At 72.3% G+C, this 230,686-nt stretch carries 204 protein-coding genes, 1 tRNA gene, 3 pseudogenes and 1 riboswitch (2 of these 209 only partly in view); of the genes and pseudogenes, 76 read left to right on the forward strand and 132 right to left on the reverse strand.

Features of this window, described 5'->3' with window-relative positions; genetic code table 11:
* Positions 1–14, forward strand: partial view of a Uma2 family endonuclease gene (locus tag HHX35_RS00555; RefSeq protein ID WP_310738823.1) — the final stretch only. It extends 607 nt beyond the left edge of the window; the window shows 14 of its 621 coding nt (coding positions 608–621); its start codon lies off the left edge, out of view; its stop codon occupies positions 12–14.
* Positions 15–63: 49 nt separating this feature from the next.
* Here HHX35_RS00555 and HHX35_RS00560 read toward each other — a convergent pair whose 3' ends face one another.
* The 6 genes from HHX35_RS00560 to uvrB all read right to left on the reverse strand — a co-directional run bounded on the left by HHX35_RS00560 (position 64) and on the right by uvrB (position 6,904).
* Positions 64–669, reverse strand: a complete 606-nt coding sequence (locus HHX35_RS00560) for a DUF4126 domain-containing protein (RefSeq protein ID WP_182897092.1) — start codon at positions 667–669, stop codon at positions 64–66.
* A gap of 189 nt (positions 670–858) precedes the next feature.
* Positions 859–1,446 (reverse strand): hypothetical protein, encoded by a 588-nt coding sequence (locus HHX35_RS00565; RefSeq protein WP_220504867.1) that lies wholly within the window; start codon positions 1,444–1,446, stop codon positions 859–861.
* 334 nt (positions 1,447–1,780) lie between these two features.
* Positions 1,781–3,046, reverse strand: coding sequence for a HAMP domain-containing sensor histidine kinase (locus tag HHX35_RS00570; RefSeq protein WP_310738824.1), 1,266 nt, complete (start codon positions 3,044–3,046; stop codon positions 1,781–1,783).
* A gap of 106 nt (positions 3,047–3,152) precedes the next feature.
* Positions 3,153–3,635: an Rrf2 family transcriptional regulator gene (locus HHX35_RS00575; RefSeq protein WP_259404672.1), complete on the reverse strand. Its 483-nt coding sequence runs from the start codon at positions 3,633–3,635 to the stop codon at positions 3,153–3,155.
* A 278-nt stretch (positions 3,636–3,913) separates the two neighbouring features.
* Complete coding sequence (locus tag HHX35_RS00580; protein ID WP_182897094.1) at positions 3,914–4,462, reverse strand: hypothetical protein; 549 nt, start codon at positions 4,460–4,462, stop codon at positions 3,914–3,916.
* Positions 4,463–4,792: 330 nt separating this feature from the next.
* The gene (gene uvrB, locus HHX35_RS00585) at positions 4,793–6,904 is read right to left on the reverse strand and encodes an excinuclease ABC subunit UvrB (protein WP_220504869.1); all 2,112 of its coding nucleotides are present in this window, start codon (positions 6,902–6,904) and stop codon (positions 4,793–4,795) included.
* A 241-nt stretch (positions 6,905–7,145) separates the two neighbouring features.
* Here uvrB and HHX35_RS00590 point away from each other — a divergent pair, with 241 nt between their 5' ends.
* From HHX35_RS00590 to HHX35_RS43035, 3 genes are read left to right on the forward strand one after another with little or no spacing between them, the layout of a single operon-like run.
* Positions 7,146–8,183: a hypothetical protein gene (locus HHX35_RS00590; protein ID WP_182897095.1), complete on the forward strand. Its 1,038-nt coding sequence runs from the start codon at positions 7,146–7,148 to the stop codon at positions 8,181–8,183.
* Positions 8,180–8,842: a hypothetical protein gene (locus HHX35_RS43030; protein WP_182897096.1), complete on the forward strand. Its 663-nt coding sequence runs from the start codon at positions 8,180–8,182 to the stop codon at positions 8,840–8,842. The genes HHX35_RS00590 and HHX35_RS43030 overlap by 4 nt, the downstream gene beginning before the upstream one ends.
* The gene (locus tag HHX35_RS43035; protein WP_182897097.1) at positions 8,815–9,657 is read left to right on the forward strand and encodes an inositol monophosphatase; all 843 of its coding nucleotides are present in this window, start codon (positions 8,815–8,817) and stop codon (positions 9,655–9,657) included. The genes HHX35_RS43030 and HHX35_RS43035 overlap by 28 nt, the downstream gene beginning before the upstream one ends.
* 35 nt (positions 9,658–9,692) lie before the next feature.
* On the opposite strand, the gene HHX35_RS00605 is transcribed toward HHX35_RS43035, so the two are convergent.
* The 6 genes from HHX35_RS00605 to HHX35_RS00630 all read right to left on the reverse strand — a co-directional run bounded on the left by HHX35_RS00605 (position 9,693) and on the right by HHX35_RS00630 (position 15,088).
* The gene (locus tag HHX35_RS00605; protein WP_182897098.1) at positions 9,693–10,298 is read right to left on the reverse strand and encodes an energy-coupling factor transporter transmembrane protein EcfT; all 606 of its coding nucleotides are present in this window, start codon (positions 10,296–10,298) and stop codon (positions 9,693–9,695) included.
* On the reverse strand, positions 10,295–10,969 hold the full coding sequence (locus tag HHX35_RS00610) for an energy-coupling factor ABC transporter ATP-binding protein (RefSeq protein WP_182897099.1): 675 nt from the start codon (positions 10,967–10,969) through the stop codon (positions 10,295–10,297). Before HHX35_RS00610 ends, HHX35_RS00605 begins: the two co-directional genes overlap by 4 nt.
* The gene (locus tag HHX35_RS00615) at positions 10,970–12,115 is read right to left on the reverse strand and encodes a thiolase family protein (protein ID WP_182897100.1); all 1,146 of its coding nucleotides are present in this window, start codon (positions 12,113–12,115) and stop codon (positions 10,970–10,972) included.
* A gap of 1 nt (position 12,116) precedes the next feature.
* On the reverse strand, positions 12,117–13,490 hold the full coding sequence (locus HHX35_RS00620; RefSeq protein WP_182897101.1) for an AMP-binding protein: 1,374 nt from the start codon (positions 13,488–13,490) through the stop codon (positions 12,117–12,119).
* A gap of 7 nt (positions 13,491–13,497) precedes the next feature.
* Positions 13,498–14,109, reverse strand: a complete 612-nt coding sequence (locus tag HHX35_RS00625) for a biotin transporter BioY (protein WP_182897102.1) — start codon at positions 14,107–14,109, stop codon at positions 13,498–13,500.
* 133 nt (positions 14,110–14,242) lie between these two features.
* Positions 14,243–15,088: an NAD(P)H-binding protein gene (locus HHX35_RS00630; protein WP_182897103.1), complete on the reverse strand. Its 846-nt coding sequence runs from the start codon at positions 15,086–15,088 to the stop codon at positions 14,243–14,245.
* A gap of 109 nt (positions 15,089–15,197) precedes the next feature.
* Between HHX35_RS00630 and HHX35_RS00635 the strand changes: the two genes are divergently transcribed.
* On the forward strand, positions 15,198–15,599 hold the full coding sequence (locus HHX35_RS00635; RefSeq protein WP_182897104.1) for a helix-turn-helix domain-containing protein: 402 nt from the start codon (positions 15,198–15,200) through the stop codon (positions 15,597–15,599).
* A 50-nt stretch (positions 15,600–15,649) separates the two neighbouring features.
* Here HHX35_RS00635 and HHX35_RS00640 read toward each other — a convergent pair whose 3' ends face one another.
* A complete protein-coding gene (locus tag HHX35_RS00640; protein ID WP_182897105.1) occupies positions 15,650–16,840 on the reverse strand; it encodes an SLC13 family permease in 1,191 nt (396 codons plus the stop codon).
* Positions 16,841–16,918: 78 nt separating this feature from the next.
* Here HHX35_RS00640 and HHX35_RS00645 point away from each other — a divergent pair, with 78 nt between their 5' ends.
* Positions 16,919–22,693 carry a TIR domain-containing protein gene (locus tag HHX35_RS00645; RefSeq protein WP_182897106.1) on the forward strand — a complete coding sequence of 1,925 codons (5,775 nt, stop codon included), beginning with the start codon at positions 16,919–16,921 and terminating at the stop codon, positions 22,691–22,693.
* 12 nt (positions 22,694–22,705) lie between these two features.
* On the opposite strand, the gene HHX35_RS00650 is transcribed toward HHX35_RS00645, so the two are convergent.
* Together HHX35_RS00650 and HHX35_RS00655 are read right to left on the reverse strand one after the other, a co-directional pair.
* Complete coding sequence (locus HHX35_RS00650; RefSeq protein ID WP_182897107.1) at positions 22,706–23,266, reverse strand: TetR/AcrR family transcriptional regulator; 561 nt, start codon at positions 23,264–23,266, stop codon at positions 22,706–22,708.
* Positions 23,259–24,095, reverse strand: a complete 837-nt coding sequence (locus HHX35_RS00655) for an alpha/beta fold hydrolase (protein ID WP_182897108.1) — start codon at positions 24,093–24,095, stop codon at positions 23,259–23,261. Before HHX35_RS00655 ends, HHX35_RS00650 begins: the two co-directional genes overlap by 8 nt.
* 148 nt (positions 24,096–24,243) lie before the next feature.
* On the opposite strand from HHX35_RS00655, the gene HHX35_RS00660 reads away from it, so the two are divergent.
* A complete protein-coding gene (locus tag HHX35_RS00660; protein ID WP_310738825.1) occupies positions 24,244–24,837 on the forward strand; it encodes a TetR/AcrR family transcriptional regulator in 594 nt (197 codons plus the stop codon).
* Between the two features lie 67 nt (positions 24,838–24,904).
* On the forward strand, positions 24,905–26,071 hold the full coding sequence (locus HHX35_RS00665) for an SRPBCC family protein (RefSeq protein ID WP_220504872.1): 1,167 nt from the start codon (positions 24,905–24,907) through the stop codon (positions 26,069–26,071).
* A 75-nt stretch (positions 26,072–26,146) separates the two neighbouring features.
* Here HHX35_RS00665 and coaE read toward each other — a convergent pair whose 3' ends face one another.
* The 4 genes from coaE to HHX35_RS00685 all read right to left on the reverse strand — a co-directional run bounded on the left by coaE (position 26,147) and on the right by HHX35_RS00685 (position 30,109).
* Complete coding sequence (gene coaE / locus HHX35_RS00670; RefSeq protein ID WP_182897109.1) at positions 26,147–26,752, reverse strand: dephospho-CoA kinase; 606 nt, start codon at positions 26,750–26,752, stop codon at positions 26,147–26,149.
* Between the two features lie 10 nt (positions 26,753–26,762).
* A complete protein-coding gene (locus tag HHX35_RS00675) occupies positions 26,763–27,236 on the reverse strand; it encodes a GNAT family N-acetyltransferase (protein WP_182897110.1) in 474 nt (157 codons plus the stop codon).
* A gap of 155 nt (positions 27,237–27,391) precedes the next feature.
* On the reverse strand, positions 27,392–28,855 hold the full coding sequence (rpsA, locus tag HHX35_RS00680; RefSeq protein ID WP_182897111.1) for a 30S ribosomal protein S1: 1,464 nt from the start codon (positions 28,853–28,855) through the stop codon (positions 27,392–27,394).
* Between the two features lie 207 nt (positions 28,856–29,062).
* Positions 29,063–30,109 (reverse strand): polysaccharide deacetylase family protein, encoded by a 1,047-nt coding sequence (locus HHX35_RS00685; RefSeq protein WP_182897112.1) that lies wholly within the window; start codon positions 30,107–30,109, stop codon positions 29,063–29,065.
* Between the two features lie 74 nt (positions 30,110–30,183).
* Between HHX35_RS00685 and HHX35_RS00690 the strand changes: the two genes are divergently transcribed.
* Positions 30,184–30,981, forward strand: a complete 798-nt coding sequence (locus tag HHX35_RS00690; protein ID WP_220504873.1) for a DUF2127 domain-containing protein — start codon at positions 30,184–30,186, stop codon at positions 30,979–30,981.
* A gap of 173 nt (positions 30,982–31,154) precedes the next feature.
* On the opposite strand, the gene polA is transcribed toward HHX35_RS00690, so the two are convergent.
* On the reverse strand, positions 31,155–33,836 hold the full coding sequence (gene polA / locus HHX35_RS00695; RefSeq protein WP_182897114.1) for a DNA polymerase I: 2,682 nt from the start codon (positions 33,834–33,836) through the stop codon (positions 31,155–31,157).
* A 98-nt stretch (positions 33,837–33,934) separates the two neighbouring features.
* Between polA and HHX35_RS00700 the strand changes: the two genes are divergently transcribed.
* The 6 genes from HHX35_RS00700 to HHX35_RS00725 all read left to right on the forward strand — a co-directional run bounded on the left by HHX35_RS00700 (position 33,935) and on the right by HHX35_RS00725 (position 39,472).
* A complete protein-coding gene (locus HHX35_RS00700; RefSeq protein ID WP_182897727.1) occupies positions 33,935–34,315 on the forward strand; it encodes a PaaI family thioesterase in 381 nt (126 codons plus the stop codon).
* A 451-nt stretch (positions 34,316–34,766) separates the two neighbouring features.
* On the forward strand, positions 34,767–36,050 hold the full coding sequence (locus tag HHX35_RS00705; RefSeq protein WP_259404673.1) for a branched-chain amino acid ABC transporter permease: 1,284 nt from the start codon (positions 34,767–34,769) through the stop codon (positions 36,048–36,050).
* 13 nt (positions 36,051–36,063) lie between these two features.
* A complete protein-coding gene (locus HHX35_RS00710; protein WP_139574328.1) occupies positions 36,064–37,053 on the forward strand; it encodes a branched-chain amino acid ABC transporter permease in 990 nt (329 codons plus the stop codon).
* Entirely contained in the window at positions 37,043–37,972 is a 930-nt protein-coding gene (locus HHX35_RS00715; protein ID WP_182897115.1) for an ABC transporter ATP-binding protein, read from the forward strand. Before HHX35_RS00710 ends, HHX35_RS00715 begins: the two co-directional genes overlap by 11 nt.
* The gene (locus tag HHX35_RS00720; protein WP_182897116.1) at positions 37,969–38,868 is read left to right on the forward strand and encodes an ABC transporter ATP-binding protein; all 900 of its coding nucleotides are present in this window, start codon (positions 37,969–37,971) and stop codon (positions 38,866–38,868) included. Before HHX35_RS00715 ends, HHX35_RS00720 begins: the two co-directional genes overlap by 4 nt.
* A gap of 103 nt (positions 38,869–38,971) precedes the next feature.
* Complete coding sequence (locus HHX35_RS00725) at positions 38,972–39,472, forward strand: hypothetical protein (protein WP_182897117.1); 501 nt, start codon at positions 38,972–38,974, stop codon at positions 39,470–39,472.
* Between the two features lie 107 nt (positions 39,473–39,579).
* On the opposite strand, the gene HHX35_RS00730 is transcribed toward HHX35_RS00725, so the two are convergent.
* Together HHX35_RS00730 and HHX35_RS00735 are read right to left on the reverse strand one after the other, a co-directional pair.
* Positions 39,580–40,881, reverse strand: a complete 1,302-nt coding sequence (locus HHX35_RS00730) for an ABC transporter substrate-binding protein (protein WP_182897118.1) — start codon at positions 40,879–40,881, stop codon at positions 39,580–39,582.
* A gap of 207 nt (positions 40,882–41,088) precedes the next feature.
* On the reverse strand, positions 41,089–41,667 hold the full coding sequence (locus HHX35_RS00735) for an ANTAR domain-containing response regulator (protein WP_182897729.1): 579 nt from the start codon (positions 41,665–41,667) through the stop codon (positions 41,089–41,091).
* Between the two features lie 139 nt (positions 41,668–41,806).
* On the opposite strand from HHX35_RS00735, the gene HHX35_RS00740 reads away from it, so the two are divergent.
* Together HHX35_RS00740 and HHX35_RS00745 are read left to right on the forward strand one after the other, a co-directional pair.
* Positions 41,807–41,880: transfer RNA gene (locus tag HHX35_RS00740), tRNA-Leu, on the forward strand.
* 170 nt (positions 41,881–42,050) lie between these two features.
* The gene (locus HHX35_RS00745; protein ID WP_182897119.1) at positions 42,051–42,476 is read left to right on the forward strand and encodes a VOC family protein; all 426 of its coding nucleotides are present in this window, start codon (positions 42,051–42,053) and stop codon (positions 42,474–42,476) included.
* 64 nt (positions 42,477–42,540) lie between these two features.
* Here the strand turns inward: HHX35_RS00745 and HHX35_RS00750 are convergent, their stop codons facing one another.
* Positions 42,541–43,719 carry a CdaR family transcriptional regulator gene (locus HHX35_RS00750; RefSeq protein WP_182897120.1) on the reverse strand — a complete coding sequence of 393 codons (1,179 nt, stop codon included), beginning with the start codon at positions 43,717–43,719 and terminating at the stop codon, positions 42,541–42,543.
* Positions 43,720–43,906: 187 nt separating this feature from the next.
* On the opposite strand from HHX35_RS00750, the gene HHX35_RS00755 reads away from it, so the two are divergent.
* The 7 genes from HHX35_RS00755 to HHX35_RS00785 all read left to right on the forward strand — a co-directional run bounded on the left by HHX35_RS00755 (position 43,907) and on the right by HHX35_RS00785 (position 50,790).
* Positions 43,907–44,821 carry an ABC transporter ATP-binding protein gene (locus tag HHX35_RS00755; protein ID WP_182897121.1) on the forward strand — a complete coding sequence of 305 codons (915 nt, stop codon included), beginning with the start codon at positions 43,907–43,909 and terminating at the stop codon, positions 44,819–44,821.
* A 47-nt stretch (positions 44,822–44,868) separates the two neighbouring features.
* Positions 44,869–45,705 (forward strand): ABC transporter ATP-binding protein, encoded by an 837-nt coding sequence (locus HHX35_RS00760; protein ID WP_396779664.1) that lies wholly within the window; start codon positions 44,869–44,871, stop codon positions 45,703–45,705.
* Positions 45,705–46,595: a branched-chain amino acid ABC transporter permease gene (locus HHX35_RS00765; protein ID WP_182897122.1), complete on the forward strand. Its 891-nt coding sequence runs from the start codon at positions 45,705–45,707 to the stop codon at positions 46,593–46,595. The genes HHX35_RS00760 and HHX35_RS00765 overlap by 1 nt, the downstream gene beginning before the upstream one ends.
* A gap of 91 nt (positions 46,596–46,686) precedes the next feature.
* Positions 46,687–47,733, forward strand: a complete 1,047-nt coding sequence (locus HHX35_RS00770) for a branched-chain amino acid ABC transporter permease (RefSeq protein ID WP_220504945.1) — start codon at positions 46,687–46,689, stop codon at positions 47,731–47,733.
* Positions 47,694–48,974: an ABC transporter substrate-binding protein gene (locus HHX35_RS00775; protein WP_182897124.1), complete on the forward strand. Its 1,281-nt coding sequence runs from the start codon at positions 47,694–47,696 to the stop codon at positions 48,972–48,974. Before HHX35_RS00770 ends, HHX35_RS00775 begins: the two co-directional genes overlap by 40 nt.
* 236 nt (positions 48,975–49,210) lie before the next feature.
* Positions 49,211–50,356, forward strand: a complete 1,146-nt coding sequence (locus tag HHX35_RS00780) for an acyl-CoA dehydrogenase family protein (protein WP_182897125.1) — start codon at positions 49,211–49,213, stop codon at positions 50,354–50,356.
* Positions 50,353–50,790 carry a thioesterase family protein gene (locus HHX35_RS00785; RefSeq protein ID WP_182897126.1) on the forward strand — a complete coding sequence of 146 codons (438 nt, stop codon included), beginning with the start codon at positions 50,353–50,355 and terminating at the stop codon, positions 50,788–50,790. The genes HHX35_RS00780 and HHX35_RS00785 overlap by 4 nt, the downstream gene beginning before the upstream one ends.
* 5 nt (positions 50,791–50,795) lie before the next feature.
* Here the strand turns inward: HHX35_RS00785 and HHX35_RS00790 are convergent, their stop codons facing one another.
* From HHX35_RS00790 to pyk, 6 genes are all read right to left on the reverse strand, one after another.
* Positions 50,796–51,404, reverse strand: coding sequence for an NAD(P)H-binding protein (locus HHX35_RS00790; protein ID WP_182897127.1), 609 nt, complete (start codon positions 51,402–51,404; stop codon positions 50,796–50,798).
* Positions 51,401–51,523, reverse strand: a complete 123-nt coding sequence (locus HHX35_RS43045; protein WP_259404674.1) for a hypothetical protein — start codon at positions 51,521–51,523, stop codon at positions 51,401–51,403. The genes HHX35_RS00790 and HHX35_RS43045 overlap by 4 nt, the downstream gene beginning before the upstream one ends.
* 11 nt (positions 51,524–51,534) lie before the next feature.
* On the reverse strand, positions 51,535–51,972 hold the full coding sequence (locus HHX35_RS00795) for an anthrone oxygenase family protein (protein ID WP_259404675.1): 438 nt from the start codon (positions 51,970–51,972) through the stop codon (positions 51,535–51,537).
* Positions 51,973–52,135: 163 nt separating this feature from the next.
* A complete protein-coding gene (locus HHX35_RS00800) occupies positions 52,136–54,025 on the reverse strand; it encodes an ABC transporter ATP-binding protein (RefSeq protein ID WP_182897129.1) in 1,890 nt (629 codons plus the stop codon).
* The gene (locus tag HHX35_RS00805; RefSeq protein WP_310738827.1) at positions 54,022–55,773 is read right to left on the reverse strand and encodes an ABC transporter ATP-binding protein; all 1,752 of its coding nucleotides are present in this window, start codon (positions 55,771–55,773) and stop codon (positions 54,022–54,024) included. The genes HHX35_RS00800 and HHX35_RS00805 overlap by 4 nt, the downstream gene beginning before the upstream one ends.
* A gap of 229 nt (positions 55,774–56,002) precedes the next feature.
* Positions 56,003–57,436, reverse strand: coding sequence for a pyruvate kinase (gene pyk / locus HHX35_RS00810; protein WP_182897131.1), 1,434 nt, complete (start codon positions 57,434–57,436; stop codon positions 56,003–56,005).
* 107 nt (positions 57,437–57,543) lie between these two features.
* On the opposite strand from pyk, the gene HHX35_RS00815 reads away from it, so the two are divergent.
* On the forward strand, positions 57,544–58,398 hold the full coding sequence (locus HHX35_RS00815) for a hypothetical protein (RefSeq protein WP_182897132.1): 855 nt from the start codon (positions 57,544–57,546) through the stop codon (positions 58,396–58,398).
* Here HHX35_RS00815 and HHX35_RS00820 read toward each other — a convergent pair.
* From HHX35_RS00820 to gltB, 4 genes are all read right to left on the reverse strand, one after another.
* On the reverse strand, positions 58,319–58,735 hold the full coding sequence (locus HHX35_RS00820; protein ID WP_182897133.1) for a DUF2784 domain-containing protein: 417 nt from the start codon (positions 58,733–58,735) through the stop codon (positions 58,319–58,321). The genes HHX35_RS00815 and HHX35_RS00820 overlap by 80 nt on opposite strands.
* A 152-nt stretch (positions 58,736–58,887) precedes the next feature.
* A complete protein-coding gene (locus HHX35_RS00825) occupies positions 58,888–60,552 on the reverse strand; it encodes a S8 family serine peptidase (RefSeq protein ID WP_259404676.1) in 1,665 nt (554 codons plus the stop codon).
* A gap of 175 nt (positions 60,553–60,727) precedes the next feature.
* Entirely contained in the window at positions 60,728–62,212 is a 1,485-nt protein-coding gene (locus HHX35_RS00830; protein WP_182897134.1) for a glutamate synthase subunit beta, read from the reverse strand.
* Between the two features lie 56 nt (positions 62,213–62,268).
* Positions 62,269–66,795: a glutamate synthase large subunit gene (gene gltB / locus HHX35_RS00835; protein ID WP_182897135.1), complete on the reverse strand. Its 4,527-nt coding sequence runs from the start codon at positions 66,793–66,795 to the stop codon at positions 62,269–62,271.
* A gap of 158 nt (positions 66,796–66,953) precedes the next feature.
* Here gltB and HHX35_RS00840 point away from each other — a divergent pair, with 158 nt between their 5' ends.
* The gene (locus HHX35_RS00840) at positions 66,954–68,513 is read left to right on the forward strand and encodes a bis-aminopropyl spermidine synthase family protein (protein ID WP_182897136.1); all 1,560 of its coding nucleotides are present in this window, start codon (positions 66,954–66,956) and stop codon (positions 68,511–68,513) included.
* 68 nt (positions 68,514–68,581) lie between these two features.
* Here the strand turns inward: HHX35_RS00840 and HHX35_RS00845 are convergent, their stop codons facing one another.
* The 17 genes from HHX35_RS00845 to HHX35_RS00925 all read right to left on the reverse strand — a co-directional run bounded on the left by HHX35_RS00845 (position 68,582) and on the right by HHX35_RS00925 (position 82,247).
* Positions 68,582–69,511 (reverse strand): hypothetical protein, encoded by a 930-nt coding sequence (locus tag HHX35_RS00845; RefSeq protein WP_182897137.1) that lies wholly within the window; start codon positions 69,509–69,511, stop codon positions 68,582–68,584.
* Positions 69,508–70,227 carry a VIT1/CCC1 transporter family protein gene (locus HHX35_RS00850; protein ID WP_139574351.1) on the reverse strand — a complete coding sequence of 240 codons (720 nt, stop codon included), beginning with the start codon at positions 70,225–70,227 and terminating at the stop codon, positions 69,508–69,510. Before HHX35_RS00850 ends, HHX35_RS00845 begins: the two co-directional genes overlap by 4 nt.
* Positions 70,224–71,273, reverse strand: coding sequence for a prolipoprotein diacylglyceryl transferase (lgt, locus tag HHX35_RS00855; protein ID WP_182897138.1), 1,050 nt, complete (start codon positions 71,271–71,273; stop codon positions 70,224–70,226). The genes HHX35_RS00850 and lgt overlap by 4 nt, the downstream gene beginning before the upstream one ends.
* 91 nt (positions 71,274–71,364) lie before the next feature.
* Entirely contained in the window at positions 71,365–72,321 is a 957-nt protein-coding gene (locus tag HHX35_RS00860; RefSeq protein ID WP_182897139.1) for an ADP-ribosylglycohydrolase family protein, read from the reverse strand.
* Positions 72,322–72,394: 73 nt separating this feature from the next.
* Entirely contained in the window at positions 72,395–73,090 is a 696-nt protein-coding gene (locus HHX35_RS00865) for a GPR1/FUN34/YaaH family transporter (RefSeq protein WP_182897140.1), read from the reverse strand.
* Between the two features lie 34 nt (positions 73,091–73,124).
* Positions 73,125–73,286 (reverse strand): alpha helical protein, encoded by a 162-nt coding sequence (locus HHX35_RS00870; RefSeq protein ID WP_030509970.1) that lies wholly within the window; start codon positions 73,284–73,286, stop codon positions 73,125–73,127.
* Between the two features lie 211 nt (positions 73,287–73,497).
* Complete coding sequence (locus HHX35_RS00875) at positions 73,498–74,244, reverse strand: thioredoxin domain-containing protein (protein ID WP_310738829.1); 747 nt, start codon at positions 74,242–74,244, stop codon at positions 73,498–73,500.
* Positions 74,245–74,295: 51 nt separating this feature from the next.
* Positions 74,296–74,865 (reverse strand): DoxX family protein, encoded by a 570-nt coding sequence (locus HHX35_RS00880; protein ID WP_139574354.1) that lies wholly within the window; start codon positions 74,863–74,865, stop codon positions 74,296–74,298.
* Positions 74,866–75,002: 137 nt separating this feature from the next.
* Complete coding sequence (gene trpA / locus HHX35_RS00885) at positions 75,003–75,797, reverse strand: tryptophan synthase subunit alpha (protein ID WP_139574355.1); 795 nt, start codon at positions 75,795–75,797, stop codon at positions 75,003–75,005.
* 22 nt (positions 75,798–75,819) lie between these two features.
* The gene (gene trpB / locus HHX35_RS00890; protein ID WP_220504948.1) at positions 75,820–77,025 is read right to left on the reverse strand and encodes a tryptophan synthase subunit beta; all 1,206 of its coding nucleotides are present in this window, start codon (positions 77,023–77,025) and stop codon (positions 75,820–75,822) included.
* A gap of 65 nt (positions 77,026–77,090) precedes the next feature.
* Entirely contained in the window at positions 77,091–77,915 is an 825-nt protein-coding gene (gene trpC / locus HHX35_RS00895; RefSeq protein WP_182897142.1) for an indole-3-glycerol phosphate synthase TrpC, read from the reverse strand.
* A gap of 144 nt (positions 77,916–78,059) precedes the next feature.
* Entirely contained in the window at positions 78,060–78,485 is a 426-nt protein-coding gene (locus HHX35_RS00900) for a DUF2752 domain-containing protein (RefSeq protein WP_182897143.1), read from the reverse strand.
* A 10-nt stretch (positions 78,486–78,495) separates the two neighbouring features.
* Positions 78,496–79,197 (reverse strand): RDD family protein, encoded by a 702-nt coding sequence (locus HHX35_RS00905; protein WP_182897144.1) that lies wholly within the window; start codon positions 79,195–79,197, stop codon positions 78,496–78,498.
* 439 nt (positions 79,198–79,636) lie between these two features.
* Positions 79,637–80,257, reverse strand: coding sequence for a Trp biosynthesis-associated membrane protein (locus HHX35_RS00910; protein WP_182897145.1), 621 nt, complete (start codon positions 80,255–80,257; stop codon positions 79,637–79,639).
* A complete protein-coding gene (gene hisI, locus HHX35_RS00915; RefSeq protein ID WP_030509961.1) occupies positions 80,254–80,604 on the reverse strand; it encodes a phosphoribosyl-AMP cyclohydrolase in 351 nt (116 codons plus the stop codon). Before hisI ends, HHX35_RS00910 begins: the two co-directional genes overlap by 4 nt.
* A gap of 105 nt (positions 80,605–80,709) precedes the next feature.
* Positions 80,710–81,498 carry a cache domain-containing protein gene (locus HHX35_RS00920; RefSeq protein ID WP_182897146.1) on the reverse strand — a complete coding sequence of 263 codons (789 nt, stop codon included), beginning with the start codon at positions 81,496–81,498 and terminating at the stop codon, positions 80,710–80,712.
* Positions 81,499–81,503: 5 nt separating this feature from the next.
* Positions 81,504–82,247 (reverse strand): FadR/GntR family transcriptional regulator, encoded by a 744-nt coding sequence (locus HHX35_RS00925; protein WP_139574542.1) that lies wholly within the window; start codon positions 82,245–82,247, stop codon positions 81,504–81,506.
* A 135-nt stretch (positions 82,248–82,382) separates the two neighbouring features.
* On the opposite strand from HHX35_RS00925, the gene HHX35_RS00930 reads away from it, so the two are divergent.
* The 4 genes from HHX35_RS00930 to HHX35_RS00945 all read left to right on the forward strand — a co-directional run bounded on the left by HHX35_RS00930 (position 82,383) and on the right by HHX35_RS00945 (position 86,456).
* Positions 82,383–83,435 (forward strand): ABC transporter ATP-binding protein, encoded by a 1,053-nt coding sequence (locus HHX35_RS00930; protein WP_182897147.1) that lies wholly within the window; start codon positions 82,383–82,385, stop codon positions 83,433–83,435.
* 47 nt (positions 83,436–83,482) lie between these two features.
* Complete coding sequence (locus tag HHX35_RS00935; protein ID WP_182897148.1) at positions 83,483–84,715, forward strand: ABC transporter substrate-binding protein; 1,233 nt, start codon at positions 83,483–83,485, stop codon at positions 84,713–84,715.
* Between the two features lie 74 nt (positions 84,716–84,789).
* Positions 84,790–85,659, forward strand: coding sequence for an ABC transporter permease (locus tag HHX35_RS00940; protein ID WP_051762067.1), 870 nt, complete (start codon positions 84,790–84,792; stop codon positions 85,657–85,659).
* The gene (locus HHX35_RS00945; RefSeq protein ID WP_182897149.1) at positions 85,656–86,456 is read left to right on the forward strand and encodes an ABC transporter permease; all 801 of its coding nucleotides are present in this window, start codon (positions 85,656–85,658) and stop codon (positions 86,454–86,456) included. The genes HHX35_RS00940 and HHX35_RS00945 overlap by 4 nt, the downstream gene beginning before the upstream one ends.
* A 16-nt stretch (positions 86,457–86,472) precedes the next feature.
* On the opposite strand, the gene HHX35_RS00950 is transcribed toward HHX35_RS00945, so the two are convergent.
* The 6 genes from HHX35_RS00950 to HHX35_RS00970 all read right to left on the reverse strand — a co-directional run bounded on the left by HHX35_RS00950 (position 86,473) and on the right by HHX35_RS00970 (position 94,811).
* The gene (locus HHX35_RS00950; RefSeq protein WP_259404724.1) at positions 86,473–87,012 is read right to left on the reverse strand and encodes a TetR/AcrR family transcriptional regulator; all 540 of its coding nucleotides are present in this window, start codon (positions 87,010–87,012) and stop codon (positions 86,473–86,475) included.
* A gap of 6 nt (positions 87,013–87,018) precedes the next feature.
* The gene (locus HHX35_RS00955) at positions 87,019–88,299 is read right to left on the reverse strand and encodes an alpha/beta fold hydrolase (protein WP_182897151.1); all 1,281 of its coding nucleotides are present in this window, start codon (positions 88,297–88,299) and stop codon (positions 87,019–87,021) included.
* A gap of 113 nt (positions 88,300–88,412) precedes the next feature.
* On the reverse strand, positions 88,413–89,093 hold the full coding sequence (locus tag HHX35_RS43050) for a response regulator transcription factor (protein WP_310738830.1): 681 nt from the start codon (positions 89,091–89,093) through the stop codon (positions 88,413–88,415).
* A complete protein-coding gene (locus HHX35_RS43055; protein WP_310738831.1) occupies positions 89,066–91,108 on the reverse strand; it encodes a histidine kinase in 2,043 nt (680 codons plus the stop codon). The genes HHX35_RS43050 and HHX35_RS43055 overlap by 28 nt, the downstream gene beginning before the upstream one ends.
* Before the next feature lie 69 nt (positions 91,109–91,177).
* A complete protein-coding gene (locus HHX35_RS00965; RefSeq protein WP_182897152.1) occupies positions 91,178–93,052 on the reverse strand; it encodes an ABC transporter ATP-binding protein in 1,875 nt (624 codons plus the stop codon).
* The gene (locus tag HHX35_RS00970; protein WP_182897734.1) at positions 93,033–94,811 is read right to left on the reverse strand and encodes an ABC transporter ATP-binding protein; all 1,779 of its coding nucleotides are present in this window, start codon (positions 94,809–94,811) and stop codon (positions 93,033–93,035) included. Before HHX35_RS00970 ends, HHX35_RS00965 begins: the two co-directional genes overlap by 20 nt.
* A 314-nt stretch (positions 94,812–95,125) precedes the next feature.
* On the opposite strand from HHX35_RS00970, the gene HHX35_RS00975 reads away from it, so the two are divergent.
* The 3 genes from HHX35_RS00975 (at position 95,126) to HHX35_RS00985 (ending at position 96,445) form a co-directional block, all read left to right on the forward strand.
* The gene (locus tag HHX35_RS00975; protein WP_139574370.1) at positions 95,126–95,761 is read left to right on the forward strand and encodes a TIGR03085 family metal-binding protein; all 636 of its coding nucleotides are present in this window, start codon (positions 95,126–95,128) and stop codon (positions 95,759–95,761) included.
* 102 nt (positions 95,762–95,863) lie between these two features.
* Positions 95,864–96,028, forward strand: coding sequence for a hypothetical protein (locus HHX35_RS00980; protein WP_182897153.1), 165 nt, complete (start codon positions 95,864–95,866; stop codon positions 96,026–96,028).
* Positions 96,029–96,289: 261 nt separating this feature from the next.
* Positions 96,290–96,445: a hypothetical protein gene (locus HHX35_RS00985; protein ID WP_167538708.1), complete on the forward strand. Its 156-nt coding sequence runs from the start codon at positions 96,290–96,292 to the stop codon at positions 96,443–96,445.
* A 280-nt stretch (positions 96,446–96,725) separates the two neighbouring features.
* Here HHX35_RS00985 and HHX35_RS00990 read toward each other — a convergent pair whose 3' ends face one another.
* The gene (locus HHX35_RS00990; protein ID WP_079319720.1) at positions 96,726–97,013 is read right to left on the reverse strand and encodes a chorismate mutase; all 288 of its coding nucleotides are present in this window, start codon (positions 97,011–97,013) and stop codon (positions 96,726–96,728) included.
* A 311-nt stretch (positions 97,014–97,324) separates the two neighbouring features.
* On the opposite strand from HHX35_RS00990, the gene HHX35_RS00995 reads away from it, so the two are divergent.
* Positions 97,325–97,555: a hypothetical protein gene (locus HHX35_RS00995; protein ID WP_139574372.1), complete on the forward strand. Its 231-nt coding sequence runs from the start codon at positions 97,325–97,327 to the stop codon at positions 97,553–97,555.
* Positions 97,556–97,598: 43 nt separating this feature from the next.
* Here HHX35_RS00995 and hisF read toward each other — a convergent pair whose 3' ends face one another.
* From hisF to hisD, 9 genes are all read right to left on the reverse strand, one after another.
* Complete coding sequence (gene hisF / locus HHX35_RS01000) at positions 97,599–98,369, reverse strand: imidazole glycerol phosphate synthase subunit HisF (RefSeq protein WP_139574373.1); 771 nt, start codon at positions 98,367–98,369, stop codon at positions 97,599–97,601.
* Positions 98,370–98,372: 3 nt separating this feature from the next.
* Positions 98,373–98,792, reverse strand: a complete 420-nt coding sequence (locus HHX35_RS01005; protein WP_220504876.1) for a RidA family protein — start codon at positions 98,790–98,792, stop codon at positions 98,373–98,375.
* A complete protein-coding gene (gene priA / locus HHX35_RS01010; RefSeq protein ID WP_182897154.1) occupies positions 98,789–99,514 on the reverse strand; it encodes a bifunctional 1-(5-phosphoribosyl)-5-((5-phosphoribosylamino)methylideneamino)imidazole-4-carboxamide isomerase/phosphoribosylanthranilate isomerase PriA in 726 nt (241 codons plus the stop codon). Before priA ends, HHX35_RS01005 begins: the two co-directional genes overlap by 4 nt.
* 4 nt (positions 99,515–99,518) lie before the next feature.
* Positions 99,519–99,890 (reverse strand): hypothetical protein, encoded by a 372-nt coding sequence (locus HHX35_RS01015; protein ID WP_139574375.1) that lies wholly within the window; start codon positions 99,888–99,890, stop codon positions 99,519–99,521.
* Between the two features lie 108 nt (positions 99,891–99,998).
* Entirely contained in the window at positions 99,999–100,631 is a 633-nt protein-coding gene (gene hisH, locus HHX35_RS01020; protein ID WP_182897155.1) for an imidazole glycerol phosphate synthase subunit HisH, read from the reverse strand.
* Complete coding sequence (locus HHX35_RS01025) at positions 100,628–100,780, reverse strand: hypothetical protein (protein ID WP_179155475.1); 153 nt, start codon at positions 100,778–100,780, stop codon at positions 100,628–100,630. Before HHX35_RS01025 ends, hisH begins: the two co-directional genes overlap by 4 nt.
* Positions 100,780–101,385, reverse strand: coding sequence for an imidazoleglycerol-phosphate dehydratase HisB (hisB, locus tag HHX35_RS01030; protein WP_182897156.1), 606 nt, complete (start codon positions 101,383–101,385; stop codon positions 100,780–100,782). Before hisB ends, HHX35_RS01025 begins: the two co-directional genes overlap by 1 nt.
* Positions 101,382–102,458, reverse strand: a complete 1,077-nt coding sequence (locus tag HHX35_RS01035; RefSeq protein ID WP_182897157.1) for a histidinol-phosphate transaminase — start codon at positions 102,456–102,458, stop codon at positions 101,382–101,384. The genes hisB and HHX35_RS01035 overlap by 4 nt, the downstream gene beginning before the upstream one ends.
* The gene (gene hisD, locus HHX35_RS01040; RefSeq protein ID WP_182897158.1) at positions 102,455–103,762 is read right to left on the reverse strand and encodes a histidinol dehydrogenase; all 1,308 of its coding nucleotides are present in this window, start codon (positions 103,760–103,762) and stop codon (positions 102,455–102,457) included. Before hisD ends, HHX35_RS01035 begins: the two co-directional genes overlap by 4 nt.
* 198 nt (positions 103,763–103,960) lie before the next feature.
* Here hisD and HHX35_RS01045 point away from each other — a divergent pair, with 198 nt between their 5' ends.
* From HHX35_RS01045 to HHX35_RS01080, 8 genes are all read left to right on the forward strand, one after another.
* Positions 103,961–104,725: a DeoR/GlpR family DNA-binding transcription regulator gene (locus HHX35_RS01045; protein ID WP_182897159.1), complete on the forward strand. Its 765-nt coding sequence runs from the start codon at positions 103,961–103,963 to the stop codon at positions 104,723–104,725.
* Positions 104,726–104,800: 75 nt separating this feature from the next.
* Positions 104,801–106,324 (forward strand): amino acid permease, encoded by a 1,524-nt coding sequence (locus HHX35_RS01050; protein WP_182897160.1) that lies wholly within the window; start codon positions 104,801–104,803, stop codon positions 106,322–106,324.
* Positions 106,321–107,760 carry an FGGY family carbohydrate kinase gene (locus tag HHX35_RS01055; RefSeq protein WP_182897161.1) on the forward strand — a complete coding sequence of 480 codons (1,440 nt, stop codon included), beginning with the start codon at positions 106,321–106,323 and terminating at the stop codon, positions 107,758–107,760. The genes HHX35_RS01050 and HHX35_RS01055 overlap by 4 nt, the downstream gene beginning before the upstream one ends.
* Complete coding sequence (locus HHX35_RS01060) at positions 107,757–109,193, forward strand: NAD(P)/FAD-dependent oxidoreductase (RefSeq protein WP_182897162.1); 1,437 nt, start codon at positions 107,757–107,759, stop codon at positions 109,191–109,193. The genes HHX35_RS01055 and HHX35_RS01060 overlap by 4 nt, the downstream gene beginning before the upstream one ends.
* Entirely contained in the window at positions 109,190–110,464 is a 1,275-nt protein-coding gene (locus HHX35_RS01065; RefSeq protein ID WP_182897163.1) for an NAD(P)/FAD-dependent oxidoreductase, read from the forward strand. Before HHX35_RS01060 ends, HHX35_RS01065 begins: the two co-directional genes overlap by 4 nt.
* A 55-nt stretch (positions 110,465–110,519) precedes the next feature.
* A complete protein-coding gene (locus HHX35_RS01070) occupies positions 110,520–110,876 on the forward strand; it encodes an arsenate reductase family protein (RefSeq protein ID WP_182897164.1) in 357 nt (118 codons plus the stop codon).
* A gap of 171 nt (positions 110,877–111,047) precedes the next feature.
* Entirely contained in the window at positions 111,048–111,545 is a 498-nt protein-coding gene (ybaK, locus tag HHX35_RS01075) for a Cys-tRNA(Pro) deacylase (RefSeq protein ID WP_182897165.1), read from the forward strand.
* Positions 111,546–111,622: 77 nt separating this feature from the next.
* A complete protein-coding gene (locus HHX35_RS01080) occupies positions 111,623–113,023 on the forward strand; it encodes an amidase (RefSeq protein WP_182897166.1) in 1,401 nt (466 codons plus the stop codon).
* Between the two features lie 75 nt (positions 113,024–113,098).
* On the opposite strand, the gene HHX35_RS01085 is transcribed toward HHX35_RS01080, so the two are convergent.
* Positions 113,099–113,584: a hypothetical protein gene (locus HHX35_RS01085; RefSeq protein ID WP_182897167.1), complete on the reverse strand. Its 486-nt coding sequence runs from the start codon at positions 113,582–113,584 to the stop codon at positions 113,099–113,101.
* 101 nt (positions 113,585–113,685) lie between these two features.
* Here HHX35_RS01085 and murA point away from each other — a divergent pair, with 101 nt between their 5' ends.
* From murA to HHX35_RS01105, 4 genes are all read left to right on the forward strand, one after another.
* On the forward strand, positions 113,686–114,990 hold the full coding sequence (gene murA / locus HHX35_RS01090; protein WP_139574388.1) for a UDP-N-acetylglucosamine 1-carboxyvinyltransferase: 1,305 nt from the start codon (positions 113,686–113,688) through the stop codon (positions 114,988–114,990).
* Between the two features lie 52 nt (positions 114,991–115,042).
* Complete coding sequence (locus HHX35_RS01095) at positions 115,043–117,865, forward strand: transglycosylase domain-containing protein (RefSeq protein ID WP_310738832.1); 2,823 nt, start codon at positions 115,043–115,045, stop codon at positions 117,863–117,865.
* A 64-nt stretch (positions 117,866–117,929) separates the two neighbouring features.
* A complete protein-coding gene (locus tag HHX35_RS01100; RefSeq protein WP_182897168.1) occupies positions 117,930–118,364 on the forward strand; it encodes a hypothetical protein in 435 nt (144 codons plus the stop codon).
* 4 nt (positions 118,365–118,368) lie between these two features.
* Entirely contained in the window at positions 118,369–120,915 is a 2,547-nt protein-coding gene (locus HHX35_RS01105; RefSeq protein ID WP_182897169.1) for a tetratricopeptide repeat protein, read from the forward strand.
* A gap of 146 nt (positions 120,916–121,061) precedes the next feature.
* Here HHX35_RS01105 and dnaE read toward each other — a convergent pair whose 3' ends face one another.
* Together dnaE and HHX35_RS45040 are read right to left on the reverse strand one after the other, a co-directional pair.
* On the reverse strand, positions 121,062–124,583 hold the full coding sequence (gene dnaE / locus HHX35_RS01110) for a DNA polymerase III subunit alpha (RefSeq protein ID WP_182897170.1): 3,522 nt from the start codon (positions 124,581–124,583) through the stop codon (positions 121,062–121,064).
* An 80-nt stretch (positions 124,584–124,663) separates the two neighbouring features.
* Positions 124,664–125,665: a chorismate mutase gene (locus HHX35_RS45040; protein ID WP_182897171.1), complete on the reverse strand. Its 1,002-nt coding sequence runs from the start codon at positions 125,663–125,665 to the stop codon at positions 124,664–124,666.
* Between the two features lie 325 nt (positions 125,666–125,990).
* On the opposite strand from HHX35_RS45040, the gene HHX35_RS01120 reads away from it, so the two are divergent.
* The gene (locus HHX35_RS01120) at positions 125,991–128,561 is read left to right on the forward strand and encodes a serine/threonine-protein kinase (RefSeq protein ID WP_182897172.1); all 2,571 of its coding nucleotides are present in this window, start codon (positions 125,991–125,993) and stop codon (positions 128,559–128,561) included.
* Between the two features lie 84 nt (positions 128,562–128,645).
* On the opposite strand, the gene HHX35_RS01125 is transcribed toward HHX35_RS01120, so the two are convergent.
* Together HHX35_RS01125 and HHX35_RS01130 are read right to left on the reverse strand one after the other, a co-directional pair.
* The gene (locus HHX35_RS01125) at positions 128,646–129,209 is read right to left on the reverse strand and encodes a hypothetical protein (RefSeq protein ID WP_182897173.1); all 564 of its coding nucleotides are present in this window, start codon (positions 129,207–129,209) and stop codon (positions 128,646–128,648) included.
* Between the two features lie 125 nt (positions 129,210–129,334).
* Positions 129,335–130,108, reverse strand: a complete 774-nt coding sequence (locus HHX35_RS01130) for a MerR family transcriptional regulator (protein ID WP_182897174.1) — start codon at positions 130,106–130,108, stop codon at positions 129,335–129,337.
* Positions 130,109–130,314: 206 nt separating this feature from the next.
* Here HHX35_RS01130 and HHX35_RS01135 point away from each other — a divergent pair, with 206 nt between their 5' ends.
* From HHX35_RS01135 to HHX35_RS01150, 4 genes are all read left to right on the forward strand, one after another.
* A complete protein-coding gene (locus tag HHX35_RS01135; RefSeq protein ID WP_182897175.1) occupies positions 130,315–131,019 on the forward strand; it encodes a GNAT family N-acetyltransferase in 705 nt (234 codons plus the stop codon).
* 432 nt (positions 131,020–131,451) lie between these two features.
* A complete protein-coding gene (locus tag HHX35_RS01140; RefSeq protein WP_182897176.1) occupies positions 131,452–132,888 on the forward strand; it encodes a PLP-dependent aminotransferase family protein in 1,437 nt (478 codons plus the stop codon).
* 543 nt (positions 132,889–133,431) lie between these two features.
* Complete coding sequence (locus HHX35_RS01145; protein ID WP_182897177.1) at positions 133,432–134,232, forward strand: AfsR/SARP family transcriptional regulator; 801 nt, start codon at positions 133,432–133,434, stop codon at positions 134,230–134,232.
* A 114-nt stretch (positions 134,233–134,346) separates the two neighbouring features.
* On the forward strand, positions 134,347–135,465 hold the full coding sequence (locus HHX35_RS01150; RefSeq protein ID WP_182897178.1) for an IS630 family transposase: 1,119 nt from the start codon (positions 134,347–134,349) through the stop codon (positions 135,463–135,465).
* 34 nt (positions 135,466–135,499) lie between these two features.
* Here the strand turns inward: HHX35_RS01150 and HHX35_RS01155 are convergent, their stop codons facing one another.
* The 8 genes and pseudogenes from HHX35_RS01155 to HHX35_RS45050 all read right to left on the reverse strand — a co-directional run.
* Positions 135,500–136,012, reverse strand: a complete 513-nt coding sequence (locus HHX35_RS01155; protein WP_310738833.1) for a DinB family protein — start codon at positions 136,010–136,012, stop codon at positions 135,500–135,502.
* A gap of 282 nt (positions 136,013–136,294) precedes the next feature.
* A complete protein-coding gene (locus tag HHX35_RS01160) occupies positions 136,295–136,798 on the reverse strand; it encodes a S26 family signal peptidase (RefSeq protein WP_220504877.1) in 504 nt (167 codons plus the stop codon).
* The gene (locus HHX35_RS01165; RefSeq protein ID WP_182897179.1) at positions 136,795–138,654 is read right to left on the reverse strand and encodes an ABC transporter ATP-binding protein; all 1,860 of its coding nucleotides are present in this window, start codon (positions 138,652–138,654) and stop codon (positions 136,795–136,797) included. The genes HHX35_RS01160 and HHX35_RS01165 overlap by 4 nt, the downstream gene beginning before the upstream one ends.
* 2 nt (positions 138,655–138,656) lie before the next feature.
* Positions 138,657–139,223, reverse strand: coding sequence for a redoxin domain-containing protein (locus HHX35_RS01170; RefSeq protein ID WP_182897180.1), 567 nt, complete (start codon positions 139,221–139,223; stop codon positions 138,657–138,659).
* A 29-nt stretch (positions 139,224–139,252) separates the two neighbouring features.
* Positions 139,253–139,789 (reverse strand): MauE/DoxX family redox-associated membrane protein, encoded by a 537-nt coding sequence (locus HHX35_RS01175; protein WP_182897181.1) that lies wholly within the window; start codon positions 139,787–139,789, stop codon positions 139,253–139,255.
* 210 nt (positions 139,790–139,999) lie between these two features.
* Positions 140,000–140,212, reverse strand: a complete 213-nt coding sequence (locus HHX35_RS01180; protein ID WP_182897182.1) for a hypothetical protein — start codon at positions 140,210–140,212, stop codon at positions 140,000–140,002.
* 1,634 nt (positions 140,213–141,846) lie between these two features.
* Positions 141,847–142,080 (reverse strand): annotated as a pseudogene (locus tag HHX35_RS45045) (hypothetical protein); the annotation flags it as partial.
* A pseudogene (locus tag HHX35_RS45050) lies at positions 142,068–142,139 on the reverse strand (hypothetical protein); the annotation flags it as partial. The pseudogenes HHX35_RS45045 and HHX35_RS45050, both read right to left, overlap by 13 nt.
* Between HHX35_RS45050 and HHX35_RS45055 the strand changes: the two are divergent.
* The 3 genes and pseudogenes from HHX35_RS45055 to HHX35_RS01195 form a co-directional block, all read left to right on the forward strand.
* A pseudogene (locus HHX35_RS45055) lies at positions 142,139–142,420 on the forward strand (cellulose binding domain-containing protein); the annotation flags it as partial. The pseudogenes HHX35_RS45050 and HHX35_RS45055 sit on opposite strands and share 1 nt — an antisense overlap.
* A 301-nt stretch (positions 142,421–142,721) precedes the next feature.
* Positions 142,722–143,867: a sensor histidine kinase gene (locus HHX35_RS01190; RefSeq protein WP_182897184.1), complete on the forward strand. Its 1,146-nt coding sequence runs from the start codon at positions 142,722–142,724 to the stop codon at positions 143,865–143,867.
* Entirely contained in the window at positions 143,864–144,499 is a 636-nt protein-coding gene (locus tag HHX35_RS01195; protein WP_139574404.1) for a response regulator transcription factor, read from the forward strand. Before HHX35_RS01190 ends, HHX35_RS01195 begins: the two co-directional genes overlap by 4 nt.
* Before the next feature lie 66 nt (positions 144,500–144,565).
* Here the strand turns inward: HHX35_RS01195 and HHX35_RS01200 are convergent, their stop codons facing one another.
* Together HHX35_RS01200 and HHX35_RS01205 are read right to left on the reverse strand one after the other, a co-directional pair.
* Positions 144,566–145,996, reverse strand: a complete 1,431-nt coding sequence (locus HHX35_RS01200) for a M1 family metallopeptidase (protein WP_182897185.1) — start codon at positions 145,994–145,996, stop codon at positions 144,566–144,568.
* Between the two features lie 63 nt (positions 145,997–146,059).
* The gene (locus tag HHX35_RS01205; RefSeq protein WP_220504878.1) at positions 146,060–148,903 is read right to left on the reverse strand and encodes a M14 family zinc carboxypeptidase; all 2,844 of its coding nucleotides are present in this window, start codon (positions 148,901–148,903) and stop codon (positions 146,060–146,062) included.
* A gap of 361 nt (positions 148,904–149,264) precedes the next feature.
* Between HHX35_RS01205 and HHX35_RS01210 the strand changes: the two genes are divergently transcribed.
* Together HHX35_RS01210 and HHX35_RS01215 are read left to right on the forward strand one after the other, a co-directional pair.
* Positions 149,265–151,268, forward strand: coding sequence for a serine/threonine-protein kinase (locus tag HHX35_RS01210; protein WP_182897186.1), 2,004 nt, complete (start codon positions 149,265–149,267; stop codon positions 151,266–151,268).
* Between the two features lie 96 nt (positions 151,269–151,364).
* Positions 151,365–152,942, forward strand: a complete 1,578-nt coding sequence (locus HHX35_RS01215) for a serine/threonine-protein kinase (protein WP_182897187.1) — start codon at positions 151,365–151,367, stop codon at positions 152,940–152,942.
* A 147-nt stretch (positions 152,943–153,089) separates the two neighbouring features.
* On the opposite strand, the gene HHX35_RS01220 is transcribed toward HHX35_RS01215, so the two are convergent.
* From HHX35_RS01220 to HHX35_RS01230, 3 genes are read right to left on the reverse strand one after another with little or no spacing between them, the layout of a single operon-like run.
* Complete coding sequence (locus HHX35_RS01220; RefSeq protein ID WP_182897188.1) at positions 153,090–154,019, reverse strand: RluA family pseudouridine synthase; 930 nt, start codon at positions 154,017–154,019, stop codon at positions 153,090–153,092.
* The gene (gene lspA, locus HHX35_RS01225) at positions 154,012–154,665 is read right to left on the reverse strand and encodes a signal peptidase II (RefSeq protein WP_310738834.1); all 654 of its coding nucleotides are present in this window, start codon (positions 154,663–154,665) and stop codon (positions 154,012–154,014) included. Before lspA ends, HHX35_RS01220 begins: the two co-directional genes overlap by 8 nt.
* Positions 154,629–155,024: a TraR/DksA C4-type zinc finger protein gene (locus HHX35_RS01230; protein WP_139574410.1), complete on the reverse strand. Its 396-nt coding sequence runs from the start codon at positions 155,022–155,024 to the stop codon at positions 154,629–154,631. Before HHX35_RS01230 ends, lspA begins: the two co-directional genes overlap by 37 nt.
* A gap of 703 nt (positions 155,025–155,727) precedes the next feature.
* Here HHX35_RS01230 and ileS point away from each other — a divergent pair.
* Positions 155,728–158,913 (forward strand): isoleucine--tRNA ligase, encoded by a 3,186-nt coding sequence (ileS, locus tag HHX35_RS01235; protein WP_182897190.1) that lies wholly within the window; start codon positions 155,728–155,730, stop codon positions 158,911–158,913.
* A gap of 277 nt (positions 158,914–159,190) precedes the next feature.
* On the opposite strand, the gene HHX35_RS01240 is transcribed toward ileS, so the two are convergent.
* Positions 159,191–160,084: an NADP-dependent oxidoreductase gene (locus HHX35_RS01240; protein WP_182897191.1), complete on the reverse strand. Its 894-nt coding sequence runs from the start codon at positions 160,082–160,084 to the stop codon at positions 159,191–159,193.
* A 70-nt stretch (positions 160,085–160,154) separates the two neighbouring features.
* On the opposite strand from HHX35_RS01240, the gene HHX35_RS01245 reads away from it, so the two are divergent.
* A complete protein-coding gene (locus HHX35_RS01245; protein WP_182897192.1) occupies positions 160,155–160,796 on the forward strand; it encodes a TetR/AcrR family transcriptional regulator in 642 nt (213 codons plus the stop codon).
* A 113-nt stretch (positions 160,797–160,909) separates the two neighbouring features.
* On the opposite strand, the gene HHX35_RS01250 is transcribed toward HHX35_RS01245, so the two are convergent.
* Positions 160,910–161,320 carry a carboxymuconolactone decarboxylase family protein gene (locus HHX35_RS01250; RefSeq protein ID WP_182897193.1) on the reverse strand — a complete coding sequence of 137 codons (411 nt, stop codon included), beginning with the start codon at positions 161,318–161,320 and terminating at the stop codon, positions 160,910–160,912.
* Positions 161,317–162,066 (reverse strand): dienelactone hydrolase family protein, encoded by a 750-nt coding sequence (locus HHX35_RS01255; protein WP_182897194.1) that lies wholly within the window; start codon positions 162,064–162,066, stop codon positions 161,317–161,319. The genes HHX35_RS01250 and HHX35_RS01255 overlap by 4 nt, the downstream gene beginning before the upstream one ends.
* A 138-nt stretch (positions 162,067–162,204) precedes the next feature.
* Between HHX35_RS01255 and HHX35_RS01260 the strand changes: the two genes are divergently transcribed.
* Positions 162,205–163,050 (forward strand): helix-turn-helix domain-containing protein, encoded by an 846-nt coding sequence (locus tag HHX35_RS01260; protein ID WP_182897195.1) that lies wholly within the window; start codon positions 162,205–162,207, stop codon positions 163,048–163,050.
* 262 nt (positions 163,051–163,312) lie between these two features.
* Here the strand turns inward: HHX35_RS01260 and HHX35_RS01265 are convergent, their stop codons facing one another.
* The 18 genes from HHX35_RS01265 to mraZ form a co-directional block, all read right to left on the reverse strand.
* Positions 163,313–165,304, reverse strand: coding sequence for a hypothetical protein (locus HHX35_RS01265; protein ID WP_182897196.1), 1,992 nt, complete (start codon positions 165,302–165,304; stop codon positions 163,313–163,315).
* A 46-nt stretch (positions 165,305–165,350) separates the two neighbouring features.
* Positions 165,351–166,214 carry a DivIVA domain-containing protein gene (locus HHX35_RS01270; protein WP_079318308.1) on the reverse strand — a complete coding sequence of 288 codons (864 nt, stop codon included), beginning with the start codon at positions 166,212–166,214 and terminating at the stop codon, positions 165,351–165,353.
* 49 nt (positions 166,215–166,263) lie between these two features.
* Complete coding sequence (locus HHX35_RS01275; RefSeq protein WP_220504880.1) at positions 166,264–166,530, reverse strand: YggT family protein; 267 nt, start codon at positions 166,528–166,530, stop codon at positions 166,264–166,266.
* A gap of 104 nt (positions 166,531–166,634) precedes the next feature.
* Positions 166,635–167,162: a cell division protein SepF gene (locus tag HHX35_RS01280; RefSeq protein ID WP_182897197.1), complete on the reverse strand. Its 528-nt coding sequence runs from the start codon at positions 167,160–167,162 to the stop codon at positions 166,635–166,637.
* Positions 167,163–167,296: 134 nt separating this feature from the next.
* Positions 167,297–168,010, reverse strand: a complete 714-nt coding sequence (locus tag HHX35_RS01285) for a YggS family pyridoxal phosphate-dependent enzyme (RefSeq protein WP_182897198.1) — start codon at positions 168,008–168,010, stop codon at positions 167,297–167,299.
* Between the two features lie 33 nt (positions 168,011–168,043).
* Positions 168,044–169,501 carry a cell division protein FtsZ gene (gene ftsZ / locus HHX35_RS01290; RefSeq protein ID WP_182897199.1) on the reverse strand — a complete coding sequence of 486 codons (1,458 nt, stop codon included), beginning with the start codon at positions 169,499–169,501 and terminating at the stop codon, positions 168,044–168,046.
* 247 nt (positions 169,502–169,748) lie between these two features.
* Positions 169,749–170,420: an FtsQ-type POTRA domain-containing protein gene (locus tag HHX35_RS01295; protein ID WP_182897200.1), complete on the reverse strand. Its 672-nt coding sequence runs from the start codon at positions 170,418–170,420 to the stop codon at positions 169,749–169,751.
* A gap of 31 nt (positions 170,421–170,451) precedes the next feature.
* On the reverse strand, positions 170,452–171,876 hold the full coding sequence (murC, locus tag HHX35_RS01300; protein WP_182897201.1) for a UDP-N-acetylmuramate--L-alanine ligase: 1,425 nt from the start codon (positions 171,874–171,876) through the stop codon (positions 170,452–170,454).
* Positions 171,873–172,952: an undecaprenyldiphospho-muramoylpentapeptide beta-N-acetylglucosaminyltransferase gene (murG, locus tag HHX35_RS01305; protein WP_139574423.1), complete on the reverse strand. Its 1,080-nt coding sequence runs from the start codon at positions 172,950–172,952 to the stop codon at positions 171,873–171,875. Before murG ends, murC begins: the two co-directional genes overlap by 4 nt.
* A 1-nt stretch (position 172,953) precedes the next feature.
* Complete coding sequence (ftsW, locus tag HHX35_RS01310; protein WP_182897202.1) at positions 172,954–174,414, reverse strand: putative lipid II flippase FtsW; 1,461 nt, start codon at positions 174,412–174,414, stop codon at positions 172,954–172,956.
* Entirely contained in the window at positions 174,411–175,787 is a 1,377-nt protein-coding gene (murD, locus tag HHX35_RS01315; protein ID WP_182897203.1) for a UDP-N-acetylmuramoyl-L-alanine--D-glutamate ligase, read from the reverse strand. The genes ftsW and murD overlap by 4 nt, the downstream gene beginning before the upstream one ends.
* The gene (gene mraY, locus HHX35_RS01320) at positions 175,769–176,845 is read right to left on the reverse strand and encodes a phospho-N-acetylmuramoyl-pentapeptide-transferase (protein ID WP_139574426.1); all 1,077 of its coding nucleotides are present in this window, start codon (positions 176,843–176,845) and stop codon (positions 175,769–175,771) included. Before mraY ends, murD begins: the two co-directional genes overlap by 19 nt.
* A complete protein-coding gene (gene murF, locus HHX35_RS01325; protein WP_182897204.1) occupies positions 176,842–178,209 on the reverse strand; it encodes a UDP-N-acetylmuramoyl-tripeptide--D-alanyl-D-alanine ligase in 1,368 nt (455 codons plus the stop codon). Before murF ends, mraY begins: the two co-directional genes overlap by 4 nt.
* A gap of 63 nt (positions 178,210–178,272) precedes the next feature.
* Positions 178,273–179,844, reverse strand: a complete 1,572-nt coding sequence (locus HHX35_RS01330) for a UDP-N-acetylmuramoyl-L-alanyl-D-glutamate--2,6-diaminopimelate ligase (protein WP_182897739.1) — start codon at positions 179,842–179,844, stop codon at positions 178,273–178,275.
* Between the two features lie 79 nt (positions 179,845–179,923).
* Positions 179,924–181,654, reverse strand: coding sequence for a penicillin-binding protein 2 (locus tag HHX35_RS01335; RefSeq protein ID WP_310738835.1), 1,731 nt, complete (start codon positions 181,652–181,654; stop codon positions 179,924–179,926).
* 929 nt (positions 181,655–182,583) lie between these two features.
* Positions 182,584–183,384 (reverse strand): hypothetical protein, encoded by an 801-nt coding sequence (locus HHX35_RS01340; RefSeq protein WP_182897206.1) that lies wholly within the window; start codon positions 183,382–183,384, stop codon positions 182,584–182,586.
* Positions 183,381–184,304, reverse strand: coding sequence for a 16S rRNA (cytosine(1402)-N(4))-methyltransferase RsmH (rsmH, locus tag HHX35_RS01345; protein WP_182897207.1), 924 nt, complete (start codon positions 184,302–184,304; stop codon positions 183,381–183,383). Before rsmH ends, HHX35_RS01340 begins: the two co-directional genes overlap by 4 nt.
* Before the next feature lie 280 nt (positions 184,305–184,584).
* Complete coding sequence (gene mraZ / locus HHX35_RS01350) at positions 184,585–185,016, reverse strand: division/cell wall cluster transcriptional repressor MraZ (RefSeq protein ID WP_079318531.1); 432 nt, start codon at positions 185,014–185,016, stop codon at positions 184,585–184,587.
* Positions 185,017–185,505: 489 nt separating this feature from the next.
* Here mraZ and HHX35_RS01355 point away from each other — a divergent pair, with 489 nt between their 5' ends.
* From HHX35_RS01355 to HHX35_RS01365, 3 genes are all read left to right on the forward strand, one after another.
* A complete protein-coding gene (locus HHX35_RS01355; protein ID WP_182897208.1) occupies positions 185,506–186,486 on the forward strand; it encodes a MoxR family ATPase in 981 nt (326 codons plus the stop codon).
* A gap of 62 nt (positions 186,487–186,548) precedes the next feature.
* The gene (locus tag HHX35_RS01360; protein ID WP_182897209.1) at positions 186,549–187,805 is read left to right on the forward strand and encodes a DUF58 domain-containing protein; all 1,257 of its coding nucleotides are present in this window, start codon (positions 186,549–186,551) and stop codon (positions 187,803–187,805) included.
* A 35-nt stretch (positions 187,806–187,840) separates the two neighbouring features.
* Positions 187,841–190,282 (forward strand): DUF3488 and transglutaminase-like domain-containing protein, encoded by a 2,442-nt coding sequence (locus HHX35_RS01365; protein ID WP_182897210.1) that lies wholly within the window; start codon positions 187,841–187,843, stop codon positions 190,280–190,282.
* A gap of 239 nt (positions 190,283–190,521) precedes the next feature.
* Here the strand turns inward: HHX35_RS01365 and HHX35_RS01370 are convergent, their stop codons facing one another.
* The 13 genes from HHX35_RS01370 to HHX35_RS01430 form a co-directional block, all read right to left on the reverse strand.
* Positions 190,522–190,905 carry a DUF3040 domain-containing protein gene (locus HHX35_RS01370; protein WP_139574434.1) on the reverse strand — a complete coding sequence of 128 codons (384 nt, stop codon included), beginning with the start codon at positions 190,903–190,905 and terminating at the stop codon, positions 190,522–190,524.
* A 147-nt stretch (positions 190,906–191,052) separates the two neighbouring features.
* The gene (locus HHX35_RS01375; protein WP_182897211.1) at positions 191,053–192,297 is read right to left on the reverse strand and encodes a DNA polymerase IV; all 1,245 of its coding nucleotides are present in this window, start codon (positions 192,295–192,297) and stop codon (positions 191,053–191,055) included.
* A gap of 42 nt (positions 192,298–192,339) precedes the next feature.
* Positions 192,340–193,062: a methyltransferase domain-containing protein gene (locus HHX35_RS01380; RefSeq protein WP_182897212.1), complete on the reverse strand. Its 723-nt coding sequence runs from the start codon at positions 193,060–193,062 to the stop codon at positions 192,340–192,342.
* Positions 193,063–193,158: 96 nt separating this feature from the next.
* Complete coding sequence (gene nusB, locus HHX35_RS01385; RefSeq protein WP_182897213.1) at positions 193,159–193,569, reverse strand: transcription antitermination factor NusB; 411 nt, start codon at positions 193,567–193,569, stop codon at positions 193,159–193,161.
* A 1-nt stretch (position 193,570) separates the two neighbouring features.
* The gene (gene efp, locus HHX35_RS01390) at positions 193,571–194,131 is read right to left on the reverse strand and encodes an elongation factor P (protein ID WP_182897214.1); all 561 of its coding nucleotides are present in this window, start codon (positions 194,129–194,131) and stop codon (positions 193,571–193,573) included.
* Between the two features lie 25 nt (positions 194,132–194,156).
* Entirely contained in the window at positions 194,157–195,308 is a 1,152-nt protein-coding gene (locus HHX35_RS01395) for an aminopeptidase P family protein (RefSeq protein WP_310738836.1), read from the reverse strand.
* A gap of 98 nt (positions 195,309–195,406) precedes the next feature.
* Positions 195,407–196,441 (reverse strand): LLM class F420-dependent oxidoreductase, encoded by a 1,035-nt coding sequence (locus tag HHX35_RS01400; RefSeq protein WP_182897215.1) that lies wholly within the window; start codon positions 196,439–196,441, stop codon positions 195,407–195,409.
* A gap of 94 nt (positions 196,442–196,535) precedes the next feature.
* Positions 196,536–197,336, reverse strand: a complete 801-nt coding sequence (locus tag HHX35_RS01405) for an SAM-dependent methyltransferase (protein ID WP_182897216.1) — start codon at positions 197,334–197,336, stop codon at positions 196,536–196,538.
* Positions 197,337–197,413: 77 nt separating this feature from the next.
* Complete coding sequence (locus HHX35_RS01410) at positions 197,414–198,004, reverse strand: NTP transferase domain-containing protein (protein ID WP_182897217.1); 591 nt, start codon at positions 198,002–198,004, stop codon at positions 197,414–197,416.
* Complete coding sequence (locus tag HHX35_RS01415) at positions 198,001–199,101, reverse strand: XdhC/CoxI family protein (protein ID WP_182897218.1); 1,101 nt, start codon at positions 199,099–199,101, stop codon at positions 198,001–198,003. Before HHX35_RS01415 ends, HHX35_RS01410 begins: the two co-directional genes overlap by 4 nt.
* On the reverse strand, positions 199,094–200,287 hold the full coding sequence (locus HHX35_RS01420; RefSeq protein WP_310738837.1) for a VWA domain-containing protein: 1,194 nt from the start codon (positions 200,285–200,287) through the stop codon (positions 199,094–199,096). Before HHX35_RS01420 ends, HHX35_RS01415 begins: the two co-directional genes overlap by 8 nt.
* Positions 200,288–200,297: 10 nt before the next feature.
* Positions 200,298–201,200 carry a MoxR family ATPase gene (locus HHX35_RS01425; RefSeq protein WP_182897219.1) on the reverse strand — a complete coding sequence of 301 codons (903 nt, stop codon included), beginning with the start codon at positions 201,198–201,200 and terminating at the stop codon, positions 200,298–200,300.
* An 87-nt stretch (positions 201,201–201,287) separates the two neighbouring features.
* Positions 201,288–201,629 carry a helix-turn-helix transcriptional regulator gene (locus tag HHX35_RS01430; RefSeq protein ID WP_139574444.1) on the reverse strand — a complete coding sequence of 114 codons (342 nt, stop codon included), beginning with the start codon at positions 201,627–201,629 and terminating at the stop codon, positions 201,288–201,290.
* A gap of 88 nt (positions 201,630–201,717) precedes the next feature.
* Between HHX35_RS01430 and HHX35_RS01435 the strand changes: the two genes are divergently transcribed.
* Together HHX35_RS01435 and HHX35_RS01440 are read left to right on the forward strand one after the other, a co-directional pair.
* Entirely contained in the window at positions 201,718–203,055 is a 1,338-nt protein-coding gene (locus tag HHX35_RS01435; RefSeq protein WP_182897220.1) for an MFS transporter, read from the forward strand.
* Between the two features lie 34 nt (positions 203,056–203,089).
* Positions 203,090–203,704, forward strand: a complete 615-nt coding sequence (locus tag HHX35_RS01440) for a metal-dependent phosphohydrolase (protein WP_182897221.1) — start codon at positions 203,090–203,092, stop codon at positions 203,702–203,704.
* A 117-nt stretch (positions 203,705–203,821) separates the two neighbouring features.
* Here HHX35_RS01440 and HHX35_RS01445 read toward each other — a convergent pair whose 3' ends face one another.
* Positions 203,822–204,088, reverse strand: coding sequence for a DUF4031 domain-containing protein (locus HHX35_RS01445; protein ID WP_182897222.1), 267 nt, complete (start codon positions 204,086–204,088; stop codon positions 203,822–203,824).
* Positions 204,089–205,159: 1,071 nt separating this feature from the next.
* Between HHX35_RS01445 and HHX35_RS01450 the strand changes: the two genes are divergently transcribed.
* Positions 205,160–205,753: a hypothetical protein gene (locus HHX35_RS01450; protein ID WP_182897223.1), complete on the forward strand. Its 594-nt coding sequence runs from the start codon at positions 205,160–205,162 to the stop codon at positions 205,751–205,753.
* Between the two features lie 128 nt (positions 205,754–205,881).
* Here HHX35_RS01450 and HHX35_RS01455 read toward each other — a convergent pair whose 3' ends face one another.
* On the reverse strand, positions 205,882–207,015 hold the full coding sequence (locus tag HHX35_RS01455) for an epoxide hydrolase family protein (RefSeq protein WP_182897224.1): 1,134 nt from the start codon (positions 207,013–207,015) through the stop codon (positions 205,882–205,884).
* Between the two features lie 89 nt (positions 207,016–207,104).
* Between HHX35_RS01455 and HHX35_RS01460 the strand changes: the two genes are divergently transcribed.
* The 5 genes from HHX35_RS01460 to HHX35_RS01480 all read left to right on the forward strand — a co-directional run bounded on the left by HHX35_RS01460 (position 207,105) and on the right by HHX35_RS01480 (position 211,923).
* Positions 207,105–208,064: a YafY family protein gene (locus tag HHX35_RS01460; protein ID WP_182897225.1), complete on the forward strand. Its 960-nt coding sequence runs from the start codon at positions 207,105–207,107 to the stop codon at positions 208,062–208,064.
* Between the two features lie 79 nt (positions 208,065–208,143).
* Positions 208,144–208,989 carry an ABC transporter permease gene (locus HHX35_RS01465; protein ID WP_182897226.1) on the forward strand — a complete coding sequence of 282 codons (846 nt, stop codon included), beginning with the start codon at positions 208,144–208,146 and terminating at the stop codon, positions 208,987–208,989.
* A gap of 98 nt (positions 208,990–209,087) precedes the next feature.
* Positions 209,088–209,789: an ABC transporter ATP-binding protein gene (locus HHX35_RS01470; protein ID WP_310738895.1), complete on the forward strand. Its 702-nt coding sequence runs from the start codon at positions 209,088–209,090 to the stop codon at positions 209,787–209,789.
* Positions 209,786–210,781, forward strand: coding sequence for an ABC transporter substrate-binding protein (locus tag HHX35_RS01475; protein WP_182897228.1), 996 nt, complete (start codon positions 209,786–209,788; stop codon positions 210,779–210,781). The genes HHX35_RS01470 and HHX35_RS01475 overlap by 4 nt, the downstream gene beginning before the upstream one ends.
* Positions 210,778–211,923, forward strand: a complete 1,146-nt coding sequence (locus HHX35_RS01480; RefSeq protein WP_182897229.1) for an LLM class flavin-dependent oxidoreductase — start codon at positions 210,778–210,780, stop codon at positions 211,921–211,923. The genes HHX35_RS01475 and HHX35_RS01480 overlap by 4 nt, the downstream gene beginning before the upstream one ends.
* A gap of 25 nt (positions 211,924–211,948) precedes the next feature.
* Here the strand turns inward: HHX35_RS01480 and HHX35_RS01485 are convergent, their stop codons facing one another.
* The 6 genes from HHX35_RS01485 to ribD all read right to left on the reverse strand — a co-directional run bounded on the left by HHX35_RS01485 (position 211,949) and on the right by ribD (position 216,841).
* The gene (locus HHX35_RS01485; protein WP_182897230.1) at positions 211,949–212,398 is read right to left on the reverse strand and encodes a PH domain-containing protein; all 450 of its coding nucleotides are present in this window, start codon (positions 212,396–212,398) and stop codon (positions 211,949–211,951) included.
* Between the two features lie 146 nt (positions 212,399–212,544).
* Positions 212,545–213,015 carry a 6,7-dimethyl-8-ribityllumazine synthase gene (ribH, locus tag HHX35_RS01490; protein ID WP_182897231.1) on the reverse strand — a complete coding sequence of 157 codons (471 nt, stop codon included), beginning with the start codon at positions 213,013–213,015 and terminating at the stop codon, positions 212,545–212,547.
* 85 nt (positions 213,016–213,100) lie between these two features.
* Positions 213,101–214,360: a bifunctional 3,4-dihydroxy-2-butanone-4-phosphate synthase/GTP cyclohydrolase II gene (locus HHX35_RS01495; protein WP_182897232.1), complete on the reverse strand. Its 1,260-nt coding sequence runs from the start codon at positions 214,358–214,360 to the stop codon at positions 213,101–213,103.
* On the reverse strand, positions 214,357–214,992 hold the full coding sequence (locus HHX35_RS01500; RefSeq protein ID WP_182897233.1) for a nicotinamide mononucleotide transporter family protein: 636 nt from the start codon (positions 214,990–214,992) through the stop codon (positions 214,357–214,359). Before HHX35_RS01500 ends, HHX35_RS01495 begins: the two co-directional genes overlap by 4 nt.
* A gap of 73 nt (positions 214,993–215,065) precedes the next feature.
* Entirely contained in the window at positions 215,066–215,674 is a 609-nt protein-coding gene (locus HHX35_RS01505; protein ID WP_182897234.1) for a riboflavin synthase, read from the reverse strand.
* Positions 215,675–216,841: a bifunctional diaminohydroxyphosphoribosylaminopyrimidine deaminase/5-amino-6-(5-phosphoribosylamino)uracil reductase RibD gene (gene ribD, locus HHX35_RS01510; protein WP_310738839.1), complete on the reverse strand. Its 1,167-nt coding sequence runs from the start codon at positions 216,839–216,841 to the stop codon at positions 215,675–215,677.
* Positions 216,842–216,973: 132 nt separating this feature from the next.
* Positions 216,974–217,125: riboswitch (FMN riboswitch) on the reverse strand.
* Between the two features lie 340 nt (positions 217,126–217,465).
* Here ribD and HHX35_RS01515 point away from each other — a divergent pair.
* From HHX35_RS01515 to HHX35_RS01535, 5 genes are all read left to right on the forward strand, one after another.
* Entirely contained in the window at positions 217,466–218,485 is a 1,020-nt protein-coding gene (locus HHX35_RS01515; RefSeq protein WP_139574459.1) for an ABC transporter permease, read from the forward strand.
* Between the two features lie 32 nt (positions 218,486–218,517).
* Positions 218,518–220,311 carry an ABC transporter substrate-binding protein gene (locus HHX35_RS01520; RefSeq protein ID WP_182897235.1) on the forward strand — a complete coding sequence of 598 codons (1,794 nt, stop codon included), beginning with the start codon at positions 218,518–218,520 and terminating at the stop codon, positions 220,309–220,311.
* Between the two features lie 78 nt (positions 220,312–220,389).
* Complete coding sequence (locus tag HHX35_RS01525; protein ID WP_139574461.1) at positions 220,390–221,370, forward strand: ABC transporter permease; 981 nt, start codon at positions 220,390–220,392, stop codon at positions 221,368–221,370.
* A 56-nt stretch (positions 221,371–221,426) separates the two neighbouring features.
* The gene (locus tag HHX35_RS01530) at positions 221,427–222,491 is read left to right on the forward strand and encodes an ABC transporter ATP-binding protein (RefSeq protein WP_285783311.1); all 1,065 of its coding nucleotides are present in this window, start codon (positions 221,427–221,429) and stop codon (positions 222,489–222,491) included.
* Complete coding sequence (locus HHX35_RS01535; RefSeq protein WP_139574463.1) at positions 222,488–223,519, forward strand: ABC transporter ATP-binding protein; 1,032 nt, start codon at positions 222,488–222,490, stop codon at positions 223,517–223,519. The genes HHX35_RS01530 and HHX35_RS01535 overlap by 4 nt, the downstream gene beginning before the upstream one ends.
* 128 nt (positions 223,520–223,647) lie before the next feature.
* On the opposite strand, the gene rpe is transcribed toward HHX35_RS01535, so the two are convergent.
* Both rpe and HHX35_RS01545 read right to left on the reverse strand, forming a co-directional pair.
* On the reverse strand, positions 223,648–224,319 hold the full coding sequence (gene rpe / locus HHX35_RS01540) for a ribulose-phosphate 3-epimerase (protein ID WP_182897236.1): 672 nt from the start codon (positions 224,317–224,319) through the stop codon (positions 223,648–223,650).
* Positions 224,320–224,489: 170 nt separating this feature from the next.
* Positions 224,490–225,797, reverse strand: a complete 1,308-nt coding sequence (locus HHX35_RS01545; RefSeq protein WP_182897237.1) for an MFS transporter — start codon at positions 225,795–225,797, stop codon at positions 224,490–224,492.
* Positions 225,798–225,849: 52 nt separating this feature from the next.
* Between HHX35_RS01545 and HHX35_RS01550 the strand changes: the two genes are divergently transcribed.
* Positions 225,850–226,722, forward strand: coding sequence for a winged helix-turn-helix transcriptional regulator (locus HHX35_RS01550; protein ID WP_182897238.1), 873 nt, complete (start codon positions 225,850–225,852; stop codon positions 226,720–226,722).
* Between the two features lie 90 nt (positions 226,723–226,812).
* Here HHX35_RS01550 and HHX35_RS01555 read toward each other — a convergent pair whose 3' ends face one another.
* The 4 genes from HHX35_RS01555 to HHX35_RS01570 form a co-directional block, all read right to left on the reverse strand.
* Positions 226,813–228,096 (reverse strand): RsmB/NOP family class I SAM-dependent RNA methyltransferase, encoded by a 1,284-nt coding sequence (locus HHX35_RS01555; protein ID WP_220504976.1) that lies wholly within the window; start codon positions 228,094–228,096, stop codon positions 226,813–226,815.
* Between the two features lie 434 nt (positions 228,097–228,530).
* Complete coding sequence (gene fmt, locus HHX35_RS01560) at positions 228,531–229,460, reverse strand: methionyl-tRNA formyltransferase (RefSeq protein WP_182897240.1); 930 nt, start codon at positions 229,458–229,460, stop codon at positions 228,531–228,533.
* Positions 229,460–230,008: a peptide deformylase gene (def, locus tag HHX35_RS01565; RefSeq protein ID WP_139574469.1), complete on the reverse strand. Its 549-nt coding sequence runs from the start codon at positions 230,006–230,008 to the stop codon at positions 229,460–229,462. The genes fmt and def overlap by 1 nt, the downstream gene beginning before the upstream one ends.
* Positions 230,009–230,054: 46 nt before the next feature.
* Positions 230,055–230,686 carry the 3' portion of a hypothetical protein gene (locus HHX35_RS01570; protein ID WP_182897241.1) on the reverse strand. The gene runs 610 nt beyond the window's last position, so 632 of the gene's 1,242 nt are visible here — the last part of the coding sequence; its start codon lies off the right edge, out of view; its stop codon occupies positions 230,055–230,057.

Raw genomic sequence — 230,686 nt, forward strand, 5'->3', positions numbered from 1 at the left:
CGTTCATCGGCTGACCCACCCTGCCGAGCGTCGGCCGCGAGGCGCGGGTGCCGCGACCGCCGGTCAGCCGGGCGGCGCGGCGGCCCGGGCGCGGCGGGCCGCCCGGTAGCGCCGCACCCTGCGGATGAGCCGCCAGGCCGCGAACGCCAGCACGGCCAGCGCCACCACCACCAGGACGGGCAGGAAGATCGCGATCAGGCTCATGCCGAGCGAGCCCACGTCCTCGACCGTGCTGACGACCGGCGCGCCCACGCCCGCCGTGGTGGCGTTCACCACCGGCCGCGCCGATGCCTTGATCACATGCACCGCGAGCGCGACGGCGATGCCCAGCAGCCAGCCGACCGCCGGGTGCTCGGCCATCCACGCCGAGTTGTCGACCTTCGCGGCGGCCGCCGTGGCGCTGAAGACCACACCCCCCGACGCGGGCCGCACCGCCGTCTGGATCATGTCGTTGACGTGGTCGACCACGGGCACCTTGTCGAGGACGAACTCGGCGACCAGCAGCACGGCGACGATCGCGAGGACCCAGGTGTCGGACAACCAGGCGTACTCGGCCGGCAGCCGCACGGCGTCGGTGATCCGCGCGAGCACGCCGACGAGCAGCAACGGGATGTACGCGTTGAGCCCGGCCGCGGTCGACAGTCCGAGCCCGGTGAGCGCCGCGAACATGAGCAACCTCCTCCGGACGGCGGGACAATCCCGCCTTCCCGTCAACGGACGGCCCCGGCGCCGTGTCCCCGGTTACTACCGCGAATCGGGCTCGCGACACCCCACGGGCATGAGCCGGGCGCGGGCACCGGACAGGCGGCTCGGTGCGGCCGGTCTGCCCGGCCGCCCGGTCGATGTCCGGAGGCGCCGTCAGCCTGTCGCGGCGGCGAGTTCGTCGATCGCCGTGACGACGTCCTCGGCCCGGGCGCCGCGCTTCACCAGCGCGCCCAGGCGCTGCGCCTGCTCTCTCGTGGGGAGGAAGCCGGCCAGCATGGCGGGCAGGAGCAGGCGTCTGGCGAGCACCTCGGGCGTGGAGATGCCCTCGGGCCGCCGGACCACCGAGACGTTCACCCGGATCGCGTGCTCGTTTCCCGGCGGCACCCCGGGACGGTCGGTCTCCCTGGCGACGTAACGCATGCCGTGCGCCACGTCGCAGCGCGGGCACCCCGCCCGGCGGCCCAGCGGGCCGCCGCACTCGTCACAGGCCAGGCGGTCGAGCGCGGCGTCGACCACGCGCCAGTCATGCCGGCCCGGCTCGTCGGCCACCATCTCGGCGATCGCCCGCTCGCCGTCGGGCGTGACCCGGTCGCCGAACTCGCGCAGGAGGAAGTCCCGCCAGCCCTCTTCCACGATGGCGTCGACGAGTTCCGCACACCGCGGGCAATCGGGGGCACCGCCGTACTCCCAGCCGCCACAGGACGGGCACCGCCGCAGCGGCTCCCCCACCGCAGGTCGCATGACCACCTCCCGGTGGACGTCCCCGCCCGTCCGCCGCACCGGGCGGGTCGTCGCCGGGGATTGCATCATGGACGCGGACCGGCCGGGCCGCGCCGGTCGTGATCGACCCGGCCACCAGGCTAGGTGTGCCGCTCGCCACGGGCGAACGGTTTTCCGTCGCCGATCCGCCTGAGGGACATCACGGCGCGACCTCTTCGACGGGGGGCGCGAAGGCCCCTTCCCGATACCCGTGTCGACAACGGTGCGCGGGGAAACGCATGAACCCGAGTCACGGCAGAAAACGCCATGCCGCACGCCGGCGCGGCAGCGTCACCCGGTCGAAAGGGCCGGAACTTCACTCCCAGGCGTCACCCGACGCGGTCGCGCTCATGGACCGGCCTGGCGGTCGGCGCGCGGGCCAGATGTTCCACCTCGGCTTGACGGCGGTTCCCCGGGGCGCGACGGTCCACTCCCCTGCGGCTCCCGCCGTTCCCGCCAGCGGCAGCCTCAGAACGAACCGGGCGCCTACCGGCGAGTCCTCGATGCGCAGGGTGCCCCTGTGGGCGCGGGCGATGTCGCGAGAGATGGCGAGGCCGAGTCCGCTGCCGCCGGAATCCCGGCGACGTGCCTCGTCCAGGCGGACGAAGCGTTCGAAGACACGCTCGCGGTCCGCCGGGGGGACGCCCGCCCCGTCGTCGGTGACCGCTACAAGAGCCTGGCCGTCCACGGACTCGACCGACACCGTGACGGCGCTGACCGCATGCCGCCGCGCGTTGCTCAAGAGGTTGCCGACCACTCGGGCCAACTGGATCCGGGAGCCGCGGACTCGCACGTCGCCGACCGCCCGGACGCGCACCGGCACCCCGGAGCCCAGGGCCGACACCTCCTCCGTCACCAGCGCGCCGAGCTCCACCAGCTCCGGCGGCGCCGCATCGGCGCCGCGCAGCCGGGTCAGCAGCAACAGGTCGTCGACGATCGCCTCGAGCCGGCCGGTGGCCCGCAAGGCTCCCTGGATGGTGTCGCGCGGGTCGACGTCGTCGGGGTAGAGGAGAGCCTCCTCCAGTCGTGCCCGCAGGCCGGCGATCGGCGTCCTGAGCTCATGGGAGGTGGTGGAGGCGAACTGACGCTCTTGCTCCACCGGGCGCAGGGTCCGGCCGACCGCCCACCACGTCATCCAGGCCACCGGAACCAAGATCAAGACACCGCCCGCGGCGATGACGTACTCCAGAGTGTGCGTGGCCAGGAGGGACGGCTGCGCCGTGCCGGCATAGACGACCGGCGAGTCCGCCGCGGGAGAGACCCGATTGGCCATGAGCATGACACACCGGTCCTGCCCGGAGCACTCGGTGCGCTCTTGGAGGCGATCGTCGGCCGGAGGCCGCAGCGTGCTGAGCGGCCGCATGCCCGCGGCCTCCCGGCTGGAGTCGACGACCCTGCCGCGGGCGTCCACGAGCTGGACGAGGGTGATGTCGGTGAGGGTGGGGATCGGACGCGGCACGGCGCCGTTGCGCGCCGCCGCGCTCCATCGTGCGGCGACCTGCTCGGCCGTGAAGAAGACTTCGTTCTGGATTCTGTAGCGGATCGCCAGGTCGAGGGCGACGCCTCCCACGACCAGAGCCACCAGCAAGAGCCCTGCCGCGGCGATCGTGGAGCGCGCTTGTATGGAGTGCGGGTTCACATCCGGTTTCCCCTCCCTAATACCGGTGAATGGCTCTATTTCGGGACGATCAGTTCTGCGCGTACCAGCGCCGGATCGTCTCCCCCGCCTGGGGCGCACGGCGGTCCGCCGCGGCCCGCACGTCGGCCAGAGTCTGCGCGGCAAGCGCTCGCCGCCACGCCATCTCGGCCTTGCGCATCGCGGTCGAGACCGCGCACGGGGTGCGGAACTGCCACTCGGGCCTCTCCACACCGGCCCCACGCCGCCGGATCTCCGTGCACTGGAACGCCTCACCAGGTCCTTCGATCGCCGTGACGACGTCCATGACTGTGATCTCCTCCAGGGGCCGGGCCAGCCGGAACCCGCCCCTCGCCCCCGGAGTGGACGTCATGATCCCGGCCTTGGCCAGCGCCTGAAGTTGCTTGTTGAGGTATGCGGACGGCAGCTCGAACCCGGCGGCGAGCTTCGCCGTCGAAACCGGCACCTCGTTGCCGAGCCATGCCAGCGTCAGGCAACAGTGCATCGCCCACTCGACGCCCTCACTCATCCGCATAACCTGGATAGTACACATCCAGGATTGAGATCGGGAACCGTCGCGCCTGGTCAGGAGTGGTGCCGCCGCCATGCGCGGGACCGATCAGCCGTGTGGGGTGGACCCCGGTGAGGGCGTAGCGGTGGCGAGTATGGCCAGGAGTCCCGGCTCCACGGGTGCGGAGCCCTTGCGAGCGGCGTGAGGACGAGCGAGACAGGGGCGAGCCGGGCGAGACAGGGGCGAGCCGGGCGACGAGACATCGCGTCGGCTCCGGCCGGCCCTCGGGGCCGGAGTGCGGGTCAGTCGCCTTCCTTGGGGGCAGGCTCGAGCCTCAGCACGGCGGTGTCACCCGCGACCTGCGCGACCCGTAGGGCGACGTCGCCGATGCGGCCCGGCCTGGTCGTGCTGATCGTCACCGCTCCCCTGACCCGGCAGCGGTCGTTGTAGCAGCTCCGGCTGATGCTGATGTTCGCGCCGTCGACGACCGTCGAGGTGCCGGTGAAGGCGAGCCTGACGGCGTTTCCCCGCAGGCCCACCACGGTGATCTCGTCCACACCCAGTTTCGGGTCGATCGGGATGATGTCTCCCTCACGCACCCGCACCTCGCAGTCGCCTTCCCGGCACCCGGCGAGGTCGCTCGGCGTCACCGACGGGCTGGGCATCGGCGACGGTGCGGGCGTCACGGACGGGCTGGTCGTAACCAGGGCGAACGTGACCGGTCTGCTCACCGGCACCGCGGCGAACGACCGCGCCGGAACCTCGCCGCAACCGGCGAGGAGCGCGGTCACCGACCCCGCGGTGAGCACGAGGCGGGCGGCAGGGCTGGACGCGGTGGTCGTCGAACGCATGATTTCCCCGATTGCCACAGACGGATTCGCCCGACGGGAACCGCTCGAATAGGCCGCTCCCATGACGCGTGGACGTGAATCCGCGCGCCGACGAATGCCTTCCCCGCAACAGACCAGGTCAACCATGCCCGGAGTCGTGCGCGCTCATTTCCTCGTAGTCGACAGCGTTTTCAGTGGGATAAGTACGCCACCACTCCAACCGGCTTCCGTACTTCGCTTATCAGCGGTTCGAGCACACAATTAACTGGAATTCGCCGAAATTTCGCGGCACGGGTGCCGACCCGTGCCGACCCGGGGCGCCCGGGCGATGATCGCGCGGCCGCTGAGCCGTCACTTCACGCCGGCCTCGCGCATGTCGCGGACCTCCCGCTTGAGCTCCTTGATCTCATCGCGCAGCCGGGCCGCCACCTCGAACTGCAGGTCGGCGGCGGCGCTGTGCATCTGCTCGGTCAGCGACTCGATCAGCGACTCCAACTGGGCCCGCGGCATCTCCCCCGCGATCGCCTTCGCGTGCTGGCCGGCCCCGCGGGACGCGAGGCCCGGCACCGGCGCCTTGCCGCGAGACTGCTGACGCCCGGCGCCGCCGAGAAGCTGGGCGGTGTCGGCGTCCTCGCGGACCAGGCTGTCCAGGATGTCGGCGATCTTCTTTCGCAGCGGCTGCGGGTCGATGCCGTGCGCCTCGTTGTAGGCGATCTGCTTGGCCCGGCGCCGGTTGGTCTCCTCGATCGCCCGCTCCATGCTCGGGGTGATCTTGTCGGCGTACATGTGGACCTGGCCGGACACGTTACGGGCCGCGCGGCCGATCGTCTGGATGAGCGAGGTCTCCGAACGCAGGAAGCCCTCCTTGTCGGCGTCGAGGATCGACACCAGCGACACCTCGGGCAGGTCGAGGCCCTCACGCAACAGGTTGATGCCGACCAGCACGTCGAACTCGCCCATGCGCAGCTCGCGCAGCAGCTCGATCCGGCGCAGCGTGTCGACCTCGCTGTGCAGGTAGCGGACCCGGATGCCGTTGTCGAGCAGGTAGTCGGTGAGGTCCTCGGCCATCTTCTTGGTCAGCGTGGTGACCAGGACCCGCTCGTCCCGCTCCGCCCGGGCCCGGATCTCCTCCATGAGGTCGTCGATCTGGCCCTTCGTGGGCTTGATGATCACTTCGGGGTCCACCAGGCCGGTGGGACGGATGACCTGCTCCACCACCTCGCCCTTGCTGCGGCCCAGCTCGTACGGACCCGGTGTGGCGGACAGGTAGACGGTCTGGCCGATGCGCTCCAGGAACTCCTCCCACTTCAGCGGGCGGTTGTCCATCGCGGACGGCAGGCGGAACCCGTGGTCGACCAGCGTCCGCTTGCGCGAGGCGTCGCCCTCGTACATGGCGCCGATCTGGGGGACGGTCTGGTGCGACTCGTCCAGCACGAGCAGGAAGTCGTCGGGGAAGAAGTCGAGCAGCGTGTGCGGCGCGGTGCCCGCCTCGCGGCCGTCGATGTGCCGCGAGTAGTTCTCGATGCCGGCGCAGGTGCCGACCTGGCGCATCATCTCGATGTCGTAGGTGGTGCGCATGCGTAGCCGCTGGGCTTCCAGCAGCTTGCCCTGCCGCTCCAGATCGGCGAGCCGCTCGGCCAGCTCCGCCTCGATGCCGGCGATCGCCCGCTCCATCCGCTCGGGACCTGCCACGTAATGGGAGGCGGGGAAGATGTGCAGCTCGTCGTCCTCGGCGATGACCTCGCCGGTCAGCGGATGCAGCGTCGCCAGCTTCTCGATCTCGTCGCCGAACATCTCGATGCGGACGGCCAGCTCCTGGTAGACCGGGATGACCTCGACCGTGTCGCCGCGCACCCGGAACGTGCCCCGGGTGAAGGACAGGTCGTTGCGGGTGTACTGCATGTCGACCAGCCTGCGCAGCAGCTGGTCGCGCTCGATCTGCTGGCCGACCTTGAGCCCGACCATCCGGTCCACGTACTCCTGCGGCGTGCCCAGGCCGTAGATGCAGGAGACCGAGGCGACCACCACCACGTCGCGGCGCGACACCAGCGACCAGGTCGCCGAGTGGCGCAGCCGCTCGACCTCCTCGTTGATCGAGGAGTCCTTCTCGATGTAGGTGTCGCTCTGCGGGACGTACGCCTCGGGCTGGTAGTAGTCGTAGTAGGACACGAAGTACTCGACCGCGTTGTTGGGCAGCATCTCGCGCAACTCGTTGGCGAACTGCGCGGCGAGCGTCTTGTTCGGCTGCATGACCAGCGTCGGGCGTTGCACCCGCTCGATGAGCCACGCCACCGTCGCGGTCTTGCCTGTGCCGGTCGCACCGAGCAGGACCGTGTCCTTCTCCCCGGCCCTGACCCGGCGCTCCAGGTCAGCGATCGCCGTGGGCTGGTCGCCGGACGGCGTCATGTCGGTGACGACCTGGAAGGGCGCGACCTTCCGCTTCAGGTCCATCATGGATGTCATCGCCGCTCAGCTCCTCACTCGCCCCGTCCACCGGCGCGGGCGGGCGTACAGAGACACTCGCGCCTGCTCCGGTTCACATGCATAACCTACGCGCGGCGACCGACAATTCCGGTCCCGATGCCCCCTCCGCCCCTCGCTTCCAGAACGCCGAGCCCCACCCGGCGAACCCTTTGCCGGACCAAGACGCTGTCGTTACGATTCGAGTCGGGGGCCGACACTGACGGGATGGCGGGGCTGACCTATGGCGGGGTTGCGGAGTGCCGTCGGCCAGTCGCTCGCGTGGGCGGCCAAGAACGTCGACGGGGCCATCGCCCTCGTCCTGGCCGTGGCGGTGGGCGTGCTCGGCGTGCTGCCCGATCGCGTGATCCCCGACGAGGTGAAGACGCAGCTCGTCAGCGGCACCACACTGGTCGTCCTGGCCCTGGTCGCGACCGCGCTGCTGCGCGACCGGGTTCGGCAGGAGCCCGTCGAGGAGGCCATGCACGCGGCCTCCGGCGTCCTCGCGCGGCTGCCCGAGCGCCTGGACCGCCTCGAGGAGCTGGAGGACCTGGTCGCGGGCACCCGCCGGGCCCTGGAGGACATGACGGTCATCCGCATCCTGGGCAGCCAGCACGAGATCGCGCAGGCGCACGCGGACGCCCGGAGGGGCACCGACCGCTGGACGTTCAAGGGCGGCACCGGCACCTACATGCGCGCCGTCACGCTGCCCGAGTGCGTGGCCGCCGCACGGCGCGAGAAGCGGCACCTCACGGTCCGCCTGGAGATCATCGACCCGACGGACGAGGCGGTGTGCGAGAGCTACGCGCACTACCGCAGGTCGCTGTCGGACCGCCCGGACGGCACCGGTGAGCTGTGGACGACCGACCGGGCCAGGAAGGAGTCGTACGCGAGCGTCCTGGCCGCGTTCTGGTATCGCCAGCGGTACGGCCTGCTCGACATCGCGGTGGGGCTCTCGCCGGTCATGACGACCTTCCGCTGGGACATGTCCGGCCGCGCCCTGATCATGACGTCCGAGGACCCCAACCGGGCCATCATCGCCTTCAGCGGCTCGTTCTTCTACGAGAGCTGCGGCACCGAACTGCGCACGAGCTTCGAGCAGGCCCGCCGCGTGGCGATCGACCGCTATCGGTCGGTGCCGCTGAGCGACGAGCCGACCGTCGAGGAGGTCCGCAGGCTGTTCGACCGCGTCGACCTCCCCCTGCCCAAGTCGTTCACCGACCGCGACGTGGTCGAGGTCACCCGCAAGGCGCTGCGCGCCAAGGATCCGTACGCGCCATGAGGTATGGGGACGTGCTCGACGTGCTCGCCGGCGGCGGCGTCCGCGAGTGGGCCCTCGGCGTGCTCGGCGAGATCGCAGAGGGTGGCTCGGGCGGGTCGGGCGTGCGGGGCGTGCGGCATCCGCTGGGGTTCCTCTGCCTGCCGCTGGTCCGCGAGGGAGACCTCGGGGTGTGCGTGCACGTGTGGACCGCCGCCGCGCGGCGCGCCCGCAGCACCACCTCCCAGGTCCACTGCCACAGCTGGGACCTGGTCAGCCACGTCCTGTACGGCCAGGTGCGCAACGTCCACGCCGTGGTGACCGACACCACCCGGTCTCCCACCCACCGCGTCTTCGAGGTGGTCAGCACGCCGTCGGGCGACCTCGTCCGCCCCACCCCGAGGACCGTGGCGTACGCCCCGGGACGCGCCGAGCTGTTCGGCGCCGGGGACACCTACACGCTCGTCGCGGGCGCCTTCCACAGCAGCGTCATCCCCGAGGACGGCGAGGCCGCCACCGTGGCGCTCGGCCACGGCCGGCCGGGCCTCGGGGACCTGTCGCTCGGGCCGCTCGCCACGCCCCTCCACCACGTCAGGCGGGAACGCCTCGACGACGCCGAGACCGCACGTGCCGCCGAGCTGGCCAGGAGGAGCCTGTGGACCTCGAACACGCCAGGCGGGTAGCCGTCGAGGCCGCCCTGGCCGCCGGGGCCGTGCTGCGCGAGAGCGCGCCGGGAGCGGTCGCCGTCCACGACAAGGGCGGGTCGGGCGACGTCGTGACCGACCTCGACCTGGCCGCCGAGAAGCTGATCCTCGACCGCATCCGGGCCGAGTTCCCCTCCCACCGGATCGTGGCCGAGGAGTCGGGCGTCCACGGCGATGACCGTCCGGACGGCGGATGGACCTGGCTGGTCGACCCGCTCGACGGCACGAACAACGTGGCGATCGGCCTTCCCGCGTACGTCGTGGGCCTGGCGCTGTGCGCCGGCGGCCGCCCGGTGCTCGGGGTGGTCCACGAACCGCTCTCCGGCCGCACCTGGTCGGCCGTCAGCGGCGCCGGGGCCCGCGGGCCGGCGGGGCCGCTGACCGGGCCGCCGAGCCGCGACCTCCGGCACGGGCCGGTACTGGCCTGGACTCAGGGCCACGGGGTCTCCCGGCTGGACCCGGCGGTGCGGTCGCTGAAGATGACGATGGACGCCCGCGCCCGGCGGGTGCTCCAGCTCTGGGCGCCGCTGATGTGCTGGGCCATGCTCGCGCGGGGCGACATCGACGGCATGATCGGCTACCGCGCGGAGGGACTCGACCTGCCCGCCGGGGCCCTGATCGCACGCGAGGCCGGTGTGGAGATCCGCACACTCGACGGCGGGCCGTTCGAGGCGTCCGCCGAGGGCCCGCCCGAGGACCGCAGCTTCGTCGCCGCGCCGCCCGCCCTGGTCGGGGACCTGCTCGACCTGGTCGCCGAGGCCCGCCGCCTGGCGCCCGCCCTGCCGCCGCTCTGACTCGCCGCCGACCCGAGTCAGTCGTCGAGGCCCGTTCAGTCGTCGAGACCACGTGCGGCGAGCGCCTCGCCCAGCGCGTCGGCGTGCCGCAGGGCGCCCACCACCAGCGGGACGGCGAAGGCGCGCGGGCTCCGCTCGACCCCTCTCGCGCGCTGGGCCTCCCGCACCCGGGTGACCAGATCCGCGATCACCGGCACGCTGCGCAGCGTGAGGGACAGCAGCAGCGACAGGCGGAACGGGTCGAGGCCGGCGAGCCTGGCGGGCGCGAGGCAGCGCTCCAGGCAGGCCATGAGGGCACTGGTGCGCGTCGTGAGGGTGACCAGCCCGGCCAGGGCGACGGCGAGCACGACCCGGAGCGTCGAGGACGCCGCCGTGGGCAGGTCCGCGAACACCAGCTGCACGCCGAACAGGGCCACGGCGAACCAGCGGACGGGCCGCACCTGCGCCCAGGCCGCCGCGACGCCGACGCCGGAGACGGCGTACAGCAGCACGACGGCGGCGGCGGCGCCCGCGAGCGCCGCGGGCGAGCGCAGCAGCAGGAGCGCCGTGCAGGACACGGCGAGCCCGGCGAGCTTGGCCCCTGCGGGCAGCCGGTGCAGGAGCGAATCGCCGGGCACGTAGGCGCCGGTGAGCCCGCTCACGCCATCATCTTCCTGTAGTGGCCGATCGCGGCGGCGGGCTCGGCGTCGGCGACGATGCGCCCCTCGTCGATCACGAGCACGCGGTCGAATTCCTCCAGCAGCGGGAGGTCGTGGGTCACCACGACCACCTGCTGCGGAAGAGTCCGGAGCAGCGCGGCGACCTGCCGGGAGTGACGCAGGTCGAGCAGCGTGGTCGGCTCGTCCATGACCAGGATCTCCGGTTCGAGCACCAGGACCGAGCAGAGGGCGAGCAGCTGCTTCTGCCCGCCGGACAGGTGATGCGCGGGATGGTCGGCGTGCTCCCCCAGGCCGTACCTCTCCAGGATCTCTCCCACCCGGCGCTCGACCTCCTCGCGCGTCAGCCCCTTGCGGCGCAGCGAGAAGGCCACGTCCTCGGCCACCGTGGGCATCACGATCTGCGCGTCCGGGTCGGTGAACAGGAAGCCCACGCCGCGCCTGATGCGGGCCGCGTGGCGGCGGGTGTCGAGCCCGGACACCGTGACGGTGCCCGAGGACGGCAGGACCAGGCCGTTGACGAGGCGGGCGAGCGTGCTCTTGCCCGAGCCGTTGGCCCCGACCACGCCCACGCGGCGCTCGGTCAGCGAGGCCGTGACGCCGCGCAGCACCTCGCGCTGCCCGAGCCGCACATGGACGTCCTCCAGCCGGATCACTCACACCACCTCGAACAGGGCGGCGATGCCGAGACCGCCGCCGACCGCGACCGCCGCGAGGCCCAGGGTCCCCGGCGGCGCCCCGAGGAGCCGGCTGAACAGCCGGGTCACCACCACCGCTCCGCTCGCGCCCCAGGGGTGGCCGAGGGCGAGCGCGCCCCCGTCGGCGCACACGCGGCCCGCGTCCGCGCCGAGAGGATCGAGGCCGAGCGCATCGGTGACCGCGAGCACCTGCGCCGCGAACGCCTCCACGATCTCCACCGCCGCCACCCTCTCCAGGTCCGCTCCGGCCCGCCGCAGCACGCGCCGTACGGCCGGCACCGGTCCCCACCCGGGGAGCGCGGGGTCGCAGCCGGCGACGGCGCCGGCCAGCAGGCGCAGACCGGGCAGGCCGGCCGCCGCGCGGAGCCGCTCGGGCACGACCGCGACGGCCGCGGCGCCGTCGCTCACCGGGGAGGAGTTGCCGGCCGTCACCGTACCGCCCGGCACGAACGCGGCGGGCAGCCGGGCCAGCGACCGCGGCCGCAGCACGCGCGGCCGCTGGTCGTCCGTCCGGCCGCCGATCGGGACGATCTCGCGCGTGAACCGCCCGGCCTCCCGTGCGTCCAGCGCCAGGGCGTGGCTCCGGCAGGCGTACGCGTCCTGGCGTTCCCTGGTCACGCCGCGCGCGGCGGCGAGCGCCTCGGCGGCCGGACCCATGTCCGGGTCGGGGTGCCCCTCCGGGGCGAACGGCGCCCGCTCGTACGGCACACCCGGCTCGCCCTCCCTCCGGCGAACCCGCAGCGGAGCGGTGGAGGCGCTCTCGACGCCCCCGGCGACGACGAGCTCCGCCTCGCCGCAGCGGACCGACTGCGCGGCCAGCAGGATCGCGGCGAGCCCGCTGCCGCACTGCCGGTCGACGGTGACGCCGGGCACCTCGTGCCCCAGCCCGGCGGCCAGCGCGCAGACCCGGGCGAGGTTGCCCCCGGGCCCCGTGCAGTTGCCCAGCACCACGTCGTCCACCGGCACGCCGAGAGGCGCCACGTCGCGGGCGATCGCCTCGATGACGGGTGCGGCGAGTCTGTCGGCCGTCAGGCTCCGGAACGCGTGGCCGGCGGTGCCGATGGGGGTGCGGCGGGCCGCCACGACGACCGCGTGCTCGTCCATGTCAGGCGAGCCGCCGCAGGCCGGGATCGTCGCCGGCGGCCAGACGGGCGGCGACGAGGCCGCGGGCCGGCTTCCCGGTGGGGGTCCGGGGCAGGGACGCGGCGGCGTACCAGCGCCGGGGCCGCTGGGCCGGGTCGAGTTCGGCGCGCGCCGCCGCCTCCAGCGCGGACCTCACCACGTCCTCGCCCTCGACGACCGCGGTGACCACGGCGCCCAGGTAGGGGTGCGGCGTGCCGACCACGACCACGTCGTCCACTCCCGGCACCTTCCTCAGCACCTCCTCGACGTCCTCGGGCACCACCGTGGCGCCGCCGGTCTGGATCGCGCCGTCGCCTCGGCCGCGCAGCCGCAGGACCTCGCCGGGCCGGTGCGGCTCCGCCAGGTCGCCGACCGTCATCCAGCCGCCGTCATCCTGCCGCAGGGGGCCGGTCGCACCGGCCAGGTAACCCTCGCAGAGCCACGGGGAGCGCACCCACACCTCGCCCAGAACCTGCCCGGGCGGCACCCGGACGTCGATCTCGACGCCGGGGAACGGCCGCAGCCCGGCGCCCTCGGCGTCCACGGCGACGAACGACAGCTCGGTGGCGCCGTAATAGGAGACCACACGCACTCCGGCCGCCGCTGCCCGGGTCCTGGCGGCGGCGTCCAGGGCGGCCCCGCCGACCACGGCGGTGCGCAGTGGGCCCCCGCTCTTCTCCAGGGCGTCCAGCACGGCCGGCAGGCGGTGGGGCACCACGTGGACGACGGTGGCCCGCCGCAACTGATCCGCCAGCAGCGACGGGGACCACCGGCCCGGGACCACGGCGGTCGCGCCCGCCGCCAGCGTGTGCACGGCGGCGAAGCCGTACAGGGAGGAGACCAGCGGGCCGGGGATCAGCACGACGTCGCCGGGGCCGATCGCGGTCATCTCGTCGAGGTGGCCGAACGACCCGGTCCACGAGGCCCGGCCGCGCACCACGGCGCGGGGCCTGCCGGTGCTGCCGGAGCTGAAGCAGGCCCAGGTGAGGTCGTCCGGCGCGGGACGGTGCCGTACGGGCGGGCCGTCCGCCTCCGGCAGCGGGGCGTCGAAGCGGGCGACGGCCGGCACCGCGGCCATGACCTGCGCCCGCCGTTCCTCGCTCCAGGCGTGGTCGCATAGCAGCGGCGTGGCCCCCGCCAGGTCGGCGGCGAGCACGGCGACGAGCAGGGCCACCGGGTCGGCCAGGGCGACCGCGACGAGCGCACCGCGCCCGACGCCCTCGCCGGCCAGACCGCGGGCGGCGCGACCGGCCCGGGCCGCGAGTTCGGCGTAGCTGAGGTCGCCTCCGGGACCGGACAGCGCGATCCGGTCCGGGCTGGCCGAGGCGTGTCGTATGACCTGCGCGGCTACCGGCACGGGCGCGTCACCGCCCCCCTGCCCGCAGCCGCTCGCGGTGCACCGCGGGGACCGCGTCGGGGTAGGCCCGCTGGGTGCCCCTCGCCACGATCGACGCCAGCACCGCCTTGGCCAGGTCGCCGGGCAGGAAGGCGGCGCTGAGCACCGCGGTCTTGCCCAGGGACAGCCCGGTGACCAGGGCCTGCACGGGGATGCCGCACAGGTAGACCACGCCGACGCCGCCGGCGAGGCAGGCGGTCACCAGCCGCACCGTGGACGGCGTGCGCCCGCCGCGTTCGACGATCCATCCGGTCAGGGCCGCGCCGGGAAGCCAGCCGAGCAGGAAGCCGGCCGAGGGCCCGGTGAAGACGCCGAGCCCGCCGCGTCCGCCGGCCAGCAGGGGCAGCCCGGCGGCGACCAGGACGAGCAGGACCACGACGGCGAGGGCGGACCGCCACGTGCCGAGGATCGCCCCGGCGAGCATGACGCCGAGCGTCTGCAACGTGATCGGCACCGCGTCGCCGAAGATGTTCAGCGCGCCCGGCATTCCGAGCACGGCGATCAGCGCGGCGAAGACGCTGACCCTGGCGACGTCCGCCGCGGGGAAGCGCCGCCGAGGCGGACTCTGTTCATCTGTCACGGATCGATCCCATACCAAGACCCTCCGTACGGCGAATGAGGATTCCCACAACTTTCCGCCGTGTCGTTCTCACCGGCGCCCATAGCCGCCGGCCGCCCCGTGACCGAAGCGCCGGAGGCGGCCTTGCCGCTGTCTACCGGAAGGCTTCGACGTTGCGGCGGGCCCACTCGGCGAAGGGGCGGGGGGCTCGGCCCAGCACGTGCTCGACGTCCGGGCTGAGCCGCAGTTCGGCGGCGTTGGGCTCGCCGAGGACGGCCAGCGAGGTCTCCAGGGACGGCTCCGGCATGAACGCGGCCATCCGCGCCTGCGCCTCGGCCCGGGTCAGCTCCACGAACCGCACCGGCTCGCCGAGGGCCGCGCCGATCGCCTCCGCCTGCTGCCGGGGTGTGACGGCCGCCGGCCCGTTCAACTCGTAGGCACGACCCGCGTGCTCGTCCTTGCGCAGGGCCACGGCCGCGACCTCCGCGATGTCCGCCGGATCGATCACAGGGATCCCGACGTCGCCGAACGGCGCGGCGACCGTCCGCTCGGCGCGTACCGACTCCGCCCAGGCGTAGGCGTTGGACGCGAAGACGCCGGGCCGCAGGATCGTCCAGGCCAGGCCCGACTCGCGCACCGCTTCCTCGACCGCCCGCATGACGCCTCCGTGCGACGCCGACTCCGGCCGGGTCACCACGCCCTGCGAGGAGAGCAGCACCACCCGCCGGACCCCGGCGGCCCGGGCCACGTCCAGGATGGCTCTCGGGTCGAGCCCGACGCCGCCCGTGCCGCCGTCGTGCAGGAACAGCGCCTCGGCACCGTCGAGGGCGGGCCGCAGGGTCTCCGGCGCGGCCAGGTCGGCCCGCACGTGTCCGGTCCCCCTCGGCAGGTTCACCGGGGCTGTCCCCCTCGACACCGCCGTCACCAGCTCCCCGGCGTCCGCCATGGCCCGCACCAGTGACCGACCGACGTTCCCGGTCGCACCCGTCACCACAATCATGATCAACTCCCGCGTCTTTCCCTGTGGCTTCTCGCGATGACGGTGACGCTAACAGCCTCCGTATAGTAGGTACCTAGAGGAAAGTAACTACCTCAGAGGGGTGCAACGCATGGCGACCGAGACGAGCCGGCCGGCGGCCGACGCCGCGACCGACCCCGAGCTGGCCTGCCCGATCTCCCCGGTCGTCGACATCGTGTTCAGCCGGTGGACCTCGCCCATCCTCTGGTCGCTCCAGGCCTTCGGCCGCCAGCGGTTCGTGGAGCTGGAGCGGCGCATCGAGAACATCACCCCCAAGGTGCTCACCCAGCGCCTGCGCCAACTGGAGCGCGACGGCCTGGTCGTCCGCACCTACCATCCCGAGGTGCCGCCGCGCGTCGAATACGAGATCAGCGAGCTCGGCCGCACCCTCTCCCCCCTCTTCGCCCAGATCGCCGAGTGGGCCGCCACCAACATCGAGCACGTCGAACGGGCACGGCGACGCTACGACGACGCGGGGGCGCCCCGCGGCTGAACGATCCGCGAGCGCCGGAGGCCCGGCCGGGGCGGCCCTCGGGCGGCGCCTCAGGCGGTGAGGATCAGGACGGTCACCGTCGCGGCGAGACCGGTCACGGCGAGGCCCGCGCCGGTGACGACGAACTTTGCCAGCGGCACCCGCACGTCCCCCCGCCGGCACCACTCGAACCACAGCAGCGTCGCGAGCGAGCCCCACGGCGTGATCACCGGGCCCAGGTTGGTGCCCGCGAGCAGCGACAGCAGCTGCGTGTGGTTGGCCGCGGGGATGACCTGCTCACCCGCGACGTACGCCGGGAGGTTGTTGAGCACGTTGGACAGCGCGGCTCCGGCGGCGGCCGCGCGGTAGGCGCCGTCCCCCTCTCCGCCCACGCCGATGAGCGCGCGCATCATGTCCGCCAGGCCGAGGCGGCTGAGCGTCGGGACCACGAGGAACAGTCCGGTGACGAAGACCAGCAGCCGCCAGGGAATCAGGCCCCACACGAGCTTCGCGCGGTCGCGCCAGGCGAAGGCGGCGACCACCGCGACCGCGGCGACGAGAGCCGCGACGCCGATCTCCACGCCCGCCAGGATCGCGGTGATGAACAGCAGGCACGCCACCCCGGCGACGCCGAACAGCACCCGGTCGGCCACCGGCACCGGAGGCGGCGGCACATAGCGGTCCTCGCCCCGCTCGCCGCGCCGCCAGTAGAACGCCCATAGGAACGCCATCGTCACCGCGATCGACGCGACCTGAGGCGCCCACATCCGCGCGGCGAACTCCTGCGTGGTCAGCGCGACCCGGTTCATGGCGAGCAGGTTGGTGAGGTTGGAGACCGGCAGCAGCAGGCTCGCGGTGTTGGCCAGCCAGACCGTGGTCATCACGAGCGGCAGCGGCGCGATCTTCGCGCGGGGCGCCAGGGCCAGCATGACCGGCGTCAGCAGGACGGCCGTCGTGTCCAGGTTCAGGACGATCGTGACCAGCGAGGCGAAGGCCGTGCAGAGCAGGAAGAGAACGGCGTAGCTCCCCCTGCCGACGATCGCGATGCGGGTCGCGATGACGTCGAAGACCTGCGCCTCCTTGGTCAGCTCCGCCAGCACGATCACCGCGCCGAGGAACAGCAGCAGCGGGGCGATGCGTTCGATGCTGTCCCTGGCCTCCTCGGCCGGCAGCAGGCCGGTGGCCACGAAGACCAGGCCCGCCGCGAGCAGCCCGAATCTGATCCAGTCGAGAACGCTCAGTCGCCGCAGCCCGGTCGCCACGCGCACACCCTATCTCGCCGCCCACCGAGATGATCGATCCCCTCCAAACCGTCGGTGGCACCGGGAATACTGGGCTCCATGACGCACACGGGGCGGGGGGACGCGCGGACCGAGATCTTCGTCAGCTACTCCCCCGCCGACGAGCGGTGGGCGACGTGGATCGCCTGGCAGCTCGAAGCGGCCGGCTATCGCACGATGCTGCAGGCGTGGGACTTCGTGCCGGGCACCAACTTCATCGACTTCATGGACCGGGGGGTCAGCGAGGCCGACCTGGTCGTCGCGGTGCTCACCCGCAACTACCTGGGTTCCCGGTACGGCAGGCTCGAATGGCAGGCGGCGCTGCGCGCCGATCCCGACAACCCGTCCAACAAGCTCGTGACGGTCCGGCTGGAGGACTGCCCGCTCGACGGCCTGCTGTCCACGATCACCTGGGTGGACCTCCTCGGCGTGACCGACCCCGCCGAGGCGCGGCGGCTGCTGCTGACCCGGATCCGGCAGGCGCTGGCCGGCCGGGCCAAGCCGGCCGAGCCGCCCCGGTTCCCGGCGGGGCCGGGCACGCACGCCCTCCAGCCGCCCGCCGACCCCGCGCCCCCCGCCGTACGCGTGCCCCGGGCCCGGCGCACCCCGGCGGCCGAGCCGGCGTTCCCGACGGCCGAGCGCGCGGGCGGCGCCTCCTCGGTGACCGTGCTGCACGTCGCCGGGCCGCGGTTCGGGCGCGGCCTGGCCGAGGCGGACGAGCCGCTCGACGCGGGCGAGTTGCAGGCGAGCGTGTGGGCCGACCTGACCCGCCTCGCCGACGCCGGGGTGCCCAGGCCCGACCTCCTGATGGTGACCGGCGACCTCACCGAGTCGGGCAGCATCCGCGAGAGCGAGCAGGCGCTGGCGTTCCTCACCGGGCTGCGCGTGCTGCTGGGGCTGGAACCCGGGCGGCTGGTGGTCGTCCCCGGGCCCCGCGACGTCACCAAGGCGGCCTGCCGGGCCTACTTCGCGACCTGCGAGGCCGACGACGTGCGCCCGCAGCCGCCCTACTGGCCGAAGTGGCGGCACTTCTCCACGCTCTTCGGCGAGCTCTACCAGGGCCTCGACGGCCCGGCGTTCGACAGCGCCCAGCCGTGGACGCTGTTCGAGCTGCCCGAGCTGCGCACGGTCGTCGCAGGGATCAACTCCACGATCGCGATGAGCCACCGCGAGGAGGACGACTACGGCTTCGTCGGCGAGGCCCAGGCGGCGTGGTTCGCCGAGCGGCTGCGGCCGTTCGAGGGCTGGCTGCGGCTCGGCGTCGTCGCCCATCCCCCGCGCCCCGGCCTGCGCGACGCCGCGACCCTCGAACGGCTGCTCGGCTCCCGGCTCGACCTGCTCGTCCACGGGCGGGACGCCCGGCGCGGCGGACCGGAGGAGGTCTGGGATCTGGAGGGGCTGCCGTGCGTGCCCGCGCTCGCCCCGGGCCGTCACCAGATCCTCCAGGTCACGCCCCAGGGGCTGCGCCGGTGGACCCGGGACCGGCCGGAGCTCGGCGACCCCGAGACCCTGCCGTACGGCTGGCGCGGCTGGCGGCCGCAGACCCCCGCCGCGGCGGCTCCCGAGCCGCCCGCGCGGGAGCCGGAGGAGCCCGCGGGCCCGGCCGACCTGCTGCTGGACCGGATCGCCGAGGTCTGCGAGACCCGCTTCGAACGGGCCAAGATCCGCCGTGTGGCGGGCGATCCGCCGCGCCTGCTCGTCACCCACCCCGAGGACGGGTTCGTCCGCCAGGTTGTGATCGGCGCGCACGCCGGGGAGCTGGACCAGGCGCGGGTCGAGGCGTTCCTCGGTCACGTCCACGCGGCGGGGCTGGAGCACGCCGCCGAGCTGGTCTACCAGGGACCGCAGCCGTCCCGGGCGTTACGCGACGACGCGCTGCGGCGCGGGCTGCGGCTGCGCAGCTTCACCGAGTTCCAGGGCCTGCTCGACCTGTCGTCCTACGTGGCCGGCCAGACGGCCAGGCTGCGCGGCGACCGCCGCTACCCGCCGGAGCTGTACGTGCCGCAGCGGTTCAGGGAGCTCGACCGGACCGGTGGCGAGGTGCGCGACGACCTGACCGACGAGCTGATGCGGCTGCTCGCGGCTGACCACGGGCGGTTCGCGCTCGTGCTCGGCGACTTCGGCCGGGGCAAGACGTTCTCGCTGCACGAGGTGGCCAGACGCATCCCCGCCGAGCTGCCGCACCTCACGCCGATCCTGATCGAGCTGCGCGCCCTCGACAAGGCGCACTCGGTCGCCGGGCTGGTCGCGGCGCACCTCGCCAACCACGGCGAGGAGCTGATCGACCTCAAGGCGTTCCACTACATGCTGCGCCAGGGCCGCATCGTGCTGCTGTTCGACGGCTTCGACGAACTGGTCACCCGAGTGACGTACGAGCGGGCGGCCGACCACCTCGACACCCTGCTGCGCGCGGCGGAGGACAAGGCGAAGATCGTCGTTGCCGGGCGCACCCAGCACTTCAAGTCGCGCAGCCAGGTGATGACCGCCCTCGGGGAGAAGGTCGGTCTGCTGCCGAACCGCCGGGTGCTCAGCATCGAGGAGTTCACCGAGGAGCAGATCCGCGCCTACCTGGTCAACCGGTACGGCTCGCAGCAGGCGGCCGATGACCGGATGGCCCTGCTCACGGGCATCGGCGACCTGCTCGGCCTGGCGCACAACCCCCGCATGCTCAGCTTCATCGCCGACCTGCCCGCCGAACGGCTGCGCGCCGTCGCCCGGGCCGGGGAGGCGATCAGCGCCGCCGGTCTCTACCAGGAGATCCTCGACACCTGGCTGGCCTTCGAGGAGGAGCGCGTACGCGGCGTGGCCGGAGCCCCCGGCGGGCTGACCCGCGAGGAGCTGTGGCGGGCCGCGACCACGCTCGCGCTGCGGCTGTGGCAGACCGGCGAGACCTACCTTCGGCCGGCGGAGCTGGCCGAGGTCGCCGACACGCTCACCGGCCTGGCCGCCGACACGCAGAGCCGCGTGCCGTACGCGCCTGGGGCCGGTTCCGAGCAGGCGGAGCGCACAGGCCCGGCCGATGCGGACGGCGCCGGGACCACGAGAGGGCAGGGGTCCGCGCGGCTGACACCCGAGCAGGCCGCGCACGCCGTCGGGGCCGGCAGCCTGCTGGTCCGCACCGACGAGGGATTGTTCGGGTTCATCCACGCCTCGGTCGTGGAGTGGCTGGTGGCCCGGCACCTCGCGGGGTCGCTCGACGCCGGCCACGCGCCGGGGCTCGGCCTGCGGCCGTTGTCGGCGCTGGCCGTCGACTTCCTGTGCGACCTGGCCGACGCCTCGCGGCTGCAGGCGTGGGCGGCCCGCACGCTCGCCTCCCCCGGCGCCGGCGACGTCGCACGGGCCAACGCCATCAAGGTGACCACCCGGCTGCGCACCTCGGCCAGGACCGACCTGCGCGGAGCCCGGCTCAGCGGCGAGGACCTGTCCTACCGCGAGTTGCAGGGCGTGGACCTCACCGGCGCCGACCTGACCGACACCCGGCTCGTCGGGGCCGACCTGTCCCACGCCGTGCTCAGGAACGCCCGGCTGGCCGGGGCGCGCCTGGACGAGGCCGTTCTGGTGGGCGCCGACCTGCGCGGCGCCGACCTCACCCGAGCCCGGCTCGCCCGCGCCGACCTGCGGGACGTCGCGGTCGAGGGCAGCCGCTGGGACCGGGCCGCGCTCATCGACGTCACCGGCATCCCCCGGGGAGCACCGGAGCTGCGCGACGCGGCCGTGGCGCCCGCCGTCCCCGGCACGGACGGCGGGCGGGTCGGCGGCGAGCTGGCCCCCGCCGTCGTCGGCGTGCCGTACGGCTACCACTTCGAGAGCAGCCGCCTGCCGGAGCCGGTCGCCTACGACCCCGGCGGCGGCGTGATCGCCCTGGGCGGGGAGGACGGCGGCGTCCTGGTCTGCGACAGCGTCACCGGGTCCGCCCTGCGCACGCTGCAGGGCCACCGGGGCCGCGTCTACAAGGTCGCCTACGGCGAGACCGGGCTGGTGACCGGCGCGAACGACGGGACCGTCCGGGTGTGGGACCCTGCCACCGGAGAGCCGACGCACGTCCTGCGCGGCCATCCCGAGGGAGTGTGGCCCGTGGTCACCTCGGGCGACCTGATCGCGGCCGGCGGCGCGGACGGGATCATGCGGGTCTGGGCGTCCGGTGAACTCGCATGGGAGCTGCCCGGCCACACCGCTCCGATCTACACGGCCGTGTTCCTGCCGGGGCTGCTGGTGACCGGCGACAGCGCGGGCGCGATCCGCGTGTGGGACCTCGCCACCGGGCAGGTGCGCCACCACCTCCACGGCCACAGCGGAGCCGTCTACCGCCTGGTCCTCAGCCCCGACGGCACCCGCCTGGCCGCCGGCGACGGCCAGGGCGTGCTGCGCGTCTGGGACCCCCGCACCGGCGTCCCCCTGCACGAGCTGACCGGTCACCCCGGCCGGATCTACTCGCTCGCCTTCCACCCTGAGGGCCGGCTGCTCGCCTCCGGCGACACGGAGGGAGCCGTACGGCTGTGGGACCCGGCCACGGGCGCGGCCGCCGGCAGCCTCCCGGGGCACCGCGGCGCCGTCTACCAGGTCCTGTTCGACCCCACCGGCGAGCTGCTGGCGACCGGCGACAGCGACGGGGTCGTACGGATCTGGGACCACCGCACCGGGCAGGCGCGTGCCGAGCTGACCGGGCACCGGGGCTCCGTGTGGCCGTTCGCGTTCCGCCCCGACGGCCGGCAGCTCGCGACCTGCAGCAACGACGGCACCGCCCGCCTGTGGGACCCGCACACCGGTCAGTGCGTCCAGACGCTGCGCGGCCACGGCCGCCGCATCACGTCGGTCCGCTTCTCCGCCGACGGCGGCATGCTCGCCGCCTGCGGCAACGACGGTTACGTACGGCTGTGGGACCCGGTCACGGGCCGCCGCCTGCGTTCGCTCACCGGGGCGGCCGACCGGCTGGTGTCGGCCGTCTTCAGCCCGGCCGGCCCGCTGCTGGCGACCGCCAGCAACGACGGCGGCGTCTATCTGTGGAACCCGGTGGCCGGGACGTACGAGCGCGAGCTCAACGTGGAGACCGACCATGTGTGGGCCGAGGCGTTCAGCCCCGACGGGCAACTGCTGGCCACCGCGAACGACGACGACAGCGTACGGCTGTGGTACCGCCCCTCCGGGCGGCAGGTCGCCAACCTCGCCGGTCACCGGGGGCGCGTCAGGTCGATCGCCTTCAGCCCCGACGGCAGGCTCGTGGCGACCGGCTGCGACGACCGCAACGTGCGGCTGTGGGACGTGTCGACCGGCCAGTGGGCGGCGACGTTGAGCGGCCACGACGATCGGGTGTACGCGGTGACCTTCTCCCCGTCGGGCGACCTGCTGGCGAGCGCGAGCAACGACGGCACCGCCCGCCTGTGGGACGTCGCCTCCGGCGAGTGCCTGCACGTCCTCGCCGGCGGCGGGCGGCTGTGGACGGCGGCCTTCAGCCCGTCGGGCGACCTGCTGGCCACCGCCGGGGACGATCTCGCCGTCCACCTGTGGGACCCGGCCTCCGGCGCGCGTGTCGGCGCCCTCGCCGGTCACGGCCGCCGGATCTGGTCGGTCGCGTTCCACCCCTCCGGCGACCTGCTCGCCAGCGCCGGAGACGACGGCGTGGTGATCCTGTGGGACGTCCCCCGGCGCGAACGCCGCGTCACGCTGCTCGGCCTGCCGGAGGGATGGGCCGCGTTCTCACCCGGCGGGCTGTACAAGCTGGAAGGCGACGTGACGGGCCAGTTCTGGTACGTGATCGGCATGTGCCGGTTCGAGCCCGGCGAGCTGGACGAATACCTGCCCGAGGTCAGGCGGCTGGCCCTCGACGAGCCGTTCTGACGACGGGAGGGTTCAGTGCTCGCGGGCGGTGCGGAGCCCGGAGACGACCATGTGGGCCAGCAGGGCGTGGCTCTCGTCGAGGTCCTCGGCGAGCTGGAACGCGCCCGCCGCCTCCAGGACGGCGAAGCCGTGCATCGCGCCGCGCAGGCAGCGGACCGCGTGTATCGCGGCCGAGCCCTCCAGCCCGTACGATCGCAGCGCGGCGAGCATGATGCCGACCAGCCGGTCTCCTGTCTCGGCCGTCTCGGGCCGCGGCGCCTGGATCATCGCCGAGTAGCGGTGCGGATGCCGGTAGGCGTAGGAGCGCCAGGCGTCCATCAGGGCGCGCACCGCCTCGTCGCCGGACCGGCCGAGCACCGCCTCGCTCGCGACCTCCGTCAGCTCGCCCATCACCCGCCCGGACACCAGGACGCGTAGGTCGGCGAGGTTGCGCACGTGCTTGTAGAGGGAGGGGGTGGCGACACCCGCCCGCCCCGCGACCGCGGACAGGGTGAGCGCGTCGGGGCCCTCCTCGTCCACGATCCGCAGCGCGAGGTCGACGACGGCGTCCGGGGACAGTGCAGCCCTAGCCACGGGCCCGCTGCTTGAGGAACGCGAGTATCGCGGCGGCGACCTCGTCGGGGTGCTGCGCGTGCGGGTAGTGCCCGGCGCCGTCGATCATCACCACGTCGCCGAGCCCCTGCGGCATCCCGGCCACGACGCCCTCCGCCTCGGCCCGGGGGTCGGCCCAGTCGGGGTCGCGGGTGCCCATGACGACCAGGGCGGGGCAGCGGATGCCGTCGAGGTGGGCGCCGGCGTCCGTGGGCGCGGACGCGCCCATCGCGCTCACCACGGCCATCCGGCCCGGCCTGCGCAGGTCGCTTTCCAGGGCGGCCAGGTAGTCCGCCCAGTCGGCGGGCTTGGCACCGGGATAGGCGTGGTCGAGGTAGCTCTTCCACAGCCCGGTGCTGCGGAGGAGCGCCACGCCCATGAGCCGCGTCATGCCCTTGCGGTAGTGGCCGTTGCTCAGCAGCCCGCCCAGGTCGGGCTTCTGGGCCCGGGTGAAGGGATCGACCTCCACGAGGGCGCCGACCAGCTCGGGCCGCTTCGCGGCCGCGATGGTGGCCGCTCCCCCGGCGAACGAGTGCCCCACGACGACGGCGGGCCCGCCCAGGTGCTCGATCAGGGCGACGATGTCGTCCGCGGTGTCGGTGCGGGTGTAGGAGTCCCAGCCGAGGCTCGACTCGCCGTGCCCGCGCAGGTCCATGGTCGCCACGCGATATCCGGCGGCGGCCAGCGCCGGGGCGAGGAAACGGTAGGCGCGCCGGCTGTCCCCCATGCCGGGGACCATCACGACCAGCGGGCCCTCCCCCGTCACGTCGTACGCGATCTCGCCTTCGCCGATCTTAAGGAACTCGGTCACGCCATCCTCCAGGCTCAAATGCATAGCTCAAAGGCTAATGGCATTAGCCACATGCGTCAAGACAGGGCCTGTCGCTGGAAGACCGGTTGAGGCATCGATGCGAGCGACGGCCGCTCTCGACCTTCCTGCCGCTACTAAGGTTGTGGACGTGAGCCCGAGGCCCGTGCGCGCGATGGACGCCGACGAGAAAGTCGACCGGCAGGCGCTGATCCTCGAGGCGGTGCTTCGACTCCTGTCCCTGCAGGGCATATCCGGGGTCAGCATGCGTGCCGTCGCGCGTGAGGCCGGGGTCTCGCTGGGGCTGGTGAACTACCACTACGAGGACAAGACGAGCCTGATCCGTGCGGCCCTGCACCGCATAGAGGAGCAGGACATCGCACTGGTCGAGCCGGACCTCGCCCTCGAACCGGAAGAGCGGCTGCGTGCCGCGCTGACACGGGTGGCCGACCCGGAGTTCCTGACGACGGAGTACCTGTCCCTGCGACTTCAGCTCTGGGCGCTCGCCCAGGCTCACCAGGACTTCGAGCGCATCAACACGGAGGCTCAGAAACGCTACCGCGCCGGGCTTGCCGCCCTCATCGGCGCGGCTCGCCCCGAGCTGCCACCCGACGAGTGCGGCAAGCGGGCCGCCGACATCGACGTCATCCAGAACGGTCTGTGGCTCACGGCCCTGCTGGGGCTCGACCGCGCCTCGATCAGCAGGAGCGTCGCCCGCTGCGAGGAGATCGCACTCGCCGACTGACCGGCGACCTTGAACGAACGTCCAGGAACATATTGAACGATCGTTCAGGCCCTCGTATGCTCCCGCCATGGCACCAGTCACCATGGCCGACGTACGCCGCGTCGGCACCGGATTCCACAAGGACCCAGGACGATCGATGTCGCTGCGGGCGGAGACGTACACGGACCCGCGGTGGCTCGACGTCGACGTCCGGGCTGTCTTCGCCCGCACCTGGCAGTGGATTTGCCACGTGGAGAAGCTCTCGTCGCCCGGCGGCTACGTGTCGGCCACCGTGGCCGGCATGCCGATCGCGATCGTGCGCGACCGTGACGGAGCGCTGCGCGCGTTCTACAACGTCTGCAAGCACCGCGCCCACGAGCTGCTCGCCGGCTCCGGCACCACGCGCAACATCGTCTGCCCCTACCACGCGTGGACCTACGGCCTGGACGGGCAGCTGAAGGCGGCTCGTCGCGCCGACAAGATGGAGACCTTCGACAAGAGCGAGATCTGCCTCGACCAGGTGCTGGTGGAGGAGTTCGGCGGCTTCGTCTACGTGAACCTGGACCCGGGCGCCGCTCCCCTGGCCGAGCAGGCCGGGGATCTGGCGGCCGACATCGCCAGGTGGGCCCCCGACGTGGCCGGACTGACCCACGCGAAGCGGTTGACCTACGACATCGCGTCCAACTGGAAGAACGTCGTCGACAACTTCCTGGAGTGCTACCACTGTCACATCGCCCACAAGGAGTTCGTCGACCTCGTCGACATGGACACCTACGAGGTGAAGACCCACGGCATCTGGTCGAGCCACTTCGCCGAGGCCGGCAAGCAGGAGAACGCCGCGTACGACGTCGCGGGTGCGTCGGTCACACAGCACGCGGTGTGGTGGCTGTGGCCCAACACCTGTCTGCTGCGATACCCCGGTCGCGGCAACTTCATGGTCTTGCAGATCATTCCGGCCGGTCCCGCCCGCACCCTGGAGACCTGGGACTTCTACTTCGAGACGGCCGAGCTCATGGACGCCGAGGTGGAGGCGGTGCGATACATCGACGAGGTGCTGCAGCAGCAGGACATCACCATCGTGGAGAGCGTCCAGCGAGGCATGAACACACCGGCCTTCGACCAGGGCCGCATCGTTTACGACCCGTCCGGCTCAGGGCTGTCCGAGCACGGCGTGCATCACTTCCACGGCCTGGTCCTCGACGCCTACCGGTCGTGGGTGGAAGGCACCGCCGAGCGCGGTCGCACCGCTGAATAAGGACGTCGGCTTTACGCTGTAGATTAGCAAGGGGGTCGGGACGTCCATGAGACTTCCCGGGCGTAGACAGCCCGGTCAGCCCTTCGCGGAGACCCGGGCGCTCAGGTCCTGCCAGACCTTGTCGACCCGGGCGTCCAGGTCGACCAGGGAACCCTCGTTGCGGATCACGATGTCGGCGATCCTCAGCCGGTCCTCGCGGGAGGCCTGGGCGGCGATCCGGGCGCGGGCGTCCGCCTCCGGCATGCCGCGAAACCGCAGCAGACGCTCCAGCCGCACCTCGTCCGGTGTGTCCACGACGATCACCACGTCGTACAGGGGGGCCAGGTTGTTCTCGGCCAGCAGCGGCACGTCGTAGACGACGACCGCGTCGTCCGGGGCCTCTCGCTGGAGCTGCTCACTGCGCTCGCCCACCTTCGGATGGACGATCCCGTTGAGGACCTTCAGCTTCTCGGCGTCGGCGAAGACGATCGCGCCGAGCCGTTCCCGGTCGAGCGTGCCGTCGGACCGGATCACGTCCTCGCCGAACGCCTCGACGATCTCCGCGAGCCCGGGGGTGCCGGGCTCCACGACCTCTCTGGCGATCTTGTCAGCGTCGACGACGACGGCGCCGCGCGCCGCGAGCCGGCGCGACACCTCGCTCTTGCCCGAACCTATGCCGCCCGTGAGCCCAACTTTCAGCACGTCCCGCAGCCTATCGGGCGGACTGGTGCCGGGGCTCCCGGCGCAGATGGACCAGCGTCAGGTGGTCCTGCACCCGTTCCCGCTGGGTCTCCCGGTAACCGAGCCGGCGGTAGAGCCGCAGGTTGCCCTCCGACAGGTGCCCCGTGAACAGGTCGAACACCGCCACCTCGGGCACGGCCTCGTGGATCGCGGCCAGCAGCGCACTGCCGATCCCCTGCCCCTGCCGGTCGGGCGCGACCACGAGACGGCCCACCAGGCAGGTCGAACCGGACATCTGGCCCCGGACCGCGCCGACCAGCCGCCCGCCGTCCGTCGCCTTGAGCACGACCGCCGTCTCGATCACCGTACGCACCTGGTCGAGCGACTCGACGAGCGGCGCGATGAACGGGTCGCCGTAGAGCTGCGCCTCGGTCACGTACGCGGCCCGCTGCAGGGTGAGGAGCTCCCCCGCGTCCGCGGGCACGGCCCTCGCGATCTCCACCACGAGGGCCACCCTATCGGCACGCCTGCCTCCGCCAACCGGCGGAAGCTGTCCCCCTGCTCGCGACGAACCATGGAAAGGGGAAAGGCCCCGCCGAAGCGGGGCCTTTCGTGGTGCTGTGGAGGACTCGGCTGGACCTCCGGTCGGGAGACCGGGTGTCAGCTCTGGCCGCCCGCCAGCTTCTCGCGCAGGGCGGCGAGGGCCTCGTCGGAGGCGAGGGCGCCGCCGCCGGACTGCGCGGAGGTCGTCTCGCCGCTGTAGGACGACGGAGCGGCCTCGCTGGCCGCCGCCTCCTCCTGGCGGGCCTTCTCGATCTGCGTGCGGTGCGCCTCGAAGCGGGCCTGGGCCTCGGCGTACTGCCGCTCCCACTCCTCACGCTGCTTGTCGAAGCCCTCGAGCCACTCGCCGGTCTCGGCGTCGAAGCCCTCGGGGTAGATGTAGTTGCCCTGGTCGTCGTAGGTCGCCGCCATGCCGTACAGCGTGGGGTCGAACTCGACCTCGGCGCCGACGCCCTCGTTGGCCTGCTTGAGGGACAGCGAGATGCGGCGACGGTCCAGGTCGATGTCGATGATCTTCACGAAGATCTCATCGCCGACCTGCACGACCTGCTCCGGAATCTCCACGTGGCGCTCGGCCAGCTCGGAGATGTGGACCAGGCCCTCGATGCCCTCCTCGACCCGGACGAAGGCACCGAACGGCACCAGCTTGGTGACGCGGCCGGGCACGACCTGGCCGATCTGGTGGGTCCGGGCGAACTGCTGCCACGGGTCCTCCTGCGTCGCCTTGAGCGACAGCGAGACCCGCTCGCGCTCCATGTCGACGTCGAGAACCTCGACCGTGACCTCCTGGCCCACCTCGACGACCTCGGACGGGTGGTCGATGTGCTTCCAGGACAGCTCGGACACGTGCACCAGGCCGTCGACGCCGCCGAGGTCCACGAACGCACCGAAGTTGACGATCGAGGACACGACGCCCTTGCGGACCTGGCCCTTCTGAAGGGTGTTGAGGAACGTCTGGCGAACCTCGGACTGCGTCTGCTCCAGCCAGGCACGGCGGGACAGGACCACGTTGTTGCGGTTCTTGTCCAGCTCAATGATCTTGGCCTCGAGCTCGCGCCCGACGTACGGCTGCAGGTCGCGGACGCGGCGCATCTCCACCAGGGAGGCGGGGAGGAAGCCGCGCAGACCGATGTCGAGGATCAGGCCACCCTTGACGACCTCGATGACCGTGCCGGTGACGATGCCGTCCTCGTCCTTGATCTTCTCGATCGTGCCCCAGGCGCGCTCGTACTGGGCGCGCTTCTTGGACAGGATGAGGCGGCCTTCCTTGTCCTCCTTCTGGAGAACCAGGGCCTCGACGTGCTCTCCGACCTCGACAACCTCGGCCGGGTCGACATCGTGCTTGATCGAGAGCTCGCGCGACGGGATAACGCCCTCGGTCTTGTAGCCAATGTCGAGCAAGACCTCGTCTCGATCGACCTTGACAACGGTGCCTTCAACGATGTCTCCGTCGTTGAAGTACTTGATGGTCTCGTCGATCGCGGCGAGGAAGGCCTCCTCGGAACCGATGTCGTTGACCGCTACCTGCGGGGTGCTCGAGGTGGCCTCAGTGCTGCTCGTCATGTGTGGAATTGCTCCGAACCGGACAGATGTCGTTGTGACAGAAGCGCGGCGGGCCGTTTTTCGTTCACTGGATGATGCTGCTTCCTGGTAGCCACCAGATGACCGAGCGCGAGCCCGCTCCGTCCGTGACGCGCGCGAGCCCACAGCGCAGCGATCAGCATATGAGACGGAGCGAGCTGGGTCAATCCGAGGCAACCAGACGAACGCCTAGTACGTGATCACCGACTTCGCCCGGGCCGGCGAGAGCGTTGCCCGGAGTTTACGCGGCACCGACACTCGGGCCGGATCCCCGTCCGACGTATAACGCTCTCCTGGATGTTTGGCGAGCCAGTCGAGCCAGTAGGTCGTGCACCAGCGCCGGCACTCGCCGTGTTTTCCATTGGACTGGATCCTCGGGATCGCGTATCGCGGGAAACTTTTCGCGTAGGGCGAAACCGTGGGCTGCGCCCCGGCCAGGAAGACGGCGTCGAAGTGGTAGCGGGTGCCGTCCCACGTGCCGTCGTGCGCCCTGCTCAGCTTCCTCGGCCGCGACCCGTACGGCAGCGCGAAGGTCGTCGAGTCCGGCGCGCCGATCTTCTTCAGCAGCCGCTCCTGCCGGACGATCTGCTCGCTGACCCGCTTGTTGGAGAGCCGGCGCAGATCGGGATGGGAGTAGGTGTGGTTGGCCACCTCGAAGCCGTGGTCGGCCAGCCACTTCACCGCCTGTTTCTGCCGCTCCCGGTCGCGCAGGCCGAAGGGGTCGCGGTTGACCCAGAAGGTGGCGGTGGGCCGGAAGTTCGGGTACTTCGCCGCGACCTCGTAGATGATGCCGACGGCCGTGTCGTTCTTCGGCATGCCGTTCTGGTCCATCGCGAAGTGGCTGGGGTGGCCGTCGTCGAAGGTCAGGACGACCGGATGGGTCCCGGCCGGGATGTCGATCTTCCTGGCGACCAGTTCGGCCGCGGTGATCGGCACGTAGCCGTCCTTGGCCAGGCGCTCCAGTTCCTTGCGCAGTTGGGCGGGGGTCCGGTCGATGGACGCCAGCCGCTTGGGCAGGATGCGGTGGTACATGATCACGGGCACCAGGCCGGCCTCGTTCGCCTTGACCTTCCTCGCCGACTCGGCGGTCGCCTTCGGCGGGGCCGCGCTGGGCGAGGGCGACGGCGACCGCGGCTGGGCCCGCACCTGTGACCGTTCCCCGCCCGTGGACCGGGGCAGCAGCACGAGCGCGACAAGACCGATCACGACAACGACGACATTGGCGATTGCAGTCATTCGGGCAAGGTTGCGCACAGTTATTTGACCTTACTGCCCGACGTGTCCGTATTCACATGTGTTGCAATTTTCCTGTGGACTGGAGCTTGCGTGCCTGCGGACGGCACGGGCACGTCACGTACGCCCCGGACGAGGAGGCGCTGCGGAGCCGCCTGCGCGCCGAGACCGCGCTGGGCGAGGCGTGGCGCTGCCTGCGCTGCGGCGACTTCACCCTGGGCCCTCCGCGCGGGGCCGGACCGGCCGGCGACGCGCCCGTGGTGCTGCGGGGCCGGGCGCTGCGGGACGCCGCCGTGCTGCGGCTGATCGCTGTCTTCCGCTGGGCCAAGGCCGTTCTCGTGATCGCGGGAGCGTACGGCGTGTGGCGGTTCCGGGCCCACCACGACGCCGTACGGCGGGCGTTCGACCAGGACCTCCCGCTGGTCGAGCCGCTGGCCCACAAGCTCGGGTGGAACCTCGACCAGTCGGGCGTGGTGCACACGCTGCGGACCGCGCTGGGCGCGCGGACGACGACCCTCACCTGGATCTTTCTCGCCCTGCTCGCCCTCGCGGCCCTGCTGCTGACCGAAGGGATCGGCCTGTGGCTGCTGAGGCGATGGGGCGAGTACTTCTCGGTGATCGTCACCTCGGCGTTCATCCCGGTGGAGATCTACGAGATCGCCGAGAAGGTGAGCCCGTTCCGGATCGTGATCCTCCTGATCAACATCGCGGCCGTGCTCTACATCGCGCTCAGCAAGCGCCTGTTCGGACTGCGCGGCGGGCGGGCGGCGTACGACACGGAGCGGCACGAGGCGAGCCTGCTGGAGGTCGAGCAGGCGGGCCTGGCCCTGGCCGGGCGGGACCACAGGCCCACCCGTCCGACCGGCCACCCCTGACCCGTCGCCCGGCGAACCAGCCCAATGTGACGAGCCCCGTGCGACGACCCCAATGTGACGAGCGCAGTGCGATGAGCCCGGTGTGACCAGCCCGGGCGTGACGAGCCCGGTGGACCAGCCCGGCATGACCAGCCCGGTGCGACGAGCCTGGCGAACCCCGGCTCGGGCCGTGGTCAGTGGCCGGCGTCCTCCCAGGTGGTCCCGACGCCCACGCTGACCTCCAGCGGCACGCTCAGGTCATAGGCCCGGCACATCTGCGTGCGCACGACCTCGGTCAGCTCCTCCAGCTCGCCCGGCGCGACCTCGAACACCAGCTCGTCGTGGACCTGGAGCAGCATGCGGGAGCCCATGCCCTCGATCGCCTTCTGCACGTTCAGCATGGCGACCTTGATGATGTCGGCGGCCGAGCCCTGGATGGGCGCGTTGAGCGCCATCCGCTCGGCCATCTCCCGGCGCTGCCGGTTGTCGCTGGTCAGGTCGGGCAGGTAGCGGCGGCGGCCGAGGATGGTCTCGGTGTAGCCGTCCTTGCGGGCCAGGGCGACGATCGACTCCAGGTAGTCGCGGACGCCGCCGAACTCCTCGAAGTACTCCTCCTTGAGCGCCCTGGCCTCCGCGACGGGGATGTTGAGCTGCCCCGACAGGCCGAAGTCGGACAGGCCGTAGGCCAGGCCGTAGTTCATGGCCTTGATCCGGGCGCGCAGGTCGGCGTCCACCTGCTCGGGGGGCAGGTCGAAGACGCGGGACGCGGTGGCCTGGTGGAAGTCGTGGCCCGACTCGAAGGCCGCGATCAGCGACTCGTCCCGGGACAGGTGGGCCATGATCCGCAGCTCGATCTGGCTGTAGTCGGCCGTCAGCAGCGTGTCGTAGCCCTCCCCCACCACGAAGCCCTTGCGGATGCGCCGGCCCTCGACGGTGCGGATCGGGATGTTCTGCAGATTGGGCTTCTCGCTCGACAGCCGCCCGGTGGCCGCCACGATCTGGTTGAACGTGGTGTGGATCCGCCCGTCGTCGGCGATCTCCTTGATCAGGCCCTCGACCGTGGTGCGCAGCTTGGTCTGGTCGCGGTGGCGCAGCAGGATCACCGGCAGCTCGTTGTCGGTCTGCTGGGCCAGCCAGGCGAGCGCGTCGGCGTCGGTCGTGTAGCCCGTCTTGATCTTCTTGGTCTTGGGAAGGCCGAGCTTGCCGAACAGGATCTCCTGCAACTGCTTGGGCGAGCCGAGGTTGAACTGCTCCCCCACCGCCTGGTGGGCGGCCTCGACCGCCTGCTTGACGGCCGCGCCGAACTCGGCCTCCAGCGCCGCGAAGTACTGCCGGTCGGCGGCGATGCCGGCCCGCTCCATCTCGGCCAGCACCCGCACCAGCGGGAGCTCGACCTCGGTCACCAGCCGGGTGCCGCCGCGCTTGGACAGGTGGGACTCCAGCGCGTCGGCCAGGTCACGCACGGCCTGGGCCCGCAGCGCCAGATCCCGGGCCGCGCCCTCGTCGGCGTCCTCGAACAGGGAGGTCTGCCCGCCGGGCGCGGACTCCGCCCGCAGTTCGCGGTGGAGGTAGCGCAGGACCAGGTCGTCGAGCGGGAACGACCGCTGCCCCGGCATCGCGAGATACGCGGCGAGTGCCGTGTCGCAGGTGAGACCGCGCAGGTCGTGCCCGTGGGCCCACAGCGCGAGCAGCGGCCCCTTGGCGTCGTGCACGGCTTTCGGCCTGTCGTCGTCGGCCAGCCAGGCGTGCAGCGCCGCCTCGTCCTCCTCGGTGAGGCGCGTGGGGTCGAGATAGGCGGCGCCGCCCGGCGAGGCGATCGCCAGGCCCTCGAACCGCCCGGTGCCGCTGCCGTACGCGCCCTGGAAGGCCAGCCCGGCGCGGTCCTCGGGGAGGGCGGCCAGCCAGCCGGCCACCTGACCCGGCTCGAGCACGGTCACCTCGAGCTCGAAGCCCTCGCCCGCCTCCGGTTCCGTGGTGCCGAGGGTCTTGAACAGGCGCTCGCGCAGTTCGCCGCGGATCTGCAGCGCGTCGAGGAGCTTGTTGACCTCCTCGCGGTCCCACAGGCCCATGGTCAGCGCGGACACCTCGGCGTCGACCGGGGCGTCGCGCTTCAGCTCGGTCAGCATCCGGTTGTGGATCACCTGGCCGAGGTGCTCGCGGAGCTTGTCGCCGACCTTGCCCTTCACCTCGTCGGCCCGCCGGACCAGCTCGTCCAGCGAGCCGTACTCGGAGATCCACTTGGTGGCGGTCTTCTCCCCCACGCTCGGGATGCTCGGCAGGTTGTCACTCGGGTCGCCGCGCAGGGCCGCGAAGTCCGGATATTGCCCAGGGGTGAGGCCGTACTTCTCCATGACGGCCTCGGGGGTGAAGCGGGTCATGTCGCTGATGCCCCGCCTGGTCATCAGCACCGTGACCCTGTCGTCCACGAGCTGGAGCGCGTCGCGGTCGCCGGTCACGATGAGCACGTTCATGCCTTCGCCCGAGGCCCGCGTCGCCAGCGTCGCGATCAGGTCGTCCGCCTCGAAGCCGGCCACGGACATGCGGGGGATCCGCAGCGCGTCGAGCAGCTCGAAGATGAGCTGCACCTGGCCGCGGAAGTCCTCGGGGGTCTCCGTCCTGTTGGCCTTGTAGCCGTCGTACGCCTCGTGCCTGAAGGTCGGCTCGCTCCGGTCGAAGCACACCGCGACGTGGCTCGGCTGCTCGTCGCGCAGGATGTTGGCCAGCATCGAGGTGAAGCCGTACACCGCCTCGGTGTGCTGACCGTCGGTGGTCATGAGGTTCGCGTCCTTCAACGCGTAGAACGCGCGATAAGCAAGAGAATGCCCGTCCAGGAGCAGCAGACATGGACGGGTGGGGGTCGCTTCACTCTTCGGCACATCCGCAGCCTAGTCTCCCTGTACGACAGAAAACCCGTGCTCTTCCCACAGGAGGCGTCCCCTTGACCTTGACGAATCCCGAGGAGTTCGTGGCGTCGATGAACGCGCCCGGGGACCACCTGCACCAGCGGATGGGCATCGAGATCCTGGAGGCCAGCGCCGAGCGGGTCGTCGGCCGCATGCCCGTCAAGGGCAACACGCAGCCGCACGGGCTTCTGCACGGCGGCGCGTCCTGCGTGCTGGCCGAGACCCTCGGCTCGACCGGCGCCGCCCTGCACGCCGGCGCGGGCAGGATCGCCGTCGGCATCGAGATCAACGCCACCCACCACCGCTCCGCCACCTCGGGGCATGTCACCGCCGTCGCCACTCGCGTGCACGGCGGGCGCACGCTCGCGACGTACGCCATCGAGATCACCGACGACGAGGGCCGGGCGGTCTGCACGGCCCGTCTGACCTGCATGCTCAGGGACGCTCGCTGAGGCCCCCCGGCTCGGGGGCCGAGCGCGCCCGCGAGCCGGCCGGGAAAGCACTACGAAAACCCCTTACGACGCATTGAGCCTCATAACGGAACGGCTTGCGACTCTCTTTGCACCGGAGTCGCTCCGGTCGCTACCGTTGTGGCTCCAGAGCCCGTGGGAAGACCGAGTAGACAACGTGCGGAGCCGGGGAAGCTGTGTACGGTCCCAAAGGTCCTCCCACGGGCTCATGCTCTTCCACAGCACCGACCCGGCGGTTGACTCCTTACATGCCCTGACCTGCGAACCCTTTCTCACGTCAGTGACACACCATGGTCACCAATTGGTGACGAACGACCCCGAAACGGGCGTCTCAGGCTTATGCTCCGGCCACAACATCGCAGCAACCTTGCCGATGTTGCGCGTCCGCAGTGGGGGCACGACCCCGCCATGACCTGAAACAGAGGGAGCACCATTGCGCAGAGCCGTGATCGCGTTCACGGCCTTCCTGGGTGGACTCGTCTTTCTGCTCTCCTCCCCCGCCTGGGCGGACGGGGAGGCTTTGAAGGGCACACTCCAAAACCAAGGCCAGCCGGTGAACGGCGTGAAGATCAGCGTGGCGGGCGAAGACGGCAAACCCGTCGGGGACGCCACCACGGGTGCGGACGGCAAGTGGGAGGTGCCGGTCCCCAAGGCGGGCAGATACAAGGTCACGCTTGACCAGTCGACGCTCCCCAAGGACATCGGGCTGAAGTTCCAGAACCGGGCCACTCTGGACGTGCAGGTCTACGAGGGCAGCGAACGCAACGTCCTGTTCGCCCTCGCGCCCGCCGGCAAGCAGGGCGGGGGCGCCGCGCAGGCCTCGGACTCCTCCTCCTTCTGGGACCGGGTCGCCCAGCTCACCTTCGAGGGCTTCAACCTCGGGCTCATCATCGCCCTCGCGGCCATGGGCCTGTCGCTGGTGTTCGGCACCACCGGGCTCACCAACTTCGCCCACGGCGAGCTGCTCACATTCGGCGCCATGTGCGCCTACTTCTTCAACGTGGTCGTGGGAATCCCGCTCATCTGGGCCGCGGTGATCTCGGTCGTGATCGGCGGGGTCTTCGGGTACACCCAGGACCGGTTCTTCTGGGGAGTGCTGCGCAAACGGGGCAGCAGCCTGGTCGCCATGATGATCATCTCGATCGGCCTGGCCCTGTTCCTCCGCTACGTCTTCCTGTTCTTCTTCGGCGGCGAGGGCGCTCCGTACGCGGACTACAACGCCCAGCCCGGCATCCAGGTGGGCCCGATCTCCGCCGCGCCGAAGAACTTCATCGCGATGGGCATCGAGCTCGCCGTGCTCGTGATCGTCGGGCTCGCGCTCCTCAAGACCCGCCTCGGCAAGGCCGCCAGGGCCGTCGCCGACAACCCCGCGCTGGCGGCCTCCTCCGGCATCAACGTCGACGGTGTCATCCGGATCATCTGGACCGTCGGCGGCGCCGTCGCGTCGCTCGCGGGCGTCATGCTCGGCCTGTCGCAGAACGTCAGCTTCCAGATGGGCTTCCAGATCCTGCTGCTCGTCTTCGCGGGGGTCACCCTCGGCGGGCTCGGCACCGCCTTCGGCGCCCTCGTCGGCTCCATCGTCGTCGGCCTGTTCATCCAGCTGTCCACCGTCGTGGTGCCGACCGAGCTGAAGACCGTCGGCGCGCTGCTGGTGCTCATCCTCGTCATGCTCTTCCGGCCGCAGGGCATTCTCGGCCGGCGCGAGCGCATCGGCTGATCGGAGACCACACGTGGACTGGAACACCATTTTCGTCACCACGGTCAAGGCCTCGATCGGCCTGGAGACCGTCGTCTACGCGCTCGCCGCGATCGGCGTCAACATCCAGTTCGGCTACGCCGGGCTGCTCAACTTCGGCCAGGCGGCCTTCCTCGGCGTCGCCGCGTACGGCATGGCCGTCACCGTCGCCACCTTCCACCTGCCGTTCTGGCTCGGCATCCTGATCGGCCTTGCGGCCACCGTCGTGCTGGCCTTCCTGCTCGGCATCCCCACCCTGCGGCTGCGCGCCGACTACCTCGCCATCGTCACCATCGCGGCGGCCGAGATCGTCCGGCTCGTGTTCAGGTCGGTCAAGTTCAGCAGCGTCTTCGGCGGCTCGGACGGCAGGCAGAACTTCTCCGGCGACTTCTTCGCGATGAACCCTTACTCCCCCGGCACGTACGGCATCGGCCCGATCAGCTTCAACGAGCGGGTGACGTGGGTGCTGACCGTCGGCTGGGTGCTCATCGCGATCGCCTGCGGGCTGGTCTACCTGCTCATGAAGAGCCCGTGGGGCCGCGTGCTCAAGGCCATCCGCGAGGACGAGGACGCCGTGCGCAGCCTCGGCAAGAACGTCTTCTCCTACAAGATGCAGGCGCTCGTGCTCGGCGGCGTGGTCGGTTGCCTCGGCGGCTTCCTGTTCGCGCTCGGTCAGGCGTCGGTGCAGCCCGACCTGTTCAGCACGGAGTTCACCTTCTACGCGTACACGATCGTGATCCTCGGCGGCGCGGCCCGCGTCTTCAGCCCCGTCGTCGGCGCCGCGCTCTTCTGGGTGCTGCTGGTCTTCGTGGGGAACACGCTCAGCGAGGCCGTGAGCGCAGGAATGCTCCCCTCGTTGTTCACCGTGAACAACATCGGCGCGGTCCGCTTCATGCTGGTCGGTCTCGGCCTGATGCTCCTGCTCATCTTCCGGCCTCAGGGCATCTTCGGTGACAAGAGGGAGATCGCGCTCGATGCACGCTGACAGCACCACGACGAAGAAGGCGGCGGCGCTGGCCGCCTTCGCGGGCCTCGATCGCGAGCCGGGGGTCGCCAAGCCCGACCCCATCCTCGTCGTCGACAAGGTCGTCCGCCGGTTCGGCGGCCTCACCGCCGTCGACGTCGATCACGTGGAGGTCCAGCGCGGGTCGATCACCGCGCTCATCGGCCCGAACGGCGCCGGCAAGACCACGTTCTTCAACCAGCTCACCGGCTTCGACAGCGCCGACGAGGGGTCGTGGACCTTCAACGGCAAGCAGCTCAAGGGCGTGCCCGCCCATCGGGTGGCCCGTTCGGGCATGGTCCGCACGTTCCAGCTCACCAAGGCCCTGTCGAAGCTCACGGTGATGGAGAACATGCGGCTCGGCGCGCAGAACCAGCTCGGCGAGAACTTCTTCCGCGCGCTGATCCCCGGCAGCTGGCGCCGTCAGGAGGACGAGATCACCGAACGCGCCGAGGAGCTCCTCGAGCGCTTCAAGCTCGACGCCAAGCGCGACGACTTCGCCGGCTCGCTGTCGGGCGGCCAGCGCAAGCTGCTGGAGATGGCGCGGGCCCTGATGGTCGGCCCCGAGCTGGTCATGCTGGACGAGCCCATGGCGGGCGTGAACCCGGCCCTGACCCAGTCGCTCCTCGGTCACGTGAAGGACCTGCGCGAGGAGGGCATGACCGTGCTCTTCGTGGAGCACGACATGGACATGGTCCGCGACATCAGCGACTGGGTGATCGTGATGGCCCAGGGCGCCGTGATCGCGGAGGGGCCGCCGGACACCATCATGTCGGACCCGCGCGTGATCGACGCCTACCTGGGCGCCCACCACGACGCGCCGATGTCCGCCGAGGAGTTCGAGGAGCAGCTGCAGGAGGCCGAGGCCGAGCTGGAGTCCGAGATCGAGGAGAAGGCATGACCGCCCCCACGCCGGAAAACCACGCAGAGCCAGACCGCGCGCCCACGCCGGACGACGTCGCCGCGACGGACGGCACCGGCGTGGCCGAGCCGGTCGCGGCGGCGGACGAGGACGGCGCCGCGGCCGTCTCGCGGGCGGCCGTCGTCGACCGCTCCGACCACCTCGCCGGAGCCGAGAACGCGCTGCTGCGGGCCGACGAGCTGTACGCCGGCTACATCCCCGGCGTCAACATCCTCAACGGCGCCGACCTGTACGTGAAGAAGGGCGAGCTGATCGGCATCATCGGCCCGAACGGCGCCGGCAAGTCGACCCTGCTGAAGACCCTGTTCGGGCTCGTGCCGGTGCGCACCGGCTCGGTCACCCTGAACGGCGAAAACATCACCAACCTCAAGGCCCACTCGCTGGTGGCCCGCGGGGTCGGCTACGTCCCGCAGACGAACAACGTCTTCCCCAGCCTCACCATCGAGGAGAACCTGGAGATGGGCGCCTTCCAGGTGCCCGGCAAGTTCAAGGAGCGGTTCGAGTTCGTCTGCGAGATCTTCCCCGCCCTCCGGGAGCGCCGCAAGCAGCGCGCCGGCTCGCTGTCCGGCGGTGAGCGGCAGATGGTCGCCATGGGCCGGGCGCTCATGACCGAGCCGTCGGTCCTGCTGCTCGACGAGCCGTCCGCGGGCCTGTCGCCCAAGCTGCAGGACCTGGTCTTCATCCAGGCCCAGCAGATCAACAAGGCCGGCGTGACCGTGATCATGGTGGAGCAGAACGCGCGGCGCTGCCTGCAGATCTGCCACCGGGGCTACGTGCTCGACCAGGGCCGCAACGCCTACATGGCCAGCGGTCGCGATCTGATCAACGACCCGAAGGTCATCCAGCTCTACCTGGGCACGCTCGCCCGGGCCTGAGCCGCTCTCGCGAGGGCCCCGGTGGATCCCGCCGGGGCCCTCGTCGTATGTCTGTGACCGTATTTCCACCTGATCGGCAACCAGCGGGGCGACAATGAGCCCTATGACCCGAACCCCCCTCCGCATGGCCCTGGTCGTCTCGGCACTCGCGGTGGGCCTGTCCGCCTGCCAATCACCGTCCCCGGAGCCCGAAGCCTCGTCGTCCACCGCGTCGTCCACCGTGTCGTCCACTGTGTCGTCCCTGGGGACCGCGTCCGGGAAGACCAGTGGCGCGGTCTACGTCACCGGTGCGAAGGCCGGAGACGACCCCTGCGCCCGCGTGGTGTCCGCCATCGGCTACCTGGGGCTGTCGCTGCTGCCCGCCGGGCAGGAGGAGGCCCAGCACTGGGACGGGGACGTACGCGGCCGTTTCGGCTATCTGCGCGGCACGCTGGCGATGTACGGCCCCCACCTGCCGGCCCCGGCCTCGGCCGCCGTCGCGACCGTCGACGGCCTCGCCGAGACCCTGTCCCGGGCCGACACGGCCGGTTCCCGGCGCGCGGACCTGCTGCGCCGGTATCGCAAGGCGTCCGCCGCCGTCCTCACCGCCTGCGGCCGTTCCTGACCAGCGCGGCGAGACGCCTGGGACGCCCCCCGCGACGGCGGAAGGTCCCGGGACCCCGGAACGCGGAAAGGGCCCGCTCCATGGGAGCGGGCCCTTCGTGCTCGCGATCAGCCGGCGATCTTGCCGGTGTTGAAGGCGATGTTCTTGTTGGTGTTGTCGGCGCCGTACTGGTAGATGCCGATCGTCGCCTCGGCCGGGTCACCGGCCTCGTTGAACTCGATCGGGCCGGACGCGCCGTCGTAGTCGATGTCCTTGCCCGCAGTCAGCAGGTCGTTGCAGGACTTGAAGTCCTTGCACTTCTCCCCGCCCGAGGAGACCTCCGCCAGATGGGCCGCGATGTCCTTGGGCGCGTCGCTCTTGGCGGCGACCGCCGCGAGCGCGGTCAGGATGGTCGCGTCGTACGACTCGGGGCCGTAGTTGTAGTCCTTCAGGTTCGGGTCGACCGTCTTCAGCTTCTCCTTGAAGTCGTCGGAGACCTGGGCGCCCGGCTGGGTGCCCTTGGCGCCGTCGAGCGTGCCCTTGGGGAAGCCGTCCTTGCCCGTGCCGTAGTTGGACAGGTTGCCGTCGACGAAGTAGTACTTCACCTTCTTGGCGGTCAGGCCCTGCTTGACGAGCTCAGGAATGATCTTCTTGGTCTCGTCGAAGCCGATCAGCGCGACGGCCTTCGGGTTGGCCTCCTTGATCTTGGCGACGTCCGCCGAGTAGTCGGCCGCCTTCGGGTCGTAGACGACCTTCTCCACGACCTGGCCGCCGCCGCCCTCGACCGCCTTCTGCACGTTGTCCGCGAGGCCGGTGCCGTACGCGTCCTGGAGGGCCAGGATGCCGACCGTGTCGTTGCCGTCGGCGAGGATCAGGTCACCGAGGACACGGCCCTGCAGCACGTCCGGCGGAGCCGTACGGAAGTACAGGCCCTTGTCGTTGTACGTGGTGAACTGGTCAGAGGTGTTCGCCGGCGAGATCTGGACAACACCGGCACCGGTGATCTTGTCGATGACCGACAGCGACACCGAGGACGAGGCGGCACCGATGACCACGTCGGCCTTCTGCTGCAGCAACTTGTCGACAGACTGGGACGCAATGTTGGTCGAGGTGTCACCCGAGTCCGTGTCGACCTCGGTCACCGGCTTGCCGAGGACACCACCGGCGTCGTTGATCTCCTTGATCGCCAGGCCGACACCCGCGAACTCCGGCGGGCCGAGGAAGGCGAGCGAGCCGGTCTGCGGCAGCAACGTGCCGACGGTGAGAACGCCATCGCCCTGGGCGGTGGCGGCAGCGGGCGCGGAGGACTGGGCCGCCGGCGCCGAGGAGGCCGGCGCTGCGCTGTCCTCACCACCGCCACAGGCCGTCAGCGCGAGGCTGGCGGCTGCGGCGACGGCCAGCGCCCGCCCGAGGGGGGCAATGCGGATCATGAAGCATCTCCTTCATCCAGGCCGGGGAATCGTCAGCGCTGCCGACTGGTCCCGATCGAATGGCTGAAAGGTACATAGGCCAGGCATGGCCCGACCAGGGATGCATCAGAACTGTCCGCACTTGGATGCGGAGTCGTAATAACTCCTCAACTTAGCGGGACGGCCCCTGACCAGGAGTCTTCTCCTCCGCGATCAGCGGGGCGACGTTCAGGCGGGCGGCTGGGTCTCGCCGCCGTTCTCGTTCACCACGATCTGGGCCACCTGGCGCATGCTCATGCGCCGGTCCATGGACGCCTTCTGGATCCACCGGAAGGCCTGCGGCTCCGTCCACCCGTGCTGGGCCATGAGCAGGCCCTTCGCGCGCTCCACGAGCTTCCTGGTCTCCAGCCGTTCCGACAGCGTGGAGACCTCCTTCTCCAGCGCGGCGATCTCCTCGTGCCGGCTGACCGCCATCTCGATGGCCGGCACCAGGTCGCCCTTGGTGAACGGCTTGACCAGGTAGGCCATCGCGCCCGCGTCCCTGGCCCGCTCGACCAGGTCGCGCTGGGAGAACGCGGTGAGGATGAGGCACGGCGCGATACGTTCGGAGACGATGCGCTCGGCCGCGGAGATCCCGTCGAGCACGGGCATCTTGACGTCCAGTATCACCAGATCGGGCCGGAGCTCCATGGCGAGCTTGACCGCCGTCTCGCCGTCGCCGGCCTCGCCGACCACGGCGTAACCGTCCTCTTCGAGCATCTCCTTCAGGTCGAGGCGAATCAGCGCCTCATCTTCCGCGATCACCACTCGCCGCTGCGTACTCACGCACAAGAGGTTACCGACGTCCGCTACATTAGGACCACGGCAGGGGATGTCCCAAGCGATCTCCAAGCAAGATCGACTGCTGCGCGGCATCCATTGCCAAAACCGGACAAATCCGGAAATAGCCCCGATAGACCAATCGGCAGAGTCGATGGCCTCAAAATCCATTCAGTGTGGGTTCGAATCCCACTCGGGGCACTTGCACGAATTGTTGTCGCCCGTAAACGAGCGGCGACCGGGGCGATGAGGTCTGCACGCCACCCTAGATGATCGATTCCAAGGGTTGGTGGTCGTAGCGGTCTCGGACTTGCCGGACGGGTGGCGCGCCCCCATAGGCTAAGCCCCCGTCCGCACTGTCTGGGGGAGTCATGACCAGTAGGTTCACCGAGTTGGTTGTCGACTGCCACGATCCGGAGCGGCTCGCGGCCTTCTGGTGCGCGGTCCTGGACTTCAAGGTGATCGACCGGAGCGAGGGCAAGGTCGAGATCGGCTCCTGGGAGCCGACCGTCGAGGAGGTCCGGGCCCGCCAGATGCCGCCCACCCTGATGTTCATCCGGGTGCCCGAGGGCAAGACCGTGAAGAACCGGCTCCACCTCGACGTCAGCCCGATCGACGGCAGTACCGACGACGAGGTGGCCAGGCTGCTCGGCCTCGGCGCCGCCAAGGTGGACGTGGGGCAGGGCTCCGGCCGGAGCTGGGTGGTCATGGCCGACCCCGAGGGCAACGAGTTCGATGTCCTGCGCACCCTGGCACCGTCCACGTACATGATCGGCCCGGAGGGTCAGTGGTCGTAGGCGGTCAGTGAGCGCAGGACGGGCTGTCGGTTTCAGAGCCGGACCCCTCCACTCCGCTCGCGAATCAGCCGCCGGGGAGGAGGCGGACGGCGTCGAGGGCGAGGGAGAGCTCGACGACGTCCAGGGGACGGGCCAGCGACCGGCCGGTGAGCTGCTCGATGCGGCGCACGCGGTTGAAGACGGTGTTGCGGTGGCAGTAGAGCTCTGCCGCCGCCCGGGCCGCGGACCCCTCACAGCGCAGCCACGCCTCCAGCGTCGCGAGCAGCACGCCGCCGTCGGGTGAGGCGATGATCGGGCCGAGGACGCCGCCCGCGAGGTGCCCGGCCAGCTCCGGCTGGCAGACCACCAGGGCCGCGGGCAGCCGCCGGTCGAGCCGCGCGATCTCCGGCGCGGTCCCCGAGCAGGTGCGCATGGCCACCTCCGCCAGGCGGCGGGCCGTGCCGAGGTCGGCGAGACTCTCCACCACCGGGCTCACGCCGGCGCTCGCGCAGACGACCGGGGTGATCGCGGCGACGAGATCGTCCAGCTCCCTGTCGCCGAGGTACACCACCGCCATCTCCAGGTCCGGGCGCATGCGCCACAGGAAGCGCATCCCGCCGATCTCGTCGGGGCGGTGGACGCGGTCGGGCTGCGCGGGCAGCCGCGTTGTGACGACCGCATAGCGACCGTGCTCCGGCAGGCCGAGGGCGTCGGCGGCCACCCCGGCCACGGCGGGGTCGGCGCGACCCTCCAGGAGGGCGTCGAGCATGGCGTTGACGCGCTGGTTGGTCCGGCCGAGCAGCTCGTTCTCCCGGCGGCGGTAGGCGTCGGCCGCCGCCACGGCCTGGCGGTCGATGGCGTGCCACACGTGGGTGGCGCTGCGCAGCAGGGCGGGCAGCCGCTCCTGGCCCTGGTCGCCGATGATGTCGATGACGCCGTTCCAGGTGACCTGCGCGGCCAGGCGGTAGCTGCGCATGAGCGAGTCCAGCGGGAGCCCGAACTCGGCCCGCCTGCGCCCCACCGTCTGGGCGTACGCCACGTCGCGCCGCTCGTGCCGGAGCTGCAGGATCGCGGTGATGCCGACGCGCAGCCCCTCGTGGGTGCTCTTCCAGTGGTCCTCGTAGGGGACCGTCATGCGGTAGGCCTCGTCGCTTTCCCTGCCGCGCCTCACCAGCTCGTCGGCGAGCTCGGGGAGCCGTTCCAGCAGGCCTGCGGCGGAGGTCCGCAGCAGTTCCCGGACCTCGGAGTCCGTCCTGGACCTCATGCCCCGAATGTGCCAGCCGGCAGCGTCCGGAACAAGGTTCGGTTTTCGTTTCGTGATGCGGGATTGTGCTGGAGCACAGGGCACGACCGGCGGGCATGGGCTGGGGTCCCGACTTGACTCCCGGCGCTGGACGGCCCTCGACCACGGTGGGTTGGGTGTGCCTTCATCGAAGTCACAGGAGGCGCGGATGTCTGGTGAGGCGGGCCCGGGGACCAGCGGCCCGGAGATCGACGGCCCGGAGACCGCGGCCCCGAGGACTGCGGACCCGAAGAGTGGGGGCCTCGAGATCAGCGGCCTGGAGGTGCGGTACGGCCCCGTGCGCGCCCTGCGGGGCGTCCACCTGGCCGTGCCCCGGGGCGCGGTGGCCGCGGTGCTCGGCGCGAACGGCGCGGGCAAGACGACGCTGCTGCGCGCCGTGTCGGGGACGCTGCGGTTCCACCGGGGCGCCATCACGTCGGGGACGGTCGCCTTCGGCGGACTCCGCATTGACGGAGTGGCGGCCGCGGCCGTCGTACGGCGCGGCGTGGTCCAGGTGCCGGAGGGACGGCGGGTGTTCGCCCGGATGACGGTGGCGGAGAACCTCCGCGCCGGAGCGCTGGGCATGCCGGGCGGGCGCGCCGCGGCGGCCCGTGAGCGGGTGCTCGAACTCTTCCCCGTGCTGGCAGAGCGGGCCCACCAGCGGGCGGGCCTGCTGTCGGGCGGCGAGCAGCAGATGCTGGCGATCGGCCGGGCGCTCATGGCCGGACCCTCGCTGCTGTTGCTGGACGAGCCCACGCTCGGGCTCGCGCCGCTGATGGCGGCCCGGATCGCCGACACCGTGCGGCAGATCAACGCCCAGGGGACGTCGGTGCTGCTGGTGGAGCAGAACGCGGCCATGGCGCTCGCGCTGGCCGAGCGGGCGTACGTGCTGGAGGTGGGCGAGGTGGCGCTGTCGGGACCGGCGGCGGACCTCGCGGCCAGCGACGAGGTGCGCCGCCGCTACCTCGGCGTCGGCATGCCCGAGACAGACCGACCGGTCGGTACCGACCTCGGCCCCGGCCATGAGGGGCGCCAGAGGCTCGAGAGGCACGAAAGGACCAGGCTGGCGAGATGGACGGCATGACCCACCGCCGCGGCGTACCGCGCACGCACCCGACGAGGCGCCGCCGCATATCCGTGAGAAACCAACCGGTCGGTACGGCCGGCGGCGACGGCCCGGCGGAACTCGTGGTCAGCGAGGTGACGGTACGCTTCGCCGGCCTCACCGCGCTCGACGCGGTGAGCTTCACCGTGGCCCCCGGCAGCGTGCACGCGCTGATCGGCCCGAACGGCGCGGGCAAGTCCACCTGCTTCAACGTGCTGTCGGGCGTCTACCGCGCCACCTCGGGCAGCGTGCGCTTCGGCGGCGCCGAGCTGACCTCGCTGCGCCCGCACCAGGTGGCCGCGCTGGGCGTGGCGCGGACGTTCCAGAACATCGCCCTGTCGCCGCACCTGACGGTCCGCGACAACCTCATGCTCGGCCGGCACCGCCTGACCCGCGCCGGCTTCGTCTCGGCCGGCCTGCGGCTGCCCTCGGCCAGGCGCGAGGCCGCACGGCACGGCGCGCGCGTCGCGGAGATCGCGGAGTTCGCCGGCGTCGGCGACGCGTTGTCCATCCCGGTGGGGCTGCTGCCGTACGGCGTGCAGAAGCGGGTGGAGCTGGCCCGGGCGCTGTGCATGGAGCCACGGCTGCTCCTGCTCGACGAGCCGGTGGCGGGGATGAACGGCGGCGAGCGGCGGGAGATGGCCGACCTCATCGAGTCGGTGCGCGAGAGCCTCGGCATCTCGATCCTGCTGGTCGAGCACGACATGGGCATGGTCATGCGGATCGCCGACGCGGTGACCGTGCTCGACTTCGGCAGGCGGATCGCGGACGGGACGCCCGAGGAGGTCCAGCGCGACCCCGAGGTGATCCGCGCCTATCTCGGCGACTTCGGCGGCCCCTCCGGTGAGCGAGGGGAGGCGTGATGGCGGTCTTCCTGGAGCTGCTCGTCAACGGGATCTCGGTCGGAGCCGTGTACGCGCTGATCGCGCTCGGCTTCGTGGTGATCTTCAAGGCGACCGAGGTGGTCAACTTCACGCACGCGTCGCTGCTGCTGGCCGGCGGCTACGTGATCGCCAGGCTGCACCCGCTGATCGGGTTCTGGGCGGCGCTGGCGGCCGGGATCGCGGCGGCGGCGCTGGTCGGCGCGCTGGTGGAGTTCCTGATCCTGCGCCGGGCGCACGTCGGCTCGCGCGGCGTGCTGGCCATCGTCACGATCGGCGTGGACATCCTGCTCACGACCGAGCTCACCCGCCGGATCGGCACCGAGGTGCTCGCCCTCGGCGACCCCTGGGGCGACCGGGTGCTGCGTCTTGGCCCGGTGACGGTCGCGGAGACCCGCGTCGTGGCTCTCGCGGTCGCCGCCGCGCTGATCGTGGCGTTCCTGCTCGCCTTCAAGTTCACCGGCTGGGGCGTGGCCATGCGCGCCACGGCCGAGGACGCGGAGACCGCCGCGCTGATGGGCGTGCGGCTCGGCCGGGTCTCGCTCAGCGCGTGGGCCGTCGCCGGGGCGCTGGCCGCGGTCGCGGCGATGTTCCTGTGCGTCTTCCCGACGCCGGGCCTGGACAGGGGCACGGCCGCGGCGGCGATGAAGGCGTTCCCCGCCGCCATCCTCGGGGGGCTCGACTCGACCACGGGCGCGCTGGCCGGCGGGCTGATCGTGGGCGTCACCGAGACGCTGATGAGCGGCTACCAAAGCGAGCTCGCCTTCCTGGGCCGCGGCATCGGCGACGCGGCGCCGTTCCTCGTGATGATCGTGATCCTGCTGCTGCGGCCCGCCGGGCTGTTCGGCACGAAGGAGCCGGCCCGTGTCTGAGCCCACGCCCGCGGCCGCGACGCCCGCACGCGACACGCCCCGCTCCCTCCGGGCCGCGACGTGGTCCTGGGCGCGGTCCCTCCGGGCCGCGCTGTGTATCGCGGTGCTCGCGGGAGCCGTCGCGGTGCCCTTCTACCTGGAGGGGTTCTGGCTGCAGGCGGGGCTGTTCGCGATGTCGGCGGCGATCGGCGCGATCGGGATCAACCTGCTGACCGGGGCGACCGGGCAACTGTCCCTGGGACATGCCTTCTTCCTCGCGGTCGGGGCGTACTCCTACGTCTTCCTGTCGTCCGACCTGGGGCTGCCGACGCCGCTCGCGGCCGTGGCGGCGGTGATCGTCGCGGGGGTGTCCGGCGGCCTGTTCAGCCCGATCGCGGGCCGCCTCAAGGGCGCCTACCTGGGCATCGCCACGCTCGCCCTGATCTTCGTCGGCCAGCACATCCTGTTCAACGCGGAGCCGGTGACCGGCGGCTTCAACGGCCGGCCGGTGCCGCCGATGGAGCTGTTCGGGTTCGTCTTCGCCGACACCCCGGAGCTGGTGGTGCTGAACGTGCCGTTCGGCTCGCTCGAACGGCTGTGGTTCCTCGGGATCGCGCTGCTCGCGGGCGCGGCGGTGTTCGCCAGGGGCGTGCTGCGCGGCCGTCCCGGCCTGGCGATGAACACGATCAGGGACCACGAGATCGCCGCGGGGGTCATGGGCGTCCCGGTCGCCCGATACCGCGCGGGCGTGTTCGTCCTGTCGTCCATGTACGGCGGGCTCGCCGGGGTGCTGGTCGCCCTGGTCTTCCAGCAGGTCGTGCCGGACTACTTCGGCATGCTGCTGTCGCTCGACTACCTCGCGATGATCGTGATCGGCGGCCTGGGATCGGTCGCCGGCGCGGTCGTCGGGGCCGCGTTCGTCTCCCTGCTCCCCCAGCTGCTCACGCGCTACAGCGACGCCCTGCCGCTGGTGGCCGAGCCGGGTTCCGGCGGGGTCTCCCCCGCCGAGACCGCGCGGATCCTCTACGGCGCCGCCGTCGTCGCGGTGGTGCTGTTCCTGCCCGGCGGTCTGGCCGGGCTCGCCACGCGGCTTGGCCGCGTTCGACTCAAGGAGCTCAGATGGGCAAAATCGGCACCCGCGCCGGCGTCGCGGCGTTAGCCCTGCTGGCCGTCGCGACCTCGGCGGCGGGGTGCGCCAGCGGCAAGGCCACCGGCGAGGGCGGAGGCGCCGGGGCGGCGGCCGGCGGCGACGGGGTCAAGACCGGCCCCGGCGTCACGGCCACCACGCTCACCGTGAGCGCGCTCACCGACCTGACCGGCCCCTACGCGTCGTTCGGCAAGAGCCAGACGCAGGCGCAGCAACTGTACTTCGACCAGGTCAACGCCGGCGGCGGGGTCTGCGGCCGCAAATACGAGCTGGTCGTGCGCGACCACGGCTACGACACGCAGAAGGCGGTGGCCGCCTACACCGAGGTCGCGCCCAAGTCGGCGGCGATCGCGCAGTTCATCGGTTCCCCGATGATCACCGCGCTGAAGCAGCGCATCGACGGCGACAAGCTGCTCACGATCCCGATGGCGTGGGCGACCACGCTGCTTGGCAGCCGGGCCATCCAGGTGACCGGCACGACGTACGACGTGGACATGATCAACGCCGTCGAGTTCCTCACGAAGGAGAAGGGGATCAAGTCCGGCGACAGGATCGGGCACCTGTACTTCGAGGGCGACTACGGCGAGAGCTCGCTCAACGGCTCGAAGTACGCCGCGGGCAAGCTCGGCCTGCGGATCGTCGAGCAGAAGATCAAGGCGACCGACCAGGACATGAGCGCCCAGGTGGCGGCGTTCAAGGCGGCCGGAGTGAAGGCCGTGCTCGTCTCGGTGGGGCCCCGGCAGACGGCCTCGCTGGTCGGCGTTTCCCTCGCCAAGGGCATGGACGTGCCGTTCGTCGGCAGCAACTCGGCCTACGCTCCGCAGCTTCTCGCGACCCCGGCCGGGCCGGCCCTGCTGAAGGACTTCTACTACGTGTCGGCGGGGACCCCGGTCAGCGCGAAGAATCCGGCGATGCAGCGGCTGGTGGCCGACTACCAGGCGAAGTATCCCGGCGAGACGCTCGACAGCGGCGTGCCCACCGGCTGGAGCGCGGCGATGATCGTGGACGAGGCGATGAGGAAGGCGTGCGAGGCCAGGGACCTCACCCGTGAGGGCGTCCTGAACGCGCACCGCTCGCAGTCGAACTTCGGTGGCGACCTCGGCACTCCGATGAACTTCACGTTCTTCGACAAGCCCGCCTCCCGGTCGTCGTACGTGCTCAAGCCCGACAAGGCGGCGCTCGGCGGCGCGGTGGTCTTCAGGGAGGCGGAGGTCTCGGGGCTGGCGAAGGACTACCCGGTGCCGGTGGGCTGACGCGGACAGGCCCGTGCCCACGCCCATGAGGTTACTCGCAGGTGTCGCGATTGACGAGATTTGCCCGGAAGGAGCGGTGTCCAGAGTGGTGCATCGCAAGGCGGAGGAGGAGCCGATGACAGCGTCATAGGCGACGACGACAACGCAGCGAGGTGCCGGTCTGGGCGACGCGACGGGGCAAAGATCGGAAAGAGGGACACTAGTATCCCGATACCGAACAATCGTCTGGAGAATCGATGCGACGCACCATCTACGGCGAGGACCACGAGGCCTTCCGCGACTCCGTGCGGCAGTTCGTGATCCGCTCGGTCGCCCCGAGGGCCGAGGAGTTCATCGAGCGCCGGCTGATCGACCGCGAGGTGTGGCGGGAGGCCGGCCTGCAGGGATTCCTCGGCCTGGAGGTCCCCGAGGAGTACGACGGCGCGGCTGCGGGCGACTACCGCTTCAACGCCGTGCTCACCGAGGAACTGGCCGGGGTGGGCATGGCTCTGGCGTCCAGTTTCGGCATCCACTTCGACGTGGTCGCGCCCTACCTGGTGGAGCTGACGACGGACGAGCAGAAGAAGCGCTGGCTGCCGCCGTTCTGCTCGGGAGAGATGATCACCGCGATCGGCATGACCGAGCCGAGCGGCGGGTCGGACCTGGCGGCGCTGCGCACGACCGCCGTCAGGGACGGCTCCGACTGGATCATCGACGGCTCCAAGACGTTCATCACCAACGGCTACCAGGCCGGCCTCGTCGTGGTGGCGGCCCGGACGAGCCCGGAGAAGCGGGCCAAGGGCATCACGCTGTTCGCGGTCGAGGAGGGCATGCCCGGCTTCCACCGGGGGCGCAAGCTGGACAAGGTCGGCCAGCCGGAGGCCGACACGGCCGAGCTGTTCTTCGAGGGCGTGCGGGTGCCCGCCGGCAACGTGATCGGCGAGGTGGACCGGGGGTTCGTCGCCATGATGGAGCGCCTCCCCCAGGAGCGGCTCGGCAGCGCCGTCACCAACATCTCCCACGCCGCCGCCGTGCTCGCCGAGACCCTGTCGTACGTGAAGGAGCGCAGGGCGTTCGGCCAGGCGATCGGCAGCTTCCAGTACAACAAGTTCACCCTGGCCGACCTGGTGACGAAGGTGGAGGTGACCCGGGCGTACGTCGACCAGTGCGTGGCCGCCCACACCGACGGGGAGCTGACGGCGGTCGACGCGGCCAAGGCCAAGATGTGGACCGCCGAGGTGCAGAACCAGGTGATCGACGCCTGCGTGCAGCTCTACGGCGGCTACGGTTACATGAAGGAGTACCGCGTGGCACGGGCCTGGACGGACGCCCGGGTGACCCGGATCTGGGCGGGTTCCAACGAGATCATGCGCGAGATCATCGGCCGGGACCTCGGCTTGTGAACGGGCCTGCGAACGACCGGGCGACGTATCCCCACTGGCGGGACGTGCCCACCCGGTGGAAGGACAACGACGTCTACGGGCACGTCAACAACGTCGTGCACTACTCGCTGATGGACACTGTGATCAACACCTGGCTGATCGAGGAGGCCGGGCTGGACATCCACGAGGGCCCGGCGATCGGGCTGTGCGTGGAGTCGCGCTGCTCCTACCGGGCCTCGGTGTCCTTCCCGCAGGTGATCAGCGTGGGCCTGCGGATCGGGCACCTCGGCCGCTCCAGCGTCCGCTACCAGCTCGCACTGTTCGCCGGCGACACACTGGTCGCCGAGGGCGACTTCACGCACGTCTTCGTCGACCGGCACACCCGCCGCCCCGTGGAGATCGGCCCGCCCCTGCGCCCCGCCATGGAACGCCTCCTCTCCCGTCCCCCCGTTTAGTGGTTTCAGCGACCGTGGACGTTGACGGCCACTCCGCTCAGGTGGCCCTCCTCGGCGATGTCCAGCAGCGTGGTCGCCACGTCCGCCCGGGTCAGGGCACGCGGCGTGGCCAGCAGCTCGCGGCGGATCACGACCGACCCTGCGGCGGGCCGGTCGGTGAGCCGGGTCAGCCGGACGATGGTCCAGTCCAGGTCGCTGGTGCTCACGGCCTGCTCCAGGTCGCGAGCGTCGGCGTAGGGGGTGGCCAGCAGGCGGCGCAGCAGCCAGATGAGCAGGAACGGCTTGCGGGCGACGATCGGGTAGGGAGTGGTGACGATCAGCCGCTCGACCCCGGAATCCGTCATGGCCTGGATGACGGTGCGGGTGGCCTCGGCCGCGCGGTGCGGGTCGCTGCTGTCGCCGCCGTTGATGATGGAGATCACCGCGTCCGCGCCCTCCACGGCCGCGCGCATCTTGTCCAGGTCGCGGCCGTCGCCTTCGACGACGGCATCCGGCCGCGCTTCCAGGGCGGCGGCGTTGCGGGTGAAGGCGGTGACCCGGTGGCCGCGGCGCAGCGCCTCGGCCAGGACGTAGCGGCCGGTGCGGCCGGTGGAGCCGATCAGAGTGAGGTTCACGGCTTCACCGTCCGGGTGATCGAGTCGACGCGCTGAACCCGTCCGTCGGGGGCGAACCGGGCGAACTCGCCGAGCTCGGGAGGTCCGGCGGCACGGTGACCAGGACGGCGACGGAACATGACTGTTCTCCTTAGCGGCTGGAGGGCCGGTCGACGACGGCGATGGTGATGATCAAGACGAAAGCGGCCACCGCGCTCAAGGTGCGCAGGTCGTGGAACAGCTCCCACCGCCGGAAGATCTCGGCGTAGCCATCCGGGACCGGACCGGCAGCCCATTCCCGGAAACGCGCATGCAGCGGGACGTTGCCGAACACGGTGACGAGCAGCGAGGTCAGCGCCAGCGCACCGGCGCCGAGCGCCAGCCGGCGCGCCCGGCCGCGGCCGGCGATCGCCAGACCGAAGGTCGTGAGGATGGCCAGCGCCATGGCGCTCTGCATGACCGGCTCGTTGACCTTCATCATCGTGGTGTGGAAGGTCAGGCGCACATCCAGCGGAACGGCCCCGAACGTGGGGATCACGTTGGCCGCGCCGTACGCGAACGCGCCCGCGAGCAGGCCGGTGGCAAGCAACGCCGCCCCGTGGACGTACCTGAATGGGGTTCCCATGAACGGCTATCGTCGTCCGGCCGGAGTTCGACGGCGTCCCACCCACGGAGTCATCTGCCGCTACCCCACGGGGATCACCCCGGCTGCCGGCGCTGCGACGCCGGGAGTAGCCGCCGACGGCGGGAGGTCAGGCGAGGCTGTCGAGCCAGGCGCGGTGGAGGCGGGCGAACCGGCCGGCGCCGGCGATCAGGCGGTCCGGCGGGCCGTCCTCCACGATCCGGCCGTGCTCCATGACGAGCACCCGGTCGGCGATCTCCACGGTCGACAGGCGGTGGGCGATGATCAGTGCGGTCCGGTCGGCGAGGATCGTCCGCAGCGCCCGCTGCACGAGGCGCTCGCTGGGCACGTCGAGGCTGGAGGTGGCCTCGTCCAGGATCAGCACGGCGGGGTCGGCGAGGAACGCCCGGGCGAACGCGACGAGCTGCCGCTGCCCCGCCGACATGCGGCCGCCGCGCTTGCCGACCTGGGTCTCGTACCCGTCGGGCAGCGCGGAGACGAACGTGTGGGCGCCGATGGCCTCGGCGGCCCGCTCGATCTCCGAATCCGGCGCGCCGGGCCGCCCGAACCGCACGTTGTCCGCGACCGTCCCGCTGAACAGGTAGTTCTCCTGGGTGACCATCACCACGTGACGGCGCAGGGTGTCCTCGTCCAGCTCGCGCAGGTCCACACCGTCGAGGAGCACCCGCCCGGCGACCGGGTCGTGGAACCGGGCGATGAGCTTGGCCAGCGTCGTCTTGCCCGCGCCCGTGGTGCCGACGACGGCCACGGTCTGCCCGGCGGGGATCACCAGGTCGAGCAGCGGCAGCACCGGCGGGCCGTCGGGATAGGCGAACCGGACGGCCTCGAAGCGCAACGCCCCGGCGGCGCGCGGCAGCGGCGCCGGGCGGCGGGGCTCGGCCACCGAGGGCCGCTCCTCCAGCACGCCCGACAGCTTCTCCAGCGCCGCCCCGGCCGACTGCAGGGCGTTGTAGAACTGGCTGATCTCCTGCATCGGCTCATAGAACTGGCGCAGGTAGAGCAGGAAGGCGGCGAGCACGCCGACCGTGACCGTGCCGCGCAGCGCGAGCAGGCCGCCGTACAGCAGGACGGCCGCGACGGTGACGTTGCCGATCAGCTTGATCCCGGGCATGAACACGGCGACCAGGCGCATGCCCCGCGTGTTGGCGGCGCGGTAGTCCGCGTTGAGCCGCTCGAAGATCTCCTGGTTGCGCGGCTCCCGCCGGAACGCCTGCACCGCGCGGATCCCGGTCATCGACTCCACGAAGTGGACGATGACCAGCGCGACCGCCTCCCGCGTACGGCGGTAGGCGACGCTCGACTGGCGGCGGAACCACCGGGTGAACAGCAGCAGGACCGGCAACGGCAGCAGCGCCACCAGGCCGAGGCGCACGTCGAGCACGAGCAGCATGACCGCGGTGCCGCACAACGTGAGCACGGCCGTGACCAGGCCGTCGAAACCGGAGTCGAGCAGCTCCGCGATGGCGTCCACGTCGGAGGTGAGCCGGGAGATGACCCGCCCGGAGGTGTACTTCTCATGGAACGGCAGCGACAGGCGCTGGAAGTGGTCGAAGACCCGGCGGCGCAGCTCCAGCAGGATGTCCTGGCCGATCCGGCCCGACATCTGCAGGAACGCCTGCCGGGTGAGCGCCTGGGTGAGCGCGGCGGCCAGCACCGCGCCGACGATCGCGAGCAGCGTGCCCGCGCCCTGCCCGCGCACCATGGGCGGGATGCCGTCGTCGATGCCCGCCTTCACCAGGTACGGCAGGGCCAGTCCCGCGGCGTTGGACACCACGATGACCGCCGTGAGCACGCCGATGGCCCGGCGGTGCGGGCGCAGCAGGTCGCCGAGCAGGCGGCGCGACCGGGTGCGCAGCAGCAGGGAGACGTGCTCGGAGATCTCGTCCCGGTTCTCGGCGGCGACCCCGCGCCACGTTTCCGTGCTTCTCGCGTCGCCATCGGAACGCTCACGTCCCGTTCGCTCGGTATTCCCCGCGTCGCTGCCGGTCTCTTGGCTCATCGCATCGATCCCTCGGGGTCGAGGTCGGCGTCCTGGGCGAGCAGTCGGCGATACTCCGGCACGGCCGACAGCAGGTCGCCGTGGCGGCCGACGTGGGTGACGGTGCCGTCGCGCAGCAGCGCCACCCGGTCGGCGAGCAGCACGGTCGAGGCGCGGTGCGCCACGACGATGCCGGTCGCCTCGGCGAGCACCCGCCGCAGCGCCTCCTCGACCAGCGCCTCGGTCTCCACGTCGAGCGCCGACAGGGTGTCGTCGAGGACGAGCACCCGCGGCCTGCCGAGGACCGCCCTGGCCAGCGCGAGCCGCTGCCGCTGACCGCCCGACAGCGACATCCCCTGCTCTCCGATGCGGGTGTCGAGCCCCCACGGCAGGTCGTAGGCGAAGGTCGCCTGCGCGATCTCCAGGGCCTGCCTGATCTCCTCCTCGGTGGCGTGTCCATGGCCGAGCGTCACGTTCTCGCGGACGCTCATCGAGAAGAGCGTCGGCTCCTCGAACGCCGTGGCGACCACCGAGCGCAGCGAGGTCAGCGACAGGTGCCGCACGTCGTGCCCGTCCACGGTGACGCGGCCCGAGGTTACGTCGAGCAGGCGGGGCACGAGCGCGGTGAGCGTCGTCTTGCCCGACCCGGTGGCCCCCACGAGGGCGACGGTCTCCCCCGGCCGCACCTCCAGCCACACGTCGCGCAGCACCGGCCGGTCGGCGCCGGGAAAGCGGAACCCGACGCCCTCGAAACGTACGTGGCCGCGCGGGCGCTCGATGACGGCCGGGCCGCCGCTGATCGCGGGCACCGTGTCGAGCACCTCGACCACCCGGTCGGCCGAGGTCATGGCCTCCTGGCCCATGGCGAGGATGTAGCCGAGCGAGGCGACCGGCCAGACGAGCTGGAGGACCAGCGTGGTGAAGGCGACCAGGGTGCCGAGCGTCAGCGCGCCGGCGCCGACCGCGATCGCGCCGAGCAGCAGGACCAGGGCGAGCGTGACGTTCGGCACGACTTCGAGGAAGGTGAAGAACCGGGAGGCCAGCCGCACCTTCGCCAGCGAGGTGCGGCGGATCTCGCGGGCGGCGGCGGCGAAGTTCGCGAAGACGTGCTCGCGCCGCCCGAACGCCTTGACCGTGCGGATTCCCACGGCCGACTCCTCGACCAGCGTGGCGAGGTCGCCCTGCTGGTCCTGCACCTGCCGGGAGATGACGATGTAGCGCCGTTCGAAGCGCAGCGCCAGGACCACGACCGGGACGGCGGAGACGGCGACGAGCAGGCCGAGCGGCCAGTACATCCGCAGGAGCACCACGGTGACCGCGGTGAGCTGCAGGATGTTCATGATCAGGAACAGGACGCCGAAGCCGAGGAACCTGCGGATCGTCGACAGGTCGGTCGTCGCCCTGGACAGCAGCTGGCCCGACTGCCATCTGTCGTGGAAGCTCATCGGCAGCCGCTGGAGGTGCCGGTAGAGGTCGTCGCGGATCGCGGTCTCGAGGCCGAGGACCGGCCCTGCCTGGGACCAGCGGCGGACGAACGTGAGGACCGCCTCGGCGACGCCGAGTCCGAGGGCCAGCAGCCCGAGGGGGACCAGCCCGCCGAGGTCGCCGTGGGCCACCGGGCCGTCGATGATCTCCTTGCTCACCAGCGGGATCACCGTGGCCGCGGCGATCCCCAGCAGCGCGGCGAGCCAGGACACCACCAGGCTGGGCACATAGGGGCGCAGGTAGGACCGCAACCGCCACAGCGAGCGCCACGACGTCCGGCGCACAGCGTCGTCACTCGCGTCGGGCCCAGGTGCCTGAGTTGAGTCCGGTGCCTGAGGGGACTCCGATGCCTGAGGGGGGTCCATCAACGGGCGCAGCGCTCCTCCGGCATCTGACAGGAAAGGTCGACTCGCTCCTGCCATGCTCCGTCGAAGGGCGCCGCGCCTTCAAGGGGTTTTCTTCCGCCGCCGGGTGCCCCAGGCCGTGCGGCCCGGGGGAACCCGGCCGCCGGGGTCAGGTCGACGGGTGGGCGACCGCCGAGCCGATCGTGTGGACGCGCAGGGCGTTGGTGGAGCCGTGGTTGCCGGGCGGCGAGCCGGCGACGACGACGACCTTGTCGCCCTTCTCGCAGACGCCGAGCGACAGCAGCGAGGCCTCAACCTGGCGGACCATGTCGTCGGTGTGGTGCACGAACGGCACCTCGAACGTCTCCACGCCCCAGGTCAGCGCGAGCTGGCCGCGCACCTGCGGGTTGGAGGTGAACGCCAGCAGCGGGATCGGCGAGCGGTAGCGGGCCAGGCGCCGGGCGGTCTCGCCGGACATCGTGAACGCCACCAGGGCCTTGGCCCCGACGATCGCGCCGACCTCGGCCGCGGCGCGGGCGATGGCGCCGCCGGTGGTCTCGGGCAGGCGCTCCAGCGTGTGGGTGGCCTGCAGCGTGGTGCCCTCCGCGGCGACCGCGATGCGGGCCATCGTGGAGACCGACTCGATCGGGTAGGTGCCCACCGAGGTCTCGCCGGACAGCATCACCGCGTCCGCGCCGTCCATCACCGCGTACGCGACGTCGGACGCCTCGGCGCGGGTGGGCCGGGGAGCGCTCATCATCGAGTCGAGCATCTGGGTGGCCACGATGACCGGGTGGGCCTTCTCGCGGCACAGCTCGATGATGCGGCGCTGGACGATCGGCACCTGCTCCAGCGGAAGCTCGACGCCGAGGTCGCCGCGGGCGACCATCACGCCGTCGAAGGCGTCCACGATCTCCTCGAGGCAGTCGACGGCCTGCGGCTTCTCGATCTTGGCGAGGAGCGGGAGCCTGACGCCCTCCTCCTCCATGATCCCGTGGACGAGCGCGGCGTCGTCCGGCGACCGGACGAACGACAGGGCGATCATGTCGAAGCCGGTGCGCAGGGCCCAGCGCAGGTCCTCCTCGTCCTTCTCCGTGAGCGCCGGAGCGCTGACGGCGACGCCGGGGAGGTTGAGGCCCTTGTTGTCGGAGATCATGCCGCCGATGACGACACGGGTGACGACGCGCGGCCCCTCGACCGCGGTCACCTCGAGGTTCAGCCGGCCGTCGTCCACGAGGATCGTGTCGCCGGGCTTGACGTCGCCCGGCAGGCCCGCGTACGTCGTGGAGACGATGTCCCGGTCGCCGGGGACGTCCTCAGTCGTGATCGTGAAGACGTCGCCGAAGCCGAGCCGTACGGGCCCGGAGGCGAAACGCCCGACGCGGATCTTGGGGCCCTGGAGGTCGGCGAGGACGCCCACGGCGCAGCCCAGCTCGTCGGCGGCGGCTCTGACCCGGTCGAACACCTCCTTGTGCAACTCATGGCTGCCGTGCGAGAGGTTGAAGCGGGCGACGTTCATGCCCGCCTTGATGAGCTCGCGTAGGCGCTCCGGCGAGGAGGTGGCGGGCCCGAGGGTACAGACGATCTTTGCTCGACGACTCACAGCACTACCCTAATTGGTACAGACCACTTGCAATGACGGCGCACACAGCTGTCGCCAAATGTTCAGACACTTCACGCGATCATCCGCGTGCCCTAGCCTTGGCAGCCATGGGACGTACCCGGACTTGGGGGGTAATAACGGCGCTGTTCACCCTGGCCGCGTGCGGAGGCCAGGGTACCGAATCGACCGCGCCGCCGACGGGTGTTTCGGTATCGCTGAACCAGTGGCGCAGCGACGAGACGTCCCACGAGCTGGAGGTGTCCGTGCGCAACGACACCGGCACGCAGGTGCGCTTCCGGGACGTCCAGCTCGTGACCGGCTCGTTCGCGACGCTCCCGCCGACCCGCCTGGACACCACCCTAGGCAGGACGCCGCGCACGGACCTGCGGATCCCGTACGGCGAGGCGCGCTGCGACCCGGCGAAGATCCCGCCGGTGCGCCCGGCCACGGTGGTGGCGCACATCCAGGTCGGCGACGGGACACCGCGCAAGGTGGTGTTCCCGGTCCACCACCCCGATCCCACGCTGGACGGGCTGGTGAAGGCCGAGTGCGGGGCCTACATCCTGCGCCGGTCGGTGGACGTGACGTTCGGGGACACCTGGACTCGCGCGGGCCGGACCCTCCACGGGAACCTCGTCGTCACCAGGAAGGGCGGATCGGAGCCGATCACCATCGACGACCTCGGCGCCACCACGCACTACACGATGCTCCCCCGCTCCGGCAAGCGCAGGCCGGTGGCCGTGCTCGCGGCGGACGCCACGCGGCTGGAGATCCCGGTGGAGGTCACTCCCATGCGCTGCGACTGGCACGCGTTCGCGGAGGCCAAGAAGGCCTACCTGTTCCCGATCTACGGCACCGTGGGCGGCGGCGAGAAACGTTACCTCATCGCGACGCCCCCGGCTCCGGTGCAGCAGGCGTTCCTGTCGTACGCGCAGGACGTGTGCGGCGTCGGCGGATCCTGATCGCGAGACCCGCCCAGGAGGCGAGCACGACGGCGATCACCGCCAGCCGCACGTGCCAGACGTACGCCTCCGGGTAGACGGCGCCCTCGATGTAGGTGTCGATGAAGCCGCCGGGCAGCAGGCCGGTCTCCCCCGCCCTGGCCCGCCCCCAGTTCTCCAGCGCGGTCAGCGGGCACTCCACGAGCCCGGCGAGCTGCACCAGCCCCCAGGCGCACAGCGCGAGGTGCGGCCAGATCAACCGGGGCCGCCACCAGGCGAGGAAGCCGCCCAGGGCGATGTAGGCGATGACGAGAAAATGCGCCACCATCGTGGCCTGCCAGACGAGCCGGTAGATCATGATCTGCCCTCCTCCGCGAAGGAGGGTAGGCCGCAGTGGCTCGCCGGGCATCCGGTGGACTACTCAGGCGCGTACTCAGGTGGGGACGAGCCCCGGGACGAGCTCCGGGACGAGGCCCAGTAAGGGCCCCGGGAAGGGGCCCAGGAGCAGGCTCAGGGCGCGACGGTGGCGGCGCGGGCGGCGTCCACCAGGCCGTGGCCGAAGAAGCCGTTCTTCGCCGTGGGCCCCTCGCAGAGCTGGCTCTCGCCCGTGCCGTACCGGTAGGTGCGGGGGGCCGGGCAGCCCTTCGGCGTCGCCGCAGCGTACAACAGGCGCTCCACCTGCGCGGGGTCCATCTGGAGCCCGCCCTTGCCCGGCTTGCCGAACCTGCCGATGATCAGCGCCGCCACCCCGGTGACGTGCGGCGCGGCCATGGAGGTGCCCTCCATGTACTGGTAGTAGGCGCACTTGCCGTCGTGGCAGTCGCGGATCACCGAGGACGTCTTCGGCTTGCCGGCGGCGTCGATGAGGCCCTTGGCGCGCAGGACGCTCTCGGGGGCGGCGGCCAGGATCTCCCGGCTCGCGCCCTTGAAATCGGTGCCGCCGTCGAACATGTCGCCGCCCGGCGCGGCGATGTCGGTCTGCTCGACGCCGTAGTCGGAGTACGACGCCTTGCGCCCGGCCGGGCCCACGGAGGACACCGAGATGACGCCGTCCAGCTCTGCCGGGACGTTGATGCAGGTGTTGTCGACGACCCGCTTCTTCTCCGCGCCCTTCGGGAAGTCGGGGCTGGAGGTGTCGCTCTTCACCTTGCCGAGGTCGAGGCCCTCGTTCCCGATCGCGCTGACGAGTGTGACGCCGTGCGCGCGGGCGTACTTGACCGCGCGGCGCATGCCCTCCAGGATCGCCCGCTGCTCCAGCCGCTCCCTGTTCGTGTCGCTCGGGTTGTTCTCGCAGTTGAACGTCCAGGGGTCGACGTAGAAGCTCATGTTGACCACGTCGACGCCGACGTCGGCGGCGTACTCCAGGGCGTCCATGGTGGGCTTGAGGAAGAAGAAGCCCGAGTCGGTGCCGGCGCGGAGGTTGACCAGCGACACGTCGGGGGCGACCCCGCTGACGCCGAGGCCGTTGATCGGCGAGCCGATCGTGCTCGCGACGTGGGTGCCGTGGCCGTCGTCGTCGACGTCGGCCGGGTCCTTGCAGCCCGTGTGCTCGCAGGGCCCGTCGAGCGTCTTGCCGTTCTCGTCGGTCGGCTGGTCGACGACGAAGTTGCGGCTGAGCGCCCGGTTGAAGTTGGGCGCGATGTCGGGGTGCGTGCCGTCGACGCCGGTGTCGATGACGCCCACCAGCACCTTGCGGCTGCCCCGGGCCTTGGCGTACGACCCGGTGGGGGTGGCGCCGATCATCTTCATGTCCCACTGGCGGCCCGAGAGCGGGTCGCCGCCCTGTGCTGACCTGACATGCTTCGCGGCCGACCGGACGTGCTCCGTGCTCCGCGTGCCGGCGGAGACAGATGCGCCGGATGTGGCGGGCGCGCCGGCGGTCTTGCCGATGGGACGGTCGAGCGTCACACCGACCACGGAGGGGTCGGCGCCGATCTTCTCGGGGTCGGACGCGCGCACGACGAGGTAGCCGAGCTTGTCGTCCCGTCCTTGGACCGTTCCTCCGGCCGCCTCGGCCGCCCGCTGCGCGGCGGCCGAGCCGCCGTCCTTGTAGAAGACCAGGTAGTTCTGCGCGGGCTCGGACGCGGCCGCCGCCCCCGGCAGCGCCGCGGCCCCCAGCCCGCCGAGCATGGTGATGGACATGATGGCCCCGGCGAGCCGCCCCCGTGCGTACAACGATCCTCCTCGGTTGCGGGCCCCTGGTGCGGAGGCCCCTCGATCCGGGCACAGCATCCTCCCGGCAGCCGTACGCGCTCGCAACCCGGCCACCGAACTTGGATATGCCCGTTTTATCCCCTACGCCCCGATCGCCGTGGTCCGGTCCCCTGGGACCACGGCGGCGGGTCACATCTCAGACGAGGGGCCTCGCGGTCGGCGGAATGGGAACGGGCAGGACGGTCCGCCCGCTCAGGTAGCGGTCCACCGCCGCCGCCGCCGACCGGCCCTCGGCGATCGCCCAGACGATCAGCGACTGGCCCCGGCCCATGTCGCCGGCCGCGAACACGCCCTCGACCGACGTCTCGTACGACGCGTTCCTGGCCACGTTGCCCCGGGCGTCGAAGAACGACTCCGGGCCGCCGGACAGCGCCGCGAGGTCGTTCAGCAGCGGGCCCTTCTCCGGGCCGAGGAAGCCCATCGCGAGCGTCACCAGCTCGGCCGGGATCTCCCGTTCGGTGCCGGGGATCGGCGCGAAGCCCGACGCCGGGCCCTCGACCTCGACCAGGCGCAGCGCCCGCACGTTGCCCTCGTCGTCGCCGGCGAACTCGGTGGTGGACACCGCGTACACGCGGTCGCCCGCCCCGGCCTCCAGCTCCTCGTGCGCGCTCTCCATCTTGAACAGCATCGGGTAGGTCGGCCACGGCTGGCTGCCCGGACGGGTCTCCGGCGGCCTCGGCATGATCTCCAGCTGCGTGACCGACAGGGCCCCCTGGCGGATCGCCGTGCCGATGCAGTCGGCGCCGGTGTCGCCGCCGCCGATCACGACGACGTGCTTGCCCTCGGCCGAGATCGGCGACTCGGTGTAGTCGCCCTCCTGGGTCTTGTTCGCGGGCGGGAGGTACTCCATCGCCTGGTAGACGCCCTTGAGCTCGCGGCCGGGCACCGGCAGGTCGCGCCAGGCAGTGGCGCCGCCCGCCAGCACGACGGCGTCGAACTCCTCGCGGAGCCGGGCCACGGTGACGTCCACGCCGACGTTGACGCCGGTGCGGAACTCGGTGCCCTCGGCCTCCATCTGGGCGATGCGGCGGTCGACGTGCCGCTTCTCCATCTTGAACTCGGGGATGCCGTAGCGGAGCAGTCCGCCGATCCGGTCGGCCCGCTCGAACACGACCACGTCGTGCCCGGCGCGGGTGAGCTGCTGCGCGGCGGCGAGGCCGGCCGGGCCCGAGCCGACGACCGCGACCTTCCTGCCCGTCTTGGCGGCGGGCGGCTGCGGCGTGACCCAGCCCTCGGCGAAGGCGCGGTCCACGATCTCGACCTCGACCCGCTTGATCGCGACCGGGTCGGAGTTGATGCCGAGGACGCACGCCGACTCGCACGGCGCGGGGCACAGGCGGCCGGTGAACTCCGGGAAGTTGTTGGTCGCGTGCAGCCGCTCGATCGCCTCGCGCCAGTCGTCGCGGTAGACGAGGTCGCTCCACTCGGGAATGAGGTTCCCGAGCGGGCAGCCGTTGTGGCAGAACGGGATGCCGCAGTCCATGCAGCGGGCCGCCTGCTTGGTGAGGGCGGGCCGGGGGAAGTCCTCGTAGACCTCGCGCCAGTCGCGGATGCGAACGTCGACCGGGCGGCGCGCCGGCAGCTCGCGCCCGTGTGTCAGAAACCCCTTCGGGTCAGCCAACGGTGTTACCCCCCTCTATCCCTGCGTGGAAACGGTCGTGATGATTCGCATCGGCGTCACCCGTGGGCGGCGGCCATGACCGCCTCGTCGATGTCGCGGCCCTCGGCCTCGGCGGCGGCCCGCGCCCGCAGGACCCGCTTGTAGTCGGTCGGCATGACCTTGCCGAACCGGCCGAGCGCGGCGTCCCAGTCGGCGAGCAGCGCCTTGGCCACCGTGGACCCGGTCTCCGCGAAGTGCTTCTCGACGATCTCCCGCAGGAACTCGGTGTCGTCGTCGTCCAGCGCCTCCAGCTCGACCATCTCGCGGTTGACCCGCTCGGGCCGCAGGTCGAGCACGTACGCGACGCCGCCCGACATGCCGGCGGCGAAGTTGCGGCCGGTCGGTCCGAGGACGACGGCCCGGCCGCCGGTCATGTACTCGCAGCCGTGGTCGCCCACGCCCTCCACGACGGCGGTCGCGCCGGAGTTGCGCACGCAGAACCGCTCGCCCACGACGCCGCGGACGAAGACCTCGCCGGACGTCGCGCCGTACAGGCCGACGTTGCCGGAGATGACCTGCGTCTCGGCCTCGAACGGCGCGTCGGGGTGCGGGCGGACGACGATCCGGCCGCCCGACAGGCCCTTGCCGAGGTAGTCGTTGGCGTCGCCGGTCAGCCGCAGCGTGACGCCGCGCGGCACGAACGCGCCGAACGAGTTGCCCGCCGAGCCGGTGAACGACACGTCGATCGTGTTGTCCGGCAGGCCGGCTCCGCCGTACCGCTTGGTCACCTCGTGGCCGAGCATCGTGCCGACCGTGCGGTTGACGTTGCGGATGGGCAGCTCCAGCGTGACCGGGTCGCCGAAGTTCAGCGCGCCCTCGGCGAGCTGGATCAGCGTGTTGTCCAGCGCCTTGTCGAGCCCGTGGTCCTGCTCGACGACCTTGCGGCGCGGGGTGCCCTCGGGCAGCTCCGGCTGGTGCAGGATCGGCGACAGGTCGAGGCCGGCGGCCTTCCAGTGCTCGACCGCCCGGGTGGTGTCGAGCAGATCGGCCCGGCCGATGACCTCGTCGAGCGAGCGGTAGCCGAGCTCGGCGAGGTACTCGCGCACCTCCTGGGCGATGAACTCGAAGAAGTTCACCACGAACTCGGGCTTGCCGGTGAACCGCTTGCGCAGCTCGGGGTTCTGGGTGGCCACGCCCACCGGGCAGGTGTCGAGGTGGCAGACCCGCATCATGACGCAGCCGGAGACGACCAGCGGAGCGGTGGCGAAGCCGTACTCCTCGGCGCCGAGCAGCGCCGCGATGACCACGTCGCGGCCGGTCTTGAGCTGGCCGTCGGCCTGGACGACGATGCGGTCCCGCAGGCCGTTGAGCAGCAGCGTCTGCTGGGTCTCGGCCAGGCCGAGCTCCCAGGGGGCGCCCGCGTGCTTGACCGAGGTCAGCGGGGAGGCGCCGGTGCCGCCGTCGTGGCCGGAGATCAGCACGACGTCGGCGTGGGCCTTGCTGACGCCCGCCGCCACGGTCCCGACCCCGACCTCGGCGACCAGCTTCACGTGGACGCGGGCACGCGGGTTGGAGTTCTTCAGGTCGTGGATGAGCTGGGCCAGGTCCTCGATCGAGTAGATGTCGTGGTGCGGCGGCGGCGAGATCAGGCCGACGCCGGGCGTGGAGTGCCGGGTCTTGGCGATCCACGGGTACACCTTGTGGCCGGGCAGCTGGCCGCCCTCGCCGGGCTTGGCGCCCTGCGCCATCTTGATCTGCAGGTCGTCGGCGTTGACGAGGTACTCGCTGGTCACGCCGAAGCGGCCGGAGGCCACCTGCTTGATCGCGCTGCGCCGCTCGGGGTCGTGCAGCCGCTCGGGGTCCTCGCCGCCCTCACCGGTGTTCGACTTGGCGCCGAGCCGGTTCATCGCGATGGCCAGCGTCTCGTGCGCCTCCATGGAGATGGAGCCGTACGACATGGCGCCGGTGGAGAACCGCTTGACGATCGACTCGACCGGCTCGACCTCGTCGATCGGCACGGGCGCGCCGCCGGGACGCAGCGTGAACAGGCCGCGCAGCGTCATGAGCTTCTCGGACTGCCCGTCCACCAGGGACGTGTACTCCTTGAAGATCTCGTACCGCCGGGTGCGGGTGGAGTGCTGCAGTTTGAAGACGGTGGTCGGGTTGAACAGGTGCGGCTCGCCCTCGCGGCGCCACTGGTACTCGCCGCCGACCTCCAGCCGCCGGTGCGGGTTCTCCGCGCGGGGGTAGGCCCGCGCGTGCCGCTCCAGCGCCTCCTTGGCGAGCACGTCGAAGCCGACGCCGCCGAGACGGGAGGTGGTGCCGGCGAAGCACCGGTCGATGACCTCGGCGCCGAGGCCGAGGGCCTCGAAGATCTGCGCGCCGGTGTAGGAGGCGACCGTGGACACGCCCATCTTGGACATGACCTTCAGCACGCCCTTGCCGTACGCCTTGATCAGGTTGCGCACGGCCTTGCGCGGGTCGAGGTCGAGCTGACCGGTGGCGATCATGTCCTCGACCGTCTCCAGGGCGAGGTAGGGGTTGATCGCGCTGGCGCCGTAGCCGATGAGCAGGGCCATGTGGTGGCACTCGCGGGCCTCGCCGGTCTCGATCACGAGCCCGACCCGGGTGCGGGACTTCTCCCGGATGAGGTGGTGGTGCACGGCGCCGGTGAGCAGCAGCGACGGGATCGGCGCCTTCTCACGGGAGGACCCGCGGTCGGACAGCACGATGATCCGCGCGCCGTCCTCGATGGCCCGGGAGACCTCCTGGCGGATCTCCTCCAGCCGCCGCACCAGCGCCTCGCCGCCGCCGGCCGCGTCGAACAGGCCGGACACGACGTACGGCTGGAAGCCGGGCAGCGCGCCCTCGTCGTTGATGTGGATGATCTTGGCGAGCTCGTCGTTGTCGATCACCGGGTAGGGCAGCACGAGCCGGCGGCACGAGGCCGGGCCGGGCTCGAGCAGGTTGCCCTCGGGGCCGATCGTCGACTGCAGCGAGGTGACGAGCTCCTCGCGGATGGCGTCGAGCGGCGGGTTGGTGACCTGCGCGAACAGCTGGCTGAAGTAGTCGAACAGCAGCCTCGGCTTCTCGCTCAGCACGGCCACCGGGGTGTCGGTGCCCATCGAGCCGATCGGCTCGGCGCCGTTCTTGGCCATCGGCGTGAGGATGACCCGCAGCTCCTCCTGGGTGTAGCCGAAGGTCTGCTGCCGCTTGACCAGCGCCTCGTGGGTGGGGTGCTCGTGCTCGCGCTCGGGCAGCTCCTCGAAGCGGACCAGGCCCGCGTGCAGCCACTCGCCGTACGGCTGGGAGGCGGCGAGCTCGGCCTTGATCTCGTCGTCCTCGATGATCCGGCCGCGCGCGGTGTCCACCAGGAACATGCGGCCCGGCTGCAGGCGGCCCTTGCGGACGACCTTCTCCTGCGGGATGTCGGACAGCACGCCCGCCTCGGAGGCGAGCACGACCAGGCCGTCGTCGGTGACCCAGAACCGGCCCGGGCGCAGGCCGTTGCGGTCGAGGACCGCGCCGACCAGCGTGCCGTCGGAGAAGGTGATGGACGCGGGGCCGTCCCACGCCTCCATGAGGGTGGAGTGGAACTCGTAGAAGGCCCGGCGGGCCGGGTCCATCTCGGTGTGGTTCTCCCACGCCTCCGGGATCATCATCAGCACGGCGTGCGGCAGCGACCGGCCGCCGAGGTGCAGCAGCTCCAGCGTCTCGTCGAACGAGGCGGTGTCGGAGCCGTCGGGGTCGCAGATGGGGAACAGCCGCCGCAGGTCGCCCGGGATCAGGCCGGTGGCGAGCATGGCCTCGCGGGCGCGCATCCAGTTGCGGTTGCCGCGCACGGTGTTGATCTCACCGTTGTGGGCGACGTACCGGTACGGGTGGGCCAGCGGCCAGGAGGGGAAGGTGTTGGTCGAGAAGCGCGAGTGGACCAGCGCGATGGCGCTGACGTAGCGCTCGTCGGACAGGTCGGCGAAGAACGGCTCGACCTGCAGCGAGGTCAGCATGCCCTTGTAGACGATGGTCCGCGAGGACAGCGAGGAGAAGTAGACGTCCGCCTCGTGCTCGGCCCGCTTGCGGAAGGCGAACACGATCCGGTCGAGTTCGACGCCGGTCTCGCCGCCGGCCGAGGTCACGAACAGCTGCGTGAAGTGCGGCATGACCGCCCGCGCGGTGGCGCCGGGCAGGTCGCGGTCCACCGGCAGGTCGCGCCAGCCGAGGATGGTCACGCCCTCCTCGGCGGCGATCTCCTCGATGAGGCCGATCGCGGTCCGCCTGGCCTGCTCGTCCAGCGGCAGGAAGGCGGTGCCCGCGGCGTACGCGCCCTCGGCCGGCAGCGGGAACTCCACTACCGCACGGAAGAACGCGTCGGGGATCTGGGTGAGGATGCCCGCGCCGTCGCCGGTGTCCGGCTCGCTGCCGCTGGCACCCCGGTGGTCGAGGTTGCGGAGCGCGGTCAGTGCCTTGGCGACGATGTCGTAGCTGCGGCGGCCGGCGACATCGGCCACCATGGCTACGCCACAGGCGTCGTGCTCGAATCCGGGGTCGTAGAGTCCCTGGGGCTCGGGGAGACCTCCGGGAAGGCCAAGGCGGGCAGCAGGCATGTAGTCACTCCCGTCGTCAACGTCTGCGTGGAACAGAGGGACGACGCTGGCCCTGCTGCGGTTGTGGTGCTTAGAGATTACAACACGCTGCCGGAATAGTGCCCCCCAGGTCCGCTTCGCGAACCTTCACAGGTCAGCGCCGTGGATATGGTTTGCGCATGAGTGGTCATGAGGCGATCGACGAACTGCTGGCGGCGGCCGGCGTGGACGGATTGCGCCTGCGTGGAGCGCTGGCGCTCCTGTCCGGCGGCCGCTGGTGGACCCTGGCCGACCTGATCCGGGAGACCGCCACGTCGCGGCGGACGATCGAGTCGCTGCTGCGAGTGCTCCCCCTTGAGCACAGCGGCGACCATGTCCGTATTCCCATTGATCAGGTCAACCGCTACAACGCCGGGGTTGATACGGATATTTCCGGTCTTGGGAATCCGGTCGCCGGAATGGTCGCGGCGCACGCCGAGACGCTCGAACGCCTGGAGACGCTGATCGCCGGGGCCCCCCGGGGGCGGCACGCCCTCGACCACGTCTCCGCGACCGCTGAGACCGTGCTGCGCCGCGCCCTCCTGCTGGGGCGGCGGTTCTGGCTGCCCGGCGCCCGCCTTCTGTGCGTCGGCGACCACGACCTGACCTCACTGGCCGTGCGGATGGTCCACCCCGAGGTCGAGGTCGCCGTGGCCGACATCGACGACCGCATCCTCGAGTACATCGACGCCCAGGACCTGGGGGTGCGCACCCGCTGGGCCGACCTGCGCCTCGGCCTGCCGCCGTCGCTGCGCGGCTGGGCCGACCTCGCGATCACCGACCCGCCGTACACGCCCGAGGGGATCGGGCTGTTCGCCGCCCGCGCCGCCGAGGGCCTGCGCGACCGCGACCAGGGACGGATCCTCGTGGCGTACGGCGCCTCGGAGCGCACCCCGATGCTCGCGCTGAAGGTGCAAAAAGCCCTCTTCGACCTCAACCTGCTGCACGAGGCGATATTTCCGTACTTCAACCGGTATCACGGGGCGGAGGCGATCGGCAGCGCGGCGGACCTGTACATACTGCGGCCCACCACGAAGACGTGGCCGGCGATCGCCGCCCGGCTCGACCGCCTCGCCACGGCCATCTACACCCAGGGCCCCCAGGCCGTCGAGTCCGCCCCCGCGGCGCCGCCGGACGAGGCGGCCGTGACCGCGTTCCGACCGGACCTGCTCGCCGGGGACTGGCCGCGCGGCCTGCTGCTGCAGGTGCCGCGCACCCGGCTCGCCACCCTGCTGGCCAAGCCGTACGCCGCCGACCCCGAGAGGGTGGCGATCGCCGTGCCTGCCGGGCTGGAGGCCGCGCTGCCCCGGCTGCTGCTCGCGACGCGCGCCCGGCACGTGCGCGTGCTCACGCCGGGCCCGGTCGCCGACCTGCCCGCGCTCGCCGCCCTGCTCGCCCCCGTCTATCGCCTGGCCGCCGAGGGCCACGTCCTCGACGCCGTACGGCTCTCGCCCCCCGACAGCGGTCCGGAGCGGGTGGTGCGCAGGATCATGGACAGCGCCCATGGGAAGGTCGCCAACGCCTGGCGCGAGGCGCTCACCGAACCCGGCCCGGCCGGGACGGCCGGGCTCACCAAGCGGCAGGCCAGGGCCGCCGTCGAGGAGGCCGCGCCGTGGGCCCTCGACGCCACCCCGCTCGAACTCCCCCTCCACCGCCTCGCCCGGATGAGGGCGCGAATCGGCGCTCCCACCACGGCCTGACGAGGCCGGCCGGGCAGATCGCGCCGAACCTGTCGCGCTGGTTCGTCGCGCTGGTCTGTCGTGCTCGTCTATCGCGCGGCGGGGGCGGACGGCTGCGCGGACGTGCTCGCGCCGGGCGCGGACACGGCGGGAGAGGCGCCGGGATCGGAGGGGGGCTCCTCTGAGGGCTGGGCGGTGTCGGCCGGGCCCGGCGGTTGCGCGGGGTCCGACGGCACCCCGGCCACCTTGACCACACGCCGGAAGACCGCCTTCTCGGCCTCCCGCACGGCCAGGCCGAGCATGATGAAGTCGTCCTTCTCCCCCGGTTCCGCGCCGTCGGCCCGGCCGATCCAGGCCACCCCGAGGTAGTGCCCCAGGACGTAGGCGTTTCCCTCGCTGTAGGCGCCGAACTTCGCCCGCGGCGACTCCAGCGGCTGCACCCAGGCGCCCCGGTAGAGCGATGCCAGCGACTTCGCCAGCGACTCGGCCGCCGCGACGTCCGCGAGGTTGAACAGGGTGTACTGCGCGACATACATCCCGTCGGCCGTGGCGTACAGGCCGCGGACGGCCTGGCCGCATCCGGCCTCGGCCAGGGCCTCGGCGAGGTCGGCTCCCCAGACGGCGCCCGCGCAGGCCTGGTCCAGGCGGCCGGCCAGCCTGCGCAGCGTGACCTTCCCGGCCGTGAGCGTCCGCGCGCCGAACACCTCCTGGACGGTCAGCGCCGCGGTGTCGGCCTTCCTGTCGGCGATCGGGGCCAGTTCCTTCAGGGACGGCCAGGACTGGAAGGACGCGGGCAGGCCCTCCCCGGACACCTCACCCGACGCCTGCGCCGGCTGCGGCTGCCCGCCGCCGATCGCGTTGACCACCAGCGTCAGCACCAGGGCGATCGCCAGCACTCCCACAGCGGTGACCGACCACACGAACACACGCTGCTGCCGGTCGTCCAGCCCCAGCTCGGCGAGGGCGGCCCCGGTCCGCCCCTCGGCCGGCGCGGACGACCGGCGCTTGCGCTTGGTCATAGACCGCCGGTTCCAATCAGCGAGCCCAGGCCCCAGGTCAGCGCCGCCGCCACGGCCCCCACCACGAGCTGGCGCAGGCCGCTGAACCACCAGCTGCGGGCCGTCACCCGGGAGACCACGGCGCCCGCGGCGAACAGCGCGACCATCGACACCGCGGCGGAGATCCACAGCCCCCGCACGCCCAGCAGGTAGGGCAGGAGCGGGATCAGCGCGCCGATGCTGAACGACAGGAACGACGACACGGCGGCCAGCACGGGTGAGGGCAGGTCGTCGGGGTCCACGCCGAGCTCGGCCCGCGTGTGGACCGCCAGGGCCTCCTCCGGGTTCCGGGAGATCTGCCGGGCGACCTCTCTGGCGGTCTCCGGGTCCACGCCCCGCTGCTCGTACATCCGGGCGAGCTCGGCCTCCTCTGCCTCGGGGTGCCGCTCCAGCTCCCGGCGCTCGACGTCGATCTCCGCCTGGGCGAGCTCGCGCTGGCTGGCGACCGACACGTACTCGCCGCCCGCCATGGAGAACGCTCCGGCGGCCAGGCCGGCGATGCCGGCGAGCGCGACGATCCTGGTCTCCGCGGTGCCTCCGGCGACGCCCGCGATCAGCGCGAAGTTGGAGACCAGCCCGTCCATCGCGCCGAAGACCGCGGGGCGTAACCAGCCGCCGTTGACATCCCGGTGCTCGTGGTGAATCTCGGCCCGCGCCCCCGTCGTGGCCTTCGTCATCGCTGGCCGGCCTCCGGTTCCGCCGCCGCGCCGTCGCTCGCGGCGCCCGCTCCCGCGGTCGCCGTCGGTTTGCCCGAGCCCGCGTCGCCGTCCGGTGGGGCCGGATCGCCGGCGCCGCCTCGCGTCTCCCGATCCTCCCTCTCGTCGTCGCGCAGGAGTTCCGGCTCGTCGGCCTGGTCCCGCCCGTGGGCGGGGTCGGCGTGGTCTCCGCCGGTGTCGCCGGTCTGCGCGCCCAGCGGCTCCTCGCCCGTGCGGTTGCGGGCCAGCCACAGGTACGCCAGCGCGCACAGGAAGATGACGACCGAGGTCCACTGGTTCAGCCGCAGGCCGAGGATGTGGTGGGCGGGGTCCACCCGCAGCCCCTCGACCCAGAACCGGCCGAGCGTGTAGCCCGCGACGTACATCGCGAACACCCGGCCGTGCCGCAGGCCGAACCGGCGGGCGGCCAGGATCAGCACGCCGGCGAGCGCGAGGTCCCACAGCGACTCGTACAGGAACGTCGGGTGGTAGGTGGTCGCGCCGGGGATGGTGCCCGGGCGGCCCGGCTCGATCTCCAGGCCCCACGGGAGGTCGGTGGGGCCGCCGAACAGTTCCTGGTTGAAGTAGTTGCCCCACCGGCCGATGGCCTGTGCCACGGCGACGCCGGGGGCGAGGGTGTCGGCGATGGCGGTGAAGGAGATGCCGCGCCGGCGGCAGGCGATCCAGACGCCGAGCGCGCCGAGGGCGATCGCGCCCCAGATGCCGAGGCCGCCCTCCCATATGTACAGAGCGTCGATCGGCCGCTTGGGCGCTTCCGAGCCGAAGTAGATCTGCCAGTCGGTGATGACGTGATAAAGGCGTCCGCCGACGAGGCCGAACGGCACGGCCCAGACCGCGAGATCGGTGATCGTCCCGGCGGCGCCGCCACGGGCGCGCCAGCGGCGTTCGCCGATCCAGACGGCGACGATGACGCCGAGCACGATGCACAGCGCATACGCGCGGATCGGGATCGGTCCGAGATTCCAGACCCCCTGTGACGGGCTGGGAATCGAGGCGAGGAGGGGCATGTAACGTGACGTTACCGCAAGAGAGGGCGGGTCCGGAGCGAGGCGCGGGCATCCGCCCCGCGACCTGCGCCGACCATCCGCCGCACCCCGCTCAGGGCTCGGTGGCAGGCGTCTCACGGAGGGCGGCCAGGCGTGCGGCGAGCTCCCCCAGGCCCGGGTATTCGCCGAGATCCACCAGCCCCAGCCAGCCGAGTGCGGTGACCCCCTCGGGGTCGAGCGCGCCGAGGACGCCGCCCACGAGCGCCGCGACCGTGTCGGTGTCCCCGCCGAGCGACACGGCGTACGGGAGCGCCGCGGCCAGGCCGGGGGCCTCTCGGATCACGTGGACCACCGCGGCGGCCGTCTCCACGGCGTCGAGGGAGACGCCCTCGGACGGGGGCGACCACCGGCCGCGGGCGGCGTCCGTCACGGTGTCCATCGGCCCGTAGTGCTCGCCCGCCCAGCGGGCCTCGGCCGCGGCCGCGGCCGGCAGATCGGCCGCGCCCGCCCCCTCGACCGCGGACGACGCCATGGCCGCGATCACGCAGGCCGCCGCCACGGCCGCCGGCGCGCGGTGCGTCGCGGCCGACAGCGCCTCGCACAGGCTCCGGCGGCGTTCCGGCAGACGGGACGGCACGGCCCAGCCGACAGGGGCGATGCGCATGGCCGCGCCGTTGGTGGGCAGGTCGCCGGCCGAGGGCGCCGGGAGCTCCCCTGTGGCATGGAAGTGCGCGAGGGCCCGCCTCGTCGTCGGCCCGAGGCCGCGCACCCCGGGCGCCGCGTCGGCCAGACGGGTCAGGAAGTCCATGGAGGCCGGGCGCCCGTCCGTGTCGGCCAGGCATTGGGCCACCAGCACCATCTGCGCGGTGTCGTCGGAGGTCGAACCGCGCGGCCACCCCCGGTCCTGAGCCGGCAGCCGGACGACCTCGGCCGGGTCGATGCTCTGCGGCGGGCGGCCCTCCCAGGGCACGCCGAGCGCGTCGCCCGCCGCGAAGGCGATCATCGCCCCGTGGATCCTCCTCGCGGCGCCCGCGGGTTCGGTGAGGGAAGACAGGTCGTCGTACGGCATGCGGGCATGCTAACCACGGCCGCGGAGGCGAAACCCGGCGCGCGCGGCCGTCCGAAAGCCTTTCTGGCGAGCGTCAGAGCTGCTCGCGCACGCCCGCCTCGCGCGCCAGCCCCTTCGTCTGGTCGCGCAGGTCGCCCCGGAGCGCCGTACGGGCCCGGCCGAGGCGGACCACGGGGAGGAGCGCACGCCCGTGCGCGTCCTCCAGCTCGAACGCCAGGGCGGCGTAGTAGGCGACGACGGCGAGCACCAGACCCGCGACGCCCGCCGTGGTCCTCCATCCCGCGGACGCGGTGAGCTCGTAGACGCCGGTGATCGCGAACCTGGTGGCGGACATGGCCATCACGGCGGCGGCCACCGGCTTGGGCAGGCCCGCGAGGGCCGGCACGAGCATCGCCGCGGCGGCCGTGAGCAGGACGACGCCCAGCGCCGCGCTGGGGGTGCCGGGCGCGGAGGTGAGCGTGACGCCGCCGATCACCGCCCACGTGCCGGCAAGGACGCCCATCGCGGCCCCGGCGACCGGATCGCGGGCGAGGAAACCGAGCACGCAGACGAGGAACTGCAGCGGCGCGGTGAACAGCAGCGCGGCCAGGGCGACGACGCGCCCCTGCACGGCGGGCACCCAGCCGAGCTCCACGGCGGCGAAGGCGGTCGTGGCGAGGGCGAGCCCGAGGAACCCCAGCGGCAGCGGGCTGCCCATGGGCCGCAGGACGACACGGGCGACGCCGGCCTGTCCGCCGGCCTGCTCTCCCGGGAGGTCGCGCCCGCTCATCGGCCCGGCGGCACCGGCATCGGCCGCCGCCCGGTCACGACCGGTTGTCCGGCTCTTGGGTGCGGCTGTCGAACTCGGTGTGGCCGTTCGGGCACTTCGGGATCGTGTCGCCCTCGTGGACCGACACCTTCTCCCCGCAGACGGCGCAGTGGAAGACGCCGGTCTTGCGGGCCTTCTCACCGGTGTGGGCGGGCACGGCGCCTCCTCGCTCGGCTCATCGCGGCGGAACCGCTCGCGGCGGGCGCGGGCGGGAGTCCGGTCGGACCGGCCTCTCCCCCGCCCTGTGCGGAGCTTGTGACATCGCGCTCGATACCCCCGTCAGGGGAGAACCACGCGGCCCTTGCCCGATTCTTGGCCGGCGAAGGCCGGGCGCGGGACGGCCGGCGTGGGGCCGTCCCGGCGGGAGGTCACTTGCCTGCGCTCTCCACCGCGTCGCGCAGGGAGCTCGGCACGAAGGCGACGTTGGTGTCGAGTTCCTTGCCGTCGAGCTTGACGGTCGGCGTTCCGGTCAGCTTCTGCGCGCTCATGGTCTGCGCGGAGAACTGCTGGTGCGCGGCGACGTTGCGCTGCTGCCGTACGCAGTTGTCGAAGTCCTCGGCGGTGACGCCGGCACCCTTGCCCCACTTGATCAGCTCGTCGGCGCTGAAGCCGGTCACGGTCTCGCTCGGCTGATTCTTGTAGAGCGCGTCGTGGAACGCCAGCCACTGCCGGCCGTCGGTGATGCAGCGGGCGGCGGAGGCCGCGCGCAGCGAGTTACCCTTGGTCGGCTCCTGCGTGAAGATCGTGATCGGGTGGTACACGACCTTGGCCTTGCCCTCGGCGGCCAGGTTCTTCAGTGTCGAGCCGCTGGTCTCCTCGAACTGCTTGCACGCCGGGCACTGGAAGTCCTCGAACACGTCGACCACGGGCTTGGTCACGCCGGACTTGGCCATCACGACCGTCCCGTCCTTCTCCACGGTGACGGGAGCGGCGCCCCCGGAGGCCTCCTCCGCGGTCCCCTGCCGCACCGACCACACCGTGAAGGCGGCGGCGATCACGACGATCACCGCGATGGTGACGATCATCGTGATGCGCTTGCGCTGCTCCTGCTTGCGCAAGGTCTCCCGCTGGGCCGCGATCCGGGCCCTGGCCGCCTCACTCGTCCGCTTGCTCACGAAGCTTCCCCCCTGGCTGTTCTCACGGCGACGTCCCGCGATCGCCCGCGGTCACGCACCGTCGTCCTCGCCGCCGTCCGAGTCGTCCTCGTCCGCCGTTTCCCGCTCTCCCGTGAAGCCCAGCGCGGAGTCCAGCGACAGGCGGCCCGCCGGCCTGACCACGATCCACGCCGCGCAGACCAGCAGCCCGAGGTCGCGCATCAGCTCCCAGAAGTAATTGGGGTCCTGACCCGCGGCGAGCGTGCCGTCACCGCCGAAGCAGCCGCAGTCGATGCGCAGCCCCCTGGCCCAGGCCGACGCGATGCCGATGACGAACGCCACCATCAGCACCCCGCCGACGGCCGCCACCGCGCGCGTGAACAGGCCGACGAGCAGCAGCAGGCCCGTGATGATCTCCAGGACGGGCAGGCCGTACCCGACCACCTGCGCGACGGAGTCCGGCAGGAGCTGGTAGGCCCGCACCGCCTGCACCGACAACGCGGGCGCTCCGATCTTGAGCGCCCCGGCGACGATCAGTACGCCGGCGAGCACGACCCGTGCGGCGGTCGTGACCCAGGAGAGCACGGGTTTCGCGGGCTGTAACCGTTCGGACACCGAGGCGCCGGATGCCAACTGAACCATGAGTCTCCTCGCCCGGTAGGCAACACCGACTGAACAGTACCGGGACTCAACCTCACCATGTGCTGGATAAGAGCATGGTAAGCCGCCTCATCTTAGCTGCTCACGGCGCATGTACGGGAAGGAAACCCCAGGGCGGCTCAGCGCCGGACGCCCCGGGCGAGTTCGGACGCGAGCTCGCGTACCGCCACAAGACCGGACTTCTCGTCCGGCGCGTCGAGCAGGCGCCGGATGAAGGCGGACCCGACGATGACGCCGTCGGCGTACGCCGCGACCTCGGCGGCCTGGGCGCCGTTCCCGACGCCGAGGCCGACGCAGACGGGCAGCGGCGTGTTCGCCTTGGTCCGCTTGACCAGGCCCTCCGCCGCCGAGCCGACGGTCTCCCTGGCGCCGGTCACGCCCATCAGCGAGGCCGCGTACACGAAGCCCGTGCAGCAGGCGGCGACCCGGGCGATCCGCTCGTCAGGCGAGCTGGGCGCGACGAGGAAGACCGTGTCGATGCCGGCCTCCTTGCTCGCGGCGAGCCAGGGCTCGGACTCTTCGGGCGTCAGGTCCGGTGTGATGGTCCCGACGCCGCCCGCGGAGGCGAGGTCGCGCGCGAAGCGCTCGGCGCCGTAGCGGTCGATCGGGTTCCAGTACGTCATGACCAGCGTCGCGGCCCCCGACTTCGCCACGCCCTCGACGGTGCGCAGCACGTCGGCGATGCGGGTGCCGTTGGTCAGCGACCGGTGCACGGCGTCCTGGATGGTCGGGCCGTCCATGAGCGGATCGGAGTACGGCAGGCCGATCTCGATCACGTCGCAGCCGGCCTCGACCATCGCGGTCGCCGCCGCGACCGCGCCGTCCTTGGTCGGGAAGCCGGCCGGCAGGTAGCCGACGAGCGCGGCCCTGTCCTCGGCGCGGGCCTTGTCGAACACCGCGTGGAGTGTCGTCATCGGGATGCCCTATCGATGCTGATCAGAGGTTGAAGTACTTCATGGCGGTGCCCATGTCCTTGTCACCGCGGCCCGACAGATTCACCAGGATGACGGCGTCCGGGCCGAGTTCGCGGCCCAGCCGCAGCGCGCCCGCGAGCGCGTGCGAGGACTCGATGGCCGGGATGATGCCCTCGGTGCGGGCGAGCAGGGCGAAGGCCTCCATGGCCTCCTCGTCGGTCACACCCTCGTAGGTGGCCCGGCCGGTGTCCTTCAGCCACGCGTGCTCCGGGCCCACGCCGGGGTAGTCGAGGCCGGCCGAGATCGAGTGCGACTCGATCGTCTGGCCCTCCTCGTCCTGCAGGACGTAGGTGCGGGCGCCGTGCAGCACGCCGACGCTGCCCTCGGTCAGGGTCAGCGCGTGCTCGCCGGTCCCCGCGCCCCGGCCGCCGGCCTCGTAGCCGTACAGCCGGACGCCCTCGTCCTCGATGAAGGCGTGGAAGACGCCGATGGCGTTCGACCCGCCGCCGACGGCGGCGCAGACCGCGTCCGGCAGCGCGCCGGTGAGCTCGAGCACCTGACGGCGGGCCTCGACGCCGATGATCCGGGCGAAGTCCCGCACGATCTCCGGGAACGGGTGCGGACCGGCGACGGTGCCGAACAGGTAGTGGGTGTGGTCGACGTTGGTGACCCAGTCGCGGAACGCCTCGTTGATGGCGTCCTTGAGGGTCTGGCTGCCGTTGGTGACCGGCACCACCGTCGCGCCGAGGAGCTTCATCCTGGCGACGTTGAGCGCCTGGCGCTCGCAGTCGACCGCGCCCATGTAGATGACGCACTCCAGGCCCATCAGCGCCGCGGCGGTGGCGGTGGCGACGCCGTGCTGGCCCGCCCCGGTCTCCGCGATGACACGCCGCTTGCCCAGCCGCTTGGTCAGCAGCGCCTGGCCGAGCACGTTGTTGATCTTGTGCGCGCCCGTGTGGGTCAGGTCCTCGCGCTTGAGCAGGATCCGCGCGCCGCCCGCGTGCGCGGCGAAGCGCGGCACCTCGGTCAGTGTCGTGGGACGACCGGCGTACGTGCGCAGCAGGTGGTCGAACTCGCGCAGGAAGCCCAGGTCGGTCTTGGCCTTCTCGTACTCCGCGGCGACCTCGTCGAGGGCCGGGATGAGCGCCTCCGGCACATACCTGCCGCCGAACCTGCCGAACTTGCCGTGGACGTCCGGGTCGTTTCCGTGGACCCCGTTGCCGGCCAGGTCCGCGGAGGTGAGGATGGTCCCCTCCGTCGCGGTCACGCGGCCTCCTTCCGCTGCGCTGTCGTTCACGAGTGCCTCTCGGAGCCGGTGTCCTGCCGGGAGGCCGGGTGGGCGCCCGCGGTCACGAGGTCGTTGACCGCCGCCTTGGGGTCCCTGCCCGTGACCAGGCTCTCGCCCACCAGCACGGCGTCCGCCCCCGCCCGCGCGTACGCGAGCAGGTCGTGGGGACCGCGCACCCCGGACTCGGCCACCTTGATGACGCCGTCCGGCACCTTGGGCGCGAGCTTGGCGAACACCTCGCGGTCCACCTCGAGCGTCTTGAGGTCGCGGGCGTTCACCCCGATGATTTTGGCGCCGGCGTCGACCGCGCGGACCAGCTCCTCCTCGGTGTGCACCTCGACGAGCGGGGCGAGCCCGATCGACTCGGCCCGCTCGATCAGCGAGACGAGCGCCTGCTGGTCGAGGGCCGCCACGATGAGCAGGGCGAGGTCCGCGCCGTGCGCCCTGGCCTCCCACAGCTGGTAGGAGGTGACGATGAAGTCCTTGCGCAGGACGGGGATGTCCACGGCCGCGCGCACGGCCGCGAGGTCGGCGAGCGTCCCGCCGAACCTGCGCCGCTCCGTCAGCACGCTGATGACGTGGGCGCCGCCCTCCTCGTAGTCCGCCGCGAGGGCGGCGGGGTCGGCGATGGCGGCGAGCGCGCCCTTGGAGGGGCTCGACCGCTTCACCTCCGCGATGACCGACACCCGGTCGCCGCCGAGCGCGGCGTAGGCGTCCCGGGGCTCGGGGGCACGGGCGGCGAGCCGCTTGAGCTCCTCGATCGGCACGTTGCGCTGCCGCTCCTCGAGGTCCTCCCGCACGCCCAGGATGATGTCCTCAAGAACACTCACGCGTCCTCCTCGCCTTCGGCTCGGAGCTCGCGCGATTTGCCTGTCCGCTCGCTCACGCGTAAGGGTCCCTCCGGTCGGCTGCTCTGCGTGTCCTGCCCTGCGATGGTATCGGCCCGTCTCGCGTCGATCCGCCACCGGGTCGATTCACGGTGCGAGGAATTGCCCGAAAGGCGTATTACGCACCACTCCGAAGACGGCCGCGACGGCGAGGAGTCCCCACAGGTATGCGGGGCGCGCGATGTCCGGGCGCACGGGCCGTCCCTGCCATGATCGTAACGCCCAGCGGGCCCACAACGTGATTACGACAGGGACGCAGAAGACAAAGAGCAGGTTCATCCGCGCCGCCCCGGCGAGGTCGGCGTGGGCGAGGTCGTGCACGGCGCGCAGCGCGCCGCACCCGGGGCAGTAGAGGCCGGTCAGGTAATAGAGGGGGCAGACGGGGTAGTGGCCCGGCTCGTGCGGGTCGACCACCGCCAGGTACGTCACCGCCGCGGTCAGAACGGCCGCGGCGCCGAACGGCGCGCGCAGCGACCGCACCCGGTCCCACGCGCGCCGTCCGGTCACTTCCATGGAGGTCAGCCTAACGCGGGGCGCGGACGACCACCGTGCCGACGATCTTGTCGGCGAAGGTCTGCCGCTTGGCGTCCCAGAGCGGCCACAGGTAGCCGATGTAGCAGGGCAGGCCGTCCACGATGTGGCAGATGTACCGGACGACGGCCATGCCGAAGCCGATGTACTCGCCGGTCTGCTCCTTGACCGTCTGGATGCCGACGACCTTCTTGCCCACCGTCTGGCCGGTCGTGCCCTCCTTGTGCTTCAGCCACAGGCCGAGGCCGAGGCCGACGACGATGGCCACGAGGGAGAGCACCAGGCCGATCCCGAAGCCGGAGCCGACCTGGCCGGTCTCCTGGTCCACGGATCCGGCGCTCAGGGCGCTGCCGATGATGCTCAGGATCCAGGTGGGGACGCCGACGATGAGGCCGTCGATCAGCGTGGCGCCGACGCGCAGGCCCCAGTGCGCGAGCTCGGGCGCCGGGTAGCCGCCGGGCGCGCCGTACGCGCCGCCGTACTGGCCGCCGTACTGGTCACCGGCGGGCGGGGCCGGGTACGAGCCCTGCGGCGGCGGGTAACCGCCGCCCTGCGGGTAACCGCCCTGGGAAGGCGGCGGGTAGCCGCCCTGCGGCGGGGGATACCCGCCCTGCGGGCCGGGCTGGCCGGGCTGGCCGGGCTGGTTCTGGGGGTAACCACCCGGGTTGTAGCCCGGGTCGTTGCCGTACGTCATGTGATGCTCCTGCGTGAGTGGGGGAAAAAGGAGTCTCGGATCTTCTTCAGCGCGACGAGACCGGAGACGACCCCGAGGATCCGCGGAGCACCGCATGGAGACGGGCCGGGGATGCCGGGGAGGAGCGACGCGACGACCATGCCGTTCCCGCCGGCGCCGGAGGGTGGCCGGCGCCGGTGCGGACCGGCCGGAGCGGATGGCGATGGCCGTCGGAGGCCGGCGGCCGGTCCGCCCGGCCCGACGGGCGGCCGTGGCCGCCCGTGCCGCCCGGCCGGCTCCCGTGGCTCATTCGGTCTCCTGTGCGATGATCAGAGGTCGGCGCGAAGCCTATCGGCAGCAGGGCGGCCGGGCTGGCAATAATCCGCTTTGTGGACAATTTGTAATCTGAGGTGGGAACGATCCAACGCGCGGGGGGAGGGCTCCCCCGCCGGCGGACCGGCTACGCGGTGGGGTCCTCGCCCTCGTCGATCGCGTCCCACATCGCCCTGTCGGCGTCCTTCACCCGGGCGGCTCCGCCCGTGCCCGCACGCCCGGCCCCCCGCTCGTACCTGCTCGACATGCCGGGCCAGCGCACGCTCAGGACGGCGGCCGCCACGCCCGCCCCGGCCAGGACGAGCCCGCCCGCGGCGGTCAGCACCGGCCAGACCCAGGCGCGCGACTCCAGGGAGATGTGACCGGAGGACGTCACCGCGGTCGTCATGTGCTGCGCGGCCACGGAAGCGATCGTCGCGCCGCGCGTGCCGTCCCACGCCCCGGCCGCGACCGCCGCGCCGAGGAGGGCGACCACCACGCTCGTCACCCGCCGCACGACCCCCCGGGTCGCCAGTACGGCCAGCACGGCGGCGAGCGCGGCCAGCGCCGCGGGGGTGAGCCATGCGACCAGGTCGTTGCCGGTGAGGGAGCCGCCGCCCGCTCCTGCCGGGCTTCCCGCCGTGCCGAGCGTGACCCACACGCGGCCCGCGGCCGACAACGCGAGGCCGCCTCCCACGGCACAGGCGGCCAGCCAGGCGAGCAGCGAGCGCCGCGCCGTACGCGCCTGGTCGCGGGCGGGAGCGGTCACGGCGCGCCGCTCACGTCGAGGACGTCGGCGTCGAAGCAGGTGCGGTCGCCCGTGTGGCAGGCCGCCCCCACCTGGTCGACCTTGAGCAGGATCGTGTCGCCGTCGCAGTCGAGCGCCACGTGCTTGACCCACTGCACGTGGCCGGAGGTGTCGCCCTTCACCCAGTACTCCCCCCGGCTCCGGGACCAGTAGGTCGCCCGGCCGGTGGTGAGCGTGCGGTGCAGCGCCTCGTCGTCCATCCAGGCCAGCATGAGCACCTCGCCGGTGTCGTGCTGCTGGACGATCGCGGGCACCAGGCCGTCCGGGGTGCGCTTCAGCCGGTCGGCGATCTTCGGGTCGAGGGCCATGAGGCCAATTGTGCCGCAGGTCCCGGCCGCCCCCGCCGCCGCGCCCTGCCTCCTTCGCCGCCGCGCCCTGCCTCCCCCGCTGCTGCACCCTGCCTCCTCGCCGCGCTACACGGCGCCGCCGGCCGTCGCGGTCACCAGGGACAGCGGCAGGTCGCCCACCCGGCGTACGACGTGGTCCCCGTCGCGCGGGCCGCCGCGGTAGACCGATCCCGCGACCCAGCTCGCGGTGTTGGACGCGACGACCCGGCCCTCGGCGTTGACCAGGAACGCCGGGCCGGGGATCTCCCGCAGCGCCGGGAGCACCGCGGCCTCGAAGCGCCGGACGAACACGTCGGCCGCGGCCACCCCGGCGAAGCTCCCCCCCGCCAGCACGGGCACCGACAGCGTGAGGCTGTACTCGTCGGTGCACAGGTAGTCGACGTACGGGCCGCAGATCGTGCGCTCCGCACCGGAGGACGGGCCGGCGTACCAGTCCCAGTGGGTGTAGTCGTAGAAGGCGCTGCTCGCCGGGTCCATGTCCCGCAGCAGCTGCACGGGGTCGCCGGAGGGGTTCTCCTGCCACCATTCGAGGTACCACGGCGCGTCGGCCAGCAGGCCGGGCGCGGCGATGAAGCCGATCCCCGCGATCAGCGCCGGCAGATGGGCCGGCAGACGGGCGGGCAGACGGGCGGGCAGCGCGCCGCCGCGCAGCCGGGCCCACAGCAGCGGGCGCAGCGCCGCGAGGTCGGCCACGACCGGGCGGCGCGTGCCGCCCGCGGGCAGGACGCAGGCGACGGCGGCGTCGCGGACCTCGCGCAGCGCCTCGAACACGCCCTCGGCCGCCTCGCGCACCCGCGCCACCGCCGCGGCGGCGTGGTCGTGCCCGGCCTGCACAAGTGACGCCGGTGTGCTCATGCTTCTTACTCCCGCAGCCGCAGCCGAAGCTCGATGAGGTGTCGTGTCGCGTCGAGCACGTGCCGCTCGGCGACGGCCCTGGCCTGCTCGCCGTCGCCGCGCTCGACGGCCCCGGCGATGGCGCGATGCTGTGCCGCCGTCTCATCGTGCCCGCTCAGGCCCTCGTGCGGAAGCCAGAGCAACGGTCCGATGTCAGCCTGTAACCGGATCTCCTCCTGAGTGAGGCGGGCCGACTGCGAGGCCGCCGCCACCTCGATGTGGAACCGGCCGTCGAGCCTGCGCAGCCGGGCGCACGCCTCCGCGGACCCGGCCGCCTCCGGTGCGGCGGCGACGGCGTCCATCTCGTCCAGGGTGCGCCACAGGGGCGCGACGTCCGAGGGAAGCGAGCGCTCGGCGGCGAGCCTGGCCGCCGTCCCGGCGACGGCCGCGTAGTGGTCGCCGAAGTCGCGCAGCTCGTCGGCCGCGAACGCGCGCAGCCGCGCCAGAGGGTCGAGCCCGGCGGGCAGGCGTACGAAGCTGCCGCCGCCCCGCCCGCGCCGCGTCTCGACCATCCCCCGCTGGCGCAGCGCCATGAGCGCCTCCCGCAGGGTCACGGTGGAGACGCCGAGCCTGCCCGCGAGCTCCGCCTCGCTGGGCAGCTGCTCACCGTCGGCGAGCAGGCCGACCGCGATCGCGTCTGCGAGCCGCCGGACGACGACGTCCACCCTGGCGGTGCTGTCCACAGGTGAGAAGACGGCCAGGCGGGCCATGTTCACGGTCGCACTCCTGTTCGCCCACGCCGTCCGCGACGGTTGACTCCGCGAGAGTGGACTCCGCGAAAGTTGACAACAGTGATACCTGATCAGGTCTTTACGTGAAACATTTAACTCCATATGTTTCAGGTCATGCCAGACCAAGCAGTCAGTCTCCGCGGCCTGCGCAAGAGCTTCGGGCCGGTCGAGGCGGTCGCCGGGATCGACCTCGACGTCGCCGACGGGGAGTTCTTCGCGATGCTCGGGCCGTCCGGCTCGGGGAAGACCACCGTGCTGCGCATGATCGCGGGGTTCGAGTCGCCCACCGCAGGGACGGTCGAGCTGGGCGGGCGTGACGTCACGCGGCTCGCGCCGTTCGAGCGGGACGTGAACACGGTCTTCCAGGACTACGCGCTGTTCCCCCACATGAGCGTGCTCGACAACGTCGAGTACGGCCTGCGGGTGAAGAAGGTGCCCAGAGCGGAGCGGCGCGAGCGGGCGCTCGCCGCGCTGCGCTCGGTGCGGCTGGAGGGCTTCGAGAAGCGGCGCCCGGCCCAGCTGTCCGGCGGCCAGCGCCAGCGGGTCGCGCTGGCCCGCGCGCTGGTCAACCGGCCGCGCGTGCTGCTGCTCGACGAGCCGCTCGGCGCGCTCGACCTCAAGCTCCGCGAGGAGATGCAGGTCGAGCTGAAGGCGATCCAGCGGGAGGTCGGCATCACGTTCCTGTTCGTGACCCACGACCAGGAGGAGGCGCTGACGATGAGCGACCGGATCGCGGTGTTCAACCAGGGCGGGATCGAGCAGATCGGCACCCCCGCCGAGGTGTACGAGCGCCCGGCCACCGCCTTCGTCGCCTCCTTCGTCGGCACCTCCAACCTCATCTCCGGCGCGGCCGCGCGGGCCGTGCTGGACAGGGAGGGCACCTTCAGCGTCCGGCCCGAGAAGCTGCGCGTCGTCCTCGGCGAAGAGCCGCCGGGCCCGGACGAGCACGAGGCCGCCGGCGTGATCCGCGAGGTCGTGTACGCCGGTCCGGCGACCCGGTTCGTCGTGGACCTCGACGCGGGCGGGCGCCTGATCGCCCTCCAGCAGAACCTGCAGGCGTCGTCCATGGACGTGACGGGCCTGCGCGGCGCCCGCGTCCGCCTCGTGTGGAACCGCCGGCACGAGTTCCCCATCGACGCCCCCGCCGAGCCGGTCGCCGCCGGCTGAGCTCCGCCACCGCGCCCCCCGCACCACTCACAGCAAGGAGAACCACGATGCGGTCCCCCCGTCCGCGTTTCGCCAGGCCTTCTCTCGTCGTCACCGCCGCGCTGGCGCTCGCCGCCGTCGCGGGCTGCGGCGGCGGGTCGTCCACCGCCGGCGGCGGCTCGGCCGCGGCCCCCGGCGGCGGCGCCTTCACGCCGCCGAAGATCGAGGCCCTGAAGTCCCTCGGCCCCGGCGAGGGACAGGTCAACCTCGTCGCCTGGGCCGGCTACGCGGAGGACGGCTCCAACGACCCCAAGGTCGACTGGGTCCACCCGTTCGAGAAGGCCACGGGCTGCACGGTCAACACCAAGACGGCCGGCACCTCCGACGAGATGGTCAACCTGATGAAGACCGGCGAGTACGACGCCGTCTCGGCCTCGGGCGACGCCTCGCTGCGCCTGATCGCCTCGGGCACGGTCGCGCCGGTCAACACCGACCTCGTGCCCAACTACAAGGACGTGTTCGACGGGCTGAAGCTCAAGCCGTGGAACTCGGTCAACGGGGTCGCGTACGGCATCCCGCACGGCCGCGGCGCGAACCTGCTCATGTGGCGCACGGACACCGTGAAGCCGGCCCCCGACTCCTGGGGCGTCGTGTTCGACCCCGGCTCGCCGTACAAGGGCAAGGTGACGGCGTACGACTCGCCCATCTACATCGCCGACGCCGCGCTCTACCTGATGTCGGCCAAGCCGGAGCTGGGGATCAAGGACCCGTACGCGCTGGACGACAAGCAGCTCCAGGCCGCGGTCGACCTGCTCAAGCAGCAGAAGCAGAACATCGGCGAGTACTGGTCCGACTACACCAAGGCGGTGCAGTCGTTCAAGTCCGGTGACACGGTCGTGGGCACGACGTGGCAGGTGATCGCCAACCTGGTGGAGGCCGACAAGGCGCCGGTCGAGACGACGCTGCCGAAGGAGGGCTCCACCGGCTGGTCGGACACGTGGATGGTCGCCGCGAAGGCCAAGCACCCCAACTGCGCCTACAAGTGGCTCGACTGGATCATCTCCCCCACGGCCAACGCGCAGGTGGCCGAGTGGTTCGGCGAGGCCCCGTCCAACGCCAAGGCCTGCGAGCAGACCTCCGACAAGTCGTTCTGCGACACCTACCACGCGACCGACGAGGAGTACTTCTCCAAGGTCCACTACTGGACCACGCCGATCGCGCAGTGCCTCGACGGGCGCACCGACGTCAAGTGCACCGACTACTCCGAGTGGACCCGGGCCTGGACCGAGATCAAGGGCTGAGCGCTCCCCCCGGGGGACGGCTACCCGGCCGTCCCCCTCGGCCGCACGGAGATAAGCCGCACGGAGAGAAGACGATGACGACCATCACCACGACGGCCGCCTCCCCCGGGATGCGGAGGCGGGCCGCCTCGTTCCTGCACCGGCACGCCGGGGTGCGGCTGTCGCTGCTGCTGTCGGCGCCCCTGGCCTGGCTTGGGCTGGCCTACCTGGGCGCCCTCGCGGCCCTCCTCGTCACCGCGTTCTGGTCGACCGACGTGTTCACCGGCGACGTGGTCAAGGTGTTCACCTGGGCCAACTTCACCGACCTGGTCACCGGCGAGGTCTACCGCACGGTCGCCCTGCGCTCGATCGGCGTGGCCGCGGCGGTCACACTGATCGACCTGGTGGTGGCCTTCCCCATGGCGTTCGCCATGGCCAAGCTGGCCTCGCCGCGGGCCCAGCGCTGGCTGGTGATCGCCGTGCTCACCCCGCTGTGGGCGTCCTACCTGGTCAAGGCGTACGCGTGGCGGGTGATGCTGTCCTCGGACGGCGTGCTCGGCTGGGGCTACGGCCTGACCGCCACCGTGGTGACCTTGTCGTACCTGTGGCTGCCGTACATGATCCTGCCGATCTACGCGGGGCTCGAGCGGCTGCCGAACTCGCTGCTCGACGCGGCCGGCGACCTCGGCGCCCGCGGGTGGCGGACCTTCCGCACCGTGGTCTGGCCGCTGACCTTCCCCGCCGCCGTGGCGGGGTCGATCTTCACGTTCTCGCTCTCGCTGGGCGACTACATCACCGTGAAGATCGTCGGCGGCAAGACCCAGCTCATCGGCAACGTGGTCTACGACAACATCGGCGCGGCCAACAACCTGCCCTTCGCCGCCGCCGTCGCCACCGTCCCCGTCGTGATCATGCTGGTCTACCTCGCGGCCGTACGCCGCACCGGCGCGCTGGAGAATCTATGAATCTCTCTCGTACGTCCCGGACGCTGCTGCGGGCGGCGCTGGCGGCCGGTCTGGCCGTGATCTACGTGCCGCTGGCCGTGGTGCTGCTCAACTCGTTCAACTCCGACCGGACCTTCTCCTGGCCGCCCGCCGGGTTCACGCTGCGCTGGTGGGCGGCTGCCTGGGACTCGGCCGGCCTGCGCGACGCGCTGTGGACCTCGGTGCAGGCGGGTCTCGGCGCGACCGTGATCGCGCTCGTGCTCGGCACGATGGCCGCCTTCGCGGTGCAGCGCTACCGGTTCTTCGGCAGGGAGACGGTCTCACTCGTGATCGTGCTGCCGATCGCCCTGCCCGGTATCGTGACCGGCATCGCGCTGAGCAACACCTTCCACACGGTGCTCGGCCTCCCCCTCGGGCTGCTGACCGTGATCGTGGGCCACGCGACGTTCTGCGTGGTCACCGTCTACAACAACGTGCTGGCCCGGCTGCGCCGCATGGGCCTGAACCTGGAGGAGGCGTCGGCCGACCTCGGGGCGGACACGTTCACCACGTTCCGCCTGGTCACGTTCCCGATGATGCGCTCGGCGCTGCTCGCGGGCGGGCTGCTCGCCTTCGCCCTGTCGTTCGACGAGATCATCGTCACGACGTTCACCGCCGGGGCCGGCGTCCGCACGCTGCCGATCTGGATCTTCGAGAACCTGTTCAGGCCCAACCAGGCGCCGGTGGTCAACGTGGTCGCCGCCGCGCTGATCCTGCTGTCGGTGATCCCGATCTACCTGGCCCAGCGCCTGTCCGGCGGCGACCCGCAGACCCACTAAAAGGCGCCTGGACGGATCAGCCGTCCGCGCCCGTCAGGGACCGCAGGCAGGGGCGCAGCAGGGCGGCGATCTGCTCGGGAGGCGCGTCGCGCAGCTCTTCGAGTTTCAGCAGGTGCCGCCCGAGGACCACGCCGATGAGCACCGCGCTGATCAGCGCGGCCCGTACGCCCGCGTCGGCGGCGGGGATGGCCTCGGCGAGCTGCGCCCGGTGGCGGGCCGCCCCCTCGGCCGCGGCCTCGGAGGCTCCCGGATGGGTCAGCATCGAGCGCAGGACGGCCAGCGACTCGACCGGCTCGTCGGCCATCGAGGCGGCGAGCCGGTCGAGCATCTCCTCGACGACCTGTTCCGGCTCGCCTTCGAGCGGCCCGGACGGCCGGGCGCGGGCGACGCGGAGGAAGAGCTCCTCCTTGGAACCGAAGTAGTGCATGACGAGCCCGGGGTTGACCCCGGCGTCGGCGGCGACGGCCCGGATCGTCGTGTGTTCCGCATCCGCGACGGGCGGATCCTCCTCCTCCGCGATTACTGGAACCCCATGGGCCTCGCCTCCGCGACGCAGGCCTGATCAGATGGGCGGGGTGGCGGCGGTGTAGGGCGGGAGCGGGAGCCGGTGGCCCAGCAGGTAGGCTCGCACCACTGCGAGATAGACGGCCGGCTGGTCGATGGCGATGGCATGGCCGGCGTGGGGGACGTAGACCAGGGTCGAGCCGGGCAGGGTGCGCCGGTAGTCGTAGGTGACCTGCCAGTCCTTGTAGTCGCACTCGCCACGCATCACCAGCGTCGGAACGGTCACGGTACGCAGGCGGGGACGCGGATCGGGCAGGGTCTGGGCGTCGGCGATCGTCATCTGGTTGACGTAGAAGCCGGGGCGGTTGGCCGGGAGCGACGCCGGTGGACGGCCGGGGCACTGCGCGGCGGACACCGAGGCGTCCAGGATCCGGCGGAAGAGCTCATCGGCCTCGTCGTCGCCCAAGAGGGCGTGGGCGGCGGACGGGTTCACCTCGGCCAGCAGCTGGGCCGCCGACATACGGGGGCTGGAGGCGAGGCTTTCGGCCCGCTCGCGCTGACGCGGCGAGAGCCGATCCCACAGTTCGCCGCTGGCGCGTCCGCGGAAGGCCCCGTACCACAGGACGCCGGGTGAGCTCAGCACGGCCTTGGCCACGTGCTCGGGGTGTACGGCCATGTAGTGTCCGGCCAGTTCGCCGCCCCACGACTGCCCGATCAGGATCATCTTTTCGGCGCCCAGCCGGCGGCGGATCGCGTCCAGGTCGGCGACCTGCCGTGCGACGGTATATCCCCGGATGTCGGACAGCCGCGTGGAGCGTCCCGAGCCGAGCTGGTCGTACGCGTACACATCGAAGCCGTCGGCGGCCAGCGCGCGCCCCGCAGGGGAAATTCCGTCGTTGGCGGTCCCGGGCCCGCCGTGCAGGAACACCACAGGCGCCGGACGGGGTCTGCCGACGGCGGGAATGTGACTGTAGGCGATGCGGGAGCCCGTCGGCAGGTCCCAGTACCGGACGTCGGAACCGGGGGGCGGGCCGGCGGGACGCGGCATCGGCCGGAACAGCGGGATCCCGGCCGCCGCGCCGAACACGACGACGGCGACGGCGGCGGCCAGGGCGGCGGGTCGCCGGCTGCGCCGGAGTCCGAACAGCTCGAGTCCCGCCCAGCACGAAAGGAAGAAGGTCGCGAAGAACGCTGCGAGAGCCGCCGCGACCAACACCGGGACGAGCGCGGTGGCGAAGGCCGCGCAGAAGAAGGCGGCCAGGGCCGCGACGACCGCCGCGACCAGCGCCACCAGGATCGTGAGCACACCGCCGGCGCGCCGGAGGAAGATCATTGCCATGCCGTCCAGGCTAGGTACGCCGTTCGCGCCGTTCCTCCTGCGTGACGACGAACCGCACGGGCCCCGCGCCCCGCCGGACGGCGGGGTCCGTCCCCCCTGCGCGGCGGGGGCCGTCAGCGAACGCCGGGACGGACCAGCCCCGTCTCGTAGGCGGCGATCGCGGCCTGGACGCGGTCGCGCACGTTCAGTTTGCGCAGGATGACCGCCACATGGTCCTTGACGGTGGCCGGGCTCAGGGACAGCTCCCGGGCGATCTCGGCGTTGCTGCGTCCGCGTGCGACCTGAACCAGGACCTCGGTCTCCCGCCGGGTCAGCGCCGCCGGCGGCGCGGAGCCGGGCGAGCCGCCGGGCGCGGCGGCGTAGTGGTCGATGAGCCGCCGGGTGACGGCCGGGTCGAGGAGGGCGTCCCCGGCAGCGACGACCCGGACGGCATCGACGACGCGCTGCGGCTCGGCGGTCTTGAGCAGGAAGCCCGACGCTCCGGCCCGCAGCGCGCCGAACACGTACTCGTCCAGGCCGAAGCTGGTGAGCAGCAGGACCCGCACCTCGGGGGCAGCGGCCGTCACCCGCGCGGTCGCCGCGACACCGTCCAGGCCCGGCATACGGACGTCGAGCACCGCGACGTCCGGGCGCAGGTCGAGGGCCTGCCGCACGGCCGTCTCGCCGTCGCCGCACTGGTCGACCACCCGCAGCCCGGGCTCGGCGGCGAGAATGGCGGCGATGCCCGCGCGGACGATCGGCTGGTCGTCGGCGACCGTCACGCGGATCACGTCGGATCGGTCTGTGGGAGCCACACCCGCACCGTACCGTCGGCGGCGATGCTCAGCGTCCCGCCTCCTGCGTCGATCCGGTCCCGCAGCGGGCGCGGCACGCCCGGGGAGCCGGGGCGGCGCGGGCCGATGGTCAGGTCCAGTCCGTCCGGGACGTGGTGAAGGGCGATCGGAGTCTCGTCCTCCATGAGCGCCTCGACGGTGCGGTAGGCGATCACCTCGGCGGACGCGGGAAGAGGGCGGACGGGGCCGGTCACGCGCAGGGCGGCGCGATGACGCGTGGCCAGCGTGCGGACCCCGGCCAGGGTTGGCGGCGGGTCGTCGTCGGCGGTTGCGGCGCGCAGCTCGGTGACCAGGTCCTGCATGACGAGCATCGCCGCCCGGGACCGCGTCAGGACGTCCTGGAGATCCTCGCGTTCGGCGGCGGAGACCGCGGCACGGACGTGGGCGCATGCGGTGCCGCGCAGGCCCCGCAACAGCCGCGCCCGCTCCTCGTGCGCGGCAGCGGCCGCGTGGTCGTCGACGGCCCGGTGCAGCGCGGTCCAGGCGTCGCTCCCGGCGCGCCGCCGCCGTCCCGCGCGCAGGCCGAAGGCCCAGCAGACCAGGGCGGGGACGAGCACGGCCGCGGTGAAGACCGCCCAGGCGGTGAAGCGGTGCCCCACGCCGTCCGCGGCCAGCGCCGCCCCGGCGACGGCGGCCACCACGAGCGGCACCGGCCAGCTTCCGGCCGCGCGACGCCGCGCTCTCGACGCTGCCGCATGGACCAGCAGAAGATCCGCCCACCAGCACCACAGCAGCACGTCGGTCCCGTGGGACGACGTCCAGCCGTAGTGCTCGCACAGCAGCCACCCCAGCACGACGGCGCAGGCCGCCATCGCCGCCGCGCACGGGGCGCTGCGCCGCCACGCCAGCGGTGCGGCGTGGGCGGCGAGCACTCCGGCCAGCAGCGCGTCGGCCACGGCGGATCCACGGAACGCGTCCGGCCCTCCGGCCGGAATCAGGCATGCTCCCAAGGGCAGTGCGAACGCCAGGACCACGAGCGCGGCGTCGGCGGAGGCCGGCCCCAGCAGCCGCAGCCAGACCCTGGGTGCGATCGTGCGCGTCCGCCGTCTGGCGGCCTGCGCCCGCACCGGCGGCTCCCCGGCAGCGCCCGGAAGCGACATCCGGACGAGCCACCCGCCCTCGTGCGGGCCCGCGTCGAACCGTCCGCCCGCCTCGGCCACGGCACGCCGCAGAGCGTCCAGCCCCGTGCCGGCGCCGAGGCCGTCGCCGGCCGCCGTCCCTCCGCTGTCCCTCACCTCGACGAGGAGGACGTCGCCGTCGGCGTCCACTCGTGCCCGCACGGTGGCGCCGGCGGCGTACCGGGCGGCGTTGGTCAACCCTTCTCTGAGTACGCGATAGGCGAGCGCCGCGCCTTCCCGGGTGACGACCCGGACGCCGCGGCGGTAGCCGGCCTGCGCGAACGCGGCGGCGAGGGCGTCCAGCTCGTGCAGCGTGCGCGCGGGGTCGAGCGACGCGCCGAGAGCGTCGAGTTCCGCCAGTGCGGCGCGTCCGGCCTCCGCGGCGTGCCGGAGCGCCGCCGCCCGCAGGTCCGGGGCGTCAAGCCGGAGCGCGGCACCCGCCGTCACCACAACCCCGGTGAGACGGTGCCCGGCCACATCGTGCAACTCGGTGGCGAAGCGTGCCCGCTCCGCCCGTGCCGCGTCGCGCGGGACGGCCGCCGCGTGCCGCAGAAACTCCCGGCGGCCCAGCCGGGCGGCCGCGCGGCGACGGCGCGCACGGCCCGCCGTCCAGATCCCGGCGCCCACGCCCAGCGCGAGGACGCCGCCCGCCGCCGTCACACGCGCCGGCGCGCCGCCCCAGGCGACCAGCAGCACCGCGACCGCCGTGACCACGGCCATCGCCGAAAGCGAGACGCCCAGCGTCCGTGCGCGCGCCACGGCGAACAGCAGCGCCGAGACCGCCACGACCAGCGCCGGTACGGCCAGACCGCCCATCACGCCGAGATGCGCCGCCGCACTGATCACCATCGTTCCCATGTGTATCAGGCCCCGCGCACGCGGACTTCGACCGGTGGTGTCGCTGACCTCGGACTTTCGCGCCGAATCTCAGCGGGCGGTGGTGGCGGTGGTCCAGGAGGCGTAGAGGTCGGCGTACACGCCGGGCTGCTCGACCAGGACGGCGTGCGGGCCGCGCTGGACGATCCGGCCGTGCTCGAACACGATGACCTCGTCGGCCGCCTGGGCGGTGGAAAGGCGGTGCGCGATCGAGATCGCCGTACGACCGCGGGTGACGCCGTCGAGGGCACGGGCGAGACGCACCTCGGTGGCGGGGTCCACGGCGGAGGTGGCCTCGTCGAGCAGCAGCAGGTCGGGGTCGGCGAGGTAGGCGCGGGCGAGCGCGACGAGCTGCCGCTCTCCGGCCGACAGGGACTCGCCCCGCTGGCCGACCGGGGTGTCCAGGCCGGCGGGCAGGCCGTCGAGCCAGTCGGCCAGGCCGAGCTCGGTCAGCGCCCGGGCGATCTCCTCCCGGGTCGCCGAGGGCCGTCCGAAGCGGATGTTGTCCTCAAGCGTCGAGTCGAACAGGAACCCGTCCTGCGGGACCATGACGATCCGCTCCCTGAGCGAGGAGAAGCTGACCGTGCGCAGGTCGGTCCCGTCCACGAGGATCCGGCCGGAGGTCGGGTCCATGAGCCGGGTCAGCAGCTTGGCGAAGGTCGTCTTGCCCGAGCCGGTCTCCCCCACCACCGCGACCCGCGTGCGCGGCGGGATCTCGACGGACACGTCGTGGAGGACGGGCGGCCCGCCGGGGTAGGCGAAGCCCACGCCGTCGAAGCGGACCGAGATCGGGCCGCGCGGCAGCGCCGCGCCGTTCTCCGGGTCGGCCACGTCGGCCGGGGTGTCGAGCACGCCCAGGATGCGCCGCCATCCGGCGATCGCGTTCTGCGCCTCGTTCAGCACCTCGGTCGCGGTCTGCAGCGGGCTGATGAACAGCGTGATCAGGAACAGGAACGCGATGAGCCGCCCCGCCGTGATCGAGTCGGCGACGCCCAGCCAGACCCCGGCCACGACCACCAGCGCGACCGTGATCGAGGCGACCAGCTCGGTGGCCGGGAACGTGAACCCGACGATCTTCTGGGCTCGGGTCTGCGCCGCGCGCATCCCGTCCACCGCCGTGTCGATCCGCTCGGCCGTACGGTCCTCCGAGCCGTACGCCCGGATCACCGCGCTGCCGACGACCGACTCGCTGACGGCGGCGAGGACGTCGCCGGCGCGCTCGCGCACCCGCGTGTACGCCCCGGCCACCAGGCGCTGGAACCGGGGCAGGGCCAGCACCAGCGGCAGGAAGCAGGCCCACACGATCAGCGTGAGCTGCCAGGAGTAGACGGCCATGAGCACCGTCGCCACCACCAGCTGGCCGGCGGACACGATGACCATCAGCCCGCCCCACTGCATGAACGTGCTGATCTGGTCGACGTCTCCGGTCACGCGGGAGACCAGGCCGCCGCGCCGCTCGGTGTTCTGCGTCAGCACCGACAGGTCGTGCACGTGGCGGAAGCCCTTGCCGCGCAGGGCCGCCAGGCCCGACTCGGTGGAACGGTAGAGCCGGACGTTCATGAGGTAGCCGCACAGCGCGGTCAGCACGACGGCGAGCGCGCACAGGACCACCGCGTTCCGGATGAACGGCAGGTCGGGCACGCCCGAACGCAGGCCGCGGTCGATCACCTGTTGCACGGCGATCGGCACGACGACCTTGCCCAGGGTGGCCAGCACGGCCAGCACGAGCGTCCCGGCGAGCCCGCGGCGGAACTCCGGCGACAGCCGCAGGCCCTGCCTGAGCGTCTCCAGGGCGCCCCGGTCGGCCGACCGCAGGGACGAGGTCTCTCCTGTGGCCGTGCCGGTCGCAGGGTCGGTCACGGCGGTCACCGCGTCACACTCCTCGTCAAGGGCTTCGGGCCGTGCGTCATGCGACGACCTCCTCATCGGTGTCGAGCGCGGCCCGCTCGGCCTCCTCGCGCTCGTAGGCGGTGACGAGGTCGCGGTAGCCCGCGCAGCGGACCAGCAGCTCCTCGTGCGTGCCGTGGTCGGCGACCACGCCCTGCTCCAGGTAGACGACCTCGTCGGCCAGTGCGATCGTCGCCATGCGGTAGGCGACCACGATCACCGTGGCCTCGGCGGCGCCGTCGCGCAGGCCGTAGAGGATGCGCTTTTCGACCTGCGGGTCGACGCTGGAGGTGGCGTCGTCGAGGATGAGCAGCCGGGGCTCGCGCACGAGCGCGCGGGCCAGTGCGAGGCGCTGGCGCTGACCGCCCGACAGCGTCGCGCCGCGCTCCCCGATCCGGGTGTCCAGGCCGGACGGCAGCGCGCTGACGAAGCCGTCGGCCTGCGCGAGCCGCAGCGCGGCCCAGACCCGCTCGTCCGGCACCTGGCCGGCGAGCGCGATGTTGCCGCGCACGGTGTCGTCGAACAGGAACGTCTGCTGCGGGACGAGCGCCACCGAGGCGCTCACCTCACCCTTGGCCACCTCGCGCAGGTCCACGCCGTCGACGCGGACGACGCCCTCGCCGGGGTCGATCAGGCGCGCGAGCAGCTGGGTGAGCGTCGACTTGCCCGCCCCGGTCGGCCCGACGACCGCGATCGTACGGCCCGGCGCGACGGCGAAGCCCACGTCCCTCAGCACCGGACTCCCCGGCACGTACGCGTAGGAGACGCCCTCGGTCTCCACCCGGGCCGGGCCGGAGGCGTCCAGGCGGGCGGTGCCGTACTCCATGGAGCCGGTGGCGTCGAGGACGTCCCTGACCCGCGTCCAGCCGACGACGCTACGCGGCAGCTCGGCCAGCACCCAGCCGAGCGCCCGTACGGGGAAGGCGAGAAGCGTGAACAGGTAGGCGACCTGGATCAGGTCGCCGGCCGCGACGCCGCCGGACTCCAGCCGCAGCGACCCGACGAGCAGCACGGCGAGCACGCCCAGCGTGGGCAGCGCCTCGAGCAGGGGGTCGAACAGCCCGCGGACGCGGCCGACGGCGACGTTCGCGTCCCGCAGCGCGTCCGCCTTCGCCTGGAAGCGCGCGGTCTCCGCGTCCTCCCGGCCGAGGGTCTTCACGACGAGCGCGCCGTCGAAGCTCTCGTGCGCCACCTCGCTCACCTCGGCCCGCAGCTGCTGGGCCCGCATCGCGAGCGGTGAGAGCCTGCGCTGGTAGACCAGGTTGAGCACGGCCACGGCCGGGAAGATCAGGAAGCCGACGACGGCGAGCACCGGGTCGACCAGCACGATCGCCACGGCGGCCGTCACGAGCATCACGACCACGCCCACCGCCATAGGCAGCGGGGCGAGCGGCCCCCAGGCCGCCTCGACGTCGGAGTTGGCGTTGGACAGCAGCTGTCCGGTCGGGTGACGGTGGTGCCAGGCGAGGGGCAGCCGCAGATACTGCCGGGTGACGGCGCGGCGGGAGTGGGCCTGCATGCGGTACTGGTGGATCCCGGCCAAGATGCGCCGGCCCATGATCCCCGCGGCCTTGAACACCGCCACACCCACGATCAGCAGGGCCGCCACGACCAGCGCGCCGGTGCCCGCCGCGCCGTCCCTGAACGCGGGCAGCACCGCGTTGTCGGTCGCCCAGCCGAGCGCCCAGGACGAGGCGACGGTCATCGCGCCGTAGAGGGCGCTGGCGAGGACCGCGCCGGTGAAGATCCTCGGCTCGGTTCTGATCGCCACGCCGATGACCTTGAGACCCTGGAGCATGACTGAGCTGCCGGGCCGCGCGGGGGACTCCTTCGTCGGCACGCGGTGCGTTCCTTCCGATCGGGGGACCAGCCGGGGCCGCTCCCTGCGAGCGCCCCAGAGGGGGACGTTACTCACTCGGGGACGCCACCGGATCGGTCACCGGACCGACGCCGCCCAAGCCCTTGGTCCTAGTCGTGTCTCGCGGATCGCTGCGACGGGCAGCATCTGCTCGACAGTCCTAGTTACTCCCTATCATCCTGATCAATCGGTTTATTCCTCGGTGATGCTCGGCCACCGGTCCGGACGGGATGACGGACACATAGGCTGATCGCGTGACACACGCCCAGACGGAGCGCGCGGCGCTCTGCGACCTGCTCGACCGCCTCGGTCCTGAGGCGCCCACGCTGTGCGAGGGATGGGCGACCGGGGACCTCACGGCCCACCTCGTCCTGCGCGAGCGCCGGCTCGACGCCGCGCCCGGCATCGCGCTGCCGTTCCTGGCGGGCTACACCGCCGCCGTGCAGGACCGCATCAAGCGGCGCCACCCCTATCCCGAACTGGTCGGGCTCGTCCGTCACGGCCCGCCGCGCTGGACGCCGTACGGACTGGTCCCTCGCCTGGACGAGATCGTCAACACGGTGGAGCTTTTCATCCATCATGAGGACGTGCGCCGGGCGCAGGCCGGCTGGGAGCCGCGTGTCATCCCGCGGGACCTGCAGGAGGCGTTCTGGAACCGGCTGCGCGGCACCGCCCGGCTCTTCCTGCGCAAGGCTCCTGTCGGGGTCGTGCTCCGCCGTCCCGACGGGGCCAAGACCGCCGGGCGGATGGCGGAGCCCGCCGTGGTGGTCACCGGCGAGCCGTCGGAGCTGCTGCTGTTCGCGTTCGGGCGGCAGGCGCACGCCCGGGTGACGTACGACGGGGACGCCGCGGCGGTCGCCCGGCTCCAGGAGGCCCGATTGGGGCCATGAGGACGAAGTCGCGGGAGTTGTCCGGAATTCTCCACGTAAACGTCCTGCAATGGGGCAGCATGAGACCAGCGCACGATGTGTGGGAGCGTTTGGGAGCCCCGGATGAACCTCAAGAAGGTCCTGACCTACCTGGCCATCGCGTTCGTGATCTTTTATTTGTTCACGCAGCCCGCGAACGCCGCCGGCGCGGTCAGGAACGTGTTCGGAGGCATCACCACGGGAGCCGAACGCCTGTCCGCGTTCTTCACCTCGCTCCTTTCAGGCTGAACCCCGCTCTTCCCGGGCCGGACCCCGCTCTTCCCGGGCCGGACCCCGCTCTTTCCGGGCTGCGCCGCGTTCTCTCCGGGCTTCGCCGGCGGCGTCCTGCCAGGCCCGCGAGGACTTCTCGAAGCACCGCGAGAAGGCCGCCGATCCCGCCGTCTCACGATGAGGGCGGAACGGCCTCATGTCCTCTCGGCTAGTTATGATCAACACTGCCGCCGGGTACAAACAACCGGGATACCGATTGCAGGAGGCCCCCCGATGAAGGTGAAGAAGGTTCTTACGTACGCGGCCATCGCGTTCGTGGTCTTCTACCTCTACAGCCAGCCGCACGCGGCGGCAGGCGCCGTGCGAGGCGTGTTCGACACGGTCAACACCGGAGCCAGCCGACTGGCGACCTTCTTCACCTCGGTCCTGAGTTGAGGCCGCGGACCGCCCGTCCCCGCTCTCCCACAGGTGACCCCGACCACAACCACAGGCAGCGACCAACGACTATCGAAACGTAGTGACAGCCAGAGCCCTGAGGCTCTCCGCGCACAGGCCGGCAGGGCATCCGCCCTTGCTCCGCCGGCCTCTCCTTTCGCATCCCCTCATCGACCGGCGAGCGGCTCACCCCAGGTCGACACCTCTGCCCCCACGTCCCGTTCGCACACCCGCGTGTTCCCCAGGGCTCCCGTGAACGAGAACGAGCGCAGGGCGAGTGCTATCCGCGCTGCCGGTGCTCCGTGAGCTCGTACTCCACGAACGCCCCGATCATCGCCCGCCAGACGGCCTCGGCGACCTCCGGCGACAGCCCCTCGCGCTCCGCGCGCTCCCGCGCCGCGGTCACGACCCGCTCCACCCGGTCGGGAGCCCGTACCGCCTGCTCGTCCGTCTTGAAAGCGGCCGCGGCGCGCACGAGACGCTGCCGCTCGGCCAGCAGCGTCGTCAGACGGGCGTCGAGCTCGTCGATCCGGCGGCGGACGTCGTCGAGCGAGGTGGGGCCGGACACATGTTCCTCCGGGTGGCGAGACGATGATCAGCGGCCACTCTAGGGCTCGCGCAGGAGAGCCCGCACATCCGCCGTCGAGGTTCGAGCCCCTGCCTCGGGACCCTCTCCTCACGCGTGCCGGGAACTGATCGGTTCCACCCGGTCGGCCGCGTCGATCCCGATAAAAGACCACACAATCGCGCATGCCGGTTTTCGCCCACTATCGCCCTATTTGGGGTGATTGGTATGGACGGTCGCGTGATGTTCTGCCGACCATTGAGGAGGGCGGACTCCGGAGCGCCGCATGATCCCTCGACGGACAGGAGACAGCTATGCGTGCCAAGCGTTTCCCGAGCCTGCTGGGCCTGGCCTTCCTCGCCGCCGTCGGCCTCGCGGCGGCCCAGCCGGCCCACGACGCCTCCGCCGCCACGACCTGCTGGGGCGACAACGGGTGCGGCCAGGGCGGCTCCTTCCAGGGACAGTGGCAGTACCAGTCGATGGCGTCCTCCTCGCTCGGCACCGGCCCGGACGCCTACCCCACGGCGATCGTCGACATCGACTGAGGACCCACCGACCGGGGGCCGGATCCCGGCCCCCGGTGGGCGCTCAGCGGACCGGGTGACCGGCCGCGCGCAGCGTGTCCTTGACCTCGTGGATCTTGAGCTGGCCGAAGTGGAAGACCGAGGCGGCCAGCACGGCGTCCGCCCCGGCGTCCACCGCGGGCGGGAAGTCCTCCAGCCGCCCTGCGCCGCCGGAGGCGATCAGCGGGACGCTCACCGCCGCCCGTACGGCCCGCAGCATCTCCAGGTCGTATCCCGACTTGGTGCCGTCGCCGTCCATCGAGTTGAGCAGGATCTCGCCGACGCCGAGCTCCTCCCCGCGCCGGGCCCACTCCACCGCGTCGATGCCGGTCCCCCGGCGCCCGCCGTGGGTGGTCACCTCGAACCCGGAGGGCGTGGGCGGCCCGTCGACCACCCGGCGCGCGTCCACCGACAGCACGATGCACTGCGACCCGAACCGGCGCGACGTCTCGGTCAGCAGTTCCGGCCGGGCGATGGCGGCGGTGTTGATGCCGACCTTGTCGGCGCCCGCGCGCAGCAGCCGGTCCACGTCGTCGGCCGACCGCACGCCTCCGCCGACCGTCAGCGGGATGAACACCTGCTCGGCCGTACGGCGCACCACGTCGAGCATGGTCTCGCGCTCGCCCGAGGAGGCGGTGATGTCGAGGAAGGTCAGCTCGTCGGCCCCCTCGGCGTCGTAACGCGCGGCCAGCTCGACCGGGTCACCGGCGTCCCTGAGGTTCTCGAAGTTGACCCCCTTGACGACCCGGCCCGCGTCGACGTCCAGGCAGGGGATCACCCGCACCGCTACGGTCATCGTTCAGTCCTCATCGTTGCCGCGTTCCACCGGCCGGTAGGCCTCGACCTCGACCTCGACCAGCATGCGCGCGTCGACCAGCCCGGCGACCTGCACGCTCGTGCACGCGGGCCGTACGTCGCCGAAGATCTCGCCGTGGGCCTTGCCCGCCGCGTCGAAGTCGCCGGCGTTCACCACGTACATGCGGGTGCGCACCACGTCGGCCCGGGTGGTGCCGGCCTTCTCCACGGCGTCCAGCGCGATGGAGAAGGCGGTGAGCGTCTGCTGGTAGGCGTCGCCCACGTGCTGGACCTCACCGCCCACGGTGGCGGTGCAGCCGGACACGAGCACGTGCGGCCCGGCGACGACCGCGCGGGCGTAGCCGTAACGGTCCTCCCACGGGCCGCCGGAGGAGATCCGCCCGTCCGGCATCTGGGTGCTCATACGCTCTTCACCGCCGCGAGGGCCTCTTCCAGCGTGAACGCCTGGGCGTACAGCGCCTTGCCCACGATGGCGCCCTCGACGCCGTCCGGCACGAGCGTCGCGATCGCCCGCAGATCGTCGAGCGAGGACACCCCGCCGCTGGCGACGACCGGACGGCCGGTCCGCGCGCAGACCTCGCGCAGCAGGTCGAGATTGGGACCGCGCAGCGTGCCGTCCTTGGTGACGTCGGTGACGACGTAGCGCGGGCAGCCCTCCGACTCCAGCCGGTCGAGCACCTCCCACAGGTCGCCGCCCTCCTGGGTCCAGCCGCGGGCGGCCAGCGTGGTGCCGCGCACGTCGAGCCCCACCGCGATGCGGTCGCCGTACTCGGCGATCGCCTTGGCGCACCACTCCGGGTTCTCCAGCGCGGCGGTGCCGATGTTGACCCGCCGGCAACCGGTGCTCAGCGCGGCCTCGAGCGAGGCGGCGTCGCGGATCCCGCCGGACAGCTCCACGTTCACGTCGAGCGCGCCGACGACGGAGGCGAGCAGCTCGCGGTTGTTCCCCCGGCCGAACGCCGCGTCGAGGTCGACCAGGTGGATCCACTCCGCGCCGGCCTTCTGCCAGGCCAGGGCGGCGGCGAGCGGATCCCCGTACGAGGTCTCCGTCCCCGCCTCGCCCTGCACGAGGCGGACGGCTTGACCGTCGGCGACGTCGACGGCTGGGAGCAATACGAGCGACATTTGGTCATGACCTCCGGTCGAAAACGATGGTGACGAGCACCGGGAGCAGCAGGATCGAGCCGAGGAACACGCCCAGCCGGGCCATCCACGAGTCGAGCAGAATCCAGGCGAGCACCTGGACGAGGAACCACAGCACGACGACGACGGCGTTCTCCGTGCGGCGGCGGCGGGCGAGATACCCGCGCTGCCGGGCCACCCGCACCGGCCTGGCCGGCCGCGGCAGCACCGCGGCCACGGCCCCGGCGACGGGCCCGACGAGCCGTTCGCGCATCTCGCGCCGTCTGGCGGCCCTCGCCTCGCGCTCGGCCCGGGCCGCCGCGAGGCGTTCGCGCTCGGCTTCGCGCTCCGCCCTCCGGCGGGCCCGTTCCTTGCTCATCGGGCCTCCCGCTCGGGTCCGGTCACGGCCTGGCCGGCCGTACGCGCCGCAGCCCCGCCGGTTCCCAGTGTCGCACCGCTGCCTCGAGATTTCGCGTGCCGGACACGCTCACAACGTGCTCAGCCAGTTGGACAGCAGCACGGCCCCCGCGTCCCCGGACTTCTCCGGGTGGAACTGGGTGGCCATGAGGGGACCGTTCTCGACGGCGGCCACGAACGGCACGCCGTGCTCGGCCCAGGTCACCAGCGGCTCGCGGAAGCCGTCGCCGGCCTCCAGCCGCCAGTCGCGCACGCCGTAGGAGTGGACGAAGTAGAAGCGCGTCCCCTCCTCCAGGCCGCGGAACAGCACGCTGCCCTCGGGCGCGGTCACGGTGTTCCACCCCATGTGGGGCAGCACGGGCGCGTCGAGCCGCTCGACCGTGCCGGGCCACTCGCCGCAGCCCTCGGTGTGGACGCCGTGCTCGACGCCCTTCTCGAACAGGATCTGCATGCCGACGCAGATCCCGAGCACCGGGCGCCCGCCGGAAAGGCGGCGGCCGACGATCTGGTCGCCGCGCACGCCCTTCAGCCCCTCCATGCACGCGGCGAACGCCCCGACGCCGGGGACGACGAGCCCGTCCGCGTCGAGGGCCGCGTCGAAGTCGGCGGTGACGGTGACGTCCGCCCCCACCCGGGCCAGCGCCCGCTCGGCCGAGCGGAGGTTGCCGGAGCCGTAGTCGAGAACGACGATCCGTCTGCTCATTGCCACCACATCACTCCCGCGGTGATCGCCATGGCGGCCCCGACGCCGGCGAGCGCCGCCAGCAGCTTGAGGCCCTGCCGGATGCCCGAGATGACCCCGCCGATCAGGAAGAGGCCGATGAAGATCATCCCGCCGGACGCGAAGGTCATCAGAGGACACCCTTGGTGCTGGGCACGCCGGTCGCCCGGGGGTCCCGCTCCGACGCCTCGCGCAGCGCCCGCGCGAGCGCCTTGAACTGCGCCTCCACGATGTGGTGGGCGTTGCGCCCGTACGGCACGTGCACGTGGAGGCAGACCGCCGCCTGCGCGACGAACGACTCCAGGATGTGCCGGGTCATGGTGGTGTCGTAGTCGGGCCCGATCATCGGGGCCATGCCCTCGGGCTCGGTGTGGACGAGGTAGGGCCGGCCGGACAGGTCCACCGTGACCTGCGCGAGCGCCTCGTCCAGCGGACAGGAGGCGCTGCCGAATCGCCGGATGCCCGACTTGTCGCCCAGGGCCTCGCGGAACGCCGCGCCGAGCGCGATCGAGGTGTCCTCGATCGTGTGGTGGGCGTCGATGTGCAGGTCACCCTCGGTCTTCACGGTCAGGTCGAACAGGCCGTGCTTGCCGAGCTGGGCGAGCATGTGGTCGTAGAACCCGACGCCGGTGGCCACGTCGACGATCCCGGTGCCGTCGAGGCCCACCTCGACGAGCACCGACGTCTCCTTCGTCGTGCGCTCGACGCGGCCGCGGCGCTCGTTGAGCTCGGTCATGCGAGGACCCCTTCCAGCGCGGCGCGGAACGCCGCCATCTCTTCCGGCGTGCCGATCGACACGCGCAGCCAGCCCGCGGGACCGGTCTCCCGGATCAGCACCCCGCGATCGAGCAGTCCCTCCCACACGGACCGCCGATCCGCAAACGTACCGAACAGCACGAAGTTGGCGTCGGAGTCGGCGGCGACCAGGCCACGCCCCCGCAGCCAGTCCACGGTGGCGTCCCGCTCGGCGCGCAGCGCGTCCACCGTGCCCAGCAGTTCCTCGCGGTGCGCGAGCGCCACCCGGGCCGCCGCCTGGGTCAGCGTGGACAGGTGGTAGGGCAGGCGGACCAGCAGCATGGCGTCGACCACCGCCGGGTCGGCGGCGAGGTAGCCGAGCCGGGTGCCGGCCATGGCGAACGCCTTGGACATGGTGCGCGTCACGATCAGGCGGGGGTTGCCCGGCAGCAGGGTCAGCGCCGACCGCGTGCCGGTGCGGGCGAACTCGGCGTACGCCTCGTCCACCACGACCATGCCGGGCGCGGCGGCGAGGATCCGCTCGATGACCTCCAGCGGCAGGGCCGTGCCGGTCGGGTTGTTCGGCGAGGTCAGGAACACCACGTCGGGGCGGTGCTCCTCGATCACGGCCACGGCGGCGTCGGGGTCGATCGCGAAGTCCTCCTCGCGCAGGCCCTCGATCCAGCGGGTGTTCGTGCCGCCCGCGATGATCGGGTGCATGGAGTACGACGGCTCGAACCCGACGGCCGAGCGGCCGGGGCCGCCGAACGCCTGGAGGATCTGCTGGATGATCTCGTTGGAGCCGTTGGCCGCCCACAGCTGGCGGGCCGTCAGCCCGTGGCCGAGGTAGTCGGCGAGGTCCTTGCGCAGCTCGACGGCGTCCCTGTCGGGGTAGCGGTTCAGCGTCGCCGCGCCCTGCCGTACGGCACGGGCGAGATCGTCGATCAGCGCGGCCGACGGCGGGTAGGGGTTCTCGTTGGTGTTGAGCTGCACCGGCACGTCGAGCTGCGGCGCGCCGTAGGGCTGCTTGCCGCGCAGGTCGTCGCGGATCGGCAGGTCGTCGAGGGTCGTCATGCGGGCACTTCCCAGTCGAAGCGGGCGCGGATCGCGGCGCCGTGGGCGGGCAGGTCCTCGGCGTCGGCGAGCGCGCACACGTACGGTGCGGCCCCGGCCAGCGCCTCGCGGCTGTAGTCCACCACGTGGATGCCGCGCAGGAACGTCTGCACCGACAGCCCCGAGGAGTGGCAGGCGCAGCCGCCGGTCGGCAGCACGTGGTTGGAGCCCGCCATGTAGTCGCCGAGCGACACCGGCGCGTACGGCCCGACGAAGATCGCACCGGCGTTGCGCACCCGGGCGGCGACCGCGCGGGCGTCGGCCGTCTGGATCTCCAGGTGCTCGGCGGCGTAGGCGTCCACGACCTTCAGCCCGTCCTCGATGTCCGAGACGAGCACGATGCCCGACTGACGGCCGGCGAGCGCCTCGGTGATCCGCTCGCTGTGCCGGGTCGCGGCCACCTGGCCGGGCAGTTCCTTCTCCACCGCGTCGGCCAGCTCCACGCTGGTGGTGACCAGCACGGAGGCGGCGATGACGTCGTGCTCGGCCTGACTGATCAGGTCGGCCGCGACGTGCACCGGGTCGGCGGTCTCGTCGGCGAGGACCGCGATCTCGGTGGGCCCGGCCTCGGAGTCGATGCCGATGCGGCCCTTGAGCAGGCGCTTGGCCGCGGCCACCCAGATGTTGCCGGGACCGGTCACCATCGTGGCCGGGCGGCACTCCTCGGTGCCGTAGGCGAACATCGCGACGGCCTGGGCGCCGCCCACGGCGTACACCTCGTCGACGCCGAGCAGCGCGCAGGCGGCGAGGATGGTGGGGTGCGGGAGCCCGCCGAACTCCTTCTGCGGGGGCGAGGCGACGGCCAGCGAGGGCACGCCCGCCTCCTGGGCGGGGACCACGTTCATGACCACGCTGGAGGGGTAGACGGCCCGGCCGCCGGGGACGTACAGCCCCACGCGGTCGACCGGCACCCAGCGCTCGGTGACCGTGCCGCCCGGCACGACCTGCGTGGTGGTGTCGGTGCGCCGCTGGTCGCGATGGACCAGGCGGGCGCGGCGGATCGACTCCTCCAGCGCCGCGCGCACGGCCGGGTCCAGCTCCTCCAGGGCGCGGGTGATCGCCTCGGCGGGCACCCGGGCGGACTCCAGCTCGACGCCGTCGAATCTCGCGGTCAGCTCCCGTACGGCTGCCGCGCCACGATGGCGTACGTCCTCACAGATGGGCCGCACCTTCTCCAGGGCGGCCTCGACGTCGAGTTCGGCGCGGGGCAGCACGTCGCGCAGGTCGGCAGGAAGGGACCCGCGCAGGTCGATACGGGAAATCACCGTCCCAGTCTACGGACGACCAGGGACGGATCAGCGTGTGTCCAGCATTCGGGACGGGCGTTTCACCCGCGCGCGCACCACTCGGGAGCTGGGATTCTTCTCCGCCGCCCGTTTTCCGGGCCCGCCTCTTGACAGGTTTTCGGGCACTAATCCACACTCTCGGGCAATAGCAGTCACATTCGGTCAAAGGCGGATCCCTTGCTTCCGGCACAGCGCCACCAGCGGATCATCGAAGCCCTCGGGCGTAAGGGGACCGTGCGCACCGAGGACCTGGCCGCGCTGCTCGGCGTCTCCCACGAGACCGTCCGGCGCGACCTGGCGATCCTGGAACGCCGGGCGCTGCTCGTCCGTGTGCACGGCGGAGCCACCTCGGCGCCGTCCGGCACCGGCGAGGAGCTGTCCTACCTGGAGCGCTCGACCAGCCAGTCGGAGGCGAAGGCCGTGATCGGCGAGCTCGCGGCGCAGCTCCTGCGGCCGGGCCAGACCGTGATCATCGACGTCGGCACCACCGCCGTCCACGTCGCCAGGGCCGTCCCCCCGTCCTTCCGGGGGGTGGTCGCCACCTGCTCGCTGCTGGTGGCGGCCGAACTCGCGGGCCGTCCCGGCGTGGAGGTGCTGGTGGCGGGCGGGCGCGTCCGGCAGGGCGACCTCGCCGTCTCCAACGCCCACACGCTGGGGTTCTTCCAGGACCTACGCGCCGACGTGGCGTTCCTCGGCTCGGGCGGGGTGGACGCCGAAGCCGGGCTCACCGACTACTTCCTGGACGAGGTCGCGACCAAGCGCGTGATCCTCGCCAACACCGCCCGGACGTACGTGCTCGCCGACAGTTCGAAGCACGGCAGGGTCGCCGCCTACCGGGTGTGCGCCCTGGACGACCTGTCCGGCCTCATCACGGACGGGGAACCCTCTCCCGCGCTCGCATCCGCCCTGGTCAGTGCGGGTGCCGAGGTGATCAACCCGTAGGGTGGCCCGGCGGCGCGGCCACGCCGCCGGGCCCGGACCGTTGCAATCTCCCCAGCTCCAGCCAGGAGACGATCCATGACCCATCCTTCCACGCGCTCGCCCGGCAATGATCACGTCGGCCCGAACCAGAACGGCCCTGATCGAAAAGGCACGGATCAGGCCGACGCGGCAATCTCCCACGCCGGGTACGCCCAGCAGTTCTCGCGCACGCTGAAGTCGTTCGAGTCCTTCGCCGTCGCGTTCTCCTTCATCTCGATCACCACGGGCCTGTTCACGACGTACGGCACCGTGCTCAACTCGGGCGGGCCCGCGGGCATCTGGACCTGGCCGATCGTCGGCGCGGGCACGGTCGCGGTCGCCCTCCTGTACGGCGCGCTGGCCAGCCGCATCCCGCTGTCGGGCTACAGCTACCAATGGGCGAGCAGGCTCGCCTCGCCGGTGCTGGGCTGGTGGTTCGGCTGGGTGTCGTTCGCGTTCCTCGCGATCGTCGCGGTGGCGGTCGACTACGGCCTGGCCCAGGTGGCGCTGTTCCCGCTGTTCGGCTGGGAGTACACGCCCATGGCCGGCGCGCTCACCACACTCGTCGTGCTGGTCGTCCAGATGGCCCTGATCATCTGGTCCACCCCGATCACCACGAAGATCAACAACCTCGCGGTCAGCGCCGAGGTGATCGCGATGATCGGGCTGACCCTGCTGATCGCCGGATTCGCGATCTTCGGCGGGCACGCTGAATGGTCCAACCTCACCTCCACCGGAGCCGTCTCCGGCGACGGCTACTTCGGCTGGCTCGGGCCGTTCATGCTGTCGGCCCTGCTCGGCGCGTTCACGCTGGTCGGCTGGGAGTCCGCGGCCAACCTCGCCGAGGAGACGATCAACCCAAAGCAGGTGGTGCCCCGGGCGATGGTCCGCGCGATCCTGCTCAGCGTCGCCCTCGGCATGCTGTTCCTCGTCGTGATCACCGCCGCCCTCGGGAACGACGTGGCGGCGATCACCGCCTCCTCCGCGCCCGTCGCCCAGGTGGTGGAGAACGTTCTCGGCGCCGGGGTGGCGCGGGCCTTCCTCGTCGTCGTGAGCCTCGCGATCTTCGCCTGCGGCCTGGTCATCATGGTGAGCTGCAGCCGCCTGGTCCACGCGATGGCCCGCGACGGCCGGCTGCCGTTCTCCACGGCGCTGAGCCGGGTGCCGCGCGCCACCGGCGGCCCGACCTGGGCCACCGTGCTCGCGGCCGGCGCGTCGATCGCCATCGTGCTCGCCTTCTCCGGCAACGCCGACGCCCTGTCGCAGCTCCTCGGAGCGGGCACGCTCATGCCGGCCCTGCTGTACGCCGGCACCGTCGCGCTCTACCTCGCGACCCGCCGCCGGCACCGGCCGCGGCCCGACGACTTCCGGCTCGGGAAGTGGGAGCCGCTGGTCGTGGCGGGGGCCGTGATCTGGCTGGTGATCGAGCTGGCGATCTTCCTCATCCCGTCCGACTTCCGCACCGCGCAGGTGTACGCCCTGGGCTCGCTCGTGCTCGGCGCCGTCGTGTTCGCCGTCGTGTGGGCGCGCGGTCGTGAGCGCCTGACGAGGGAGCCCGGCGAATCGACGGACTCGCTGTGAGCGCGCCTGCCGTACTGGCGATCGACCAGGGCACCTCGGGGACCAAGGCGGTCGTGGTCGGCGGCGACGGCGCCGTCCTCGCGCTGGCCGAGGCGCCGGTCCGCCCCGCCTACCTGCCGGGCGGGCGGGTGGAGCAGGACCCGCGGGAACTGCTCGGCTCGGTGCTGGCCGCCGGGCGGGAGGCCATCGCGGCGGCGGGCGTGCCCGTCGGCGCGGTCACGCTGGCCAACCAGGGCGAGACCGTGCTGGCCTGGGACCCGGCGACCGGCGAGCCGCTGACCACCGCGCTGGTGTGGCAGGACCGGCGGGCCGAGGAGGTGTGCGCCGGTCTCGCCGGGCACGCCGAGAGGATCGCCGAGCTGACCGGGCTCGTGCTCGACCCGTATTTCTCGGCCCCGAAGATGGCGTGGATCCGCCGCAACCTCACCCGCGAGGGGGTGGTGACGACCAGCGACACCTGGCTCGTCCACCGTCTGACCGGGGAGTTCGTCACCGACGCGGCGACCGCGAGCAGGTCGGCGGTGCTCGACCTCGACGCGGTCGAGTGGAGCGGGGAGCTGCTCGGCCTGTTCGGCCTGGACGGCGAGCGGCTGCCCGCGATCGTCGCCTGCGACGAGGTGGTCGGGACGACCCCGGCCTTCGGCGGGGAGATCCCGGTCGGCGGACTGGTCGTCGACCAGCAGGCCGCGCTGCTGGCCGAGGGCTGCCTGTCGGCCGGCGAGGCCAAGTGCACCTACGGCACCGGGGCGTTCCTGCTCGCCAACACCGGCGAGCGGGCCGTGCGCTCGGCCTCCGGCCTGACCACGTCGGTGGCCTGGCGGGCCAGGGGGGCCACGCCCTACTGCGTGGACGGGCAGGTCTACACGGCGGCCTCCGCCGTACGGTGGCTGAACGGCCTCGGCCTCGTCGGCGACGCCTCCGACCTGGACACGCTGGCCGCGCCGGACGCCGAGGGCGCCCTGTTCGTCCCCGGGCTGGCCGGGCTGGCCGCGCCCTGGTGGCGGCCCGACGCGACCGGCGCGTTCCTCGGCATGACGCTGTCCACCCGGCCCGGTCACCTGATCCGCGCCGTCCTGGAGGGCATCGCCGCCCAGGTGGCCGACCTGGCCGCGGTCGTCGCGGCCGACCTCGGCCGTCCGCTGGCCCGCCTGCGGGTGGACGGCGGGCTCACCCGGTCGGCCGCTCTCATGCAGGCCCAGGCCGACCTGCTGCAGGCGCCGGTGGACGTCTACCCGTCGCCGCACGCGACCGCACTCGGCGCCGCCGCGCTGGCCCGCCTCGCCGTGACCCCCTCGCTCGCGGTGGCGGACGCCGTGCCCGCGTGGGCCCCGGCGACGACGTACGAGCCGCGCTGGCCGGCGGAGCGGGCGGAGGAGTTCATGACGCGCTGGCGGCGGGGCGTCCGCGCGGCGATCGAGACGGGGAGGGACGCATGAGCGGAGAAGTCAGCAGGTCCGGGCCGCTGCCGGACGGGACGGTCGACGTGGCGGTGGTCGGCGGCGGCGTCGTGGGCGCCGCCGTGGCCCGCGAGCTGGCAGGACGCCAGTCGTCGGATGGCCGTGCCCTGTCGGTCGCGCTGGTAGAGGCGCGCGCGGACGTCGGCGACGGCACCAGCAAGGCCAACACCGCGATCCTGCACACCGGTTTCGACGCGACGCCGGGCACGCTGGAGTCGCGCCTGGTGCGGCGGGGGTACGAGCTGCTCGGCGGGTACGCCGAGCGGGCCGGCATCCCCGTCGAGCGGACCGGCGCGCTGCTGGTCGCCTGGACCGGCGAGGAGCTGGCCGCGCTTGCCGGGCTGGCGGACAAGGCGGTGAAGAACGGCTACCGGGAGTGCGAGATCGTCGGCGCGGACGAGGTCTACCGGCTGGTCCCGGCCCTCGGCCCGGGTGCGCTCGGTGGGCTGACCGTACCCGGGGAGTCGATCATCTGCCCGTGGACCACCACGCTCGCGTTCGCCACGGAGGCGCTGTCGCGGGGCGCCGCCGTGCTGCTGAACACGCGGGTCAAGGGCGTCGAGCACGACGGCGACGGGGAGACCGTGCTGGTGACGAACCGGGGCCCGCTGCGGGCCCGCTGGGTCGTCAACGCCGCGGGGCTCGGCTCCGACCGCGTCGACCGCCTGTTCGGGCACGAGCGGTTCACGGTCACGCCGCGCCGGGGCGAGCTGCTGGTCTTCGACAAGATGGCCAGGCCGCTGGCGAACCGCATCGTGCTGCCCGTGCCCAGCTCGCGCGGCAAGGGCGTGCTGATCAGCCCGACGATCTACGGCAACGTGATGCTCGGCCCGACCGCCGAGGACCTGCGCGACCGCGCCGACACCTCCACCTCCGAGGAGGGGTTCGCGTTCCTGGTGGACAAGGGCCTCGCGCTCATGCCCACCCTCATGAAGGAGGACGTCACCGCCTCCTACGCCGGGCTGCGGGCGGCCACCGAGCACGGCGACTACCAGGTGCACCTCGACGCCGCGCAGCGCTATCTCGTGCTCGGCGGCATCCGGTCCACCGGGCTGACCTCGTCCATGGCGCTCGCCGAGCACGCCGCCGGGCTGCTGGCCGAGGCGGGCCTCGTCACCTCCGTACGCGAGGATCCGCCGGGGCCGCCCCGGATGCCCAACATCGGCGAGGCGTCCCCCCGGCCGTACATGTGCGACGACCTCATCGCCGGGGATCCGGCGTACGGGACCGTGGTCTGCTTCTGCGAGCGGGTCACCGCCGGGGAGATCAGGGACGCCCTCGCCTCCCCGCTTCCCCCGGCCGACATCGACGGCCTGCGCCGCCGCACCCGGGCCATGATGGGCCGCTGCCAGGGCTTCTTCTGCGGAGCCGAGATCGGCCGGCGCCTCGCTCTCACGAAGGAGTCGCGATGAACCTCGTCACCGACGTCGCCGTCGTGGGCGGCGGCCCCTCCGGCCTGACCGCCGCCGCCGGTCTCGCGGCGGCCGGTCTGCGGGTCCTGGTGCTCGACCGGGAGCGCGAGGCGGGGGGCATCCCCCGGCACAGCGACCACACCGGCTACGGCCTGCGCGACCTGCGCACGGTGATGACCGGCCCGGCGTACGCCCGCCTGCTGGCCAACCGCGCGCTGGAGGCCGGGGCGCAGGTGCGCACCTCGGCCATGGTCACCGGATGGGCCACGGCCACCGGCGGGGATGGGATGCACGCCCTCGACGTCACCACCCCGGAGGGCCGCCTGCGGGTGGACGCCCGCGCCGTCGTCCTGGCGACCGGCGCCAGGGAACGTCCCCGTACGGCCCGCATGGTGCCGGGCGACCGCCCGCCGGGCGTGCTGACGACCGGGCAGCTCCAGAACGTGGTCCACCTGCACCACGGCAGTGTCGGCACCCGGGCCGTCGTCGTCGGGGCCGAGCTGGTGAGCTGGTCGGCCGTGCTCACCCTGCGCGAGGCGGGCTGCCGCACGGTGCTGATGACCAGCGAGCACGCCCGTGCCGAGTCGTACGCGGCGTTCAGCGTGCCGGGACGGGCCCTGCTGCGCGTGCCGGTCGCCACCTCCACCCGGGTCGTGCGGATCGGCGGCCGCGACGCCGTGGAGTCGGTCGAGGTCGAGGACCTGCGCACGGGCGAGCGCCGCACGGTGCCCTGCGACACGGTGGTGTTCACGGGCGACTGGGTCCCCGACCACGAACTGGCCCGGGCGGCCGGGCTGGCGATGGACCCGGGCAGCAGGAGCCCCGTCGTGGACAACACCCTGGCGACCAGCCGTCCCGGCGTGTTCGCCGTCGGCAACCTCGTCCACCCCGTGGACACCGCCGACGTGGCGGCCCTCGACGGCCGCCACGTGGTGCGGCACGTCCTGGCGTACGTGACCGGGCGCTCGGAGACACGGGACTCGGGCACGGGCCGGCGCCCGGGGATTCCGCTGCGGGCCGACGCGCCGTTCCGATGGGTCTCCCCCGGCCTGGTCAGGCCGGGTGCGGGCGCGCCGCCTCGTCACCGGATCCTGCTGTGGCCGGACGAGCACCGCGCCGTCGCCAGGGTGGTGGTGACGCAGGACGGCCGCGAGATCGCCCGCCGCACCCTGCCGTGGCCGGTCTCCCCCGGCCGGGTGTTCCGGGTGCCGTCGTCCCTGCTGTCCGGCGCGGACCCGCGCGGCGGTCCGATCACCATCTCACTGGGCTGAGGCCGCCGCCGCGGAGCCCGGCGCGCCCGTGGGCGCCGGGCGGGACAATGGCCGCATGGAGATCTGGATCAACCCGGCCTGCTCGAAGTGCCGGTCGGCCCTGTCGCTGCTCGACGCCGAGGGCGCCGGATACACGGTCCGCCACTACCTGGAGGACCCGCCGAGCGCGGAGGAGCTCGCCGAGGTGCTGCGCCGCCTCGGGCTGGAGCCCTGGGACGTCGCCCGCCTCGGCGAGCCCGTCGCGGCCGAGCTGGACATGGAGTCGTGGCCGCGCGACGGGGCGTCCCGGGCTCGGTGGATCGAGGCCATGGCCGCCCACCCGATCCTGATCCAGCGGCCGATCATCACCGCCGACGACGGCACGGCCGTGGTGGCCCGCTCCCCCGAGGCCGTACGCTCCGTCCTGCCCTGACGGGTCGTCCGCAGAACCAGCCGGGCGCTGTGCCGCCGGATACCGCCGGATCGGAGGCCGGGAGGTCGAGCCCGAGTGATCCGCCCGCTCTCTCGGCCGTCTCCGTTCGAGATCGCGGACTTGTCCACAGGGGGCGAAGCGGGGAAGGGCGTCCGCACTAGGCTTGCGGTCGTGAGCAAGACCAAGAGCAAGGGCGGCCAGAGCACTCCGGCGACGGTCGCCCTCACGCAGGTGAAGGCGGAGTTCACCCTTCACCCCTACGACCACGACCCGAACGCCCAGGCGTACGGCGAGGAGGCGGCCGACGCGCTCGGGCTGCCGTACGAGCGGATCTTCAAGACGCTCGTGGCGGAGACCGAGGCGGGCCTGGCGGTCGCGGTCGTTCCGGTGGCGGGCAAGCTCGACCTCAAGGCGTTCGCGGCGGCGCTGAAGGGCAAGCGGGCGGCGATGGCCGACGCGGCCAAGGTGGAGCGGGTCACCGGCTACGTGGTCGGCGGCATCAGCCCGCTCGGGCAGCGCAAGCGGCTCCCGACCGTGGTGGACGAGTCCGCGCTCGGCTTCGAGACGATCTACTTCTCCGCCGGTCGGCGCGGCCTGCAGATCGAGACGGCGCCGGACAACCTCATCCGGCTCGCCCAGGCCGTGACCGCCCCCATCGCGAAGCTCTGAGCCTGTCTACTGTTGCCATCGCCCGTACGGCTCACCGGCCATAAGACTGGCCGGGAACCGCACCGAACGGGGGAAACGTGAACGAGCTGGTCGACCTCACCGCGACGGAGATGGCCGCGCTGCTGCGGGCGCGCGAGGTGAGCGCGGTCGAACTGACCGAGGCGTGCCTGCGGCGCGTCGAGGAGGCGAACCCGCGGGTCAACGCCGTCGTGACGCTGACCCCTGAGCGGGCGCTCGACCAGGCCGCACGCGCCGACGAGGACCTGCGGCGCGGCCTGGTGCGCGGCCCGCTGCACGGCATCCCGGTCGCGCACAAGGACCTCGCCGACACCGCGGGCGTGCGGACCACGTACGGCTCGCGGGCGTTCGCCGACCACGTCCCCACCGAGGACGACCCGCTCGTGCGGCGCATCCGCGAGGCGGGCGGGATCGCGCTGGGCAAGACGAACACCCCCGAGTTCGGCACCGGCTCGCACACGGTCAACGAGGTGTTCGGGGCGACCCGCAACCCCTACGACCTGGCGAAGAGCGCGGGCGGCAGCAGCGGCGGCGCGGCGGCGGCGCTGGCGTGCCGGATGGTGCCGCTCGCCGACGGTTCCGACATGGGCGGGTCGCTGCGCAACCCCGCGTCGTTCTGCAACGTGGCGGGCCTGCGGCCCACCCCGGGGCGGGTGCCGGCGAAGTCGGCGACGGCGGCCTGGTTCACACTGAGCGTGCCGGGGCCGATGGCCCGCACGACCGGCGACCTGGCGCTGTTCATGTCGGCCATCGCCAGGTTCGACCCGGCCTCGCCCTTCTCGATCCGCGAGGACGGCTCGGCGTTCGCGGCGTCCCTCGACATGGACCTCGCCGGAGTCCGCGTCGCCTTCAGCCCCGACCTCGGCGGCCTTCCTGTCGACCCCCGCACGGCCGCGGCGACGGCGCGGGCGGCCGAGACGCTGGCCGCGCTGGGAGCCAAGGTCGAGCGGGTGGACCTGGACCTGTCCGGCGCCGAGGAGGCGTTCCGCGTCTACCGGTCGTGGTACTACGCGCTCAACTTCGGCGACCTCCCCGAGGTGGGCCCCAACGTCGCCTGGAACGTGGAGCAGGGGCGGAAGGTCACCGGGGCCGACCTCGCCAGGGCCGAGCGGCTGCGCACCGGCCTGTTCCACCGCATGCGCGAGTTCTTCGGCCGCTACGACTTCCTGGTGGCGCCCGTCAGCCAGGTGCCGCCGTTCCCGGTCGAGCAGCCGTACGTCACGGAGGTGGCCGGGGTGGAGATGCCCGACTACCTGGCCTGGATGCGGTCGTGCTACTGGATCAGCGTGCTGCACGCGCCCGCGATGTCGGTGCCGTGCGGTTTCACGCCCGACGGCCTCCCGGTCGGCCTGCAGATCGTGGGCAGGCCGTGGGCCGACATGGACGTCCTGCGCCTCGGGCACGCCTTCGAGCGGGCGACCGGCTTCTGGCGGACCGAGCCCGGCCTCGGCAGGGCTTAGGCGGCAGGGCTCAGGCGACAGGGTCAGCGGCAGGGCTCAGCAGCAGGGCTCAGCAACAGGGTTCAGCAGCAGGGCTCAGCGGCTTCTCTCGTTGTAGGTCACGGCGAACTCGATGACCCAGAACACCGCGGTCGCCACGAGCGGCCAGGCGAACAGCACGCCGTGCGCGGTCAGGTCCAGCGAGGTCGTGGTGGTGTAGCCGCCCGGTCCCGCCGCCTGGACCCCGCCCTTGGCCGTGCCGCCGATCAGCATCGCGACGTATCCGGCGAGCAGCCCGCCGGCGGCGAGGCCCACGAGGACCTCGACCGGCCTGCCACGCGACAGCACGTACCCCGCGACCCCGCAGACCAGGCCGAACGCGCCGGTGACCACGGCGAACCAGCCGTCGGCCTCGATGAGCGACTGCGTCTCGGGATCGGCCAGATGCGGTGTCCCGTCGATCAGCACGTACTGCGCGGCCGGGGCGAGCGCCGACCAGACGTATCCGGCGACCACCCCGAGGAGGGCGAGCACGAGGACGGTAAGGCCGATCGTCGCCAGATTGCCCCTCAGATGCCGCACCGTCCCGATAGTACCCACGTGGTGATCGGGGCCGGTCCCGTTACTCTTGCTGAAGCCGGGTGCAGGGGACACACGGCATCGGTGTGGGCCAAGGAGGCCGAGTGAGCGAAGAGGTATGGCAGATCGACCCGTCCGGCCCCTTGAGGGGGGACGTGGAGGTCCGGGGATCGAAGAACGCGGTCTCGAAACACATGGTGGCGGCGATGCTCGGCACGGGTCCGAGCACGCTGCACAACGCCCCCGAGGTCGGCGAGGTGGGACTCACCGCCGCCATGCTCGAAGCCCTCGGCATCCACGTGGAGATCACGCCGGGTGAGATCACCATCGAGCGGGGCAGCGAGATCCGGCCGCGGGTGCCGGAGGAGTACACCGGGCTCAACCGCATCCCGATCCTGATGCTCGGCCCGCTGCTGCACCTGGCGGGCGAGGCGTTCGTCCCCCTCGTCGGCGGCGACCCGATCGGCAGGCGGCCGGTCAACTTCCACGTCGAGGCGCTGCGGTCGATGGGCGCGGAGATCGAGGTCGGCGACAACGGCATCACCGCCAAGGCGGCCAGGCTGCGCGGCAGCCGCATCACGCTCCCCTACCCCAGCGTGGGCGCCACCGAGACGATCCTCATGACGGCGGTGCTGGCGGAGGGCAAGACCGTCATCAAGGGCGCGGCTATGGAGCCCGAGGTCGTGGAGTTGGCGCTGTTCCTCCAGCGCATGGGCGCGATGATCGAGCTGAGCCCCGACCGCCGCATCGTCATCGAGGGCGTCGAGCGGCTGCACGGCGCCTCCACCTGGCTGGCCGGCGACCGCATCGAGGCGTTCTCCTACCTCGTGGCGGGCCTGGTGACGGGCGGCGAGGTGCGCGTGCACGGCTGCCATCAGGACCGGCTCGTCACCGCCATCACCACGCTGGCGAGGATGGGCGCGCGGTTCGAGATAACCGACGAGTGGCTGTGCGCCTCCGCCCCGGACGGCCTGCGCGCCGCGGCGGTGCAGACCGACACCCACCCCGGCTTCATGACCGACTGGCAGACGCCGCTGATGGTGCTGTTCACCCGCGCCGAGGGCATGTCGGTGCTGCACGAGACGGTGTTCGAGAACCGGCTCGTGTACGTGCCCGCGCTGCAGAAGATGGGGTGCGAGATCGAGGTGTTCGCCCAGTGCCTGGGCGGACCGGCGTGCCGCTACCACGACACCAACGCCAAGCACTCGGCGGTCGTGCGCGGAATCTCCAACCTGCGCGGGGCCGACGTCACGCTCCCCGACATCCGCGCCGGGTTCTCCGCGGTGCTGGCCGCCGCCGTGGCCGAGGGCACCTCGACCCTGCGGGGCGTCAACCACATCGAACGCGGTTACCACAGACCGTTCGAACAGTTCACCTCCCTCGGGTTGAAGATCAACAGGCTCACGTAAAGCTTTGCGGCCCCCGGGTTTGGAGAAACGCCAGAGGTCGCACTGATATCCCGTGACCTCTCGTCTTCTCGGCGCCGTCCTCGCCCTGGGCCTGTGCGGCGCGGCCGGGGGCACCCTGGTCGCCGGGCTGGTGATGCCCTTCGCGGGCGGGGCCGGCCTGGCGGCCAGGAGCGCCGCGTCCACGCTCACCGACCTGCCCGCGCCCCTGCGCGAGGAGCCGCTGCCCGAGGTGACACGGCTGCTCGACCGCAACGGGCACCAGATCGCCCAGTTCTACTACCAGAACCGGCAGTCGGTGCCGCTGAGCGCGGTCGCCCCGGTCATGCGCCAGGCCATCGTGGCCATCGAGGACGCCCGGTTCTACGAGCACGGCGGCCTGGACCTCAAGGGCACGCTGCGTGCCTTCGTCACCAACACCCGGGCCGGCGGGATCCGGCAGGGCGGCTCGTCCATCAGCCAGCAGCTCGTCAAGAACATCATGCTGACCCAGGCCGAGTCGGAGCAGGAGCGCGCGCAGGCCCTCGTCCGCTCGTTCCGCCGGAAACTGGACGAGCTGCGATACGCGCTGGCGCTGGAGCGCAAATACACCAAGGACCAGATCCTCGAGCGCTACCTCAACATCGCCTACTTCGGCGCGGGGGCGTTCGGCGTCCAGGCGGCGGCCAAGCGGTTCTTCGGCGTCGACGCCGCCGACCTCACGCTCACGCAGGCCGCGACGCTCGCCGGCGCCGTGCGCACGCCGTACGACACCGATCCCTCCCTGGGCGACGAGCGCCGTGACCGGCTGCGCGCGCGGCGCGACCTGGTCCTGGGCCGGATGGCCGAGCTCGGGGTGATCGGCAAGGACGCGGCGCGCACCGCCGCGGCCGAGCCGCTGGCGCTGCACCTGCGCCCCGAGCCCGGCGGCTGCGCCGGCAGCGCCCACCCCTTCTTCTGCGTGTACGTGGAGCGCGAGGTGCTCACCAACCCCGCGTTCGGATACACCAGGGCCGACCGGGAGCGGCGCCTCCAGCGGGGCGGGCTGACCATCTGGACCACCATCGACCCGGTCGCGCAGCGGGCCGCGGAGCGTGCCATCGCCGCCCGGGTCAGGCCCCGCGACAACCAGGTGGCGTCGGAGACGATGATCGAGCCGGGCACCGGGCGCATCCGCGCGATGGCCGTGAGCAAGCGCTATGGGCGCAACCCGCACGACCGCGACCTCGGGCCCAGCACGACCTACAACCTGGCGGCCGACACCGCGCACGGCGGCGGACTGGGCCTGCAGGCGGGGTCCACGTTCAAGGTGTTCACGCTGGCCACCGCGCTCAAGCAGGGAATGCGGTTCGGCGACGGCTTCACGATCCCCGGCGCGTACGTCCCGTCGTACGGCTACCGCGACTGCTCGGGCAGGGCCGTCAACGACCCGAACACGGTCATCCACAACGCGGGCGGCGAGGGCGGCGGCGGGCCGTACAGCCTGGAGATGGGCACCTGGCAGTCGGTGAACATCTTCTACATGCGGCTGGAGCGTGAGGTCGGCCTGTGCGACGTCGTGCAGACGGCCAAGTCGCTCGGCATCAGGCGGGCGGACGGCGCGCCGCTCCACGAGGTGCCGACGTTCACGCTGGGCGCCAACGAGATGGACCCGACGACCGTGGCGGCGGCGTACGCGGCGTTCGCCGCCCGCGGCCGCTACTGCCGGCCGATGGCCGTCACCGCCGTCGTGGAGCGCGACGGCACCCACACCGAGATACCTCCCGCCTGCGTGACCGCGATCGAACCCGCGGTCGCCGACGCGGTGAGCCATGTGCTCACGGGAGTCTTCACCAAGGGCACGATGCGCGGCCAGTCCATCGGCCGGCCCGCAGCGGGCAAGACGGGCACGAACAACGGCTACACCTCGGCCTGGTTCGCCGGGTACACACCTGGCCTCGCCGCCGCCGTCAGCGTGGGCGACATCCGCGGCTCCTACCGCTATCCGCTCACCGGCGTCACCATCGGCGGCCGCTACTACGGGGCGGTGCAGGGCGCCTCGCTGCCCGGCCCGATCTGGGTGGACTCGATGCACGCGGCCCTGCGGGACACCCCGGCGTACGGCTTCGTCCCGCCGGATATGGCCCGGTTCGGCGGCGGCTTCACGCCCGGTCTGAAGGAGGCGCTGGAGAAGCAGCGCGAGAAGGAGAAGAAGAAGCGGGAGGCCGAGCGCGGGAAGCACGACGACGGCGACAGCGCCTCGGCCTCCGAGAAGGACGCGACGGACGGCGCGGCGAGCGGCGGCGAGCAGGAGTCCGGCAGCACCAGGACCACTCCCCTGGCCGGAGCCAGGACCACCCCCACCGCCGTCCGGGCCGCCCCCGCCGCCCCCGCCGCCCCTCCGCGTCGCTCCACCGTGGTCCACCCCGCCCGCAACTCGCCGGTCGCCACCGGAGCCCATTCGGCGACCCGTGGCACCTCGCCCCGTGCGCCACTCCGCAGAGGGCCCAGCGGCGTGCCGGCGACGACCGGCAGGACGGGCTGGGCCAGTCTCGCCCGCCCCCGCGTCGCTCCCCCAGCGGCGCCGCCCGCCGTCCAACGCGCCAAAGCCCGACGTGACGCGGCGCGACACGGCGCGGCGGAGCGCGGGACGCCGAAACGCGGGACGGCCCACCACGGGACGGCCGACCACGGGACGACAGAACGCCGCGCGGCGGTCCCGCCCCGCACGCCCCGGGGCCGGCACAGCGCGGTGAGCCACGAGAGCACGCACCCGCGAACGACCCACGGCGCTGCGCACGGCGCTGCGCACGGCGCGGCGCACGCGGCGAAGCATCCGGCTCGAGGCCGGGCAACCCGTCGAGCCGAATCGCCGGCTCGACACCACCCCCCTGCCCACCGCGTACGGCGCCACGACTGAGCGGATGACGCCGTCCCCGCCATTGCGCCTGCCGCGCGGGGAGGCGGGGAGCGATGATGGGGGAATGCGCGGACGTGTTCTCACACGTGTTCTCACATGGGCCGGCGGGATCGCCGCGCTCGGCGCCGGCTCGGCGCTCGCCGTGTACCTCTCCATGGTGGGGCTCGACAAGGCCGACAAACTCGCGAGCGTCATCGGGCTCTTCGTGGGCCTGGCGGGCCTGGTCGTCGGGGTGTGGGGGCTGCTGCTGACCCGGCAGGAGCCGCCCGCACCGGCGAGCGGCGCGGGCGCCGTGGACAACCCCGTGGACAACCCCGTGGACAGCCCCGTGGACAACGCCGTGGACAGCGCCGTGAACCGCGCCGTGCGGGCCGCGGTGCACAACGAGATCAGCGGCGGCACGATCCACGGCCCGGTCATCCAGGGGCACACGATCAGCGGTCCGGTCGTCTCCGGTCCCCGCCCGGCCGTGCCGGACGAGCACGCGGGGAAGGACTGAACGGATGGCCGCGACCCGCAACACGATCAGCGGCGGGCTCTTCCTCAACGCGGTGATCCAGAGCCACACCGTCACCGTGCGGCTTCCCCCGCAGGTGACCCCGGCGCTTTCCGGGGCGCCCCCGCGGACGGAGGCGTTCACCGGCAGGGACGACGAGCTGTCCATGCTGCTCGGCCTGCTCGACCCCGCTCCGGACAACGGTGCCGCTACGCGCGCCGAGCCGGACCGCCCGCGCGCCGCCCTTGTCACGGGTCTCGGCGGAGCCGGCAAGACGGAGCTCGCCCTGCAGGCCGCGCACCTCGCCCGGGAGCGCGGCTGGTTTCCCGGCGGGGTGCTGTTCACCGACCTGCGGGGCTACGCCGACCTCCCGTGCCACTGCGACGTCCCCGGCCACGCGGAACAGCACGGCCTGGACGAGGGTCCCAGCCACGATCGGGCCGCACAAGGGCGGCAACGCGGTGCGCGGCCGGGCGAGGTGCTCGGCGAGCTGCTGCGGGCGCTGGGGCTGGACCCCGAACGCGTCCCTTCCGGCACCCAGGACAGGTCCCGGCTGTTCGCGACGGTGCTGGACGCGTACGCCGAGCAGGGCCGGCCGATCCTGCTGGTCCTCGACAACGCCTCATCGGCCGAGCAGGTCAGGCCGCTGCTGCCCGGCACGGGAAAGGCGCTGATCACCTCCCGGCACACGCTGGACGTGGGGGCGCGCCTCCTCGATCTCGGCATGCTCGCGCCCGGCGCGGCCATCGGACTCCTGGCCCGCGCGCTTCGCCTGGCCCGGGGCGACGCCGACACCCGGGTCGCCCGGGAGCCCGCCGCGGCGGCGGACATCGCCGGTCTGTGCGGAGGGCTGCCACTGGCCGTGCGGATCGTGGCCGCACTCCTGGCCGCCGATCCCGCCCGTCCCCTGCGGGCGATGGCCGAGGACCTGGAGGAGGCCGCGACCCGGCTCGACGAGCTGTCGTACGAGGATCGTGGGGTGCGCGCGGCCTTCGAGCTGTCCTACCGCCACCTGGAGGCGGAGGAGGCCCGGATGTTCCGGCTGATGACCGCCGCCCCCGGCCCCGACCTGTCCGTCGAGACCGCGGCCGTCGTCGCGGACCGCGAGCCGCGCGGTGCCCGCCGCCTGCTGGAGGCCCTGCACCGCGCGCATCTCGTGGAGCGCGGCGGCGCGTACGGCCGGTGGCGCATGCACGACCTCGTCCGCCTGTACGCCGAGGAGCGGGCTCGCGACCAGGCGGGGCCCGACCGGCACGAGGAGGCGTGCGACCGGCTGCTCGACCACTGCTGCGCCCGGGCTCGTGCGGCCGGAGCGTGGCTGTCCCTGCCGGAGGCACAGGCCCGGCGGGAGGCACAGGCCCGGCGGGAGGCACAGGCCCGGCCGGAGGCACAGCTCCAGCGAGAGTCGCAGGCCCGGCGGGAGGAGTTCGCCTCCCGGGAGGAGGCCGTGACGTGGCTGGACGCCGAGGGACGCACGCTCGTGGCGGCCGTCACCGCCGCCGCCGGACGCGGCGACCGGGCGCGGTCGCACGCGCTCGCGGTGGACCTCGCTCCCTACTTCGAGTTCCGGCAGCGCACCGGCGACTGGATCACCACGGCGCTGGCCGCCGTGGACGCGGCCGGACGGCTCGGACATCACGCCGAGCTCGCCGCGGCCATGACCCTGGGCAACGCCTACCGACTCGCCCGCCGCTACGACGAGTCCGCCGCCCAGCTGCGCAGGGCCCTCGGCCTGGCGCGCGACGACCGCGCCCGCAGCCCGGTGCTGCACAACCTCGGGCTCACGTACCTGCGGATGGGGGCCCTGGCCAAGGCGGAGGCGTGCCACCGCCGCGACCGCCGCATCTGCGCTCTCGCGGGCGACCTTCGCGGCAGGGCGCAGGCCGCCGTCGCGCTGGGGGATGCCCTGCGCGCGAGGCGGCGCCACCCGGAGGCGGCAAAGATGCTGACCGAGGCCGTCACGCTGCTCCAGCGTCTCGACGGCCTCGGGCTGGGCAATCCCACCGCGCTCATGCATGCGCGGGTCAATCTCGCGCTCACCTACCTGGCCGGCCGCCCGGACCGCACGCCCACGTACATCCTCTGGCAGTTGTGCGCCGCCCTCGCCGCGGCGCGGGACCTCGACGACCGCCACGCGCAGGCGCTGATCTTCATGAACCTGTCCACGGCCTACCGGAACAGGTGCGCGGCCTGCCACGGACCGTCCGCTCTGGCGTGGGGCCGGCGCGCGGTCACGCTGTTCGAAGAGCTGGGCGACTCCTACCACCGGGCCCGGGCGCTGACGGCGCTCGGCCTCGCGGCCGGGCCGGAGGAGGCCCGCCGCAGCCTGGCCGAGGCGCTGTCGATCTTCGAGGCTCTGGGCGCCGGGCGGGAGTGCCGGGAGGTGCGCGCCCTGTCACGGGCGGACCGTACGGAGCCGCCCCGCCGGGAGGCGTGTACGGCCGACGAGTCCGAGCAGGTCCGCGACTGGGTGGACGACCTCCCGCACGCCGTGCTGCGCGGCGACGACGGACGCCTCGGCGACGTGCTCATCCCCGGCTGCACCATCGGCTGAGCCGCGATACGGCGGGGATCAGCCTCCGGGTCCTCGTCGAAGCCGGGACGGTCGCCGTTCCCTCTCCTCCGCGCGGCGCCGCAAGAGGATCGACGAGGCGGGCCGCAGGACGGCCCGCCTCGTCACGCCGTCGTCCGGGCGGCCGGTCAACCGGCCAGGCAGGCCGGGCCGAGCAGTTGCTTGAGGTCGCCCATCAGGGCGGGAGACGGGCTCACGCGGAGCCGGTCGTCCAGCCGCATGACCGTCGTACGCGGCCCGTTGTGCACCTGGAGGTGGACCTCCGTGGTCCCGGGGTGGGTGGTGAGCACCTCCTTGAGCCGGCCGACGACGGGCGGCGTGCAGCGGTTGATCGGCATGCTCACCACCAGCGGCCCGCCCGACTCGGCCGTGAGGTCCGGCGCGGCCACCTCCATCGCGATGATCTTCGCGACGTCCTCCCGCTTGTCGATCCTGCCCTTGACGAAGACGATCGCGTCCTCGGCGAGCACGGTCGCGCAGAGCTGGTAGGCCGACGGGAAGATCATGACCTCGATCGAGCCCTCCAGGTCCTCCAGCATGGTGAGGACCCAGGTGTCGCCCTTCTTGGTCACCTTCCGCTGCAGGCCCGACAGGATGCCGCCGACCGTGACGACCTGCCCGTCGGGGCGGCTGTCGTCCTGCAGTGCGGCGATCGAGCAGTCGGCGCCGGCCGACAGGATGTGCTCGACGCCGAACAGCGGATGGTCGGAGACGTACAGGCCGAGCATCTCCCGCTCGAACTGCAGCAGCGTGGTCTTGTCCCACTCCCCCGGCGGGATCTGCACGTCGAAGGTCTGGTCCTCGCCGCCGTCGATCGCGCCGAACAGCGAGTCCTGGCCGATCGCCTCGTTCTTCTTGATGTCGATGATCGCGTCGACGGCCTGCTCGTGCACCATCAGCAGGCCCTTGCGCACGTGTCCGTACGAGTCGAACGCGCCCGACTTGATCAGCGACTCGATGACGCGCTTGTTGCAGACGACCGCCGGGACCTTGCGCAGGAAGTCCTTGAAGTCGGTGAACCTGCCCTTCTCCTTGCGCGCCGCGATGATCCCGTCCACGACGTTCGCGCCGACGTTGCGGATGGCCGACAGGCCGAACCGGATGTCGGTGCCGCGCGGGGTGAAGTCGAAGTCGGAGTCGTTGACGTCCGGCGGGAGCACCTTGATGCCCATGCGGCGGCACTCGTTGAGGTAGAGCGCCGACTTGTCCTTGTCGTCCTTGACGCTGGTCAGCAGCGCCGCCATGTACTCGGCCGGATAGTTGGCCTTGAGATAGGCGGTCCAGTAGGACACCAGGCCGTAGCCGGCGGTGTGGGCCTTGTTGAAGGCGTAGTCGGAGAACGGGAGAAGGATGTCCCACAGGGCCTTGATGGCCGCGGCGGAGAACCCGTTCTCCTTCATGCCCTTCTCGAAGAACTCGAACTGCTTGTCCAGCTCGGACTTCTTCTTCTTGCCCATCGCGCGGCGGAGCAGGTCGGCGCCGCCGAGCGTGTAGTTGGCCACCTTCTGCGCGATGGCCATGACCTGCTCCTGATAGACGATCAGGCCGTAGGTCGTGTTGAGGATGTCCTTGAGCGGCTCCTCCAGCTCGGGATGGATCGGAATGATCTCCTGCTGGCCGTTCTTGCGCAGGGCGTAGTTGGTGTGCGAGTTGGCGCCCATCGGGCCGGGCCGGTAGAGCGCGAGGGCCGCGGAGATGTCCTCGAAGTTGTCGGGTTTCATCAGCCGCAGCAGCGTGCGCATGCCGCCGCCGTCCAGCTGGAAGATGCCGAGCGTGTCGCCCTTGGCCAGCAGCTCGTACGTCCTGGTGTCGTCGAGCGGGAGCTCCAGCAGCTCGATCTTGTTCCCGGTGTTGCCCTCGATCATCTTCAGGCAGTCGTCGATGATCGTGAGGTTGCGCAGGCCCAGGAAGTCCATCTTCAGCAGGCCGAGCGTCTCGCAGGTCGGATAGTCGAACTGCGTGATGATCGCGCCGTCCGAGTCGCGGCGCATGATCGGGATGTGGTCGGTCAGCGGCTCGGCCGACATGATGACGCCCGCGGCGTGCACGCCGGTCTGCCGGATCAGGCCCTCCAGGCCGCGCCCGAGGTCGATCGTCGCCTTGACGTCGACGTCCTCGTCGTACAGCTTGCGCAGCTCGCCCGCCTCGTTGTAGCGCGGGTGGTCGGAGTCGAAGATGCCCGACAGCGGGATGTCCTTGCCCATCACCGCCGGGGGGAACGCCTTGGAGATGCGGTCGCCCAGCGCGTACGGGTAGCCGAGGACGCGGCCGGCGTCCTTCACGGCCGCCTTCGCCTTGATGGTGCCGAACGTGGCGATCATGGCGACCTTGTCGGCGCCCCACTTCTCGGTCACGTAGCGGATCACGTCGGCGCGCCGGCGCTCGTCGAAGTCGATGTCGATGTCGGGCATCGAGACGCGCTCGGGGTTGAGGAACCGCTCGAAGATCAGGCCGTGCGGGATCGGGTCGAGGTCGGTGATGCCCAGCGAGTACGCGACCAGCGAGCCGGCGGCCGAACCACGGCCCGGACCGACCCGGATGCCGTTGTTCTTCGCCCACATGATGAAGTCGGCGACCACGAGGAAGTAGCTCGGGAAGCCCATCTGGAGGATGACGCCGATCTCGTTCTCGACCCAGACGCGGTGCTCCTCGTCCACCCCGCCGGGGAAACGGCGCTTCATCCCCTCCCAGACCTGCTGCCGGAAGTACTCCTCCTCCGTCAGCCCCTCGGGGATCGGGTAGGTCGGCATCAGGTTGTGGTAGGGGAAGAAGCCCTCGGGCTCGACCTTCTCGGCCACCAGCAGGGTGTTGCGGCACCCCTCCTGCCAGATGTCGGAGGAGTCGACCGCCCGCATCTCGTCGGCGCTCTTGACGTAGTAGCCGCTGCCGTCGAACCGGAACCGGTCGGGGTCGCTGAGCTGCTTGCCGGTCTGGATGCACAGGAGCGCGTCGTGGCCGGCCGCGTCCGACTCGTACGTGTAGTGGGAGTCGTTGGTGACCACCGGCGGGATGTCCAGCTCGCGGCTGATCCGGATCAGGCCGTCGCGGACCCGGCGCTCGATGTCGAGCCCGTGGTCCATGATCTCCAGGAAGTAGTTGTCCTTCCCGAAGATCTCCTGGTATCTCGCGGCCGCCTTGAGCGCCCCGTCGTACTGGCCGAGCCGCAGCCGGGTCTGCACCTCTCCGGACGGGCAGCCGGTCGTGGCCATCAGGCCCTCGGCGTGCTCGGCGAGGATCTCGGCGTCCATCCGGGCCCACTTGCGGACGAAGCCCTCGGTGTAGGCGCGCGAGCTGAGCTTCATCAGGTTCTGCAGCCCGGCCTTGTTCCGCGCCCAGATGGTCATGTGGGTGTAGTAGCCACCCGCCGAGACGTCGTCGCTCTTCTGGTGCGGCTCGCCCCACAGCACCGGCTTCTTGTGCATGCGCGACTCGGGCGCGACATAGGCCTCGATGCCGAGGATGGGCTTCACCCCGGCGGCGGTCGCCTGCTTGTAGAAGTCGTAGGCGCCGTGCATGTTGCCGTGGTCGGTGATCGCGATCGCGGGCATCTCCAGCTCGCCCACGAGTTTGAACATCTGCTTCAGCCGCGCCGCTCCGTCGAGCATCGAATACTCGGTGTGGACGTGCAGATGAACAAACGAATCACCCATGAGACCCCCATCGTCACCGGACCGCGGTCCAGAGCCTACGCCGTGATCGCGAACCAGTGGGACTCAGGTGAAACAGAATCCTATCTCCGTTCCTCGCCGTCCCGCCTCTCCTCGGACAGGCGCAATCCGGCCTCGATCACGGCGTTCATGATGGGGGCGAGCAGCCCCGCGCCCAGGCTGGGGGCACGGCGGGCCATGGCCGCGACGAGGCGCCGCTCGCGCTCCATGTCCCGCCCGCGGAACCCGCCGACGGGCTTGAGCCGCTGGATCCGCCCGGCCAGCGCGGCCCGGCGTTCGAGGAGCGTGGCGAGGGCCGCGTCCACCCGGTCGATCGCGGCCCGGGCCGCGTCGAGGGTCTCGGGATCGTCCGGCCGTACGAGCGCCGCCATGACGGTGGCCGCCTCGTGCGCCGCCGCGAGGGCCCGCTCGGGCGCGCCCGGGCCGACCAGCAGGCCGTCCGCCCCCGCCGCCACCGCCGCGTCCGCCAGCCCACCGTCGCCGCCCAGCCCGGCGAGCACGGGGCGGCCGGTGCGCTCCCGGGCGGCGCGCATGAGCCCGAGGTCGGGCGCGGCGTCCTCCGGTTCGCCGCGGCCGCCGCTCTCGCAGAGCACGACCGCCTTGTTGCCCTCGGCCGCGCAGTCGTCCACCGCGGCCAGCCACTCCTCCAGCGTCGCCGCTCGCCCATGCCGGACACTTCCCCGTTGGAGGACGACGGGGAGCCCGAGCCGGGCCGCGGCGCGGACGAGATCGGGGTCGGCCGCCCAGGCGGCCCCGACCACCACTCCGTCTGCGTGCCGGGCCACGGCGGGCAGGTCGGCGACCGTGGCGGGTTCCACCAGCAGCGGGCCCGCCCAGCGCGCCCTGGCCTCGGCGACCGCCCCGTCCCCGGAAGACCCGTCCATCGAAGGGTCCCCCGGCAGGTCCTGCACGGTCTCCGCTCCGTCGGCGGGAGGGCCGCCGTCGCCGCGCAGGCGCAGCCAGCGGGCGTCCTGGCCCCCGATGACCACAACGGGGCGCCCGTCGCCGATCACGAGGTCGCCGATCCGTACGGCGTCGCGGTCGAGTTGGGCTGCCTTCGACATGTGGGCTCCTCCGTGGGCCGGCCCCGCGGAACCGGCCGTCTGCCATGGGGATTCGCTGATATCGGACTTCCGAGAGAACGAAAAAGGCAGAGACGCTGGCGTCCCTGCCTCAAGCCGGCTCCGGATGGTCGCTAGCTCACGTCACGCGACCGGCCCTCCCGGAGCCGGCCTTGTAAACGAGCTGTACCTACCCATAACAAGGACCTTAGCAGCGACGGGCCACGACTCGAACCGATCTGTCTCGGATTTCGGGATCGCCAGTCATGGACGCGGTTGATCCCTTTGCCATCCGTGGGACGATTCATGGGTCCAGGAAGGGGTTCGAGTGTCGCGTGCGGAAGGCCGGCTCGTCGGAGGCCGGTACCAGTTGATGGAGCCGATCGGCCGGGGTGGCATGGGCGTCGTCTGGCGCGCCCACGACCAGTTGCTGGACCGCGCGGTCGCGGTCAAGGAGGTCCGCTACGACAGCGCCATGGGCGACGAGCTCAGCGACCTCAATCGCCGGACCATGCGCGAGGCCCGGGCCGCGGGCCGCCTCACCCACCCGAACGTGGTGGTCGTCCACGACGTGATCGAAGAGGACGACCGCCCCTGGATCATCATGCAGCTGGTGGCGTCCCGCTCGCTCGGGCAGGTGATCAGGGAGGACGGCCCGCTGTCCCCCGAGCGCACCGTCGAGATCGGCCTGCAGATCCTGGACGCGCTGCGCGCCGCCCACCGCCAGGGCGTGCTGCACCGCGACGTCAAGCCCGAGAACGTGCTGCTCACCGATGACGCCCGCGTGGTCCTGACCGACTTCGGCATCGCCAGGCTCGAAGCCGACTCCACCATGACCCGCACCGGCCTCGTCGGCACCCCCGCCTTCATCGCCCCCGAACGGCTCCGCGGCGAGGCGGCGCAGCGCGAATCGGACCTGTGGTCGCTCGGCGCCACGCTCTACACCGCCGTGGAGGGCAAGCCCCCGCACGACCGGGGCATGGCGATGGCCACCATGCACGCCGTGCTGAACGACGACCCCGCCCCGCCGCGGCGCGCGGGCGCGCTGGGTCCCGTGCTCCTGCGGATGCTCGCCAAGGAGCCCGCCGACCGGCCCGGCTACGACGAGCTGACCCGGCTGCTCAAGCGCGCGTCGCGGGAGCTGTCCCCGCCGCCGTCGCGGCCCGCCGCCGAGCCTGCTTCGCCGCGGCCCGCGACGCCGGAGGCCGCGAAGCCCGAGACGCCCGCCTCGCGGCAGGGCAAGGCGTCCCGGGGCGCGGCGCCGTACCCGCCCGTGTCTCCCCCGCCCGTGTCCTCCGCCCGGCGGGACGAGCGTCCCGCGGAGGGCGACGAGGCGGCGGGGGCGGGCCACGCGCCCGCCCCCGGCAAGGGAGCGGCGGCCGGGCGCGGTGGGGCCGGGGCCGCAGGCGAGGCCGCGGGGCCCGGTGAGATCACCTCGCCCCTCCCGGTGATACGCGACGAAGGGGCGCCGGAGCAGGGGGACGGCCCGGCTCAGGAGAAGGCAGAGAAGGCGCCCGCGACCATGCCGGAGACGGGAGCGCAGGCCGCCCCGCCCGCCCGTACGAAGCCCTCGGGCGGCGCTCCCGCGAAGGAGAAGCCCGGCGGGCAAGCCGGTCCGGCGGCGGAAGCGAGCGCCGGCGACGGCACCGTCAAGGTCGGCCCCGCCGTCACCTCGGGCGCGGCCTCCGGCGCGGAGGACCGCAAGGCGCCGGAGGGCTCGGCCGCCTCGGGGAAGACGACGGGTTCCGGCGCCTCCTCCGGCGAGCGCCCGCCCACGACGCCAGAGTCCCCGGCGTCCCGGTCCTCGGCGTCCTGGTCCTCGGCGTCCCGCTCCTCGGCGGCACAGTCCTCGGCGGCCTCCGGCGCGAGTGCGACACCGAAGGGCACCGCGGGAGGGACCACCGGATCGAAGGGCGCGGCGGGTTCGGCGTCGTCCGCCTCCTCCGGCGCCGCCGGCTCCGGCACCGGCGCCGCGGACGGGAACGACAGCCGTACCGACCGGGCGGGCGACCAAGCCGGAGCGGCCCGCGCCACGGCGGACCGGACGCAGGACGGCTCGGGCGCGGCCGGGATCGCCGGCGCCGGGAGCGCGATCGCCGGGCTGAGGCAGGCGCCTGCGACGGTGCCCCCGCAGGGCGGGGCGGCGTGGCACGAAGTGTCCACCAGCGCGGTTTCGCCGCGGTCGTCGAACGGCATGCTGAAGGTCGCACTGATCCTCATCCCCGCGCTGCTGGTCATCGCGGGTGTGGCGGGCTATCTCGGCCTGATGGCGGGCGAGGGCGACTCGGCGGGCGACCCCGCCGGCGGGTCGGACGCGGCCCCGGCCGCGACGGGGAAGACCACCGATAAGCCCTCCTCCGCCGCGCCGACCTCCGCCGAGCCGTCCGCGTCCGCCTCGGACGAGGCGACGTCCCCGTCCCCCGAGCCCTCTCCGAGCCCCAAGACCTCCGAGCCCGCCGGCGTCCCCGAGGGCTGGCACAAGTACAAGCACTCGAGCGGGTTCTCGCTCGCGCTGCCGAAGGGGTGGCACGTCGACGGCAGGGGCAACGGCGAGGTCCGCTTCCGCGGGGACTCTCACACGTATCTCGAGGTTCACCACACCACGAGCCCCGAGTCGGACGCTCTGAAGGTCTGGCGGCGCGATGTGCCCGGGATGAGCCAGAACTTCCCCGGCTACAAGCTCATCGAGATCAGAGAGGTCAAGGGGTACTGGAAGACCGCGGCCGACTGGGAGTTCACCTTCGGCGACAGCCGCTACCGGTCACGTGTGATCGACCGCGGCTTCGTCACCGACAAGCACAACGGCTACGCGCTGCTCTACAAGACCCAGGACAAGGACTGGAAGAAGAAGAAGGATCTCTTCGAGACCATCGCCTCCACCTTCAAGCCGGCGAAGTAGGACGGGCGGGCCTGTCACACCGGTGACTCCGGGCACCCGTACTTGGATGCCCGGAGTCGCGGCACGACGGCGACGCGACGCGGGTCAGGGCTGGCCGACGTAGTCGACCAGGACGGTCGCCTCACGGGCGGTCCAACTGGTGGGCACGGCCGTGAACGTCACCTTCCCGGAGCCGTAGCACGGCAGTGTCGCGGTGACCGGGATCTCGGCCTTGACCCCGTAGTAGCGCAGCGCGAGCGCCCTCGCGACGGTCGACGGGTCGCCCAGGTCCACCGCGATCGTGGTGCCGCCGCTGCCGGTGTAGCCGACGCTCGCCGCCGACGACGAGACTGCGACGGGCCGCACCTCCACGGACTGCCCGGCGAGCGGATGACCGGTCTGTCCTGGGAACACCGGCCCGAAGCACGCCATCTTGATGGTCGCGTGACCGGTCTGGCCATTGACGAAACCGTAGAAGTACTGGTGAGGGCCGATGGGAGCGGGGTCGACGACCTCGGCCGAGGCGGGGAGCGCGGTGGCCGCCACGAGGACGGCGGTGGCCAGGGGGACGAGGCACGCTGCGGCGGTGCGGAACACGGGACCTCCGGCTGACGACAGGAACGGGGGCGTGCGCCCCGCACGGTAGGCGCGGTCCTTCCGGCCGGTCAACGTTCCCCCTCCCCCGCTCGATCCGGTGCTCGGGAGACGCGACGGAACGGGTGAAAGATTCACCCCGCCCTGAGGACGTCCGCGACCCGGCGCGGCCGGCCCCGTGTTCGCCCTGGCGTACGGGCTCAGCCGGACTGGCGGGCCTGTTCCAGGTAGGACACCAGGCCCGCCAACCGCTCGGCCGGCCAGGGCAGGCTCCGGCCGATCTCCGCGCTGTTGTCCCGCCACATCCTGCGGGCCGCCGCCCTGGTCCGTTCGCCGTCCGGTCCGCCGGGGTGGAACCCGCCCGCCAGCGCGTCCCAGCGGCGTACGAGGTCCCGGGCGCGCTCGTCCTCCGCGGGCACGCCGGTCTCCACGAGCCGCAGGCCCTCCTCGACCAGCCCCGCCCACTCGCGCCTGGCCGCTTCGACGCCCTCGCCGCCCAGCGCGTTCCTGCGCTCGGCCAGCCGCTCGCGCTGCTCTTCGGTGAAGTAGGTCTCGAACACCGACATCAACTCCAATGTGGTCATCAACCGTTCCGGATCGGGGCCGGACGAGTCGCCGGCCTGCCGGAGCAGGCCGCGGATCCGCTGACGCAGCGTCCCGATCAGCTCGGCGTGCTCGTCGAGCCTGCGCAACTGCGCCGTCAGCAGCTCGCGCATCGACTCGGGGGCGTCCGCCGCGCCGTCGAGAACACCCGCGATCTCCTCCAGCGACAGGCCGAGCGCCCGCAGGGCGCGGACGCGGTACAACCGCCGCAGGTCGCGCTCGGTGTATCGGCGGTGCCCGGCGGGCGTACGCTCGCTCGCGCTCAGCAGCCCGATCTCGTCGTAGTGGTACAGCGCGCGCACCGTCATCCCGGTCGCCCGCGCCAGCTCGCCGATCGACCATCGCCGTCCGGCGTCGTCTGCCCCGATCACGCCCGAAACGCTACGACCTCCCCCGGCGTGAGGTTCAAGCCCCCGCGAGCGCGCGATCGGCCGCGTCCCGCCGATCGGGCGGCACCCCTCCCGGGCGAGGACAGGAACCCGCCTGACTACACTGCGGCTGCGAGAACCCCCGGTCACGACCCTGTCGACGGCTGGTCACCGACGCTCACACACGCAGACACGAAAGGCACCGCACAATGGTCGACCGTGACGCCGTCGCACTCGACGACCCGGTCGGTGAGTCGCTCCGCAGCCGCCACGCGCACCTGGCCCGCCGGCTCGGCCGGGCGGCCGGATACCTGCCGGAGGTCGCGACCTTCGCCACGGTGTCCGCCGACCCCGACCCGGCGGAATGGGCCGACCTCGCGCGATTGCTCGGCCGCGGCGAATTCGCCGACCTGTTCAGCTGCCCGGCGACCCCGCCCGCGGACTGGGAGCCGGTCTTCACTCTCGACGGCTTCCAGATGATCTGGCCCGCGGGCACCCACCCGGGTCGCGGCGATGCCGAGTCCGGCTCGCGGATGGTCGAGCTGGGCGTCGACGACGTGCCCGAGATGCTCGATCTCACCGCGCGGACCCGCCCGGGGCCGTTCTGGCCCCGGACGCACGAGCTCGGCACCTATCTGGGTGTACGCGAGAACGGCGCCCTGGTCGCCATGGCGGGCGAACGGCTCCGCCCGCCCGGGTGGACCGAGATCAGCGCCGTCTGCGCCGCCCCCGAAGCCCGCGGTCGAGGTCACGCCTCCCGTCTGGTGCGCGCCCTGGTCACCCGTATCACGGCTCGGAACGAGCGCCCGTTCCTCCACGTGGCCGAGGCCAACGTCAACGCGATCGCACTCTACGAGCGGCTCGGCTTCGTGGTCCGCAAGCGCGTGACGTTCCGCGGTTTCCGTACGCCGTGATGTGCGAGGCGAATCCGGGGCGTCAGCGAGAGTAGTGCTCGACCACGAGCTGCTCGTCCACCGGGACCACGAGCTGCTCGTCCACCGGGACCACGCGCCGCCCCCATCCTCGAACGCGTACGCACGTTCGCGGCCCTGGCGGCGCCCACGCACGCCTCCGTCGCCGGGTCCGACGTGCCCGCGGCGGCGTGGACGGCAGAGGCCGGTGAGTGGCGACCTCCTCAAGCGCAGGCCGGCCCCGCGTCAGCACACCGGCGGCGTCCCGGTGCGGCGCGCTCAAGGCCTCCCGCATTTTGCAACACTTCTGTAAGCGAACTGAAAGTCATCTGAGATTGCCTGGCCCGGGAACCGCGACGCCGGAGTGGCCGTTCCCGCGGAGCCGGCACGGCCTTTCGATCCTTCACCCCGCCGGCCTGCGCGAGAACCGTAGTTATGGCGAGCCGAAGGGGCATGATGCGGACGGCGACGACTCTGGCCATCTATGTCGAGCTGGCACGTGGCTCTTCCGAGTCGATGGCGGCACAACTGGCCAGGCAGCTGAGGCAGGCCGTCCTGGACGGCCGCCTGCCGCCGGACACGCGCCTGCCGTCCAGCCGTACCCTCGCCGAGTTGCTGAAGGTGTCGCGGCCGGTGGTGCAGGAGGCCTACCGCATCCTGGAAGCCGGGGACCTGGTCGAGAGCAGGCGGCGGTCGGGGACCTATGTCAGGCGGGCCCTGCGGGAGAAGGCCGCCCGGGAGCCGGGCGAAGGAAAGCCTCCCGCGGACCGGGCCCGCCGGACGCTCGTCGACCTGTCCCCCGACCAGCCGTCCGGAGAGGACTTCCCGGTGCCGGTGTGGCGGGCCGCGTGGCGACGGGCCGCGCACCGCATTCCGGGCGCGGTGGAGATACCCGGCGAGACGGTGCTGCGCCGGGCGGTGGCGGCGCACCTGCGCGCGGTGCGCGGGCTGGAGGCCGATCCGGAGAACGTGCTGATCACGACCGGGGTCCGCCAATCTCTGGACCTGGTGGCGGCGGTCGCGATACAGCCGGGCACCGTCGCGGCGGTCGAGGACCCCTGCCTGCCCACGGTGATCCGGCTGCTGCGCCAGCACGACGTCACCACCGTGCCCGTCCCCGTGGACGCGGACGGGGCGCTGGTGGAGACCGTGCCCCACACCGTGGGGGCGGTCGTGGTGCGTCCCTCCCACCAGATGCCGCTGGGAGTGGAGCTGTCCCTTTCGCGGCGGCGCGCGCTGGTCGAGCTGTCGGCGGCACGCGGGGCGCTGATCGTGGAGGACGACCGGGACCACGACTTCAGCGAGACGATCCGGCCGCAGTCGTTGTGGGACCTGAGCCGGGATCGCACCGACGACGTCGTCTACGTGGGCTGTCTGTGCCGGCTGCTCCCGGACGTGGTGTGCACCGGGTACATCCTCGCCCGCGGGCGCCGGCTGCGGCAGCTGGCCGAGCACCTGTCGCTGCGGCAGTCGGGCACCGTGGCGGTGGCGCAGCGCGCCGTGGCCGAGATGCTCGCCTCGGCCGAGACCCGCGTCCGCGTCGACCGGCTGCGCCACGCGTATCAGGCCAAACGGCAACTCGTGGTGGACGCCCTGGCCCGCCACCCGGCCGTGGAGCGGCTGAGCGGCGCCCAGTCCGGGTCACACGTGCACGTCGAACTGCGCCCCGAAGTGCACGTCGACCACGTCATCCGGGCATTCGAAACGAAGGGGATCGTGGCGCCGGCCACCACGCGGTACGAGTGGAGTGGCCTGGTTCCCGCCAGGAACGGATTCCTCGTCAGCCACAACCACCTCACCGAGGCGGTGCTGTCCCGCGCACTGGGAAAGATGATCCGCTGCCTGGACCATCTGGTCCCGTGCCTCTGCTGACGCGGCAGGCGCACCTGTCCACTAAAGACCGTGAATGCCCTGCAACTGGCTATCCTCGTCCGTCTCGTGCACCGGCAGGATGGGAACAGCCGACCAGGCCGTCAACGTGGACGCGCTGGGAGCGACGCGTCGGCCATGGCCACTCGAGAAGGCGGACCGCCCGCCGGCGTCGACGTCGACGCCTGCCCTCCCATGGGCCCCTCGACAGGGCCACGGCACAGGGCTTCGAAACAGGGCTCCGAAGCAGGGCTCAGAAACAGGGCCACGGCATAGGGATGCGGCGGCACAGGGTCTCAGCACAGAGTCGCAAGCACAGAGTCGCAAGCACACAGTCGCAGGACAGGGCCGCTGCCGTAAGCCGGGCGCCTCCGTCGCCGCCTGCCCCTCCCGGCGGCCGCCTCGGCCCCTTCCCCTCCCGGCACGGCGTCCGCGTACGCCGCGGGCCGGTGCGCGGGGAAGGCGAGCACGAGCTCCCCTCCTGGCCGGGCAGTGAACCGGCCTTCACGAAGGCCGCCGAATCGATAGCCAGAGAAAGGCCACGACATGCTCTTCCACCTGCTGGGACGTGTTCAGGTCGGCGACGACGACGCGCCCACGACCATCGGATCGGCCCCGGTAAGGGGGCTGCTCGCCGCGCTCCTGCTCGAAGAGGGACGCTCGGTGCCGGTGGAGCAATTGATGAGATACCTGTGGGAGGACCCGCCCGGCTCGGCCCGTAAGAACCTGAGACTCCACATCGCCCGGCTGCGCAACCGGCTGGCGGCCCTGGGGCTGCGCGACCGCCTGATCACCCTTCGGGGAGGCGGCGGCGAGGGCGGCTACCGGCTGCTGACCGTGCCCGAGGAGGTGGACGCGGTCATGTTCAGGCGGCTCGCCGCCGAGGGCTTCGCCCGGCTGCGCGCCCGGCGGCCCCACGCGGCCGAGGAAGCGCTCACCGGGGCCCTCCGGCTGTGGCAGGGGCCGATCGGGCAGGACTGCACCGCCTCGGAGCTGCTGCGATCCCGGTTCACGGCCTTCGGCGAGCTGCACCTGACGGTGCGGGAGCGGCTGGTGGAGGCTCGCCTGGGCCTGGGCCGCACGGCCGACCTCATCCCCGAGATCCTGGAGGTGCTGGCCGACGCCCCCTTCCGGGAGACCTCCTGGGCGCACCTGATGCGCGCGTACTACCTGGGCGGGGACGTGGCCGGCGCGATCTCGGCCTGGGGACGCGCCACGGCGGTGCTCGGCGGCCAGCTCGGCCTCGACCCGTCGGCCGAGCTGCACGAGCTCCACCTCGCCGTGCTCCGCCGGGACGACGACGCCGTCCGCGGCGCCGTCGTCCCCCAGCCGCAGGCCGCCTGCTAGTGCGTTGACCGGAAATGATCACCGGGTGGGTGACACGCCGTCGGGCTTGCCGGGTTCGGGCGGGTTCTGCTTCCAGACTCCACCCTGTAGGGATCGAGTCTGCGGAGGTGGCGGGTGGCAGAAGCGGTAAGGGCTCGACGGCTGGACGATCACGGGGGGCAGTACCTGCAACGCATCGTCCGGCGGGGCAAACACGGATCGATCAAAGTCCGTAGGGCGTTGATCATCATGGCGTCGGCGTCCGGGACCCTAGCCCCGGCGATCGCCCGGCTGGTGGCGGCCGATGAGGACACGGCGCGGGACGTCATCCACGCCTTCAACGAGCGGGGTCTGTCAGCACTGGACCCTAACTGGGCGGGAGGCCGTCCCCGCCTGCTGACCAGCGACGACGAAGCATTCGTCATCGCGACGGCCAAGATGCGCCCGGCCAGTCTGGGCCGTCCGTTCACGCACTGGAGTATCCACAAACTCGTCGACTACCTCGCCATCTGCCCCGACCGGCCGATGCGGGTCGGGCGGGAACGGCTGCGTCTGCTGCTGCATGAACACAAGATCTCCTTCCAGCGGACGCGGACCTGGAAGGAATCACGCGACCCCGACAAGGACGCCAAACTCGACCGGATCGAACACGTCACCACGCACTACCTGGACCGGTGCTTCGCCTTCGACCAGTTCGGGCCCCTGTCGATCCGGCCCTGCCACGGCACGTCCTGGGCGCCGGAGGGCAAGCCCGACCGACTGCCGGCGACCTACCACCGCACTCATGGCGTCCGGTACTTCCACGGCTGCTACTCCCTGAGTGACGACCAGCTCTGGGGCGTCAACCGGGAGCGCAAGGGCGGGAAGAACACCCTCGCGGCGTTGAAGACGATCCGGGCCCGCAAACCCGACGGCGCACCCATCTATGCGATCATGGACAATCTGTCGTCCAACAAGACCCCCGCGATCCGCGCGTGGGCGAAAAAACACAAGGTCGAGCTGTGTTTCACACCCACCAGCGCCTCATGGGCCAACCCCATCGAGGCCCAGTTCGGGCCCTTGCGGAACTTCGTGATGGGCAACAGCGACCACCCCAACCACACCGTCCTGGCCCGGAAACTGCAGGACTACCTGCGCTGGCGTAACGCCAACGCCCGCCACCCCGACGTCCTGGTCGCCCAACGCCGCGAACGCGCCCGCATCCGCAGCGAACGCCAGCAACGCTGGGGCCGACCACGCCGAGCAGCGGCATGATCAACCCCGGTGAGCGCACTAGCGTTCACCGAGTTCAGTGATCTGCGGCCGGTCGGTCGTCGTTGACCAGCCACTGCCGCCCGTCGATCAGCTCCCGGACCGCGTCGAGCTGTCCGGCGTGCGTCGCAGTGTCGACGATCACGTGCATCAGCACTTCGCGCAAAGACCCCAGCCGCCATGACCCCGAACCGAACATCTTCGTCGGCCACCAGGCCAGCACGGCATCGATCGCCGTCGCCCCGATGACCCTGTTCGACTGCTCGATCGTCTGTCGATACCGTGCGAGCACGTCCGCGCCGGAGAACTCCTCGGGGACCCTCCAACCGAACTCGCCGGCCACGAGCGTGTCGATGACCTGGCGATCGGCGGCCATCGCTCCACGGAACCAAAGCGCCTCGGACCAGGTCAAATGGTGCACCAGGTCGCGGGGTGACCAACCGGACGGCAGCACCGCCTTGCGTAGGTCCCCCTCGCCAAGGCCGTCCAGGATGCCCAGGACGTGCTTGCGCTGCGAGTCCAGGTAACCGAGCAGTGTCTCGCGCTCCACAGCCTTGCTCTCCCCCGATATTTGTGGATTTCAGACCATACAACAACGAGATCGGCAACCGCATGGATCAACGTGAGCGCGGTCAAGCTGGCGCGTTGTCCACCCGGTGAACGTTCATGGTCACCGCACTAGATCGTGTCTTCTAGATCCCGGGCCTGAAGAGGCGGGTCGCGCAGAAAGGGCCGCGAGGCGTTCCGCCTCGCGGCCCTTCCACATCTCTCCCGCCCCGGGCCCCCGATCCCCCGGGCCCCCGATACCCCGGACCCCCAATGCCCCGGACCCTCAGTCCCTCCGGTCGCCCGGTGCCCGCGCGGGGAGCACGCGGACCACCTTCCCGACGAGGCCGGCCGCGGGGACGTATCCGAAGTGGCGGGAGTCCATGCTGTGTCCGGCGTTGTCGCCGAGCAGGACGAAGGCCCCCCGTGGAACGGCGGTCTCGTCCGCCTGACGGGGGACCTCGGCGGGGACGGGGTCGCCCGGGATCGCGGCGACCCTCTTGACCACGTAGCCGGCACCGGGATCCACAGTGACCTGGCTCGGTATGAGGCCCGCGCGCTCCATCACGAGCCCGGCCACGTCGGCCAGGACGACGTCCTCCCGGCGGAGGCGGCCGGCGGGGACACGCCGCACCAGCACCCGGTCGCCGGACCGGTACGTGGGGCGCATGCTGTCCCCGGAGACGCTCACCATCAGCAGTCTCCTGCGCGCCCAGACCAGGCCCGCGGCCGCGGTGGCGGCGATGGCGGCGACAAGGGCGAGGAGGAGCGGCAGCGGTGCGGCGGTCACAGGCCGAACCTCCCTCGAACCAGTTCCAGCAGGTCCTCGGCCTGCGGGGGCGGCGGCTCCGCATAGCCCTCGGCCTGCATGTGGAACAGGCCGGCGTAGACGCCGTCGAGTGCGATCAGTTCCTCGTGCGTGCCCTGCTCGGCGACCGCGCCGTCCGCCAGGACGACCAGCGTGTCGGCGTCCCGCAGGGTGTTGAGGCGGTGTGAGACGAGCACGCTGGTCCGGCCCGCCCGCCGTTCTCGTAGGGAGTGGTGGATGCGGTGCTCGGCCTCGGCGTCCAGGCCGGAGCTGGGCTCGTCCAGGATCATAAGATCGCGCCCCGCCCGCAGGTGCGCGCGGGCCAGGGCCAGCCGCTGCCACTGCCCGCCGGACAGGGTGACCCCCGTCTCGCCGCCGGTGTCGCCGTCCTCCTGGTCGTCCCCCTGGAAGAAGAGCCGGGACAGCAGGGTGTCGTAGGAGTCCGGCAGCGCGGTGACGAACTCGTGGGCCCCGGCGTCCCGGGCCGCGGCGGCGATGCGGTCCCGGTCGCCGAGGTGGGCCAGGTCCCCCAGGCCGATGTTCTCCGCGGCGGTCAGGTCGTACTCCATGTAGTCCTGGAAGACCGCGCTGATCCGGGACCGCAGTTCGGCCGGGTCCAGGTCCCGCAGGTCCACCCCGTCCCACAGGATCGCGCCCCGCTCCGGGTCGTACATCCGGCACAGCAGCTTGACGAGGGTGCTCTTGCCGGCGCCGTTGCGGCCGACCACCCCCACGGTTCGACCGTGCGCGATGGTGAGGTTCACGCCCCGCAGAATCCAGGGATGACCCGGCGAATAACGGAACCACACGTCGCGGAACTCGATGCCGCGGGCCAGCGGAGCGACCTTCCCGGGGCGCGCGGGCACCGGCAGGTCGGGCCCGGCGGCCAGGACCTCGCGATAGTGGGTGAAGAGGAGGAGCTGCTGGTGCGACTGGGCGATCCCGTTGACGACGGCCAGGCCCGCCGCCTGCACTCCGGCGACCGCCGCCACCAGCAGGGAGACGTCGCCGACGGTGATGCGCCCGCCCGCCGCCGCGAGCACGGCCCAGATCATCGCCCCGCCCGCCACCGCGGCCCCGATCATGCCGGTCAGCCCCTGGGCGCCCAGTTCCCTGCGGTCCAGCCGCCGGTTCTCGCCGTCGGCCCTGCGGCGCTGGGCCGACATGCGCTCGCGCAGGTGGGCGCCGATGCCGAACAGCCGGATCTCCTTGGCGGCCTGGGCGTCGGTCAGCAGGTCCCGGAAGAAGATCTCCCGGCGCTCCACCGGGCTCAGCCGCCAGTAAAGGGAGGCCCTGCGCCGGGCCAGCCGCAGCTCCAGGCCCAGCACCGGCACGGCGGAGGCGAGCACCAGGACGGGCATCCACGGCGAGAGGACCAGCAGCGAGCCGAGGAACCCCAGCCCGGTGACGGCGGCGCCGGCCGTGGACAGCGCGCCGGAGACGACCACGCCCGGGGTGGTGCCGCCGTGCTGCAGCGCCATCCGCATCCGGTTGAGGAAGGCCGGGTCCTCGAACCTGGCCATGCCGACGAACCGCTCGGTCACCGCGAACAGCCGCTCCTGCGCCAGCAGGCCGACCCGGCGCCCGGTCTCGGCCGAGGCGTACCGCAGGACGTGCGGCACCAGCGCCATGACGAGCCCGGCGGCGGCCAGGGCCACCCCCGGCCCGAGCACCGCCCCGGCGCCGCCCCCGGTCGTGACGCCGTCCAGGAGCAGCTTGGTCAGCCACGCCCCCGCGACCGGCGCCACCGCGCCCAGCACCGTGAACACCGCGAACACGCCCGTGTGCAGCCGGCCGGCCCGCCAGGTCAGCCGCAGGGCCTCGATGATCCCGCCCACCGTCACACCCCCGCCGGATCGAGGAACAGGTGCTCCATGCCGGCCCCGGAGGCGCTGACCACGCCGCCCGGGTCGACCAGCGCCAGCGCCGGGTACGCCCTGACGCCCAGCGCCTCACCCACCGGGCCGCCCCGGTCCGGCTCCACCACCACGGTGGCGACCGGCTCGAGCTGCCGGACCTTGTCGGCGAGGTCACGGGCGTCGCCGACAAGGAGCGCCAGCACCTGGGTGCCACCGCCGGGGAAGGCCGCGGCGAACTCCGCGAACTCGGGCAGTCGCTCCTCGCACGCCTGACAGCCCGCGGTGAAGGCCCCGACCAGCGTGGTGGATCGGGCGAAGAACTCCTCGCCGATCGGCTCACCGCGCACGGTGTGGCCGTGGAACGCGCCCACGCGCTCGCCTGCGGCACGCATCGTGCGCGGGGGCTTGTGCACGACTCGCCAGCGCCCCGGATCGGAGCGCGCGGCCGGCAGGATGTCATACGCGCGCAGGCGGCGGATCACACCGGCCGTGAGCAGGAGGTTCAGTACGCCGACAAGGCCGGCGAACGACACTGCGAAGATCGACACGAGGACTCCCACGTCTCAGGAATTGGCATTCACGCGCCCGACGGCCGGAGCAGACCGGCGATGCCGTCGGTGAGCAGGACGAGGCCGGCCACCACCAGGCCGAGGAACGCGGCGGCCACGGCGCCGGCCGGTTCCGGCACGGCGCCGGAGGCGTCGAGGCCGAGGACCGAGCCGGTCAGCGAGCCGGCCAGCAGCACACCGTTGCGGACCAGGTGGGCCGGGCCCACCGGCGACGGCGAACCACCGCCGAAGCAGGCGCACGGCACGCGCCGCCGTGCCAGCAGGGCCGACGCGATGGCCGCGGTGAACGCCGCCAGCAGCGCCGCCGCGACCGCGAACCCGGCCACGACGGTGGCCGGCGGGACGAGCAGCACGGCCACGGCCAGTTCCCCGGCGACGACCACCGCTCCCGTCACCGTCCGCGCCGGCGGCGGAACCCACGGCGCCAGCGCGCCAGCCGCGTCCAGGAAAGCGGCGTACGCGCCCCGGCCACGCACCTTGCTCACCGCCGAGACGGCGAACACGGCGCCCACGAAAAGGCGGCAGCAGATCAGGACGTACTCCACGGTGACTCCGTTCGGGCAGCAGATCGGGAATGGACACAAACGCCGCCCGGATCGCACCTCGTGTGATCCGGGCGGCGTGTTCACCGCGCACTGCGATTACGCGGACCGGTGTGACCGTTCACCGGAATCGCCGGCGAATCACCGCCGGAACCGCGAATCGCGCTTTCGTCGTTTCATCGCGGTCCCGGTTTTCCGCCGGATTCCGGTCGGTCAGCAGCCGCCCGACGTCTGCAGGGTGATGGTCTTGGCCTCGAAGTCCACGCAGATCTTCTTCGTGAGGGTCGCCATCGTGAAGGGATATCCGCCGGTGCAGTTGACCTGCTCGGTACCGATAGTGACGCACTTGGCCACGGCCTGAGCCTCCGCCGCGGGAACCACAGTGCTCAGCATGCGGTCGGTGAGCGACCCGAGAGTCCGAACCATTCTCACACCTCTTTCCATTGGTTTTCCTCCCTTTCGGGAGGGGCCGGTTTCTCCGACACCCACGACAATAGGAATGATTTGCATGGGAACGGCATGCGATTCATTCACGAGTGCCCCCGGCCGAGGCCCGGCCGAACCCCGATCGCCCCGTCCGCTCCGGCCGCGGCCGCAGAGCCCGGCCCCGCTCGCCGATGAAAGTTGCACGTCCATACGAAATCAGCCCCAGGTCAGGGCCTTGCGGGCCGCCTGAGCGTTGACCGTACGGCGTGGCGCGGAAAAGGATGCGGCTCGACCTGCGCCCGGAGAGGGCGACAGCGCGACCGCTCGAAGGAGCTCCTCATGCACGGCTCGCTCACCCGCCGGCGGCGCGCCGGCCTGGCCCTGCTGACGTCGGCGGCGCTCGCCGCCGCGTCGGCCCTGGTGGCGGCGACGGCCGTCACCGCGCCCGCCTCCGCCGCGACCTCCGCCAGCGTGACGGTGAACACCGGCACGAGCCTCGGCACGATCCCCGCCGCCGGGCACGGCGTCAACGTCGCCGTCTACGACGGGAACATGAACAGTTCCCCCATCTCCGGTCTGCTGCGGGACGCCGGCTTCACCGCCGTCCGCTACCCCGGCGGGTCGTACGGCGACATCTACCACTGGAAGACGCACACCACCGAGGGCGGCTACGTCGCCCCGGGCACCGACTTCGACACCTATGTGAGCACGGTGCGCTCGGCCGGCGCGCAGCCCGTCGTCATCGCCAACTACGGAACGGGCACGGCCCAGGAGGCCGCCGACTGGGTGCGGTACGCCAACGTCACCAAGGGGTACGGCGTCAAATACTGGGAGATCGGCAACGAGGTCTACGGCAACGGCCACTACGGCTCGGGCTGGGAGCAGGACAACCACGCCGACAAGAGCCCGAGGGCGTACGCGAACAACGTCCTGCAGTACATCTCGGCGATGAAGGCCGTGGACTCCTCGATCAAGGTGGGCGTCGTGCTCACCACCCCGGGCGGCTGGCCGGACGGCGTCGTCGGCTCGGGCGACAGCGCGGACTGGAACAACACGGTCATGTCCATCGTGCAGGACAAGGCCGACTTCGTGATCGTCCACTGGTACCCGGGCGCCACGTCGGCGGCCGACAGCCTGACGAAGGTCTCGCAGATCGCGCCCATGGTGAGCACGATTCGCTCCCTTCTCGGCAAGTACGCCGGGAGCAGGGCGTCGAGCATCGGCATCGCGGTCACGGAGGCGAACCTCAACTACCAGCTCAACAGCGCGACGACCGCACTGGGCGCCGCGGACAGTTACCTCACCTGGTTCGAGAACGGGGTGATGAACGTCGACTGGTGGAGCCTCCACAACGGCACCAGCAGCAGCCCGAAGACCAACGACGACGGGACCACCGACTACAACGACTTCGGCATCCTGTCCTCGGGCAGTTCCGGGGAGCCCGCGGTGAACACGCCGCTCCCGCCGTACTACGGCCTGGCCATGGTCGGCAGGGCCGGATCGCCGGGTGACACGCTGGTCAAGGCGTCCTCGTCCAGCTCGCTGCTCGCCGCGCACGCGGTGAAGACCTCCGGCGGCGTCAACGTCGTGCTCGTCAACAAGGACCTGAACAACTCCACGACGGTCTCGCTGGCCTACTCCGGCTTCTCCCCGGGCGGCGCGGCCACCGTCGTGCAGTGGCGCAAGGGCGCCACCTCGATCAGCACGAGCACCGCGTCGTCCGCCACCTCGATCACGCTCCCGCCGTACTCCATCACGGTCCTGAAGGCGTCCGGCGGCGGCACCGCGTCGCCCTCGCCGTCCGCCTCGCCCTCGCGTACGCCGTCGCCCTCCCCGTCGGCCTCCCCGTCGGCCTCCCCGTCGGCCTCCCCGTCGGCCTCCCCGTCGGCCTCTCCCACGCCCGGCGGCGCGGGGTGCTCGGCGACATACAAGGTGGTCAACTCCTGGCCGGGCGGCTTCCAGGCCGATGTGACGGTGACGAACACCCGCACCAGCGCGATCTCGGGCTGGACCGTCGGCTGGTCGTACCGGAACGGCCAGACGATCAGCTCCTCGTGGAACGCCTCGGTGTCCCAGTCGGGAGCCGCCGTCACGGCGAAGAACGTGAGCTACAACGGCAGCCTGGCCGCCGGCGCGTCCACGTCGTTCGGCTTCACCGCCAACGGCGCCGGTGACGTCCCGTCGCCGATCTCCTGCACCACCGGCTGACACCCGGCCGCGCCCGCCCGGCGTACAGGCGGGCGCGGGCCCCCGCTCTCAGACCGTCACGCCGGGCACCGGAGCGGGCACAGGCTCGGGACGCGCACGCGCGCGGCACACCATGCCGATCACCCATGCGACCAGCGTGAGGGCGCCCGACACGGCCACACCGGCTTGGTGGCTCTCATGGGTGAAACGCCAGGTTCGCCCTGCTCGCCGGCACATCGAGCGGCGGATAGACGCGGGCATGACCGCGGTCATGGTTCCGATGGGCGATTGCGTCCGATCCGAATCGCTCTAGGGTCGAGTCATGGCGCGTTTCGACTGGCTTCGCGACGCGGACCGGCCGTTCCTGTTCAACGTCGTGTTCTGGGCGATGATGACACTACTGACCGCCGGCCTCGTGCAGGCGGTCGCGACCGCCGCCGCCACTCCGCTGGAGTACGTGCTCTTCGCCGCCAACGTCGCGCTGCTCGCGGTGCTCTGGCCGACGCTGCCCTGGAATCCGGCGCGGGGCCGTCATTGGGTGGCCCCGCTGTTCCTGGCGGCGACGATCATGCTGGGGTTGACCGGCTCGCGGCAGACCCACCTGCCGCTGATCCTCATCGCGGTGGCCAACCTCGCCTTCCTGTACGGCATGCGCGTCGCGACCGCCATCCTGTCCTGCGTCGTGGTCGGTTCCGTGTTCGTGCCCCCGCTTTTCGGGTCGACGATCGCCGACGGCATGGTCCAGGCCACCGCGATGGCGGTGTTCTCCGCGTTCGTCCTGGGCATGGTGGCGTCCATACATGAGGCGCGGCGCAGGCGGGAGGAGGCCCAGGGCCTGCTGGAGCGGATCAGGGAGCTGGCCGTCGCCGAGGAGCGGGCGCGGATGGCGGCGGAGATGCACGACTCGGTCGGCCACCACCTGACCGTCATCAAGATGGGCCTGGAGAACGCCGAGCGGTTCCGCGAGCGCCGCCCCGAGTCCGCCTGGGCGGAGGTCCGCCAGGCCAAGGAGCTCACCGTGGAGGCGCTTGCCGACGCGCGGCGCTGGGTGCGCGCGCTGCGGCCGCTCGCGCTGGACGGCCGCGTCGGCAGCGCCGCGCTCGAACGGCTCGCGGCGTCGTTCGACGGCACCGGCATCACCGTGAGCTTCGAGGTGCGGGGCGAGGAGCGGCGCCTGGAGGCCGACACCGAGCTCGTCCTCTACCGGGTGCTGCAGGAGGGGCTCACCAACGCGCTGCGGCACGCGAAGGCGGAGCACGTGCACGGCACGCTCACGTTCGGCGACGACCAGGTGGCGCTCGTGGTGAGAGACGACGGAACGGGCAGGGACGAGCGGGCGCGCGGCGGCTTCGGACTGACGTCGCTGGCGGATCGGGCCAGGGCGCTCGGCGGCACGCTGGCCGGTGGCAACAGGCCGGGCGGCGGGTTCGAGTTGCGCGCCGAGCTGCCGCTGGGGGTGCGGGCATGACGCCGGTCAGGGTCGTGCTGGTGGACGACCAGGCGCTGCTGCGCCAGGGGCTGCGCAAGCTGCTGGAGGTCGAGGACGGCATCGAGGTCGTCGGCGAGGCGGCCGACGGCTACGAGGCGCTGCGGGTGATCGGCGACCGCCGTCCGCACGTGGCGCTCGTGGACATGCGCATGCCGGGCATGAACGGCGTGGAGCTGATCGTCCGCCTGGCCGCCGAACATCCGGAGGTGGCGGTCGTCGTGCTCAGCACGTTCGACGAGGACGAGTTCATCTTCGGCGCGCTGCGCGGCGGCGCGACGGGCTACCTGCTGAAGGACTGCTCGCCGGAGGACCTGGTCGCGGCCGTCCATCGGGTGAGCCGCGGGGAGACCGTGCTGGGCAGCCCGGTCGCGGCCCGCCTGGTCGCCGAGCTGCGGCACCTGCCGGTGAGCCCGGTCGCCTTCCGCGGGCAGGAGCTGCTGTCGGCTCGCGAGGTGGAGGTGGCGCGGATGGTCGCCGCCGGGGCCGCCAACAGGGAGATCGCGGCGCGCCTGTTCATCACCGAGGGCACGGTCAAGAACCACGTGTCCAGCGTGCTGCGCAAGCTGGGCCTGCGCGACCGCATCCAGCTCGCCCTGCATCTGCGTCACTGAACCGCGTCCCCTGCCGCGTCTTCCGAGAACCGGCGGCTCCCGCGAACGGAAGCCGCCGGAACGGGATCACCAGGAGGCGGGCTTGCCCTTCTGGAACAGCCACACGTCGAAGAACGCCTTCAGGTCCATGCCCGAGACCTCCTCCGCCGCCCGGATGAAGTCGGCGGTGCTCGCGTTGCCGTACCGGTGCCGGCCCGCCCAGTCCTTGATCAGAGTGAAGAAGGCGGCGTCGCCGATCTTGCCGCGCAGCGCGTGCAGCGTCATCGCGCCGCGGTTGTACGGCACGTTGCCGAACATGTCCTCGGGGCCGGGGTCGGCCGTGACGATCTGCCAGAACGACGAGGTCGCCGCCCGGCCGTAGTTGCCGGAGCCGTTGAACGTCTGCTGCGCGGTGGCGCCCCCGGTGTGCTCGGTCCACAACCAGGTCGCGTACGTCGCGAAGCCCTCGTTCAGCCAGATGTCGGACCACTTGCCGACGCTCACGCTGTCGCCGTACCACTGGTGCGCGAGCTCGTGCGCCATCGTGCCGACGCCGGGCGCGCTGGAGAAGATCGGCTTGGTCTGGCTCTCCAGGGCGTAGCCGACGTCCGGCGCGCGGTCGATGACGGCGCCCGCCTGGTTGAAGGGGTACGGCCCGAAGATCGAGGAGAAGTAGTCCAGGATGTCGGGGATCCGGGCGACGGCCGCGGCCGACTGGGTCACCAGACGCGGGTCCACCGCCGTGTAGACCGGGATGCCGCCGGGCGTGGTCGTCTCGTTGACGACGAAGTTCCCCAGGGTCACCGTGGCGAGGTAGGTCGCCATCGGCTCCGCCGAGTCCCAGACGAACGTCGTCTTGCCGTTCGCGGTCGTCGTGGACACCAGGCGGCCGTTGCCGACCACCGTGACGCCCTCGGGGACCGTCGCCCGGAAGGTGAACGTCGCCTTGTCCGCGGGGCTGTCGTTGGCCGGCAGCCACGCCGGGGCGCCCTGCGGCTCGCCCGGCACGAAGGCGCCGTCGTCGGTCGGCACCCAGCCCTCGATGGAGCCGTCGGGGTCGGTGACGACCGGCGGCGTCCCGGCGTACGTCACCGTGACCGTGAAGGCCTCCCCGGTCTTGAGCTTCGGCCGCGGGGTGACGACGAGCTCCTGTCCGTCCCGCCGGTAGGCGGCCGGGTGCTTGCCCACCTTCAGCGACGTGATCTGCGGGCCGCGGAAGTCCAGGTCGAACCGGTCGAGGTCCTGGGTGGCGACCGCGGCGATCACCGTCGTCGCGTCCATGACCTTGGTGGCGGGGTCGTACGTGAACGTGACGTCGTAGTGCCGAACGTCGTAGCCGCCGTTGCCCTGGTCGGGGAAGTAGGGGTCGCCGAGCGAGGGGGCGCCCGCGGAGTAGCGCGGCTCCCCCGGGTTCCCTGGAGCGGCGAGAGCGGTGGTCGCCTGGGTCGCGGTGAGCAGCGCGGCCGCGAGGGCGGCACCGCCGAGCCGCGCCGCCCGGCGCGAACGGGACGATGTCATGGGAGTCCTTTCATGGGGCCGAGCGGCCGGGGGCGGCCGCTCGGCCCGGTTTCCTGCGTGGGCTCAGGCGACGACGGAGCGGAGCCGGATGCCCGCCGCGCCGAGGTCGCGGACCAGGTCGCGGGCGAACGGGTGCTCGTCGGCGGACAGTCCGCCGGGGTTCGGGATCGTGATGTAGGACGAGCCGTCCGCGGACGCGGTCAGCGCCGTGTCCGTGTAGCGCTCGACCACCGCCCGCGTCCGCGCGAGGTCGGCGTCGGCCACCTGGATGACGATCGGCCGCCACTCCCCGCCGAGGTTCGGCGGCTCCTGCGCCGCCGCCGCGGCGCTGCGCAGGGACTCCGTCTCCGGCTGTGCCGAAGCGATGCGCTGCTTCGCCTGAGGCGACGCCTGCGCGGCGCCCGCCGGGTACAGCAGCGCGTTGGCGAGGAGGTGGATGCCGTTCTCGTTGTAGGCCCTGAACAGCGGGTTGTACGCGAACAGCACGGCGTGTCCCGCGCCGGCCGGCTCGTCGACGAGAGAGGCCGTGCCCTTGAGCGCCTCGGCGCCCACCGTGTAGCCGTTGGACCAGAACGTGTCATCCGAGGGGTAGGTGAGCACGTTCACCCCGGTCTGGCTGGGGTTGAGGATCGGGTCGCCGTTGTTGAACTGGAAGTCCTCCGCCGGGCGGCCGAGGGCCACCGGACTGCCCTGGGCCACGTCCACCCGGAAGTGCGAGCCGATGACCTGGTAGCCGGTCGGCTTGGCCTTCTCGGTCGTGGAGGTGAGGCCGGCGGCCCTGGCGACCCGGGTGCCCTCGTTGCGCAGCCCGACGTACGTGCCGCCCGCGGCCACCCACTGCCTGAGGTTGGCCAGGCCCTGCGCGGTCAGCCCGCCGTTCGCGCTGCTGCCGTCCGGGACGAGCAGGACGGTCCGCCCGGTGAAGGCCGGGGTGTCGCCGTTGATGTCGGCCGTGGTCACCGGCGTGAGCCCGAGGCCCCAGCGGTCGCCGAGCACGTAGCGGGCCTCGCCGTAGGAGCCGGAGGTGGTGGAGACGCCGGTGCCGGCGAAAAGGCCGACGTCGGGCGTGCGCAGCGCGGCGCCGGAGGCCGGGGCGCCGCCGCCCTCGACGGTCACGCCCAGGGAGCGGGCCAGCGTGTCCAGCTCGCCGCGGTTCATCGCCGTGGCGGGCAGGCCGACGACCCCGGTCTGCGCGTCGCGCGTGAGCGGCACGCCCGCGCCGAGCAGCCGGAAGGTCAGCTCGGAGGCGGCGGCCGAGTCCATCGGGTAGGAGTACGACCCGCCCCGGGGCGCGGCGGAGACCACACCGCCGTCGACGTCCTTGACGAGGTCGGCCTTCGGCGACAGCTCGTCGCCGGTGGAGATGGTGTTCACGCCCGCGAGCAGCGGGTTGCTCCACGAGGAGACGTCGTAGAAGTAGGGGAACGGGACGTACGGGTCCTCCCCCATGACCGCCTGGATCCAGTGCTTCTGCGGCTGGTCCATCGGAATCCAGTAGGCCCCCTCGGGGACCGTCACGTCACTGGCCGTCCGGCCGCCGAAGACCCGCGCGGAGGGCACCTTCACGGGCTTTTTCACCCGGTAGACCTCCACGTCCATGCGGCGCAGCCGCTCGACCAGCCGGCGCACGTCGCCGATCTGCCGGTCGGGCAGCAGGAAGTACGACCGGATCGTGATCTCGGGCACCGGGAACCGGACGGTGTTCGCCGGCTGCACGACCTCGTTCGGCTCCAGGGCGCCGGCGGCCCCCTCGGCGAGCGCGGTCTGCCAGATCGAGTAGTAACCCTTCAGGACCTCGCGCCTGTTGTCGGCGGCCCATCCGGTCGTCGCCCACTGGGTGTTGAACTGCTGCTGCACCCGGTCCTCGACCGCCGACGAGCTGCCCTTCTCGAACGTCATCCCGGCGGCGCCGAAGCCCGCGGCCGGGACGCTGTCGCCGTAGCCCATGTAGAACAGGTCGTACGTCGCGTAGTTGAAGTAGCACTCGGCGGTGACCGCGCCGCCGCAGGCGCCGTTGTAGCCGAAGCCCGCCGCGTTCGCCGCGCCGATCCGGTTGATCCAGTTCACCGGCTGGTCGGCGATCTCGTGGTGGATCGGGTCGGCGTTGGGCGGGAAGAAGTACTGCCGCCCGCCCATCTCGTGCGCGTCGACGAAGACCTGCGCCGGATAGCGGCGCAGCATCTCGATCTTGCCATCGGTCTCCGGCTGGGTGCGGGCGAACCAGTCCCGGTTGAGGTCGAAGCCGTACTCGTTCTGCCTGCGGCTCGCGTCGCGGCCGTCCGGGTTCTGGGTCGGCATGATGACCGTGACCAGGTTGTCGTTGCGCTTCGCGACGTCGCAGGACAGGCCGCTCGCCAGCTCGTACAGGGTCTTGAGCGCGGCGTCGGCGCCGCTCTTCTCGCCGCCGTGCACGTTGCCGGCGATCCAGACGATGGCGGGCGAGTCGTCGGCGATGCGCGCCGCCTTGTCGGCCCGCAGCGACCTCGGGTCGCGCAGCGAGCGGATCCGGTCCGCGATCTTCTTGAGCTGCCCGGGGACCATGTTGTGGGAGTCGGACACGATGGCGTACGGCAGGTCCTGGCCGGTCACGCTGTGCGCCACGGTGCCCGTGACCACGCGGTCCGAGGCGCCTCCCACGGCTTCCACGTACTTGTCGATCTCTTCGGTCGTGAGCACCCGGGGCTGTCCCTTGCCCAGCGGGAAGCCGAAGAACTGCTCGGGGGCCGGCACCGTGCCCAGGTGGGCGTTCGGGTCGGTGCTGCACCGTCCGGGCGCTTCGCGGGCGTCGGCCGGGTCGGCCCGCGCGGGGGACGCGGGCGTCAGCGTGAGCGCGGCCGACACCAGGATCGCGGCGCCGAGCGCCATGCCGTAAGGGGATTTTCCGCACAACGTCGTGCGTAACCGCATCTCGCCTCCAGGCGGGGGGACGGGGGGATGTCTCGGGGGGAGCACCCGTCCGGGAAACGACAAAGTCACTGCGGACAGTATTAGAAGGGAATAAACCGGACAAGACGCCGCGAAACATAACCACGCCGAATGGGAAACTGTGAGCAATGGCGTTTTCGCAAGTCAATGTGGGAGCGACTGACCGAATCGTCCTTTTATAACGTCCGATAACGACTGCGCATCGGGTTCGCCCGCGTCAGCGGCGGTCACAGTCCGCCGGCGCGGCGCGCGAGTTCCACCGCCGGCGCGCTGTCGTGAGATCGAAGACGGACGGCCGCGCGCTGGGCTGTGGGACCATTCAGGGGGTTTCGAGGAGGACAGGGTGGACGAGGAGCGTCGGGTGGCGGGCAGGTATCACCTGCTCGAGCCGATCGGCCGCGGAGGCATGGGCGTGGTCTGGCGCGCCCACGACGACCTGCTCGACCGCACGGTGGCCGTGAAAGAGGTGCTCTACCACCCCACCTCCGAGGAGGACAGGGAGACGTTCAACCGGCGCACCATCCGCGAGGCGCGGGCGGCGGGCCGTATCGACCATCCGAACGTCGTCGTCGTCCACGACGTGATCGAGGAGGACGGCCGCCCCTGGATCGTGATGCAACTCGTGCAGTCGCGGTCGCTGGGCCAGGTGCTGCGCGAGCAGGGCGCCCTCCCGCCCGGCCGGGTCGCCGCGATCGGCCTGCAGGTGCTCGACGCGCTGTGCACCGCGCACGCCGCGGGAGTGCTGCACCGGGACGTCAAACCGGAGAACGTGCTGCTCAACGGGGAGACCCGGGTGGTGCTGACCGACTTCGGCATCGCGACGATGCCGGAGGAGGCCGCACTGACCATGACCGGCGGCATCACCGGCACCCCCGCGTTCATGCCGCCCGAGCGGCTGAACGGCCACCCCGCGACCCCGGAGTCCGACCTGTGGTCGCTCGGCGCGACGCTGTACGCCGCGGTCGAGGGCAGGACCCCGTTCGACCGCAACTCCCCCGTGGCCACGATGGCGGCCATCCTGCACGACGACCCGGCCCCGCCCCAGCGGGCGGGCGCCCTGACGCCGGTGCTCGAAGGCCTGCTGTGCAAGGACCCGGCCCGGCGCATCGGCGCGGCCGAGGCCGCCGCCCTGCTCAACGCCGCCATCGCGGCCGGCCCGGGACACGCCGCCGCGTCCGATCTCCTGAACAACCGGCCCGAGCCCGGCTCGTGGAGCGCCACCCCGTCCGGGCCGTCGCAGCCGCCCGCCGGCCCGTGGCCGCCGACCCCCTCCGGCTGGAACGGCATGGACAGCGGCCCGTCCGTCCCGGGGCAACCGGAGCAGCCGGGGCAGCCCGGATCCTGGCACCAGAGCCCGGCCGGCCCGCCGCAGCCGTACGGCGCCCACCAGTCGTACGGTGCCCACCAGTCATACGGCGGCCCGCACCAGTCCGGCGGCTCCGCCTCCTGGCCCGGGGCCGCCGGTCACCCGGGGCCGACCGGCCCTGGCGGCGGCGCGGGCATGGCGGGCTACCCCACGAGTCCGGGCGGCCAAGGGGTCCAGACGGGCCACGCGGGTCCCGGCGGACCCGCCGTCCCACCGGGAAGCCACCCCGGCGCGTACCCCGCACCGGGTGCGCGCCCTCCGGGGCGCGGCTCCGCTCCCAAGGTGACCCTGTTCGTCCTGTTACCGCTGCTGCTCGTGGCCGTCGTCGCGGGCGGCTGGTACGGCTACCGCACACTGGCCGGCAACGGAACCGTCGCCGAGGACCTCACGCCCACGGGGACCGATCCCACCTCGGGGAACACCGGTCAGAGCGCCTCCGGCGAGCCGTCCGCGCCCCCGTCGAAGGAGCCGACGGAGGAGCCGACAGAGGAGCCCTCGGAGGAGCCGTCGCCGGAACGCCCCACGCCGACGGCGGCCACGCTGCCGAAGGGGTGGAAGACCCACCGCGACCCGCTGGGCTTCTCGATCGCCCTGCCCGGCGGCTGGGTCCCGTTCCAGAGAGAGGCCACCCGCGTACGCTTCCACGGCCCGAGCGGGCGGGACTACCTGCAGGTCGACTTCACCCCCTGGGAGACCACGGACCCGGTGGCCGCCCTGCGCACGGTCGAGGCGGCCTCGACCAAGAAGGGCTACCTGCGCGGCTACGAGCGCATCGGCCTGACGTACCGGAAATACCTCGGTGTTCCCGCCGCGGACTGGGAGTTCACCCACACGACCGACGCCGGCAAGGTGCGGGTGCTCGACCGCGCCTTCAGGCTCGACGACGGCCGCTGCGTCGCCCTCTACTGGCAGGTCGCCGACTCCCGATGGACATCCGGTTTGTCCTACTTCAACGCCTTCGCGCGCACCTTCCAGCCGTAATAACGATTTGGTGAAGATCCGCAGGTCAAGGGGGATTTCGCCCCAGAAGAGTAACGATGTCGCATGCGTTCGCCCAAGAGGGGTAGCGCGACAACCATGGCTGAAGCGCAGACCTCCGAACGTGTCGTGGCAGGACGCTATCGCCTGATCGAGCCGCTGGGGCGGGGCGGCATGGGCACCGTGTGGCGGGCCGTCGACCAGGTGCTCGAACGAGAGGTCGCCGTCAAGGAGCTGCTCGCGTCGGCCGAGCTCACCGGTCCGGAGCGGGAGGTCTTCACCATCAGGACCTTCCGCGAGGCCAGGGCGGCCGGGCGGTTGAGCCATCCGAGCGTGGCGGCAGTGTACGACGCCTTCGAGGAGAACGGCTACCCCTGGATCGTCCTCGAACTGATCCCGTCCCGGACGCTGGGATCGGTCATCCGCGAGGAGGGCCCCCTGCCGCCGCGGCGAGTGGCGGAGATCGGGTCCCAGGTGCTGGCCGCACTGCGCGTCGCCCACGTGAACGGGGTGCTGCACCGGGACGTCAAACCCGACAACGTGCTGCTCGCCGACGACGGCCGGGTCGTGCTGACGGACTTCGGCATCGCCGCGATGGAGGACGACTCGCCGGTCACCCGCACCGGCATGCTGATCGGCACCCCGGCGTTCATCGCACCGGAGCGGGCGGCGGGACAGCAGGCACAGCGGGCGTCGGACCTGTGGTCGCTCGGAGTGACGCTGTTCATGGCCGTCGAGGGACGCTCGCCGTTCCACCGTGGGCACGCGCTGGCGACGCTGGCCGCCGTCATGTACGAGGAGGCGGGCCCGATGCACAACGCCGGGCCGCTGGCACCGGTGATCGAGGGCCTGCTGATCAAGGATCCGGCCCGCAGGATGACCACGGACTACGCGGCGCAGCACCTGCACGCCGTGGCCACCGGCCAGGTGACCGACCCGGTCGTGCCGCGTCCGCGGCAGCCGCCCCGGCTCGCCCGGCTGATGCCCATCTTCGACACCACGCCCTCGGCGTCCGTGTCCGTGCCCGTGTCCGCGCCCGTGCCCCTCGGCGAGGGCACCCCGACGCCGGTCCCGGTGCCCGCGCCCGTACCGGTGGGCCGACGCCGCAGGCCCTGGGCGCTGGCGGCGGGCTCCGGGGCACTCGTCGCGTTCGTCGGGCTGGCGGCCGGTGCCGTCGCGTTCACCACCGCCAGGCTTCCTGCCGACCCGAGGGGGACCGCCGTGGTGAGCACGCCCACGGTGACGGTCTTCGCGACCAGGACCGCCGAGGCCCCCAAGACCGGAAAGCGGACAGAGAGCCGCGAGGCGGGCAGGACGGACACCCAGCCGGTGGCGAACACCGGGAGCGGCGCGGCCGGCGGGCACCGTACGGAGGAACGCGGTGGGCCCGCCGACAGGTCCGCCGGGAGGTCACCCGAGAAGCCCGGCAGGGGAAAGCCCAAGGACAAGCCCACCGGGGCCGCATCCAAGGGATCTCCCCCCGGGAAGCAGGCAGGCAAGGAATCCGGCAAGGGGACGTCCCCCACGTCCAAGCCCGGGAACGGCGGCGGAAGCGCCAAGCCGTCCCAGGGCGAGGGTGGGGGCCAGGGAAAAGGCGAGGGCCAGGAGGCCGCCACGGACGACACCGGTGACATCCCCGACGGCTACACCCAGCCGGAAAACGACTCGGATGCCTGAGCTCCCGCCGGCGCCGGCGTCCGTACCGCCCGACCGCGCCGTCACCGCCTGACCGCGCCGTCACCGCCTGACCGCGCCGTCACGAAGCGCGAAGCGCCGCGGGGCTGCCATCGGGCGGGCAATGGACGGGATGCCCGGAGCGCGGCGTCAGCCCTCGTCCGCGAGGATCTCCAGCGCGTTGGCCAGGTCCGCGGGGTAGTCGCTGGTGAAGGTCATCCACTCCCCCGTCGCCGGGTGCTCGAACGACAGCGAGACCGCGTGCAGCCACTGCCGGCCCACTCCGAGGCGGGCGGCGAGGGTGGGGTCGGCGCCGTACAGCAGGTCGCCCACGCACGGGTGCCTGAGCGCGGCCATGTGGACCCGGATCTGGTGGGTCCTTCCGGTCTCCAGCTTGATGTCGAGCAGCGACGCCGCCCGGAACGCCTCGATCGTGTCGTAGTGCGTGACCGAGTCCTTGCCGCCGGCCACCACCGCGAAGCGCCCGTCGCCGGACGGATGCCGGTCGATCGGGGCGTCCACGGTGCCCCGCAGCGGGTCCATGTGCCCCTGGACGAGCGCGTGGTAGCGCTTGTCGACCGTGCGTTCCTTGAACGCCCGCTTGAGGTGCGAGTAGGCCCGCTCGCTCTTGGCGACGACCATGACGCCGGTGGTGTTGGCGTCGAGCCGGTGCACGATGCCCTGCCGCTCGGCCGCGCCGCTCGTGGAAACCCGATGGCCGCCGCCGAGCAGGCCGCCGATCACGGTGGGGCCGGTCCAGCCGACGGTCGGGTGCGCCGCCACACCGATCGGCTTGCTCACCACGACGACGTCGTCGTCCTCGTACAGGATCGCCATGCCCGGCACGGGTTCGGCCACGGGCATCGGCACGGCGGGCGGCGGCGGGATCGTGACGTCCAGCCAGGCGCCGGCGTGGACGCGGTCGGACTTGGCCGGGACGGCGCCGTCGACCAGCACGTCCCCGGAGGCGATCAGTTCGGCCGCGCGGGTGCGGGAGAAGCCGAAAAGCCGGGCCAGGGCGGCGTCGAGGCGCTCGCCTTCCAGGCCGTCCGGCACGGGCAGGCTGCGCTGGTCACCCATCGGCCCGCTCCCCCGCCGGCTCGCCGGCCTGCTTGCCCGCCTCGCCCTCCGCGTGGTCCCGCGTGTGGTCCTGCGCGTGGTCCTCGACGGGCTCGTCCGTCTGGCGGGTGCCGTCGATCTGGTAACCGCGCCAGGCGAGGAACACGGCGAGCACGCCGCCGCACACGATGCCCGAGTCGGCGAGGTTGAACACCGGGAACCGGGTGACCGGGAACACCTGGATGAAGTCGACCACATGCCCCTGGAACGGGGCCGGCCACCGGAAGATGCGGTCGGTCAGGTTGCCGACCGCCCCGCCCAGCAGCAGGCCGAGCGTGATCGCCCAGGGCAGGCTGTGCAGCTTCCGCGCCGTACGCACGATCGCGACGACGACGGCCAGCGCGATCACCGTGAACACGATCGTCATGCCGGTGCCGATGCTGAAGGCGGCGCCGGCGTTGCGGATCACGGTCAGCACCAGCGCGCCGGGCACGACGGTGAGAGGCTGCTCGTGCTCCAGGAACTCCACGACGAGGAACTTGCTGACCTGGTCGAGCGCGTACACGACCGCGGCCACGGCGACGAGGACAGCGATCCTCCGCGCCCGGTTGGGCCGCGCCGGTTCGCCGCTCAGCGGCGTTCCTCCCGCTGCTTGCACGCTACGCACAGCGTCGCCCTCGGGAATGCCCGCAGGCGTTCCTTGCCGATCGGCTTGTGGCACGATTCGCACTCTCCGTAAGTCCCTGCCTCGACGCGGGCGATCGCCCGCTCGTTCTGCGCGAGCAGGTCGCGCGCATTCAGGGTAAGGGCGATCTCACGCTCACGCTCATACGTCTTGGCCCCGGCGTCCGCCGGATCGTCCCCCGCGCCCTGGCTCACGTCTCCGGACGCGAGCTGTTCCTCTGCCCGGGCGATGTCGGCGCGCAACTCCTCGATCTCGTGCCGCAGCCGCTCACGGACCTCGGCGAGCTCCTCGTCGGACCAGACGTCGTCACTGATGGCGGTTCTCGCCGTGCGCGTCGTCATTGCGGGCCTCCCCTTCGCCCAGAACCCTTCGAGCCCCGGACGCCCTTCGAGCGGGTGTGATTCGAGCCGGTCCGGGCAGAATAAGCCGCCGATAACGGATCGGCAACGGACTCGCTGAGGCTTTTACCCCACCCGTAACCGAGTGGCGCATTCGGCCAGCTCCTCCTCGTCGCCCTCTATTTCGATCACTTTGTCGCGGACGGTGCCACCGGGACCCATGCCCCGGATCCCGAGGCGACGGCCCGCGGGGCCGCCTCCGTCGCCCTTCCACCGGCCGCCGGTGGCCACCCGCACACCCTCACAACAATCGCGGGGTCTCCGCGTGTTCCTCCCACGTATTCCCGCGACGAGCCTGGTCTCACCCGGGACGTCACCCGCATATCGGGAAGCCCTTCCGGCCGGGTTGCGTTATCGTCTTAGTCTGCAAGGCGTTGATGGGGACGAGTACCTCCGCATCCGCCCGCTCAGCGACCCGGGGACGGTGTGAGCCCGGGGCGGGCCGCGAAGGGAAAGATCACCCCGGAGCCGCCGGAAGAAAGGCCGTCCCGGCCGAGTAGAACCGGCAGCGGAGAGCAAAACGAGAGGGCGTCCGGCACCGGCCGGGCGTCAAGAAGGGTGGTACCGCGGAGCCGTCTCCGGCTTCGTCCCTTCACGCCATGTCAGCAGCGCTGTCACAGCCACCGCGTGGAGGTCCCGCCCGACGATGTCTTCCCAATATTTCCGCTCACTTCCCGCGCAGGTCGACCTGCCGGCCCTCGAACACGAGGTCCTCGAACGCTGGCGGGACGGGAAGGTCTTCGAGCGCTCGCTGCAGCAGAACGCCGACGGCCCCTCCTGGGTGTTCTTCGAGGGCCCGCCCACGGCCAACGGCATGCCCGGGGTGCACCATGTCGAGGCCCGCGTCTTCAAGGACGTCTTCCCCCGCTACAAGTCGATGCGCGGCTACCACGTGCCCCGCAAGGCCGGCTGGGACTGCCACGGCCTGCCCGTCGAGGTCGCCGTCGAGAAGGAACTCGGCCTCTCCGGCAAGCCCGAGATCGAGTCGTACGGCATCGCCGAGTTCAACGCGCGCTGCCGCGAGTCGGTGCTGCGGAACGTCGACGCGTTCGAGGAGATGACCGAGCGGATGGGCTACTGGGTCGACATGTCCCAGGCCTACCGCACCATGGACCCCCAGTACGTCGAGGCCGTGTGGTGGTCGCTCAAGGTCGTCTGGGACAAGGGCCTGCTGTTCCGCGACCACCGGATCACGCCGTACTGCCCCCGCTGCGGCACCGGGCTGTCGGACCACGAGCTCGGCCAGCCCGGCGGCTACGAGACCGTCTCCAGCCCGTCGGTGTACGTGCGGATGCCCGTCGTCTCCGGCCCCCTGGCCGAGATGGACGCCTCGCTGCTGATCTGGACCACCACTCCCTGGACCCTGGTGTCCAACACGGCGGTGGCCGTGCACCCCGACGTGACGTACGTCGCGGCCCGGCGCGGCGACGAGGTGCTCGTGGTGGCCGAGCCGCTGCTGCGGCGGGTCCTCGGCGAGGACGCCGAGGTGCTGGCCACCTACCAGGGCTCCGAGCTGGAGCGCACCGCCTACCGGCGCCCCTTCGACCTGGTCGACATCGAGGGCGCCCACTACGTCGTGCTCGGCACGTACGTCACGGTCGAGGACGGCACCGGCCTGGTCCACCAGGCCCCCGCCTTCGGCGCCGACGACATGACCGTCTGCAAGCGCTACGGCCTTCCGGTGGTGAATCCGATCGGCCCGGACGGGCGCTTCCTGCCGGACGTGCCGTTCGTGGGCGGCCTGTTCTTCAAGGACGCCGACGAGCCGCTGACGGAGAACCTGCGCGAGCGCGGGCTGCTGTTCCGCGGTGAGCACTTCGAGCACAGCTACCCGCACTGCTGGCGCTGCCACACCCCGCTGCTCTACTACGCGCTCCCGTCCTGGTACATCAGGACCACCGCGATCAAGGACCGGCTCCTCGCCGAGAACGAGCGCACCAACTGGTTCCCTGAGACGATCAAGCACGGCCGGTACGGCGAGTGGCTGCGCAACAACGTCGACTGGGCGCTGTCGCGGTCCCGCTACTGGGGCACGCCGCTGCCGCTGTGGGTCTGCTCGCAGGACGAGGAGCACGTCACCTGCGTCGGCTCGCTGCAGGAGCTGGGCGAGCTGGCGGGCCGCGACCTGACCGGGTTCGACCCGCACCGCCCGTTCGTCGACGACGTCACGTTCCCCTGTCAGCATCGTGTCGGAGACGCGTCAGGGGCACCGTGCCGGGCAGAGGCACGGCGGGTGCCCGACGTGATCGACGTCTGGTACGACTCGGGCGCCATGCCGTTCGCCCAGTGGGGCGCGCCGCTGGTCAACAAGGACGTCTTCGAGAACGCCTTCCCCGGCCAGTTCATCTGCGAGGCGATCGACCAGACTCGCGGCTGGTTCTACTCGATGATGACCGTCGGCACGCTGGTGTTCGGCCGGTCGTCGTACGAGAACGTGCTCTGCCTCGGCCTGATCCTCGCCGAGGACGGCCGCAAGATGAGCAAGCACCTGGGCAACGTGTTGCGGCCCATGCCGCTCATGGACCAGCACGGCGCCGACGCCCTGCGCTGGTACATGGCCACCTCCGGGTCCCCCTGGGCGCCCCGGCGGATCGGCCACGCCGCGCTGGAGGAGATCGTCCGCAAGGTCCTGCTGACCTACTGGAACACCGCGTCGTTCTTCGCGCTCTACGCCAACGCCGAGTCGTGGTCCCCGGCCCGGACGGCCGAGGCCCCGGCGTACGCGGAGCGGCCGCTGATCGACCGGTGGGCGCTGGCGGAGCTGCACCGCACGGTGGCCGAGGTCACCGCGTCGATGGAGGAGTTCGACACCGCCCGGGCCGGGCGACGGCTCACCGAGTTCCTGGACGATCTGTCCAACTGGTACGTCCGCCGCTCGCGCCGCCGCTTCTGGTCCGGCGAGGCGTCGGCCTTCGCGACGCTGTACGAGTGCCTGGAGACCGTCACCCGGCTCATGGCCCCGCTCGTGCCGTTCCTCACCGACTATCTGTGGGACGTGCTGCGCGACCCGGACGCCCCGGCCTCGGTGCATCTGGCCACCTGGCCGGAGGTGAACGCGGCGCTGCTCGACCCCGAGCTGTCGGAGCGGATGGCGCTGGTGCGCCGCCTGGTCGAACTGGGCCGGTCGGCCCGCGCCTCGTCGTCGGTCAAGACCCGCCAGCCGCTCGGCCGGGCCCTGGTCGGCGCCCCCGGCTGGGCCGCGCTCCCCGGCGAGCTGCGCGACCTGATCGCCGACGAGCTCAACGTCCAGCGGCTGGAGGACCTCTCCGGGTTCTCCGCCGACCTGGTGACGTTCACGGTCAAGCCCAACTTCCGCAGCCTCGGCAAGCGGTTCGGGTCGCAGACCAAGCTCGTCGCCGCGGCCGTGTCGGGCGCCGACGCGGCGGAGCTGGCCCGGGCCCTGCGCTCGGGCGGCTCCGCGACGGTCGAGGCCGCCGAGCTGGGCACGGTGGAGCTGGGCGCGGACGACGTGATCGTGACCGAGCAGCCGAAGTCGGGCTGGGCCGTGGAGACCGGCGCGGTGGACACCGGCACCGGCGAGACCGTGGCGCTGGACCTGGCGATCACCGACGAACTGCGCCGGGCCGGCCTGGTCCGCGACGTGATCCGGCTCGTCCAGGAGGCCCGCAAGTCCACCGGCCTGTCCATCACCGACCGCATCCACCTGTGGTGGTCGGCCGACGGTGAGCTGGCCGAGGCGCTGTGCGAGGGCGGCGACGCCGTCGCCGACGAGGTGCTGGCGGCGAGCCTCACCGAAGGCGTCCCTGACGAGGACCTGCCGGTCCACGAGGACGCCGACCTCGGCCTGTCCTTCCGCCTCCGCAAGGCCTGATCCCGCAGCCGATGGGGCCGGTCGCCGACCGGCCCCATCGGCGTGTGGATCGCCCGCACGCCTCCGTCATCGGAGGTGGCAGGACGCGGGCCGCGCAAGGCCTCCATCTGCCCCGATCGGGCAGCCCGACCACTTGGTCATCGCGTGGACCGCATGCCGCGAGCACCAGCCCGAAGACCAGCGGCCACCCCTGCCCGGCGGACTCGGCGACGGGAAGCACGTCCACCACCGCCGAGGAACTCAGCATGCCGGGCCGTGCGACTGCGCAGGAAACGGCTCAAACGACAACGACCCGGCGCCCGCGCGTGTGACCGGCTTGGCTGTCGATATGCGCCGCCACGGCCTCGGCGAGCGTGTACGACTTCTCGACCGGGATGTGGAGCTTTCCTCGAGAGATGAGGCCGACGGCCTCGGCGAGCGCTTCCGGCATGCTCCCGGCCACGCCGGAGAATCGGACACCGAGCTCCGGCGCACCGAGATCGGCGATGGAGATCACCTTCTGTGGATCCCCGGTCAGCTCGACGAGCTCGCGGATCACGCCCGAGCCGGCCAGATCGAGAGCCGCGTCGACATGGCCGAGCTGCCGCACCCGCTCGACCCAGCCCTCGCCGTACGTCGTCGCGATGGCACCCAGGCTGCGCAGATAGTCTTGGTTCGCGGCCCCAGCCGTGCCGATCACCACAATGCCGCGGTCGCGGGCGATCTGCAGCACCGCCGATCCGACTCCCCCGGACGCACCGCTGACCAGCAGCGTCTGCCCGGGCCGCACACCGACCTGGCGGATGATGCGCAGCGCGGTCTCCACCACGGAGGGGTACCCGGCCGCCTCTTCGAACGTCAGCCCCTCGGGCATGGGGGCCCAGGCCGACAGCACGGCGAACTCGGCATAGGTGCTCGAACCTTCGCCGAACACGTGGTCGCCGATTTCGACCCCTTCGACGCCCTCGCCGACCTCGTCCACCACCCCGGAGGCGTCCAGCCCGACTCCGGCGGGCAACTCGATCGGATGGACCTTCTGGAACTGACCTTCGCGGACCCTCCAGTCGACGGGGTTCACACCCGCCGCCCGCACGGCGATGCGTACCTGGCCGGGGCCCGCGTGGGGCTCCTCGGCGTCGACCAGTCGCAGAACGTCCGGACCGCCGAACTCGGCGAAGCTCACTTTCTTCATGCGGCCGACCGTAGCACTAACCGTTAGCATTTAAAAACCGTTCTGCTTTTGTATCTGCTAGCATCAGGACATGACCGTCCCGCCCGGACGCCGTGAGCGCAAGAAGGCCGCGACCCGCCAGAAGATCGCCGATACCGCCCTGCGGCTCTTCCTGGAACGCGGGTATGACGCGGTGGGCATCCGTGACGTGGCCGCCGAGGCCGACGTGGCCGTCACCACGCTCTTCTCCCACTTCGCCTCGAAAGAGGCCCTGGTGTTCGAGCAGGACGGAGACTTCGAGCAACGCCTCACGCAGGCGGTCGCCTGCCGGGCCCCGCACGAGCCGCTCATCCCTGCGCTGCGCCGCGAGATCCAGGCCCTGGTGCGGCATTGCACGGCCGACAGCGCCGCCCCGATCTGGCGCATGGTCGACGAATCGCCCGCCCTGCGGGAGTACGAGGAGTCGATGAGGCTGCGCCATGCGGAGTCGCTGGCTAGGGCCATCGCCGCCGATCTCGACCTGCCAGAGACCACAACGGCCTGCCGGACGATCGCGAGGTTCGTGATCGACGCCTATTCGCTGGCTCGTGAGGCGGCCGATCCCGAGGCCGCGGTGGACGAGATCTTCCACATGATCGAGGCGGCCTGGGAGGTCACCTGCCCTTCCGGAGGTGCGCGAGGCACTGTTCCTCCAGGCAAGGCAGGGGCCGGCCGCGCTGTCACGAGTCGCTGAACGCGTGGTTTCTGTCGACGTGGCACAGGTACAGCGACCATCCCACGAGGTGGAGCACTCACCGGTGCCGGTTCAGTGATCCTCGGCCTTACCGGGAAGCCGTGTCTTCACCGTCATGGACCGATCGCGTCTGTCCCGGCCGGTCTGACGGGGAGCAGTCCGCGGGCGTCCAGGACCTGCCGGGCCAGTGTCATCGCGCCGAAGACGCGCGGGAAGCCCGCGTACGGAAGCGCTTGCATGATCGCCTCGACCAGTTCGCCGGGCCGCAGGCCCGCGTTGAGTGCCGTTTCCAGATGTGCCCGGAGCTGGGGCTCGACCCCGCCGAGGGTGATCAGCGCACCGATGACGACCAGCTCCCGCCGGGCGGCGTCGAGCCCGGGGCGGGCGTGGACGTCCCCGTAGGCGAACTCGACCGCCAGCCGCGACAGGTCCGGGGCGATGTCGGCGAGGGCGTCGTACGCCTCGGTGCGGGTGGCGCCGAGCTCGGTCTGGCGGGCGACGCCGCGTTTGTAGCGCCCGGTCACGCGGCGGCCTCCACGCCGTGGCGGGCGGTGAAGCCGAGGATGCGGTGCCAGGCGTCGGCGCAGGCCTCCTGCCACTGGTTGTAGGAGTCGTCGAAGAACGAGTGCGGAGCGCCGTCGTACACGTGCGCCTCGTATTCCTTTCCGGCCCGGTCGAAGGCGGCGGTCAGTGCGGCGTACTCCTCCGGAGTGGTTGCCACGTCGGCCCCGGCGAGCAGCATGAGCAGCGGCACGGACGGCTCGGTCGTACGGTCGCCGAGGAAGCGGGGCGGACCGTAGAAGCCGATGGCGCCGGCGAGGCCGAGCCCGGCGGCGCCGAGCCGCCAGGAGTAGCCACCGCCGAGGCAGAAGCCGACGCTGAACAGCGGGCCGGGATGCCAGGCGCGGATCGCCTCGACGGCGGCCGCGGCGTCGGTCTCGACGTGAAGCGGTTCCAGCAGGGCGAGGTGGGCCCACCCGTCGAACGAGTCCTCCCGGTCGCCGGTGCCGGCGCTGCGCCCGTAGTAGTCCATGACCAGGGTGTGGAAGCCCGCCTCGGCGAACCGCCGCGCCAGGCTCTCGTAGAACGGGTGCAGCCCGCGAAGGTCGGGTAGCAGCAGCACGCTGCGGCCGTTCGGCACGGCCGGGGCGGCCCGGTAGGCGCGGAACCTGTTGCCGTCGACGGTGCCGATCTTCAGTGGCCCGTGTTCTGCCACCCCTCCGGTGACGACGGGGGCGGCGGGCGGTCTGCTGTCGATGTCGTGGCACATCGTGGTCTCCTCTTCGTCCGGTGACGAGAGTCAGCCTCCCGCGCGCACGGCGGGCGGCCCAGGCCCGGCTTGTACGGGTACCGGCAGGGCCACCCTGAGCCCGCCGCGGGCCGCGAAAAAGCCGACATACTGGGCGTCGTGGGAGATCGACACGAGCTGGCGGGTTTCCTCCGGTCCCGCCGGGGCCGAATCACACCCCAGACCGCAGGGATCGCCGCCGGGCCGCGCCGCCGGGTCCGGGGGCTGCGCCGGGAGGAGGTCGCGCAGCTCGCCGGGATCAGCGTGGAGTACTACCAGCGGCTGGAGCAGGGGCGGGCCGCGCGGCCGTCGTCCGAGGTGCTCGACGCCCTCGCCGCGGCGCTCCGCCTTGACGACGTGGAGCGCGAGCACCTGCGCACGCTCGCCGTGCGGGAACGTCCCCTGCGTGCGGCCCGGCCCCAGGACGCCCGGCCGGAGCTGGTGCGGATGCTGGGCCTGATCCACACGCCCGCCATGGTCATCGACGACCGGTTCGACGTCCTCGCGGCCAATGCCGTCGCGGCCCGCCTCTTCGCCCTCGACACCGCCTCGCCCGTACGGGCGAACCTGGCCAGGCGGCTGTTCCTCGACTCGGGAAGCAGGGACTTCTACGTCGAGTGGGCCGACGTCGCCGCCGCGACCGCCGGGCAGCTGCGGGTGGCCGCGGGGCTGCACCCCCAAGACGCCGAGCTGGCCGGGCTGGTCCGCGAACTCGGCGACGGCAGCGAGACCTTCCGCGGGCTGTGGAACGCCCGCGAGGTGGACGTCCGTACCTCCGGGACCAAGAGCTTCCGGCATCCCGCCCTGGGCACGATCACGTTCTGCTACGAGAACTTCGTGCCGGCGGGCGACCCCCGGCAGCGGCTGGTCGTGCTCGTCCCCGCTGCCGACGGCGCCACCGAGGCGGCGGTCCACCTGCTGGCGGCCTGGGCGCGCGCCGAGCTGCGGTCCCCGGCGGAACGCTGAGATGGGGCCGGTCGGCGACCGGCCCCATCGGCGTGTGTCACCACCCAGCCTGGCAAAACCCCTGGTCAGACGGGCGCCCCGGCCGTGTGGTCATCGCGCGAAAGAAGGTGACCGACACCGCTCCGTCCGGGCAAACCTTGGCGGTCGCGGCACTAGCCGATCCGGGTGGGAGCGGTGCCCGCCAGGGACGCCTACGTGACCACGCCGAGGCGGAAAGAGCGGCGCACCCACATCGCGCCCCGTCGAATGCGCAGACCGCGTCTCAGCCGTTCTGGCAGACCGAGCAGGGGGTGAGGCCGGCCTCGTCGGCCTCGGCCCGTGTCATGGTCTCGATGCCCGAGTCGCCCATTCCGCTGATCAGGGGGCAACCGGCCTCGTGGTAGCGCCGCGTGCCGACCATGACGCGCACCCGCGTGTCCCCGTCCGCGGACGGCTCGGCCGCGTCGGTCTCACTCCCGGACCCGCCGCGGTCCTCGCCGCCCTTGTCCGTGCTGTCCTCGTCCGTGCCACCGGGCCCGGGCATGGCCGCCGTTCCCGCGGGGGCCGCTCCGGAGGCGCCGTCGTCCTGCCGGGCGCCGTCCTCCTCCTCGGTGGAGCCGGTGGTGGAGCCGGCCGAGGCCGCGGATCCGGCGCGCCCGGATCCGCGGGTCTCTGCCGGCTCCACCGGCTTTCCGGTCCTCGCACGCGGGGGCGTGGGGACGTTCTCCGGACGGGACGCCGCTTGCGCGTCCGCGTCGCCGGAGTCGCTCTGGTCGTCACGGGCCTGCTCGTCGTCCGCCCGGGAAGAGGTGGCCTTCCGCGGCGAGCCCGCACCCGGAGCCTTGTCCGCGGCCGCGGGTCCTTCGGACTCGCCGTCCCCCGACGACGGGGTTTCCTTCTCCGCTTCCCCGGCCGCCTTGGGCCGTGCGGGGTCCCACGGCAGGGGGACCCTGCCGGGCCTGAACCAGTCGTGCTCCGCGGTGTCGGTCAGTGAGTCGTCCGTCTCGTCGTCCGCCTGGCCCGACGCCGATCCTGCCGCCGACGGAGACCAGGCCGGTGCGGACCATGACGTGGCAGAAGGCCAGGACGGCGCGGAGGATCCGGACGACGACCCCGAAGACGCGGCGGAGGAGGAATCGGAAGGCGAGGACGGCGGCGTGGAGGTGGCAGGCCGCCGCGGCGCCGTCGTCTCGGTGCCGGACTCAGGCGACCCGCTCCGGGCGAACCAGTCCACCGGCGTGTGCTCGTCCCCCTCGCTCCCGGCGCCGGCCTCGGAAGCCGTGTCGCGCGCCGGACCGTCTTCCTCGTCGGCCTCGCCGTCGTCGGCGGTCTTCCCTGACGCCTTTTCCGCCGTCTCACCGGGCTCTTCGCGCGCTTCGTCGTCGGACGGCTTGCCGCCGAAGGGCGTGGACGGGCCAGCCGTGGAAGGGCCTGACGCACCGGGAACGGACGACTCGGGGCCGGACGATTCAGGGGCGGACGACTCGGGCAGGCGCGGCCCCGGGACGCCGGGCTGAGGGAACCGCGCGACGGGCGGCTCGCGATCAGCGGGCGTGGAACGGGACGCTTCCTGGCCGGTCGTGCCGGAGGTCGCGGCCGAAGGCGTGGTGGTCGTGGGAGCGGCTTCCGCGCGCAGGCTCTCGTCGCGAGCCGCGTCGTCGCGGAGGGGGGCCTCCTCCGGCTCCGCCGTACGGGTGGAGATCTCGGGGAGACAGGTGGTGCAGGGGGTGAAGCCCTCCTCGCGGGCCTCCTCGTGCGTGAGCTCCTCGGTCTCACGCCCGGCGAGCTGGCGGCAGGTGGCCAGATGGAAGCGCTTGCGCCCGGGGATCACGAGAACGATCGCGTCGGGGGCGAGGCCGCGGCCGGAGCCGGCCGGCGGCCGCATGAGCGGTCCCGTCCGCTGGGGCGGCGGAGGTGGGAAGGCCTGCGGGGGCAATGCCCCGTGATGCGTGACCGGCGGGGCCGCCACCATTGGCGTCGCCACCGGATGCGCCGGTGCCCCGGCGAGGGCTCCGCCGTACGCCCCGCTCACGGCACCGACGTGCGCGAGCTGGGGCACGGACGAACCCTGGGGGGTGGGAGCGGTTCCCTCGGCGGCACGCCCACCGGCAGGGAACAGCTCATGGCGCCTCAGCAGTGCCCCGATCAGCAGGCAGACCGCCGACAGCACGCTGACGACGATCGACCACATCACTAGAGGGGGTGTCCCCAGCACGACGCCCGCGATGAGCAGGACGATTGCGGCGAGGACCAGTGCGGCACTGATGAGGATCACGGGGGGTTCTCCGAGCTATCGGGTCCCTGTGAGGACCCGCCACTGCTTACCGGCGGTCGTTGTGGGGGCCGTCGGGTCCGGGGAAGGCGCCGGAGTGCTGCGAGGGCTCCTGGCCGAACGGGTTGGGGGCGGCGGTCATCTGCTGGGGACCGGGGGCGACGGCGTGGGCCATGGCGGGGGCGGCGCCCACGATCGGGAAGCCTCCGCTGCCCTCACCCGCGACGTTCAGCTCGGCGAGCTGGTTCTCCAGGTACAGCTTGAGACGGCTGCGGTACTCGCGCTCGAAGCTGCGCAGCTCCTCGACCTTGCGCTCCAGCTCGTCGCGGGTCTGCACGAGGGTGCCCATGGCCTGGCGGTGCCGCTCCTGGGCGTCGCGCTCCAGCGTCTCGGCGCGGGCACGGGCGTCGCCGATGATCTGCTCGGCCTGGCGGCGGGCCTTGCCGAGGATGTCGTCGGCCTCACGCCGGGCGCGGGTCACGGTCTCGTCCGCCTCGCGACGGGCGTCGGCGATCGCCTGGTCAGCCGTCTGCTGGGCGAGGGCGAGCACGCGGGCCGCGGTGTCCATGTTGTCCTCGGCGGGCGGCAGGCCCATGCCGACGGGCACCGGCTCGGGACGGGCCGGCTCCGGAGGCTTGATCGGCTCCGGCTGGGGGGCCATCATCTCGGGCTTCGGCTCGGCAACGGGAGCGGGCGCCATCTGCATGGAGCCGGGCATGCCCATGCCCCCGGGAACCTTGCCCCTGAGGCACTCGGCCAGCTTCGCGCGGAGTTCCTCGTTCTCCTGGATGAGGCGGTCCAGTTCGGCCTCGACCTCGTCGAGGAACGCGTCGACCTCCTCCTCGTCGTACCCCGGCCTCAGCCGGGTGGTACTGAACTGCTTGTTCCGCACATCGGCGGGCGTCAACGGCATTTGGGTCTCCTTGGCGCGCTTGGAGTCTGTCCGGTCGGACGGTACCCGATCAACGAAGCGCGTTCACGACTTGGATCAAGACCAAAACCACAATGAACAGCACTGTGAAGCTCAGGTCAAAGGCCACCGTACCCAACCTGAGGGGCGGAATGAAACGGCGGAGGAACTTGAGAGGCGGGTCGGTCACTGTGTAAACCGCCTCCGCCAGCACCAGGACGACCCCGGTGGGCCGCCAGGCGCGGGCGAACGCCTGCACCGTATCTATGATCATTCTGCCGATCAGCAGAACCAGGAAGAGGGTCAGGGCGATGACCAAGATCTCGCTAATGATCCCCACGGTCGAGCCCCGCCTCCCCTCGGTCCAGCCGCCCTCGGGCCGCACGGGCACCGCTCAGCCGGTCACTGTTCATGTATGGAACTCTAGCTCTGGTTGAAGAAGCCGCGTTCCGCGATTCTGGCCTTGTCCTCGGCGGTCACCTCAACGTTGGCGGGGGACAACAGGAACACCTTGTTGGTAACACGTTCGATGCTGCCGTGTAGGCCAAAGACGAGACCTGCCGCGAAATCGACAAGGCGCTTGGCGTCGCTGTCGACCATCTCTGTCAGATTCATGATGACCGGCGTGCCCTCGCGGAAGTGCTCGCCGATCGTCCGCGCCTCGTTGTACGTGCGGGGATGCAGGGTGGTGATGCGCGCCAGATCGGTCGTACGGCGCTCCAGCACGGTTGTGGGGGGACGCGGAGCGGGGACGGCCGTCTCGGTGTCGTCCTCGCGCTCCAAGGGCCCGGAGTGCGCGCCCGAGGGGCCGGCGAAGCCGCGCCGCGGCGACTCGAACTCCTCGTCGCCGTACTCCTCGTCGGTGCCGTACTCTGCCGCGTACCTGTCTTCGTAGCGGTCGTCCTCCACGAGACCGAGGTAGACCGCCATCTTGCGCATCGCGCCGGCCATCGCTCGTCGTCCTCCGCTTTACTGGTGCCTTCAAGGTCCCTTCGGAAGGCCAGGGCGGTAGCCGTACCCCCCTTGGAGCTCACCGCTGATCGACCTCTACCTGAGCGCGGACACCATGGTCCACTTGGGGGACATTACCTGACGAAGGGCTTTCTGCGGCCGAGCAACGCCGTACCGACTCGCAGGTGTGTCGCGCCGTTCGCCACAGCCTGGGGGATGTCTCCACTCATCCCGGCCGATATCACATCGGCGGCGGGGTGTTCCTCGCGGACCCGCTCGGCGACGGTCCGCAGCCGGGCGAACGCGGCGGCCGGGTCCTCCCCCAGCGGGGCGACCGCCATGACCCCCCGCAGGCGCAGCCCCTCCGCCTTCGCGACGAGCCCCGCGAGCGCCGGCACCTCCTGCGGTGCGGCGCCGCCCCGCCCGGCCCCGCCCTCACCCGGAGCGGCGTCGAGGTCGACCTGGATGAGGCAGTCCACCTCGCGCCCCGCGCGTACGGCCTCGCGGCTGAGCGCGTCCACCAGACGGGGGCGGTCCACCGAGTGGACCATGTGCGCGTAGGAGGCGACCGAGCGGACCTTGTTCGTCTGTAACTGGCCGATGAAATGCCAGGTGAGGCCGAGATCGCCGCACTCGGCCGCCTTGGCCGCCGCCTCCTGGTCGCGGTTCTCGCCGACGTGCGACACGCCCAGCTCCGCGAGCAGCCGCACGTCGGAGGCCGGGTAGGTCTTCGTCACCGCGATCAGGGTGATCTCCGACCGCGACCGGCCCGCGGCCCGGCAGGCGTCGTCGATGCGCCGCTCCACCTCGTCCAGCGCCGCGGCCAGTTCCTCGCGCCGGTCACCCACGGAGCGCGCCCCCGGCCGCACCGACGTCCAGCGTCACTTGAGGAAGTCCGGCACGTCGAGCTCCTCCTCCTGCTCCTCGAACACCACCGGACGCCGGGGACCCGGCTGAGCGGTCCTGGAGGTGATCGGGGTCGGCGGCTCGGGAGTCGGGCGCGGGATCGACAGCGGCCCGGTGGCGCCCTGGTCGCGCCCGCCGTCGGCCGCCGCGTCGCGCGGGAACGGCGTGACCGGCTCAGCCTGCTGGGCCTGCGGCGCGGACGCGGCCTGCGACGTCGCCTGCTGGACCGGCTGGCTCGCGGGCTGGGCCGGCGGCGGCACGGGGTTCGCCGGAAGCGTGTTCATCGGAAGCTGGGTCACCGGCGGAGTCGCGGGCTGCGCCGGCGCGGGCTGCGCCATGCTGCTCATCGGACGCACCGGCGGCTGCGCGGGCTCCGCACGCGGCTCCGGCTTGGCCGGGGCGGGCGCGGGACGGGCCGCGGGCGCGGCCGGCGCCGGACGGGCCTGCTGGGGCCGCGACAGCGGCGCGGCCACCGCCTTGGCCGGCTCGGGCTCGTCGAACCCGGCCGCGATGACCGTCACCCGCACCTCGTCGCCGAGCGCGTCGTCGATGACCGTGCCGAAGATGATGTTGGCATCGGGCGCGGCGGCGTTGCTGACGAGCTGGGCCGCCTCGTTGATCTCGAACAGGCCCAGGTCGGAGCCGCCCGCGATGGACAGCAGCACGCCGTGGGCGCCGTCGATGCTCGCCTCCAGCAGCGGGCTGGAGACCGCCATCTCGGCGGCGGCGACCGACCGGTCGTCGCCCCTGGCGTGGCCGATGCCCATGAGGGCCGAGCCCGCGCCTGACATGACCGACTTCACGTCGGCGAAGTCCAGGTTGATCAGACCGGGCGTGGTGATGAGGTCGGTGATGCCCTGCACACCGGACAGCAGCACCTGGTCGGCGGCCTTGAACGCGTCGAGCACGCTCACCTGGCGGTCGGAGATCGACAGCAGCCGGTCGTTCGGGATGACGATCAGCGTGTCGACCTCCTCGCGGAGGGTCTCGATGCCGGCCTCGGCCTGCATGGCCCGGCGCTTGCCCTCGAAGCTGAAGGGCCGGGTGACCACGCCGATCGTGAGCGCGCCGAGCGAGCGGGCGATGCTGGCCACCACCGGCGCGCCGCCGGTCCCGGTGCCGCCGCCCTCGCCCGCGGTCACGAAGACCATGTCGGCGCCCTTGATGACCTCCTCGATCTCCTCCCGGTGATCCTCGGCGGCCTTGCGGCCCACCTCCGGGTTGGCGCCCGCGCCGAGACCCCGGGTGAGCTCGCGCCCCACGTCGAGCTTCACGTCGGCGTCACTCATCAGCAGCGCCTGGGCGTCAGTGTTTATGGCGATGAACTCGACGCCCTTGAGTCCCTCCTCGATCATCCGGTTGACGGCGTTCACTCCGCCGCCGCCGATGCCGACGACCTTGATGACCGCGAGGTAGTTCTGCGGTGCTGCCACGACGAGGGGCCTTTCCGCTCGTTTGCGTTTCATGCGGGCAAGGCCCGCCGTCTTCTGAACTCTCACCCTCAAGTTGAGATTTAGAGTTATGTCAACCTGAGGATTGATACGGACAGTAGGGTTGCGCGTCCCCCAGGGTCAACTAACCGCGCCGCAAGGCCGTCCGGCGTGTCGCGCGCTGTCCTATTCACACGACGCCCCGCTGAAAGGCGGTCCCGGATCATGCGTCCGCGGCCCGTGAGATATCTCACTTGACCGTCACCACCTGCGGCGAGCTGACATCGTAGCTGGTTCCCGGCTTGGCGAGGGCGGCGAGCAGGACACGTCCTTTCTGCGCCGAGCGCCCCGCGTCTCCCCATACGACCGTACGGCCGTCGGTGAGTTTGAGCGTGATCGACCGTGGTGAGGAGACGCGCAGCTCGCGCAGGCGCTGCAGGACGCTCTCCGGCAGCGCCCGCAGCACGGTGAGCCCGGCCCTGGTGGCGGGGTCGTCCACGGCGGCCCGCTGGACGCGCAGCACCGGCAGCCGGGGCGGGGCCACGGTCACCTGCTGCAGGACGACGCCGTACCGGTCGATCACCGCGGTCGTCACGCCCATGGGCACGGCGGCGGCGGGGACGCGTTCGACCACGCTGATGCGCAGCGTTCCCGGCCAGCCGCGGTCGACGGTGGCCGACTCGACCGCGCGCATCGCCCGCAGCCGCCCTTCGACCCCGGCGAGGTCGACGGTGGCGAGCGGTGTGCCGGTGCGCACCCCCGCGGCCTGCCGCAGCTGCTCGGCGGGGATCCGGCTGTTGCCGGTGATCTCGACCTCCCGCACGCCGAGGACGGGCGAGAAGAACACGACCCACGTGGCGACGCCCACCACCCCGCCGGTCAGCAGGGTCGCGAGGGCCGAACGCCGGACGGCCCGCCTCACCGGTCCCCCACGCTCCGGAGCACGGCCCGTATCACCGGGCGGACAGCTCCGCGACGATCTTCGGGCCGAGTTCCGTCACGTCTCCCGCGCCCATCGTCAGCACGATGTCCCCGGCGCGGGCCCGGCCGGCGACGAGCGCGGGCACGGCCTGCCGGTCGGGCGCGTAGACGACCCGCTCGGCGGGAAGCGGGATCTTCCCCGCGACCAGCGCGCCGGAGACCCCCGGCTCGGGGTCCTCGCGCGCGCCGTACACGTCCAGCACGACCACCTCGTCGGCGAGGCCGAGCGCCGCGCCGAACTCGTCGGCGAAGAACCGGGTGCGCGAGTAGAGGTGCGGCTGGAAGACCGCGATGACCCGGCCGTCGCCGGTGACGACGTCGCGGGCGGCACGCAGGTCGGCGGTCAGCTCGGTCGGATGATGGGCGTAGCTGTCGAAGACCGTCACGCCCGCGGCCTCGCCCTTGGACTCGAACCGCCGCTTGGCCCCGGTGAAGGCGGCCAGGCCCTCCTTGACGTCGTCGAAGCGCAGGCCGAGGTGGAGCGCCACGGCGATCACCGCGGTGGCGTTGAGCGCGTTGTGCCGGCCCGGCACCGCGAGGCGCACCTCGCCGTGTCCCGCTCCCCCGGGCACGGCGGGGCCGAGCTCCACGCCGAACTCCACGCCGAGGCCGCGCGGCACCACGTCGGTCGTGCGCAGGTCGGCGCCGGCGCTCTCGCCGTACGTGACGACGGTGAGGCCGCGCTCACGCGCGACGGGAACGAGGGCGGCGGCGCCCGGGTCGTCGGCGCACACCACGAGCAGCGACCCGATCCGCTCGACGAAGCGGGCGAAACTGTCGTGGACGGCCTGGGGGTCGCCGTAGTTGTCGAGGTGGTCGGCCTCGACGTTGGTCACCACGGCGATGCGCGGCGCGAGCATGAGGAACGAGCCGTCGCTCTCGTCGGCCTCCGCCACGAACACCTCGCCCGCGCCGTCGTCGGCGCCGAGCCCGGTCGTCACGAGCTGCCCGCCGACGCAGTACGACGGGTCCTCGCCGCACTTCTGCAGGGCCACGGTCAGCATCGAGGTCGTCGTGGTCTTGCCGTGCGTGCCGGCGACGGCGATGCCGGTGCGGCCGGTCATGACCGAGGCCAGCGCGGCGGCGCGCGGGATCACCCGCAGGTTCTGCCGCAACGCCTCCCCCAGCTCGGGGTTGGAGTCGCGGATGGCGGTGGACACCACGACCGTGTCCACCTCCTTGATGTGGGAGGCGGCGTGGCCGACGTGGATGACGGCGCCCAGCTCGCGCAGCTCGGCCAGCAGCTCGGAGGGCCGCGCGTCGCTGCCCGACACCGGCACGCCCCGCTTGAGCAGGATCCGGGCGATGCCGGACATCCCGGCGCCGCCGATGCCGATGAAGTGCACCCGCCCCAGGTCGGCCGCCGGGACGGGATCCACGAGCTTGACGAGACTCATCGGTGAGCGATCTCCAGCACCTTGCGGGCGAGCGCCATGTCGGCGTCCTTGCGGCCCATCCGCGATGCGGCCTCGGACATCGCGACCACACGCTCGGGGTCGTTCAGGATCGGCAGCAGCGTCTGGACGATCCAGGCGGCCGACAGGTTCGCGTCGTCGACCATCAGGCCGCCCCCGGCCCGCACGATGGGCTCGGCGTTCAGGCGCTGCTCGCCGTTGCCGTGCGGCAGCGGCACGAACGCCGCGGGCAGCCCCACGGCGGTGAGCTCGGCGCAGGTCATGGCGCCCGCGCGGGACAGCACGAGGTCGGCGGCGGCGTAGGCGAGGTCCATCCGGTCGACGTACGGCAGGATGACGTACTGCGGGTCGCCCGGCGGGAGCTCCGCCTCGACGGTGTTCTTGGGCCCGATCACGTGCAGCACCTGGACGCCCGCCGCCCGCAGGTAGGGCGCGGCCTCCAGCGCCGCCTGGTTGATCGAGCGGGCGCCCTGGGAGCCGCCGAACACGAGCAGCGTCACCCGGTCGGACTCCAGCCCGAAGTACGACCGCGCCTTGTCGCCCATCGACAGGCGGTCCATCATGCTGATCTCGCGGCGCAGCGGGATGCCGATGTACTCGGCGTTCGGGAGCACGGCGTCCGGGTGGCCGGTGAAGACGTGCTCGGTGAGGCGGGCGCCGAGCCGGTTGGCCAGGCCGGGCCGGGGGTTGGCCTCGTGGACCACGATCGGCACGCCGCGCCGCCGGGCGCCGAGGTAGCCGGGCGTGGCGACATACCCGCCGAAGCCGACCAGGACGTCCGCGCCGACCTTGTCGAGGATGCCCGCGGCGCTGCCGATGGACCCGGCGAGGCGGCCTGGCACGGTGAGGAGCTGGGGGCTGAGCGAGCGGGGCAACGGCACGGCGGGCACGAGTTCGAGTTCGTAGCCCCGGGCGGGCACCAGGCGGGTCTCCAGGCCGCGCTCGGTGCCGAGGCAGGTGATGCCGATCCTCGGGTCGAGCCGGCGAAGCGCGTCGGCCAGCGCGAGCGCCGGCTCGATATGGCCGGCCGTCCCGCCGCCGGCGAGGACCACCCTCATGTCACTCCCTGTTCTCGCGGACGTCTTCGCGGATGTTCTCGCGGACGTCTTCCCGGATCTTCTCGCGAATGTTGCCGCGTCCGTTCCCTGTCGTTCCTCTTCGTGCCGTCCGCGGCCGTGCCGCCTGCTGACGGGCCGGTGCCCGCGAGATCACGGGCCGCCGCCCGGCGCGGCCGTTCAGGCCAAGCCAGCTTAGAGCCCGCGCGACCGGTCCCGGGCCACGGGCGGCCAGCGCCTCGGGCGCTCCGGGCTCCTGTTTGGCGAACGACACCAGCATGCCGAGCGCGGCGAGCGTCGGCAGCAGCGCCGATCCGCCGTACGACACCAGGGGCAGCGGGATGCCGGTGACCGGGAAGACCCCGATGACCGCGCCGATGTTGACGACGGCCTGACCGGCGATCCAGGCGGTGACGGCGGCGGCCGACAGCCGGACGAAGGGGTCCTTCGTCCGGATGGCGATGCGCAGCCCGGCGTACCCGAGCAGGCCGAACAGCGCGACCACCACGAGCGTCCCCATCAGCCCGAGCTCCTCGCCCAGGATCGAGAAGATGAAGTCGCTCTCCGCGTGCGGAACGTAGTTCCACTTCTGCCGGCCCGCGCCGAGCCCGAGGCCGAACCAGCCGCCGGAGCCGATGGCCATCAGTCCCTGGGCGGACTGGAACCCCTCGTTCTGCGCGGTCTCCCACACGTGCATGAAGCCGGTGAGGCGGCCGAGCCGGTACGGCTCGACGACGATCATAGTGGCGGTCGCCAGCGCGAGCAGCGCGAGAATCCCGCCGAACAGCCGCACCGGCGCGCCGACCACCCACAGCAGCGCCAGGAAGATCATCATGAGCACGAGCGTCGTGCCGAGGTCGCGCCCCAGCATGACCAGGACGGCCAGCAGGGCCACGCCCGGCATCAGCGGGATCAGCAGCTGGCGCCACTCGATGCGGCCGGCGCGCGCCCGCGCCGCGAGCAGGTCGGCGCCCCACAGCACCAGGGCCAGCTTCGCCGGCTCCGACGGCTGGACCGAGAACGGGCCGATGACGATCCACCGCTGGGCGCCCAGCAGTTCCTGGCCGAGGAAGATGACCATCAGCAGGCCGAGGATCGACAGGCCCATCAGCGGATAGCCGGCCAGGCGGAAGAACCTCTGCGGCAACCGGGAGCAGACCCACATCAGGGGAAGCCCTATCGCCACCGACGTGACCTGCTTGAGGAACCAGTAGAACGGGTCGCCGGTCCGCTGCAGCGCCTCGATGCTCGACGCGGACAGCACCATCATCAGCCCGAGCGCCAGCAGCAGCGCGCTGCACCCGAGCACCAGGTGGTAGGACGTCAGCGGGCGGGCGAGCAGCTCGCGCAGGGCGGCGAGCTGGGCGGCGGCCCAGCCGACGGGCTCGGGCCCCTGGCGTTCCGCCTTCCGGGCGGTGGCGGCGCCGGCGGGGCCGGTCGCGGGGCCGGTCGCGGGGCCCGTCACCGGGCCGCCAGCCGCCGCACGGCTCGGGCGAAGGCCTCCCCACGCGCTCCGTAACTCGCGAACATGTCCAGTGACGCCCCGGCGGGGGCGAGCAGCACGGTGTCACCCGGGGTGGCGAGCCGGGCGGCTTCGGTGACGACACGGTCCATGACCCCAGTGTCTTGCCCCGGCACGTCCACCACGGGGACATTCGCGGCGTGTCGCGCCAATGCGCGGCGGATCACATCCCGGTCGGTCCCCAGCAGCACCGCGCCGCGCAGCCGGGGCGCGGCCTGCCGCACGAGGTCGTCGATGTCGGCGCCCTTGAGCTGGCCGCCCGCGATCCACACGACCGACTCGTAGGCGGCCAGGGACGCGGCGGCCGCGTGCGGGTTGGTCGCCTTGGAGTCGTCCACGTAGTCGACCTCGCCGACCCGGGCCACGTGGGCGATCCGGTGCGGGTCGGGCGTGAACTCCCGCAGGCCGCGCCGTACGGCCTCGGGCGGCACGCCGTACGCGCGGGCCAGGGCGGCGGCGGCGAGCGCGTTGGAGACGTTGTGCGGCGCGAACGGCCGCACGTCGGCGAGGCAGGCCAGCTCTTCCGCCGAGGTCGCCGGGTCGGCCACGAAGGCCCGGTCGACCAGCAGGTCCTCCACGACTCCCAGCTGCCCGGGCCGGGGCACGGCGAGCGTGAAGCCCACCCGTGAGGCGTACGGCTCGGCCAGGCGGGACGACGACGCGTCGTCGGCGTTGTAGACCACCGTCCCCGCTCCCGCGAAGATACGCGCCTTGGCCGCGGCGTACTCCTCCATGGAGCCGTGCCAGTCGATGTGGTCGGGCGCCACGTTGAGCACGGCCGCCGCGAGCGGGGCCAGGGTCGAGGACCAGTGGAGCTGGAAGCTCGACAGCTCCACGGCCAGCACGTCGTACGGCCCGTCGACGGCCTCGACGATGGGGACGCCGACGTTGCCCACGGCCACGGCCTTGTGCCCGGCGGCGGACAGCATGGACGTGAGCATGCGGACGGCGGTGGTCTTGCCGTTGGTGCCGGTCAGCGCCAGCCAGGGGGCCGCGGGCTCCTGCCGCAGCCGCCAGGCCAGCTCGACCTCCCCGATGACATCGACGCCCGCGTCCGCGGCGGCGACGAGCAGCGGGTGGGTGGGACGCCAGCCCGGCGAGGTGACCAGGAGCGAGGTCGCGGCGGGCAGGGCGGGCTCGCCGAAGCGCACCTCCACGCCCAGCTCGGCGAGCTCGGCGGCCGTCGCGCGCTGCCGCTCGCCGTCCGCGGCCTCCAGCACGGTCACGCGCTCGCCGCGCGCCGCCAGGGCCCGCGCCGCGGCGGCGCCCGACACGCCGAGGCCGGCGACGACGACGTTCACTGTTTCGGCATCCATTCGAGGTAGAACAGTCCGAGACCGGCGGCGACGCACAAGGCGGCGATCAGCCAGAAGCGCACCACGATCGTCGTCTCGGCCCAGCCCGACAGCTCGAAGTGGTGCTGGAGTGGCGCCATCCGGAAGACGCGTCTGCGGGTGAGCTTGAAGGACCCGACCTGGATGATCACCGACATCGTGATGATCGCGAACAGGCCGCCCAGGATGACGAGCAGGAGCTGGGTCCGGGTGGTGAAGGCCAGGCCGGCGATCACGCCGCCGAGGGCCAGCGAGCCGGTGTCACCCATGAAGATCTTGGCGGGCGGGGCGTTCCACCACAGGAAGCCCAGACAGGCGCCCAGCACCGCCGCCGCGACCACCGCCAGGTCGAGCGGATCTCGCACCCAGTAGCAGTTGGGGCCGAAGCCGACCGTCGTGCAGCTGTTGCGCAGCTGCCAGTTGCCGATCAGCACGTACGCCGCGAGGACCAGGCAGGTGGCGCCGGATGCCAGGCCGTCGAGGCCGTCGGTCAGGTTCACCGCGTTCGAGAAGCCCACGATGAAGAACACGACCCAGATCATGAACCCGATCAGCCCGATCGACGGCCCGATGTCCCGCAGGAACGACACGCGCGTCTCCGCGGGGGTCACGGCGTAGGCGTTGGGGAACCGCAGGACGAGCACCGCGAAGATCGCCCCGACGACGAGCTGCCCGCCCGCCTTGGCGCCGCTGCGCAGGCCCAGGCTCCGCTGCTTGTAGATCTTGATGAAGTCGTCGAGGAAGCCGACCGCGCCGAGGCCCGTCATCAGGAACAGCACCAGCAGTCCCGATGCCGTCGGGGGGTCGCCGACGGCCGAGAAGACGGTCGCCCCGTGGGCCACGAAGTAGCCGATCAGCGACGCGATGACGATCACCGTGCCGCCCATCGTGGGAGTGCCCTTCTTGTCGTAGTGTCCCGACGGGCCCTCCTCCCGGATGTTCTGGCCGTAGCCCCTGCGGGCGAACAGCCGGATGGCCAGCGGCGTGCCGACCATGGAGAGAATCAGCGAGATCGCCCCCGCGATGAGGATGTTCCTCACCGGGCGTCACCTCCGAGGATCGCCTCGGCGACCCGCTCGAGTCCGGCCGCACGCGGCCCTTTCACCAGCACCACGTCGCCCGGCGCGAGCCGGTCCGACAACTCCCGCGCCGCCGCCGGGGCGTCCGGGACGTGGATCGCGCCGGGCGCGCCCCGGAGCACCGGCTCGGCGTCCTCCCCCACGACGACGACCGCCTCCAGGCCCGCGCCCGCGGCCAGCCGCCCGAGGTCCTCGTTCAGGGCCGGACTGTCCTCGCCGAGTTCGCGCAGCGCGGCGATCACCGCGAACCGCCGCCGCCCCTCCCCCATCACCGCGAGGCTGCCGAACGCGGCCCGCATGGAGTCGGGGTTGGCGTTGTAGGCGTCGTTGATCACGGTCACGCCGTCGGGCCGCTCGGTGACCTCCATCCGCCAGCGGCTGCGCGGCTCGGCCGCCGACAGCTCCTCGGCGATGTCGGCCACCGGCAGCCCCAGCTCGTGCGCGGCCGCCGCGGCGGCCAGGGCGTTCTCCACCGTGTGCGCGCCGTACAGGCGCAGCCGGACCGGAGCGGTGCCGGACGGCGTGCGCAGCGTGAACGAGGCGCGGCCGGTCGCGTCGAGCGTCTCGTCCTCCGCCCGCACGTGCGCCTCCGGCGAGCGCCCGAAGTAGGTCACCCGCGCGCTCGTACGGCCGGCCATCGCGCGCACCAGCGGGTCGTCGGCGTTGAGCACGGCCACCCCGTCGGCGGGCAGCGCCTCGACGAGCTCGCCCTTCGCCTGCGCGATCGCCTCCTTGCCGCCGAACACCCCGAGGTGCGCGGTGCCGACGTTGAGCACGACGCCGATGCGCGGCGGGGCGATCCTCGCGAGATAGGCGATGTGGCCGATGTTGCGCGCGCTCAGCTCGAGGACCAGGAACCGGGTGGTCTCGTCGGCCTTGAGGACGGTCAGCGGGTGGCCGATCTCGTTGTTGAACGAGCCGACGGGGGCGACCGTGGGGCCGAGCCGGGCGGCGAGGCCGGCCAGCAGGTCCTTGGTCGTGGTCTTGCCCGCGGATCCGGTCACCCCGACCACGGTCGTGCCGGACAGCTCCGACAGCACGGCGGTGGCGAGGGAGGCCAGGGCCGCGAGCGGGTCGCCCACGATCACGGCCGGCGCCTCGACGGGCCGGGTGGCGAGGACGGCGGCGGCGCCGGCGTCGCGGGCCTGCCGGGCGAAGTCGTGCCCGTCGGCCCGTTCACCCTTGATCGCCACGAACAGCGAGCCCGGTCCGGCCGCCCGTGAGTCGATCACGACGGGCCCCCGGACCACGGCCGCGGGGTCGGCCGCCCCGTTCAGCGCTCCGGACGTGATCTCGGCGACCCGGGCCAGCGGCATCGGGATCATGGTGTCTTTCCTGCTCTCTTTCGCGTCGCTAACTCGGCCGCCAGGGCACGGCCCGGCATCGGCTCACGCATCGGCGGCCTCTCGCGCCGCCCGCCGCGCCCGGCTCCGCTCCGCGATGGCCGCGGCGGCCACCTCGCGGTCGTCGAAGGGAACGACCTCGCCCCCGACATACTGCCCCTGCTCGTGTCCCTTGCCGGCCACAACTACCACATCTCCGGGCGCCGCACCGCCGATCGCCAGGCGGATGGCGGCCGCCCGGTCCGGCTCCACGACCACGTGGCCCCGCTCCTTGATGGGTACCCGCAGTGCGCCCTCCAGCATCGCGGCGAGGATCGCGAGCGGGTCCTCCGTGCGAGGGTTGTCGCTGGTGAACACGGCCAGGTCGGCGAGGCGGACGGCGGCCTCGCCCATCATCGGGCGCTTGCCGCGGTCGCGGTCGCCGCCGCAGCCCAGCACGATCACCAGGCGGCCTCCCGGCCCGTCGTCCAGCACGGCGCGCAGCGAGCACAGGACCGACTCCACCGCGCCCGGCTTGTGCGCGTAGTCCACGATCACCTGGACGTCGTCCGCGCCCGGCACCCGCTCCATCCGGCCCGGCACGCCGCCGAACTCGCCCACGCCGGTCACGGCGGCCTGCAGCGGGACCCCGGCCTCCACCAGCGCCACCAGCGCGCCGAGCGTGTTGGCCACGTTGAACGGGCCGGGCAGGGCCACCGACACCTCGGCCTCGACCCCGCCGGGACCGACCAGGCGGAACGTGCTGCCGGCGGAGCCGAGGCGCACGTCCTCGGCGCGCCAGTCGGCCTCCGGCGCCCCGGCGGCGGAGAACGTGGTGATCGGGATCTTGGCCGTGGCGGCCAGCTCCCGTCCGTGGGCGTCGTCGATGTTCACCACGCCCGCCCGGCTGAGCTCGGGGGTGAACAGCCGCGCCTTGGCCGCGAAGTAGTCGTCCAGGTCGCGGTGGAAGTCCAGGTGGTCCTGCGAGAGGTTGGTGAAGATCGACACGTCGTAGAACAGGCCGTCCACGCGGCCGAGCGCCAGGGCGTGGCTGGAGACCTCCATGGCCGCCGCGCTCACGCCCCGCTCGCGCATCAGCGCGAACAGCCCCTGCAGGTCGGTCGCCTCCGGGGTGGTGAGCTCGGGGGTGAACCGCACGTCGCCCGCGCGGATCTCCACGCCGCCGACCAGGCCGGTGCGGTGACCCGCCGCCCGCAGGCCCGCCTCCAGCAGGAACGTCGAGGTGGACTTGCCGCTGGTGCCGGTGACGCCGATGAGCGTGATGCCGGCCGCCGGCCTGCCGTACACCCAGGCGGCGACCTCGCCGAGCACCGCCCTCGGGTCGGGCACGACGAGCACCGGCAGCCCGGTGGCGGCGGCCCGGTCGCGGCCCTCCTCGTCGGTCAGGATGGCCGTCGCACCCGATGCCAGGGCGTCGCCGGCGAACTCCGCGCCGTGCCGGGCGTTGCCGGGCACGGCCACGTACAGGTCGCCGCGCCGCACCCGGCGCGAGTCGAGGGTGATTCCGGTGACCGTGCCGCGCACCGCCCGCGCTCCGGGGGACGGGACGGCCGACGACGTGCCGAGCAGGGACGCCAGCGCGGACAGCGGACGGGCCTGGACGGCCTCGGGACGCATGGACGACGGGGAACGCACGGCGAGAGCGTACCCCCCTCCGTCGCTCGCCCCGGCCACTCCTGCTCCGGTCACTCCGCCGTCACTCCGACGGGCGAAGGACCATCGCGGGCGCCTTCGTACCGGTCGGCGGGATCTTCCTGCTCTTCAACGCGAAAGTCATGACGTCCTTGAACACCGGGGCGGCGACGGAGCCGCCGTAGTGGTCCTTCTTCGGGTCCTGGATGACCGCCAGGGCCATCAGCCGTGGCTGGTCCGCGGGGGTGAAGCCGACGAACGTGGCGGTGTACCCGCAGTATCCCGCGCACTTCTCGTCGTATCGCATGGCGGTGCCGGTCTTGCCCGCGACACGGTAGCCCTCGATCGAGGCCTCCTCTCCCGTGCCCTCGTGGCCCACCACGGCCTCCAGCATCAGGGCGATCTTCCTGGCAGTGGTCTCGCTGATCACCCGCGTGCCCTTGGCGGCGGGGCTGGGGACGAACGCGCCGTGCTCGTCGGTGGTGCCCGCCACGATCGAGGGGGTCACCCGCACTCCGCCGTTGGCGATCGTCTGGTAGACGCTGGCCATCTGCAGCGCGGTGACCGAGATGCCCTGGCCGTAGGCGATCGTACAGCGCTGGCTGCCCGACCATGTCTGCCACTGCGGCAGCAGGCCGGCCTGCTCGCCGGGGACACCCGATCCGCTGCGCGCGCCGAATCCGAAGGACCGGAACATGTCGTACAGCCGCTGGCTGGAGATCTTCTCGGATACCATGATCGTGCCGACGTTGCTCGACTCGGCGAGGATCCCGGTGAACGTCAGCGGCTCGGGCTTGTGCGGGTGGGCGTCCTTGAGCTGCTGGTCGGCGCACTGGATGTGGTCGGGCACGCGGAAGACGGTGTCGGGGGTGACGACGCCCGCCTCCATCGCCGCCGCGGCCGTGATCACCTTGTTGGTGCTGCCCGGCTCGAACACCTCGGACGCCGCGCGGTTGGCGCGGTCCTCGGCCGGGGCCGACTGCCAGTCGTTGAGGTTGGCCTGGGGCGCGTTCGCCATGGCGAGGATCTGCCCGGTCCGCACGTCCATGACGATCACGCTGCCGCTGCGCGCCCCCGTCGCGCGGACCTGCCGGTCGAGCGCCTGCTCCGCGGCCCACTGGATGTCCCTGTCGACGGTCAGGCGCACGTCCCGTCCGGGCACCGGCGCCTCGCGCTGGCTGCGCGTCATCGGGATGCGCTGCCGGTTCGCGCCGAGCTCGACGCTCTGCTTGCCGTCCTTGCCCGCCAGGATGTCGTCGTACGCGCTCTCCAGGCCCTCCAGGCCCCTGCCGTCGACGCCGACGAAGCCGAGCAGGCCGCCCGCGAGCGAGCCCCCGGGATAGAGGCGGCGATAGGTCTCCTTCATGCCCACGCCCTTGAGCTCGAAGCCCATGATGCGCTTGGCCCGCGGCGGCTCGACGCCACGGGCCAGCGGGATGTACCGCTGGGTGGTCTTGGCCAGCGCGGCGGCGATCTCCTCCTTGGGCTTGTTCAGCTCCCGTGCCAGCGTGGTGGCGACCAGGTCGCGCTTGTCCGGGTCGACGTCCTTGGGGTCGACGTAGATCTCCCTGGCCTCCACCGTCACGGCGAGGTCGTGGCCCCCGGCGTCGGTGATCGAGCCGCGCCGCGCCGGCAGCGTCTCGGGCCGCACGCGCTGCTCCGCCGCCCTCGCCTGGAGCACCTTGGAGTCGAAGCCCTGGAGCTGGACCAGCCGGCCGGCGAACAGCGACAGCACGATCGCCATCACCACCAGCGCCGCCCTCAGCCTCCGGGCGGGGTTGCCCAGCCGGAGCACGGCGGGCGGACGTGGCGGGCCCGGCGGGCCCGGCGGGCCTGAAGAACGCTGCGGTCCCTGCGGACGCTCCCGGCGCGGCGGGGTGCCGCCGCTACGGGGACGGCCCGCGCCGGTCCCGCCGGGCGCTCCCGGCGCGGACGGCCGCGGTGCGCCGGTCCTGCCCGGAGCCCCTGCCCTCGCCGAAACGGCGTCGCCGGACGTTCCCGATGTTCCCGGGACGCCGGGTCTGCCGGGAGCACCGGACTTTCCGGAAGCGCCGGACTTTGCTGGGCCGCCGGAACGCGGGTCGCCGGCGGCCGCGGTGCGTGGGCGGCCGGGAGCGCCGGACGCGGCTCCCCGCGCGCCGTGACCCGGCGCGCCGCCACGCGGGCGGTCAGAGGTTCCTGGCGCACCCGCCGGCGACTGCCCGGATCCCGCGCCACGCGGCCGGTCCCCGTCGTCGCCGGATCCGCTCGCGCGCGCGCCACGCGGACGCCCCTCACCCGGGGCCGGGTGCTGCGCGACGGCGCGGCGCGGGCCGCCGCCGGGCACGCCGGGCTCGCCCCTTCGCGGCGTGCGAGAGGGCGGGACGGATCCGCCCGGCGCCGGCCGGCGCCTCCCGGGCGACTCGCCGGTGCGGCCGTTCCGGGCGTCGTCGCGCCCGCCCGCGGCGTCGCGCGCACCGTCGGCCCGGCCGCCGCCCTGCTTGCCTCCGCCTTCCGGGGCACCGCCGGTCCTGCCGCGCCGTGCCGTTCCGCCGGTCGTGCCGCCCGTCGCGTCGTCGCGTCCGGGGTCGGCGGGTCTGCCGGGACGTCCAGGCTTCGGCGGCCCGTCCTGACGGGACGGCCGCCCCGGGGAGCCCGGGCTCCTCCTGTCACCGCCCGGGCCCTGGCCACCGCCTCGCCCGCTGGGACCCCCGCGGCCGGGACCCGGGTTCCGGCCGCTGTCTCTCACCGGTCCGTGCCCTCCTTCTGGGCCTGCTCCTGCGCCGCGCCGCCGCCCGCGTCGATGAACTCCGGCGCCGACGTGTCGGGTTCGAGACCCTGCGCCGCGGCCTGATCGCCCAGCGGGCCCGGCTGCGTCCACTGGCGGAGCTGGTTCTCCTGCTCCGCGGCCTGCTCGTGTAGCTCGTCGATGCTCGACTGCAGGTCGCTCAGCCTGAACGAGTCCTGCGAGAGGACCACGTTCAGCAGCAGGAGGGTCACCAGGCCGCCGCACATGAGGCCCACGACGAGCAGCACGAAGGGCGCACGCGGCGGCCGCCGGAACGCCCGCCGCGCCATTGTGGCACGCGCGGTCGCCGCCGGCCGGGTTTCCGCTCCGCCGCGCCGGACGCGCCGCGGAGCGGGCGCGACCTCGGTGAGGCCCCGGGCCTCACGGGACGGCGCGGGACGGGTGGCCGTGCGGGATCCGGCCGTGCCGGGCGCGGCTGTGCCGGAAGCGGCGGGGGCGGCCGTACGAGCCTTCCGGGGGGCCGGGACCGCCTCACGACGGAGCCGGCCGTCAGCGCCAGGCCGGGAAGCCGGGGCGGCCTCCCCGCGACGGCTCTCCGCGCCGCCGCGGGGAGCCGGGACGGCCTCGCGCGTGCGGTCGTCGCCCGCTGTGGGCGCGCCGGGGCGGACGCGGCGCTTCTCCGGAGCGGCGACGGCCTCGCCCGCCGTCGCGGCGGTCCGGCCCGGCGTGCGGCCGGGTACGCGCGGCGGCGCGGCCGTGCGCCCGGCCGCCCTCCTGCTCTCCTGCTCTGTCCTCATCCCTCGCGGATCCTCTCTGCCGCCCGCAAGCGGGCCGAGGCCGCCCGCGGGTTGCGGGCCACCTCCTCGTCGTCCGGGAGCTCCGCTCCCCTCGTCAGAAGGCGGAACCGGGGCTGGTGAGCCTCCAGGGGGACCGGCAGCCCGGGGGGGCTGGTGTCCCTGGTTCGCGCCACGAGGACCTGCTTGGTGAGCCGGTCCTCCAGGGAGTGATAGGCGAGCACGACCACGCGCCCGCCCAGCACCAGCGCGTCGAGCGCGGCGGGGAGCGCGCGCTCGAGCGCCGACAGCTCTCCGTTCACCTCGATGCGCAGCGCCTGGAACGTTCTCTTCGCCGGGTTGCCCCCGGTCCGCCTCGTGGCGGCGGGTATCGCCGCGCGGACCAGGTCGGCAAGCCGTTTCGTGCTGGTGATGGGGTCCTTGGCGCGCTCCTTGACGATGAGGTTCGCGACGCGTGCCGCGAAGCGCTCCTCGCCGTAGTCGCGCAGGATGCGGGTGAGGTCCGCGGCGGAGTAGGTGTTCACCACACGCTCGGCGGTGAGCTCCTGCTCGCGGTCCATCCGCATGTCGAGGGGGGCGTCGTAGGAATAGGCGAAACCGCGCTCGGCCTCGTCGAGCTGAGGGGAGGACACGCCGAGGTCGAACAGCGCGGCGTCCACGCGGGGCCGTCCGGCGTCACGGAGCACGTCGGCCAGGTCGTCGGAGACGGCGCGCACCAGAGTGATCCGGTCCGCGTACGGCGCGAGCCGGGCGGTGGAACGCTCGATGGCGGTGGGGTCGCGGTCGATGCCGACGAGGTGGAGAGAGGGGTGGGCGGCCAGAAGCGCCTCGGCGTGCCCGCCGAGACCGAGGTTGGCGTCCACGGCCACCGGCTCCGGTCCGGACAACGCCGGAGCGAGCAACTCCAGCACGCGATCGAGCATGACCGGAACGTGACCACCCGGCTGACCGGGCTCGTACGACAACGCTTCCAACCCCCATTTACGCCGCAGTACTCGCGGATTCGCGGCTGTGCCGCCGGTGACTACCCAACGGACCCCCACCCATGCCGGTTCCCTGAGAACCGACCCGTCCGGCCAGGTCCCCATCCGCGTCGGCCGTGGCGTCTGACACCGGGGAAGGTGCATCAGCTGCCACATGGGAGCGGGTGGAGACCTCGCCGAACGTCACCGACGGGTCAATTGATCAAAAGAAAGGACCGATCTACAGAATCCCGGGCAGCACCTCCTCCGAAAGATCGGAGAATGCCTGCTCCTGAGCCTCCAGGTAGGTGTCCCATGCCTGGGCGTCCCAGATCTCCAGCCGCGTGTTGGCGCCGATCACGACGCAGTCACGTTCCAGCCCGGCGTACCGCCGCAGCGTCTGGGGAATCGTGATGCGTCCCTGCTTGTCCGGCACCTCGTCGGACGCGCTGGCGAAGAAGACACGGCTGTAGTCGCGGACCGCCTTCGCCGTCACCGGAGCGGTACGCAGGGCCTCGGTGATGCGCTGGAACTCCTCTACGGGGAAGACGTAGAGGCAGCGCTCCTGGCCTTTGGTGATCACCAGACCCTCCGCCAGCTCCTCGCGATACTTCGCCGGCAGGAACAGCCGTCCTTTGTCGTCGAGGCGCGGGTGGTGGGTGCCGAGGAACACCGGACCCACCTCCTGTGCCTTGTGGAGCGCTCAGCGCTATAGCCCCTGCCCTCCACTGCGCACCACCATACTCCACTTCTCCCCACCGTCAACTGATTCTGAGCGTGTCGGCATTCAAAATCGGCGGCGTTTTCGCAGGTGAAATGGGGTGGGTCGGAGTGGGGCGCCGCGGCGCCCCCCGGCCCGCGCACGGGCGTGTCGGCCCCGCGGAAACCCCGGCGCGTACGGGGTTCCCGGCGGCGGCCGGGGCCCGGTGGGGGAAACCGGTGGGGGGAAGTGGAGCGTGCCGGGGCGGCCGGGCTTCACGTGTCACGGGATTCGGACGAACGCGCCACGTGACCGTGAAGAGATGCCACAACACTGTGGGCAGTTCACCCGGATTTCCGGACAAAGTCGCCCGAGAACCAGAGGGGACATAGGGTCAGTACACAGAATGGAAAAGGAACGTTTAACGCCCCATTCTCGGGGACGCACCCTCATGGAGGCCTGGTGGCAGTAACTCCCGACGTCACCGATGCTTCAGCCCGGCTCGAGGATCTGATCGACACCGCCCACCGGATCCGCAACTCGATCGAATCAGTGATCGAGGGCAAGAGCGACGTCGTCCGCCTTACTCTCACCGTGCTCCTGGCGGAGGGCCACCTGCTGATCGAGGATGTGCCCGGCGTGGGCAAGACGATGCTCGCCAAGGCCCTGGCGCGCTCGATCGACTGCCCGGTCAAGCGCGTCCAGTTCACCCCCGACCTGCTGCCGAGCGACATCACCGGAGTCAGCGCGTACAACCAGCAGACGCGGGAGTTCGAGTTCAAGCCCGGACCGGTCTTCGCCAACATCGTCGTCGGGGACGAGATCAACCGCGCCTCCCCGAAGACGCAGTCCGCCCTCCTGGAGTGCATGGAGGAGCATCAGGTCACGGTCGACGGCGTGACCTACGCGCTGGAGTCGCCGTTCATGGTCATCGCGACGCAGAACCCGATCGAGATGGAGGGCACCTATCCCCTCCCCGAGGCGCAGCGCGACCGCTTCACCGCCAAGATCGCGATGGGGTACCCGGAGCCGGCCGCCGAGCTGGAGATGCTCGACGTGCACGGCGCCTCCCAGCCGCTGGACAAGATGGACCCGGTCGCGACCACGGCCCAGGTGGCCGCGCTGATCCAGGCCGTCCGCGCGGTCTACGTCTCCCAGCCGGTCAAGCGCTACGCCGTCGAGATGGTGGCCGCCACCAGGCACTCCCCCGACCTGCGGCTCGGCGCCTCCCCGCGGGCCACCCTTCATCTGGTGCGCAGCGCGCGGGCCCACGCCGCGCTGTCCGGCCGCGACTACGTGATCCCGGACGACCTGCAGGACCTGGCCGTCCCCGTGCTGGCGCACCGCCTGCTGCCGAGCATGGAGGCGCAGGGGCAGCGCCGCCACCCCGAACAGCTCGTCGGCGAGCTGGTGCGGCGCGTCCCCGTCCCCGACGCCAAGTAGCGGACGCGAGTGAGCCGGGCGTACGCCCGGCGATGTGACAGTGAGCAAGTGACGGAGGGCCCATGACCGGGCTGAAGGCTCTGACCCCGCGGGGACGTTCGTTCCTCGCCTCCGGCGTGGCGGCCCTGCTGTGCGCCCTCGTCCTCGGGGAGCAGGACCTGCTGCGCGTGGCCGTGCTGATCATCGCGATGCCGTTGATCGCGTCGATGGTCGTCGCGCGCACGCGATACCGTCTGGCCTCCGCCCGGCGGCTCAGCCCGGCGCGGGTGCAGGCCGGCGAGGAGAGCACGGTCACCCTGCGGCTGGAGAACGTCACCCGGCTGCCCACCGGGCTGCTGCTGGTGGAGGACACCCTGCAGTACGCGCTGGGCACGCGGCCGAGGTTCGTCCTCGACCGGATGGAGTCGCGCGGCGTCCGGGAGATCGACTACAAGGTGAGCTCGGACCTGCGGGGACGCTTCCCGATCGGGCCCCTCTCGGTGCGGATCGCCGACCCGTTCGGGCTGGTCGAGCTGACTCGCTCCTTCACCATCACCGACACGCTCGTGGTCACCCCCGAGGTGGTGCCGCTGCCGCCGGTGCGCCTGTCGGGCGAGTACAGCGGCGGCGGCGACAGCCGTACGCGGTCGGTCGCGGCGGCGGGCGACGACGACGTGGCGCCCCGCGAGTACCGCCAGGGCGACGACCTGCGCCGGGTCCACTGGCGCTCGACCGCGCGGCACGGCGAGCTGATGGTCAGGCGCGAGGAGCAGGAGTTGCAGAGCCGGGGCGCGCTGCTGCTCGACACCCGCAGGCACGCCCACCGGGGCGAGGGGCCGCGCTCGTCGTTCGAGGTCGCGGTCTCGGCCGCCGCGTCCATCGGCGTGCACCTGTCCGCGGAGGGGCTCGCCCTGCGCCTGGTCACCGACCAGGGCGCGCGGCACGTGGTGGACACCGGCCAGTCGTGGTCGCTGCTCGACACGCTCGCCGTCATCCGGCAGAGCACGGCGCGCTCGCTGGAGCACGGCGTCGGCGCGCTGCGCCAGGGCGGCGGGGAGGGGCTGATCATCGCGGTCCTCGGGGCGCTCGACCCGGAGGAGGCCCGGACGCTCGCCCAGCTCAGGCGTTCGGGCGTGACCGCCGTCGCGGTCCTGCTCGACCTCGCCTCCTGGGACCGCGCTTCCGGGAACGGGGCCTCCTGGGACGCCGTCGCCGACGAGAACGCGCGGGCCGCGCGCTCGGTCCTGACCGGTGCCGGGTGGCGGGTGCTCGACCTGCCCGCCGGTGCCTCGCTCGCCGGCGTGTGGCCGGAGGCCGGAAACAAGAGGAGCGCGGCCTGAGCCGGCCGCTCCGGCGTGACGGAGGGTAAGAAGCAATGAAACTGCCGGTTGCGGCGGGGCTGGCCACGGCGGCCGTCACGATCACGCTTTACCCGCTCTTCGAGGGCGGCGCCTGGTTCTGGTCCTGCATGGGGGCGATCCTCGTCACCACCGTGGCCGGGGCGGTGGCCTCCCGCCTTGGCGCCCGTCCGTGGGTGGCGCCCGCCGTGACGCCCGTGGCGGCCCTGCTCTACCTGACGCTCGTCTTCACGCCTGACGAGGCGTGGCTGCGGATCGTCCCCACCATGGACTCGCTCGCCCGGCTCGCCGAGCTGGTCGGTTCCGGGTTCGACGACATCCAGCAGTACGCCGCCCCGGTGCCGGACAATCCCGGCATCACGCTGCTCACCGCGGTGGGCGTGGCGCTGATCGCCCTGCTCGTGGACGTCCTCGCGGTGCGGCTGCGCCGGGCGGCGCTGGCCGGGCTGCCGCTGCTCGCCCTGTTCACCGTGCCCGCGGCGGTGCTCACGGAGCCGATCGGGTGGCCTGCGTTCGTCGTCGCGGCGTTCGGCTACATCGGCCTGCTCGTCGCCGACGGGCGGGAGCGCCTGAGCCGCTGGGGCCGGGCCGTCGTGGTGCGACGTTCCTCCGGCTCCGCGCATGGCGCCACCCCCGACACCGAGCGGCTCGCCCTGTCCGGCAAGCGCATCGGCGTGGCGGCGATCGCGCTGGCGGTCCTGGTGCCCGCGGTGCTGCCGGCGCTCTCCCCCGATCCGCTGTTCGGCTTCGGCGTCGGCAACGGCCTCGGCGGGGGCGGCGGCAACATCGGCATCCCCGACGCCATCGCCAAGCTCGGCGGCCAGCTCAGGCAGCAGCGCAACGCGACCGTGCTCACCTACACCAGCAGCGACGACGTGCCGCGTTATCTGCGGATCTACTCTCTCGACATCTTCGACGGGACGAAGTGGACGCTGTCCCCGCTGCGGGGGCTCTCGGAGGACCGCGTGTCGGAAGGGCCGCTGCCGCCCACTCCCGGGCTCCGCCCCGGGGTGTCGGTGAAGCGCGCCGAGATGCGGGTCACGATGAGCGAGGACATCGGCAAGCTCAACTTCCTGCCGCTGCCGTACCCGGCCCGGCAGGTCGACGCGGACGGCGACTGGCGCGCGGACCGGTCCTCGCTCATGGTCTTCTCCACGGAGGACGAGGCGTCCGGGCTGGAGTATCGGGTGGTGACCGAGGAGCCGGAGCCCACCATGACCGAGCTGCGCACGGCGGTGGCCCTCCCGGAAAGCGAACGCTATCTGCAGCTGCCCGACGGGCTCGATCCCCGGGTGGCCGCCCTCGCGCGCCGGGTCACCGCCGACGCCGCCACGCCGTACGAGGCCGCGGTCGAGCTGCAGGAGTGGTTCACCCGGGCCGGCCGGTTCACCTACGACGTTCGCGCGTCCGGATCGGGCGCGCAGGCGCTGTCCCGCTTCCTGCTGCGCGACCGCACCGGCTACTGCGAACAGTTCGCCGGCGCGATGGCCGTGATGGCGCGTCTGCTCAACATCCCGGCGCGGGTGTCGATCGGATACACGGGCGGCGCCAAGATCGGCGACGTGTGGACGGTCCGCACCCACGACGCCCACGCGTGGCCGGAGCTGTTCTTCGACGGGATCGGCTGGCTGCGGTTCGAGCCCACTCCCGCCGGGGCCGGCGGGCAGGGCACGGCCCAGGTGCCGCTGTACTCGCTGCCCGTCACACCGACGGACGATCCCACGACGGGCCCGTCCGACGGGCCGTCGGCGGACGAGAAGGACGACAGCGGCCAGAGCGCCGGGCCGGCCCGGCCGAACCCGCGCCAGCTCGACCGCGACCTCGACGGCACGGCCATCGCGGCCGACCCGGGCACGCCCATGACCGTCAAGATCGGAATCGGCGCCGCCGCCGCGCTCGCGCTGCTGTTGCTGCCCGCCGCCGCGCGGCTCGTGGTGCGCCGCCGGCGCCATCGCCGGATGACGCGGACGGCGACGGGAGGCCACGCGGCCTGGTCCGAGCTGCGCGACATGCTCACGGACCTGGGGATGGCCGGGGAGCCGAGCGAGACGCCGCGCGCGCTCGGCCGCCGGATCGGCGAGCGGTACGCGCTCGGGCCGCAGGCCGCCGAGTCGCTCACCCGCGTCGTCACGTCCGAGGAGCGGCTCAGGTACGCTCCCACGCCCTCGGCGTCGGGGCCCGTCCCCGCGGACCTGCGCCGGATCAGGCGCGATCTGGCGTCGAGGACCTCACGGTGGCGGCGCCTGGGGGCCGTGCTGGCTCCGACATCCGTTCTGCTGCGGGTGCGGGCGGCCGGCGAGGGAGCGCTCGACGTGTTCGACCGGCTGGAGGGACTGCGGCTCTGGCGGGCGCGGCCCGGCGCGACGCGGACGGCCACCATGCCGGAACGCCCCGGCGGCACCCGGGCCGGAGCCGGCGACTCCGCGAGCGAGCGGACCCTGACCGGCGCCCGTCGCTGATCGGCTCCCGCCACTGATCGGCGGCCCCCCGGCAGCCCGGCGCCGGACGATGTGGGGCCGGACGACGTGGGGCCGGGGGCGGCGGGCCCCTATCGGGTCAAGCTGAGGGCCGCACTCGGCCGGCGAACAGCCGCAGGCGAGGCGGGGGATGAGTGGGGGTCTCCACAGACGACTCGGTGGGCCCGCGACGCGGGCCCACCGGCGTTGCCTCGGATGGGGAGCGGTGGCTCAGATGGGGATCAGTGCTCGTCGTGGCGGCGGCGCCAGCGCTCCTCCATGCGCTCCATGAAGCTCTGGCGCTGGCGCTGAGGGCGGCGGCCGCGGTTGTGGGACGGCGGGGAGTCACCGAACCCGTTCATGCGCTTCCAGCTCGACAGACCCCACAGGCAGGTGGCCAGCATGACCACGAAGCCGGCGGCACCGAGCCAGATCTGGGCCGCGACGACGCCGACCATCAGCAGGACCACGCCGAGTGCGAAGCCTATAGAGGCCTTCACCAGGCGGCGCTTGTAGTGGCTGCGCGGATCGCTGATCCGTACGGTGTTCGCCCACTTCGGGTCCTCGGCATAGAGGGCCTGCTCGATCTGGTCGAGCAAGCGCTGCTCGTGCTCAGACAGCGGCACGGCGCCTCCCAAGGACGGCCCCATTCAGGGGAAGACGGCAACGGACGACACGGGGTGTCCGAACCTCGCGGTCGGTTATCCCCAGAATACGAGGCCTCAGACGTAGGCGAAAGAAAACGTCCAACGCGGTCCAAACCGGAGGTGACGTCATGGACCTATTGGACCAAACGGACGCCGAACAAGCGATGCCGGCTTCACCGCGTCCGGACCGAAGCGGCGAGCCGCCCGGTCCATGGCCTGTTCGGCCTCCCGCCAGCCGGTCTCCCGCTCCCCCAGGCCCAGCTGACGCGTCGCCGCGGCGGCCGGAAGCAGGTTTTCCACGCGCACGCCGACCAGCCGCAACCGCACCCGCTCCAGCCCGGCGGCCTCGTAGAGCTCGCATGATGTGTCGAAAATCTCCTTCGCGACGTCGGTCGCCTCGCGCAGCGTACGCGACCGGGTGATGGTCGTGAAGTCGGATCGGCGGAGTTTGACGCTGACCGTGCGGCCGACGTGCCCCCCGGCCCGCAGGCGCGCGGCGACCCGTTCCGACAGCCGCAGCAGCTCACGCCTGATCGTCTCGGGGTCGTCGACGTCGTGCGGGAACGTCTCCTCGTTGCCGATGCTCTTGTCGGGCGCGTGCGGCACCACCCGGCGCTCGTCGCGCCCCCAGGCCAGGGCCGCCAGGTGCGCGCCGACGGCGCCGAACTCGCGCTGGAGCGTCGCCGCCGGCACCTGGGCCAGGTCCCCCACGGTGCGGATGCCGAGCCGTACGAGGGCCTGCTCGGTGCGCTCTCCCACGCCCCACAGGGCGGCGACGGGCAGCGGGTGCAGGAACTCCACGACCCGGTCGGCCGGGACCACGAGCAGGCCGTCCGGCTTGCACTGGCGCGAGGCGAGCTTGGCCACGAACTTCGTGCTCGCCACCCCCACCGAGCAGGTGATGCCGTACCGCTCGGCGACCTGCGCGCGGATCATCCGGGCGATGGCCGCCGGGCTGCCGAGCCTGCGGCGGGCCCCGCCGACATCGAGGAACGCCTCGTCGGAGGCGATCGGCTCCACTTCGGGGGTGACCGCCTGGAAGATCTCCATGACGCCGCGGGACACCTCGGCGTACTTGGCGTGGCGGGGCGGGATGACCGTGGCCTGCGGGCAGATGCGCCGGGCCCGGGTCATCGGCATCGCCGAGTGGACCCCGAACCTGCGGGCCTCGTAGGTGGCGCTCAGCACGACCCCCCGCGCGCCGGTGGCGCCGACGATGACCGGGGTGCCCCGCAGCTCCGGGTGGTCGAGCAGCTCGACGCTGGCGTAGAAGGCGTCCATGTCCACGTGCAGGATGGGACAGCCGCTGTCGTCGGCCGGACCGTCCGGCGGTGGTGACGGATCCCGAGGCAGCAGCTGGTTCCGGGACATGAGGTCACCCTACCCGACCACCGCGACATCCGAACGTCTTTTCTACTTGCGGTAGGCGATGACGTGGATCTGGGTGGCGACGTCGCGGAGCACGGGATGGGTCGCCGCCGCCCGCTCCAGCGCGACGAGCCCCTCGGGGTCGCTCTCGGCCAGCATGCCCGGGACGAGGTCGGCGAAGATCCGCACGCCGTGCACCTCGCCGACGGTGAACCCGGCACCGGCCAGCAGCGCGCCCAGCGTCTCCCGGGAGAAGCGGCGCGGCGTGGGGTCGCGGTCGCCCCAGCGGCCCGCCGGATCCGACAGCACCCGGCGCGCCTCGTCGAAGTTGCCGGCCAGCGAGCGGTGGACGGCCGCGGCGACCGAGTTGGCGGCCAGCACGCTCACCACGCCGCCCGGCCGCAGGATGCCGCCGACCGCGCCCAGCGCGCCCGCCGGGTCCTCGACGTACTCCAGCACGCTGTGGCACAGCACCAGGTCCGCGCTGCCGGGGTCCAGCAGGTCGCCGAGGTCGGCGGCGTCGCCCTGCAGGCCCTTCACGCCGACGCCCGTCTCGGCGGCGCGGCGCTCCAGCGCGGCCAGCGAGTCGGGGGTCGGGTCGACCACGGTCACGGTGTGTCCGAGCGTGGCCAGCGGCACGGCGAAGCCGCCCGTGCCGCCGCCGGCGTCCACGATGTCGAGCGTGTCGCGCCCGGTGGCGGCCGTCCGTTCGGCCAGGAGCGCGCGCAGCGCCTCCCAGACGACGGCGCGGCGTGTGGCGTCACGCACTTGCGGCCTCCCTGTCCGGCCTCTCGGAACTGTCGGCCTCTCGTAACCACCGGAACCGCCGGAACTGCCGGAGCCGCCGGGCCGAGGGCCGTGGGGTCAAAGCGAAAGCGAGGGCTTGAGCTGCTTGAAGCGGGCCAGCAGTCCGTTGACGAACTGCGGCGACTCGTCGGTCGACAGCTCCGCCACCAGGTGCACCCACTCGCTGATGACCACGCCCTCCGGGACCTCCTCCGACCACAGCATCTCGTAGGTCCCGCCGCGCAGGGCGTTGCGGTCCACGGCCGGCATGCGCTCCAGGGTCCAGCCCTCGGCGTACGTCGAGATCAGCTCGTCGATGCGGTCCAGGTGCCGCACCACGCCCTCGACGAGGAAGGAGCTGTACTCGTTGACCGGCGGGTCCGCCCGCTCCACCCGCTCGGCGAGCACGTCGAGCGGGCTCAGCTGCCGGGCCTCGGCCTCGAAGAGGATGTCCAGCGCGCGGCGGCGGGCCTTCCCCCGAGCCGACACGTCAGGCCCGACCGAGGTACTCGCCGGTGCGAGTGTCGACCTTGACCTTCTCGCCGGTCGTGATGAAGAGCGGGACCTTGATCTCGGCGCCGGTCTCCAGGGTGGCGGGCTTGGTGCCGCCGGTGGAGCGGTCGCCCTGCAGGCCCGGGTCGGTGTGCGAGATCGTCAGCTCCGCGGCCGCCGGGAGGTCGACGTACAGCGGGTTGCCCTCGTTGAAGGCGACGGTCGCGGTCGTGTTCTCCAGCATGTAGTTGGCGGCGGTGCCCACCACATCGCGCGGGATGTTGACCATGTCGTAGGTCTCGGTGTCCATGAAGACGAAGTCGTCGCCGTCGAGGTAGGAGTACTGCATGTCCCGCTTGTCGACGTTCGCCACGTCAACCTTCACGCCGGCGTTGAAGGTCTTGTCGACGACCTTGCCGGACATGACGTTCTTGAGCTTGGTGCGGACGAACGCGCCGCCCTTACCCGGCTTGACGTGCTGGAACTCGACAACGGTCCACAGCTCCCCACCGTCGAGCTTGAGCACGAGTCCGTTCTTCAGGTCGTTCGTCGTCGCCACGTAGCGTCTCCCGCGTGCGGCTGCCCTACAGGACGAGCAGCTCCTTGGTCGTCAGTGTGAGAAGCTCCGGCCCGTCACCACGCGTCACCAGCGTGTCCTCGATGCGCACACCGCCCCTGCCCGGGAGATAGACCCCCGGCTCGACGGTGATCGGAACTCGATCCTCTAGTCTACCGGTCCTGCCAGGGCCCAGGAACGGCAGCTCGTGGATCTCCAGGCCGACTCCGTGGCCCAGCCCGTGGCCGAACCGCTCGGCGTGACCCGCCTCCGCGATCACGTCGCGCGCCGCGGCGTCCACCTCGTGCGCCGTCGCCCCCGGCCGTACGGCGTGGCGGCCGGCGCGCTGGGCCTGCCGTACGAGGTCGTAGAGGTCGCGCTGCCACGCCGCGGGCGGGCCCACCGCGACCGTGCGGGTCATGTCGGCGTGGTAGCCGTCGTAGCGGGCGCCGAAGTCCACGGTCACCAGGTCGCCCCGCTCGACCGGCCGGTCCGAGGGCGAGTGGTGCGGGATCGAGCCGTTGGGGCCGCTCGCCACGATGGAGTCGAAGGCCGGCTTGTCGGCGCCGAGCTCGACCATGGCGGCCTCCAGCCACCGGGCGATCTCCCGCTCGGTGACGCCGGGGGCGATGCGCTCCACGACCAGGGAGAACGCCTCGCCGGTGATCGCGCAGGCGCGCCGCAGCGCCGCGATCTCCCCCTCGTCCTTCACGGCCCTGACGGCCTCCACGAGGCCGCCGGCCGGACTGAGGCCGGCGTGCTCGGCGGACAGCCGCTGGAACAGCCCCACCGGCATGTGGTCGGCCTCCACCGCGACCCGCGCCGCGCCCGGCCCCCGCTTGAGCAGGGCTCCCGCCACGTCGCGGTCCTCGATCACCTCGACGCCCGAGCACACCGCCTGCGCCGTCTCCAGGTAGCGCGAGTCGGTGGCGAGCGCGGCCTCGCCCGTCGCGGTGACGAGCACGGCGGCGTTGGAGCTCGCCAGGCCGGTCAGGTAGCGGACGTTGACCGGCCAGGTGACGAGGGCGGCCGCCGCCTCGTGTTCGCGCAGCGCCCCGGCCAGGCGCGCGCGGCGCGCGGCGTGGATCGCCGCGGCGCCGGTGACGGTGGTCCCGGCGCGTGCGGCGTGAGTCCCTGCGGCGTGAGTCCCTGCGGCGTGAGTCCCTGCGGCATCGGTCACGGACGGACTCTACCGCCGCGCCCGCCTCGGCCTTTCCGGCTCCCCTCCCCGCGCGTCCCACCGCCGGCGGCGGGGCGCGGGGTCCGGGGAGGCGGCGGTCAGGAGGCCAGCTCGCGGATCTTCTCGATGAGCTTGACGCGCTCTTCGTGGGTGCGGGCCATGGGCGCGACGTTGAGCGTGGTGACCCCGGCCTCGCGCAGCGCGGCGAGCCGCTCCCTGATGTGCCCCTCCGAGCCGACCAGGGACATGCGCTCCAGCAGGTCCCTGGGCACGAGCGCCTCGGCCTCCTTCTTCCTGCCCTCCAGGTAGAGGTCCTGGATCTGCTCGGCCTCCTTCTCGTAGCCGTAGCGGCGGGCCAGGTCGTTGTAGAAGTTCCTGCCCTTGGCGCCCATGCCGCCGATGTAGAGGGCGGCCATGGAACGGCCCAGCTCCAGCACGTCGTCGACGTCGTCGCCGATCGCCAGCATGGCCTGGGCGATCACGTCCAGCTCGCCGAGCGCGGGGTCCCGGCGCTCCCGCCCGGCGGCGAGGGACGCGCCCCACACGTCGGCGGCCTTCTCGGGCACGAAGAAGATGGGCTCCCAGCCCTCCGCCAGCTCGGCGGCCAGCTGCACGTTCTTCGGCCCGATGGCCGCGATCACGATCGGGACGCGCTCGCGCACCGGGTGGTTGATCAGCTTGAGCGGCTTGCCGAGGCCGGTGCCGCCCTCCAGGGGCAGCGTGTAGTGCTTGCCCGCGTACTGCAGCCGCTCGCGCCGCCACACCGTGCGGCAGATCTCGATGACCTCGCGGGTGCGGCCGAGCGGCGCGGTGTACGGCACGCCGTGGAATCCCTCGATGACCTGAGGGCCCGACGTGCCGATGCCGAGCGTGAACCGCCCGTCGGAGACGTAGTCGAGGCCGGCGGCCGTCATGGCCAGCAGGGCCGGCGTGCGGGAGTAGATCGGCAGGATGCCCGAGGCGATCTGCAGCCGCTCGGTCCTCGCCGCGATGTAACCGAGCTGGCTGACGGCGTCGAAGCTGTACGCCTCGGCCACGAACACGATGTCGAGCCCGGCCTTCTCGTAGTCGGCCAGCTCGGCGACGGTCTCCTTGAAGCCCCCCGAGTAGTTGAGGGCCATCCCGATCCGCATCCGCTTCGTCCTTCCGCGCGTGAACCCGCCAGTAACCGAATGATGTTCCGTATTCGGATCCAAGGCTAGTGGCGCGGACCGGGCATGACCATCGTCAGGGTCGGCGGCCGACGCCTCCGAGCACCGGCAGGAAGCCGCCGCGCAGCGGCAGCGCGTCGGGCTCGGGGCGCCACTCGTTCAGCGGGACCGGCCCGGGCTCGACCATGTCGAACCCGTCGAAGAACCGGATGATCCGCGCCGCCGGCCTGGCCTCGAAGGGCGCGTTGGCCCTGCCGTACACGCCGCCCGCCGCGGCCATCGCCTCCTGGACGAGGTCGGAGCAGACGTGCGAGATGACGATGTGACTCCCGGAGGGGAGCAGTTCGCGGTAGGCCGCCACGATTCCCTCCGGGTCCTCCTCGTCCGGCACGAAGTGGAGGCAGGCCACCAGCAGCAGCGCGACGGGCCGGTCGAACGTGAGACCGCTCGCCGACGCCGCGGCCACGATCTCCTCGGGCCTGCGCAGGTCGCCCTCCAGGAAGCGCACACGCGGATCGCCTTCCAGCAGCGCCCGCGCGTGCGCCGCCACCACCGCGTCGTTGTCCACGTACGTCACGAGCGAGTCGGGGGCCTCCTCCAGCGCGATCTCGTGGACGTTGCCCTGCGTCGGGAGTCCGGCGCCGAGGTCGAGGAACCGGCGGATGCCGCAGTCGGCCGCCAGGTAGCGCACGGCCCGGCCGAGGAACGCGCGGTTCTCCCGCACGGCCTCCCGTACGTGCCCCTGGGACAGCTCGATGACCCGCTCGGCCGCCGCCCGGTCGGCCGGGAAGTGGTTCTTGCCGCCCAGGTAGTAGTCGTACATGCGGGCGACGTTGGGCTGAGTGACGTCGAACCCGCCGGGCGCCTGCTCCGTCATGACGCGCTCCCCGCTCGGCCGGACTGCTCTTCGCGATCATTGTGACGGAGCCCACCAAGGGCAGCGAATCGGGCGAATCACTCCTTATGCAGTCGTCCCTTACGGAGTCGGCACAGGTCAGCCGGGGTGTCGACGTCCGCGGGGTCGCCCGCGTCGTCGCAGGGCACGGCCGTGACCAGTTCGGGATGCGCGCGCAGGAAGGGCCGCGCGCCCACGTCGCCCTCGGCGAGCGCGGCCACCTCCGCCAGGTGCTCGCGGGCGATGAGCACCGGGTTGCGCGGCGCCCCGGCGTACGCCGCGACGGCGACGCGGGCGCCGGCCTCGAACGCCGCGATCAGCCGGCGCACCGCCTCGGGCCGCACCAGCGGCTGGTCGGCCAGCGCGATCACCACCGCGGGGGCCGCCGGCGGGAGCGCGCGCAGCCCGGCCCGCAGCGACGACCCCATGCCGGACGCCCAGCCGGGATTGCGCACGACGACCGCGCCGGCGACCGGCACGTCGGCGGCCCCGAGGACGATCAGCACCGGCCGGCACCCGCCCTCGGCGAGCAGCCGCACCCCGCGGTCGGCCAGCCGCTCCCCCTCGAACTCCACCAGCGCCTTCGGCCCGCCGAACCGGCTGCCGCCTCCGGCAGCCAGCAGCAGCCCGGCGACCGCCGCACCGCTCACCGCGACTCGCCGTGGATGCGTCCCGACGTCTCGGTGAGCGGCCTGCCGCTGCCGCCCCAGCGCAGCTGGATCAGCTCGGCCGCGATCGACACGGCCGTCTCCTCCGGCGTGCGCGCCCCGAGGTCGAGCCCGATCGGCGACCTCAGCCGGGCCAGCTCGTCCTCGGTCAGGCCGGCCTCGCGCAGCCGCGCCAGCCGGTCCGCGTGCGTGCGCCGCGACCCCATGGCCCCGACGTATGCCGCGGGGGTGCGCAGGGCCACCTCCAGCAGCGGCACGTCGAACTTCGGGTCGTGGGTGAGCACGCAGATCGCGGTGCGCTCGTCGACCTCGGCGGCGGCCAGGTAGTCGTGCGGCCAGGCCACCACGACCTCGTCGGCCTCGGGGAACCGCTTGGCCGTGGCGAAGACCGGCCGCGCGTCGCACACCACCACGTGGTAGCCGAGGAAGCGGCCGATCCGCGCGACGGCCGCGGCGAAGTCGATCGCGCCGAAGACCAGCATGCGCGGCGGCGGCGCGAACGACTGCACGAACACCCGCAGATCGTCCAGCCGCCGCTCGCCCTCAGGGCCGTAGCGCCGCACGCCGGTCAGTCCCTGCGCGAGCATGCCGCGCACGTCGTCGTCCACCGCGTCGTCGAGCCGGGCCGAGCCGAGCGGGCCCGCCGCCCGGTCCGGCCAGACCAGGCGGCGGGCTCCCACGCGACCGGGGCCCGCGACGATCGTGGCCACCGCGACCGGACGCCGCGCGGCGACGTCCGCGGCGACCTCCCCCAGCTCCGGATAGTCCTCCTTCGAGACCGGCTCCACGAACACATCGATGATCCCGCCGCAGGTCAGGCCGACCGCGAAGGCGTCGTCGTCGCTCACGCCGTATCGCTGCAGCACCGGCGTCCCGGTGGCGACGACCTGCGCGGCGAGCTCGTACACCGCTCCCTCGACGCAGCCACCCGACACGCTGCCGGCCGCCTCGCCGTCGAGGACGGCCATGGCCGCCCCCGGCGGGCGCGGCGCGCTGCGGAAGGTGCCGACGACGGTGGCGAGGCCGAACCGCCGCCCCTGCTCCCACCAGCGCAGCACCTGGTCCAGCACGTCACGCATCGGCCCCTCCCCTCCGCACCGCCCGCACGGGCCGGTCGCCGGCCAGCAGCGCGGCCAGGTCCTCGTACGCGGCCAGGCTGTGCCCGGCGACGAAGTCCGTCACGTACGGCAGCGCCGCGCGGATGCCCGCGGTCAGCGGCCGGTACGCCGGGTCGCCCTTGTGCGGGTTGACCCACACGACGCGGCGGGCGAGCCGGGACAGCCGGGCCATCTGCGCGCCCAGCAGGTCGGCCGGGCCCCGCTCCCACCCGTCGGAGGCGACCACGACGATCGCGCCCCGGGGATCGGGCAGGCGCAGCAGCGCCCGCACCTCCTCGCCCAGCCGGGTGCCGCCGCTCCAGTCCGGGATGGCCGCCGAGCACTCGTCCATGGCGAGGCCGGGGTCGCGGTGGCGCAGCGCGGCGGTGATCCTGGTGAGCCGGGTTCCCACGCTGAACACCTCGGTCGCCCCCGGCTCCGCGCGCACCAGCGCGTGGGCGAAGCGCAGCAGCGTGTCGGCGTAGGCGGCCATCGAGCCGCTGACGTCCACGAGCATGACGACCCGCCGCGGGCGGTCCCCGCGCACGCGGCGGCGCAGCCGGGCCGGTTCCCCGCCGTGCCGCAGGATCTCCCTGACCGTGCGCCGCGCGTCGGTCGCGCCGCCGTGCGGCGCCGGGCGGTAGCGCCGCGACCTGCGCGGCTGCCGCCTGCCGCGCAGCAGCGCGAGCAGGCGGTGCACCTCCCGCCGCTCGGCCTCGCTCATCCGCGCCACGTCCCGGTGCCGCAGCACCTCGATCTCGCTCGCCGTGGCCGGGGGCGCGCCCTGCTCGCCACCCTGCTCGCCCGCCGGTTCCGGCTCCCCGCCGCCGTACGGCGCCGCCACCGGGCGGGTCACGGACAGGACCGTCGCGCGCACGCGGCGCGGTGCGCGGAAGGCGGCGGAGAAGTAGGCCGCGAAGCAGCGGTCGTAACGGGGCAGGTCGTCGGGCCCGGCGCACAGGGTGAGACGGCCCGCCCAGTAGACGTTCCGCCCGTCGGCGGCGTCGAGGTGGCCGAGCGCCGCGAGGAAGCTCTGGGTGCGATGGTGGTCGGCCGCGACCCCCGCCGCCCGCAGCGTCCGGGCGAACCCGGTCAGCACCGCGACAGGTTCGGGACCGGGCGACGCGAGCAGGCCCGGGAGGTGGCCGCTACCGCCCCGGTCGGTCACAGCGGCATCGTCAGCCACGGCCGCCGTCCGGTGTGAGCAGCCCCCGGGCCCGGACGGTCTCCTGGTCCTCCCGGTGCTTGAGCACCGCGCCCAGCGTGGCGGCGGCCAGGGCCGGATCGAGCTCCACCGCGCCGAGCGTGAGCAGCGCCTCGGTCCAGTCGAGGGTCTCGGCGACGCCCGGCGGCTTGACCAGGCCGGCCTCGCGCATCCGGCCCGCCGTCCGCGCCACGTCGGCCGCGAGCCGCTCCGCGCATCCGGGCAGGCGCCGACGCAGGATCGCCACCTCCCGGTCGAACCCCGGGTGCTCCAGCCAGTGGTACAGGCAGCGCCGTTTGAGCGCGTCGTGCACCTCACGGGTCCTGTTGGAGGTCAGGACGACGACCGGCGGGCTCGCCGCGCTGATCGTCCCGATCTCCGGCACCGAGATCGTGAAGTCGGACAGCACCTCGAGCAGGAACGCCTCGAACTCGTCGTCTGCCCGGTCGATCTCGTCCACGAGCAGCACGCTGGGCTGCGTCTCCAGGGCCCGCAGCAGCGGCCTGGCGATGAGGAACCGCCGGTCGTAGATCTCGCCCTCGAGCGCGGCGACGTCGGCCACACCGGCCGCCTCGGCCGCCTTGAGATGCAGGAGCTGCCGCGGGAAGTCCCAGTCGTACATGGCCTGCGCCGCGTCGAGCCCCTCGTGGCACTGCAGCCTGATCAGCGGCGCGTCCAGGATCGCCGCCAGCGTCTTGGCCAGCTCGGTCTTGCCGACGCCCGCCTCGCCTTCCAGGAACAGCGGCCGGCCCATCTTCAGGGCGAGGTAGGCCGCTGTCGTCACGCCCTCGTCGGCCAGGTAGTCGTGGTGGTCGAGCAGCTCCGCCAGCCTCGCCGGCGCGTCGATGTCCGAGATCGTGGTCGTCCGCCGCAGCACACGGACAGGCTACGTGGCGGGCGTTCCGCGGGGCTCTGGCCGAATCCGCCAAAGCCGGGCCTGTCACACGGCGCCGCGTCGCCACGATCACACAGATCCGCCCGGGTCCTCCTCCGCGGTCGTGCCGAGCACGGCGTCCAGCAGGCCGGGGAAGCGGTCGTCCAGGTCCTCCCTGCGCAGGCTCACGTACCGCTGCCGGCCCTCCGGCACGTTGCGGACGACACCGGCCTCGCGGAGGGTCTTCAGGTGGTGCGACAGCGTCGACTTCGGCACCTCTCCACCGGTGGGCTGACACGCCGCCACCTCCAGCGGGCCCTGCGCGAGCCGCCGTACGAGCGCCAGCCGCGAGGGGTCGCTGAGCGCGAACAGCACGTCGGTCAGCACCAGGCTCGCGGCGTCGGGGTGCGGTAGGTCCCGTGCTCCAGGCATGGTTCGATAATAGTTGAACTATCGGATGCTCCGTCGTACGGTGTGACGGTTCGAAAATTTTGGAACTGTGAACGATGGGAGTGCCGAGATGACGAACTCGGGGGGCTGCGCTCCGTCCGCGAACACCCTGGAGGCGGACCCGCGGGCGCCGGGCCGCGCGGCCGGACGGCGAGACGACGCGGCCGGACGGCGGGACGGCCCGGCCGGGACGGCGGCGCGCGGCCGGATCTCCCACGCGGCCGGGTTCTGGCTGCTCGCCGGGACCCTGGTGGCGTTCATGGCCGCCTCGAGCACCCCCTCCCCGCTGTACGTGCTCTACCAGCAGCGCTGGGGGTTCTCGGCGGCCACGCTGACCGCCGTGTTCGCGGTCTACGCCCTGGCGTTGCTGATCGCGCTGCTCACCGTGGGCGAGCTTTCCGACCACGTCGGCCGGAGGCCCGTGCTGATCGCGGCCCTGCTGGCCGAGGCGGGCGCCATGGTCGCGTTCCTGACGGCGGACGGCGTCGGGCCGCTGCTGCTGGCCAGGGCGGTGCAGGGCCTGGCCACCGGCGCGGCGACGGGCGCGATCAGCGCCGGTCTGGTGGACCTGCAGCCGGGGTCCCGCCGCGTCCGTCAGCTGGGCGCGCTGGTGAACAGCGCCGCGCCGACCGGCGGCCTGGCGGCGGGAGCGCTCGGCGCCGGGTTGTTCGTGCGCTACACGACGACGCCGACGACGTCGGTCTTCGTCCTGCTCACGGCCGTCTTCGTGGTGCTGGCGGCCGCGATGGCGCTGCTGCCGGAGCCGGTCGCGCCCCGTCCCGGCCGGGGCCGGGACGCGCTCGTCTCGCTGCGCCCGCGTGCGGGCGTGCCGCGGCACGCCCGCGGCGCGTTCACGGCGGCCGTGCCCTGCCTGATCGCCACATGGGCCATGGGCGGGCTCTACCTGTCGCTCGGCGGCTCGCTGACCGCGGGCGTCCTGCGCATTTCCGACCACCTCGTCGGCGGGCTCGTCGTCGCCGCGCTCACCGCCGCGGGCGCCGTGGCGTCGGTGACCGTACGCGACAGGGCCGCGGGGCGGGTCATGGCGGGCGGGTCGCTGATGCTCGCCGCCGGCACCGGCCTGACCCTGGCGGCGCTCGCCGCCGCCTCCGCGCCGCTGTTCTTCGCCGGGGCGGTCGTCGCGGGCTGCGGGTTCGGCAGCGCCTTCCTCGGCGCGCTCCGCTCACTCGCGGCGCTCGCCGGTCCGGCCGAGCGGGCCGCGCTGTTCGCCTCCGTCTACGTCGTCAGCTACCTCGCCTTCAGCGTCCCCGCGCTGGTGGCGGGGCTCGCGGTCTCGTCGCTCGGCCTGCGGGCCACGGCCACCGTGTACGGCTGCGGGGTCGTCGTCCTGGCCCTCCTCGCGGCGGTCCTCGGCCTCGTCCGCGAGCGTGCCGCCCGCCCGGCCTGAAGAAACGCCGCCTTGGGCGCTTAGGGTTCGGCACATGACCGACGATCGGAGCCTGCCCCGGCCCGGCTGCCTCACCGGCTCGCCCGCCGGGCGGGCGCTCGCCGCCGAACTGGAGGCCCGCTGGGCGCAGGCGCACCGGCGCTACCACACTACGGCCCATCTGCGGGCGGTCCTGGCCGCGATCGAGCCGCTCGCCGCCCAGGCCGGGGACGCCGACGCCGTACGGCTGGCCGCGTGGTTCCACGACGCCGTCTACGACGGGCGGCCGGGATGGGACGAGGAGCGCAGCGCCCAGCTCGCACAGGCCCGGCTGCCCGCCTGTGGCCTGCCCGCGGAGCGGGTGCGCGAGGTGGCCCGGCTCGTGCGGCTCACGGCGGGGCACGCCTACGAGCCCGGCGACATGAACGCGGCCGTCCTGTGCGACGCCGATCTGGCGATCCTCGCGGCACCGCCCGGCGCCTACGAGGCGTACACGAGGGCCGTACGCGAGGAGTACCGGCACGTGCCGGACGCGGCCTTCAGGGCCGGACGGGCCGGGGTGCTGCGGGAACTGCTCGGCAAGCCCCGCCTGTTCGGCACTCCTGCGGGCCGGGACCTGTGGGAGCCGCGGGCACGCGAGAACATCGCCGCCGAGCTGGCCGGCCTCTGAGATGCCCGGCCTCTGAGATGCATGGCGCTCGCCGCGGGCCGCACCGTTCGGGTCGAGCCCGGGGACGTCACGGGCGACTGTCCGTCAACACCCGATCGCGCGCCTTTACGATGTAGATCAGGTGCGCGTCTTCGGCCGGCGCAGGCCCGACTCGCGCAGGCGGCGCACCAGTTCCTGACTGCCGACGGGCTCGGCCCCGAGGGACACGGCCCGGTCGTAGACCGTCTCCGGCACGTCGTAGTGGTCCCGGTCGAAGGCCCGCTCGGGCACGCCGAGCAGGCGGGCGAAGTCGTGCAGTTCCTCCAGCGAGGAGTCGCTGACCAGATGGGACCACAGCAGGCCCCGGGGCCCCGGCCAGTTCGGCCGGTCGATCAGCACCGCCATGCGCCCCTCCCCCGGGCCGGTCGGGTGACCCGCAGCGAAGCGAGGACTACCCGACCGGTCCCTGCGGGGTCCGGGGATCGTCCCCCGGTCCGGGCGAGCATAGCCCGGGGCGCCGGCCGCCACTTCGCCGCCGCCCGCACCCGGCGGTACGGCAACCGGCGCCGGCACGGCGGTAGCGGATTCCGAGCGACCGGAGAACGCGCCGGCGGCCCCCCGAGGGCTGCCGCGACAGGGATTACCCCCTAACACTTCCCGGGGACTCGCTGGCACTTGGGACAGCATTTGTACTTACGGTGGTTGGTGCATCGGTAGGTGCACTTGGGCGGCTTCGGCTTCGCGTACGAATTACCGGCAGCCGCCTGTGTGACGGCCGCGCCGTCCACGCCCGCCGACGCCGACGCCGGAGACGCCGCGGCCGGGCAGAGCGCGATCGTGCCGAGGAGCGCCGAGCCGACGATCATGCTGAATCGTCCACCTCGCATGGCCTTTCTCCCTTTCGATCAATCCGCGGTGCGGCGGATCGGGTCGTTTCCCCCTCATTGTCCGAATCGCTTCCGGCAGGCGTCCAGCCCAAGACCCGCCACGCGGGGTGATCCAGGGAAAATCCGATGCGAATCCCGATCCGGCGATTGGCATGGATCGATGAATGACGGGCCGGGTCGGCTCCGGAATGGTCCCGCCTCTGGTTTCCGCTGGCGCGGGATCTACGTCCACACGAGGCGCCGGACCGCGCCGGGCCGGATTCCCCCGGCGAATTCGCAGCGCCTTCCGTGCTTTCGCCATACCAACCGTGCGGCGGCCCCAAAATGTCCGTCCGGCCACGGCATGGAAAGCGGCCCGACCCGGCAAAAGCCCGCATAGTCGCCACCTTCGCGGCAACCGTCGTCCAGAACGCCCTCACGCTGGAGGGTCAGTACGGCCCCGCGACATCCGCGACCCCGTGAGCGTCGCGGCGAAGGGCGCCGATCACACACCCGCGACGGCCCGGATTCGGGACGCCATACGGTGCGCGGGCCGGTGCGCCGCGGAACCACAGGGTCCACAGGATCCACTGGGTCACAGGGGGAAACGATGGCTGCACGAACTGTTCGATCCCTTACCGCGCTCGCGGCGGCGGCCGTGCTGACGATGGCGCTGCTCGTCGGCTGCGGCGGCGGCACGACCACCACCCCGGCGTCCGGAGGCGCCGCCGCGGCCGGCCCGGCCGCGCTCGTCACGCCGACCGCGGCCGAGAGCGAGTACAACTCGCCGTGTCCGACCGGCGGCAACGCCAAGAAGTTCGCCAAGACCAGGTTCGCGCTGCACGCGGGTCTCGCGCTCGGCGCCTTCCACCGCTACATCTACAAACCGCTGCGCAGCGGAGGCTTCAGGGCCGGAGCGGAGAAGCGCAAGCGCACGATCGCGAAGGCCGCGATCGCCGGCGCCTTCGCCCTGCACCAGCTGAAGGTCGCCAAGAGCTTCGCCACGGCCAATCCGAGCCTGTGCAGGGCCGTCGAGGGCGTCAACTCCCGGTTCGCCGCGCTGACCGACAAGCTGCACAACGGCACCGCCACGTCGGCCGACATCGACGCCGGCAAGAGCTCGATAGACGGCCTGCAGCGCGACGCCGCGAAGACCGGCTACAAGTTCAAGGAGCAGAACGTCAACATCCCGGGCGCGAGCTGACCCCGCGGAAGACGCCGCTCCGGGCCCGGCCGGTGCCCCGCGCACCTGGCCGGGGCGTCCACCTGACGAGCGGCCGCGTCGCCTCCGCGAGGCGGCGGGGTGAGGACGGCGCGGCCGGCCCGCGCCGGTCAGCCCACCTTGGCGAAGAACGCGCGGATGTCGGCGGCGAGGTGGTCCGGCTGGTCCATCGCGATGAAGTGGTGGCCGCCCGGGTTGTCCTCCGGCCAGTGGAGGACGGTGTTGTGCCGTTCGGCGAGCCGGCGGATGCCGGGCGGCCCGCTGTACACGCCGGTCGGCGCGACGGTCTGGCCCTCCGGCCAGCCGAAGCCGGTGCTCTCGTAGTACGGCCAGGCCGACGTCCCGAACGTCCCGGTGAACCAGTACAGGCTCACGTTGGTCAGGAACAGGTCCCGGTCGACGACCTCCTCGAGAGGCCTGCCCGAGGCGTTGAACTCGTGGAACTTCTGGGTCATCCAGGCCAGTGCCGCGAGCGGCGAGTCGTGCCACCCGTACGTGAAGGTCTGCGGCGCCGCGCGCAGCAGCGCGTGGTGGTCGACGCCGTTCATCCAGTCCTGTGCCATCAGCCGGGCATAGGCCGCCCGCTCGTCCTCGGTCATCTCCGGAAGGTCCTTCTCCGTGGGGAAGCCGAGACCGCTGACGATGTAGACGCCGGCCACGTTGCCCGGCGCCGCCTTGGCCACCTCCGGGGCGACGTAGGCCCCGAAATCCCCGCCCTGCGCGCCGTACCGCTCGTAGCCGAGACGACGCATCAGCTCCGCCCAGGTCCGCGCCACGCGCGCCGCGGTCCAGCCGGTGCCGCGCGGCGGCGCGGAGAAGCCGAAGCCCGGCAGGGAGGGCACCACGACGTGGAACGCCCGGGCGGGGTCGCCGCCGTACGCACGAGGGTCGGCAAGACGGCCGATGAGCTCGGTGAACTCCAGGAACGAGTTCGGCCAGCCGTGCGTGAGGACGAGCGGCAGAGCGCCGGGATCGGCCGAGCGTACGTGCAGGAAGTGGATGTCCTGACCATCGATCTCGGTCTTGAACTGCGGGAACTCGTTCAGCCGCGCCTCGTGACCGCGCCAGTCGTACTCCTGGCGCCAGTAGCGGGCGAGCTCCCGGAGGAGGGCGGCGGGGACGCCGCGGCTCCATCCGTCACCGGGCAGCGCACGCGGCCACCGGGCGCGGTCCAGCCTGTCGTTCAGGTCGTCCAGGTCGGCCGAAGCGATCTCAATACGGAATGGGCGGATCTCGGTGCTCATGTCTCTCCCGATGCGTCGCGATGACGGGATCGACGCTAGGGGCCATGTAGGTCGCGGTCTGTCCTACATGACCGGGCATGCTTGGTGCCATGAGTGACATGTCCGCGCGGTTGCTCGCTCTGCTGTCGCTGCTGCAGACGCCCCGCGAGTGGCCGGGGAGCGAACTGGCCGAGCGTCTGGGGGTCAGCCCCCGGACCATCCGCCGCGACGTCGACCGCCTGCGCGAGCTGGGATATCCGGTCCAGGCGACGATGGGCGCGGTGGGCGGTTACCGGCTCGCCGCGGGTGCGGCCATGCCGCCGCTGCTGCTGGACGACGAGGAGGCGGTGGCGATCGCCGTCGGCCTGCGCACGGCCGCCGCGCATCCGGTGGACGGCATCGACGAGGCGTCCGTGCGCGCCCTGGCCAAGCTGGAGCAGGTGCTGCCCTCCCGGCTGCGGCACCGTGTGGGCGCACTCGCCGCCGCGACCGTGCCGATGCTCGCCGGAGCCGAGCCGCCCGTGGACCCGCGGACCCTGGTGGTGCTCGCCGGAGCCGCCGCCAACCGCGAGCGGCTGCGCTTCGCCTACCGGTCCGGCGACGGCGCCGAGACCAGGCGCCTGACCGAGCCGTACCGCCTGGTCACGGCCGGACGCCGGTGGTACCTGCTGGCATACGACAACGACCGCGACGACTGGCGGATCTTCCGCACCGACCGGATCGGCGACCCTCACCCGACCGGCGTACGGTTCCCGGCCCGCGTGCCGCCGGAACAGGACCCGGCCGAGTTCGTCGCCGCCAAGCTGTACTCGTCCGCACCCGTTTACGAGGTGGTGGCGACCCTGCGCCTTCCGGCCGGTCAGGCGGCACGCCGGCTCGGCGCCGCCGCGGGGGACGTCGAACCGATCGACGACCACAGCTGCCGCCTGCGCGGACCGGCCGACACCCTGGAGTGGCTCGCGTCGCGTCTGCTCATGCTCGGCTGCGAGTTCGAGGTGCACGAGCCGCCGGAGCTGCGCGCGTATCTGCGTGCGCTGAGCGCCCGCGCCGCCCGCGCCTCGTCGCCATGAGGGATAAACCTATTGACTTGGTAGGAAATATGGGCAACTCTGGTGGCGAATCCTTCGTCGTCAACAGCGAGGTGTGTCCATGTCCGTCGTCCGACTCCAGGGCGAGTTAGGGGGCGCGGTCCGGGCGGATCCCCGGCCGCGTCTCCGTTCCGCCACGGCTCACGGCCCGCGGAGGGGGTGGCACAGGTGGCTCAGCCCCCTCGTCGTCGTGCTGCTGTGGCAGCTCGCCAGCGTGCTCGGGCTGCTGCCCGCCCGGCTGCTCGCCGCCCCGTCGCAGATCGCCGCGACCGCGCTCGACCTGGTGCGCTCGGGGACGCTGCCCACGGCGATCGCGGTGTCCCTCGAACGGGTGCTCCTCGGCTTCGCCGCCGGAGCGGTCGCGGGCATCGGCCTGGCACTGGTCGCCGGGCTGAGCCGGACCGGTGAGAACGCCGTCGACCCGATCATGCAGATGCTCCGGGCGCTGCCGTTCTTCGGGCTGATCCCCCTGTTCATCCTCTGGTTCGGGATCGGGGAGACGCCCAAGGTGCTGCTGGTGGCGCTCGCCGTCTCCTTCCCGCTCTACCTCAACACGTTCGCGGGCATCCGGGGCGTGGACGGCAAGCTCGCCGAGGTCGCCCGGACGCTCAGTCTCGGCCGGACCGCGCTCGTGCGGCACATCGTGCTGCCCGGCGCGCTCCCCCAGACGCTCGTCGGGCTGCGGCAGAGCCTCGGGGTGGCCTGGCTGGCGCTGATCGTGGCCGAGCAGGTCAACGCCGACGCCGGCCTCGGCTACATGATCAACGACGCGCGGGAGTTCCTGCGCACCGACGTGATCGTGGTCGGCCTGCTCGTCTACAGCGCGCTCGGCCTGCTCACCGACGCCCTGGTCCGGCTCCTGGAAAGGAGGGCGCTGGTATGGCGGCGCGAGTTCCTGTCCCGCTGAGTGGCCCGGTGAGTGGCCCGGTGAGCACCACGGTGAGCGCGCGGGCCCCGGGCGCCGTACGGCCGGCGGCCACGGCGGCGGCCGCGTCGGCGGCCACGGTGGTGGCGTCCGTGCGCGGGCTCACCCGGCGCTTCGGCGAGCGCACCGTGCTCGACGGCCTCGACCTGACGATCGGGCGGGGCGAGTTCGTCGCGCTCCTCGGCCGCAGCGGCTCGGGCAAGTCCACGCTGCTGCGCGCGCTCGCCGGCCTGGACGAGGAGGTCGAGGGCGGCCTGCAGGTGGACGGCTCGGTGGCCGTGGCCTTCCAGGAGCCCCGGCTGGTGCCGTGGAAGCGGGTGCGCGACAACCTCACGCTCGGCCTGACCGCGCCCGACCCGGCCGGCAGGGCGGAGGTGGCACTGGCCGAGGTGGGCCTGGCCGACCGGGCGCGGGCGTGGCCGCTGACGCTGTCCGGCGGCGAGGCGCAGCGGGCGAGCCTGGCCCGCGCGCTCGTCCGCGAGCCGGGGCTGCTGCTGCTCGACGAGCCGTTCAGCGCGCTCGACGCGCTGACCCGGATCACCGTGCACCGCCTGGTGCTCGATCTGTGGGCGGCGCACGGCCCGGCCGTGCTGCTGGTCACCCACGACGTGGACGAGGCGCTGCTGCTGGCCGACCGGATCCTGGTGCTCGACGGCGGGCGCCTCGCACACGAGTGGACCGTCGCCGCGCCACGCCCCCGGCACCGCGACCACCCCGACCTGCTCACCCTGCGCGCGGCCCTGCTCTCCGCGCTGGGTGTCACCCCGGAAGGACCCGCATGACCAGGAGACCGCTCGCCGCGCTGCTGATCGCCCTGGCGGCCGTCACCACGGCCTGCGCCTCGACGGCACAGGGCGCGTCCGGGGGGAAGGACGGACAGGCCACGGGCCGCGTCACCCTCCGGGTAGGCGACCAGAAGGCCGGGTCGCAGGCTTTGCTCAAGGCCGCCGGGCTGCTCGACGGCACCTCCTACGCGATCACGTGGTCGCAGTTCACCTCCGGGCCGCCGCTGCTGGAGGCGGTCAACGCGGGCGCGGTCGACATCGGCGGCGTGGGCAACACCCCGCCCGTCTTCGCCGCCGCCTCCGGCTCGAAGATCAAGATCGTGGCGGCGTACCGGCAGAGCGCCAAGGGATCGGCGATCCTCGTCCCCGACGGGTCCGCGATCACCTCACCTGCCCAGCTCAAGGGCAGGAAGATCGCGGTGGCCAAGGGCAGCTCGGCCCACTACCACCTGCTGGCGGTCCTGAAGAAGGAGGGCCTGTCCTTCAAGGACGTCCAGCCGCAGTATCTCCAGCCCGCCGACGCACTGGCGGCGTTCTCGTCCGGCACCGTCGACGCCTGGGCCATCTGGGACCCCTTCACCTCGCAGGCCGAGATCCAGCACAAGGCCCGGCTCCTGGTCGACGGCGCGGGCATCGTCAACGGTCTGGGCTTCCAGGTCGCCGCTCCCGCCGCGCTCGACGACGCGGGCAGGCGGGCCGCGATCGGCGACTTCCTCACCCGGCTGGCCAAGGCGCGGAACTGGGCCGCCACCCACCTGGACGAGTGGGCGAAGGTGTGGGCGCGGGAGACCGGCCTGCCGGTCGAGGTGGCGGACGCGGCCGTGGCCAACGCCGTCGCCACCCCCGTCGTGATCGACGACTCGGTCGTCTCCTCCGAGCAGGAGATCGCCGACGCGTTCACCGCCGAGGGCCTCGTGCCGGGCACCATCACGTTCTCCCAGTTCGTCGACGACCGCTTCAACGACGTCGTCAGGAAGGCGCAGCGATGAAATTCCACTGGTTCCTGCCCACCTCGGGCGACGGCAGGGCGATCACCGGCGGCGGGCACGGCCTGCGCCGCGTGCACGGGCAGTCGCCGGCCGGCGCGTTCCGGCCGCCCACGATCGACTACCTCGCGCAGGTGGCCCGCGCGGCCGAGCAGGCCGGGTTCGAGGCGGTGCTCACCCCCACGGGCACCTACTGCGAGGACGCCTGGCTGGTCACCGCCGCGCTGACCCAGGTGACGACACGACTGAAGTTCCTGGTCGCGTTCCGGCCCGGGGCGCTGTCCCCCACGCTCGCGGCCCAGATGGCCGCCACCTACCAGCGGATCTCCGGCGGCCGGCTGCTGCTGAACGTGGTGACCGGCGGGGAGGCGGCCGAGCAGCGGCGGTTCGGCGACCACCTGGGCAAGGACGAGCGGTACGCGCGCACCGCCGAGTTCCTGTCGATCGTGCGCGGCGCGTGGGACGGCCCGTTCGACTTCACCGGCGACTACTACGACGTCGAGGGGGCGACGGTCGCCGAGCGGCCCGACCCCGTGCCCGAGCTGTACTTCGGCGGCTCCTCGGCCGCCGCGGGCCCGGTCGCGGCCCGGCACGTGGACGTCTACCTCACCTGGGGCGAGCCGCCGTCCCAGGTCGCGGCCAAGCTCGACTGGATGCGCGAACTGGCCGCCGCCGAGGGCCGCACGCTGCGCTTCGGCATCCGCCTGCACGTGATCACGAGGGACACCTCCAAGGAGGCGTGGGCGGAGGCCGGGCGGCTGCTCGACCAGATCTCCCCCGAGGACATCGCGTCGGCGCGGGCCGTCCTGTCCCGCAGCGAGTCGGTGGGGCAACAGCGGATGCTCGCGCTCCACGAAGGCTTCCACGGGGGCCTCCGCGGCGGCAGGGTCAGGGACCTGGAGATCCACCCCGGTCTGTGGGCGGGGGTCGGCCTGGTGCGGGGCGGCGCGGGCACCGCGCTCGTCGGCAGCCACGCGGAGGTCGCCGACCTCGTCGAGGAATACGCCTCACTCGGTGTGGAGGAGTTCGTGCTGTCGGGCTACCCGCATGTGGAGGAGGCCTTCTGGTTCGGCGAGGGCGTGCTGCCCGAACTGCGCCGTCGGGGCCTGCTCGGCGCCGGCGAGCCCGTACGGCTGAGCGCCTGAAGGACCGGCGGGCCCCGCGCCGCCGTCACAGGCGGTCGGGGGCCTCGCCGCGCTCGCGGATGAGGGCGGTGAGCTGGGCCACCGCCCGCCGCGATCGTTCCCGCTCGGTGCTCTGGATGCCCATCGCGCCCAGGCTGATCCCGTTGGCGAGATCCAGCTTGGGCCAGGGGTCGCCCTCCACCATGGTGACGTCCAGCACCTCGGCCCACTCGAAGCGGTGGACCCGCAGCGGGTTCACCACCGTGATCCCCTTCTCGTCCGCCCGCACCCGCAGGCGGCCGAGCAGGTGCAGCACGCACGCCACCGCCACGCCGAAGGCGACCATGCCCAGCCGGTCGGGAAGCTTGAACTGCTCCGGCAGGCCGACGGCCAGCAGGATCGAGCCGATCACCATCACCGCCGCCAGGCCGTACGCGATGATCGTCGTGGCGCGGGGCCGCCAGGTGACGGGCAGCGGCGGCGCGCTGTCAGACATGACCACCCCCGCGGGTGGGCACTGCGCGGCGGCGTACGGCGTGCCCGGCCGGCGTGGCCGCGGGCGGATGCTGCGTGATCACCAGTCAAGTCTTCCCGGCTCGGCGCTGCGGATGCGAGCGCTGCGGCTACGAGGTTCGGGCGAGGTCAGCCGGCGAGGCCGCGCAAGAGGAGCGCGGTCTCCAGGGCGGCGATCGTCGCCTCGTACCCCTTGTCCTCCTTGCTGCCCGGCACGCCGGACCGCTCGACCGCTTGATCAAGGGTGTCACAGGTCAGCACCCCGTTGCCCACCGGGGTCGACTCGTCGAGCGAGACCCTGGTCAGACCCGTGGTCACCGAGTCGCAGACGTAGTCGAAGTGGGCCGTGTCCCCCCGGATCACCACGCCGAGCGCGACGACGGCGTCGCAGCGCCGGGCCAGGGCCTGCGCGACCACCGGGATCTCCAGCGACCCCGCCACGCGGGCCGTGACCACGGCCGCGCCGCTGTCCCGCGCCGCCCGCTCCGCCCGCGCCAGCAACTGGTCGGTGATCTTCTCGTGCCACCGGGCGGCGACGATGCCGACGGTCAGCCCGCCCGCGTCCACCGCCGCCGCGTCCGGCCGTCCCTCGCCGCTCATACGCCCTCCTCGCCTGACGGCCCGGAGCCGCCGTGTTCACTGATTCGCTCGCTGCCGTGTTCGCGGATTCGCTCGCTTCGCTCGGTCACGAGGCCTCTTTGCCGAAGTGCTCGCCGTGGATGTCCCGGGGGACGTCGCCCGAGATCTCGTGGCCGAGCCGGTCGCGCTTGGCGGTCAGATACCTCTCGTTGTACGGGTTCATCGCCACCGGCATGGCCTCGCGGCCCAGGACCTTGATGCCGTACCCGTCCATGCCGCGCACCTTGGCCGGGTTGTTGGTGAGCAGCCGCACCGACTTCACGCCGAGGTCGGCGAGCATCTGCCCGGCGTTGGAGAACTCCCTGGCGTCAACAGGCAGCCCCAGCTCCAGGTTGGCGTCGACGGTGTCGCTGCCGTTGTCCTGCAGGCTGTAGGCCCGCAGCTTGGCCAGCAGGCCGATGCCCCGCCCCTCGTGGCCGCGCAGGTACACGATCACGCCGCGCCCGTTCTCGGCGATCACGCGCATGGCCGTGTCGAGTTGCACGCCGCAGTCGCAGCGCAGCGAGCCGAGCACGTCGCCGGTGAGGCATTCCGAGTGCGCCCGGACGAGCACGTTCTCGCCGTCGTCGATGTCGCCGTACACCAGCGCGAGGTGCTCGCCGCCGTCGAGCGCGCTGGCGTAGCCGTACGCGCGCCAGACGCCGTAGCGGTTGGGGATGCGCGTCTCGGCGACCCGGGTGACCATCCGCTCGGACCTGCGGCGGTGCTCGATGAGCTGCTCGATCGACACCAGCGCGAGGTCGTGCTCGTCGGCGAACTCGCGCAGGCGGGGCAGGCGCGCCATCGTGCCGTCGTCGTTGACGATCTCGGCGAGCGCGCCGGCCGGGGTCAGCCCGGCGAGCCTGGCGAGGTCCACCGACGCCTCGGTGTGCCCCGGCCGCACCAGCACGCCGCCCTCGCGGTAGCGCAGCGGGAAGATGTGCCCCGGCCGGACCAGCTCGTACGGCTCCGTGGCCGAGTCGCACAGCGTCCTGATCGTCTTGGCCCGGTCGGCGGCCGAGATGCCCGTCGTCACCCCGTCCCTGGCGTCCACGCTGATCGTGTACGCGGTGCGCAGGCGCTCGCGGTTGTCCTGCACCATCAGCGGCAGGCCGAGCCGGTCGAGCGTGGCCCCCTCCATGCCGACGCAGATGACGCCGCTCGTGTGGCGGATCATGAAGGCGACAAGTTCGGGCGTGGCCTTCGACGCCGCGAAGATGAGGTCGCCCTCGTTCTCACGGTTCTCGTTGTCCACCACCACGACGGGCTTGCCGTCCCTGATGTCGTTGACGGCCCGCTCGATCGGGTCCAGCCTGATCACACTCACGCGGTCACCGCCCGCAACTCGCGCGACTGCCGCAGCCAGCCGCGGAACCCGATCAACACCATGACGAAGAACACCCCGTAGACCAGGCCGGAGACCACGAGCCCGGAGTTGAACGCCAGCGGCACCCCCACGAGGTCCACGGCGACCCAGATGATCCAGAAGTCGACCAGGGCCCTGCCCTGCGCCCAGGTGGCGACCGCGCTGCCGACGAAGATGTACGCGTCGGGCCACGGCGCCCAGGAGATCTTCCAGCCCCTGGAGTTGAGGAAGACGAACAGCAGCGCGACCGCGACCGTCCCGGCGATCATGACGCTGACGAGCGCCACGCGCTCCCGGACGCGCGCCGAGCGGATCGGCAGCTCCGCGCCGCCGCGCGTGCCGCGCGACCACTTCACCCAGCCGTAGATCGCCAGGACGCCGAACAGCGCCTGCTTGAGCGCGTTGCCGGTGATGTGCGCGCTGACCGAGGCCACGAACAGCAGCACGGAACCGACGAGCTGCACCGGCCAGGTCCAGATCGTCTTCCTGATCGCGAGCCAGACCGTGCCCAGCGCGCACACGTTGCCCACCAGGTCGGTCCACAGCACGGGCTTGCCGAACGCGTAGAAGGCCGCCGCGTCGGTCCAGCTCATGCCGCCTCCTCGCCTTCGGCTCGGAATGGCATTCGCCAGACGCTGTGCCTGTTGATTCGCTCGCCGTGCTCGCTCATGCCGAGACCCCCTTGACGGTCGCCGCGGTGAGCCTCTCGACGTATTTGGCGATCACGTCGACCTCGAGGTTGACCGGCTCACCCGGCTTCTTGCGGCCGAGCGTGGTGAGTTCGAGAGTGGTGGGGATCAGGCTGACGGAGAAGGAGTCGTCCGTCACGCCGGCCACGGTGAGGCTGACGCCGTCCACCGCGATCGAGCCCTTCTCCACGACATACCGGGCGAGGTTCGCGGGCAGCGAGAGCCGCACGACCTCCCAGTGCTCCCCGGGCTCGCGCGACAGCACCTCCCCGGTCCCGTCGACGTGGCCCTGCACGATGTGCCCGCCGAGCCGCTGGTCGGCCCGTACGGCGCGCTCCAGGTTGACCCGTGAGCCGGGGCTCAGGGCCCCGAGCGAGGACCGGTCGAGGGTCTCCTTCATCACGTCGGCGGTGAAGGAGTCCCCTTCGGCGTCGGCCACCGTGAGGCAGACGCCGTTGACGGCGATCGAGTCGCCGTGCCCGGCGTCGGCGGTGACGACCGCGCCGCGCACCGTGAGGCGGGCGGAGTCGCCCCGCGGCTCGAGTGCCACGACCTCGCCGAGCTCCTCGACGATTCCGGTGAACATTCAGCTCTCCTTAGGGGACTGCGGGCCGGAGGACTTGGGAGACACAGGGTTTGTAGACACAGGGTTTGCAAACACAGGGGACTTCGGACGCAGGACCAGCTTGAGGTCCGGTCCTACGGGGGTGACTTCGGCGAACTCCAGCCGGTGGATCTCGGTGATCGTCGAGACGCCCGCGGGGCCGAGCGCGGCCGCCCCCGCCCCCAGCAGCGCCGGGGCGAGGTAGCCGACGACCCGGTCGACCAGGCCCTCGCGGAGGAAGGCGCCGGCGAGGGCGGGCCCGCCTTCGATCAGCACGCTCACGACCTGCCTGTCGTGCAGCTCGGCCAGGAGGGCGTGCAGGTCGATCCCGCCGGGGACGCGCGGGAGCCGTACGGCGTGGGGGGACAGGTGGGCGGGGACGGCCGCGTCCTCGGCCACGGCGACCAGCGTCGGCGCCTCGCCGTCCAGGACATGGGCTGCGGCCGGGGTGCGGGCGCCCGAGTCCACGACCACGCGCAGCACGGGCGCCGCGCGCGGAGGGGCGGGGACGCCGGCGTTGAGCCGGACGGTCAGCCGGGGGTCGTCGGCGAGCACAGTGCCGATGCCGGCGACGACGGCGTCGCTCTCGGCCCGCAGGCGGTGCACGTCGGCCCTGGCCTCGGGCGAGGTGATCCACTGGCTGGTGCCGTCCTCGGCCGCCGAGCGGCCGTCCACGGTGGCGGCGAACTTCCAGGTCACGTACGGCCTGCCGGCCCGCACGTAGGTCAGCCAGGCCGCGTTGACCTCCTCGGCCTCGGCGGCCAGCACGCCCTCGTCCACCACGACGCCGTGCCGCCGCAGGACGGCGGCGCCGCCCGCGGCCTTCGGGTTGGGATCGGAGACGGCGACGACGACCCGGGCCACGCCCGCCTCAAGGAGGGCGCCGGAGCAGGGGCCGGTCCTGCCGGTGTGGTTGCAGGGCTCCAGCGTCACGTAGGCCGTGCCGCCCCTGGCCCGTCCGCCGGCCTCGCGCAGCGCCACGACCTCGGCGTGCGGGCCGCCGGCGTAGGCGTGGAAGCCCTCTCCCGCGACCTCGCCCGACGGGTCGAGGATCACACAGCCGACGACGGGATTGGGGCTGGTGCCGCCCAGGCCCCGGGCGGCGAGCGCGATCGCGCGCCGCATATGAAGGATGTCCGCTGAGGTCACCCCGGTCTTCCTCTCGCCGTTGTCTACGGCGGGCCCCGGGGATCGTTAGGGATGCGGCCTCGCATCACCTGCACGGACGGCATCGCTGCCGGCACGGCCGTACGGCCGACCGGCGGCATCACGGCCGCCCGTTCGCGCGCTTCCTCCCATCCGGACTTTCACCGTCGGTCCTGGAATCTCACCAGGTCCACCGGCCGATGGCTTCGGCCGGGTCGCGGACTGTCACCCCTGGGGACAGGGGTGTCACCGCCGGTTCGGAATTACACCGACCCCGGAGCACGCTGCTCTGCTACCCGTCAGTGTAGCCGTGCCCGGCTCGTTGCCCTAGGGCGGGATTGTGGTGATCTGCGGCACACGGTTAACCAGATGCGGTTGGTCTCAACCATGTGCGGGTTGTGTCACAAAGTTGTGACACAAAAGCATTTGTGTAATAAGTAGTGTTCCGTGCCACGTATACCGAGGTCAATGCGGTCGCAGGACACAAGGTGATTTACTTTGCACAACGAAGCAAGCAAGTGGCGAACTACCCGCCTCAAGTGATTGACCCCCGCAAAATTAGTTGCCAGGGTTCCCTATAGTCGGATCTCTTCCGATCGTTAATGGTCCATCCGGGAGCACCGCACCATGACGTTCCCCTCCTCGACCGCGACCGACGCCGCCGCGGAGTCCGCGGACACCGCGGGCACGGCCGGTTCCGGTTCCGCCGTCGTCGGCCGCTCGCCCGGCCAGCTCATGTGGCGCCGTTTCCGGCGCGACAAGACGGGCGTGGTCTCGGCGATCATCGTGCTCGCGTTCTTCCTGATCGCGCTTCTGGCTCCCGTGATTGCGGCGCTGTACGGCAAGGATCCGTACACGACCTACGGCCAGAACCAGCCCGGCCTGCTCAACGAGTTCGGCTATCCCATCGCGCCCAACGGCGGCGTGAGCGGCGATTTCTGGTTCGGGCTGGAGCCGGGCCTGGGCCGCGACGTGTTCACGCAGCTCGTGTACGGCATCCGCACCTCGCTGAGCATCGCGGTCATCGTCACCGTGGTGTCCACGATCATCGGCATCGCGATGGGCATCACCTCGGGCTACATCGGCGGCAAGACCGACTACGTGATCGGGCGGGTCATCGACACGCTGCTCGCCTTTCCCTCGCAGCTCTTCCTCATCGTCTTCCTCCCGGTCGTCGAGGCGGCGTTCGTGCTGCCCGAGGAGGAGACGCCGGTCTGGCTGCGTTACGTGTCCATCTGCGTCGTCCTCACCGTTCTCGGCTGGGCCACGATCGCCCGCCTGCTGCGCGCCCAGGTGCTGTCGCTGCGGGCTCGTGAGTTCGTGGAGGCCGCCCGCGTCACCGGTGCGTCGCCGGCGCGGGTGATCTTCAAGGAACTGCTGCCCAACCTCTGGACGCCGATCATCATCCAGGCCACGCTCGCGCTCCCGCTGTACGTGGGCGCCGAGGCCGGTCTCGGCTTCCTCGGCGTCGGCATGACCGAGCCCACCCCCGACTGGGGCCGGATGTTCCAGGTGGGCGCGAACGTCTACCACTCCGACGTGACCTACCTCCTGTTCCCCGGCGTGTCGATGCTGATCTTCGTCGTCGCCTTCAACCTGCTCGGGGACTCCATCCGCGACGCCTTCGACCCCAAGACAAAGCGCTGACCACGCGCGCTCTCCCCCATAGGAAGGACCACATGAGATCCCACAGCAGGCGGATCGCCTCGATGACGGCCGTGCTCGCGGCGGGCGCGCTGGCCCTGGCCGGCTGCGCCAAGGGCGGAGGGGGCGGAGCGCCCCAGAGCGCGGGGGGCGCCTCCCAGAAGCCGCTGGAGAACAAGGCCGTCAGCGCCATCTCGGTCGGCACCGCGGCCGACTCCACCGGCCCCGCCCCCGAGGTGCAGGGCGCCAAGTCCGGCGGCACGGTCTACATGATCGACCGGGACGACTTCAGCCACCTGGACCCGGGCCGCGTCTACGTGAACTACAACTCCTCGGTGTCCCACCTGTTCACCCGCCAGCTCACCGCGTACAAGCACGACGACTCGGGCAACATCAAGCTCGTCGGCGACCTGGCCACCGACACCGGCACCACCACCGACAACGGCAAGACGTGGAAGTTCACGCTCAAGGACGGCCTGAAGTGGCAGGACGGCTCGCCGATCACCTCCGGTGACATCAAGTACAGCTTCGAGCGCCTGTTCGCCGACTTCATCACCGAGGGCCCGGACTACGCCGAGACCTGGCTGGTCCCGGACCCGAAGAAGCCGTTCCGCGACCAGTACAAGGGCCCGTACGACGGCAAGGAGCTCGACACGATCGAGACTCCGAACGACAAGACGGTGATCTTCCACCTCAACGGGCTGCACCCCGACTTCAACTTCACCGTGGCCATGACCGGCTACGGCGCCGTGCCCAAGGCGCAGGACACGAAGCAGAAGTACGACAAGCAGCCGTTCTCCTCGGGTCCGTACAAGATCGTGAGCCACATCACGGACAAGTCGATGGACCTGGAGCGCAACGAGAACTGGGACCCGAAGACCGACCCGATCCGGCACGCCTACCCGGACAAGTTCCACATGGAGTTCGGCCTTCAGTCGCAGCAGACCACCGAGCGCTTCATGGCCGACGCCGGCAACGACAAGCAGGCGTTCACCTTCCACAACCCGGTCGCGCCCGAGCGCACCCAGGAGGTGCTGAACGACCCCGAGCTGATGAAGCGGTCGCTGCAGGGCCTGACGCCGTTCACGACCTTCTACAACATCAACACCAAGCGGATCACCGACGTCAACGTCCGCAAGGCCATCATCACGGCCTGGCCGTCCAAGCAGATCCAGCAGCTCCAGGGTGGTGAGATCTCGGCCGGCAAGATCGCCACGACGGTCATGAGCCCGACGGTGCTCGGCTACGAGGCGTTCGACCTGTACAACAAGCTCCAGAAGCCCGAGGGCGACCCCGAGGCGGCCAAGGCGCTGCTCGCCAAGGCGGGCAACCCGAACCCGACCGTGGTCTACGCCTACAACCAGACGCCGACCCAGGAGAAGGTCACCGTCGCCATCAAGGAGGCGCTCGGCAAGGCCGGCTTCAAGGTGGTGGCCAAGCCGCTGAACGCGGGCACCTACTACGACGCCATCGGCCCGGTGGACAACAAGTACGACATCTACTGGGGCGGCTGGGCGGCCGACTGGCCGACCGGCTCGACCGCGATCCAGCCGCAGTACGACGGCCGCCTGATCTCCGACAACCAGCCGAACTACACGCACCTCAACATGCCGGAGATCAACGACGCCATCGACAAGGCCAACGCGATCGCCGACGCCGCCGAGGCGGGCAAGGCGTGGGCCGCGATCGACCGGCAGATCATGGACCAGGCCGCGATCGTCCCCGAGTTCTACCAGACCTACTTCGGCCTGTACGGCTCGGGCCTCGGCGGGGTCAAGTTCGACCCGGTCGAGGGCGAGCAGTCGGCGCTCGACATCTTCGTCAAGTAGCAGCAACCCGGGTCCGCCGCCCCTCCGCGGGGCGGCGGGCCCCAGGCCCGTCCCGCCCTCAGGAGCAAGTGCGAGACCATGACCAGCTATCTGGTACGCCGCGTCGCCGGCGCACTCGTGATCCTGATGATCATCAGCGCGATCACGTTCTACCTCTTCTACGCCGTTCCGCGTGACCCCGCCCGGGCGTTCTGCGGCAAGATCTGCCAGCCCGAGACGCTGGCGCTGATCCGGCACAACCTGGGCATGGACGAGCCGCTGTTCGTGCAGTACTGGCACTGGCTGGTCGGCATCTTCGCGGGCCGGGAGTTCGTCCAGTTCGGCTCCTGCCCGGCGCCCTGCCTCGGCTACTCCTTCGCCACCCAGGAGCCCGTCTTCAGCGCCATCGTCGACCGTTTCCCGGTGACGGTGTCGCTCACCCTCGGCGCCTCGGTGGTCATCCTGGCGTTCGGCATCCTCACCGGCATGATCGCGGCCTGGAAGGTCGGGCAGCCGCTCGACAAGATCGCCAGCTCCTCGTCGGTCATCGGGGCCTCGCTCCAGATCTACTTCGTCGGGCCGCTGCTGGCGTTCTACCTGGTGGACACCATGCAGCTGATCCCGCGCCCGTCCTACGTGCCGATCACCGAGAACCCGCTGGACTGGTTCACCCACCTGATGCTGCCGTGGGTGGTGTTGTCGATCATCTTCACCGCCAACTACACCCGCATGACCCGCTCGCAGATGGTCGAGCAGCTCGCCGAGGACTATGTCCGCACGGCGCGCGCCAAGGGCATGTCGAGCCGATCGGTGTTCTTCCGCTTCGCCTGGCGCGGCGCGATGATCCCCATCCTCACGATCTTCGGTGTCGACCTCGCCACGCTCCTCGGCGGCGCGATCATCACCGAGCAGACGTTCAGCCTGCACGGCATCGGCGAGCTGGCCGTACGCGCCGTGCAGAACACCGACCTGCCGATGCTGCTCGGCGTCACCATCGTGGGCGCGGCGGCGATCGTCCTGCTGAACATCGTCGTGGACGTGCTCTACGCGTTCATCGACCCGCGGGTCCGCCTGAGCTGAGCCCCGCCTATCACGTCGAACGCCCAACCAAGTCGAACCGGGAACTGGAGCAGCAAGTGACCACCGTGTCGTGGAGCGGCGAGCCGGGGACCTCGCGCGGCCCCGGGCCGTTCCTGTCCGTCCGCGACCTGAGCGTCGAGTTCAGCACCGAGGACGGCATCGTGCACGCCGTCGACGGCCTGTCCTTCGATCTGGAGAAGGGCACCACGCTCGGCATCGTCGGCGAGTCCGGATCGGGCAAGTCGGTGACCAACCTCGCCATCCTCGGCCTGCACGACCCCGCCCACACGAAGATCGGCGGGGAGATCTGGCTGGAGGACCAGGAGCTGATCTCCGCGGGCCGCGGCACGATGGAGAAGCTCCGCGGCAACCGCGTCGCCATGATCTTCCAGGACCCGCTCACCGCGTTGTCGCCGTTCCACACGATCGGCCGGCAGATCGGCGAGGTCTACCGCAAGCACAAGGGCGCGAGCAAGAAGGAGGCCCGCGACCGGGCCGTCGAGATGCTCCGGCGCGTGGGCATCCCCCAGCCGGAGACGCGGGTGGACCACTACCCGCACGAGTTCTCCGGCGGCATGCGGCAGCGCGCGATGATCGCGATGGCGCTGGTGTGCGACCCCGACCTGCTCATCGCCGACGAGCCGACGACCGCGCTCGACGTGACCGTGCAGGCGCAGATCCTCGACCTGCTCAAGGAGCTTCAGCAGCAGTTCGGCACCGCGATCATCCTGATCACCCACGACCTCGGCGTCGTGGCCGGCACCGCCGACAACGTCCTGGTCATGTACGCCGGGCGGGCGGCCGAGCGCGGCACCGTCCGCGAGGTGCTGCGCGAGCCGCGCCACCCCTACACCTGGGGCCTGCTGTCGTCGATGCCGCGCCTGAACTCGTCCGTGGACGTCCCGCTGAGGCCGGTGCGCGGCACTCCCCCGAGCATGCTGAACCCGCCGTCCGGCTGCCCGTTCCACCCGCGCTGCGACTACCCGAAGCTCGCCGGGCCGGAGCTGTGCTTCAACCAGCGGCCGTCGATCTCCCCGGAGACCGGGCACGGTGACGCCTGCTACCTCACCCTCGAGCAGAAGAGGGAACTCCGCACCGCGAAGACCGAGGACCGCGCATGAACGAGACGCTGCTGGAGCTCAAGGAGCTGGTCAAGCACTTCCCCGTGCGGGGCGGCACGCTGATCAAGCGTCAGGTCGGGGCCGTCCACGCGGTGGACGGCGTCGACCTCACGGTCGGCGCGGGCGAGACCGTCGGTCTGGTGGGCGAGTCGGGCTGCGGCAAGTCCACCACCGGCCGCCTGGCGGCCCGCCTGCTCGAACCCACCTCGGGCAAGATCCTCTACCGGGGCCAGGACATCAGCCACAGCTCGCGCAAGCGGCTCAAGCCGATCCGCCCCGAGATCCAGATGATCTTCCAGGACCCCTACAGCTCGCTCAACCCGCGCCAGACCGTGGGCACGATCATCCGCGGGCCGATGGAGGTCAACGACATCAACCCGTCCGGCGGGCGCAAGAAGCGGGTCCAGGAGCTGCTGGAGATCGTCGGCCTCAACCCCGAGCACTTCAACCGCTTCCCGCACGAGTTCTCCGGCGGTCAGCGGCAGCGCATCGGGATCGCCCGGGCCCTGGCGCTCGACCCCAAGCTCATCATCGCCGACGAGCCGGTGTCGGCGCTGGACGTCTCCATCCAGGCCCAGGTGGTCAACCTGCTGCAGGAACTGCAGCGTGACCTCGGCATCGCGTTCCTGTTCATCGCGCACGACCTCGCCGTCGTACGGCACTTCTCCCAGCGCGTCGCCGTCATGTACCTCGGCAAGATCGTCGAGATCGGCGACCGCCAGTCGATCTACGAGCGGCCCCGGCATCCGTACACGCACGCCCTGCTGTCGGCCGTGCCCGAGCCGGACGTGTCGAGCGAGCCGCGCGAGCGCATCCGCCTGGCCGGCGACGTGCCCTCGCCGATCAACCCGCCGTCCGGGTGCCGGTTCCGCACGCGCTGCTGGAAGGCCCAGGACAAGTGCGCCACCGAGGTGCCGCCCCTGGTCAGGCTCAGCGGCAACCGCGAGGGTCACCTGACCGCCTGCCACTTCCCCGAGGCGCCCACCACGCAGGGCGAGGACGTGGTCCTCGACCCCGCCCTCGCCTGACGCGAGCCACGGGTTCGCAGCCGGTGAGTGAGCCCGCCGATCGGACGCTCGCCTCGTCAGGCCGTGCCGTACGGCACGGCCTGACGGACCGGCAAGAAGGCGGCTTTCCCTGGCAGGGGGGCGTCCGCTCAGGCGGGCGGGGTGGCCCGCTCGGCGAGGCTCCGGAGTTCCGCGACGGCGCGGGCGGGGTCGTCGGCGCCGTAGACGGCGTTGCCCGCCACGAAGACGTCGGCCCCGGCCTCGGCGCAGCGTTCGATCGTCTCCACGGAGACGCCGCCGTCGACCTGGAGCCACACCTCGCCGCCGTACTTGTCGATCAGCGCCCGCGCCCGCGCCAGCTTCGGCAGCACGATGTCGAGGAAGCGCTGCCCGCCGAAGCCCGGCTCGACGGTCATGACGAGCAGCATGTCGATCTCGGGCAGCAGGTCCTCGTACCCTTCGACGGCGGTCGCCGGGTTCAGCGCCAGACCGGCCCGCGCCCCCGCGGCACGGATCGCCCGCAGCGTACGCACGGCGGCCTTGGCCGCCTCCGCGTGGATGGTGACGCTGGCGGCTCCCGCCTCCGCGTAGTCCGGTGCCCACCGGTCCGGGTCCTGGATCATGAGGTGGCAGTCGATCGGCGTCGAGGTGGTCTTCAGCAGCGACTCGACGACCGGCAGGCCGAGCGTCAGGTTCGGCACGAAGTGGTAGTCCATCACGTCGACGTGGAGCCAGTCGGCGACGTTCTCCACCCGTGCGGCCTCGTCGGCGAGGCGGGCGAAGTCTGCGGACAGGATGCTGGGCGAGATCTGAACGGCCATAGTGCCTGCAGTCTATTTCGCCCGGGCGTCCGTCCCGCCCCCTCCCCCGGCGGCCCGGACGGTCAGGCGACGGGCAGTCGCTGGGCGCCGGACGCCGCTGTTCACCGGCGGAGCACCGCGCACGCCGGTGCAGCGGAGCGTGATCTCGACATCTTTCGCGTAGCCGGGCCTCACGGGTTGGATGTGTCCGCTTGGACTTCAGGGGCGAGCTGCCGACGATGCGGTGGCGAGGCGGTGGATTCGTCGCTCTGCTGATAGTCGGTGAGGTCGCGCAGGTGCCGGATCGACGAGGCCAGCAGGACCAGCGGTATGCAGACGGCCGGGGCGACAAAGATCATCAGGGTGACCCGGCCGCCGAGCACCCCGGCGATCAGTCCGGCGAGCAACCCGCCGATCGGGATCGCACCCCAGGAGACGAAGCGGACCGTGGCCATCACCCGAGGCAGCAGGTCGGGCGGGCTGGCGATCTGCCGGTACGTGCGGGTCACCACACTGAGCATCACGACGCCGGCGGCGAATACCACGTTGCCCGCGGCGAAGGCGGCGAAGCCCCGCCAACCGGTGCCGAGGGGAACGACGAGCGCCCCGGCGACCGCGACGAAGCCGGCGACGATCAGGGCGCGGGCGGTGCCGAGCCTGGCCGTGACCTGGTTCGTCAAAGCCGCGCCGATCAGCGTGCCGACGCCGTCCGCCGCCAGCAACAGGCCGACGAGGCCGGGTTCGGCGTGCAGCTCGCGTACGAGGTACAACGCGTAGAGCGCGTGCTGTGCCCCGCAGACCGTGTTGGCCGCGGTGGCGGCCCACATGCACGGACCCATGACCGGGTGGTGCACGACGAAGCGCCAGCCTTCGCGGATCATCGCGCGCACCGGTGGCCAGCGGTCGGGGGCCTCTGCCCGGCGTTCGGGCAGGGTCCGCAGCAGCAGGGCTGAGACAAGGTAGCCGGCCCCGTCGACGAGGAGGGTGGGCACCGCCCCGAGCACCTGGACGATGAGGCCGCCGACCGACGGCCCACCGAGCTGAGTAGTGGCGTGGGTGCCGGACGTCAGGCTGTTACGGGACTGCAACTGCTCCTTGCTCACGATCGACGGCAGGAAGGTCGAGTTGGCGACGTCGAAGACGACGTTCGCGAAGCTCGTCACGAGGGCCACGATCACCAGCTGGGCGATCGTCAGCCGGTCCAGCCACCAGGCCGGCGGGATGGAGACGACCGCCGCCGCGCGGGCCAGGTCGGCGCCGACCTGAACCCTTCGCATGGGGAGTCGCTGCACCACCACCCCGGCGGGCAGGCCTATCACGATCCAGGCGACGTAACCGGCGGCGGCGATCACGCCCATCTCGAGCGCGGAGGCGTCGAGCACCGTCAAGGCCGTCAGCGGCAGCGCCACCGCGCCTACCGCCGAGCCGACCGCGCTGGTCGTGCCGGCCGTCCACCACCGCCAGAAGACGCCCGCCCCACCCCCACTGTCGATTCCCATCCCGGCGCCTCCCCGAGTAAGTTCCAGAATGGAACGCACTATACTGGAGGATGTGAAGCGCGCCGATCTGCCCGACTCCGACTGCGGTATCGCACAGGCGCTCGGAGTGATCGGCGACTGGTGGACGTTCCTGATCGTGCGGGACGTCGCGGGCGGCACCACCCGCTTCGACAGCCTTCAGCGTGAGCTCGGCGTCAGCCGTCGAGCTCTGACCGAACGCCTGGCCAGGCTCGTCGAACACGGGGTGCTCGAGAGGCGGCCCTATTCCGATCGCCCGCCGCGCTACGACTACGTGCTGACCGCGAAGGGTGAAGGCCTGCTGCCGGCGCTCATCGCCCTGCAGGATTGGGGCGCCAGACATGTGATGGGCGATGGGGCGCTGACCGCGACCAGCGAGGACGGGTCCGCCGAGAGCCGTCGCGTGCACGAGCTGGTCGACCGGAAAATGCCGGAGGTCGTGCTGGAACGACATGACGGCGAGCCGGTCACGCCCAACGCGGCGGGCGTCTGGACCGTGCTCTACTTCTTCCCCGGCGCCTTCGCCCCGGGCAGTCAGGGCTACCCACCCGGTTGGGCCGACATCCCGGGGACGAAGGGGTGCACTTTGGAGGCTCTCACCTACGCGTCACGGTGTGCCGACTTCGAGGCGGCGGGTGCCACGATCCGAGGCGTGAGCACCCAGCGCCCCGACCAGTTGGCCGCCTTCGTCACGCACGCGAGGTTGCCCTACCCCCTCCTGTCCGACCAGGACAGCAAACTCGCCGCTGGACTGCTGCTGCCGACCTTCCGAACGGCCGGCGTCGACCGCTTCAAGCGCCTCACCCTGTTGGTCGACCCCGACGCGATCATCCGGGCGGTGCAGTTTCCGATCAGCGATCCGGCCGGTTCGGTGGATGAGATGCTCGCCCTCGTCCGCGGTCGATGACAACGATCCGCGCCTTCGTCGCCCATCGCGCGCCTGCTCTTCACCGTCGCCCAAGAGATGCTCGGCTCCGCGCGCGGCGGGCGGCAACTGTCAGGAGCGGCGCAGCAGCGCCAGGAACATCGCGTCCGTGCCGTGCCGGTGCGGCCAGAACTGCGCGTACGGGCCGTCGCCGAGGCCGGGCACCTCGGGCAGGTACGCGCGGGCGTCCAGCACCTCGACGCGGTCGCGCACGTCCTCCACCACCGCGCGGGTCTCGGCCAGGTGCGGCGAACAGGTCACGTACGCCACGACACCGCCCGGACGGACGGCCTCCAGCGCCGAGCCGAGCAGCCGCCGCTGCAGCGCGGTGAGCTCGGGGATGCTCCGGGGATCGCGCCGCCACCGGGCCTCCGGCCGCCTGCGCAGGGCGCCGAGCCCGGTGCAGGGGGCGTCGAGCATCACCCGGTCGAACGCGCCGGGCCGCCAGGCGGGCCGCGTGCCGTCGGCCGTGATCACCTTCGCCTCGCGGGTAGTTCCCCACACCAGCCGGGCGCGGTGATACTGCACGTCGGCGCCGAGCAGCCGGGCGCCCCGCTGCGCGGCCACCGCGTCGAGCAGCCCGGCCTTCCCTCCGGGGCCGGCGCACATGTCCAGCCAGGTGGAGTCCCGGTCGAGCGGCACGCGGGTCAGCGCGAGCGCGACCAGCTGGCTGGCCTCGTCCTGCACCGCGGCCCGCGCCTCCCCCACCGCGGGGATGGAGCCCGGGTCGCCCTCCGGCAGGTAGACCGCGTACGGCGAGTAGGCGGCCCGCTCGGCCCCGGCCGCGACCAGCTCCTCCACCGTGGCCCGTCCCGGCCGCGCCACCAGCGCCACGCGGGGCCGTTCGTTGTCGGCCTCCAGCAGGGCGGCCGCCTCGTCCACGTCCCCGCCCACCGCGTCGCGCAGGGCGGTGACGATCCAGCGCGGGTGGCTGTAGGTGACCACCAGGTTGCCGACCGGGTCCTGCGCCCGCGGCGGGGCGACGATCTCCAGCCACTCCTCCAGCGTGCGGCCCGCGACCTTGCGCAGCACGGCGTTGGCGTAGCGGGACGGGCCCGGCCCTACGCGCAGCCGTACGAGGTCGATGGTGGCGCTGACCGCCGCGTGGGGCGGGATCCGCGTGCTCAGAAGCTGGTGGACGCCGAGACGCACCGCGTCGAGCAGCGGCGGGTCCACCTCCTCCGGCGGCCGGTCGCTGCACGCGGCGATGACCTCGTCGTAGGTCCCGAGGCCGCGCAGCGTGCCGTACGCCAGCTCGGTGGCGAGGGCCGCGTCGCGTCCCGTGATGCGCCGCTGCCGCAGCAGGGTCGGCATGAGCAGGTTGGCGTAGGCGTCGCGCTCGTCGACGGCCCGCATCAGGTCGTAGGCGGCGTTGCGCGCCTCGTCGCGGGGCGGGCGCCCGCGGCCCTGCCTCGGCTGCCCGGCCTTGGCCGCGTGCGCGGCCTGCCCGCCGCGGCCCGCCCTGCCGCCGTGTCCCGGACGGCCCTGCCCTGTGCCGCCACCTGTGCCGCCACCTGTGCCGCCACCAGTGCCGCCACCAGTGCCGCCGCCCTGGCCGCTCCCCTGGCCGCGCCGCCCGCCGCCGCCCTGACCTCTGCCCTGCTTCACGGTGTCACCCTCGACCCTGCCACCTTCGACGCTGCCGCCTACGACCCTGTCACTCGCTGATCCGCCGCCTTCGGCTCCGCCGCTCACCGGGACGGCTCCGGTTCAGCGGCCCACTCTCCGCTACCCGCCATGCCGTCCGCCCGGCACGGTACCGGGGCCGGGATCCCGGCGGGCAGGGCCCTTCAGACCAGGGTCTCACCGTCCGCGAACCGGACGCCGCGGCCCCATTCGGCCGCACTCATCTGCCGCTTGCCCTGCGGCTGCACCTCGCCGAGCTCCACCGGGTGAGTGCCGGTCCCGACGAGGACGGCCTTCCGCGTGGCCGCGATCTCTCCCGGGGCGAGCTTGTCCGCGTCGGGCGCGAGCCGCACCGGGCCGATCTTGACCCGCTGGCCGCGGAACTCGGCCCACGCACCAGGAGCCGGAGTGCAGGCCCGCACCAGCCGGTCCACCCGCATCGCGGGCGCGGCCCAGTCGATCCTGGCGTCCTCGACCGTGATCTTCGGGGCCAGGCTGACGCCGTCCGCCGGCTGCGGACGCGCCTCAAGCGTGCCGTCCTCGACGCCGTCGAGGGTGGCCAGCAGCAGGCCCGCCCCCGCCTCCGCGAGCCGGGCCAGCAGCGCGCCGCTCGTGTCGTCCGGACGGATCCGCTCGGTGAGCACGCCGAACACCGGCCCCGCGTCCAGCTCCTTCACGATGCGGAAGGTCGAGGCGCCGGTGACGTCGTCGCCGTGCAGAACGGCGTGCTGCACGGGCGCCGCCCCGCGCCAGGCGGGCAGCACGGAGAAGTGCAGGTTGATCCACCCCTGCGGGGGGATGTCGAGCGCCGCCTGCGGCAGCAGGGCGCCGTACGCGACCACGGGGCAGCAGTCGGGGCCGATCGCCCTCAGCCGGTCGAGGAACTCCGGGTCTCCGGCCTTCGCCGGTTTGAGCACCTCGATCCCCGACTCCTCCGCGAGCTGGGCCACCGGGCTGGGGTGCACCTTGCGTCCCCGGCCCGACTGCGCGTCCGGCCGAGTCACCACGGCCGCCACCTCGTGGCGGGGCGAGTCCAGCAGGGCGCGCAGCGACGGGAGCGCGGTGTCGGGCGTGCCGGCGAAGACCAGGCGCACTACAGGGCCCTTCCCTGCGTGGCGTGCGGCGAGATCTTCACCACCGGCGCCGACAGGCCGCTCCACTCGGCCTCGCGGATCGCCTTCATGGCGAGCTTGCGCTGCTTGGCGTCCAGCCGGTCGATGAACAGCACGCCGTCCAGGTGGTCGGTCTCGTGCTGGAAGCAGCGCGCCATGAGGTCGGTGCCCTCGATCGTCACCGGCTCGCCGTGCATGGTGAAGCCCTTGGCCACCGCCCTGATCGCGCGGGGCGTCGGGAAGGTCAGACCGGGGAAGGACAGGCAGCCCTCCTCGCCCTCCTCGTCCGTCTCGCCGCCGAGGTCGAGTTCGGGATTGATGAGGTGCCCGAGCTGATCGTCCACGTAGTAGGTGAACACGCGCAGGCCGACGCCGATCTGCGGCGCGGCAAGGCCCGCGCCCGGCGCGTCCATCATCGTGTCGGTCAGGTCCTTGACGAGCTTGCGCAGTTCCTTGTCGAAGTCGACCACCGGCTCGGCCGGAGTGCGCAGCACCGGGTCGCCGAACAGGCGGATCGGCTGAATGGCCAAGGGTTGGCTCCGTTCACGTCACGTACACGAGGAGGATCACCCCAGTCTACGGGCGTGAACGCACCTTCATCGCCGTCTTCCTGGCGGTCTTCGCGATCAGCGGATCGGGGTGGTGCCTGCCGAGCATCTCCAGCACCGCGAGGGCGTCGGGATGGTCGGCCCGGCCCATCTCGGGCACCAGCGTGAGCAGATCCTCGCCGAGGAGGTCGAAATGGGCCACCGAGTCGACCGGCGCGCCGATGTAGAGCAGGGCGGCGAGGGTGTCCACCGCCACCCAGGCCCCGTCACCCTCGCCGAGGGCCGGCGCCTCCAGGTCCCGCACGCCCAGCCAGGCCGCGGCGTAGCGCCACATCATCGGCTCGTCCAGGGCCTCCCGCACGGCCTGCGCGGCCTCCGGGCCCAGCTCCTCGAGCACGGTCCCCGCGGTGCCGCGCTGGGCGGCGTTGCCCGACGCGGCGATCTTGATGAGCTCGCGCGCCGCGTCCTCCGGCACCCGGCGCTCCAGCCACAGCGTGGCGGCGCTGGCGGAGGCCCGGCCGGTCAGCATGGCGTCGATGAGGTCGGCGGCGCCCAGCTCGGCGAGCGCGGCCACCTCGCCGAGCGACGGCGCGTCGTGGCCCTCCCTCAGCAGGTCGCGGCGCACGGCCCACACGCCCGGCTGGGTGAGCCGGACGAGCT

The organism is Microbispora sp. H10830, from assembly GCF_014161375.1.
In the GTDB taxonomy this organism is placed as follows: domain Bacteria; phylum Actinomycetota; class Actinomycetes; order Streptosporangiales; family Streptosporangiaceae; genus Microbispora; species Microbispora catharanthi.

Bases quoted from the DNA above. Each gene is read 5' to 3' on its own strand.
- HHX35_RS00560 (WP_182897092.1), bottom strand. From the start codon at position 669: ATGTTCGCGGCGCTCACCGGGCTCGGACTGTCGACCGCGGCCGGGCTC.
- HHX35_RS00565 (WP_220504867.1), bottom strand. From the start codon at position 1,446: ATGCGACCTGCGGTGGGGGAGCCGCTGCGGCGGTGCCCGTCCTGTGGC.
- HHX35_RS00575 (WP_259404672.1), bottom strand. From the start codon at position 3,635: ATGCGGATGAGTGAGGGCGTCGAGTGGGCGATGCACTGTTGCCTGACG.
- HHX35_RS00580 (WP_182897094.1), bottom strand. From the start codon at position 4,462: ATGCGTTCGACGACCACCGCGTCCAGCCCTGCCGCCCGCCTCGTGCTC.
- uvrB (WP_220504869.1), bottom strand. From the start codon at position 6,904: ATGACATCCATGATGGACCTGAAGCGGAAGGTCGCGCCCTTCCAGGTC.
- HHX35_RS00590 (WP_182897095.1), top strand. From the start codon at position 7,146: ATGGCGGGGTTGCGGAGTGCCGTCGGCCAGTCGCTCGCGTGGGCGGCC.
- HHX35_RS43030 (WP_182897096.1), top strand. From the start codon at position 8,180: ATGAGGTATGGGGACGTGCTCGACGTGCTCGCCGGCGGCGGCGTCCGC.
- HHX35_RS00615 (WP_182897100.1), bottom strand. From the start codon at position 12,115: ATGGACGAGCACGCGGTCGTCGTGGCGGCCCGCCGCACCCCCATCGGC.
- HHX35_RS00630 (WP_182897103.1), bottom strand. From the start codon at position 15,088: ATGATTGTGGTGACGGGTGCGACCGGGAACGTCGGTCGGTCACTGGTG.
- HHX35_RS00635 (WP_182897104.1), top strand. From the start codon at position 15,198: ATGGCGACCGAGACGAGCCGGCCGGCGGCCGACGCCGCGACCGACCCC.
- HHX35_RS00645 (WP_182897106.1), top strand. From the start codon at position 16,919: ATGACGCACACGGGGCGGGGGGACGCGCGGACCGAGATCTTCGTCAGC.
- HHX35_RS00665 (WP_220504872.1), top strand. From the start codon at position 24,905: ATGGCACCAGTCACCATGGCCGACGTACGCCGCGTCGGCACCGGATTC.
- rpsA (WP_182897111.1), bottom strand. From the start codon at position 28,855: ATGACGAGCAGCACTGAGGCCACCTCGAGCACCCCGCAGGTAGCGGTC.
- HHX35_RS00685 (WP_182897112.1), bottom strand. From the start codon at position 30,109: ATGACTGCAATCGCCAATGTCGTCGTTGTCGTGATCGGTCTTGTCGCG.
- HHX35_RS00700 (WP_182897727.1), top strand. From the start codon at position 33,935: ATGAACGCGCCCGGGGACCACCTGCACCAGCGGATGGGCATCGAGATC.
- HHX35_RS00715 (WP_182897115.1), top strand. From the start codon at position 37,043: ATGCACGCTGACAGCACCACGACGAAGAAGGCGGCGGCGCTGGCCGCC.
- HHX35_RS00720 (WP_182897116.1), top strand. From the start codon at position 37,969: ATGACCGCCCCCACGCCGGAAAACCACGCAGAGCCAGACCGCGCGCCC.
- HHX35_RS00725 (WP_182897117.1), top strand. From the start codon at position 38,972: ATGACCCGAACCCCCCTCCGCATGGCCCTGGTCGTCTCGGCACTCGCG.
- HHX35_RS00730 (WP_182897118.1), bottom strand. From the start codon at position 40,881: ATGATCCGCATTGCCCCCCTCGGGCGGGCGCTGGCCGTCGCCGCAGCC.
- HHX35_RS00745 (WP_182897119.1), top strand. From the start codon at position 42,051: ATGACCAGTAGGTTCACCGAGTTGGTTGTCGACTGCCACGATCCGGAG.
- HHX35_RS00750 (WP_182897120.1), bottom strand. From the start codon at position 43,719: ATGAGGTCCAGGACGGACTCCGAGGTCCGGGAACTGCTGCGGACCTCC.
- HHX35_RS00755 (WP_182897121.1), top strand. From the start codon at position 43,907: ATGTCTGGTGAGGCGGGCCCGGGGACCAGCGGCCCGGAGATCGACGGC.
- HHX35_RS00765 (WP_182897122.1), top strand. From the start codon at position 45,705: ATGGCGGTCTTCCTGGAGCTGCTCGTCAACGGGATCTCGGTCGGAGCC.
- HHX35_RS00775 (WP_182897124.1), top strand. From the start codon at position 47,694: ATGGGCAAAATCGGCACCCGCGCCGGCGTCGCGGCGTTAGCCCTGCTG.
- HHX35_RS00780 (WP_182897125.1), top strand. From the start codon at position 49,211: ATGCGACGCACCATCTACGGCGAGGACCACGAGGCCTTCCGCGACTCC.
- HHX35_RS43045 (WP_259404674.1), bottom strand. From the start codon at position 51,523: ATGTTCCGTCGCCGTCCTGGTCACCGTGCCGCCGGACCTCCCGAGCTC.
- HHX35_RS00800 (WP_182897129.1), bottom strand. From the start codon at position 54,025: ATGAGCCAAGAGACCGGCAGCGACGCGGGGAATACCGAGCGAACGGGA.
- HHX35_RS00815 (WP_182897132.1), top strand. From the start codon at position 57,544: ATGGGACGTACCCGGACTTGGGGGGTAATAACGGCGCTGTTCACCCTG.
- HHX35_RS00820 (WP_182897133.1), bottom strand. From the start codon at position 58,735: ATGATCTACCGGCTCGTCTGGCAGGCCACGATGGTGGCGCATTTTCTC.
- gltB (WP_182897135.1), bottom strand. From the start codon at position 66,795: ATGCCTGCTGCCCGCCTTGGCCTTCCCGGAGGTCTCCCCGAGCCCCAG.
- HHX35_RS00840 (WP_182897136.1), top strand. From the start codon at position 66,954: ATGAGTGGTCATGAGGCGATCGACGAACTGCTGGCGGCGGCCGGCGTG.
- HHX35_RS00845 (WP_182897137.1), bottom strand. From the start codon at position 69,511: ATGACCAAGCGCAAGCGCCGGTCGTCCGCGCCGGCCGAGGGGCGGACC.
- HHX35_RS00850 (WP_139574351.1), bottom strand. From the start codon at position 70,227: ATGACGAAGGCCACGACGGGGGCGCGGGCCGAGATTCACCACGAGCAC.
- lgt (WP_182897138.1), bottom strand. From the start codon at position 71,273: ATGCCCCTCCTCGCCTCGATTCCCAGCCCGTCACAGGGGGTCTGGAAT.
- HHX35_RS00860 (WP_182897139.1), bottom strand. From the start codon at position 72,321: ATGCCGTACGACGACCTGTCTTCCCTCACCGAACCCGCGGGCGCCGCG.
- HHX35_RS00865 (WP_182897140.1), bottom strand. From the start codon at position 73,090: ATGAGCGGGCGCGACCTCCCGGGAGAGCAGGCCGGCGGACAGGCCGGC.
- HHX35_RS00880 (WP_139574354.1), bottom strand. From the start codon at position 74,865: ATGGTTCAGTTGGCATCCGGCGCCTCGGTGTCCGAACGGTTACAGCCC.
- trpA (WP_139574355.1), bottom strand. From the start codon at position 75,797: ATGACGACACTCCACGCGGTGTTCGACAAGGCCCGCGCCGAGGACAGG.
- HHX35_RS00900 (WP_182897143.1), bottom strand. From the start codon at position 78,485: ATGGAAGTGACCGGACGGCGCGCGTGGGACCGGGTGCGGTCGCTGCGC.
- HHX35_RS00905 (WP_182897144.1), bottom strand. From the start codon at position 79,197: ATGACGTACGGCAACGACCCGGGCTACAACCCGGGTGGTTACCCCCAG.
- hisI (WP_030509961.1), bottom strand. From the start codon at position 80,604: ATGGCCCTCGACCCGAAGATCGCCGACCGGCTGAAGCGCACCCCGGAC.
- HHX35_RS00920 (WP_182897146.1), bottom strand. From the start codon at position 81,498: ATGAGCACACCGGCGTCACTTGTGCAGGCCGGGCACGACCACGCCGCC.
- HHX35_RS00925 (WP_139574542.1), bottom strand. From the start codon at position 82,247: ATGGCCCGCCTGGCCGTCTTCTCACCTGTGGACAGCACCGCCAGGGTG.
- HHX35_RS00930 (WP_182897147.1), top strand. From the start codon at position 82,383: ATGCCAGACCAAGCAGTCAGTCTCCGCGGCCTGCGCAAGAGCTTCGGG.
- HHX35_RS00935 (WP_182897148.1), top strand. From the start codon at position 83,483: ATGCGGTCCCCCCGTCCGCGTTTCGCCAGGCCTTCTCTCGTCGTCACC.
- HHX35_RS00940 (WP_051762067.1), top strand. From the start codon at position 84,790: ATGACGACCATCACCACGACGGCCGCCTCCCCCGGGATGCGGAGGCGG.
- HHX35_RS00945 (WP_182897149.1), top strand. From the start codon at position 85,656: ATGAATCTCTCTCGTACGTCCCGGACGCTGCTGCGGGCGGCGCTGGCG.
- HHX35_RS00955 (WP_182897151.1), bottom strand. From the start codon at position 88,299: ATGGCAATGATCTTCCTCCGGCGCGCCGGCGGTGTGCTCACGATCCTG.
- HHX35_RS43055 (WP_310738831.1), bottom strand. From the start codon at position 91,108: ATGGGAACGATGGTGATCAGTGCGGCGGCGCATCTCGGCGTGATGGGC.
- HHX35_RS00965 (WP_182897152.1), bottom strand. From the start codon at position 93,052: ATGAGGAGGTCGTCGCATGACGCACGGCCCGAAGCCCTTGACGAGGAG.
- HHX35_RS00970 (WP_182897734.1), bottom strand. From the start codon at position 94,811: ATGCTCCAGGGTCTCAAGGTCATCGGCGTGGCGATCAGAACCGAGCCG.
- HHX35_RS00980 (WP_182897153.1), top strand. From the start codon at position 95,864: ATGAACCTCAAGAAGGTCCTGACCTACCTGGCCATCGCGTTCGTGATC.
- HHX35_RS00995 (WP_139574372.1), top strand. From the start codon at position 97,325: ATGCGTGCCAAGCGTTTCCCGAGCCTGCTGGGCCTGGCCTTCCTCGCC.
- hisF (WP_139574373.1), bottom strand. From the start codon at position 98,369: ATGACCGTAGCGGTGCGGGTGATCCCCTGCCTGGACGTCGACGCGGGC.
- HHX35_RS01005 (WP_220504876.1), bottom strand. From the start codon at position 98,792: ATGAGCACCCAGATGCCGGACGGGCGGATCTCCTCCGGCGGCCCGTGG.
- priA (WP_182897154.1), bottom strand. From the start codon at position 99,514: ATGTCGCTCGTATTGCTCCCAGCCGTCGACGTCGCCGACGGTCAAGCC.
- HHX35_RS01015 (WP_139574375.1), bottom strand. From the start codon at position 99,890: ATGAGCAAGGAACGGGCCCGCCGGAGGGCGGAGCGCGAAGCCGAGCGC.
- hisH (WP_182897155.1), bottom strand. From the start codon at position 100,631: ATGAGCAGACGGATCGTCGTTCTCGACTACGGCTCCGGCAACCTCCGC.
- HHX35_RS01025 (WP_179155475.1), bottom strand. From the start codon at position 100,780: ATGACCTTCGCGTCCGGCGGGATGATCTTCATCGGCCTCTTCCTGATC.
- hisB (WP_182897156.1), bottom strand. From the start codon at position 101,385: ATGACCGAGCTCAACGAGCGCCGCGGCCGCGTCGAGCGCACGACGAAG.
- HHX35_RS01035 (WP_182897157.1), bottom strand. From the start codon at position 102,458: ATGACGACCCTCGACGACCTGCCGATCCGCGACGACCTGCGCGGCAAG.
- HHX35_RS01050 (WP_182897160.1), top strand. From the start codon at position 104,801: ATGACCCATCCTTCCACGCGCTCGCCCGGCAATGATCACGTCGGCCCG.
- HHX35_RS01060 (WP_182897162.1), top strand. From the start codon at position 107,757: ATGAGCGGAGAAGTCAGCAGGTCCGGGCCGCTGCCGGACGGGACGGTC.
- HHX35_RS01065 (WP_182897163.1), top strand. From the start codon at position 109,190: ATGAACCTCGTCACCGACGTCGCCGTCGTGGGCGGCGGCCCCTCCGGC.
- HHX35_RS01070 (WP_182897164.1), top strand. From the start codon at position 110,520: ATGGAGATCTGGATCAACCCGGCCTGCTCGAAGTGCCGGTCGGCCCTG.
- HHX35_RS01100 (WP_182897168.1), top strand. From the start codon at position 117,930: ATGCGCGGACGTGTTCTCACACGTGTTCTCACATGGGCCGGCGGGATC.
- HHX35_RS01105 (WP_182897169.1), top strand. From the start codon at position 118,369: ATGGCCGCGACCCGCAACACGATCAGCGGCGGGCTCTTCCTCAACGCG.
- dnaE (WP_182897170.1), bottom strand. From the start codon at position 124,583: ATGGGTGATTCGTTTGTTCATCTGCACGTCCACACCGAGTATTCGATG.
- HHX35_RS45040 (WP_182897171.1), bottom strand. From the start codon at position 125,665: ATGTCGAAGGCAGCCCAACTCGACCGCGACGCCGTACGGATCGGCGAC.
- HHX35_RS01135 (WP_182897175.1), top strand. From the start codon at position 130,315: ATGGTCGACCGTGACGCCGTCGCACTCGACGACCCGGTCGGTGAGTCG.
- HHX35_RS01140 (WP_182897176.1), top strand. From the start codon at position 131,452: ATGGCGAGCCGAAGGGGCATGATGCGGACGGCGACGACTCTGGCCATC.
- HHX35_RS01145 (WP_182897177.1), top strand. From the start codon at position 133,432: ATGCTCTTCCACCTGCTGGGACGTGTTCAGGTCGGCGACGACGACGCG.
- HHX35_RS01180 (WP_182897182.1), bottom strand. From the start codon at position 140,212: ATGGTTCGGACTCTCGGGTCGCTCACCGACCGCATGCTGAGCACTGTG.
- HHX35_RS01190 (WP_182897184.1), top strand. From the start codon at position 142,722: ATGGCGCGTTTCGACTGGCTTCGCGACGCGGACCGGCCGTTCCTGTTC.
- HHX35_RS01195 (WP_139574404.1), top strand. From the start codon at position 143,864: ATGACGCCGGTCAGGGTCGTGCTGGTGGACGACCAGGCGCTGCTGCGC.
- HHX35_RS01200 (WP_182897185.1), bottom strand. From the start codon at position 145,996: ATGACATCGTCCCGTTCGCGCCGGGCGGCGCGGCTCGGCGGTGCCGCC.
- HHX35_RS01205 (WP_220504878.1), bottom strand. From the start codon at position 148,903: ATGCGGTTACGCACGACGTTGTGCGGAAAATCCCCTTACGGCATGGCG.
- HHX35_RS01215 (WP_182897187.1), top strand. From the start codon at position 151,365: ATGGCTGAAGCGCAGACCTCCGAACGTGTCGTGGCAGGACGCTATCGC.
- HHX35_RS01220 (WP_182897188.1), bottom strand. From the start codon at position 154,019: ATGGGTGACCAGCGCAGCCTGCCCGTGCCGGACGGCCTGGAAGGCGAG.
- HHX35_RS01230 (WP_139574410.1), bottom strand. From the start codon at position 155,024: ATGACGACGCGCACGGCGAGAACCGCCATCAGTGACGACGTCTGGTCC.
- ileS (WP_182897190.1), top strand. From the start codon at position 155,728: ATGTCTTCCCAATATTTCCGCTCACTTCCCGCGCAGGTCGACCTGCCG.
- HHX35_RS01240 (WP_182897191.1), bottom strand. From the start codon at position 160,084: ATGAAGAAAGTGAGCTTCGCCGAGTTCGGCGGTCCGGACGTTCTGCGA.
- HHX35_RS01245 (WP_182897192.1), top strand. From the start codon at position 160,155: ATGACCGTCCCGCCCGGACGCCGTGAGCGCAAGAAGGCCGCGACCCGC.
- HHX35_RS01255 (WP_182897194.1), bottom strand. From the start codon at position 162,066: ATGTGCCACGACATCGACAGCAGACCGCCCGCCGCCCCCGTCGTCACC.
- HHX35_RS01270 (WP_079318308.1), bottom strand. From the start codon at position 166,214: ATGCCGTTGACGCCCGCCGATGTGCGGAACAAGCAGTTCAGTACCACC.
- HHX35_RS01280 (WP_182897197.1), bottom strand. From the start codon at position 167,162: ATGGCCGGCGCGATGCGCAAGATGGCGGTCTACCTCGGTCTCGTGGAG.
- murC (WP_182897201.1), bottom strand. From the start codon at position 171,876: ATGAGTCTCGTCAAGCTCGTGGATCCCGTCCCGGCGGCCGACCTGGGG.
- murG (WP_139574423.1), bottom strand. From the start codon at position 172,952: ATGAGGGTGGTCCTCGCCGGCGGCGGGACGGCCGGCCATATCGAGCCG.
- murD (WP_182897203.1), bottom strand. From the start codon at position 175,787: ATGGATGCCGAAACAGTGAACGTCGTCGTCGCCGGCCTCGGCGTGTCG.
- murF (WP_182897204.1), bottom strand. From the start codon at position 178,209: ATGATCCCGATGCCGCTGGCCCGGGTCGCCGAGATCACGTCCGGAGCG.
- HHX35_RS01330 (WP_182897739.1), bottom strand. From the start codon at position 179,844: ATGCGTCCCGAGGCCGTCCAGGCCCGTCCGCTGTCCGCGCTGGCGTCC.
- HHX35_RS01340 (WP_182897206.1), bottom strand. From the start codon at position 183,384: ATGAGGACAGAGCAGGAGAGCAGGAGGGCGGCCGGGCGCACGGCCGCG.
- rsmH (WP_182897207.1), bottom strand. From the start codon at position 184,304: ATGCTCGATCGCGTGCTGGAGTTGCTCGCTCCGGCGTTGTCCGGACCG.
- HHX35_RS01360 (WP_182897209.1), top strand. From the start codon at position 186,549: ATGACCGGGCTGAAGGCTCTGACCCCGCGGGGACGTTCGTTCCTCGCC.
- HHX35_RS01365 (WP_182897210.1), top strand. From the start codon at position 187,841: ATGAAACTGCCGGTTGCGGCGGGGCTGGCCACGGCGGCCGTCACGATC.
- HHX35_RS01375 (WP_182897211.1), bottom strand. From the start codon at position 192,297: ATGTCCCGGAACCAGCTGCTGCCTCGGGATCCGTCACCACCGCCGGAC.
- HHX35_RS01400 (WP_182897215.1), bottom strand. From the start codon at position 196,441: ATGCGGATCGGGATGGCCCTCAACTACTCGGGGGGCTTCAAGGAGACC.
- HHX35_RS01405 (WP_182897216.1), bottom strand. From the start codon at position 197,336: ATGACGGAGCAGGCGCCCGGCGGGTTCGACGTCACTCAGCCCAACGTC.
- HHX35_RS01415 (WP_182897218.1), bottom strand. From the start codon at position 199,101: ATGCGTGACGTGCTGGACCAGGTGCTGCGCTGGTGGGAGCAGGGGCGG.
- HHX35_RS01430 (WP_139574444.1), bottom strand. From the start codon at position 201,629: ATGCCTGGAGCACGGGACCTACCGCACCCCGACGCCGCGAGCCTGGTG.
- HHX35_RS01435 (WP_182897220.1), top strand. From the start codon at position 201,718: ATGACGAACTCGGGGGGCTGCGCTCCGTCCGCGAACACCCTGGAGGCG.
- HHX35_RS01440 (WP_182897221.1), top strand. From the start codon at position 203,090: ATGACCGACGATCGGAGCCTGCCCCGGCCCGGCTGCCTCACCGGCTCG.
- HHX35_RS01445 (WP_182897222.1), bottom strand. From the start codon at position 204,088: ATGGCGGTGCTGATCGACCGGCCGAACTGGCCGGGGCCCCGGGGCCTG.
- HHX35_RS01450 (WP_182897223.1), top strand. From the start codon at position 205,160: ATGGCTGCACGAACTGTTCGATCCCTTACCGCGCTCGCGGCGGCGGCC.
- HHX35_RS01455 (WP_182897224.1), bottom strand. From the start codon at position 207,015: ATGAGCACCGAGATCCGCCCATTCCGTATTGAGATCGCTTCGGCCGAC.
- HHX35_RS01460 (WP_182897225.1), top strand. From the start codon at position 207,105: ATGAGTGACATGTCCGCGCGGTTGCTCGCTCTGCTGTCGCTGCTGCAG.
- HHX35_RS01465 (WP_182897226.1), top strand. From the start codon at position 208,144: ATGTCCGTCGTCCGACTCCAGGGCGAGTTAGGGGGCGCGGTCCGGGCG.
- HHX35_RS01475 (WP_182897228.1), top strand. From the start codon at position 209,786: ATGACCAGGAGACCGCTCGCCGCGCTGCTGATCGCCCTGGCGGCCGTC.
- HHX35_RS01480 (WP_182897229.1), top strand. From the start codon at position 210,778: ATGAAATTCCACTGGTTCCTGCCCACCTCGGGCGACGGCAGGGCGATC.
- HHX35_RS01485 (WP_182897230.1), bottom strand. From the start codon at position 212,398: ATGTCTGACAGCGCGCCGCCGCTGCCCGTCACCTGGCGGCCCCGCGCC.
- ribH (WP_182897231.1), bottom strand. From the start codon at position 213,015: ATGAGCGGCGAGGGACGGCCGGACGCGGCGGCGGTGGACGCGGGCGGG.
- HHX35_RS01500 (WP_182897233.1), bottom strand. From the start codon at position 214,992: ATGAGCTGGACCGACGCGGCGGCCTTCTACGCGTTCGGCAAGCCCGTG.
- HHX35_RS01505 (WP_182897234.1), bottom strand. From the start codon at position 215,674: ATGTTCACCGGAATCGTCGAGGAGCTCGGCGAGGTCGTGGCACTCGAG.
- HHX35_RS01515 (WP_139574459.1), top strand. From the start codon at position 217,466: ATGACGTTCCCCTCCTCGACCGCGACCGACGCCGCCGCGGAGTCCGCG.
- HHX35_RS01520 (WP_182897235.1), top strand. From the start codon at position 218,518: ATGAGATCCCACAGCAGGCGGATCGCCTCGATGACGGCCGTGCTCGCG.
- HHX35_RS01525 (WP_139574461.1), top strand. From the start codon at position 220,390: ATGACCAGCTATCTGGTACGCCGCGTCGCCGGCGCACTCGTGATCCTG.
- HHX35_RS01535 (WP_139574463.1), top strand. From the start codon at position 222,488: ATGAACGAGACGCTGCTGGAGCTCAAGGAGCTGGTCAAGCACTTCCCC.
- rpe (WP_182897236.1), bottom strand. From the start codon at position 224,319: ATGGCCGTTCAGATCTCGCCCAGCATCCTGTCCGCAGACTTCGCCCGC.
- HHX35_RS01545 (WP_182897237.1), bottom strand. From the start codon at position 225,797: ATGGGAATCGACAGTGGGGGTGGGGCGGGCGTCTTCTGGCGGTGGTGG.
- HHX35_RS01555 (WP_220504976.1), bottom strand. From the start codon at position 228,096: ATGCGGGCCGTCGACGAGCGCGACGCCTACGCCAACCTGCTCATGCCG.